Origin of the sequence: Pseudoalteromonas sp. 2CM41L (assembly GCF_023161905.1) — a bacterium.
Taxonomy (GTDB): Bacteria; Pseudomonadota; Gammaproteobacteria; order Enterobacterales; family Alteromonadaceae; genus Pseudoalteromonas; species Pseudoalteromonas atlantica.
The window spans coordinates 1-230686 of record NZ_JALNTN010000001.1; the positions used below are offsets into that span (position 1 = coordinate 1).

The window sequence follows — 230686 nt, forward strand, 5'->3', positions numbered from 1 at the left end:
GCTGGTTTAGCGCCAAATGAATCTGAGGTTAGATACCAAGATTCTAAAACTGTGGCCAAAATTAGTTGACCACTACAAGTATCGCGTTTGGTGATATATATAACGATGGGCAATTTTTGATGGTTCGCGCTAAATAAGCAGTCAATTTCGCATACTCGGGAGTTATATAAATTATGACTCCTGATTTAGTGAACACGAATGCAAAACGATAACGACTGTACTCACCAATACGCCCGCTATTTTGACATTGATATGCGATATAACGCAGGTGCTAACAACTATCAAAAAGGTATGAACCGGACTGCTCTAACAGTCCTTATTGCGGTCAGGTTTTCTATTGTCGCGCCAGTGATTATTCGCTGGCTCTATAATATTAGTCAACCTCAAGCACTTGCCCATTTAAATAAGTTAGTAGATGAAAAGCTGTTAACTATGGTCCCTACACACAGAAGCCCTGATGGGCGGGTTTATATTCCAACTTACTCAGGAGCTAAATACGCACAGGAGCAAACCAGCATTAGTACTTACATTCGCTCAAAATCAAACCCCGCACTGCAGGTTAACCACAACCACATAATGCACGACTTAATGAATGCATTTATTGCTCTGCGCGGATTACATAACCATACCTCTGATGGCGTTTATAGACCCCTATGGACAGGATTTTTATCTGAGCCAGAATTTAAACGATTATATAACCAAAGCAGTGCGCGAATTGTAGACGGTGTGGCCGTATTACCAGATAAAACCGTCGTTGCCATCGAAATTGAAAACTCATTTAAAAGTAAATCGACGCGTCAGACTATCCTGCTCAAATATCTCGCCTCACTTAAAGCAGGCCATTACCAACAGGTATTTATATTTTCACAATCTGCGCAAATATTTGATGATATAAAAAGATTGCACACTCAGTTGATGGATGCACTCCCCGAGCGCATAAATAAGAAGACCCAACAACCATTTATGCCTCCTGAAGATGTTGCATTACTACAATCTGCGATTGTGTATCGCACAAAATTTTGTGATGAAATTACAGCGTTATTTTACTCATAAGCCGAAATATAAACGTGGAATAAAATGTTTACCCCAACAAAAAAAGCATCATCCGATGCTTTAGTGTTTTTTATTGCGGCTACAATACAGCGCAATTGTTTTGAATGTTAAATGCCCTATATAGCAAGCCGCCAAAGTGAGCGTATAGGATTGTATAGTAGGTAATACTAAATAGGTTTTATTTATTAGCCCCTCATAGTAAAGCCAACCGAAGGCGATAAATATAAAGCCAAACATACTGAATACCTCTGCTATAGCGTTAGCAATAAACTCAATCCATTTCTTCTTAGTCATAGCTATTGTCCTTTTTGTCCTTGTCACCTTATATAAGTACATAACAGAGGATTTATTAGGCTTTTGCCTTGCTTTAAAAACCAATCACAAAAATAAAAGAGAGCAAACTAAGTTCGCTCTCTTTATTATTTTGTCAGGTTACATTATGCGATTAAGACAACGCATTCGTGCCCTACCGCCAGGTCAATCGCTATATTGCCCTCCCCCTGCACAACCATCTACTCAGTAGATAGCATGACAAAGCTCATTTGATGTGCAGTGAATCACCTATTAGCTCTTCAGATTATGTAGCTTGCATAGCGACAAGCTGAGTGCAATTTTTTGGGGTAATGGATATGCAGGTATGTTGTGGCTTTACATTAATAATTAACTCCGCAGAAAGGGAATTACAAAGCGTACCGAGTAGTTCACTTAGGGTTTGTATATTTTCAATATGTTTCAAGTCACTCTTTTCTATTGCGCTAAGGCAACTTTCTAAAAGAAAAAATATCCGTGCTTGCAAAGTACGCGTCAAACATTATTATTAATAAAAACTTATAGTCGGAGAGTAGTTATGACTGAATTTTTAATGATGATTTTTCCAGCGATAGTCCTCACTATTGGCTTTGCATATATCGCGATGAAGCACGGCAAAGAAAAGTAAAATTAAACTTAATTAGAAGCTAATTTTTAAGTATAAGAAAACGAGCCCAGAGGCTCGCCAGAGTTTATGAGCTTTCTATTAACCGTAACCAACTATCTTCTGCAGCTGCAAAATACTCACTGGGTTTTATCATAAATAGCTGCTCAAATTCTGCACTAAACAAGCTGCAAAAATTTGTTATGTCTTCAATATGTATGAGTAAAAAAGCATACATCTCAACCCCTTCCAAATACCTCTGTAAGAACTCAGGGTTAGCAGCTAATAACTGTTGAGAAATACTAATACCCAAAACACTCCCTGCGCTATCTCGGTGTAAATAAACGTAATTGGTGAAGCCCAGCTCTAGTGCTTGCTTATCAATAACGTCAGCTAATAGCAAAATAGTTGAACTGTCATCCCACGGTGACTGACTGGCGCGTACATATTGGCGAATAAACGGTAATTTTTGGTCTTTCATGATTTTTCCTGGTTAATTTGTCCTAAAACTAACTAGGCATAAGTCAGGAGAAAAATTGAAAGGTAATAGATAAACGACGTAAATTTGCAAAACATATCAAAAACGTTAAGGTTAAGGTACTGTTTCAAATATTGAGAATTTAAGATGAGTGATTTTATATGGTTATTACCGGCTGCTGTGTTGAGCATAATTTTAATTAGGCTTGTTAAACAAGCTAAAAAAATAGATTAAGTAAAAACAATACAAAACTTTTGGTTGTAACCGTCGGCAGTTAAAGTGACCTATAAGTCACTTTAAGGCCTAAAATACAGCTTAATGTTACCTAAAAGGCACTTTATTTTGAGGATTAAAAAAGAAAAATCTAAGTTTTACTTTTGTTAACTACCAATTATCTTTTCCAAATTAATTCTATAACCTACAAAACACAAATCTAAGATTCAAAGACTCTACAAGTCTAAAATTTTCAACTATTCAGTTAATACAATTTGCTTTTTAAGGCTGCTTTTTAGATACTAACCAAGTGCTGACGAATTACATAAAATCGTAGCACAAACCATAGCACGACAAAGCAACACCTTGTTTTATAAAGATTTAATTAGAAGCCTTATAACCATCGCAGTTAATGCATTTATTATTTATAAATAGTGCCATGCTAGCGCTTACTCACTTGCTACTTTTTTATAGGGGTTGCGGGTATCTTGGTGCTCATCTAAATTTCGCATTAATATTGCATGCTCTAAATTAATGCGTGTATCTAATCGAATTTTAACGTGATGCCCAGAGCCTTTGGCATCGGTAATATTTTCGCCCTTTTTGTTTTGCATATATTCAAGTTCAAAAATAATGTTCCCTTGTGGTGTCATAAGCTCTAAAGAATGCCCAACGCAGAATTTATTTTTTACCTCTATTTCAACTAAACCATCAGCATAGCGCCCTATTACTTCCCCAACAAATTGCTGCTTAGTTGATACCGAGTGACCGTATTCATAGTTTTGATAATCTTGGTGGGCATGGCGCTTTAAAAAGCCCTCGGTGTAGCCTCTATGCGCTAAGTTCTCAAGTGTTTTGAATAAGTGAGTATCGAATGGTTTACCCGAGGCCGCATCATCTATGGCTTTACGGTATACCTGCGCGGTGCGCGCTACATAATAAAATGATTTAGTACGCCCTTCTATTTTTAAACTATGAACGCCCATTTTTGTTAACTGCTCTACGTATTGCACAGCGCGCAAATCTTTTGAGTTCATAATATAGGTGCCGTGTTCACCCTCAAAGGCTGGCATATACTCCCCTGGGCGCCCTTGCTCTTCAAGCATGTAAATATTATTTGTTGGCGCACCTTCACCGAGACTTGGTATAACTTGGTTAGGGTCAATTTTATGCACCATGTCGCCCGTTTCGTTTTCAACGCCCGGTTTTACATCGTAATTCCAGCGGCAGGCATTCGTGCAGGTGCCTTGGTTAGGGTCGCGCTTATTTATATAACCCGAGAGTAAACAGCGCCCTGAATACGCCATACATAAAGCGCCATGTACAAACACCTCAAGCTCAGTATTTGGGCATAGCGTGCGTATTTCTTTTATTTCTTCAAGCGAGAGCTCCCGCGATAAAATAACTCGCTCAATACCTTGTTTTGCCCAAAACTGAACACTTGCATAATTAACTGCATTTGCTTGCACCGATAGGTGAATAGGCATGGCTGGCCACTTTTCTCGTACCAGCATAATTAACCCAGGATCTGACATAATCAGCGCATCGGGTCCCATAGCAATCACTGGTTCTATATCACGTAAATACGATTTAACCTTTGCGTTATGCGGAGCAATATTTGAAACCACATAAAACTTTTTATTTTGCGCATGGGCTTCATTAATCCCTATTTGTAATGTCTCTAAATCAAACTCATTATTACGTACCCGCAAACTGTAGCGAGGCTGGCCGGCGTAAACGGCATCGGCTCCATATGCAAAGGCGTAGCGCATATTTTTTAAACTCCCCGCAGGGCATAACAGTTCAGGAATAAAAGAGGTTACAGAAGAAACAGCTGGCATATGCGCTCCATACAGCTAACCGAGTACACGTCGGTTACATGATTAATTAATTTACAAGCGCGGCATTATAAATGCGACAAACATTGTGCTTTTGATCAAGATCATAAAACTGCAACCAAACTGGTTTTTAATAAAATTAGGTTTTTTCAATTAAAACGCGTATAATTCGCGCCCGTAAATATTCACACTTTTATTTAAAAATTATTGGAGCATAAAGATGGCTTTAGAGCGTACTTTCTCAATCGTAAAACCTGATGCAGTAGCAAAAAACCACATCGGCGCAATCTACAACCGTTTCGAAACTGCGGGTCTTAAAATCGTTGCAGCTAAAATGGTTCACCTTTCAAAAGAGAAAGCTGAAGGTTTCTACGCAGAGCACAGCGAGCGTCCTTTCTTCGGTGCTTTAGTATCTTTCATGACATCTGGTCCAGTAATGGTTACCGTTCTTGAAGGCGAAAACGCTGTTCTTAAAAACCGCGAAATAATGGGTGCTACTAACCCTGCTGAAGCACTAGCTGGTACTTTACGTGCAGACTACGCTGATAGCATCGACGAAAACGCTGTTCACGGTTCTGACGCTGTTGAATCTGCTGCTCGCGAAATCGCGTACTTCTTCGCTGACGAAGAGCTTTGCCCACGTACTCGTTAATTCGAGTTTTACAGTTAACGCTGTAATGCAAAGTAAGAAAAGGGCTTTCGAGCCCTTTTTTAGTCATTACGTAAAGTATCCTTAAGTGCATTTTGATATTTTACTTAATGATTAAAGTGGGTGAATTGTGTACAATTCGCCCTTGTAAATTTTATCTCCACCGTCACCGATTGAGGTTGTTTCATGACCGAGCAAAAAAAGATTAACTTATTAGATTTAAACCGAGATGCAATGCGCGAGCTATTTGTATCATTCGGTGAAAAGCCATTTCGTGGCGACCAGGTGATGAAATGGATTTATCATTTTGGCGTTGATAACTTTGACGACATGAGCAACGTTAATAAAAAGCTTAAAGAAAAGCTTAAAAACGAATGCGAAATTGTTGCGCCAGAAATCTCTGTTCGCCAGCAAGCAAGCGACGGCACAATTAAGTACGCATTAGTGCTTGATGGCGGCCAAGAAGTTGAAGCTGTATGGATCCCAGAAAAAGACCGCGCCACCTTGTGTGTATCTTCGCAAGTCGGTTGTGCCCTTGAGTGTACGTTTTGTTCAACTGCGCAACAAGGCTTTAACCGTAACCTTAAAGTGTCTGAAATTATTGGCCAAGTTTGGCGTGTAGCTAAAGACATAGGCCTTGATGGCAACAGCGAAAAACGCCCTGTTACCAACGTAGTAATGATGGGTATGGGCGAGCCCCTACTTAATATTAAAAACGTAGTGCCGGCAATGGAACTAATGATGGACGACTGGGGCTTTGGCTTATCTAAGCGCCGCGTAACATTAAGTACCTCAGGGGTTGTACCTGCCCTTGATTTATTAAAAGAAAAAATAGACGTAGCACTTGCTATTTCACTTCACGCACCCGATAACGCACTGCGTGACGTACTTGTACCAATTAATAAAAAGTACCCAATTGAAGAATTTTTAGCCGCGTGTCGTCGTTATATCGATGGCTCTAAAGCAAATAAAGACGTGACCATTGAATACGTTATGCTAAATGGCGTTAACGACAGCACCGACCAAGCACATGAGCTGGTTAAAACGCTTAAAGGTACACCTTCTAAAGTTAACCTTATTCCGTTTAACCCGTTCCCGGGTAACGAATACACACGCTCTAGCAACAGCCGTATTGACCGTTTTTCTAAGGTTTTACAAGCTGCGGGTATTACGTGTATTGTTCGTCGTACTCGTGGTGACGATATTGACGCCGCCTGTGGGCAATTAGCCGGCGATGTTGTTGACCGTACTAAACGTATGGCGAAAAAGAAAATGCGCGACGATAACGCAATTAGCGTAAATATCCAGCAAGCATAAGCCTGTAACCACCCTGCGTATATTTCCTATGCAGGGTGGTTAAGTTGTTTATTTTTAAATAAATGATGCAACACTAAGGGTTTTAGGTAAGATAGGCGCTATGGATAGAAAAACAGAGACAAGGTAATGCGATCTTTACTTGCTTTAACACTTTCAACACTTGCCCTTACAGGGTGCGTAAGTGAAAGTAGTTATAACGGCAGTGACAAACCCGTCGTCGAAAACAAAATCAATAATGCAGGCGCAGCACGCACTCGTATCGCCCTCGCTTTACAATACTTAGAAACTGGCAACAACTCGCAAGCAAAGTATAACCTTGAGCGAGCTATAGAATTTGCCCCAAACCTACCTGAAGTACATTACTCTCTTGCTTATTATTACCAACAAGTAGGCGAAAAAGAGCGTGCCGATAAAGCCTATCAAAAAGCATTAGCAATTAAGCCTGACGATCCAAACACGCTTAATAACTACGGTGTGTTTTTATGTAGTATTGAAGAGTATGACCGCGCGACCGATCAATTTTTAAAAGCAATTGATATTCCAAGCTATATTCGCGTTGCCGAAAGCTACGAAAACCTTGCATTATGTGCCATAGAATTTAACGACTTTGAAAATGCTGAGAGTTACTTTAAACAAGCACTTAATCACAGCTCGCAACGTACATCGACCCTAATAAGCTTAGCCGCCCTTTTTTATGCTAAAAGCGATTTACATAAAGCCAGCGAAGTATTAAAGCGCCATGACGACACCGGCCGAGTGTCTGCACGGGCTTTATTGCTTGGTTATTTAATTAAGCAGCGCATGGGCAGAATAGAAGAAGCAGAAAAAATTGCCGCCACCATAATGCAAACTTACCCAACAAGTAAGCAAGCCTATGCTATTCGTGATAATCGAACTAAACAAACTGAGTTTGAAATACTGCGCGAAAAATACCGTAAAGCGCAACTCAAGGAGCTTCAAGAGCAGTATGGCGAAGAGCAAATCAGTGTTGAGCAACCAAAAATTAAAATTATCCGTAAAAAGCGCCCAACTACCGATAATTCGACCAGCTTAATTTCTCCAGGGGTTGAGCCTTCAAGCCCAGTATTAAATGAGACGGCAAAAGCACAGGCAACCATTGCCGCAGCAAACAAACAAAAAACCGTAGCTGAGCAAAATGATGACGCTGCCACTTTCACGCCAGCGGCTCAACCAACGCAGGCTGAAGTAGTTACAACAACAAAAGCAGTAGTGCCAGCTGCGGCAGCGGCTCCAACCGTAACAAATACTGCCCAAGTAGCAACTACAACATCTGCGCCTGCAGAATCTAATACAGATACCGCAGCGGTGCTTTTGGCTTTAACAACGGATCACCAAGCGCAACAAACGTCTACACCCACAGCTGAGCCGCCAAAAGCCGTCGCTAAACAAACACCCAAAGATGATGACGAAGTAAAAATAATTTCATTTGGTGCGCCAAAACAAGCTAACTTTAACACCCCACAAAATACACGCCCTGCTGCAAATGGCCCACAAAATACGGGCTTAAATAATTCGGTAGTATTTTATGAGGCTAAAAAAGACAGTGCGGTATTTAGTAATAACCCATACAGCGACAGTAACGACATTACACTGAAAAACTACCAACCAAGTGTAAAACAAGAGCCCCCCATGCTTAATCCAAAAGTCCCCCCTTTAAAGGTGCCTTTTCATATTATTGAGTTTGGTGAAAACCTATTTAGCATTTCAGTGCGATACAATGTTAAACTACAAAAACTCCTGCAGTGGAATGGTCTAAAGGAGTCGGATCGTGTTATCAACGGAAGTAAAATTTATTTAAACGATCCTAATATTTATTACGAGATTAAAGCTGGCGATACCCTTTACGACATAGCTACCCAGCGGCATGTATTAATTGATGAATTAATGCGATGGAATAAATTAAGCCCAGATATAGAACTTACACCTGGGCACAGACTATTACTAGTGGATCCAAATTCGTACCTATTATGACAGAAGAAACTACGCAACAAAGCGATGAGCCAAGTGTTGGGCAACTATTAAAAGCGCACAGAGAGCAAGCGAATGTAAGCTTAGAGTCACTTACTGGCCCACTTAAGCTTTCTATTTCTCAGCTGCAACGCTTAGAAAGCGATCAGTACCAAACGTTAGGCCCTATTACCTTTGTAAAAGGCTACATTAAAAACTATTGCCGTGAACTACACGTCGATAGCGCCCCTATATTAGCTAAATTGCCTGCACCGCCCGAGCCTACAAAGCCGGCTAACATGCAAAGCTTTTCGCGCCGCACAGAAAAAGAAGCCCACGACAGCCGCCTAATGCTGGTGAGCTACATTATTTTAGCCATTGTTATTGGCTCATCTGCCTTATGGTTTTGGCAAAATGCTACGCCTATCGATGAGCAAACAAGCACAATCAATATTGAAAATTCAATTTTAGATAACCAGCAAAATAACAACGCGCTAAATAACGAAAGCGAGAGCCCCTCGCAAATGCAAGCAACGCAGGCAGTTGAGCGCACACCGGCTGTAATGCCTATAAGTGCTGAACAAGTCCCCTTAAGTGAAGCCGTTAATGCCACGGCGCCTATTGCCGCTAGCACCCAAACAGCCACTAACGAGCCCGACTCGCAAAGTAACACCAGTACAATTAACATGGTGTTTAACGATGAGAGCTGGGTAGAAATACACGATGGCGAAGGTGAGCGCATTGCATTTGGCGTAAAAAAAGCAGGCTATAAAATGGCTGTAAGCGGTACCCCGCCTTTTTCAGTTGTGCTGGGTAAGCACGACGTAGTTAGTGTTTCTCTAAACGGCGAGCCAGTTGATATTTCTGGTTATCCTAAAAATCGTTTAGCCAAATTTAAATTACCATTAGCAGAGTAGTCGCTATGTTTTCAGAATCTCCAATTAAACGCAGAAAATCAACACGCATCAATGTAGGCAACGTGCCTATTGGTGACGGTGCCCCTATTGCCGTACAGTCGATGACCAATACCGACACCATGGATATAGATGCCACGGTAGCGCAAATCCAAGCAATACAAGATGCCGGCGCCGATATAGTGCGTGTATCTGTACCTACTATGGATGCAGCAGAAGCGTTTAAAAGTATAAAAGAGCAAGTTAGTATACCGCTTGTAGCCGATATTCACTTTGATTACCGCATAGCGTTAAAAGTGGCAAAATACGGCGTAGATTGCCTACGTATAAACCCAGGAAATATAGGCAGTGAAGAGCGTATTAGAGCCGTTGTAGACTCAGCACGTGAGCATAATATTCCTATTCGTATTGGTGTAAATGGCGGCTCATTAGAGCGCGACCTACAAGAAAAATACGGCGAGCCAACTCCCGAGGCATTACTTGAATCAGCAATGCGCCATGTAGATATATTACGCCGCCTTGATTTTGACCAATTTAAAATATCGGTAAAAGCATCAGACGTATTTTTAGCTGTAGGCGCTTATCGTTTACTTGCTAAAGAAATAGATCAACCCCTGCATTTAGGGATCACCGAAGCCGGCGGCATGCGCTCAGGTTCGGTTAAATCGGCTGTAGGCTTAGGCATGTTACTTGCCGAAGGTATTGGCGATACGCTACGTGTATCACTTGCTGCCGACCCAGTTCAAGAAATCAAAGTAGGTTTTGATATTTTAAAATCGCTGCGTATACGCTCTCGCGGTATTAACTTTATTGCCTGCCCTAGCTGCTCACGTCAAGAGTTTGATGTAGTGAGCACCATGAACCAGCTTGAAGAGCGCCTAGAAGATGTTGTTGAGCCAATGTCTGTTTCGGTAATTGGCTGTGTCGTTAACGGCCCAGGCGAAGCCCTAGTTAGTGATATTGGCCTTGCCGGTGCAAACCGCCGCTCAGGTTTATACATTAATGGCGAGCGTCAAAAAGCGCGTATTGATAACAACAACATTGTTGACCAGCTTGAAGGCTACGTGCGCGACTTTATTGCTCAAAAAGAGCAGCAAACACCTATCGACATTAAAATAGTCGAATAAATACCGTATAAAGCGCCAAACCACGTTGTTTGGCGTTTACCTTTATAGCTAGAGGATACCCAAACGACCCCAAGATACAGAATTCAGCGTTTCACAGGCTCTTAATATCAAGGCGTTACTTTACAAGAATGGCGATCCCTTTTAAAAAGTAACAACGATGAGAGTAAGTGTCTGTGAACAGCCCAACGGGTTGGTTTAAAAGCGATTTATACTGCGTTATTGATTTTAACAATAGAACCACTATTACTTTCAATCAATGCCTTGCCTAAATCGCTTTTAATTCAAACGACGCTCGCATCATGGGGTCATTTGGGTATATAATGACGGGTCAATTTTTAGCATTCTTGTTGTGTAAGCATTTTTTTATTACACATAAACAGTAATTAGGATTTATCAGTGGCAAAACAAATTCAGGCAGTTCGCGGTATGAACGATTGTCTGCCGGGCGACACGCAAGTTTGGCAGAAAGTAGAAAACATTTTACGCGAGACAGTAGCATCGTTCGGTTATCAAGAAATTCGTTTTCCTATTGTAGAATCAACCGACTTATTTAAACGCTCTATTGGTGAAGTAACCGATATAGTAGAAAAAGAAATGTACACCTTTGCCGATCGTAACGGCGACATGCTAACCCTTCGCCCAGAAGGCACCGCAGTGTGTGTACGTGCAGGTAACCAAAATGGCTTGCTTTATAACCAAGAACAGCGCCTGTGGTACATGGGCCCGATGTTTCGTCATGAGCGCCCTCAAAAAGGCCGCTACCGTCAGTTTCACCAATTTGGTTTAGAAACATTTGGTATTGCCACAGCCGATATAGACGCAGAAGTTATTTTACTTACCGCGCAATTATGGAAAGCATTTGGCATTAACGAACACGTACGTTTAGAGCTTAACTCGTTAGGCTCAAACGAAGCACGTGCTGATTACCGCGATGCACTCGTTGCCTACCTTGAACAGCATACCGACGTGCTTGATGAAGATTCAAAGCGCCGTATGTACTCAAACCCATTACGTGTACTTGATAGCAAAAACCCAGACGTGCAAGCAATCTTAGTGGATGCGCCTAAATTGTCAGAGCATTTAGATGCTGAATCAAAAGAACATTTTGCAAATTTATGTGAACGTTTAGACGCAGCTGGCGTCATATACACGGTTAATGAAAAGTTAGTACGTGGTTTAGACTACTACAACCGCACAGTATTTGAATGGGTAACAGATAGCCTAGGTGCACAAGGTACAGTGTGTGCTGGCGGACGCTACGATGGCTTAGTTGAGCAACTTGGCGGCAAAGCAACGCCCGCAGTTGGTTTCGCTATGGGTCTAGAGCGCTTAGTACTGTTACTCCAAGCACTTGAGTGTGTAGGTGACATTCGCCGCAATGCTGATGTATATTTAGCGGCAATGGGCGACAAAGCCAGCGTACAAGCCCCTGCCATAGCAGCGCAACTGCGTAGCGACGTACCCGGTTTACGCGTTATGGTGCATGCCGGCGGCGGTAACTTTAAAAAACAACTAAAACGAGCTGATAAAAGCGATGCACTAGTGGCTGTTATTATTGGCGAAGATGAATTAGAAAAAGGCGTTGTGACCATAAAGTATTTACGTGAGCGTAAAGAGCAAGTCACACTAGAATTAGAACAAGCTAAAGCGCTATTAGCTGAGCTTATCAATAGCTAAGCTAACTTAAGAGGTAATAATGGACATTTATTCAACAGAAGAACAACAAGCAGAAGCCATTAAGCGCTTTTTTCGCGAAAACGGTATTTCACTTGCGCTAGGTGTAATTGTAGGTTTAGGCGGCTTATACGGTTGGAAAGCATACAACCAAAACCAAATTACAACTGCTGAGCAAGCGTCTGACGAATATACAACACTTGTACAAAGTGACGATGTACTTGGCGCAGCCGATACATTCATTAAAAACAACCAAGACACAAGCTATGCAACTTTAGCCGCTTTTGTTGCGGCAAAAGACGCTGTTGATGCAAAAAAATTAGACCTTGCTAGCGAAAAACTTAGCTGGATTGTGACAAACGCCCAAAGCGAAGAGCTTAAAGCCATTGCCATTACGCGTTTAGCACGTATTCAACTTGCGCAAAGTAAATTTGACGAAGCCCTAAGTACATTAAACTCGCCACTACCAGAGGCATATAACGCCAATGTAGCTGAGCTAAAAGGCGATATTTACATTGCACAAGGTAATAAAGACCAAGCTCGCACTGCGTATCAAGCAGCTGCCGATGCAGGCGGTTTAACAACAAACCCTTTATTACAAATTAAATTAGACGACCTAGCAGTAACTAGCCCAGCGGCATAAGGTTTTAGGTATGAAAAAAATAACAACAGCAACTCTCGCACTGTGCATGGCAACGCTAATGGGTTGTTCATCAAGTGATGACGAAGACGAGTTAGTACTTCCTGAAATTGTTAATCAATTTGAAACAGACGTAGTGTGGCAAGAGTCGGTTGGCAGTGGTGTAGAACATTATTTTTCTCGCTTATCGCCTGCTGTATACAAAGACACTATTTATGTAGCTAGCCGCGAAGGCCAAATTGAAGCGCTTTCGCTTACCAATGGCGACACGTTATGGGAAACCGACGTACGTGAAGATTTATCGTTTTGGCCATGGTCAGATAACGGCACAGCAAAATTATCAGGCGGTATATTACAAGCTTATGGTAAAATTTACGTAGGCTCTGAGCACGGATTTATTATTGCCCTTGACCGCGAAACGGGTGAAGAAGTATGGCGTAAAAATGTGCCAGGCGAAGCGTTATCAAAACCAGCTGCGGGCGATGGCCTAATTTTTGTTAATTTAGGTTCGGGTAAACTATTAGCGCTGCACCCAGATACAGGCGAAGAACGCTGGAACTTTGAACAAGAAGTACCACCGCTTACATTGCGTGGCCAAAGCTCGCCAACAGTTGCAAACGGTGGTGTGTTAGTAGGCTTAGAAACAGGTAAATTAAGTGTACTCATTTCTGAGAGCGGTTATTCAGCATGGAGTGCAGAAATTGCCGTTGCTAAAGGCGCATCAGAATTTGAGCGCTTAGTTGATGTAGACACACAACCAATTATTAGCGGCCCTTACGCTTATGCTATTGCATACAACGGTAACCTAGCAGCGGTAGATATTCGCTCAGGCAATGTTGTATGGAAACGTGAATACAGCAGCTACCGCGAAATAGCGATGGATGCACAAACTATTTACCTAGTAGATAGCGAAGGCGTAATTTACGCATTAGATAAAAATTCAGGTATTGAACGTTGGAGCCAACCCGCTCTACGTGGTTGGTACCTAACAGGCCCTGCAGTTGCAGGTAGCCACTTAGCTTTAGGTGACCAAGAAGGTAACCTACATTGGCTAAACAAAGACACTGGCGAGTTAGTATCTCGTGAAGAATTTGACAGCTCAGGCTTTTTTGTTGAGCCGGTTGTAGCCGACGACAAGCTAATTTTATACACCCGTGATGGTGAAGTTAGTGTGGTAAACACCCCTAACTAACTAGCTAACACTTAAAGGTTTTTTGTAAGGCTTCGCACTGCGAAGCCTTTTGTTGTTTTTTAAAGAGGTAGTTTATGCTTCCCGTGATCGCTCTAGTTGGGCGACCCAATGTGGGCAAATCCACATTATTTAACCGTTTAACACGTACTCGTGATGCACTCGTAGCCGATTTTCCAGGTTTAACACGAGATAGAAAATATGGCCAAGCTAATTACGATGGCTATGAATTTATCGTGGTAGACACGGGTGGTATTGATGGCTCTGAAGAAGGCATCGAAACCGAAATGGCCGACCAGTCGTTACTTGCCATTGAAGAAGCCGATATTGTGTTGTTTTTGGTTGATGCCCGCGTAGGCATGACCGTTGCTGACCAAGCCATTGCTAATCACTTGCGCAAGCAAGAGAAAAAAAGCTTTGTGGTTGCCAACAAAACAGATGGCATTGACGCCGACTCAAACTGTGCAGAATTTTATCAATTATCATTAGGTAATATTCACCATATTGCAGCAGCACATGGGCGTGGTATTACACAGCTTTTAGAGCACACTTTACAGCCTGTAATTGCAGAGCTTGCAGCACTAGATGAAGACGTTGCTGATGACGATGAAGAGTTAATCGACCTTTATCAAGAAGCAGAAGGCGACGATACAGACCACCAAGCGTTTGCCGATAAACCAGTAAAACTGGCTATTATTGGTCGCCCTAACGTAGGTAAGTCTACACTTACAAACCGTATACTCGGTGAAGAACGTGTAATTGTATACGATATGCCAGGCACCACCCGCGACTCTATTTATATTCCGATGACCCGTAACGACAAAGAATATATTTTAATAGATACCGCAGGTGTTCGTAAGCGTAAAAAAGTAAGCGACGTAGTTGAAAAGTTCTCAGTAATTAAAACGCTTCAAGCCATTGAGGATGCAAACGTTGTATTACTGGTTGTTGATGCTCGCGATGGTATTTCTGATCAAGACTTAAGCTTATTAGGTTTTGCGCTTAACTCAGGTCGTTCATTGGTTATTGCCGTGAACAAATGGGATGGGCTTGATGATTACGTTAAAGATCGCATTAAAACAGAGCTTGATCGCCGTTTAGGCTTTATTGACTTTGCACGCTTACACTTTATATCTGCACTTCACGGTACAGGTGTTGGCCATTTATTTGAATCGGTTGATGAAGCGTACGAGTCAGCAACTAAACGTATTAGCACCGCAATGCTACGCCGTATTATGGACATGGCACAGGCCGATCATCAACCGCCACTTGTTCGTGGTCGTCGTGTTAAGCTTAAATATGCGCATGCCGGTGGTTATAACCCGCCACGTATTGTAATTCACGGTAACCAAGTTCACGATTTACCCGATAGCTACAAACGCTACCTGATGAACTACTACCGTAAAGCGCTTAAAATTATGGGCACCCCAATCAAAATTGAATTTAGAGAAGGTGATAACCCATTTGCAGGGCGTACTAATAAAGTAACGCTTTCGCAAAAACGTAAAATACGTGCCTTTGCCAAAGAAAACCGTAATAAATAAACTGCATAAGTGTTAATTTATTACAAAAAAACGGCGTACTTTTTAGTACGCCGTTTTTTATGCTTTATACCAATTAGCTTAATTAAGTGATCTATTTTGAGATTTGAAAAACGTGTTGATAGCTAGGCAAAAAATTCGCTATTTAGTGGTTCAAAATGAGAATTTTTAACGCAGGGAGCGACATATTTAGCTCCGCAAAATGATTAAGTATTATTGCAGATCAGTACGCTTATAATCCTTCATATTCAGCTTCCCTTGGTTTTAAAATTTGCTTTCTACATTTAACCATACTCCAACAATCCGTTTCAGGTACGCCGTAATACCAGGCTCTAAAAATCGGTTGATACTTTTCAATCACCCGTTGCTGCATAGTTTGTGAGAAATGAGGTAAGTAAAAAGTTTTGATCACCGTAATGTGTCTTGTGATCATATCTCCTAAATTAAAGCGCGCTTGGCGATACCGAATGTCTGCTTTTTTATATTCCCTGCTATCAGGTGTAAAGTTTTGCATGTCTTGCTTAGGGCCAGTCGCCCAGCCAGCTACTTTTTCCATTTGTTCAGTAAACGGCTTAACGGTAAACGTGACATGAATAGGGTCATCAGCATCGGTGGGCGCAAAACCTCGCGGAAATCCTCTGTGGTGATAATTAGGATGGGTAACCGTAAACTCAATCGATGCATAGGCGTTGGGCTGTAATAAATCCAAACGCTCCCGTGGGAAGGTAATTGGCTCATTAGCATAGGCAGTTTTAAAATATTTATAACCAAAATCAATACCACAACTACTGTGACCACACGACTCTGAATAGGCCGACTTTATCAAAAAAGGCAATTCTGGCACTGAGCCATCCTCTGTTTCAATCGTCACAATAATGGGCCCACGATAGCCATGCGCTTTATCAAATACCGTAGTGCAACTTGTTGTCAAAACACACGCCAGTAATACACAGTAAAATTGCAGTGCTACTTTACGCTTATAATCCTTCATACTCAGCCTTCCTTGGTTTTAAAATTTGCTTTCTACAGTCAACCATATCCCAACAATCCGTTTCAGGTACTCCGTAATACCAGGCTCTAAAAATCGGTTGATACTTTTCAATCACCCGTTGTTGCATACGTTTTGAAAAATGAGGTAAGTAAAAAGTTTTGATCACCGTAATGTGTCTTTTAATCGTCTTTCCTAAATTAAAGCGCGCTTGGCGATACCGAATGTCTGCTTTTTTATATTCCCTGCTATCAGGTGTAAAGTTTTGCATGTCTTGCTTAGGGCCAGTCGCCCAGCCAGCTACTTTATTCATTTGTTCAGCAAACGGCTTAACGGTAAACGTGATATGAATAGGGTCATCAGCATCGGTGGGCCCAAAGCCTCGCGTAAATACATTGTAGTGATAATTAGGATGAGTAACCTTAAAAAGAATTGTTGCATAGGCATTGGGTTGTAATAAATCCAAACGCTCCCGTGGGAAGGTAATTGGCTCATTAGCATGCGTGGTTTTAAAGTATCTATAACCGGAGTCTATGCCACAACTACTATGACCACACGACTCTGTATACACGGACTCTATCAAAAAAGGAAATTCTGGCACTGAGCCATCTTCTGTTTCAATCGTCACAACAATGGGCCCACGATAACCATGCGCTTTATCGAATACCGTAGTGCAACTTGTTGTCAAAACACACGCCAGTAATACACAGTAAAATTGCAGTGCTACTTTACGCTTATAATCCTTCATATTCAGCTTCCCTTGGTTTTAAAATTTGCTTTCTACAGTCAACCATATCCCAACAATCCGTTTCAGGTACGCCGTAATACCAGGCTCTAAAAATCGGTTGATACTTTTCAATCACCCGTTGCTGCATAGTTTGTGAGAAATGAGGTAAGTAAAAAGTTTTGATCACCGTAATGTGTCTTTTAATCGTCTTTCCTAAATTAAAGCGCGCTTGGCGATACCGAATGTCTGCTTTTTTATATTCCCTGCTATCAGGTGTAAAGTTTTGCATGTCTTGCTTAGGGCCTGTCGCCCAGCCAGCTACTTTTTCCATTTGTTCAGTAAACGGCTTAACGGTAAACGTGACATGAATAGGGTCATCAGCATCGGTGGGCGCAAAACCTCGCGGAAATCCTCTGTGGTGATAATTAGGATGGGTAACCGTAAACTCAATCGATGCATAGGCGTTGGGCTGTAATAAATCCAAACGCTCCCGTGGGAAGGTAATTGGCTCATTAGCATAGGCAGTTTTAAAATATTTATAACCAAAATCAATACCACAACTACTGTGACCACACGACTCTGAATAGGCCGACTTTATCAAAAAAGGCAATTCTGGCACTGAGCCATCCTCTGTTTCAATCGTCACAACAATGGGCCCACGATAGCCATGCGCTTTATCGAATACCGTAGTGCAACTTGTTGTCAAAAAACACGCCAGTAGCACACAGTAAAATTGCAGTGCTACTTTACGCTTATAATCCTTCATACTCAGCCTTCCTTGGTTTTAAAATTTATTCTTGCAAGTAATGCTTTTATTAGCAGCACCTGCGTGCTTAAAATTAATGTAGCGTTCGAGACTATTTTATTATTCAAAGTTAAGTAATGCTAATTGCACCAGCCGCTCAACGGTGGTGTCTTGGCTATTTTTAGGCGCTTTGGGGTAATACTTAGATTTTGGCGGCTTAATAGATATAAACCCATGATTGGTGGCCATTTCGTGGGCTAACAGCTTTCGCTCTTTGGGTGTTAAATGGTTTTCGTGTATTTTTGCAAGCTCGCCGCTATCAAGCCATATGCCAGCGCAACCTGGGCACTCGTCTATCTCAACCACTTTGAGCGGTGAAAAAAACCGGCGCATCATTACTATGCTTGGGCACTTTGGGCAATTTACTCGCGATGAGACTTCGCCCTCGCCTTCGGTATAGTTACTCAAATACTTAAGTAGAACCTGACCATGCTTTAACTCAGGCGAGCTAAACTTAAAAATTTGGCTGTTATCAAAAAATACGCCGCCTTGCGCTGACGTAAAAACAGTAATGCCGCCAACAAGTAAAGGTTCAAGTGGCGTATTACTACGAGGACAATACATTTAAAATTCCTTTTTATTTATTTATGTTCTTTTACTCAAGCGCTTTATGAATAAGCCCAACAAGCGGCGCTGGTAATGTAATATTACCTGCAAGTACAAACTCATGCGCGTCGTCTGACATTTTTTGCCATGTACGGCGAATAATACCTATCCATTTTTGCTCATCGTAATCAGGCTTACTATTAGCAAACCCGAGCATGTAATGCTCAATAAATACCAGGCTTGCTACGTCTTCTACTAATTGGCTATCAGGGTTACGTTTAATATTTTTTTTAGCAACTGCATCGTACACTCTGTTTTGCTCAGCATCGCTGTACCCAGCTTGCTGCATAAGCGCAACAACGCTACTGGCATGAAATATATAAAGCGCACTGCGCCATTGATGATAGCCCTGCTTGTTCATTGCAAAGTCGCTACGCGGCGACTTCCAACGTTGTATATGCTGCCCACGCACTGCAATTTGCATAAGCTCGTCAGCATCGGGGTTAAAACGGCTAAGCATACCGCTCATACGCTGTGAGTATAAATACTCTTTAGGAACACTCTCCCCATTAAATTGCTCACTGTTTGGGTCTTGGTTGTTTGCTTCATCAATTAAGGCGATTACTTTATTAAACATGACGGTCATTTTTTTATAATAAGTTTTAATCATTCTAAACGCTGATAAAACAATAAACTAGTGCCCCACTCACTTCAGCGGTGAAATTTGTTCAATCAAAAAGTAAAGCCAATTAATACAGGTTATAAAATTAAGCGCATTAATAAAGTTAACTTGGTACTATATTGAGCACAAATTAAAATAAAAAAGCGCGACTAACTCGCCAATAACGGAACATTATGTTTAAAAAATGTATCTTAGCTATTTGCTTAGCAGCCACCTCGCTATCATGCCTTGCCGACAGTAACAGCGATTTAAAAACCATTATTGATAACCACTGGCAAAATGCCAAAGCTGAAAAAATATTTTTTCGAACCGATCCAGACGGTTGGAAACCAAACGGCACATTACCAAATTGGAGCGAGCAAGCCATTGCAAAGCGCCAAACTTATAACAACAGCGTATTAAAAAGCTTAGCCAACATTGACCCTAAAACGCTCAACAAGGATCAGCTAATGAACTACCGCTTATTTAAATATGAGCGAGAAACCGAGAAGCAAAGCTACCTTTATCAAGATAAGTATTTTCCGGTAAATTTTTTAAGTGGCTGGCATACCTACTTTGCAGAAGCACCCGCTAATATGGCTTTTTTAACAGCTGATGATTACAACGCATTTTTAATCAGCCTTGCCGACTACCCGCGCTTTAATCAGCAAAATATTGATTTAATGAAAGAAGGGATAAAAACAGGATTTACCCATTACTGTAAAACCTTTGAAAATTACAGCCAAAGCATTAGCGCGCACATAGTTAAAAACCCCGAAAACAGCGCCCTTTACGAGCCCTTTACGCGTATACCTAATACCTTTAGTGCATCGCAAAAATCAAACTTAAAACAAAAAGCCCAAGCCGTAATTAAAAATAAAGTAATTCCTGCGTATCAGCATTTTTACGACTTTTTTGAAAATGACTATATGCCACATTGTAGAGCGCAGCCGGGCATAGCAAGCGTTAAAGGCGGGCTTGATTACTACAAGTACACGGTTAATTACTACACCACAACAAACGCCACACCTAAACAAATACACCAACTAGGCCTTAAAGAAGTCGCGCGTATTAAGGCGCAAATGCAAAATATTATTGATGAAGTAGGCTTTGATGGCACCTATAGTGAGTTTTTAGAATTTTTAGCAACCGATGAGCAATTTTACGCAAAAGACGCGCAAGACTTGCTAGAAAAAACCGCGTTTATAACGCAAAAAATGTATGGCAAATTGCCCACTTACTTTGGCCACTTACCGCGTAACACCTTTACTATTAAGGGCTCAGCAAGTCGTGGTGCGTTTTATATGCCACCACCAGATAACCGCTCACCAGGCACTTATTTTTTAGCCTCAACACCTAAACTGCAGCCTTTATATAATTTAGAAGCACTTAGTCTGCACGAAGCCATACCCGGGCACCATTTACAAAACGCCATTGCTATGGAGCTAAATGTACCCGAATTTAGACGCACACTTAGCCACTCTGCATTTGGCGAAGGTTGGGCACTATACACAGAACGCTTAGGCAAAGAAGCTGGTTTTTATCAAAGCCCGTACAGCGATTTTGGCCGTTTAGGCTACGAAATGTGGCGTGCAGTGCGCTTAGTGGTTGATACCGGTATTCATGCCTTTGGCTGGAGCCGCCAAAAAGCAATTGATTACTTAGCCAGCCACACTGCTTTACCACAAAGTGCGGTGGAAGATCAGGTAGATCGTTATATTTCATGGCCAGGCCAAGCGCTTTCGTACAAAATGGGCGAGCTAAAAATACGCGAACTGCGCGCAAAAGCCGAAAAAGAGCTTGGTGCTCAATTTGATATACGCAGCTTTCACGACACTGTTATTGGCCAAGGCTCATTGCCTATGGCAGTGCTTGAAGACGTTATAAACGATTGGATAGAAAAACAAAAATCGGCTATTTAACATTAATGAAGGCGGTATTATTTTCCGCCTCTTTCTAAACGGACTTTTTAATGAAACACCTACTTATTTTTATATCATTCATTTTATTTAGCAGCCAAGCTAATGCGTTTTGTTTAGAAGCATCAAACTACATAGAGGGCGTAAAATATGGCGTTTGTGGGGAGCAAACTGATTCAATTTCCCTTACGCCTTATTTTATTATATGGATGCTTTTAAATGTGTTATTTGGGCAAATGCTTAATAAGCCAAATATACACGTGGGGTTTAAGTATTTACTTTTCCTTTGTGCATTTCCACTCAGCCCGCTAGTGCTTTTAATGAATTTAACTGGAATGATGGTATCTCGCGTTTATAAAAAATATTCAAACCCAGCAGCAAATAAAACCCAAGCTAACCATGTTTGCGCAGAACCTGTTATTGAAAAGCCGAGTGTTAATCAGCTAACAATTGGCGAGTACACTTTTGACAGTCTGCAGCAGTCCTTAATTAAAGAAGATAACCTCTACACATTAGAGCCTAAATGCATGCAGGTACTTAGCTATTTAATAGAACAACAGCCAAGAATAGTTAGCCTTGAAGAGTTACACAACAATGTATGGGAGAATCAAATAGTAACCGATACCGCAGTTAGACGAGTTATTAGCAAACTACGTGTAGCCCTTAACGATAACGACACAAAAAACCCCAAATATATAAAGTCTGTAATGAAACGAGGTTATCAGCTTATAGCTGAAGTAAAAACACAACCTATTGAATAGTAATGACTTATAAAAGTTATAACCAAGGTAATACCATGGTTATAACTTTATAATAACTAGTTAATGGCTTTGTTATCGTTATTTTTTGCCAATCGATTTAATTTTGTTTAGGCGCTATAGAGCGACCCATAAAATTAAATAATTAAGGAAGAAAATATGAAACACTTATTACCTCTATTACTAGTATTAATCATAACAGTAATTACATTAAGCCTTATTAACAGCAACGAGTGTATAGAAATAGGTAACGCATCTATTGCCAGTATTTCATTTGGCACTTGTGATTTATCTAACCCTCAATCAAACATATCAACACTTTTAGCTTTATTTTGGTTAGCCATGAGCGTTTGCTTTGCAATTACCTTACCTAAATCAACTGTTGCTAATAAGTACAAAATTGCCTTATTTATATTTGGTTTACCACTCACTGTTTTTGTTTATTTAATTGCCTATATATCTGAAAATATACGCCAAGCCACTCAATCTCTTAAGTAAACCTAGATGAGCAAGTCACACTTGCTCATCCTTTCTTAATTAAATACAAGTGAAAATCAATCCCTACCCGCTTTTGCTTCGTAGACTTAATGATTACAAAAACCAGAGCATAAGTATGAGCAAACGCATTTTATATTGGCTACAAAACGATTTACGCCTAACCGATAACCCAATTTTTAGTGACCTTATGTTGCAGCAATGCGCGCTTGATATTGTATTTGTTATTAACCCGCACTGGTTTAAAAATAATAACTACCAACAAAAACCTTACGGCATACATAAGCAGCAGTTTTTAATGCAAAGCTTGTACGAACTACAACAAGCACTTATTGAGCGCGGGCAAACCCTGCATGTGCTTGAGGGAGAACCCGTATCGCTTTTAAAAGCGCGTATTAATGAGCAAAATATTGATGAAGTTGTATACAGCGAACAATTTGGCGTGTACGAGCAACGCCAAATAAACTTACTCAAAGCACATTGCCCCAATACACAATTTACAGGGTCGCAGCAAGACACGCTCTTTAAGCAAAGTGACCTCCCCTTTGATTTAAGCGAATTACCTAAACACTTTACCCCGTTTCGTAAAAAGGTAGAGGCAGCTAATAGCCCTATTACACCAACAACTTTGCCAAACGGCTTGCTGCCTAAGCCAATAACTTTATGCGCAAAAACACCTATAGAACGTATAACAAATAAAGGCGTAATGCATGGCGGGCTTAACAACGCGCAAGCTCATTTAAAACAGTATTTTGCAGGCGCAATGCCAAGTACTTATAAAACGACTCGCAACGAACTTGATGGCTTTAACAACACCACCAAATTTAGTACTTGGCTTGCCTTTGGTTGTTTAAGTGCAAAACAAGTTTACAAAGCAGTAGAAAATTACGAGCAAAGCAACACGGCAAACGAGTCTAGTTACTGGATTAAATTTGAATTGCTATGGCGAGAGTATTTTAAATGGCACGCACTTAAAGCAGGTAACAGCCTGTTTAGCTTTAAAGGGCAAAAACAAACTAAACCGCTTACTACTTTTACACCTACACGCTTTGCTGCTTGGTGTAACGGCACAACGCCTTACCCGCTTGTAAATGCCATTATGGAAGAACTAAACACTACGGGTTACATTTCAAACCGAGCAAGGCAAATTGCAGCAAGCTGTTTAGTAAACGAGCTTGCCCTTGATTGGCGATACGGCGCAGCCTATTTTGAGCAACAATTGATTGATTACGATGTAGCAGCAAACTGGGGCAACTGGCAATACATAGCCGGTGTGGGGGTTGACCCGCGTGGCGGCCGCCACTTTAATATACAAAAGCAAACGGCGCAGTTTGATCCAAATGGTAATTACACCAATAAATGGCACGGGCACAGTAATAAAACACAGCAGCTCGATCACTTAAACGAAGTAGATTGGCCTATTTAAGCCAATCTCCCTCCACCAGGTTATATTTAAAACAGCTGCGCAATGCCTACATTAATGGCAAAACCAGCTATGGTTAAAAACAAAAATAAACAGCCTGCTAATAACAGTGGTTTTATACCTGCTTGGCGAATAGCGCCAACATGTGTACGCAGCCCAAGTGCGACCATGGCAATGGTGAGCAATATATTATCAAACCATATAATAGCGTTTGTAGTTCCTTGCGGAATAACCGATAACGAATGCACGCCACTTGCCACTATAAATAACACTGCAAACCAAGGGATTGTAATACCCGCTTTTTGCTCGCCGCCATGTGCGTTTATGTTTGCATGCTTTTTACTTTGCCAAAACGATAAGCCTACTAAAAATGGCGCAAGCATCATTACGCGTAGCATTTTTTCTATCACGGCGGTGTCGGCCGCATTGGCACTTACCGCAGTCCCTGCTGCTACCACTTGTGCAACTTCATGAATGGTTGAACCAACAAAAATACCGTACACATGCTCACTCACACCCATATATTCAAACATAATTGGGTAGGCAAACATACTTAACGTGCCAAACACCACAACCGTTGCCACCGCTACAGATACTTTATGCGCTTGTGCTTTTATAACTGGCTCGGTGGCCATTACCGCTGCGGCGCCACAAATAGAGCTACCCGCACCTATTAGTATGGTTGTTTGTTCATCAAGCTTAAAAACGCGCTTACCTAGCTGTACTGCTAATATAAACGTACCAAGGAGCATTACCACATCGGTTAATAGGCCATGCCAGCCTACACCCGCTACTTGCGCAAAAGTAATTCTAAACCCAAATAAAATAATGCCCGCTTTAAGTAATATACTTTTAGCGTAATCAACGCCTACATCTGTACGCGTAGCAATGTGCGCAAACACGCTGTTGCCTACAATAATGCCAAGCACAATACCAATTGTTAAGGAGCTAAATTGCGCACTTTGCATTATAGGTAACTTACTTAATGCAACAGATGCCCCCGCTAACACAACCACCAGCAGCATACCTAACCACCAGCGCGTATCGCCGTATTGCTTAGTATTAATACCTATAGGCTGAAAACTATTTTTAATAGCGCTAAGCATAATATTCCCTCACTTAAACCAAGTTGATGTGTTGACTTAATTGTAAGAAAGCTCAAAATATAACTCCAATATATTAAAATCATGATTTGATAACTTAAAGTTATACAATTTAAGGTTATACAATGAACTTACACGCGCTTAGGGTGTTTTATACAGTGGCTAAATTAGGTAGCTTTTCAGGCGCAGCCGAAGCGCTTTTTATAAGCCAGCCCGCTGTTTCTAAAGCGCTAAAAGAGCTAGAGCATCAGTTAAACATTCAACTTATTGAACGTGCATCTAAGGGTAGAAAGCTCACCCTAAGCGAGGGCGGCCAAGCTTTGTATGATCACGCCCGCAGTATTTTTGCTATCGAAAAAGCCGCCATTGACGATATAAAATCGCGCACAGGGCTTAAGCGCGGTACATTAGTTATAGGCACCAGCACCACCATTGCCAGCTATTGGCTACCGCCTTATTTAGCCAAATTTTGTGCGCAGTACCCGCATATAAAAGTAGAAGTACAAGTGGCTAATACCGCGCAAATTGAGCATGCCTTACTTGAATGCACTATCGATTTAGCTCTGGTTGAAGGCACACCTACCGAGCCACATATAATAAGTAAGCACTGGCAAAATGATTTAATGAGTGTGGTTATACCGAGCAACTTTAAGCCCACTAAAGACTTAACAGCATGGTTAAATAAGCAGTTTTGGTTATTACGTGAGCCAGGCTCTGGCACGTTAGAAATGTCGGTAAAGTTATTAGCACAACATGGCGTACAGGCTGAGCAAAGTATGCAATTAGGCAGCAACGAAGCCATAGCTAGGGCCGTTGCTCAAGGTATGGGGGTCGCTTTATTGCCAAACGTAGTCACAGAAGATTTAGTGCAGTTAGGTAAATTAACACGCCTGAGCCAAAAAAATAACGAGCAACTCTCTCGGCCGCTATACCAACTGCATTATAAAGACAGACCGTCTTCGCATGCTGCGCAAGCATTCGAAAAAAGTTTATTTAGTGCTCATTTTTTAAATGAGTGAATTTAACGCGCGTCGTAAATTTACATAAACGTTAAAGCGAGCGTTGATAACTCGTGATGTGTGAGACAGTTTGTCCTCTATCGCTTATGTTTGTTAGGGTTTTGTGAGCTCATAAGCACGAGCTATAACTAAAGGAAAAAAATCTCCGCCTAAAATTACTGCCCATTGCCCACAACCAAAACGTTCAATACGATTTGCATCTGTCAATACATTACGTAAATTATCAGGGGAAGCATTATCTATATTTGAAATGATATTTTTTACTTCTTTTGGGTCATAATCAATTTTTAACCACGGAGGGGAACATAGACTATTCATAAATTCAGAAATAACTTCAGGATAATTAGGGTAGCCACTAGAACTATCAATATCAGGTAATGCCTGCTTAGCTAACCTAAAGTTTTCTTCAAGCTTTTCTACATCACTTTTTAAAAACATACTTCCTCCTTAAAAAAACAAAGGGGTAAAATCCTGACCTCTCATATTGAAATACTAAGAGATCATTCATAACAGCCCACAAGCTACCCATAAATCTATTAGCTAAATCCGTAAGCTCTTATACCCCCAAGCTGAATTCACAAACCCTGCGTTAAGTCTTGCGCCAAAGTACCCGTTGGTTTTTCAATTACTCGTACTAACTCTTTACCCTCGTCTTTTACTATAAACGTAGGGGTGTATTGCAAGCCGTGTGCTAGTGCTATTCCGGCGTCGTCTTGCTTGTTGTAACCCACGGCCACATATTTAACGCTTGCAAGTTTTACCTTAGACGCATCAAGTAACTTAATAAGCTTTGGTACTTCGCGTTGGCTGTCGTGACACCAAGTGCCAAATAATACAACTAATGCCTTGCCTTCTAGCTTTTGCATTAAGGCTATATCTTGCTCGGTTGGCGTAAATGCGTTGTACTGCTTATTAAACTTATCGTAATCGTTTAATAGTACATCAGTTGTAATATCGCCCGAAAATGGCGCAGTAGCGGCAGTACTTACAAGCGGCATGCTTAACGCGCACAATAAAATTAATTGTTTAAACATAAGGTTAAAGTAACTTTTAAAGTGAGTAATTAAGCTCACTATACTGAATATTACTGAATGTTTACACATTGTTTGCACCTTCTATTTTTATAGTTTGCCCACTTTAATAAAATAATAAGCGTGCATACATGAATATAAAACCTTTTATATTTTATTCAGTTATCGCCTCTACTACATTTTTATATGGCTGTGGCGGTACTGAGCAAACAACCGATAGCAGCACAGAGCAAACTGACTCATCATCAACAACCACCTCCACGGGCTTAGTTATTAACGAAATTGTCGCAAGCCCAAGCGATACCACCTACGATTGGATTGAGCTATACGCCACTGAAGATATAGCCGACCTATCGGTATTTTCACTTGTTGATGATAACGCCGACAGAGAGCCTCAAGCTTTACCCGCAGTAGCGCTTTCGCAAGGTGAGTTTATTGTTATTCAAGCCATTGATGAAACCGACACGCCGCCCGATAACGGTTATTACGTAACCTTTAAATTAGGGAGCGACGATGCGGTTACGTTATATGAGGACGGCACTGCGGTGTCTGTACTTGATTGGGAAGAAGGCGAAGCCGCTGAAGGCTTTAGTTACGGCTTATACACTGATGGCACCGGCACCGCGCAAACACTAACGCCCACAGAGGGCGCAGCTAATCAAACAGCCGATACCTCTTCACTTGTTACAACTTTAATTGCTGAAGATGCACCACTTCGTATAAACGAAGTAGTAGCAAAAGACAGCAGCGGCGGCGAGGACTGGATAGAGCTTTATGTAACAAGCAGTAGCGATGTTTATTTAGCCGACTACACACTAAGTGATGACAATAACGAGCAATTTGCTCTACCTGATATTACGTTATCGCCTGGTGAGTTTTACCGCATTTACGCAAGCACCGATGATTTAGGCGACCTGCCAAGCGTAGCGTTTAAATTAGGCGCAAGCGATACCGTCAGCCTTTACAGCAACAATGTAATTATAGAGCAGTTATCGTGGAATAAAGGCCAAGCGCTAAGTGGTTACAGCTATGGCCGCTACCCAGATGGCAGCGATGCAACTGCGGTACTCACTCCAACAGAGCTTAGCTCAAACAGCCAAGCAACCCACGGGCCACTCGTTATTAACGAAATAGTGGCAAGCGCCGCAGACGATGGCAACGACTGGTTTGAGCTATACAACAACAGCGAAAATACAATTAACTTAGCCAACTACCACGTTATTGATGAAAGCGACGACATAGACCCCGTAACCCTGCCTGACATAGATTTATACGCAGGTGAATACATTACTATTTATGCCACCGATGAAGACCCAGGCACTTACTACGTCCCTTTTAAACTAGGCAAAGAAGACGAGCTAAGCTTAATACTCAACGATGAAGTAATTGACTATATTGACTGGGACGAAAGTGATGTAGCCACAGGCTTTAGTTACGGCCTAAGTAGCAGTACAGGCTTTACTCATGCGTTTTTAACACCTACCCCAAGTAGTGAAAATACAGTTGCAACCGCCTTTACACCTACGGCCGTTAATACGCTTTCTATTACAATTACCGATGAAAACTGGCAAGACATTCTAGATAACCCACTTGATGAGGAATACCACGAAACCGCTATTACCTTTAATGGTGTAACACTCGATAGCGTAGCTATTCGCACTAAAGGCGGCTCAAGCTTAAGCAGCGTTGCCAACTCTAGCAGCGACCGTTACAGCTTTAAGGTTGATATTAACGAATATGTGTCGGGGCAAAAGTTTTTTGGGCTAAAAAAATTCACACTACAAAACTCGTTTAACGACCCGTCGTACATGCGTGAAGTAATCGCCTACGAGCTTATGGATGAAATGGGCGTGCCAACGCCTGAGCATGCTTACGTTAACTTTTATGTAAACGGCGAACTATTTGGTTTGTATTTAATGGTAGAAGCCGTAGATGGCGAATTTGTTGAAAAACACTTTGCCAACAGTAATGGCGATTTATACAAGCCAGATGGCACAGGCAGCGATTTATTATGGCTAGGTGACGACATACAAAGTTACACCGATATAAACCTGCAAACCAACGAAGACACCACCGATAACGGCGCCTTTATTAACTTTGTAGAATCGCTAGATGAAGGCGAAACCAGCGCCATAGAAGTAGACACACTTTTACGTTATATGTCGGTAAGTACTTCACTGTCTAATTTAGATAGCTACCACGGCCCGCTTGCACATAACTATTATATTTACGATGACGATGGCGTATTTAGCATTTTGCCATGGGACTTTAACGAGTCATTCGGCACCTTTAACATGAATTGTAATAGCGTAGATGTAAGAGAGCTCTACATTGATGAGCCTGTAAGCGGCGCATTAAGCGAGCGCCCATTAATTGCTAATGTATTTGCCGAGCAAAGTAACCTTGATACGTACCACAGTTACTTAACACAGCTTATTAATGGCTCACTTTCAAGCGACACATTTAACGCACGCGTAAATGAAATAGCCGATTTAATTCGTGAGCACGTACAAAACGACCCAACTAGCTTTTATGGCTCAACCTACTTTGAGCAAAACCTAACCTCTAGCACGGGGCAGTTTTACGGCTTAACCTCGTTTATGGAGTACCGCGTAGCAAATATGGCCGCGCAGCTTGATGGCACATTGCCCTCAGCGGGTGATGGCAGCGGATTTTGCTCTAGATAAACCACCCATCCTTGATGCGGTGTCAGCACGCTGGCACTGCACTCTATTACTTTGCAATTTAATAATCTGAGAAAATTATGACAATTCAAGCACGTTTTAAGGATGAACTTTTTGAAAAGGATACTTCAATCTCACCAGTAGCAATTACTGCTATAAACACTAAAAATAAGCAGGCTCAGCCTCAAGAGTCAAACGCGCATGGCTCATTAACAAGCTTAATTAACGAGTTACTTATTCCGTTTGAAGGTTACGGATTAAACGATCTTAATAACGCTAATTTAATGAACCGTGTAGACAGCAAGTTTATGCTGCCACTATCGTTTTTACCTGAGCTACTTACTCATATACAAGGCCAGTACCGGGTACTTGATATACAAGGAAAGCGATTATTTTCTTATTATAATCAGTACCTTGACACACCCGAACTTGATTTATATAAAGCCCACCATAACGGTAAGCTTAACCGCTACAAAGTACGCCAAAGGCGCTACGTTGATACCGCCACCGAATACCTAGAAGTAAAACTAAAAAACAACCAAAGCCGCACAGTAAAAACACGTATAAAGCTCGCGCAAACTAACAACCAGCAAGCTAACAGCACAGCGTTTATTAAAGAGCAAATGAAAAACAGCTTTGCACATTTAAACGTAACCCAGCAAAGCGGCTATAACCGCATAGCCCTAGCCAACGAAGAAAAAGCCGAGCGTTTAACGCTTGATTTTAACCTGTGGTACAACACCCCAAAAGGCGATAACAAAATAACCTTACCGGGCTTTTTTATTGCCGAGCTTAAACAAAGTAAAAAAACAAAACGCTCGCCATTTTATAAACTTATGAGCAAACACCACATATTCCCTGCCTCGTTTAGTAAATACTGCATTGGCTGTGCTTTGCTCTACCCCGAGCGATTAAAAGTAAACCGCTTTAAACCTGTTTTAGCCCGTTTAAAACACCTTAACCGCACTAACCCGCTTTTACCTTTAGAGAATAATTAAAATGACCAAATTAGATCTTATTTTTCTTTCCCGCTTTTTAGTAAACATCCTATCGCTGGCTGTACTTTGCTATGGCTGTTACTTTCGCGTAAGTAAAAATGCAGTGGTAGCAGGCTCGTTTATTTTATTTGGCGTAGGCGTTTTTATTATTACCTTTTTGCTGCACGGCGTTGATATGTCGATGGAATTTGCATTCGGCCTATTTGCTGTATTCACCATGCTAAGGTACCGCACTGAGTCTATTTCGATTAAAGAAATGACCTATTTATTCCTTGTTACTGCCATTGCTTTACTGACCTCTGTAGGGCAAATGAGCCTAATTGAGCTAAGTATTCTTAATGGCATTATTTGCTTAATTGCCTTTTTGATTGACTCAAGCGTATTTGTAAAACGCTACGAAGTACAAAGCGTTTGCTACGAGCGCATAGAAAACATAACCCCACAAAACCAAGCCATTCTCATCAATGATTTAAAACAGCGCACAGGCCTAAACGTCGTTGCCGTAGATATAGAACACATCGACTTTTTAAGAGACGTAGCGCAACTAAAAGTAAGTTACTTAGCCGAAAAACAAACAAAGGCAGCCTAACATGACCTCTAAACAAACGATTACTTATGCGGCACTTTCAGCTCTTTGCCTTGTTAGTAGCGCAAGCTTTGCCAAAATTAACGACGATATAGACCTAAGCGGCTATATCATGCTCGACTACAACAAGTTTGATACCTCATTGTTAGAGGGGCAATACGACAGCAACAGCTCAGAAAGTACCTCTGAAATACGCCGCGCACGCCTAAGTTTTAAATCAGACATAAGCAAAGACTGGAAAAGTAAATTTCAGCTTGGCTTTGCCGATGGCGAAACCGAAATAAAAGACGCCTACCTAGAATACTCTGGCTGGAAATATGCCGATTTAACCATAGGCCAGCAAAAAGAAAGTTTTGGCCTAGAAAAACTAACCAGCTCGCGTAAATTGCTAATGCTCGAACGCAGCATGATAAGCGAAGCGTTTTCACCAGGACGCAGCTTAGGTATTAGCCTTTCCGGGGACATAGCATCAGTAAATTGGCAACTAGGTTATTACGAGCCCGATGAAGACGAAGCAACGTCTGCTATTACAGGGCGCGTAGCCTGGGTGCCATGGCAGCAAAACACCAACCTTTTACACCTAGGCGTTGCATTTAGTGAGAGGCAGTACGACGGTAACGAATTTAGAGTAAATGAACCTCTTGAAGTTTATACCGCCGACTCATTAATAGAAGGTGATAAAATTAATGCCGATAGCCTCTCGCAACAAGGCGTAGAGCTACTATGGCTTAAAGATAGATTTACCATGATGGCCGAGTGGCAACAAGCACAAGTAACCAGTATTGAAAATACAACCAATGATTACGAAGGCGGCTATTTGCAATTTGGTTATCAACTATCGGGCGGATACCGTAAGTATAAAAACGCAAAACTAGGCGCAAGCTCAGAGCCAGGCTGGGAAATTACAGGCCGCTACAGCCTACTTAAGCTCAAGCAAGAAAACCAAGACGCAAAAACCTACACCCTTGGTGTTAACTACACCGTAAACAAAAACATAAAGTTTATGGCCGACTACATTAAAGCCGACTACTTTGAAGCAGGCGGTACTATCACATCAGGCAATGCAATCTCATTAAGGCTACAGTATTCGTTTTAATACGTTTGGTGTTTAGTAGGTTAGCCCAAACCTGTGTTAAACGTTACGTTTAATACAGGGGCTTATTTTAATAGAGCTGTTATAAACTCTCTAAAGGTTACTTATCAGGCTTGTACTTATTCCACTAATTACAGTAAGGGATTTAAGTTTCCCTGTTCACTAATTAATATCGTTCAATAAAAATGAACACCAGCATTTAGTGAACAAAAGATGGACAAGGGCTAATACAGGCAGCTATCGAAAAACTAAACTTGCAAACGAGTTTAGGCACAAAGTAATAAACTTTTAAAAAAGAGTGTACTGAGGGCGAACTCGCTTTGCCTAATGTTAAAAGCAATGCATAGTAAAAACGCTGCCCATGCCGAATCACTCTTAATTGCTTTGTTAGCTGCGTTTAAAAATTGGCAATACTTCAGGTATTTCAGTATCTAGCATTTCCAAAACGCTTTTAAAACCATGTATAGGTGACCACCCTAATTTGTCACAGGCAGATGATGAGTCATATACGCGATCTAAGCTTTGAGGTAGTTGCCAATCTCTTTGTTTAAATGCTAGCGCGATGTCAGGACATTGACGCTCGATGACAGATGCTGCATCAGTATATAGAGCTTCACAATCAGAAAGTTGAAAAGGTGTAGCGCCTGAGATTATAAAACGATTAAAACCACTTAAGCGTTTTTCCACAGAACATAAATGTGCGTTTGCTACATCACGAGCATCTATGCCACGAGTAAGGCGAAATACTGCCATTAAATCCGCAGGTTCAGGAAAACATCTCGACATTTGCAGCACAGTAACTGGAAGCTGAAACAACTTTGAAATTTCTTCTAGCTTAGCTTCAGCCGCAATTTTACTATTATGATAAATCGACTTGGGTTGAGGTGTGACGTCTTCATTTATCCAACCTGCAATACCTTTAGGTGTTGAAGCATAGCCGTACAATGCAGTAGTGCTGGTAAAAATAAAGTGCTTAATACCTGCTTTTAATCCAGCCAGAGCGAGTTTCTCGGTCGCGTCTACGTTGATAGACTGAAACTCTGAATCAGGTACTAAACCAACATGTGGAGCGTGAAGAGCCGCTGTATGAATGATGACATCAACATTTTTAAGAGCCCGATCAATCAGATCACTATCAAGAATATCACCAATGTAATCGGCTGTTGAGCAAGGCGTTTTATCAATGCCGACCACGTCATGGGTGCGCATTAATTTAATATAGATTGCACGCCCGACTCTACCGGCAGAGCCTGATACTAAAATTCTCACTATGACACCTTACTAATGATTGACCTCAAAGCAGCTAACTTTTAAATAAGGGGCGCAGACATGTGGGGCATAATGGCGAAGCCGCCCCACGTGTATGCGTCCCAGCGAACGCAGTGAGTGACTTAAATTTTTTTTAGGCCGTGCTGATAAGTTAGTCATGGCTATTAATAAAACTTTGTAACTCATCTGAGAAGCCACTAATTTGTTTAGCTTCTAGAAGGCCGTCTGATTTCATTAATGCAAGCTGCAGCATAGCTTTTGACCTTGCATTATAATCGAATATGTTGGCGATACGTTTGTCGCTGTTTTCTATCAATTCATACAAATAGAGATATTTTGCATGATTTGAGAGTTCGGGATTATCGATTCCTTTACGCATACCGTCCAAAACTTGCTGGCAGCACTTATCTAATGCATCTGCCTTAACTTGTTTGAAGTGTTTCCAATCTGCCTCTGAAATCATGTTTTACCTCTATAATTTAATAGTGCCCTCATCGCGCATATTTCTACCGACTTAGCGCCCATTTATCTACTTTATATAGTTTTAACAAATTACCTAAGTTATTACTATAACTAAGTTTTCTAAGGTTTTAGGTGAAGTTTAATAATCCAATTTGCGCGCAGCGCGCATTTTCATGAATATATGCGCAAAGCGCAGTTTGACCACTCAATTGACTATTATAATTATCCAATCTCAACGCTTGTCTTCGCTCATAACCGCCTTAGAACATTTGCATTACGACAATTATCTTGGTCGGAAACACCACTTTATTAATATGTGTTACAACAATAAACGCTATCCATACCGTATTAAATCAAAAAAGATAAGTATGAAATTCTAATTTGGAATCTCTATTTAATGCTTTGATTAGGTAAAGCCTAAAAAACCAAATTCTATTCCCTATGAAGAGAAGTCTATGAGAAAAACCCAAATAAGGAACGACAGCACCATCCCTACAAGCCTTGCCACATATAGCTCTTCATTCCAGATGTGTGACAAACCATTCCAAAGTTGAATGAGAAAGAACATATAGCGATCTTTTTTGATCAAAATACAGTGATTATCCGATTAAGTGCAACTTGTCATAAAACTGCAATCAAAATAGGTGATAATTTAAACTCGAACTGTATTTTTTATAATCTAGAAGTTGAAGTAAATGAGCACACCAATGACGCAACTCACATTTGCGTTACAATCGTTTGAAGATCCTCTCTCTGCGGCTATGGGCCACACAATGGAATACGAGCAGCTAACCTTGCAAGCCAGTGCTATGCATGAAATAACGCTGCAATGCGTATTGCCTGACGACGCCCACGAAAACGATATTATTTCGCTGAGCGCAACGTATCCCAGTGCCCGTGATGCGCAATACTTTACTGAAAAAGTACTCACTAACGCCGACTTAGAGCGTGGTTATGTGTATTTAACATTAAGTAAAATTACCCAAAGCCACTGCTTAGTAATGCAATTGATGCTGCATGGCTTAAATGCCACTTTAAAAAATAGTTTACAGTTTGATATGCAAGTAAATGCGTTTGAGGCTGGTTATAAAAATCAGCAAGCACTAAAAAGCCAAACTAAGCCACATGGCGTTAAAAAATACTTTCGTAATATGAGCTCAAGTTTATTTTCGTTTTTTTAATGTGTTGGTATACACATTTATAAAAACTTAATCAGCAAAACTCACTTTACCCATAGTGACCCCTGCAATACCCTGCGCAGTATTATTTAGGTGCTGCTGCTCACCTGCTAGGCATTCGTTGGCTAAAATGGCAAATAGTACGGCTTCTTTGGCATCGGGGTTTATGCCTAAATCGTCGGTATTTTTAAACGCTTTAATAGTCGGGCACAGCGCATTAAGGTGCGCCATTAATAATGGGTTATGAATACCGCCACCACTTGCGTATACCACACACTCTTTAGCACTTTGCCCGCATTCATTTAACGCATTTGCAATTACCCTTGCGCTAAACATATTTAAAGTTGCCATTACATCTTCATGGCTTAAGTGCTGTGTATTTGTTTGCAGCTGAGCTCCATGCAAATACGCTAAATTAAATACTTCAGGCCCTGTTGTTTTAGGCAGCGCAAGCTCAAAAAAAGTGTTGCTACACAATGCATTTAATAAGAGTGAATTAACCTTGCCAGCTTTAGCTATTTTAGCGCCATCATCAAAGTGCATACCTTTAAAATTCTGCTGTATGTACGCATCCATAATGGTGTTACCTGGGCCTATGTCGCTACTAAATACGCTATTTGCATCACCACTTTTAGGTAAAAACGTTAAATTAGCAATACCACCCATGTTTAATAAAATGCGGTTCTCATTGGGGTTTGCAAAAAATAAGTAATCGCCATATACCGCAAGCGGTGCACCTTCGCCCCCTGCGGCTATGTGTTTTTGCCTAAAGTCGCCAATCGTTGTAATACCGGTAGTAACGGCTATTTGGTCGCTGTCGCCAATTTGTAGTGTGCCATTAGTAAAGCTTTTATGATTATGCTGCGACTGTGGGCAGTGGTAAATTGTTTGCCCATGACTGGCTATTACATCAATACTTGCTGGATTTACCTGCCAAGTATGTAAGCACTGATTAACCATATCGCCATGGAGTTTACCCACCCATGGATGCAGTAAGGTAACAAGTTCTAAATCACACTCTCGTTTAGCAAATACCTGCTTTATTTTACTTTTATATTCGTTGTTATAGTCAACGGTGGTAAAGTTCAGCACTTCGATTTGCGTATTTATACCTGCACCCGTTACCTTACACAGTGCTACATCGAGCCCATCTAACGAGGTACCACTCATTAAACCTATAATTAAACGGCTTGGTTTTTGGGCACTATTATAAAGGGCTGCTATGTGTGGGTGCATAAAGGTATCTTAAACAGGTATCATATTTTGCTTATATTAGAGTACTTTAAAACAAAGTTATAGGCGTAAACGGTTAATCTTTGTGATTGTGCAATCTCTAATTGCTTGCTAAGTTGACCCGTATGCAACAGACACTTTATTAAAACAATGATCACCCTAAGAGACTTTAAACCAAAGGACGCGCCACACATTATTAATACCTTAAACGATAAGCAGGTTACGCGCTTTTTATCCTCTAAAATTCCATTTCCGTATACTCAAGCCGACGCCGACTGGTGGATAAACCAAGGCTCTAAAAGTGGAATAGTTAAGGCCATTGCTGTAGATGAGCAATTTGCGGGGTGTATTGGTATCACCCCCGGAGAATTTGAATATAGCCGCAGTGGCGAAATAGGCTATTGGCTTAATAGCCACTTTTGGGGGCAAGGAGTAATGACTCATGCTATTTCGCATATTTGCGATGACGCATTTAAAAGCTCAAACCTAAACCGTATTTTTGGCGCTGTATTTGCTGGCAATACTGGCTCTGTAAAGGCACTCACTAAATGCGGTTTTAAGGCCGAGGCTGTGCTCAAACAGGCCATTTATAAAAATGGTGTATTTTACGATAGCCATATTTTTAGCAAGCTAAAATAAACCGTTTAGAATAAATACTCTGCAAAGCTTGAATTACCAGCCTCGCGCCCAAAGCTCGTGTATTAAGGTACAAATTTTTATTTTCGTATAACTTAGCGCGCATTATTGTTTAGGCTCAACCTGGTTTTAAACGCGTAAACATTCGCTAAGTAAATTCACTCTTAAGAGGAGATTTTTATGTCTGCAACTAGTCGTCAACTTACTTTAGCATCACGCCCGCACGGTGCCCCTACCGATGAAAACTTTGAACTTAAAACAGTAGATTTACCAGCGCTTAAAGATGGCGAGGTGCTGCTGCGCACTATTTACCTATCACTTGACCCATACATGCGTGGCCGCATGAGCGATGCAAAGTCGTATGCCGATCCGGTTAATGTGGGCGATGTAATGGTAGGCGCTACCGTATGCCAAGTAGAAGAGTCTAAAAACGATAAATTCAGCGAAGGCGAATGGGTACTTGCCTACACCGGTTGGCAAGATTACGCCATTACTAACGGCGAAGGCCTTATGCAATTAGGTAAAGAGCCAGAAAACCCATCGTACGCACTCGGTATTATGGGTATGCCGGGCTTTACAGCCTACATGGGCTTACTTGATATTGGCGCACCTAAAGAAGGCGAAACCGTTGTAGTAGCCGCAGCAACAGGGCCGGTTGGCGCAACCGTTGGCCAAATAGCTAAAATTAAAGGCTGTAAAGTGGTAGGCGTTGCTGGTGGCAGCGAAAAATGTACACATGCTGTTGAAAAGCTGGGCTTTGATGCCTGTATTGATCACAAAGCCGATGACTTTGCAGAGCAGCTAGAAAAAGCCTGTGATAACGGCATAGATGTTTATTACGAAAATGTGGGCGGTAAAGTGTTTGATGCCGTATTACCATTACTTAATACCGCAGCCCGTGTGCCACTGTGTGGTTTAGTGTCGCAATATAATTCTACCAGCCTTCCAGATGGGCCTGATCGTATGGGAATGCTAATGGGGCAGTTGCTTACTAAACGTATTAAAATGCAGGGCTTTATAATTTTTGACGACTACGGCCACCGCTACGACGAATTTGCACAAGACATGCAAAAATGGCTTAAAGAAGGCAAAGTACAATACCGCGAACACATGGTAGAAGGTATTGAAAACACCATTAGCGCATTTAACGACATGCTTAATGGTAAAAACTTTGGTAAAACCGTTGTTAAAATTAACGAGCCACTTTAAATTTTACTAAGCGTTACTGCACATGCAGTAACGCCAACAAGGACTGACATGATTAAACTACACCATTTAAATAAATCGCGCTCAAAACGTATTATTTGGCTTTTAGAAGAGCTGGATGTTGATTACGAAATTGTTGCCTACCAGCGCAACACAGAGACCTTTTTAGCGCCTGACGAACTTAAAAAAGTACACCAATTAGGTAAGTCACCAGTGATTGAAGACGATGGCTTAATTGTTACCGAATCTGGCGCGATCACCGATTATTTAATTACTAAATACGGTAACGGTAAATTTGCACCAAAAGCTGGCACTGCCGAATATGTTGAGTATCAACAATGGCTACACTTTGCCGAAAGCTCAGCTATTTTACCGCTACTGCTTAAAATGTTTGTTTTAAAAGATGGCGCTAAAACAGAGTTTTTAGAAAATTACGCCGATGCAGAAACCGTAAAAGTAATTAGCTACTTTAACGACCGACTCCAAGGTAAACGTTATTTAGTCGGCGACACTTTAACCGGTGCCGATATTATGATGTCGTTTATTGTAGAAATAGTTAAAAACTCAGGCCAGCTTGCCCACTTTAAACACCTTGTAAAATACGATGAGCTATTACAAAGCCATGAGAAGTTTCATACAGCTAATGAGCTAGAAGCTAAATACGATTAATCAGCTTAAGTACAAAACACAGATAAACCAAAGGGGCTTTTGAGCCCCTTTTTTAGTGGATATGCTTTTATTAAATACCCGCTATTTCGCGCTCTGTAATACACTCGTTTGAGGCCATTTCAAACTCGCGGCACGTAAGTGGGCGGTTTTCGTAAATAGTACACATTAGCGTGTTACGGTCGAGTGCTTGGCACCAGCCGTCGTCTGCGCGTTTCATTACTTCGCTGCCCCATTTGTCGTAATCAATGTACTGAAAAGGCACGCCGGTGTCGGTCACTATGCGCACTTCTAATCGGCAGCAACATGCCTGGCAATTAGCGCAGGTTACGGGCTCAGGTGTAGAGGAAATAGTTTTACTTGGAATAACAGTATTAGGCATAGTGACTTACTTTTTTGAATAAGCCACTAGGATACAGTAACTAATTTAACGCGCTAGTAGTTTTGCTTTTATATCGCTGTAACGCATCTGCTCACAAAGCGCAAAACCACTGAGTTGGCGTACTTTATTACGTGCAAATAATGGCACGCTCATGCCCGCTAAAAAGCGGCACTGGGTTTCAATACCTACACTGTGAATACCTTTTGTTGCCATGTGCGCTAAAAACTCATCCACTTTTTGATAAACAACGTCATCGGCAATGTGATCAGGCTCTATTGAATACTCAAGTTTTACAGCATTACCACGGCATACACTGCAATGCCCGCATTGCGCTGGCGCATTTTGATCGTCAAAATAGCGCGCCAAGTTATAGCTTAAGCAACTTTGTAGCTCAAAAAAGCGTACCAATGCAGCTATACGTTTAATCTCAGCTTGTTCTTTTTCGATAAAATAACTGTGTAATTGTTTTGCAAGTTCAGGGTTATTTATAACCTCACTATGCACTTTGTATACTTGGGTAATGCGTTTGGTTTCAAGGGTTATTAGGTTTTTTTCGGCTAGGTAGTCAAGCGCGGCCACAACCCGTTTACGGTCAACTTGGGCGGCTTGGGTAAGGGTGTCAAAATTAAGCGTGCCCCATATTTTTTTAAAATCGGTATGGCTAAATATTTGCGTTAAAAAGGCTTGGCGCTGCTCGTCAAACTGGCTAAGTAACTCGTTTTTATCAACCAAAAACTTGTATTTAAAATCGGCGTAGTAAGCATATTGCGGCGTTATTGCGCCTTGCATTTCTAGTTGTACCAGCAACGTTTTAAGCGCTAATTGGCGAATATTACTTTCGCTTGAAAGACTGTATTCTTGCATTTCCCATTGCTGCGGCTGCGATTTAATATCGTTAATTACGTATTCAATGCCGCTAAGCTCAGGGGTGTCGCCATACACAAAGTTTTCTACTGTGTTTAGGCCATCTAAATTAGCCAAGGTGTAGCAGTTTGATGGGTTGCCATCGCGCCCTGCGCGGCCAATTTCTTGGCTGTAGTTTTCAATCGATTTTGGTAAATCGTAATGAATAACAAAGCGAATATCTGATTTATCAACGCCCATACCAAAGGCTATTGTTGCCACAACAACGTTAATTTTACCCGCCATAAAATCATCTTGGATTTGCCAGCGTAGTGTATCTTCAAGCCCCGCATGATACGCAACCGCCTGAATACCTTGCGCACTTAGTGTATTAGCCACTTGCTCAGCACTTTGCTGAAGCGTTACATACACAATACCTGGGCCATTTTGCGCACGCACTATGTTTGTAAGCTCAGTGTTTTTATCAGCCGTTTTTACACTTAGCACGCTTAAATCGAGGTTAGCGCGGTAAAAGCCGGTTTGTACAATACACTCTGGGGCAATATTAAAACGCTCGCTCATGTCGCGTTTTACTTTTTTAGTGGCTGTGGCGGTGAGTAATAGTACCAGTGGAATATTTAGCTCTTCGCGGTATCGCGGTAGTTTAAGGTAGTCGGGTCTAAAGTTATGGCCCCATTCAGATATACAGTGCGCTTCGTCTACCACCAGCATAGACAGCGCAACTTGGCTTATAAACTCTCTAAAACGCTCGTTTTTAAAACGCTCAACCGACACCATTAATACTTTAGTTTTACCATTTCGCACATCGTTCATTACGGTGCTGCTTTGCATTTGGTCTTGGCTAGAATCAAGGCTTGCCGCGTAAATACCTTTGCTATTTAAAAAGCTAATTTGATCTTTCATCAATGCAAGTAAGGGCGACACCACCAAGGTTAAGTTTGGTAAATGCATAGCCGTTAGCTGATAACACAACGACTTACCCGAGCCCGTAGGAAATATAGCCAATGACGACTGCCCATTTAAAAGCTGCTCAATGGTTTGCTGTTGCCCTGCTCTAAATTGGCTAAAACCAAAATGCTGCTCAAGTGATTTAATTAATGGCGTGGTCATAAATATCCTTTTTGGCTAGGGAATAGGCTTTAACAGCAAAAGTGCAACGTAAATGAAATATTTGCATATACCCCAAAGCATCTCAATATAAGAGTGTCTGTTGGCATTAAAAGCAATTTAGATAAAGCATAGATTGCAAGTATTAGCGGCTTTATTGCAATAATCAAAAATCCAGTAAAACTCACTTTAAATCAATAGGTTAAAATACTTAAAAGCATTTAGTGTCAGCGTTATACCCTATTAAAAGCAAGCTGCCTTTTATGTAAAGTAATGCCTTTATATTAGGGCCCTGAAAAGCGCTAAATTTTTCATACTGAGGCAATTTAGACCTTAGTATACAACAAATAAGCTTATCAATTGCTGACATATGTTTTATTTAGGCGCAAAATACGCAGCAGATGCTCAATGGTGCTAACAGCCAAGCTAATTTTGTATACCCAAGTGATTTTTTATAAGCGTTATAAGCAGATTATTTGGGTATATTATTTTTTAAGGGCATTGCTATGAATATAACTAAACCTAAAATCGTCGTTATTGGCGGTGGCGCAGGCGGACTAGAGCTGGCAACACAATTAGGGCATAAATTAGGGAAGAAAAAACAAGCCGAAATTCTTTTAATCGATAAAAACCGCACCCACATATGGAAGCCGTTACTACACGAAGTAGCGACAGGCTCTATTGACCCCGATTTAGATGGCGTTGTGTATTCAGCCCACGCTGCAAAACATCATTATAATTTTCAGCTTGGTACATTTTGCGATATAGACCAAAGCAATAAAACCATTACCCTTGCACCGCATCTTGATGAGCTAGGCCACACTATTTTGCCACAGCGCAGCGTACGCTACGACCACCTTGTTATTGCCATTGGCAGCGTAAGCAACGACTTTAATACCCCAGGCATAAAAGATCATTGCTACTTTTTAGACTCAAACCAGCAAGCTGAGCGTTTTCAGCATTCTCTACTCGACAGCTTTACTCGCCTTCACCAAGACGACAACCAACAACAATCATTAAATATTGCCATTGTGGGCGGCGGCGCAACCGGCGTTGAGCTCTCGGCAGAGCTTTACCATGTATCTGAATTATTAAAGCTTTACGGCCTTACAAATATGTCGTCTAAGCGTTTACATATTCATTTAATAGAAGCAGGGCCCCGTATTTTGCCCGCCCTACCCGAGCGCATAGCCGATAGCGCAAAGCGCGAGTTATTAAAACTCGGCGTAAACGTACGAGAGCAAACACTGGTAAAAGAAGCCACCGAACAAGGGTTTATAACAAAAGACGAAGAACACATAGACGCCGATATAATGGTATGGGCTGCAGGTGTAAAAGCGCCAGATTTTATTAAAGATTTAGGTGTTTTTGAGCTTACTCGTAGCAACCAAATTCAAGTAAACGAGTTTTTACAAAGCACCGTAGATGAAAGCATTTTTGTTATTGGTGATTGCTGCGCCTTTACCCAAGAAGACGGAAAGCTTGTTCCACCGCGTGCGCAGTCGGCGCATCAAATGGCGCTATGTGTAGAAAAAAACCTCATAGCCACGTTAAAACAACAGCCACTATGCGGCTTTAAATATAGCGACCATGGCTCACTCGTTAACTTATCGCGCTACAGTACGGTAGGTAATTTAATGGGTAACTTAACCAGCAATACCTTTTTTATAGAAGGTAAAATTGCTCGCTTTATGTATATATCACTGTATCGCATGCACCAGCGCGCCATACACGGCAGCGCAAAAACCTTTGCATTATGGATAAGCGAAAAAGTACTGCGCGTAGTGCGCCCTAAAATGAAACTGCATTAAAAATAGAGTAAGCAGCGATAATAATTATTTATTGCTGCTGTCTTTAATATTTAACATTGCCTGTGTAGAGTATTTAAAACAATTAAAGGATTAGGGCTATGACGGGTAAAACGCTAATTTTTAATTTTGATGGTACTGGTGGCGAGCCGCGCGATGCTGAGCAATTTAGCTCAGACCATTTTAAAGAAGACAGTAGTATTTCTAATATTCTAAAGCTGCATTTATTATTAGGCGGCAAACTCGATGACTCCCCCACCACCCCATTTACAAACCAACTTAGTTTTTATTATCAAGGTATTGGCACTAAAGGTAGCCGCTTAAAACGTATTTTAAACCAAACTTTAGCGCCACGTGGTGACGATGTTGCTAGTATTTTAAATCAAGCCATGAGTGATTTTAAAGCGCATTACCAACTAGGCGATACCCTTTTACTTACCGGTTTTAGCCGAGGCGGCGCACTCGCTAGGCGTTTTGCAAAAATCCTAGAACCTTTAATTAGCGATAATGTTTACGTATGTGTATTTGATACCGTGGCCTCAATAGGTTTATCAAAAGTCAGTAAAGCAACGCGCGGTGCCGAGCATGTAATATTTGAAAACCACACCATTGCTAATAATATTTCGCAGGCACTGCACTGTGTAGCACTTGATGAAAAACGCCGTGCGTTTGAACCCACCCTAATGAACCATCAAAATAATATTACCGAGCTTTGGTTTGCAGGGGCGCATTCAGATATTGGCGGCGGTTATTACCGCGATGGCCTAGCTGATATTTGCCTGCGCTATGCGCTTGAATGGTTAATTGATCAACCACTTAATATTAGTTTATTAACCAGTCACGATATTGACTACGAAACCTTATTGCCTGGCAGTAAATTAGTTGACCAAGACGATGTAACCGTAGCGCCCGATCCTCTGGCTTTAAGTCATCAGCAAAATTACTTTTGGTTTAATCCCTTTTTTAAATTGGTGGATAGGGAGTGCTATGTACTTATTGATAACGAAGCCAGCAACTTAGAACCACATATACATCAAAGCGTAGCTACACGAATTAATAAACTAACTAGCTATCGCCCAGAATCGCTTAAAAACTTGCATTACAAAATTAGGTATAACGATAACAGCACATTAAGCTTTACTGGTTTAAGCCAACACATTGCCCTTGAAAACCAAAACATGAGCGTATTACAAGTTTCGCAAAGCCAAGATGTAATGGTGTTTGCCAGCGAGGCACATAACAATACAGGGCTTATGTTAGTTGAAGGCGCAACTTATAAGTTTGAACCCTATCCCAATCAATTTTGGTATGACGACGGTATAAAATGCACCTCAAGCGGCTGGCACCGCGATAATGTGCAATTAGGGGTTAAAGAAATCCCCATGGCATTGCTTGAACCATTTAGACGACTTCCAAGAGCGCAGTGGTTCTCTTTGGTTGGCGCAATTAACAATAACGACGAATATTTATTTGAAATAGCCAATGGCGCTACAGTAACCATTACTAAATCAGGTGAATTTAGCCCGTTCGCCAATGACTTAAGCCGCTTTTACGGCGCCAATGCAGGGAAAATAAAAGTAAAAGTAACACGCATAAGTTAAATGGGCTGTAGACGAGCAGTTTGCTGGCGTGACGAGCGATAGCTCGTAAATATAACCAATGCATTCACAAAGATGTTAGTTGCTTCGTTTTTAGAGAAGCAACTAATATTTTGCGCGAGCAAGCTTCGCGCCTACAGCTTTCACTTCTCGTTTACTCCTTTTTCTCTTCTCTTTGTGCATTTTTGTATTAAAGATCAATAAATCACTAAGAAGTTTAGAGGCGCTTCACTTTTAGAGAAGCAACTAGCATTTTGCGCGAGCAAGCTTCGCGCCTACCTACAAAATTAACACCGAGGTAAATTACCTTGTAGACGCGCAGCTTGCTGGCGTTTTAAAAGCAACGCTTTTACCCTAGTGTTAACCCCCTTAATTTGAGGCGGCTAAGTCCGCTTCAGCATCGGCAAGCATGGCAAACTCTTCATCTGCACTTTTAGCGACTAAATGCTTAGCGCTATAACCAAAGTAATAAGCTGCACCAATCACAAATAGCACTACGGTGTATAAAAATGCACGAGGGTCAAACGCATACACACCCGTTAATGCAATAAGCGATAACACTAACGCAATACCCGATGTAACCACGCCACCTGCCGTTTTATACGGACGAGCTAAATTAGGTTGCTTAATACGTAACATAATATGGCTCAGCGCCATTAACGCATACGATACCGTTGCACCTACCACCGCCATGGCTAGCATTAAATCGCCCTCACCACTCAGTGAGGCAATAAATCCAAAAATAGCGGGGACAATTAACGCACGCGCGGGTACTTTGCGCTCTGTTGTAATTGATAACGAACGCGGTAAATAGCCTGCACGCGAAAGCGCAAACACTAAACGGCTATAACCATAAATAATCGAAAAGAACGACGCGACCAATCCCGCTAAGCCTAAAATATTTACCACAGTGGCTAAGCTTGTATTGCCCGTGGCGTTAAGCGCATCAACTAAAGGAACTGCACTGGCGCCCATTGCGTTTGCACCACCAGCAGCGGGAACTAATACCACAACAAGTAAAGCGGTAAACAGTAAAAATAACATAGCGCCAATAATGCCTTTAGGTACATCTTTAGCCGGGTTTTTAGCTTCTTCGGCTGCAAGCGGCACGCCTTCTACTGCTAAAAATAACCACATAGCAAAAGGCAATGCAGCCCACACACCATACCAACCAAGTGGTAAAAATTCATTTGCACCTGCGGCATTAGTTACCGCAACATCAAATAAATTAGCCGCGTCAAAATTAGCAATTAACGCCACGGCAGTGGCAATAATAGCCAATACTGCTAAGCCACTTATCACCATCATTACTTTTAGCGCTTCACCCACACCCGCTAAATGAATTCCCACAAACGTTAAATAAAACAGTGCATATACCCACGGGCCATTAAAACCCGTTAACGCCTCAACCGCCGAGCCAATAAATATAACAATGGCGGCGGGGGCTAATGCATATTCAATTAATACCGCAAGGCCAGTTAAATAACCCCCAGCTGGGCCCATTGCTTGTCGTGCAAAACTGTAACCGCCACCCGCCGCAGGAATTGCTGCCGACATTTCAGCAAGCGATAACACCAGCGTTAAATACATTATTGCCATTAACACCGCAGCAATGGCAAATCCGCCCCAGCCGGCTTCGGCTATACCAAAGTTCCAGCCTGCAAAGTCGCCCGAAATTACATACGACACCCCTAGCCCTGCAAGCAATAACCAGCCCGCAGTGCCACTTTTTAACTGCCTTTGTGCAAGATACTCTTTATTGTTATTAGACATATTGACCTCTTTTTATGGTTTTATTCCGCGATTAAAAAATTTGTGGTTTGAACCTGATGCTCTATTACATCGTCTTGTGTTCTGTCTTTTAAGTTAACCCCAGTAAGCCCGCGCTTTTTGGCCTCTTGCAGTAAATATACGGCTCTTCGGGCAGCCTCAAAGTAGCTAAGCCCTGCAGGGCGAATGTTAGAAATACAATTACGGCACGCATCGTTAAGCCCCGTTTTTGGCTCCCACGTTAAGTAAAGGCCAAGGCTGTCGGGGGAGCTAAGTCCTGGGCGCTCACCAATTAATACCATTACCACTTGTGCGTTTAGCAGCTCGCCAATGTCATCACCAATCGCTACGCGGCCTTGCTCTACTAGGGTAATTGGCGCAATTTTGTAAGGTGAGGGCTCAGTAGGAAGCTGCTTTAAAAGCTCGCTTATAAATGGCGCTGCGTTTTTTTGTACCGCCAACGACGAAAGCCCATCAACTACTACAATGGCTAAATCGTATTGCGCCTGAGTACTGTTTTGCCTACTTTGCATAGTGTTTAAAAGCGTTGTACGCCCTGCTTGGTTTAGCTTTCGGCCTAAATCGGGGCGCTGTAAATAGGTAACACGATCAACTGCCTCACTTTGTACACTTAGCGGTTTTTCAACCACGCTAAGCGCATCAATAGCACTGAGAGTTTTTGTCATTTCGCTAATATCTAACGGAAAGTTAACCGCATCGCGCGCCTGAGCATGCGATAACTGAAACGCTAACATTTCAGCTGTAGGTAAACTAATGCCTGCCCGGCCAAGGCCTATACGGGCATCGGTAAAACGACGTAAATCGCTCCATGGGTTTTCAACCACTTTGCCATTATTGTGATCGTTGCTGCTTTGCGTGTTTATGCTTTTAACCGCTTTCATTACATCCCTCCTTGTACTGCTTTTAATGGCTTGGCAAAGGCTGTTGGTAAGGTGTTCGATAAAATAGTCTCGGCGGTATTTTCCATAATTTTCATTTTGCTAAGCCACGCTTCAAACTCGGGCGCTGGGCGCGAGCCTAAAACTCGGCGCACATATAAGGCATCATGAAATGAGGTAGTTTGGTAATTAAGCATAATATCGTCCGAGCCTGGAATCCCCATTACAAACGAGCAACCCGCCACGCCTAATAAGGTGAGTAAGTTATCCATATCGTTTTGGTCGGCCTCGGCGTGGTTGGTGTAACACACATCGCACCCCATAGGTATGCCTAAAAGCTTGGCACAAAAATGATCTTCAAGCCCTGCGCGGGTAATTTCTTTACCATCAAATAAATACTCGGGGCCAATAAAGCCTACAACGGTATTAACTAATAAAGGGTTAAACTTGCGTGCTACAGCATAAGCACGCGCCTCACAGGTTTGTTGGTCAAGCCCATGGTGTGCATTAGCCGAAAGCGAGCTGCCTTGCCCGGTTTCAAAATACATTACATTATTTCCAACCGTGCCACGCTTTAAGCTCAGCGCAGCATCTTGCGCCTCAGCTAGTGTATTTAAATTAAAACCAAAGCTTGAATTTGTAGCCTCTGTACCGCCAATAGACTGAAAAACTAAATCAACCGGAGCACCTGCTTCTATGCATTCTATGGTGTTAGTCACATGGGTAAGCACGCAGCTTTGTGTCGGAATTTCGTATTTTTGAATCACATCATCCATCAGCGTCATTAACTTAATGGCTTGCGCTACGTTGTCGGTGGCGGGATTAATGCCAATTACCGCATCGCCATTGCCGTATAAAAGGCCATCGAGCATACAGGCTGCTATACCATTTATGTCATCGGTTGGGTGGTTAGGTTGCAAGCGGGTTGATAAATGCCCAGGCAAGCCTATGGTGTTTCTAAACGCGCTTTTTACGTGGCACTTTTTAGCAACAAGTATGAGATCTTGATTACGCATTATTTTACTTACCGCAGCGGCCATTTCAGGGGTAATGGCTTGCCTAACACTTGCAAGTACCGCAGGCGTTGCAAAATCACTTAATAACCAGTTTCTAAAATCTCCCACGGTTAAGTGCGATATAAGCTTAAAAGCGTTTGCATCGTGCTCATCAATAATAAGGCGTGTAATTTCGTCTTGCTCGTAGGGAATAAGTACATCGTTTAAAAATGTTTTTAGCGGTACTTCGGCCAATGTCATCTGCGCTACAGCGCGCTCTTGCGCTGATTGTGCAATAACTCCCGCTAACCTATCACCCGAGCGCTGCGGCGTAGCTTTAGCCATTAACTGCGCTAAGCTCTTGAATTGATAAGTATGTGTTCCTAACGTATAACTGTACATATGCCCCATGATTTACTCCGCATAACTAATATTACAAACCTTGGTATAGGTCTTGCCTCATATAAGCTATAAATCAATTTTGAATAGTCACAAGAAGGCTTAATTTGTACCAAGTGGCTATCGAATTTTGGCAAATCGTTTTTTATTATTTTATTTCAGTAAGTTAATGCCTTTATTTGGCATTCACTTAAACTAAAAATATGTTTACTTTAAAAGAGCATCACCTATATGGCGCAGCAAGGCAGCAACAACGCACCACAAAAGAGCAAGGTATACACGCACGATATTGACGAGCAAGCCCATAACCTCACTCAATGGCAGCAAAAGTACGACCAAGTAAGCGATGGCCGCTTTTATGGCTGTATAGAAGGCGTAAATTACAACGATATTCATGCTTTTAAAGAGTACACCGAGCGTGCGCTGCGCCAGCAATGCAACATAGCTCCTAACTCTATTTGGCTTGGCATACCGAGTCAGTCGCAGCAAAGTAAAATTAATGGCCTTGATGTAGCGAGCAATCAATTTATGTGCCGTACCAGCAGCAGCGACTTTGAGCTAATTACCCCTGAGCAATTTGATATTTACGGTTTGGTTATTGATTGGCATTCCATTGAGTACATGGCGCAGTTGCAAGGCGTAACAATTAAAAACCTATCATCTGCACAATCTGCTCGTTTAACGGTAAGTGACTCATCGCTGCAAACAGCAAGGCAAATTATTAATAGTATGGTTGCCTGTAAAGGTTTTGGGCTTAAACCAGAATCACAGCAAGATATGCTTAGTATGCTAGCACTGCATTTACTGCAAGCCGATAACCCGCAGCAAAACATAGCCCCAAGCTACAAACACCGTAAAGCAGTGGTCGATAAAGTAAAAGAGTACGTGGCAGCCAACCCACAAAAAACAATAACCATAACCGAACTTTGCGAGCTTACTTTTGTTAGTAGGCGCAAGTTGCAGTACAGTTTCGAAAGCATTTTAGGTATTAACCCGCTTAGGTTTTTGCGTTTAACCCGTTTAAATAACGTAAGGCGCGAGCTTAAAGTGGTTGGGCAAACTAAGCCTATATCAATCATAGCGGCCAATTGGGGGTTTTGGCACGCAGGGCAATTTACTAAAGATTACACGCAGTTATTTGGTGAAAACCCCTCTCAAACCATCGCCAATAATTTAAAAGAAAGTGGCCTAGATTTTTAGATGCTTAGCATCTTGCGAGAGCAAGTTTCGCGCCTACCGACAAAATTAACTCCGAGGTAAATTACCTTGTAGAGGCGCACCTTGCTGGCGTTTAAAAGCAACGCTTTAACCGAGGTATAAAGCGATTGTTTCACCACAGAGAAGCGAAGGAGAATACCTGGAAAAGTGACTAAGCGTTACGGGTGTTTTCTCTGTGTAGCGCGAAGCGCCTCGGTGTACTCGGTGGTGATATACAGATAACTTATACCAAGTTACTTTGGCTACTCATTTACTTCTCTATCCCTTCTCTTTGTGCATTTTTGTATTAAAGCTCAATTAATCACAAAGAGGCTCAGAGGCGCGTCGCTTTTAGAGAAGTAACTAGCATCTTGCGCGAGCAAGCTTCGCGCCTACAACTTTCACTTCTCATTTACTTCTCTATCCCTTCTCTTTGTGCATTTTTGTATTAAAGATCAATAAATCATTAAGAGGTTCAGAGCCGCGTCGCTTTTAGAGAAGCAACTATCATCTTGCGCGAGCAAGCTTCGCGCCTACAACTTTCACTTCACGTTGCGGGTTATATCTTTTTAAATTTAAAAAATAAGTTTCGTTAACCCTACTTTAACCCTCTATAGTTTAAGCTAGCTGCATTAATGAAGATTATTCAATTGTACACGCAACTAAGCGCCACTTTTTAAGTTAGGAATAACCACAATGAAACTTACAAAAGATACAACAAGTACGTTAAGCAAAACCACCATAAGCCTGCATTGGATTGTAGCTATTTTAATTATTGGGTTATTAGGCTCAGGCCTATATATGGAAAACTTTAAAGCGTTTTTTCTAATGAGTTGGCACAAATCATTTGGCGTAATGCTGCTTGCTTTTGCGTTATTAAGAGTAACATGGCGCATTGTAAATGGCTGGCCAAAGCACGATGTTAAACACCCAAATTATGAGCAAGTGTTAGCTAAAATTGTGCATTACGTTCTTATGATAAGCATGTTACTTATGCCTATTTCGGGGCTGATTATGTCGGGCTTTGGTGGGCATGGCGTAGAGGTGTTCGGGCTAGAGCTTATACCGCACAACCCCAACCCAGAAAACCCACAAAAAAGCCTCGCTTTTAACCAAGGCTTAGCTGAGATAGGAAAAACCGTTCACGGTATTACAGCAAATGCCCTTCTTATCGCGTTAGGTTTACATATTGTGGGCGCTTTAAAGCACCATATTATTGATAAAGACAACACCCTTACGCGTATGCTTGGCAAAAAGTAGGCAATTTAAAAGTCTTATTTGATCGGTGCTATTTAAGCCGCGATTAAATAAGACTCTCGTCCTACGTGTTTGTTATTGCGCTTAAACGAGCCTTTCCCTTTTTTAGCTTTAACCACTTGAGGTTTAAACACTTTAGAGGTTACTAGCGCCGCCAGCGCATTATGATTAATAACACCTCGGCCGGTGTCTACCGCACTATTATTTGCGGCTTTGGTTTTCGATTTTTTAGCCATTTTATTTCCTAACTATTTATAACAATAAGAACCTTAAGAAGTGGCGATTGTATGCCTAATTTTCAACCTTGCAAGTGTTTTAACGCTCTTTTTCATAATAAATAAACATAAAAAAAGCGCAGTAAATAACTGCGCTTAGTAACCTGAACACTGGATAATAAAATATGTTGGTATATCTCTTAACCAGAATTCAGGTTAAATAGGTTTAGCTCAATTAATTAAAATTCAAAGCTTACTTTTGCATAATAAGTTCGCCCGTCAAAGCCGTAAGGCAATGCACGTACAGGGTATTTAAACGCGCCGTTGGTAATAAAGTTAAGCACTTCGTCATCACCTAGTTCATCTGGGGTTTCATCAAAAATATTATCAGCCCCTACCGATACGTTAAATATTTCGTTAATTTGGTAGCTAACATTTAAATCCACTAGTACTGCTGATTCAACTGTACTAGTTGGCTTAAACGACCCCGTAGGCGAAAGCTCACCTGGTAAAGGGATGTGGTCATTACCAAAGTATTTAACGTCTGTTTCACCAAAGTAATTAAAGCGAAGCGTTGTTTCATACGCATCACGCTCATAGTCAAACGTTAAAGTTGCACGCTCACCTGGCTGGCCGTCGGTAAAAAAGCTACGTTGTAAATCATCAAACGCCACCGACTCAGGAATACCTTCTTCTGCGTTCACGTTATCAATTTTAGTGTCGTTTAAGTTACCCGCAAAGGTTACTCCAAAATTACCGCCCTCTACATCAGTACGGTAAGAGGCAATAATATCAACACCTTGTGTAGTTGAATCTACAGAGTTTGAAAAGTAATTAGCTTGCACTGCGCCGGTTGCTTGAAGCGCGGCTACGGCTTCATCGCTAAAGGCAACGTCCTCTGCAGAAAGTAAACTACCAAGCGTAATACGGTCTTTAATTTCTACACGGTAAAAATCAACCGTTAACGAAAGCTCACTTGTTACATCGTAAACAAAACCAGCACTGTAGTTAGTTGAGGTTTCAAGCTCTAGGCTATCTACACCTAACGCACTTGGAAAAGCAGTACCCGTATTTGCAGTGAACGACTGCGTAAGTGTGCCATCTGAGCCTAGGTTAGTTGTAAATGCGGTATAACCACTTTGCTGAAGCGATGGCGCTCTAAAACCAGTAGAAACCGCACCACGTACTGCAAAGTCATCGTTAAATTCATAACGTGTTGCTAATTTACCAATTAAATCATCGCCCGCATCTGAAAAGTCTTCATAGCGCAGTGCACCACTTACGTTCCATGCATCAGTGACCATGGTTTCTACATCTACATAAAACGCGTAGCTGTGGCGATCGCTCTTGTTTGTTGCCTCTGGGCGCAAACCGTTATAAGCCTGAAAACCACACTCAGCAAATTGATCAGGATCGTTTACTGAAGGGTACGAAGCATCGGTATTTGCTAAACCACATGCGTAAGAGGCTTCATCGCCAGGTACTATTTCGTAGTTTTCTTTACGGTATTCAGCACCAATAGTTACATATAAAGGCTCATTGCGGCCAATATCAACGATGCCGTTAAAATCAGCATTAACTGTTGTTTGATCAAATCTAAAACCACCAGAGTAACCGCCGCTTGGGCCTGCATTTGCTGCTATATCGGCATCGCTTGCATCTGGGTTATTAAATACGTACTCCGCCGCATAAGAGGCATTTATAGTATTACGTGAGGTAAAGTCGTATTGGTTTTCACCATACACTGCCGATACATCGTATCCCCAATCTGGGTTTATATCGCCTCTAAAACCAACCGCTACTGAAATATCTTCAGCTTCGTTATAAATGCGGGGTAAAAAACCATCGCTGTATACTTGCGTTACATTTTTAGACGCTTCGTTAAAGTTACGGTAAAAACCATTACCCAGCGCGGTACGCTCAGAATAGCCACCAAATGAGTACAATTCGCTGTCGCCCATTGGCAAAGCCATGTTGTAAAACAACGAGGTAAATTCACTTTCTGAGTTACCTTGGCCCCAACGTACATCTTCACTCAGCGTGCCTGGCTCAACATTTAACGACCCACCGGTATCGCGCTCTGCACGGTTAGTGCCATCGGCATCACGATACTCAAGCGATAAATTAATAAAGCCGCCTTCGTTACCTAAGTCAAAACCACGGTTTAAACCTGCAGAAAGCGTATCGCCGTCGCCTTCACTGGTGCCGCCGTACTGTACGTAACCCGTTGTTACGCCAGTTGAATTATTAAGCGATAAGTTAATTACGCCAGCTATCGCGTCAGAGCCATATTTAGCTGCTGCGCCATCGCGTAGTACTTCTACACCTTTAAGCGCAGTTAGCGGAATGGCGTTCATGTCGGTGCCGGCTGCGCCTGCACCTACAGTGCCGTTAAGGCCAAAAATAGATTGATTATGGCGGCGCTTACCGTTAACCAACACTAACGTTTGATCTGGCTGTAAGCCGCGCAGCGTTGCTGGTCTAAATAAATCAGAGCCATCAGATACTTGCGTACGAGAAAAGTTAAACGACGGGGCAGTAGCTTGCAGACTCTGCCCTAGTTCTGTAAAGCCGCCTTTGTTTAAATCATCAGCGTCTATTAAATCAATAGGTGACGAAGACTCAGTAGAGGTACGGTTAGAAACGCGCGACCCTAATACAGAAATTTGTTCGATATTTTGTGCAGCCTCAACAGGTGCTTCTTGAGCGCTTACGATGCTTGGTGCGCTTACGGCAAACGCAACAGCGGCAGCTAATGTATTTAAACGGTATGTTGACATGGTGACGACCCTGTTTAGTGTGTTCTTTAATATTTGTTATTGCGATGTAACGCATCGCACTGGGGAACATCCTAGCAACATATGCAAATAAAAAGAAATGAAAAAAACTAAATAATAGGTCTAACTATGCAAAAAAATGTAAATACAAAAAAATAACACTTAAACTTGTTCAAAACACATACAATTAAGGATTTTAATTTCAACCCTAAATTAAATTAACACTTTATTTACAATGGGTTTATCACGCTTTCTTGTACTTTTACGGGTAACCAACAACAAATGGTAGTACCTGTTCCTAAAGTACTGCTAACTTCTATTTTTCCGCCGTGATCTTGCAAAATAAAGTTAACAACGGTCATTCCTATTCCTAATGAGTGGGATGTTTTATGTGTAGTAAAAAAAGGCTTAAAAAGGTGCGCTTGGGTATTTTCATCCATTCCACAACCGTTATCTTTCACTTTTATACATACCCCCTTATTTTGCTGCGTTACGCTTAGTTCAATAATGGTGCCTTTTTCTAATTCATGTTCGCACGCTTGTTGAGCATTTAATAACAGCTCAACAAAAATTTGATGAATAGACGACAGCTCCCCCCAAATTAGCGGCACTTGCTCAAAATTAGTTTTTATTTCGCAGTATTTAAGCTGCCCTTGCAACACGCCTAAAGCAGAGCCTGCAACCTCGCTTACATCTAAATATTGCTTGTTATGGGTACTTGTAACTTGGCTAAGGTTTAATAAATTATGCACGGTTTGCTTTATGCGCTTTAAACCATCTAGGCTTTCGCTCAACTGAGAGTAAATTTCGTGTCCATTCCATGCTAGTTCGTATTGTTTTTTTAGATCCACCAACACGTTTTTAAATTGCCCTGCATTTAATTGGCCGGTTAAAAACTGCTCGTTATAATGAAGAGATTTTGATAAAAGAGGGCTAACATATTGCAAGCTTTCTATATTACTAATTACATACGAAAGCGGGTTATTTATTTCATGCGCAATACTGCAAGACAAAACACCCACACTTGCCATTTTGTCGGCCTGAACAAACATTTGCTGATACAAAGACAGCTCAGCAACGTTTTTGGTTAGTTCACCATTTAACACAACTAACAATTGGCTTTTATCGGCAAGCAGTTGCTCTGCGGCTATACGCTTTTGCTGCTCATCTAAAAAGGCTTGTTTGTAGTCGTCGGTTAAAGTGCTCATCCTATTCGCTCCATAAATACGCATCCATGTATAACGTTTAGTTTGCCATACGTAATTATGCAAACTAGGGGCAATTTTTAGGCTATGCTTATTATTTTAAAAGGTAGCACTATGACCAAACCAGCAGACGCTGCACATTCAATCACTGCCGTAGATGTACTTTGTGTTGATGACGACGAAATTGTTCTACGCTCACTAACCTCCTTATTAAAAAATAATAACTTTAGTTTTATGACCTGCAAAAGCCCAGTGCAAGCGCTTGAGCTTTTAAACAGCCACGAATTTAGCTTAATTATTAGCGACATGAAAATGCCCACCATGAATGGCGCGCAATTTTTAGAGCAAGCCCGTAACAAAGCTCCCGAAACACAACGTATTTTATTAACCGGTTACGCCGAAATAGAAACCACCCTAGCAGCGGTTAATCTGGCACAAATTAACGGCTACATACAAAAGCCATGGCAAAACGATATGCTTTTGCGCAGCATTAACGACAGCATCGAAAAATTTCAGCTAAAAAAACAAAACAAGCAACTCGAGCTGCAAGTAAAACAGCAAAACAAAGAGCTTCTCGAATTAAATAACTCATTAGAGCAACGAGTAGAAAAGCGTACAAAGCAAATTAAGCAGGTACTTAAACAGCTAGAAGATGCCAACGAGCGCGAAAAACACGAACACAAAGCCACCGTGGAGCTACTTTATAATTTTATAAACGCCAACCCATACTTAGATGGCAACAAAGCGCAAAAAATTGCCGACACCTGCACCCAAATAGCACTGTACTTAAACCTCTCGCAAAAAAGTATAGATTTAGCCCCCATGGCGGGTTACTTAGCGCAAATAGGTTTGCTTGCTATGGACCCAGAGCTCTATAAAAAGCCAGTGAGCCGGCTAAGCGAGCAACAGCGCAAAGCCTTTTATACACACCCAAGCACAGCACAATTAATGCTTATGCCTGCTATACATTTACATGATGTATCTGATGCAATTTATCATCAATATGAGCGCTTTAACGGTAACGGTTTACCAAAAGGATTAGCAGCAAACGACATCCCTATTGGCGCTATGGTGCTTAGCGTTGCTCGCGATTATTGGAACGCATTTGAACAAAGCCAAAGCCCCACAGACAAAGAGCGCCACAGCAATGCGCTCGAAAGCGTTAAAATGTACAGCGGCACTTTTTACCACCCTAAGATTGTGCGCGCACTAGAAGCAAGCCATAGCAAATTAAATGAGCAACTTAATAATGCGGGCTCTATTATTATATGCAGCGCTCAAGAGCTAAAAGCCAATATGGTTTTAGGCCATACGTTACACAGCCACAGCGGTATTATGTTGTTACCTAAAGGCCATGTGTTTGGTAAAAAATCCATCGAAAAACTACAGCAACTAGAAGCCAAAAAACCGACCCCATTTAGAATAATGGTAAAAAGCGCTAAATGAGTGATCTAAACTGTGGCTTTTTTCGTTACAATTACCGTAAATAAGCTAAACTAATTCAAACAGGTACCTGTTAATCTGGGTATAAATTTTAAACTGTTTAATACCAATCCGCTTAATTAAGTAATTTATTTTGAGGGTGGAAAAACGTGTAGATAGCTAGGCAAAAAAATTCGCTATTTAGTTGTTCTAAATGAGAGTTTTTTAACGCTGGTAGCGACACGTTTAGTCCCGCAGAATGATCAAGTAATATTGCGAATTGGTATCACATTGCTTTAAGGAGCACAGCGTGTCGCGATTTTCTGCAGTCACTGACAATCCCCACGACGGACGTTTTAATCAAAAAACGGGCATTTTACTTACCAACTTAGGCAGTCCAGACGCGCCCACTCCTGCGGCACTGCGTACCTACTTACGTGAATTTTTATCCGATCCGCGCATTGTAGAAATTCCACGTTTAGTGTGGATGATAATACTGCACGGTATAATTTTGCGTATTCGCCCTAAGCGCTCAGCAAAACTATACGAAAGCATTTGGACCGAAAACGGCTCGCCGCTAACACATATTACCCGCCTGCAACGCGACAAACTAAACGCGCTACTCCAAGAGCAAGGTTACACCAATACCGAAGTTGTTATGGCCATGCGTTACGGTAACCCTTCAATAGAGGCGGGCCTAGAAGAGCTGCGCGATAAAGGCCTAACGCGCATAATTGTACTACCGCTTTACCCGCAATATTCAAGCCCTACCACCGGCTCAACATTTGATGCCGTATCAAGAGTATTGCAAAAATGGCGCTGGGTGCCAGAGCTACACTTTGTAAATGGTTATCACAAAAACACCGCTTACATTGATTCATTAGCTAGCAGCATAAGTGAAGATTTAGAAAAAAACGGCATGCCACAAAAATTAGTTTTTTCATATCACGGTATGCCAAAGCTATTTTTAGATAGAGGCGATCCTTACCACTGCCTATGTTTGCAAACCACGCGTTTAGTGGTTGAAAAACTAGGCCTTGATAAAGATAAAGTAATTAGCACTTTTCAAAGCCGCTTTGGTAAAGCCGAATGGTTAAAGCCATACACCGACGCCACGCTTGCATCGTTACCTGATGAAAACATTACCGACGTTGCAATTTTAAGCCCTGCTTTTAGCGCCGACTGCTTAGAAACACTCGAAGAGCTTGAAGAAGAAAATCGCGAAATATTTGAAAACGCAGGCGGCGAAAAGTACCGCTATATTGCAGCCTTAAACGACAGAGACGATCACATCAACGCTTTATATGATGTGCTAAAACCAATGCTTTAAACGCATCTTAACGTAAAAAAGCGGTGTTAAATTTTAACACCGCTTTTTTAATTGTAAGGTAAGCATTTATTAAATGTCATAGCCACTATTTACGCGAGCAATAGCTCGTAGATAAAAACCAACGCATTCACAAAGAGGTTTAGAGGCGCTTCGCTTTTAGAAAAGTAACTAACATTTTTCGCGAGCAAGCTTCGCGCCTACCAACAAAATTAACACCGAGGTAAATTACCCTGTAGACGCGCAGCTTGCTGGCGTTTTAAAAGCAACGCTTTTACCTGCTAAACGTATTCGTTAACGTTTTTCTTTAACTTTTACGTGTGATCATCAACGTACAAACGCCGGCAATTATTCCCCAAAACGCAGAGCCCACCGAGAGCATGGTTAAATCAGATGCGGTCACCAAAAACGTAACTATTGCGGCCTCTGTGTATTGGGCTGAGCTTAAAGCTTGCTGCAAGCTATTAGCAATGGTGCCAAACAATGCAATACCCGCTAAGGCTAAAATTAATGCCTGGGGTAAACTTGCCACTAAACCAACAAGCGTTGCCGCGCAAAGTGCCATAACAATATAAAATACGCCTGCGGCAATACTTGCCCAATAGCGTTTATCGGGGCTTTTATCGGCCTCATCACTCATACAAATAGCAGCGGTAATAGCGGCTAAATTAATAGAGTACGTACCAAACGGGGCTGTTAAAATATTAATAAAACCAGTTACGTTAAGCGTAGCCGAAATAGGCGCTTTATAATTATGAGCCTTTAGTACAGCAATACCCGGTAAGTTTTGTGAGGTCATGGTCACTATATAAAGCGGTAAGCCAATACTTATACACGCTTGCAAGTTAAACACCGGTGCTATGTATGCAAACTCACTTATTTTCCAATGAATAGCGCCTGTATCAATATGCCCCATTTGCCACGCCAGTAGCACGCCTGCAACTAAAACGCTAAGCATGGCAAAACGCGCAAAAAATCGTTTTCCTAAAAAATACATAAGCACCATTAGGCCTATAACCAGTGGTAGCTCATTCATAAAATTAAATACATCTATACCAAAGGTGACCAATACGCCTGCCAGCATGGCACAGGCAAGTTCGCTCGGTATACGGTTCATTATTTTTTCAAACCAACCGGTAACCCCCGACACAAAAACCAATGTAGCGGCAAACATAAATGCACCAATGGCTTCGCCTAAATGGTAGCCCTGCGCGCTGGAAATAAGTAAAGCCGCCCCAGTGGTAGACCATGCAATTAAAACGGGCACTTTATAATAATACGACAACCCAATAGTGGTTATGCCCATTACCAGCCCTAGCATTAAAAGCCAGCTTGCGACTAAATCGGGCGTACCGCCAAGGGTTATAACAACTTGATAAATAAGCGCAATAGAACTTGAAAAACCAATAATAACAGCCACCAACCCTGCGGTTGCTCGATTAAGCAGCTGATCGGAAAACGCCATAAAATCCCTCTTAATTTTAGATTTTTAAGCCCTCAACATACGTTGCCTATTTACGCTTTGCAATTAGCGTTTACGCTATTAAGCGTGAAAAATATTCATTATTTTAAAATTTTTTTTACCTATAAAGATCACACCTTTCATTGCCAAATTAAAAACAAAAACAATTATTCGCTTACGCTTACACCCCGCTAAAACTCTATAAAAACCCATCCTTTTTAGCTCAAAAAATCAAACCCATTATAGGTAAATTGTTTATTTACAATTATTTACAATGTAAATAATTAGCACTTTTATACTACCACCACTAACTTGATCTAATTCTCTAGATGATATAAAACGTAACAATTAGTTAACTAAAAACCCCGTAAGAGAAACAAATGAAACGCGCTATTTTAATAATTGTTGCCCTTGGTCTATCTGCATTTGCTATTTATAAGCTGCTATTTAATACCGAAAAACCTCAGCAGGTAACGGCGCCTGTTGCAGTGGATATAGTGCCCGTTGACTCTCAATTTACAGCAAATAAAAAAGCACCACAGCCCATTGATATGAGTAAAGATCCCGTTAACGTAAAACCTAAAACCATTGAGGCACCAGCGAAAAGCAACCAGTTTGAGGCTATAAACAAGGTATCTGAAAAAGCTAAAGAGGTACTTACCAACGCCAACGTACTACCAAGCGATTTAAACAACGAAGCCTACATAGAGTTCGACCTAAATACGTTACACGCCCTTGAAGCTGGCGACTCGTTTGATATTTCAATCCCGCAAACCGTTGAAACCTACAGCGCCGAAATCACCTCGTTATCAGAGGCGAGTAATGGCGATAAAAGCATATTTGGCCAAGTTATTGGTGCCGATGGGCAACTACACACCACGGTTATGACCGTAGGAAACGATGCAATTTATGGGCAATTTACCGCACCTAGCGGCAATTACGTTTTTGAAAGTAAGGGTAAATATGGCTGGATTGCAGCAAAACGCGACTTATACCAAAACCACATAGAGCATCACGTAGATGCGCCCACACCAAAAACAGATAAAACCATAGATATGTTTGCCCCAAAAAAAACTGAACAACCCAACACGCAGTAACCCAACTAAATCAATCAGCAGTAAAACTTCCAACCACTACATAAGTAAGGAAATATAAAAATGAAAAAACTAATCACTACGGCAGCCATTGCCAGCGCGCTATTTGCAACCAGTGCAGCACAGGCAGTAACGATTGATATTGGTATTTTATATACCGACCAATCGGCCGCAGCTACGAGTAACATAAATACTAAAATAAACCAGCTGATCGCCTTTAGTAACCAGGTTTATAGCCAAAATGGGGTAGACATTACACTGCGTTTAGCGGGAACAGAAAACCTAGGCGATTACGCAATTACACCGTCTGAAGATTGGTTAGATGCAGTAACTAACAGCAGCTACGTAGATGGTTTACGCACTAGCTGGAAAGCCGACATGGTTGCAGTACTTGGTACCGGCCAAAGTGCGGGTAATGGTTTAATCTCGTGTGGTTTAGCTTGGGTTGGCCAAGGCACTAACGGTAATTTATACAGCTCGATGAGCGACCGTATGTACTCTATTACTGCTATTGATTGTGGCGCAACTACGTTTGTACACGAACTTGGTCATAACCAAGGCCTAGCGCACTCACGTAAACAAGGCGATACCTCGGGCGGCGTGTATGTTGATGGTATGGGCCACGGCGTACAAAACGAATTTGCCAGCATAATGGCCTACCCGCACGTTTACGGTAGCGCAACGCAGTACGATTACTTCTCTAACCCTAATTGGAGCGTAAATGGCTTAGCTTTTGGTGTAACTAACCAAGCGTATGCTATTCGTACGGTTACAGACACTAAAACAAGCATTGCTAACTTTAAGTAAGTGATTTAAAGCAGGCTGCATATAGCCCACTTATAATTATTTCCCTTTAGAGCGCATTTGCGCTCTTTTTTATTTAGCTTAGGGGCTCTTGTTCTTTCAAGGTTAAATCACTAAAAGCCTAAAAATGCGCAGCTAATTAATGCACTACTATTTTTTGTTTAATAGCAGGCATTAACGTTTTACCGTCACCATCTACTTTACTTAAAAGCTTAAGCCCCATTACTTTGGCAAGTACCGGGTAAATATCAAGATTATTTACCTTTTCAAGGCTTAGCCCTTGTTTAAAAGCAGGCCCAACTGCAATTAACGTAGCCGCCATATCATCGGTATAGGCATAGCCATGAGTACCTAAATACATTGCTTTGCCTTCGTTAGTAAATACCGCTGGCGCATTAGTTTGCACAACAATATCGCCCACACGAGTGCCCTTATTATAATGATACCCAGCTAATTGCTCGTCGTTTAATACCGTATAACGCCCGTTTTCGGCTTGTTGCAAACGTTGTTTGTAAGTTGTAATTTGCTCGCTTGTTACAGCAGGCTTTGCATAAATAAGTAACCGCGGGCCGGTATTTTTAACTATAAAATTATCGCTTTTAGGCAATGTAGAAACATCAATACTTTGCTCTGGGTTTACATGCGCCATACCGTGGTCGGATACAATAACAAGGTTAATCTCTTGCTCTAGCTTGCTTAAACGGGTTTGTAATTGGCCCATTAGTTCATCTAATTGTTTTACTGCATCGCGAGTTTGCGGTGCGTCTGGCCCAAACTCGTGGCCCATGCTATCAACAAGCGAAAAATAACTTGCTACAAAACGTGGGCGCTGCGCTTTAGGTAAGCTTAGCCACTGTATTATTTGATCAACACGGCCTTGGTACTCACTGTATTTAGAATAATGAAAGTAATAGTCGGGCGTCATACCGTTAAAGCGCGCATCCGACTCTGGCCAAAAATAAGTAGCCGACTTTAGCCCCTGCATTTTTGCTAAATTCCAAAGTGGAATGCCGTTTACCCACGTACTATCGCGCATGCCTTTACCCATGCTGTAGCACTCGTTTTTACGGGCTTTATCACAAAAGTTATTATCTACAATGCCATGATTTACCGGCAGCAACCCTGTAATAATAGAAATATGATTAGGAAACGTTTTTGTTGGGTAAACAGGCATTAGCTTTTGCGCGCGTACACCTTTAGTAGCCATTGCTTTTAAATTAGGCGCACCGTGTTTTTCTATATAATCCCAACGCATGCCATCTATTGATATAAGTACAACGGTTTGCTCTTTTGCCGCATATGCCGCTTGGCTGGTTAACACTAAAAGAGCCAACATCATTGCCTTTAAAAATACATACTTCATTATAAATACTCGCCTACATTAAAATGCGTTAAATACTGAAAAATATAGCTTTATAATACAATTGCCAGGCCTTAAATGATACAAGCACCTGTACCTAACTCGTCTAGATGTATATATTAACAAGTAAGTATTTAAAACGAATGACAACGCGCATTTACTTTGCCAGTCGTCACCACTAAGCAAGGAATCCGATGACTATCGACTTTAGTAAAAAAATAACCCCAGCGCGCATGTATCGCACGACTGCAAATTTACAAATGGCGATGGAAAGCGATCGCGGTCGTATAATTAACAGTGCAGCTATTCGTAGGCTGCAGCAAAAAACTCAGGTTTTCCCGCTAGAGCGAAACGCAGCGGTGCGCTCGCGCTTAACTCACTCACTAGAAGTACAGCAAGTTGGCCGTTTTATAGTACAGCGTATTTTTGCAAATTTAAGCTTTGAGCAACAAACCGAATTTGGCTTAAAAGGGCTAGAGCGCCCACTAGAAAGCCTAGTAGAAATGGCCTGCCTAATGCACGATATAGGCAACCCACCCTTTGGACATTTTGGCGAAGCTGCCATAAATCACTGGTTTAATAATAATTTAGCAAGTGTTACCCCAGCGCGCTGCCAAGAGCAAAATACCGGTATAGGGGTTATTTTTAAGCACCTAGCACACGATATTTGTAATTTTGAAGGCAACGCCCAAGGCATACGCATAATTCATTCGCTACTGGGGTTAAACTTAACTTATTGCCAAAGCGCGGGCATTTTAAAGTACACCCGCCCCGCGGGATTAAACCCAAAAGACATACCGCAAAATAAAAACTACTTAATGAAAAAAGTAGGTTACTACTACAGCGAAAAAACCTTTATAGAGGCATTGCAAAACGAGCTGGTTATAGAGCCATACTGCCGCCATCCGGCAAGTTACATTATGGAAGCCGCCGACGATATTTCGTATTGCTTAGCCGACATAGAAGACGCCGTAGAAAAAGACATAATAACCACCGAGCTACTTTGTCAGCAGCTAAAAAGTGAATATAAAAAAGCCCTTATAAACCTAACCATTGACGACACCGAACACCTAAACTTTGTAGATAAAGCGGTAGATTACGCACTAGAGCGCGCCAATGCACAGCCTTATAATTTTAACAGCGAATTTTTTATTTACCTGCGCGTGGCCTTGCTTCACCCGCTTGTAAATCACGCCGCAAAGCGTTTTATAGAGCACATTGAGCCTATTTACCACGGCGACTTTAACCAAGCCCTATTAGAAGATAGCAGCCACTTACACGCCGTTACTAAAACCCTTAAACAGGTGGCGCTTAAGCATGTGTTTTCTCACAAAGAGGTAGAAAAACTCGAACTACAAGGCTATCGCATAATTAACGGCCTGCTCGATTGTTATAAACCACTGCTACAACTTAACAGCGACGATTTTAAACGCGCATTAAATGGCGACTCACGATTATTAATCGAATCGCGTTTGGTTAAAAAGCTCTCTAAAAAGCACTTAAATAGTTATCAGCACGCCATAGATGCCATGCAAGAAGAGCCCGATCACTTTGCCGCTTACGAGTTTTACTATCGCTGTAGGCTAATTCAAGATTACATAAGTGGTATGACCGACCAATTTGCCTACGACGAGTACCGCAGCCTAATGGTGATTGATTAACGAGGGCGTGCTGTTGGGTGGTTTTTACTTATCTCACTAGATTACAAACCTAACGCCGCGATTTAACCCCCTTAGATTGAACAAATTTTCAATCCACAAAGGTCAACACTCCCTTAGTGCCTAGATATATTTTAATTTTGCGCTTAAAATCAGACTATTGATACTTAAGCGCCGTGTTTTATGATTATTAGACTCTCTCAACTTATTTTTTGCTTTGCTTTATTTTACAGCAACCAAAGTGCTGCCTATAACGAAGCCATGTGTATTTTAATTAAGCAAGAAATGCAGCAGTACAGTAATAATAAAGCCAGTGCTAAATACCGCAGCGCCGCACGCGATTTTAAAAGAAACTGTAATAAACCCAAGCAAGTACAAACAAAACCAAAACCAGTAGAGCCGCCAGTTGTTGAACAAGAGCCACAACCACTTGCCCTTACCCCCGAGCAAGAACAACAACTGCTTGAGCAAATAACTGCGGCCGAAAAAGCTATAAAACAAAGCGCAAGTAAAGCAACTACAAGCTCTCAGCCTACAAATCAAATAAGCCAGCAAAGCTCAGAAGTTAACGAGCCAGAGACTGCGCCAATTAATACAGGAAAGGATGCGCCAAGCACACCTAAGGGTGAACTTGCGCCTAATAGCAGCGAGTTAACACCTACAACTAGCCAAGCGCAGCCGGTAGCCACTGAAACCGCCCCAAAAGCAGCGCCTAAAATAGAGCCTAAAAAAGAGCAGCCAACGGTTAATACAACGCCCAAACCCGCACCTGCACTTATACCTGCGCCAGTTGCAGAGCCCCCAAGTTCATTATTGCTACCAAGTTTGCTACTGCTTATTGTGGTATTAATTGGCGCCATGGTGGTTATACGTTTACGCCGCGCTAAACAAAATAAGCCCGAGCCGCCTGTTGCTCCACCGGCTACAGCCCCAACTAAAGCGATGACTAAAAACAACAAAAGCGAAGAGCAAGCAGCACCACCCAAAACGGCTCCAGCCCCAAGTGATGAGCTTTCAAAACCAGTTGTGCCAACGGTTTCGGCCCCGAGCGAGCCAGAGCCTGCAAGCTCTAATGCACCAAAAAACGAGACAATTAACGAGCCATTGCCTGCCAATACGCAAGCCACAGAGGCTGAGCCAGAACAAGCTAAACCAGAAGAAGATGCACCGGCACTTGAACCTAAAAAAGTAGCGCCAGAGCCAAACACCGCAGAGTTTGAAGCTGCCGCAAAAAATACATTAGCGCGTATTCAAAATGCAAAAGGCTTTGCAGAGCCCGAAGTAAGAGAGTTTAACCCAGACGCACCTTCGGTTAAGCGCACGCGTAAACACAAAGCCGCCGCGGTAGAACAGCCAAAAGCAGAGCCCGTTGAAGAAGTAAAACCACAAGAGTCTACTCTTATAAACGAACCGGCTGCGCCTAGTAACCCTGTCACTGAGCCTAATACCAGCGCGCATCTGCATACAGCCGATAAAAACAGCGAGCTTGATCAAACCACGTTAAATAGCGAACACGACTTTAAAGAGCCCGAAATTCGCACCTACAATCCAGATGCGCCTTTAAAACCAAGTAAAGAGCCTGCACAATCTACAGTTTCAGCAAAACCAAATAACGAACTCACGTTAGATGCGCCAATATCAACAGCTCACGAACCACAGCCAGCTCAAGAAAAGCCAGCGCAACCAGAGGCCGATAGTACGCCCAAGCAAAGTGATTCTAGCAACCCATTTGCAAACCTTTCGCTAGATGAAAGCTGGGACCCAAATTCAGATAAAAAGCCCGTGATTGAGGAAAAAAAGAAAACGCCTAAATCACAAGCCTTAATAGAGGCAGAAGAACGCGCTAAAAACATGCAAACAAAAGAATAGCCGAGCAAATAAGCTTGATATTATTGCTCTAAACAAATAATTTTTAACGCAGCAAGTACCTGCTATTTAAAGATAAAATTGCTATTACTCAATTACCAGCACAAAAAAGCGGCCACACGGCCGCTTTGTCGTTTAAAAGTATAGAATTGTATTAATGCGCTTAATTAAGCGAGCTATTTTAAGTATGGATTTAAGACTGAGAAAACGTTTTATTGCTACAAAAAATGCCTTGTTTAGTTGTTATAACTAACTAGTTGTACATTGCTGTACTTTTAGCATTTTTGTATTTGTAACTCAGCTAGCGCCAAGTTTAACGGCTCAAAATAATTAACTATTATTACACTTAGTATTATTCGGGGGGCATGTTTTTAATATTTAAATCGTATTGTAAAATACCATCGTTATTAACCGCCACACCCGCTAATTGCACAGAGTGATTGGCAAACTCTTCAGACGCCGATAAATGCGCTAACACGCCAGCTATATCCTCGTGTTTAGGTTGCCCGTCGGTTGCCACAATACCTGCATTACAATCGTTTTGCTTACACTCAAAGCTGTATAAAAATAGCGACTTTTCAGCAAAGCTGCTTTGCACTTTATCTAAAAACACTTGCTCTGACTGTGCTAAATCAAGCGTACTTTCAATTTGAGCAGCGCTTTCTAGCTCAGAGTATTCACCCACTTCTTGGGGAGTAATCACTATTTGCTCGGTAAGTGCAGTGCCTTCTTTATTAGTTACATCGTGGCTACTTTGCATTGCTTGTATATCTACCACCAGAGGTTGAGCAGGCTGCACAGCCGTGGTGTTAGTTATTGAGTTGGGTAGATTATTTTGAGCCAAGGCGGTCAAATCGTTTTTAAACACGTACAAAGTTGCAGCAGTGATAGCGCATGCAATGAGTAATTTGTTCATAATACTTCCCTCCTTCAACCAATTTACGCAATACAATTAAGTGAAATGCTTTTTAAGTGTAGCCAATGTTAATATTATGTTTTGTTTGGGTGTGTACTGTCAATCTTTAATACTAGACAGTGCAAATTAAAAGAACAATTTTATCAATGTTAATATTTAATGAACCACTGGTAAGCTCAGCGCGCCACATTATAATGCTAGCAATAGCTACACGCTCATTTTGCAACCAGGCAGTGCGTTATTTATTTGTAACAAGCTGTAAAAAGCAGCTCTTTTTATGACCACACCCCAAGCAAAAAGTTTGCGTTTATTGTTACTAAAACTTAAATAAAATTACCCAAAGTAAATAACCGCATAATTAAAACCGCACACAGCAGCTTTAATTTGCTAAAAGATGCAAAGATTACATAAAGAAAGGCACTAACATGTAGGCGCGAAACTTACTCGCACAAAATGACAGGAGCGTACCTCGCGTTTGGTATGAAATTTTTCGCGGCATATAAAGCCGCTGCTACTAGTTAATTGCACCACAAAGGGCACAGAGGCGCTACGCGCCTACACGAAGAAAACACAGGAATAAGTAAGTCACTTCTCCTGCTCTTCTCGGTGGTGACATAATCACTTTTGAACAGAACCAATGCGCGTCTACCACTAAATTAAAATACTGTTTTGTAGAGCGAATTCTTACTTATGTGATCATTTATTAAATCACTTATGCTCTAGCTCTAAAAGCGCAGCGTCTCTTAACCTCTTTGTGAATAATTGGCTTAACTTGTCTTTCACCACCGAGGGCACAGAGGCGCTTAGCGCTACACAGAGAAAATACGGGGGTTAATTGGTCACTTATCACTGGTGACATAATCACTTTTGAACAGAACCAATGCGCGCCTACAAAGTTAAATTTTACGCTGACGTGGATGTGGTGCGTAGGCGCGATTTTATATCGCGCTTGTAAACGTCGGGCTTGCTCACGTTAGAAACGCAGCTTCTCATTACTTAAAAAATTAACACCGTAAAAGCCCTGCTTTTAAACGAAAGCAATGTGCGTCTACAAGGTTACACCAAGATTTGCTGTTAGCACTCGATGTAGGCGCGAAGCTTGCTCGCGCTCTGTATTTTTAGTTCCCTATGTCGCGTTGGTGATGGCGTTGGCGTTGGCGTTGGCGTTGGCAACCAAGGGGCGCAAACGCATCAGAGCGCGCAAGGTAACTTTTACCATAATTAAACTCACCTCGGCCAGTTTGTGGATTTAACTTAAAAAAACCACAAATTATGGGGCTGTCTTCTAAACCGTCAATAAATACATAAGCTTCAGAAGTCATCGTTAATCACCTGAGTTTTATTGCTTTTACGCTGTCTTGCATTATAACCGCCCACATCTGCGGCTAGCTCGTTAATTTCATCCAGCAATGAGCCTTGCAATTGAAGAACAACAAGGGCTTCAAACAATATATCGCTTTTTACTACCTCTCCTTGTTCAAGCTTTTGTACCGTGGAGCGAGATACACCAATCATCTTAGCGAACGTGCTCTGGGTATAAAGTAAAGTTCGATGCTGACGAATTAAATCACCCAAGCGACGCGCCAACTTTAATGCTTGTTCAGATCTCATAAATGACTACCTAATCGGTCATTAATAAACTAATGATTAGTTTAGCGGTATTTATTATGATTGCAATATTATTTAATTAGAGACGTAATGAGTTTTGGGTAGCGGCGTTCAAGCTTACCTTAGGGGCGAAGCTTGCTCACGTTAGAGGCGCAGCTTCTCATAACTTAATAAATTAACACCGTAAAAGCCTAGCTTTTAAACGAAAGCAATGCGCGTCTAACAAAACAAGCTAAAAATTATGTGGCTTAAATGGCGTTTTTAACCATTTTGAATAGTCATGATTAAACGCAGGAAACTGTTTAAATAACATCGCGTTTAATTGATCTTTCGAAAGCTTGTTACAGGGATTTGTCTGCTCTGCCAGCATAATATTTTTAAGTAATACTCTGCCTGATTGGGTATCCATTAAAAAATAAATTGCAGCCCAGCTACTAGCGTAAAGTATACTGCTGTCGCCTTTTTGCCACGTATTATTTAACCCGGTTAACCGATTAAGTCTGAACACGTTTTTAGTAAGCTTATTATTACGTACCCAGGTTTGATTTGGCTCTACAATAGCAGTTTGCATATTGTTATGGGTAAACTCAAAATACTCAGCAACCCCTTCATTTAACCACCTAGGCGTGTACCCTAAAACTGCTTTATTAATAGCATGCACTGCTTCGTGCACTGCCGTTCTCATGGTGTTTTTTTCGCCACTAAAATTAATAAACGCAGAGTTAGTTGCATGAAAATACATTCCTGCTGTATTTTCTGGGTTGCCGCCATTGTTCCTAATAGCGGCGTTATAAGCCCTACGGTTAGGTAATACAGTTAAGTTTAGTTTTACCTTTTTTAGAGCATGCGCACCAATAATTTGTCCATACACCTTAAATACTGTATTGAGTTTTACTTGTAGCTTTTGGTTAAATGAAGGCGGTAAATTTGGCGTGTTTAAATTAAGGTCAAAATAATCCAGTGGCTCAGAAAAATTACTCTCGTACGTTGCAACAGCAAAGCTAGGCTTGGTATCGCTAAAATGTGCAATACCTGCCTTGTCGGTCCAAGTGTATATAGCACCGTTACGCTTATATTTTACGTCGCCTAAAGATACATCTGTACATTGTGTTTTATCTGCTTGAGGCGAGTGATTACGCGCAGGCACAAAAGAGCTGCTGCCCGCCGGCGTTTTTACAGAGTTTACGGGTTGTACTTTAACTAAAGGCTTACTTGGCTGAGTTACGTTTAAATCGTTATAAATACGCTTAACTTCACCTATCGGGTCGTGATAATTAAACACCCGCCCTGTAAAATGATTAGCAATAAGCGCTGAGGCAATAAGCATTACAACAAACATAAATACTATGCGAAGCTTAGTATTAAACATAGTTACGGGCGCCCCTGCCATTGGGTCTCAAATACTTGCTTTTGCGCTACTCTATACTCGCTACACCAAACAAAATCGCTTGTCTCCATCCCTTTTTTACGACACCGCTTAGGCAATCTATAAAATTTAGACCACGCCTCAAGCTTAGCTTTGTTTTTATAGCTGGTACTGTGCAAGGTCATGTTTGATACCTTTTGATTAAGTAACCAGTTGGTGTTCGCCGAATGTGTAGCATGTGGGCGGTATGAGTTATTACTCTTTTTAAGTTTATTACAGTGCTTTGCCAATTGGGTAAATAACACTTTGTCGCGAGCAGTTAATCGCTCACCTTTTTTAATGCTATAACCCTGCCTAAATTGAGAGCGAATAGATTCACGCTCCTTTTCTATGCTTTCGCACTTACTTTGCGTGTAGGCCTCGCCTGCATATGAGTACGTTGAAATAAAAATAAGCAAAACTAAAATCCATTTAATCATTATTCACTCCTTTAAATAACACCTCAAATAAGTGTACCTATTTAAGGTTAGCAGTGCATTAAATATTGCCCCTGTTTTGCTTCATTAGTACTTAATATTCAGGAGAAATTAGCCGCAGAGTTGGCTCAAGCTAAATGGTCGATGGTTAATTTGTCTTGTAGACGTAGAGCTTGCTCACGTCAGAAGCGTAGCTTCTCATTACTTAATAAATTAACACCGTAAAAGCCCTGCTTTTAAAACGCCAACAAGTTGCGCGTCTACAGGTTATATCAAAGTGTTCTGTTAAAACTCGGCGTAAGCGCGAAGCTTGCTCGCGCTAAAAGCAGAGCTTTTGAAATAATACAAACAGTTCATAAATATCGCGTTGGCGATGGCAACCAAAGAGAAGTAACCGCCGACTTCTCTTTGGAATCTCTCGGCGCCCCGAGGATCACACTATCTCCTCAATTTAAATTAATGATATGGACGTAAACGCGATGAAACACGTCCGTGTGTAAGCATCACTTAACGCGCATCCATGCGCTGCTATTACTCATCACTAATTCAATTTCGGGTGTGATCACGGGGGAGTGGCCTAAGCATCAGCCTTCAATTCAATAATGAGTTAATGCTTGTTTACAATGCACTTTTAAGTAAACTAACTGCACGCAAACAGGGAGTGGTTTTAATGCAGCAAATTGGTATTTACGAGCAGTTAATTACGCAAGTAATTGAGCAAAATTTAAATCGTGACCAATTTTATGTGGGCGAACGTCAACTAGAATCGGCAGAGGCCGCAACATGGCTTTCGCGCTTTTTGGGCAAGCTTGTTGAGCATGCAATAAATGCCATTCCTAACTCTAACGAGCGTTTGCAAGAGCAAATTAGCCTAGCTAATAGCCTTGTCCTTTGGCTTAAAGATCATATTCGAGATGATGAACTGATCAACGAAAACCTTATCGACAGCCAAGGCCGAATTCTTACCGCGCTGTTTAATACCCAAAACCCCATTGCTGCAAATCTTAAAGATTACTCAAGCGATATTTTTCCGCTAACAGGGCTTACACAAAGTGAATTATTTAGCGGTGCTAATGCAGGTATATCGCTCGAAACCGAGCTAAAGCGCGAGATTAAATCGTCCGACACTATTTACTGGCTTGTCTCATTTATCAAATGGACGGGGCTGCGCATTTTTAAAAATGAGCTTGAAGCCTTTACCAAAAGCGGTAATAAACTCAAAGTAATTACTACTTCGTACATGGGGGCAACGGATGCTAAAGCCGTTGAGTTTTTAGCAAATCTACCAAACACCGAGGTAAAGCTAAGTTACAACAATCAGCAAGAACGCCTACACGCTAAATCTTACTTATTTATGCGTAAAACGGGTTTTCATACTGGGTATATTGGTTCGTCTAATTTATCGCATTCAGCGCTTACCAGCGGCCTAGAGTGGAACTTAAAAATTACAGCGCAAGAAATCCCACACATAATAGCCAAAACCAAAAGCACGTTTGAAACCTACTGGCAATCGCCAGATTTCGAGCTATTTACAGGCAAAGCTGAATGTAAAGAAAAGCTAATAAATTCTCTTAATGAGCAACGCGGTGTTGGGCAATCAAGCAGCCAGTTTTATTTTGATATAACACCAAAAACACACCAGCTCGCTATTTTAGAAAAGCTAAGCGTTGAACGTGGCGTGCATAATCGTTTTAAAAACCTAGTGGTTGCTGCAACGGGCACAGGTAAAACCATTATATCGGCGTTCGACTTTAAAACCGTTTACGATAAAAACCCAAACGCACACTTTTTGTTTGTAGCCCACCGCGAAGAAATACTTAAACAAGCGCAAAGCGCTTACCGCGGCGTGCTTAAAAATAACGACTTTGGTGAGCTGTGGGTAGGTAACTACAAACCACAGCGCTACAACCAATTATTTGCATCAATCCAAACGCTGAACAGCCAAATTGAATCGCTCAATTTAACTCACGATTACTACGACTACATAGTGATAGACGAAGTACACCACGTAAGCGCAGCGAGTTATCGCGCTATATTAAATCACTTTGCGCCCACAATATTACTTGGCTTAACCGCTACACCAGAGCGACAAGATGACGCAAATATACTCGATGACTTTTGCGGTGTAATAGCCGCCGAAATCCGCTTGCCAGAGGCAATAAATCAACGCCATTTATGTCCATTTCAATACTTTGGATTAGATGACGATACCGACCTAAGCCAAATAACATGGCGCCGCGGCCGTTACGATATAACCGAGCTAAGTAACCTTTATACAGGCGAGAACAGCCGCGCTAACAAAATTATATCCAGCCTTGCTGATATAGTGACAAATGTTCATAACATTAAAGCGTTGGCATTTTGTGTAGGCCAAAAACACGCAGAATTTATGGCTAAAAAGTTTAACTTAGCAGGCATAAACGCCGATGTACTGACCAGCAAAAACACCAATGAGCGCGCGGCTAAACAGCAAGCACTACGCCAAGGCGAAATACAAATACTTTGCGTGGTTGATATTTTTAATGAAGGTGTCGATATTCCAGAGGTCGATACCTTACTATTTTTACGCCCGACTGAAAGCCTAACGCTGTTTTTACAGCAACTCGGCCGTGGTTTACGCCTGCCCGACAACAGCCAAAAACAGTGCTGCACCGTACTCGATTTTGTAGGTAATGCCCGCCCAGAATACGATTTTGCTAGTAAATTTCGCGCGCTTATTGGTAAAAGCAACCAACCAGTAAAAACCGAGATTGAAAACAACTTCTCACATTTGCCGCTGGGCTGCCGTATAGAGCTACAAAAGCGCACACAACAAACAATATTAAAAAATATTCAGCAAGCCATAAACACTAAACGACGTTTACAACAGCTTATAAATAGCTATTCGCAACACACTAACGACGCGCTTACGCTAAGTAACTTTTTACGCATAAACCCGCAAGTCACGCTTGAAGATATTTACAAACCAAAAGATAAAAAGCTCGGCGGCTGGCACTGGTTAAAAGGCGATGAAGTACCAGTAGAACAAGCCGATGTTTATGCCGCATATTACCGCGCTATAAACACTCAATTACTCGGCTGCGACTCACTCAGTTATTTATGCTTTTTACGTGATTTATGTAATAACGATTTTGGCTTTACCCCAACAGCGCAAAACCAACAGTACGCGCTTATGGCGCATTACAACTTTTGGGATACCACTGGCGCAAGTTTAGGTTTTAAAACGCTTGAACAAAGCTTACAGGCACTTAAACACAACGAGTTACAGCAGGAACTTGCACAAGTGATTACGCTGTTAATAAACCGCATTCACCAGCAGGAAAGCGATTTAACGTGCCTACCTAATCACGCAATCAAATTACACAGCCGCTACACGCGCCAGCAAATACTCGCCGCTTTTGGCGCACACTCGTTTGATAAAAAATCGACCGCCCGCGAAGGTGTTTTAGAATTTAAAAACCAAAACTTAGAGCTGTTATTCGTCACACTCAACAAATGTGAAAAAACCTACTCGCCCACTACGCTATATCACGACTACGCAATCAGCCCCACTCTGTTTCATTGGCAAACGCAAAACAGCGCCCGCCCAGAACACGGCCGCGGCCTAAGTTATATTGAGCATCAAGAAACAGGCAAAACCATATTGTTATTTGTGCGCGAACAAGGCAAAGATGAAAACGGCCGAACCATGGGATTTGTAAACTATGGCGAGGTTAAATACCAAAGCCACAACGGCAGCCAGCCGATGAATATAACGTGGGAATTAACCAGCCCCATGCCAAGTGAAATGTGGCATGAGGCTGGGAAATTGGCGGTTGGGTGATGGATTTCATATTATTATCCATGGCAAACATTTATATAGTTTAAAAAATGTTATGGTTATTCAACATCAATCTCTTCAGCCAAATCCGATTGGTAATTTGTGAATTGTCTATCGAAAGTAATTATTGAAGTCGTAATTTCAGGATCGCCTAATCGAGTTTCAGCTTCTTTAAGTTGCTTAATAGCATCTTCAAACGTACTTGGATCTTTTGTCCTTTTATATAAAGACAAGCCAACCTCGCAATAAGTTTTCAATATATTTTTATTATTTTTATATTTATCTACAGCTCTAACTGATTTTTCTTTTGCGATTTCCAGAATAGCTATACGATCTTCTTCCATGATACCTGCGGTTCTTTCTGATCTTGCAAGTAGCAAAATTATTTTAAACCTTTCTAAAGGTCCTTCACTTCCAAAATCGTTTTCAAAAAGTCTTATCTCTGTTTCAGCCTTTTCTAATTGGTTAACATCGATAAGGTAACGAATAAGCCTATGCCTAGGAACGCGTTCGCCCGGCACCTTCGATATCATCTTTCTTAATAATTTGTTTCTAATGTGTTTATCTGGGAAGCGGCTAATACCTGAATCGAAAGAGCAAAGCTGTTTAATCGTTCGAATTTCAACATCATATGTTGGGATTATATTATCTATCACAGTTTCAAATAGCTTATAAAACTCACCTTCGTCAGACATTTTGTACTTCGTAATTATGTCTGTAATTACCGGATGACGACCTTTCCAGCCATATATGCCCTCACGCTCACTGATTGTGTATTCATTAATAATATCGGCAAGATTTATGAGAGAAGCAGATATAGACTCAGCAGAAATGCCTAATAACCTAACAATTAATTGTCGATGTACATTTACCCCTGCACTTTCCATAGCGGATACAAGCCTATAAATTTCTTGTAGACCTTTTTCAAGCTCTGCAAATTCCCGTAAAACAATATCGTCAAACTGCTCAGATGCAAAAATATTTTTTAAACATACAAAAGTATCCGATTCGCACTTAGCTACCAGCCTTCTTTTACGCTCAGCACGGGAGAAACCAGAAAAGCTTGTTTCAATAAGAGGCTGTAGGTCTGGGTGTGTTTCAACTAAAGAAAGTAACCCCTCAATTTCTACCTCATTTAACTTACGAATTACTAACTCTTTTCCTTTCTGAAAAAAGCTTGGGGTTTTAACACGTGGGTACCAGTGATTTTTAGATGAGGTAAGAATTATTTTCAAATTAAAATTATTATCGGAAGAAAGTAAATCGATCAAATTGTTTATTTCATATAAATGATTATGAGCGTCATCTATGAAAATTATGCCCTGCTCATTTTTTTCCAATAAGCTTTTACCTATCATGCGCCATTCATTAAATAGCACCTTATGACTGCTTTTATGCTCCCAACAATGAAAACCTTTTTCTTTCAAATTAAGTATGACTTTCCGAGCAGCGGTGCTCTTACCCATACCACTTGCACCTAAAATACAGCAACATAATCTGGTAGGGTCTCTCAATATATCCTCAGCCTCGCGCGCTATAGCTCTATCGAAAGTAAGATTAGCTTTTATATCTGAATATGTTGCAGGCCAACCTTGAAACATTGCACCAACATTTTTTTCTATATTTCTAAGTTCATCTTCTACTCTAAATGTTACTGGATGCAATATATCAAGTGCATCAAGGGGATCTCCTGTTGACTTGTATACCAATGAATCTGGGAGATTTTTCTTTTGCAACTCGATAAAAAAATCATCAACACTGCCAAAGGCAACTTTTACACCTCTCCTCTCAAAAAGAGCTGCACGATTTTCATCTTGCGTATACAAAATCAAGTAAATCGTAGCAGGCGAGAAAGATTTATTATTTAATGATATAGCCCTACTCACAATATCTTTTATATGCTGATCAGCTAGTGAGTAACCAATAATTACAACATTAGAACCATTCAAATCGTGTTTAAATGCATCCCATAATGCTTCCCTATATTCTGATGTATTATCATAATCTGCCTCAGATATTATAATCCTACTTTGAGAGCCATCAGATATATCTTTATCTATACTTCCATGCAATTTATACAGCTTCGTCGCTTCTGGGTAAGCTTGTTCCTTAAAATCATAATTAGATGATATTACTGAAAGCGCTTTTTCTTTTTTTTCAAAAGACTGTTCAATTAACTTATCATAATTTGTAGTATAAATATTTTTCCAGTCATAAAGGGGTAAATTGAGCAAAGAACCAGTAACACGGATTCTTACAAAAAGCTTTCTCAAGCATGAGATCAACTCTGATCGCGATCGTTTTTCCTCTGCGATACTAGTAATTTCAGTAAGAGTATAGCCTTCAGTTTCAATTCTAAAATCTTCAGAAACTTTTTTGATTAATTTATCTACACTTGGTGCTCCCGATGGGATAGATGAACCTGCACCAAAGAATAAAACAGTGTTTGAAGGGTTTAACCCCTCAACTACTTCAGATAATAAAATACTCATATAATTCCCTTTAATAAATTTACGCTAAAAGTAAATAACAATTTAAAAACTTATTTTTATAACCATCAATCTACCAACACACTCCAATTCCCCGTGATCACACCCGAAAGTTATAAATTGATGAGTAATCACTTGCATGGATGCAAGTTAAGCCGTGACTTCGCCATGGATGGCGAATACACGGCGCTTACGTTCACATCAATTTTTAATTTGAGGACACAGTGTGATCCTCGGGTGCGCCGAGAGAGTCCAGAGAGAGGTCGGCGGCAGCCTCTCTTTGGTTGTCATCGCCAACGCGATAAAACCTCGAATAGAGGTTTTAATCCCTTCACAATATCTAATATTATCAATCACATTGACACGCTAAAGCACGTCCTACAATTTAAGTGCGAGGTAAACTCCCGCCTACGGCACGACCAATAAATTTAAAAGCTACGCTTTTAACGCCAGCAAGCTGCGCGTCTACACGTTAAAACGCGATATAAAATCGCGACTACACAACCACTTGTTTAAACCGTGCGAACGTTCGCATGCTTTCATCAGCAATCATTACTTCGTAATCGGGGTTTTGAGCAATTAGCTCATATTGCCCGTTTGGTAATTTATTAACTTTGCGCAGTAAATACTGGCCATCTCCGCCTATTTCATCTCGCTCTATAACAACTATTTGGTCGCGTAGCGATCCGGCTCTATCGGAAGTTATAAGCTCAAGTAACAATAAGTCGCCATCAAGTATTGGGTGTTTACCGCCGTTCATAGAGTTGCCCGATGCACGTGCTAAAAAATGCACGTTTGGATCAAGCTTGCCCGCGCCAAATGGCGCGTCCATTAATTCCATATCGCTTTCATCCCCAGTTTTAAAATGCCCACAGGCAATTTTAATATTGGGAAAGTACGGCAGTTTTAATGCGCTATTTTGCTCGTTTGCTGTATCGGCAAGATCTTTGAACGCTAATTGAGTTACATTGTCAGCTTTTTGCTCTGTATTTTGTTTCGTAGTTGGCGTTTTTACTTTTAGGCGCTGGTTGTATTTGGCTAAGGTGTACTCAACCAGCTCTAACACGGCGCTGTTTAGTAATTCGCGTTTTTCTGCGGGTACGTCAAACGTGGCTTTTACGGTGCTGTTTTGTAAGGTAAACCATTGTGTGCCGTCTTTATTTTTATTGGTATAGGCTTTAATTGGATTTTTACGCCAGTAGCTTTGCCATGTTTGGGAATCTGCAGCTGCTTGCTGTTCTTTAATAGGTAAATCATGTTGCTTTAAATTTGGATGGCGCGCTAAAACCTTTGCGCTCATGGCTGCAAGTTCTGCAACTGTTGGGGGGTTAGCAAAACCGTTTAAAGCGACATACGCCTCAAGCAAAATAGCTTTGAAGCATTTGTTCATACTGGTTGTTTGTATGCCTTTGTATAAAAAGTCGTAAAACGGTGCTAATTGCTTGGCACTTTGTTGTGCTTCATCATCAATATTTTGTGTTTTAGCAATTAGCTCAAACCAGCTTGTGTAATTACTGTTTACTTTTTTTATATCGCCATAGTGGTAGTAAAACTCACTTAACGTGGGTAAGTGCCCAAGTTGCTCAGCCAGCTGCGTTATATCTTCTAACGCCGTAGTACGCTGTATTTTGGCTAGCTGCTGCCAAAAGTCGGTAACTTTTAAATCAATATTTATAAAGCAGCCATCTGCAAGGTTGGGCTTTTTAAGCTTTTTAACTACACCACTTGGCGTGGTTTCATGTAGTAGTGCATAGGGTTTATTTAAAAAGCTGTGGTGGTTACCAATAAAATCGAGCACCACTAAATGTGTTTTACCTTCGAGGGTGCGTAAACCACGGCCTAATTGCTGTAAAAATAGTATTTTAGAGTCGCTTGGGCGCAGCATTAATATGGTATCAATACTTGGTAAATCAGTGCCTTCGTTAAATAGGTCAACAGTAAATAATACTTCAACTTGGCGCTGTTCTAATTGTTTAAGCGCCTCATTGCGGCGTACTTTTGATTGGCTATGCACTGATAGCGCTTTTACACCCGCTTTATTAAATGCAGCTGCCATATAATCAGCATGTTTGGTAGATATGCAAAAGCCTAATGTGCGCTGCTGCTTGTATTGCTGCCACTGTAAAAGTGCGTGGTCTGCTCGTTTTTGGGTCGCAAATTTGTTTTCTAGTGCTGTTGGGTCAAATCGACCATTACGCCACGGAATAGCTTGATAGTTTACGTTTTCATCCCAAATCCCGTAGTAATGAAATGGCACTAACGTTTTTTGATCTATCCCCTGTGTTAAATTTCGTTCAAACACTAAATTGTTGTCGCATAGCCCTAAAATATCAGCTTGGTCGGTACGTTCTGGTGTAGCTGTTAAACCAAGTAAAAACTGGGGTTCAAAGTAGTTTAAAAGCTGACGATATACACGCGCACTTGCATGGTGAAATTCGTCAACAATAATGTAATCAAACGCTGTTGGCGCAAATTGTTTTAAGTGATTACTACGACCAATGGTTTGAATAGAGGCAAATAAACACTCAGCGTTTTTGTCTCGCTGTTTACCATTATAAAACCCAGTTGATAAAGTAAGTAATTCAGAAAATGTACGCTGTGCTTGCAAAAGTATTTCTTCTCGATGTGCTACAAATAAAACACGATTAGCTTTGAATTGTTTTACATCAAATGCACTTAACCATGTTTTACCCATGCCTGTTGCCAATACCACTAAGCCACGTTTGAAACCCTCAGTACGGGTTTGTGCTAGGGCATTTAGCGCTTCAACTTGAGCTGGCCTTGGTGTTTTAGCTTCATTTTTTTCAATAACTTGCTCAGCTGTATCGGTATGGTTTACCGCTACAAACTGCTGTACTTTACGCCTAGCAATGTAGCTATTAATCCACTCATGGCTTAAATGAGTAACAAATTTGTGATTAAAAATATTTTCAAAAGCTGTGCGTATACTTAAAAACTGCTTCGCTGCTTGGCTTGTTTTTGGCTGTGTATAATCATGTCTAAAATTCCACTCGTGCCCTTTGGTCAATGCACTGGCACTAATATTACTCGAGCCAATAAAGGCGCAGCCACCAGTAATCTCGTTTTGGTCGTTTGTTTTAACAAAAATATACGACTTCATATGAAAACTTTGATTACTGTGCGTTTGATAAATACGCACATCGGCGCCCCGATCTACTAATGCCATGAGTTCTCTCAATGCATTAGGATGAGTAATATCGAGGTAGTCTGAGGTAAGTAGCTTAAGCGTTGCGCCGCTTTGTAACGCTTCGCTTAGTGGGTCGAACAAGAGTGCTAAGCCACTTGGCTGAATAAATGAAACTGTAATTTCAATCTCAGTCGCGTTGTTTATGGCATGCACAAGATTAGGTAATAACGGGTCATTATCACCCGTAATAAGTTGTTGGTTATTATTTTGCAGGTGTTGATGTTCGCTAAAACTATTCACTTATAATTTCGCTTTGCTATGCGTTATCAATGCATTTAGCCACACTTCGCTTTCACGCCCTGGGCGCTGATCAACACTTTGCCAGTGCTTAATTATGCTTAATTGCGTGTGTTGATTTAATAAATTACTTAATAACTGCTCGGTTAAATCGGTGAACTCACGGCCATTATGTACACGCTCTTGCGTGCCATATTTAAACGATACATATAAAACGCCATTGGGTTTAAGCGCATTTTGTAGGTTTAAAAATACTTGAGGAAGCTCGGCCTTTGGCACATGTAACAAACTGGCGCAGCACCAAATACCGTCGTATTTATTAACACACTCAAGCTCTTGAAAGGTTTTAACCTCTACTGGTTGCTGTAAGTAACTGCTTGCAAGCTCTGCAAGTGCAGGGCTTGCATCAAAAGCCGACACACTAAACCCTTGGCTTTTAAAATAGGCAGCATCGCGAGCTGAGCCACAACCTGCATCTAGCACATGGCCATTTTGGACAACATAAGGTAAAAACTCACGGTAAAGCGCCGACATATCAACATTAAGTGTTGAGTCGCTAAAGGTTTGTGCATGTTGGTTATAATAATTTAGTGTGGTATTGGGCACTGCTTATACCGCTCCTTGGCTTTTGCGAGTTTGCAACGTTAATGCTGCATTCATGTTTGTTTAATCTACAGGAACAAGCCGATAAATTAAAGAACTTATAAGTAGGTTTTTTTAGCTTAATACGCTGTTTGTATTGAATTTAGCAATAATTATCTCCTTAAAACCTTAACCCTCTCCTTTTTAGATACATTTTTTTACAACTTTAATGGTTCCTTCACCATTATATTATTTTGCTAGGTTATACTGTTTTAATAACGTACAAAAAAAGCTTACCTCAGAGTCTTAATGAATAAATTAATAACCTTATTATTGTGTGTGTTGTTTAGTACCTCTTGGGGTGTGTTTGCCTGCGAAAGAACGCTTAGCGTTGGCGCGCATGATGCTTTTTGGCCGCCTTATGTAATGGGCATTAGCGGCCAGTTACAGGGTAAAGAGGTGGATGCGTTAACTATTATTTTTAAAGACTCGCCTTTTTGTTTTGAAATAAAAATGCTGCCTAATTCTAAACGGGCTTTTACCGAGCTGCGCCATGGCCGAATAGACATAGGCTGGGCGGCAAGTTACACCAGTGAGCGTGCTAAATATGCTCATTATACAAAGGCCTACCGCACCGAGGTAATGCGTTTATACGAAAACAAAAACAATCAGCATACGGTTAAAAACTTGGCTGATATTTTTAACCAAGGTTTAACCATAGGCGCTAACTTTGGTAGTTATTATGGCGAAGAGTTTGAGCAGTATAAAAAAAGCCATAAAAAACAAATAGAATACACCAGCGCAACCAGTAAGCGCTTTGAAATGCTTAATAAGCAGCGTATAGATTACGCAATAGAAGACGAGCTAGTAGGCAATTATTTAAGTAAGCGTGGTAACAGCTTAATGAAAGTGCCTACCCTACCCGCTATTAATAAAGACCAAATACACTTAATGCTAAGCAAAAGAACAGTAACGCCTGATGAGGTTAAAATTATTAACGCGCATATAGCTAAAAATAAAGCAGCACTTAAGGCGCTGTTTGAATGAATGTTTTGAGCTGTACGCGTGTGTTTTTATTGGTGTGGGTAACGTGTTTGGGGTTATTTAGCGCTAAAGCCCAAGCATGCGATAAAACCATTAATGTAGGCACCAACGAGCGCTACTGGCCGCCGTATGTGGTACTAAAAAACAATACGTTAACGGGTGTTGAAATAGATATAATTAAAACCATTTTTAAAGACTCCCCTTTTTGTATAAATTTTACGTTATTACCTAACTCCTTACGCGCCTTAGAAGAGCTAAAACACGGCCGTGTAGATTTAATGTTTGCAGCAAGTAAAACCCGTGAGCGCCAAGCTTACGCCCACTTTAGTTTGCCTTATCGCGAAGAAGTAATGTTGTTGTATAAACATGCTGGCTCGGCAAGTATTAGTTCGTTAGAGCAGTTATTTAAAAAAGGCTTAACAGCCGGCGTTAATCGCGGCAGCTTTTTAGGGCACACGTTTAAAACGTTAAGCGATAAATATAACAAGCAAATAGTACTTACCAGCGATGCCGATAAACGCTTTGCTTTATTAAATAAAAAGCGGGTAGATTTTGTAGTAGACGATTCGTTAGTGGCGCACCATTTTGCTAACAAATACACGGCTATTTTACCCGTTGAGCAAGTAGCGCCTATTAACGTAAATAATGTGCATTTTATGATGAGCAAAAAAACGATTTCTTTAGAAGAAGTTAACACTATTAATGCGCATATTGTAAAAAATAAAGCGGCGCTTAAGGCGTTATTTAAGTAATAATACCAACCCACATTAATACTTAATCATTTTCAGGGGCTAAATGTGTCGCTATCTGCGTTAAAAAATCTTATTTAGAACAACTAAATAGCGAATTTTTTGCCTTGCTATCAACACGTTTATCCATCCTCAAAATAGATCACTTAATTATGCGGATTGGTATAAAAGGACGTTTTATGAAAATGTTTCTGTTAGCGTTTATATTTTTGGTTGCGCAATTTAATGTGCTGGCATGCACTAAAACGTTAAAAATGGGCACCAACGAAACCAACTGGGCGCCCTATTTAATTAAACAAGACAATGCCTTTGTAGGCGCAGAGGTAGATACGGTTAACGCTGTTTTTAACGATTCGCCTTTTTGTATTGAGTGGGTTTATTTTCCGAGCTTATCGCGGGTTCAGCAAGAGCTAAAAACAGGCCATATTGATATTACCTTTGCGGCAAGTTATACAAAAGAGCGCGCCGAATACTCTTATTTTACTGATGTATATCGCGATGAAGTTATGCTGCTTTATAAGCATGAAAACGCTAAAGATGTAATTAATTTGGCGGCGCTTTTTGAACGTGGCTTTATTGTTGGCGTTAACAGAGGCAGCTTTTTTGGCGCTGAGTTTGAAAAAATAAGAAAACACTACCCCAACCAAATAGTACTTACCGCAGATGCAAATACGCGCTTTGGTATGCTTAACAAAAAGCGAGTTGACTACGTGATTGACGACTCTGTTGTCGCAAAATATTTTGCTAAGCGCTACAACACTATTTTGCCGGTAAAAACGGCGCCAGCTATTAATGTTAATGGCGTACATTTTATGATGAGTAAACAGTCGGTCACGCTTGACGAAGTAGCTGTAATTAATCGCCTTATTAAAAATAATAAAGCGGCCATAGAGCGCATTTATAAACCCTATTAACCCTCGGTTTTACACTTATATAGATTCATAGCACAGCGTGCTGCCATTTTAGGTATGTATCTTTTACCTTTCATTACCATGGGGGGATCTGTATAATTCGCCAGCTAATTTACCCTATTGCTTGGTCTTGTTTGTGGCGTTTTGCTGCAGTTGGCCCCTGTCAGTACTCATTCTAGGACTAACTTTTTGATCTCCACCGCAAATATTACGATGCAGTTTGGCGCAGAGCCGTTGTTTGAAAACATTTCAGCTAAATTTGGTAACGGTAACCGTTACGGTTTAATTGGCGCTAACGGCTGTGGTAAGTCGACCTTCATGAAAATTTTAAGCGGTGCGCTTGTGCCAAGTGCGGGTAATGTGTCGATTACACCGGGGCTTAAAGTAGGTAACCTAAGCCAAGACCAGTTTGCGTTTGAACAATACAGCGTTGTAGATGCCGTAATTATGGGCGACGTAGAGCTTTGGAAAGTAAAGCAAGAGCGCGACCGTATTTACTCATTACCCGAAATGAGCGAAGAAGACGGCATGAAAGTGGCCGACCTTGAAAGCGTTTTTGCCGAAATGGATGGTTACACAGCCGAAAGCCGCGCTGAAGAAATACTATTAGAAGCGGGTATAGATAAAGAGTTTCATTATGGGTTAATGGCAAACGTTGCCCCAGGTTGGAAATTACGTGTGCTTTTAGCGCAGGCGCTGTTTGCAAACCCAGACATACTGCTACTCGATGAGCCAACCAATAACTTGGATATTCATACCATTACGTGGCTTGCTAATGAGCTTAATAAACGTAAATGCACCATGATTATTATTTCGCATGACCGCCACTTTTTAAATTCGGTATGTACTCACATGGCCGACATTGATTACGGTGAGCTGCGTATTTACCCAGGTAACTACGAGAAGTTTTTAGAAGCGGCAGGCTTACAGCGCGAGCAATTATTAGCCGAAAATGCTAAAAAGAGCGCCGAGATTGACGAGCTTCAAGACTTTGTTAACCGTTTTGGTGCTAACGCCTCTAAAGCTAAACAAGCCAGTTCGCGTGCTAAAAAAATGGATAAAATTAAGCTTGATGAAGTTAAAGCGTCAAGCCGTATGAGCCCATCGTTAAGTTTTGACGAAGGCAAAAAAATGTACCGCCAAGCGCTTGAAGTTAATAAACTTGGCCACGGTTTTGATGGTGAAACATTATTTAGCGGCGGCGACTTTTTACTAGAAGCAGGTGCTAAGCTTGCGGTTATTGGCGAAAACGGTGTGGGTAAAACCACCTTTTTACGCTGTTTAGTAAACGAGCTTAAAAGTAATGAAGGCGAAATTAAGTGGTCAGAAAACGCTAGCTTTGGCTACTGCCCGCAAGACAGCACAAAAGATTTTGATAACGATTTAACCTTATTTGATTGGATGTCGCAATGGCGTACAGCCAAGCATAACGATTTAATGGTTCGCGGCATGTTAGGGCGTTTGTTGTTTACCGCCGACGATTCAAACAAAAAAGCGCGTAACTGTTCTGGTGGTGAAAAAAACCGTTTGTTGTTTGGTAAGCTAATGATGCAAGACGTAAACGTACTTGTAATGGACGAGCCAACCAACCACATGGATATGGAAGCCATTGAAGCGCTAAATAATGCACTTAAAGACTTTGCGGGTACGCTTATTTTTGTAAGCCACGACCGCGAGTTTGTATCGTCTTTAGCAACACGTATTATTGATATTAAAGACAAGCAGGTCATTGATTTTCAGGGTACGTTTGACGAATACCTAGCAAGCATAGAAGAGAAAAAGATCGCTTAAGTTGTAGCAGCGATTTTATATCGCGTTTGTTTTAGGTTTAAGTTATTAGGTTTAAGTTTTTAGGTTTCAAAAACTAAAAATAGAGCCTAAACCATTTTAAAAAGGTGCTGTTTAGCGCCTTTTTTTGTGGGTGTTTGAATAGGTGGGTGCGCATTGTTTTAGCCATAAGAAGCTAAACTCTGCTCTGTAGACGCGCAGCTTGCTGGCGTTTTAAAAGCAGCGCTTTTACCTAAGTGTAAACCCCTCGGCTAAAACCATGAGAAGCTACGCTTCTAACGTGAGCAAGCTCTACGTCTTGTATCTCTCATTTTAAGCTTCAAGGTCGTATTTAACTTTCTTGGAACTTAAAATGAGAGATGGTATCTACAAGACAAATTAACGCCGGAGCTAACCTCTACCTTGTAGACGCACAGCTTGCTGGCGTTTAAAAGCAACGCTTTTACCTAAGTGTTACCACCTTTGCTAAGGCCATGAGAAGCTGCGCTTCTAACGTGAGCAAGCTCAACGACTACAAGTCAAACTAACGCCGGAGCTAAGCCCAATCCTGTAGACGCACAGCTTGCTGGCGTCTTAAAAGCAACGCTTTTACCTAAGTGTAACAACCTTTGCTAAAGCCATGAGAAGCTGCGCTTCTAACGTGAGCAAGCTCAACGTCTACAAGTCAAATTAACGCCAGAGCTAAGCCCAATCCTGTAGACGCGCAGCTTGTTGGCGTTTAAAAGCAGCGCTTTTACATAAGTGTAACCACCTTTGCTAAGGCCATGAGAAGCTACGTTTCTAACGTGAGCAAGCTCAACGTCTACAAGTCAAACTAACGCCGGAGCTAACCTCTACCTTGTAGACGCACAGCTTGCTGGCGTTTAAAAGCAACGCTTTTACCCTGATGTTAAACCCCTTCGCTAAAGCCATTAGAAGCTACGCTTCTAACGTGAGCAAGCTCAACGTCTACAAGTCAGATTAACTACTGTTTTAAAAACTTGCCTTGTGTAATAAACAGGTTTTCCTATATTTATTAAAATATATTAAGAAATGGCTCTCATGGTTTCTTCAACAAAACTATTAAAAGGTCGCTGCTCGTCTGCAAATAAATATTATTCAGTCACCATATGCTGCGTGCAAAGAGCCGATTTATTTGAAAACTTTGAGAATGCCTGTATGGCCGCTCGCGCGATCTTTTATATGCAAAAAAATGTTAATACTATTTGCTATACCGTAATGCCAGATCACCTTCATTGGCTTTTTCAAGTTAAGGCGCTCTCACTATCTGAGGTAGTTAGGCAGTTTAAAAGCTTAACAACCGTGAAGATTAATGCGCTTAGTGGTGATAAAGGTCCAATTTGGCAACAAAATTATTTTGATCATCAAATCCGCAATGAAAGAGATTTAATAATTCAGGCTCGTTATATTGTTGCAAACCCATTAAGAGCTGGGATTGTATATATTTGAACGGCGGGGGTTGAGGGTATTATTTTTATTTTTCGTGAACAAGCATCGTGTACCAACGCCGGAGCTTAGCCCTAGTCTGTAGACGCGCAGCTTGCTGGCGTTTTAAAAGCAGCGCTTTTACCTAAGTGTAAACCCCTTTGCCAAAGCCATGAGAAGCTACGCTTCTAACGTGAGCAAGCTCAACGTCTACAAGTCAAATTAACGCCGGAGCTAAACCTTACTCTGTAGACGCACAGCTTGCTGGCGTTTAAAAGCAGCGCTTTTACCTAAGTGTAAGCCCCTTTGCTAAAACCATGAGAAGCTACGCTTCTAACGTGAGCAAGCTCTACGTCTACAAGACAAACTAACGCCGAAGCTAAGCTCTGTGCCTACAGGCCACGAACTAAAATTTAGATAATAAAAAAGGGGAGCTATATTGCTCCCCTTTGTGCCTATAATTTTGATTTATTTAAGATCAAATCTGTCGGCGTTCATTACTTTTACCCATGCATTTACGAAATCATTTACAAAACGTTCGTTGTTGTCGTCTTGTGCGTAAAATTCGCTTAGTGCACGTAATATAGAGTTTGAACCAAACACTAAATCTATACGTGTTGCGGTCCATTTTATGGTGCCTGTTTTGCGTTCAACAATGTTGTAAACACCTGGCTCAGACGGTTTCCAGTTATTGGCCATGTCGGTTAAGTTTACAAAAAAGTCGGTAGAAAGCGCACCTACGTTGTCGGTAAATACGCCGTGTTTGCTGCCTGCGTAGTTTGTGCCTAACACGCGCATTCCGCCAAACAGTACGGTCATTTCTGGTGCTGTTAGGCCCATTAACTGGCTACGCTCTAAAAGTAGCTCTTCTGGCGATACGCTAAAATCGCCTTTAAGGTAGTTTCTAAAGCCGTCGTGTACTGGCTCTAACGGTTCGAACGACTCGGCATCGGTCATTTCGTCGGTTGCATCGCCGCGCCCTGGCGCAAACGGTACTGTTACATCAACACCAGCTTGTTTTGCAGCTTGCTCTACAGCAGCTGTGCCACCTAATACGATTAAATCGGCAATACTGATAGGCTTAGCTAAACCTGCTTTAAATTTTTCAAGGGCGCTAAGTACGCTTGCTAGGCGCTCTGGCTCATTACCTTGCCAATCTTTTTGCGGAGCTAAGCGAATACGCGCGCCATTTGCACCACCACGGCGGTCTGAGCCACGGTACGTACGTGCGCTATCCCACGCTGTAGTAATTAAATCAGTTGCGCTTACGCCACAATCAAGAATTTGTGCTTTTAGCTCGCTAATTTCATCATCAGATAGGGTGTAGTCAACCGCTGGAATTGGGTCTTGCCAAATTAGGTCTTCGCTTGGTACATCTTTACCTAAGTAACACGCTTTAGGACCTAAGTCGCGGTGCGTAAGTTTAAACCAGGCGCGGGCAAACACATCAGAAAAATACTCAAAGTCGTTGTTAAAACGTTCAATAATTTTACGGTAGATTGGGTCTACCTTCATGGCCATATCGGCGTCGGTCATCATTGGGTTTAAACGAATTGATGGGTCTTCTACATCTACCGGCTTATCTTCTTCTTTAATATTTACAGGCTCCCATTGGTGCGCGCCTGCTGGGCTTTTAGTTAGTTCCCACTCGTAGTTTAATAGTAAGTGGCAGTAGCCGTTATCCCATTTTGTTGGATGGGTAGTCCACGCACCTTCTAGGCCCGACGTTACAGTATTGCGACCAAAGCCGCCTTCTTTAGTGCTGTTCCAGCCTAGGCCTTGCTCGTGTACGTCGGCCGCTTCTGGCTCTGGGCCTAAGTGCTCAGCTTTACCGTTACCGTGGGTTTTACCTACCGTGTGACCGCCCACAGTAAGCGCTGCGGTTTCTTCGTCGTTCATTGCCATACGAGCAAATGTTTCACGTACGTGCTGCGCGGTTTTTTGCGGATCGGGTATCCCATTTACGCCTTCTGGGTTTACGTAAATTAAGCCCATTTGTACCGCAGCCAATGGGTTTTCCATGGTGTCGGGTTTTTCTACGTTGTCGTAACGCTCATCACTCGGTGCTAGCCATTCTTTTTCTGCGCCCCAGTAAATGTCTTTTTCTGGATGCCAAATGTCTTCACGGCCACCGGCAAAGCCATAAATTTTTAAGCCCATTGATTCGTATGCCATGTTACCGGCTAAAATAAATAGGTCGGCCCACGATAGTTTGTTACCGTATTTTTTCTTGATTGGCCATAATAGGCGGCGCGCTTTGTCTAGGCTTGCGTTGTCTGGCCACGAATTTAGCGGCGAAAAACGCTGGTTACCGGTGCTTGCGCCACCACGGCCGTCTGATAATCGGTACGTACCCGCAGAGTGCCATGCCATGCGGATCATTAAGCCGCCGTAATGACCCCAATCGGCTGGCCACCAATCTTGGCTATCGGTCATAAAGGTTTTTAGGTCTGCTTTTACTGCGTCTAAATCGAGAGATTTGAATGCTTCGGCGTAGTCAAAGTCTGTGCCGTAGGGGTTTGATTTTGTGTCGTGCTGATGAAGAATGTCTAAATTTAGAGTATTTGGCCACCAATCTGTGTTTACTTTAGAAATAACTGAGTTACTACCGTGCATTACGGGACATTGACCCGATTTAGTGCTGCTCATTTTCAGCTCCTTACTTTAAATGAAGAGTTTAACTATTTTACTCAAGCCCCAGCGCTTACATTTAAAGTAGCACGCTAAGGTTTATTAATTTTGTGCATAATTTTTATTTACTGCTCAAACAATATAGACACCTAATATTACATTCGCCAGCGTATTAACTTGAATTAAATCGATTGAAACCATTGGTTTAATAAATACAGTTTAAACACCGCAATTAGTGTGATCGGATTAAATAGATAACGCGTAATGGTATGTGAAGGGTTTGAAAGTGGCTTTTAATTAAGCGCACATTGGAATACCCCCCTTCACCATGAAATTAAAGTTGTTTATAAAGGTGCATTACTAAGCCCAATGCACCTTTACTTTATAACTTATTGAAATCTATTTTGAATAATTAAGTAAATGTTCAGATTAACTTGATTATTATGACCACTCACTCCTGTTATTTCCCTGCGACAATTTATTGTTGTTTTAAGCAGTTTTGCCAGCCCACATTGGGCTGGCTTTTTTTTGCCTAAAATTTAGAATCATTTGGGGCTGTGTGAACAGTTGTATGATTTTGTTAACTTGTTTAATGTTCAAAGCCAACACGCCCTAGTGCCAATAAGCCTTGCATGTTAAAGTGCGATTAGTCACTAATAATTAACTAGGCGTACCCATGCGTTTTTATATAACTATTCTATTTGTTTGTTTTGTTTCGCTTTTAAATACTGTTAATGCCCAAGAATCTGCTGCACCAACAGAAGAGCAACAGCAACAAGCGTTAGCGCAATTAAATGAGCCCATGTATAAACCGCTTTTAGAACGCTATATTCTTGATGAGTTAAAAGCCGTTCGCCAAGACCAACAACAATTACGCGAAGATGTGACAAAACAAGTTACACACGCCCAGTTAGACACCGCCGACAGAGCGCTTATTTACACCACCGACACTATTAATAACGTGTTTTTTATTATTACTGCTACGGCCTCTATTTTGGTTTTAGTAGGCTGGAACTCGCTGCGCGATGTTAAAAATAAAGTAGAAGACATAGTAAATACGCGTGTCAGTGTGATCACTGACGAGTACGAAGATCGCTTAAAAATTCTTGAAGAAAAACTGCGTGTACGCTCAGAAGAAATACTCAGTAACCAAGAGCGTATATCGGTCACTAACGAGGTGCACTCGTTATGGATGCGCGCAAACCTAGAAAGCGACTTTGCAAACAAAATAGAAATATTTGACGAAATTTTAAAACGTAAGCCAGAAGATGTAGAAGCCATTGCCTACAAAGCCGATGCATTATTAGAGCTAAACGAAACCGCCAAAGCCATTGAGTTATGTAACCAAGCCATTGATATAGATAGCGACTACGGCTATGCCTACTGGCAGCGTGCGTGTGCGTATGCACTTACACACAAACATGCCGATGCATTAGCCGATATAAAAATGGCCCTTGAATACTCGCCAAACTTACGTAATGAGCTACTACACGAAAGTGCATTTGCCAGCCTACACGACAACGACAGCTTTAATACCATAGTAGCGGGTAGCTAGAGTTTTGTAGGCGCGTTATTGGCGTAAAGTGCGAAGCCCACAATAGCAGTAGCAGCGGCTTTATGCCGCGAAAAAATTCAATATAAAACGCGAGGTAAACTCGCTGCTACGTAGTTAGCTCATGCTTTCGTTTAAAAGTGATTATGTCACCACCGAGAAGTGAAGGAGGAGAGCAGGAGAAAAACTGAAGAAATAAATCACCAATACCTGTGTTTTCTCTGTGTAGCGCGAAGCGCCTCTGTGCCCTCTGTGGTGCAATTAATGAGTAGCAGCGGCTTTATGCCGCGAAAAAGTTTAATATAAAACGCAAGGTAAACTCGCTGCTACACGATAAACCCTATTCTGTAGACACGTCTTAAAAGTGATTATCTCACCACAAAGAAGTAACTCACCAATGCCTGTTTTCTCTGTTTAGCGCGAAATGCCCTCTGTGGGGCAATTAATGAGAAGATACGCACCTCCCTGAGCAAACTAGGCGTCTACAGGCAAAATTAGCTACAGGGTAAAACTTGTATCCAGGCGTTTATAATTATCGTTTAAAGTATAAATCGATGGCCTTGGTGAGGAGTTCGTCGAGTTGCTCTTCGAAGGTATCTATATCAATTTCAAAATGGTTTAAATAGGCCTTGGCTTGCACTCGCGATAGGTTGCGGTTTTTTACGCTGTATTGACGCTCATCTTTTTGTTTATCAAAACGTGGTAAAAACAAAAATTGCCCGTAATAAGGTGATTTAATATGCTTATTAGCATAACGACAAAAGTCTTCTATGTGATCTGCGCCCTGCGGCCCTAAACACCCTGGCTCAACGCGATACATTAAGCGAATTTTTTTGTCGTCTGCTAACTGCATAGTATGCCTTTTATAATTATCTAAAAAATAATACGCGGATTATTTTTCCGTCTTTTATTTGGTAGCTCGATACTAACTCAGAGCGTTTATCTACCACGTTTTCGTCTGTTGAACAGGTTTCTGATAGTTCGTGGTCTATTACTATGTCGCCGTGCACAATACGCTTTATTGGCGAGCTATTAATGCACTTTAATTTTTTAAACATTAAGCCATAACGGGCTATTAGTTTTTCTTTTCCTTTAAATAATAGCTCATTAGGAAAAATATAAAACTCTACATCTTCATCGTACATACGAATAAATTGTTCAATATTACGTGCGTTATAGGCTTCTACTAGTTGCTCTACAACAGCAAGCGACTCGCGAGATTGCTTAGCTTTAGCTTGCTGCTTAGCGGTTAATGCCTCTTTGGCTTGCGTTACCGCTTTTTCTGCCTCGGCCACAGCTGCTGCTTTTTCTACTTTGTTTTTTGGTTTTTCTACCGGTTTGGGGGTTTCGCTACCCAGTACTTTTGAGTCGTCAGGTTTAGTAGTATCTACTGTTGGCGTTTTAAGCTCTGGGGCTTGGTACTCAAGCGTGTTTAACTTTTCATCTTTTGCTTTTGTTGGTGAATTGCTGGCTTGAGTAGAGCTTGACGCTTGCTCGGTACTTTTTTGCTCTTCTTGAGTCTCTTCGGTTTGCTCTGCTGCATAACTGATCAGGGCAACAGTGGCAATAAGCGAGGCAAAAATAATAGATAACGATTTCATAACTTTCCTAATATGAACATATAACGCTGTTAATGCTGCAACATAACAAATTTGAGCGTTTTCGGGTAGCAATTAAATGATTGTTATACACTTTACCAATACTGCTCAACCGTTATGTGCCCTGGGTCTCTGCGACGATTTCGTTTAAAGTTTTTGTCTAAAAGTAACTGTGTGGTGTCTTTTACCATTTGTGGGTTACCGCAAATCATAAATTGCGCATTACTCGGGCTTGGGGTTTTAGAGGCTTTACTAAATAGCTCGCCGTTTTGAATTGCTGTAGTTATACGCCCTTTTAGGCCTTGCTGTGACTCCTCACGGCTTACAACCGGAATGTAGTTAAGTTGTGTAGGGTGTGCGTTTATTAGGGTGTGTATTAGATTTTGATAGCTTAAATCGGCATTAAAACGTACGCCGTGCACTAAATTAATCTGTGTGTATTTTTGCCATACCTCTTGTTGCTGCAAAATAGATAAAAACGGCCCTATTGCAGTGCCTGTACTTAGCATCCATAACTGCTCGCTTGGCGGTATTTCGTCTAAGGTAAAAAAGCCCGTGGCACGTTGCTCTATTAATACAGTGTCGCCTGGTTTTAATTGCGCCAACCTAGGCGATAATAAGCCGCCCTCTACATTGATAAGGTAAAATTCTAAATCGGGGTTATTAGGCGCGTTTACATAAGAGTATGCCCGAGCAATACGTTTATCGCCCTCCATAATCGAGAGCTTAGTAAACTGCCCTGCTTTAAATGGCTCTACGCTTGCGTTTACTACCAGGCTGAAAAGTGTATCGCTCCACCATGTTACTTTTTTTACGGTTGCATCTACCCAGTTAGACATAGTCAACTCCATAGCTTAACGGTTAAACAACAAAAACAATAAATGGTTGTAATTTATACACTAGCATTAACTTAGTAAGAGTGACACTGGGTGTAGCTACTTTTTAAACGTAGTGCTTTTACTTTGGGTAACATTGGTTTGTTTAAAAAAGATGAGTAGCAGCGGCTTTATGCCGCGAAAAAGATTAATACCAAACGCGAGGTTAACCCTAGCTACGTGGTTAGCTCATGCTGTGCAGACGCGCGTTGTTTTCGTTCATAAGTGATTTTTTTCACCACAGAGGAGTGAAGGAGAAATGACTTACCAACCCCCATTGTTTCCTTTGTGTCTCTGTGCCCTCTGCGGTGCAATTAATGAGTAGCAGCGGCTTTATGCCGCGAAAAATTAATACCAAACGCGAGGTGAACTCCAGCTACGCGGTTAGCTCGTGCTTTGTAGACGCGCGTTGTTTTCGTTCATGAGTGATTTTGTTACCACAGAGAAGTGAAGGAGAAGAGCAGGAGAAATGTTACCACCCCCCATTGTTTCTTCTGTGTAGCGCTAAGCGCCTCTGTGTACTTTGTAGTGGAATTCATGAGTAGCAGCGGCTTTATGCCGCGAAAAAAATTAATACCAAACGCGAGGTGAACTCCAGCTACGCGGTTAACTCATGCTTTGAATGCGCGCATTGCTTTTGTTTAAAAGTGATTATGTCACCACCGAGGAGTGAAGGAAAAGAACAGGAAAAATGCCCCCCATTGTTTCCTCTGTGTCCTCTGTGGTGTAATCAATGAGTAGCAGCGGCTTTATGCCGCGAAAAAATTTAATACCATACGCGAGGTAAACTCGCTGCTACACGATAAACCCTATTCTCTAAACACGTCTTAAAAGTGGTTATGTCACCACCGAGAAACCATAAGAAGTAATATAACCAGCCCCCATGTTTCTCTGCGTAGCGCAGAATGCTTTCTGTGGTTAAATTAATGAGAAAATACGCATCAACCCTCAGCAACCTAGGCATCTGCAATGTTTACATTAATCTTAAAGCTAACCCAACTCTATACAGCTTGCTGGCATTTTAAAAGCAACGCTTTTACCTAGGGGTTACATAATTCTTATTAAACTTTAATTAAACGAAGTAAATTTCTGTAAACTTATTTAGCTTTAACTATAAACAATAGATTAGGATTAATATTTCTCTAATGCATTAAACATTAGGTGAATATAAAATTTAAACGCTTAAAGACTTAAAATATTTGGTTCTGTTCGTAATACGATTTTGGAGAAGACAATAAGAATCGAGTTATTATAGAATGAGAGGGGCCATACGCTGTTAAATTATAACTCTAACTCCTGAAAAGTGTAAAACTTAAATAATCACTACAAGCACTATATAAACTAAATAAACATTATATAAATTAATTTATACTCACTTAAACAATAAAATTAAAATTACTTTTATTAATATAAAAAGCAAAAAAAGAAGTGATAAATAGAGTTTATAAAGACTATTTTGTAGACAACTCAACTTCTACGTTTATATGCTCGCCTAGGCTAGAAAGATCTTTACTTACTAAATATTTAACTAATAGAAGAGTATTTTTGAAGTCTATCTCACGAAATTTTAGCATATGTTTTACCATTAATTTAAAATAAACATAGCAATGAGAGTTGAAAGTTTTCTTTAAAATTTTTCTTTGCTCTGAATCTAATGGAATATTCTCTAAAATCATCGCTGTTGCCAGAGCTTTACTTCCCATAATGTTACATGAACCTACAAGGTCCCAGCTTATGTTCGAAAAAAACATATTTACACCCTTGCCGCATTTTGTGATGTCACAAGGGTAGTACGCAACTTTATCAGCATTAGAACACAACAATAGCCACATTAGTTCATCTTCACCTGCAAACCTTAGTTGGTCGCAAAATAATACCTCAGGAAATTTACTCAGCCTGTACATAACTGTCGATGTTTGCGATAAATATTTATTGTACATTGACTGGATAATAACAGGTGAATCTATTAAAAATTTAGACTCGCCTACTAAAAAGTGGCTTAAATCGCGCTCCATTTCAGGAATATCAGTATTCCAATTAGAATCATAGAAGCCATCTCGATCTGTATTGCCAAAATAAAAGCTAGCACCTAAGTCGAAGGCCTCTAATGCTAAAGTGCTATGGCTTACACCCCATTGATCATCCGAGTCTAAAAATGCAACATAATCAACTATATTGCAAAGCTTAGTTTGAATATATTTTAATGCTGTATTTCTAGCTATAGCTGGTCCAGAATTAGTTTTGTGGTAAAGGCTAATTAAATGTATATTTTTTGGTAAAGTAGGCAGGAGTGCCAATTCTTCAGAAAGTGAAAGAGGAGAACAATCATCAACAATAACAACATAGTAAGTTATTTTACTTAAACTTTCTTGCTCAATTATAGACTTGAGAGATTTTAACAATATTCCTTTATCTCGTTGATAAAATGGTATTACGACCCCTATACTATGCATAATAATTCCTATAAATCATCCATGTATTTAATCAATTCACTTAATTATTTGCACAAAGCCAAATTAATTATTTTTGTATGAACTAATTAATATTTTTATATTAAGTTTGTTATTTAAACCTTTAACGATTAAAAATAATACTAATTTTTAACCGTTGAAGCAATAAAACATTGCTAAAATAGCGATAGTTTTTAATTTATTGCTAGCAATCAGTAAAAAATGATTAGCTTAATAAGAATAAAAATTATTTTATATTTATTCTTATTAACTTTAATTTCGGTACAGCCACCCAATAAAGTAAGCAACTAAACTGAAAACTTACGAATAAAAGCTATTGTTCCCTATACTAACTACTAGCTAATTTATCCATTGCAGTTAACGGCATAATAGTAAAACCGTGGGGACTAAATACCTATAAATTATTTTCCCATTCTTACAAAGGGACACCATCATGAGCTTAGTGGTTATTTGGGGTATAATTTTAACCCACAGCCCCCTGCTGCTTGTAAATTTATAAAGATTATTAATAATACCTAGAATCAAATGGTCTATCAAAGAACTTCTTGGATAATTTTTTATAGGTTGCTCAAATTCCTTACTGTCAATAAGTATCTATTAGCTTAGTTGCTTGTATCCCCTCTTCTTTCCTCCTACAAACGTATATTAGAAGCTGCAAAGTTTTATTGTTACGCTTCAGCGAGTGTTAGGCATGACTGTGACAGACCTGAAGCGATACTTTTTACTATTAGTGGGCTTATACGATATAAATTTGTTGTGATGCTTACAATGCAATCATTGAAAAAGTGAAGATGCTCAGGCAAATGGTAGTAGTGCAAATCAACTCTGAGCAAGCTCTACGTTTACAATATCAACATTAACACCTAAGCTGAGCCTTCCCCAGTAGATACCATCTCTCATTTTAAGCTTCAAGGTCGTACTTAACTTTCTTGGAGCTTAAACTCTTCTTGGTTTTTTATTACACCAAAACATATATGAATGAGCTTTCTCATATTCGCACATACAGCTTGCATCGGTGTTTTACCGTTATTTATTAATGTTAACTTGTGTCGTTTTATTCTTTTATTCCATTGCCCAGCGACAATGGCTGCCATGTAGAGTTTACAGCGAATTCTGGCTGGCCCAAGTTTACTGATTGTTGTTCGCCCTTTTAATTTACCCGATTCATTGTGCCGTGGGATTAATCCACAATAAGCTGCTGCTTCTTTGGCTTTATTAAACTTTTTAGCCGCAAACAAATATGTCAGCTCTCTCGATAATACATGCCCAATGCCAGGTATAGACTCTAGTAGTTTCCTGTTTCTTTTTAAACCAGGCTCATTATCTATGTGATCATCAATGTCAGATTTAAGCTGTTTAATTTCGTCATCTAAAAATGCGATAGTCACTTTTATCGATTGGCGAACACGTGCTGAAACGTTGCTGAATTCACTTGCTTCTAATCGGTTAGCTTCTCGTTGCCGGTTACTCTCAAGCGCATCTAAACGACGGATAAGGGCTTTAAGCTCTCTAACTTCTAACGCTTCAGGTTGCCAATAATCAACGACTGCGTGCTTTGCACAGCCGTAGTGGGCAAGCATCGTTGCATCAGATTTGTCTGTTTTATGAATTATGTTTAACGCGTCAGCATACTTTTTCGCTTTGCCTGTATTCGCTAAAATAATATTAAAGCCTTGCTCATGTAAAAAATACATCAGTGCTTCATGATAAACACCCGTTGGTTCGAGGGTGATAACGAGCTCACTAGCAACGCTTTTAGTTGTATTTAAAAGCCACTTTTCTATTCTCTCAAAGTCTTGATGCTTGTTTTTAAAGACTTTTGTTTTAATCTTGTTTGTAAGCTGGTCTCTCAACCACGATAAATCAATTTTCTCTTTACTAATATCAATGCCGATAAACATCATCTCTACTTACTCCCCTTGTACATACAGCATCTACTTAAATAAAAGTGTGCTTGGATACCATTCAGTTTGTGAGAATAGAAAGTCAGGGCTTTATCTACGGAGCAGTATTAAATACTAGGCGCAAAGGCAAGCTCACTGACTTCGATGTGATAAATGATAGCTAATCATTTATCACATCGAGTTCAGTGAGCTTGCCTCGACGTCTACAAGTCAAGTTAACGTCGGAGCTACCTCCTGTAGACGTGCATTGCTTTTGTTTAAAAGTGATTATGTCACCACTGAGAACACCGAGAAGATAATGAGAAGTGATGAACCAAACCCGTGTTTTCTATATGTAGCGCAAAGCGCCTCTGTGTACTTTATGGTGGAGTTAATGAGTAGCAGCGGCTTTATACCACGAAGAAATTAATACCAAACGCGAGGTGAACTCCAGCTACGCGGTTAGCTCGTGCTGTGCAGACGTGCAGCTTGCTGGCGCTTTAAAAGTAGCGCTTTTATAGGCATAAAAAAAGCCGCATAAAATGCGGCTTTGGGGGTTTAGTCTCACTTCACTTTGGGCGTGTCTCCAAAACTTAGTGAATACGTTACCAAGGAACTGTTTGCTAATTTAATAAAATTGCGTTTATTAAATAGACTCTAAAGCAATTTTAACCATTTCGTTAAATGTGCTTTGGCGCTCATCTGCAGGTGTTGCTTCACCGGTGATCACGTGGTCACTTACGGTAAATAGTGCCATTGCGTTAGCACCATACTCTGCAGCTACACCATATAAACCTGCTGTTTCCATATCTACAGCTAGTACACCTAGTTTATCTAGGTCTTTGTAGAATGTGTCGTCAGCTTGGTAGAAGGTATCGGTAGTAAATACGTTACCTACTTTTGCTTTAATGCCTAGGTCTTTAGCGGCGTTAACACCGTTTAAAAGTAGGTCAAAGTTAGCAATTGCTGAAAAATCGTAACCACGAACGCGTGCACGGTTTACGTTTGAGTCGGTGCTTGCGCCTTGTGCAAAAATTACGTCGCGAATTTTAATATCTGTACCAATACCACCACAGGTACCAATACGAATAATATTTTTAACGCCAAAGCTTACAATTAACTCACGCGCATAAATAGACATAGATGGTATGCCCATGCCCGAACCCATAATACTTACAGGTTTACCTTTGTATGTGCCTGTAAAGCCGTACATGTTACGTACGCCTGTTACTTGTACTGCATCATCTAAAAAGTTTTCAGCAATGTATTGTGCACGAAGCGGATCGCCCGGCATTAATACTGTTTCAGCGAAGTCACCAACGTTTGCACTAATATGCGGAGTACTCATTAATTGTTTTCCTTTTTATTTAGGCGCGTTTAGCTTATTTAAAAAGCCGTCACCGTATTCAAGTGCAGGTAAGTTAAACCACTGTGCAAGGGTTTGGCCTATATCTGCAAAGCTATTGCGCTCGCCAAGCGGGGTATTTTGCATGCCCGGTTGATAAGCTATAACTGGTACATATTCGCGGGTGTGCTCTGAACCTGGAAAGGTTGGGTCACAGCCGTGATCTGCAGTGATCATTAACACGTCATCTGCATTTAATTGGTTTAGTATAGTTGGTAAGTAATCGTCAAATTCTTTTAACGCTTTTGCATAACCAACTGGGTTGCGACGGTGGCCAAACTTTTCGTCAAAATCAACTAAATTGGTAAAAATTAAGCTGTTATCTGGCGCACTTGCTAATACTTCGCTGCTTTTTTCAAGCAAATTCATCAGCCCTGGGGCTTTGTGTTTTTGGGTAATGCCTTGGTGTGCATATATATCTGCAATTTTACCAATGCTTATTACTTCACCACCGTGTTTAGATAGCACATCTAATAGGGTCGGTGCTGGCGGCAATACTGAATAATCGCGACGATTACCAGTACGGGCAAAATCTGCGTTGCTTGTGCCTAAAAATGGCCTAGCAATAACACGGCCTATATTTAGTTTATCAAGTAATTCGCGGGCAATTTCACACACTTCGTAAAGGCGCTCAAGGCCAAAAGACTCTTCGTGTGCGGCAATTTGAAACACGCTATCTGCAGAGGTGTAACAAATTGGTTTGCCTGATTTTACATGCTCTTCGCCTAGCTGCTCTAATATGGTAGTGCCTGATGCATGGCAGTTGCCTAAAATGCCAGGTATACCAGTAGCGGCTATAAATTCGTCTACAAATTCTTGTGGAAAACTCGGCTGTGTTTTAGGGAAGTAGCCCCAATCAAATAACACAGGTACGCCGGCCATTTCCCAGTGCCCTGATGGCGTATCTTTACCGCTTGAAAGCTCTTTTGCATAACCCCATGCACCTTGCGATGCTTGACGATCAGAAACTAAACACGTTTCACCGCCCGCGGCTTCACAGGCATCGATTAAACCTAATTTAGATAAATTAGGTAACGATAACGCTTTACCCGTTTCGTCGTGGTATGCTTTTAATAAGTGGGCGAGTGTATTTGCTCCAACATCACCAAATTTGTCTGCATCGGGTGCTGCGCCTATACCTAGGCTGTCTGCCATTAAGATGATTGCTCTTGCCATGTTGACCTCACTTTGCTTCTAGGTGGTTACTTTATCCGCTGATCGAATTTTCCGTACAGGACATAAGTCCTGTTTCATAAAAGCTAAACATTATAAATTTGCGTTCTTAAGCAAAGCAAAAGAGATTATTCGTGTCTTTTTTGCTATTGTGATCAACCAAACAACTTTTCCTTTCTGTGTGGGTGAGAACTTTAGTGACACGAACTATTATAGCTATTGCTGGCGCATCAGCGTCGGGCAAATCTCTTTTTAGCCAAACTATTTACAATGAGTTGGTTAATGAGCTTGAACCAGGCGCTATCGCCATTATTGAAGAAGATGCTTATTACAAGGATCAGTCGCATTTGCCTATGGAACACCGTACGCAAACTAACTACGACCATCCTGATGCATTTGAACATGAGTTAATGCTTGAACATTTAACTCAACTTCGTAGTGGTAACTCTGTCGAAGTACCTACTTATGATTATGCACAACACACACGAAGCGATGAAACTCGTCGCGTTGCTGCAGCTAAAATTTTAATAGTAGAAGGTATTTTATTATTAAGTGATAAAGCACTTAATAAAGAATTTGATATTAAGGTATTTATAGATACACCCCTTGATATTTGCTTAATGCGTCGTATGCAACGAGACATGGAAAAAAGAGGCAGAACATTACAATCTGTTGTTGAGCAATATCAAGCAACTGTTAGACCGATGTTTTATCAATTTATTGAGCCTTCAAAGCATAACGCTGATTTGGTTGTGACTCGAGGCGGAATGAACCGCGTTGCGATTGATATTATTAAAAGTAAAATTAAGTATTTACTACAAGAATAATAACGGGAAACATCTGTATGACAACATTTATGAGCTTAGTAGGCATGTTTGTACTACTAAGTATTGCTTTTGCGGCTTCGACTAATCGTAAAGCAATAAACTTACGCACCGTAGCGATAGCCTTTGCTATGCAAGTAGTTATTGGTGGGTTTGTACTGTTTTTTGAAGCAGGAAAAAATGTGTTAGCAAGTATGTCTAGTGCCGTCTCTTCGGTAATTAGCTTTGCAAACGACGGGATTGGGTTTTTATTTGGCCCACTTGCTTCGCAAGATACACTCGGTTTTATTTTTGCTATTCAAGTTTTACCGGTCATTGTGTTTTTCTCAGCACTTGTTGCTGTGCTTTACCACATTGGCATTATGGATTGGATAATTAAAATTCTGGGCGGCGGTTTACAAAAACTATTGAAAACCTCGCGCACAGAATCGCTCTCAGCAACGGCTAATATATTTGTAGGCCAAACTGAAGCACCCTTAATTGTTAAGCCGTTTATAGCAACCATGACTAAGTCTGAGTTGTTTGCAGTAATGGTAGGTGGCTTAGCCACGGTAGCAGGCTCTGTAATGGCAGGTTACGTAATTATTGGTGTAGAGCTTAAGTATTTAATTGCCGCTAGCTTTATGGCTGCACCAGGTGGGTTTTTAATGGCCAAAATGATTGTGCCAGAGACCGAAACACCTAAAGATACGCTTGCTGATTTAGACACCGATGAAGACAAGCCAGTTAATGTTATTGATGCAGCAGCATCAGGCGCAGCTAACGGCATGCATTTAGCGCTAAATGTGGGCGCAATGCTATTAGCTTTCGTAGCATTAATAGCGTTATTAAACGGTTTACTAGGCGGTATTGGTGGGTGGTTTGATTACCCTACTTTAACGCTACAAGAAATTTTAGGTTATGTATTTGCTCCTGTTGCATGGTTACTTGGCGTACCGTGGGATGAGGCAATCATAGCTGGTAGTTTTATTGGTCAAAAGTTAGTAGTAAATGAGTTTGTTGCTTACTTAGACTTTATAAATTATCGCGATACGTTAAGTGCGCACACTCAAGCAATTGTAACATTTGCGTTATGTGGGTTTGCTAATCTATCGTCGATAGCTATTTTACTAGGTGGATTAGGCGGTATGGCGCCTAGTCGGCGAAAGGATATCGCACGCTTAGGGCTCAGAGCAGTGTTAGCAGGATCTATGGCTAACCTTATGAGCGCAGCAATTGCTGGGTTTTTCCTCTCGCTAGCTTAGAAACTTAATGAGATGAACACCGGTGTTGCAAAACAAGAAGATAGTACTTTAAGGGGTTAAAGCACTATCTGACTTGAACGATACTTCACCAAGGGCCGCAAGGCCCTTTTATCGTTTTAGGGCCCTTGTAAATATATTCTTCCTTTTAAAAACAACTTTCTCTTTCTTACCTTTAAGTACATATACGCGCTTGGCTTTTTATATTTTTGCGATAAATTTGTATTATTGAAAAGTGGTAAATTATAAATTTTAGGCCACACTTAGGTTTATCCTAATGTAACCTACTGTTTTATTGATGTTCTACCTTTAAGCACACTCATAAAATAGCCGCTGTTGATAAGTCGATTTATATAAATGCGTAAACTTTTATTAGTATTGTTGTTTGTTTTTTTTAATAGCTACGCAAGCTCAGACCCTCTTTTAGTTGTCACGGAACTCTCGCCGCCCGATCAAATACTTGTTGATGGAAAAGTGACAGGCAAAGGCACTGAGTTTATAAGGGCTATTTTTGCAAAGGCTAACCTAACGCCCGATATACAAATGTACCCATGGGCGCGAGCATTTAGACTTGCCAGCACTATCCAAAACACCTTTATTTACACCATAGCGCGCACAAAAGGGCGAGAAAACAACTTTCATTGGATAGGCCCAGTTTCGCATTTTGAGCTTGCTTTTGTTGCGCTTAAAGAGCGTGACGACATAATTATTAACAATACTGAGGAAGCAAAAAAATACAAAATAGCGATGCAACGTAACGACTTTTCTACTGATATATTAACCAACTTGGGGTTTGAGGTTGTGCTAACCACCGATATACAAAAATCGTATGCGTTATTGGTTGCCAAAAAAGTAGACTTAATTGTTGATGACCCCGAACTAATACATCAAATAAGTCAGTATTTGCCCACCCCTGACGCTCAATTTAAAGCCATATATAATGTAGAAGAACTCAAGGTAGATGCCTATTTAGCAGCAAATAAAAACACCGATATGCGCTATATAAACGCGCTACAAAAAGCCTTTTACACACTTAAAAATTCCCAAGGGCTACCCTAGCACCTAAGCTAAACCTTGCTTATTTAAGCGCAGTTTTAACGCTTAGTTACGTTAATTAGTGGCTAAGTAATGAAATTTAAAATAGGGGCTTAGTGATTAATTATTACTATATGGCGCTATGAACGAATCGAGACTGCGCTCTTGTTTTAGCACTTTAAAGGCAAGTTGAAAGCGATCTACTATGTGCTTCGGCACCGCTTTATTAAACGCTAAATAATTATCTTTAAGGTCGTTACTTACAGGTAGCTCAGTGAGTTGCTCTACATCAAGTAAGCTCACGTTATAAGGCTTTAATTGGTTATAAATAACGTGCTCCGAGCCTAAAATAAGATCTATTTTATTGTTTATAAAAAGCTGAATATATTGTTGCTCTTCACCAAACGTCATTAAGTTTTGCCCATTTACAAGCCCTATTTTTTTGACCAATGATTGATATATATCTCCCCTTACCATGCCTAACGAATAAAGAGTGGTGTCGTTAAGGGTATTTACAGTGACATCAGGACGGCTTTTTAACTTATAAAAATAAGTTCGTGCAGTAGTTAACGGGCCAAGCCAATTAAATAAAGGAATTCGGTTAGTATGTTGCGCCATTGAAAAAATGGCTGAATAAGGCTTTTTATGCACAAGCATTGCGGCACGCTTCCAAGGCATGACTTTAAAGTCGCACTCTACTTCTGCTTTAATACACAGTGCGTTGACTATATCGTAGTTAGCGCCAACAAGTTGACCGTGCTCGTTTATAAAATTATAAGGTGCAAACTGATCTGTATAAATAACTAACTTAAAATGGTTTGCATAAGTAAACGTGCTAAAGAAGAAACAAGCAATAAAAGGAAAGAGTTTTAGAATAACCGCACCACTACATTAATTTATATTATTAAATGATAGATGGCGCTATTTTACAGTCAAATTTTAGACACAAAAAAAGCGCCTTAAGCGCTTTTTTTATTTTTACTTTAAAAGTAAAAATTATAACGGAGTGATGTTATCCGCTTGAGGACCTTTTTGACCTTGTGAAAGAGTGAACTCTACACGTTGGCCTTCAGCTAAAGTTTTGAAACCTTCGCTTTTGATTGCTGAGAAATGTGCGAAAACGTCTGGACCGTTTTCTTGCTCGATGAAACCAAAACCTTTAGACTCGTTGAACCACTTAACTGTACCTGATACGATGTTAGACATTGTAATATCCTGATATAAAAATAAAAAATATGCTCATAAGAGCGGGTGTAGCAAAAAATGAGATGGTACTTAAAAACTTCAGGACGGTACTACAAGTATTACTTATACAACAACGAAATGGAGATTTATAAATTACATGCTTTCTTTCTAGCTGCGGCCTACTATATAGAGTTAACTATTTATGTCAAGCCTTTATAGTAATGCAGGCAATAAATAGTGTTTGTGCTTAGCCTTTAATAACTCCCGTGGCTAGCCTATAGCTTAACCCCTGCGCGGCTTTAATAGTTAACTGGCCAATTAAAACAATGAACTATTTAATCTTTAGTTTTTAAAAACGGTGGCAATGAGTACAGCTAATTTAACACCTACTCACCATTTAGATAAAACGTATTCAGCCATGATACACGCCTTACAATTTACCCTGTGTGTACAAACAGCTGCACTTTGCAGTTGTACACAAAAATAGATAAGCTACTGCCACTTATCTATTTAGCGTTGGAGTGTGTTTTGCTAAATAAATGCTTTATTTCGTCTGTTGTTTTTTTATCTGGGTGTTTAATGCCATTACAATCTTCTTTTGCTAAGCCTACACTGTCTCTTGAACAACAATTGGGGCAAAAACTAATTCTCGATTTACGCTATTTTTGTCAGCAAGGGTCAAGCAAACAATGCAGAACACCGGTTACTACCCTACCTGATGAACTAGCAACGGCCATTGCAAAGCATAATATTGGTGGTGTAATTTTATTTTCTGAAAACACCCAATCTATTGAGCAAACCATTACCCTTAATAGTCAATTACAAGCTGCGGCGAGTAAATCAAGTTCAAAGCTGCCGTTATTTATTTCGATAGACCAAGAAGGCGGCCGAGTAGCGCGTTTACCACGCGATGTAGCCACTTCATTTACTGGTAATATGTCTATTGGTGCAACTTATAAAAAGTATGGCACTCAATACGCAACCCAAACTGCCACTGTTATAGCTAAAGAGCTTAATTCGTTAGGTATTAATGTTAACTATGCCCCTACGGTAGATGTAAACATGAACCCCGACAATCCGGTAATTAATGTGCGCTCGTTTGGTGAAAACCCAGCGCTTGTCAGTAAGCTAGGCGCAGCACAAGTGGCAGGATTTGAGAGCAACGGCGTTATTACATCGTTAAAGCATTTCCCAGGGCACGGCGATACCAACGTAGACAGCCACACAGGGTTACCACAAGTAAATCACTCCAAAGAAGACATATATCAACAAGATTTAGCTCCCTTTAAACACATAATTGCCACGCAAAACCCAGGTATGATTATGACGGCGCATATTCAATACCCACAACTCGATAACAGTACGTTTGTAAGTGTTGATGGCAAAAGCATGATAAAACCCGCCACTATGTCGCGTACTATAATTACTGACATTTTAAGAGGGGAGTTAAATTATCAAGGTGTGGTGGTAACCGACGCTTTAGATATGGCTGGCATTAGTCACTTTTTTACCCCAACCCAAGCGGTAATCAATACCTTTGCAGCAGGCGTTGACCTAGCGCTTATGCCAATAGAGATCAGAACACCGGCTGATTTAAACGCACTCGACAAACTTATGGATGAATTAGTCGCATCGGTTAATAATAAACAACTCAGTAAAGACGAAATGGCTCAATCGGCTGCGCGTATAACCGCTTTAAAAAATAAATTTAAATTAACCACACAGCTAGACCCATTAAGCACTTTGACTAAAGCAAAAGATATTATTGGCTCTCAAGCACATCGCAAAATAGAAGCTGAGCTTGCCGTAAATGCTATTACTGAGGTTAAAAATAACAATAATGCATTGCCTCTTAATTTAAGCAAAGGGCAACACATCCATATTATTATGCCCGATACCCGAAAATGCATAGCCATGCAGCAAGCGCTTAGCGCTATAAGTACTGCGGCGCTTAAATATAGTTGCAGTAGTTTACAAGGGTTTGACCCTGTAAAGGCGCGTAGCTTAATTAAAAATGCAGATGTTGTTATTGCAGGCAACGCTACGCCTAATCAAAGCGCTGTAGAGATTGGCGGAATGGATGATTTGAAAGACGACCCTCGCTTTGCACTCAACACCGCTGAGCAACCTAAAGCGCTGTCATCATTGCTGGATATGGCTGCATCAGTGAATAAAAAAACAATATTTATAAGTTTACGTGCCCCCTACGACATAGCGCAGTTTGGTAGCAGAGCTAATGCAGTTCTTGCTTCTTATGCGTATAATATAGATACAGATAAAAACAATGCTGTTGCGGGGCCTGCGTTTACAGCGCTTGCTAAGGTATTGTTAGGCAATGCACACGCTCATGGCGTACTGCCAGTGACCATAAAATAATAATAACAAGGGATAAAAAATGAAACTTAATTGCGATTTAGGCGAAAGCTTTGGCGCATGGAAAATGGGGTTAGATGATGAGGTAATGCCTCATATTGATATGGCAAATATTGCGTGTGGTTTTCATGGTGGAGACCCAGATGTAATAGCCGATACGTTGTATTTAGCAAAGCAGCACAATGTACAAATAGGTGCGCATCCAAGTTACCCCGACCAACAAGGCTTTGGCAGGCGCTCTATGGCGCTTAGCGCGCAAGAACTGACCAATTGCTTACATTACCAAATTGCCGCCCTTGATGGCATGGCTAAAGTACAAGGCTTAACACTTAGCTATGTTAAGCCACATGGTGCTTTATATAACGACATGATGAAAAACGATCATATTTTACAAACAGTTATTACTGCCATAGCGCACTACCCTGCACCATTAAAGCTTATGCTACTAGCCACAAAAGACTCTGCAAAACACACCTTTGCCGCCAATAGTTTAGGTGTAGATCTTATTTTAGAAGCCTTTGCTGATAGGCAATATACAGACGAAGGGCATTTAGTATCTCGCCACCTTGATGGCAGCGTTCACGACAAGCCAGCACTTTTAGCACAAGTAAAACAGCTATTAACCGAGGGTTGTGTAACCACTCGCTCAGGGAACACCCTAAACTTAAATGCCAACAGTTTGTGCGTGCATGGCGATAACGCAGCCGGTATAGCTCTTATTAAAGAAATTAAATCACTGTGTGCATCAGCAAGCTAACCTTGCTTTTAACTCGTTATTAAGCCTCAAGCTATAAAACGCATGTTTACTTTAAAAACTACTTAGCTGTAAAGGGGCTTTACAGCTTTAACCTCCATTTAGTCCAATCATGTACAACCTAATATCGCTTTAAAAGAGCGCAACAACACAGCAGAGTAAAAAAGCACAGTAACAAAGCATAAGTAACACAGCGCTGAAATACATGGCGCTGCATATAAAAAATTTAACGCAGTAAGCCCGCTATTTATTACTCTAAAATAACCAAGTTTTACTTAAACCGGTATTAAATTTTAGTTTCACCGCATCGCGCTTTTCATCCCTTGCCTACTGACATATAACTACATATACAAAAACCAAACAGGGAATAAAAATGAAGACGCTTTTAGCACTTAGTTTAAGTAGCAGTTTATTACTTGGTAGTAGCCAGTTAGCTTTTGCAAAGGACAACACATTACAGCTACAAGATGTGTTTAATCTTGAATACGCCAATCAAATTGATATAACAGACGATGGTAAAACGGTGTACTTTGTACGTAACCGTATGGATATAAAAACGGACCGTAAAGTCAGTAATATTTGGTCAGTTGATTATAAAACTAAACAACTGCAACCGCTTACCTCGGGCGTGCATATGGATCACTCCCCAGTACTATCGCCAGATGGGCAACGCCTTGCGTTTATATCTAACCGCGATGGCAGCAGCCAAATTTATATGAAGTGGCTTAAAACAGGTGCTGTAGCAAAAATTAGTAACCTAACCAGCAGCCCACGCGCAATTACCTGGCATCCCGACTCTCAGCAGCTTATTTTTAGTATGTTTGTACCAAGTAGCAGTGCACCACCTGTTAACTTACCTGGCAAGCCTAAAGGTGCTACATGGGCCGAACCTGCTAAATTTATAGACGATGTATACTACCGTGCCGACGGAGGCGGTTATAGCCAAAAAGGATTTAGTCAATTATTTGCAATAGATGCAAATGGCGGCAATGCAAAGCAGCTCACACACGATGAGTTTAATAACGCTGGCGAAGTAAGCTTTAGTAAAAACGGCAACAGCCTTTATTTTTCGGCCAATCGGCATGAGCAAAATCAACTAAAGCCCACTAATAGTGAAATATACCAGCTTGATTTAAGCACCTTAAAAATTGCTGCCATTACCAATAGAAACGGCCCTGACCAACAACCTAAAGTATCTCCTGATGGGCGTTACCTAGCCTTTACAGGGTATGATGATAAACGCACCAATTACGAAAACACGCAGCTTTATATTCGTGATTTAAAAACGGGCGATACAAAAAGCCTAACCCCTAATTTTGATAGAAGTGTGGGGCAAATAAAATGGAGTGCTAATTCAAAAGGGGTTTACTTTAGCTACGCAGACGAAGGCCAAACCGCCCTTGCCTACCAACCACGCAGTGGTAAGCGTAAAGTGCTCACCGAGCAAATAGGTAGCGTTGCGTTTGGTCGTCCTTATTCGGGCGGCGATTTTGATGTAAGCGAAGATGGCGATATTGCTTTTACACTTGCCGATACTCAGCGCCCTGCAGATATAGCCACTATAAAACGAGGCAAAGCTCGTCGCCTCACTTCACTCAATGCCGATGCGTTAGACGATAAAGAACTTGCCAACGTAGAAGAGATTTGGCTTAAATCGAGCCACGACCAGCTGCCAATTCAAGGTTGGATTGCATACCCTCCTGGGTTTGATAAATCAAAAAAATACCCACTTGTTTTAGAAATTCATGGCGGCCCTGTGGCCAATTATGGCCCTCACTTTAGTACCGAGGTGCAATTATTTGCAGCCCAAGGGAACGTGGTTTTATACATGAACCCACGAGGCAGTGATTCATACGGTAAAACGTTTGCCCAAACAATTCATCATAATTATCCAGGTAACGATTTTGACGATTTAATGACCGGCGTTGATGCACTAATAGCGAAAGGCTTTATTGATGAGTCTAAATTATTTGTAACAGGTGGCTCTGGCGGCGGTGTATTAACCGCATGGATTGTAGGGCACACCGACAGGTTTGCAGCAGCGGTGGTGGCTAAACCCGTTATTAATTGGATCAGCTTTGTACTAACTGCCGACTTTTATCCATTTTTTGCCGATTACTGGTTTCCAGGTAAACCTTGGGATCATATTGAGCACTATATGAAACGCTCACCTATTAGCTATGTAGGTAACGTAACAACGCCCACTATGCTTTTAACAGGGGAGGCAGATTACCGTACCCCTATTTCTGAAACCGAGCAGTTTTATCAAGCCCTTAAGCTGCAAGGTGTTGATACTGCTATGGTACGTATTCCTAATGCTTCACACGGTATTACGGCGCGCCCTTCTAACTTAATGACCAAGGTGGCTTACATTCAATGGTGGTTTGATAAACACTCAAACAAAAAATAAGCTCCGTGTTTAGGTTTAAAAATAGCCACACCTAAGTGGCTTTTTTTGTAATTACCCACGCTTAGGTTAATTAATGCCAAACTGTAAACCCCCTTTACAGTTTTGTTCTTATCCATATCGGACTTAGGCGTTTTTCAGTTAGTAAAATTTCGGTTTATTGTAAATTTAATCGCTTGAGTTGGTAAAAAATCGGTTTGAGCCACTGTTTATAAGCACTCAGTTAGTAAAAAATTGTTTTATAAAGGCACCAGGTTAGTAAAATTTCGGTTTATTATTTTACTTATACTTAGTAAAACAGCTAAAAATAGCCTTTTAAAAGGGGGATTTTGCACTTTAAAGCGGCTTTACAGTAAAAAAGCAGCCATATAACTGCACTTAATATCTACCTAGTTAAATTGTGATCCAAACTAAATTTAGCCGAGCCTGATTTATATTAATACAATAAAAAAAAGGGCCTTGCGGCCCTTGAGTAACACTATCTAGAAAAGTTAAAACTGGTTCATGGTATTATCTTCACCACCGGCTTTAAGTGCGTTTTCACCAGAGAAGTACTCTTTGTGTGTATCGCCAATATTAGACCCAGCTAAATCTTGGTGCTTAACTGAGGCTTGTTCGCGGCGAATTTCTTGGCGTTGTACATCACGTACATATGCAAGCATGCCCATATCACCAAAGTAACCTTCTGATAAAATATCGGTGCTTAGTGCAGCCGTATGGTATGTAGGCAGTGTAATTAAGTGATGGAAAATACCCGCTTCACGTGCACCATCGCGCTGGAAGTTTTGCACTAATACATCCGCTTCGGCAGCAAGCTCTGTATCGTCCATTTCTGGCGCCATTAGGCCTTTATTATCACCTAGGCTTGGGTAAGCGCTCAAATCGCGACCCGCTTCTTGCCACTCTTGGTACACTTGCTCACGGAACTTAAGCGTCCAGTTAAATGACGGTGAATTGTTATAAACAAGCTTAGCATCAGGTACTTGCTCTTTAACGCGGTTAACTAGCTCTGCAATTTGCTTAACATGTGGTTTTTCGGTTTCAATCCACAATAAGTCAGCGCCCGATTGTAAGCTTGTTACACAATCTAGTACTACGCGGTCTTTTTCAGTGCCTTCGCGGAACTGGTATAAACCGTTTTCTAAACGCGTTGGCTTACATAATTGGCCATTAATTTTCATTGCCGTATCGCCTTCGTTTAAATCATCTACACCGTTAATAGGTGTGGTTTCTAAAAACGCGTTGTACTGGCTAGCTAAGTCTCCTGGCGTTTGTGACACAGGCACTTTTTGCGTAAGGCTTGCACCTAATGAGTCGGTACGCGCAACAATAATACCGTTATCAATACCGAGTTCTAAAAACGCGTAACGTACAGCATTAATTTTTGCTAAAAAATCTTCGTGCGGAACAGTTACTTTACCTGCTTGGTGGCCACATTGTTTAGCGTCAGACACTTGGTTTTCTATTTGAATGGCACACGCACCTGCTTCAATCATCTTTTTAGCAAGTAGGTAGGTTGCTTCTTCGTTACCAAAACCAGCATCAATATCGGCAATAATAGGCACTACATGCGTCTCAAAATTATCAATTTTATCAAGCACCGCTTGCACATCGCCGCCATTGGCTTTCGCTTCGTCTAGATCATTAAATAAGTGGTCTAGTTCACGGGCATCGGCTTGTTTTAAAAACGTATAAATCTCTTCAATAAGCGCAGGCACTGAAGTTTTTTCGTGCATGCTTTGATCCGGTAACGGGCCAAATGCAGAGCGAAGTGCAGCAACCATCCAACCACTTAAGTAAACATAACTGCGCTTAGTTGTTTTTTGATGACGCTTTATTGCCATCATCATTTGTTGCGCAGTAAAACCATGCCAACAACCTAAAGACTGTGTGTATTGGCTGGTGTCTTTATCGTAAGCGGCCATATCTTCACGCATTACATCTGCGGTGTATTGTGCAATTTCAATCCCTGTACGAAAGCGGTTTTGTAAACGCATGCGGCTTGCATATTCAGGGTTAATGGCTTTCCATGCGCTACCTTGAGATTGGCAAAGTGTTGCTAGGGTATCGGTTTCACGTGTGTATGTTGTCATAATAAAATCCTTCGAACGGGTCTATAAATTATTTAAATTATTGTGAGAGTGGCTAGGAGTGTGTGCTCCGTATCGCTTAATTCAACATTAGGCTTATTTTTTAGATTTAGTAAATTTATAGTTGTTATTACCGCTATATTTTTTGTGAATGGATAAAAAGCACGCACTGAGCCTTTTTTGCGTTATTGTTGCTTTAACGCACACAACAACACCGCGACCGTTTAAGGAAGGTAGATATGGCACACACTCTCACACACTCAGGGCTAAGCGTAGATACACAGCTGGCCAACTTTGTAAAAACACAGCTACTCCCAGGCACTCATTTATCTGAGCAGCAATTTTGGCAAAGCTTTGCAAACATAGTACAAACGCTTACCCCGCAAAATAACGCTCTTTTAGCTAAGCGCGAGCAGCTACAACAACAAATAGATGACTACCATAAAACAAATAAAACGTGGGATAGCGCGCAGTACCAAGCGTTTTTAACAGACATTGGTTACCTAGTACCAGAGCCTGCAGACTTTGCCATTGAAACGCAAAATGTAGAGCCCGAAATAGCACTCAGCGCAGGCCCTCAGCTTGTTGTGCCTGTTAGCAATGCACGTTTTGCGCTTAATGCGGCTAACGCGCGCTGGGGTTCGTTATACGATGCGCTGTACGGCACCGACGTATTAAGTGAAGACGACGGCGCTGAAAAAGGCACTACGTATAATCCAGTTCGTGGTTTTAAAGTAATGGCGTATGCGCGCCAATTTTTAGATAAAGCCCTGCCCCTTAAAAATGGCTCACACATAGAAAGCACCAACTACTCAATTGTTGAAGGCGCCCTGTCTATCACCCTAAGAGACAGCTCGCATACTCAATTAAAAAACCCTGAGCAACTTATTGGCTACCAAGGCGAAGCGCAAAACCCAAGTGCTATTTTATTAAAAAACAATGGCCTGCATGTCGAGCTGCAAATAGACCATCACCACCCTATTGGCCAAGCCGACAAAGCAGGATTAAAAGATGTTTTGCTTGAAGCTGCACTAACAACCATTATGGATTGCGAAGACTCTGTTGCCGCAGTAGATGCCGAGGATAAGGTACAAGTTTACAAAAACTGGCTGGGTTTAATGCAAGGTAACTTGGTTGAATCGTTTAAAAAAGGCGATAAAACCATAGAGCGTACTTTACAAAGCGATAGGCAATATACAGCCCTTAATGGCAGTAGCCTTACGCTTAAAGGCCGCAGCATGATGTTTGTCCGTAATGTAGGCCACTTAATGACAAACCCTGCTATTACCGACATTTACGGCCAACCCGTATTTGAAGGTATTATGGATGCGATGTTTAGCGCAACCGCAGCCCTGCACGATTTAAATAAAAAAACAGGCATTAAAAACACCAGTGCGCAAAGCATCAATATTGTAAAACCCAAAATGCATGGCCCTGAAGAAGTTGCTTTTACAAATACGCTTTTTAGCATGGTAGAAGAAGCACTTAGCTTGCCAAAAAACACCCTAAAAATGGGGATTATGGATGAAGAGCGCCGTACTTCAGTAAATTTAAAAGCCTGTATACACGCAGCCAAAGCGCGCGCGGTGTTTATAAATACTGGCTTTTTAGACCGCACGGGCGATGAAATTCATACCTCTATGCACGCAGGGGTCGCTTTGCCAAAAGCCGCTATTAAAGCTCAGCCGTGGATCAAAGCGTACGAAGATCGTAACGTTGATACAGGCCTTGCCTGCGGCCTAAGCGGTAAAGCACAAATAGGTAAAGGTATGTGGCCAATGCCAGATAAAATGGCACTTATGATGGAGCAAAAGCTTGCTCATGTGCAATCTGGCGCTAATACCGCGTGGGTGCCCTCGCCTACCGCAGCCACTTTGCACGCTATGCATTATCACTATGTAGACGTATTTACCGAGCAAAAAGAAATTGCCAAACGAGGTATGGCAAGCCTTACTGATTTACTTACACCTCCTTTAATGGCTCAGCCGCAAACGCTCAGTAAAGAAGATATTCAAAGTGAGCTTGAGAACAATGCACAAGGCATTTTAGGCTACGTAGTACGCTGGATAGACCAAGGCATTGGCTGCTCAAAAGTGCCTGATATTAACCACATAGGCTTAATGGAAGACAGAGCAACCTTGCGTATTTCAAGTCAACATATGGCAAACTGGCTACAGCATGGGGTGTGTACTCAACAACAAATAGAGTCAATTATGGCTAAAATGGCTAAAGTGGTTGATGGCCAAAATGAGCACGACAGCGCTTACAAGCCAATGGCACAAAGCGAAGAGTCACTTAAAAATAGTATTGCTTATCAAGCCGCTTTAGCACTTGTATTAGAAGGTGCTAAGCAGCCAAGTGGCTACACCGAGCCCCTATTACACAGTTACCGCTTAAAATATAAAGCAAAACACCATAACCTAGCTGAATAGCTAACATTAGTTTAACAACAAAAAAGCGCGTTTTGCCTACACAAAACGCGCTTTTTGTTTATTAGGGCGTGTTAATCTTTGCAGATTGAAATTTGTTCAACCTAGGCAGAACCCAAAAGGGCAGCGTATGTTTGGCATTTATGCTACGTTATCGCCTATTTATGGGGAATAACCACACTTCACAGGCTCTGCCTTGCCTAAAAACCAAATATACTGCTGCAGATTCAAGCGCCAAAGGTCAACACGCCCTAGTACCGTTCTTTATTTAGTGCTCACTGTACCTAGCGCTAAATTAATTTTTAATTATTGCATTGTGATACACGTTTTGAACGTCATCACAGTCTTCAAGCATATTGATGAACTTGTCAAAATTAGCAATAACTTCTTCATCTTCAATTTCTACATGCACTTGCGGAACAAACGTAATTTCATCTACTTCAAAGTTAATCCCTTCAAAGTTTTCCTCAAGCGCTGTTTTCGCTTTATAGTACTCAGTATGGGGTGCAAATACCGACACTTTACCATTTTCAACTTCAACGTCGGTTACATCAACGTCGGCCATCATTAGTGCTTCAAGTACCACTTCGTCATCGTCGCCGGCAAAACCAAGTACAGCAAGATGATCAAACATATGTGCAACACAGCCCGGTGTACCAATTTTTGAATCTGTTTTGGTAAACGGTAAACGTACGTCTTTAATTGTACGGTTTGGGTTGTCGGTTAAGCAATCAACAATAACCATGCAGTTACCTGGGCCATAGCCTTCGTAACGTGCGGGAGAATAATCTTCCCCTGCCCCACCGGCTGCTTTTTCAATTGCTTTTTCTATTACGTGAGCAGGAACCTGGTCTTTTTTTGCTTTTTCAATTAGACGACGCAGTGATTGATTGACATCGGGGTCTGGTTCGCCATTTTTAGCGGCAACATAAATTTCTTTACCGTACTTTGAGTTAACTTTAGTTTTTGCGTTGGCTGTCTTAGCCATCGAGCTCTTACGGACTTCAAATGCTCTGCCCATCTTGTGCCTCTAATCAATACGTTAATTTTGCCATATTTTACCAATTCAAACCCTATTGGGCTAGGGTCTGTTGAACTTTACAAACTGAATTTGAAACAACCTAATTGCTAAATAAATAAGGCCGAGCCTATGCAAATAATACAGGAGTAATTACGCAACAATAAAAGTTACACTCTATTTAACATAACTCTACTTTTTGTGAGTAACTTTCGACTAAAGTAACTAACTCGGTAAATTCACGTAAAACGTAATCAGCTTGGTCGGCATAAATAGGCACCGCGTTTGGCGCGTACAAACAAGCGCGCATATTTGCATTATGTGCTGCTTGAATGTCGTATAAAAAATCCCCTACGTATAACAAGTTGCTGGCGTTTATATTCCAAAGCGTGGCAATTGCATTTAAGGCACTGGGATCGGGTTTGGCTGGGGCATCGCTACGGGTTAATACCGTTTCGATAGGTAGCGGGTTATTTTGTAGCTTTATGGCTGCCGCTTTATCAAAATTGCGGGTAACAATAGCCATAGGAATATTTTTAACTTTAAGGGCGTTAACGGCTTCGGTTACGCCTGGCAATATAGTGGCAAACTGAGCGTCTTGCAGCTCGTGCTGATGCACTATATTCATCGCTTCTTCACGCATGTAGGGCGATGGAAGCTGGGCAATATAATCAAGTAGGTCTTGCTCGCATGGGCAACCTATTTGTGCTTTTATAAGAGAGAAATCTAACTCAGACGATACTAACGTGCCATCTAAATCAAATATAACTCCTTGAATAGCCTCTACTTGAGCTTTCATATCATTCCTTGAATGGGGTAAAAATCAATACAACATGTGTACACATAATGACTCTACTTCATGAGAATAATTTAGCAAATGTTTATCAAACAAATTATTAGAAAAGTATTCACTTATCTATTACTTAGCCTTATAAACACCAATTAATTACTAAAATTCTACGAACAGCTAGTAATAACAGATCAAAAATGAACACAGCATAAACAAATGGAGAATACGCGCACATAAACTGCAGTGCGCGTAGGTTGGGGAAGTACTTATTGCTCGAACTTAGCCTCGAGCCAGGTATCGTTTTGGGTAAAGTGAAGGGTTTTAATCTTGCCTTTACCTTCTACGTTTACCATATTTACTTGAGAAGGCCATAAGTCACGCAGTGCGCCGTTACTCATTTTTATGCCTTCAATCCCTTTTGGGATAGGAGCTTCTTGATATACCCAAAAAAACTTTCCATCAATTTGCGCACCGACTTGGCTAAGCGTTAATGGCTTACCCTTTAAGGTTTGCAGCGCAACATGCGACTCAACATACTCTACAAAACGTTGTTGGTCGGCCTTGTTGCTAATGATATCGGCTTTTCCATTAAATAAATGCGCTACAGCATGCTCAGTATCATGTAAATAAAAGCGATGCATAAGCTCAATATTGTTAGTACGTTTATTAAAAAGCACCGTAGTAACCGATGACTTTAGTTGATGCGCCATACTTGGCGCAGCAACTAAAAGGCAAACAATAATAAGCAAAAAGCGCATTATTGTTGCTCCTCACCATCTTTTTTCTCGTCTTTTTTAAGCTCAGTTTTAATGTCTTGCATAATATCTCGACTTACTTTCGCTTTACTCTTTTTCTTTTTATACACTTCAATACGTGAAGGAATAATACGACGAGGGTAGTTGTTGTTCTCAACATCTACATCAGCTGTTTCCCAGCGAGGGTCAACGCTTACCGATACCAATGGCTTATTTTTATCTGTAACAATAAGCTTTTGTACATTTTTGTGATTACGGCGCCAAATTTCAGCCGGAATGTAACGCTCTTCGGTTGTGCCATCTTCATAAGTTAGCTCTAATAAAATAGGCATTACCAAGCCACCTAGATTTGAAAACTCCATAACATAGTAGTTTTTATCTTCTTCAAGCGCGCGATCTAGCGTTTTACGCTCCCACGGCTCTAAGCCTTTTAAAAACTTGTTGTACGCGTTTCGTTCTTTATTGGTAACAGTAAAGCGGTCGTTTTCGTCGTAAAAGTCGGTAATATCTGGATTTTTTTCAACCCAAGTTTGCTTACCTTCTTCACGGTTGCGCTTAACAAATAGTGATGTTGGTTTGTCTGCTTCTATATCGCGTAAGCGTTTAAAGTCAATATCAGGGTTTTTAGTATCTAAACGTAATTGATACACTTTATCTAACGAGATATCTACATGGTCGGTGCTGTAAAACCAGCCGCGCCAAAACCAATCTAAATCAACACCAGAGGCTTCTTCCATCGTACGGAAAAAATCTGCTGGAGTAGGGCGCTTGTATTTCCAGCGCTGTGCGTACTCTTTAAAAGCAAAGTCGAATAAGTCACGGCCTAAAATAACTTCACGTAATATATTAAGTGCCGCGGCTGGTTTAGTATAAGCATTAGGGCCTAAACGAAGTACGCTGTCTGACTGCGTCATAATAGGTACTTGGTTTTGCGATTTCATGTAGCTCACAATATCGCGCGGCTCAACACCCCACGGTATAGTTGGGTCCCATTCACGCCCTGCAACGCCATCTAAAAAGCTATTTAAACCTTCATCCATCCAGGTCCATTGACGCTCATCAGAGTTTACAATCATAGGGAAGTAAATATGGCCAACCTCATGAATAACCACACCAATTAAAAAGCGTTTTTCAGCTTGAGAATAAGTGCGCGAGCCATCATCTTGCAGCTCTGTACGTGGGCCATTAAAAGTGATCATTGGGTATTCCATACCACCTACAGGGCCATTTACCGATTGCGCTACAGGGTATGGGTAGTCAAATGAATAGCGAGAATACACTTCCATTGTATGTACTACAGATTCAGTTGAATACTTTTTCCATAAATCGCCACCCTCTTTAGGGTAAAACGACATAGCCATCACTAAAGGTTGTTCATCACCACCTTGCTGATAGCCCTTTGCATCCCACATAAATTTACGCGACGACGCCCACGCAAAGTCACGCACATTTTCTGCTTTAAAGTGCCATGTTTTTGTTTTATCGGTACCTTGTTTTTCGTTTTCTAACGCTTCTTCTTCAGTAACAATAAATACAGGGCGCTTTGCTGTTTCAGCTTTTTCTAAGCGGTTACGCTGCGTGCGAGTAAGCACTTTGCTTGCGTTATCTAACTTACCTGTTGCCGATACAATATGATCAGCAGGTACAGTAATTTCTACATCGTAATCACCAAACTCAAGCGTAAACTCACCACGGCCTAAAAACGGCTTGTTTGTCCATGCTTCGTAATCGGTGTAAGCAGCTAAACGCGGAAACCACTGCGCAAGTAAAAATATATCGTTGCCATCTTCTTCAAAGTGCTCGTAACCAGAACGCGCACCTACGGCATCTTCTTCAACAATGTTAAAAGCAAAGTTCATACTAAACTCAGCTTCTTTGCCTGGTTTTAATGGCTCGTTTAAATCTATACGCATTAGCGTATCAACAACAGTTACGCGCAGTTCATCGCCATTGTCATCTTTTACATTGCTAATTGTATAGCCTAACTCGTTGTCGCTCATAAATTGTTGACGACGTAGCTCACCTAAACTTAATTTAGCCGGCTTTTGTGCAGGTAAACTATTTAGCGTGCTTTTAAACGTTTTTGTGGTTTCGGCAATTGAGTCGCTTTTAAAAATATTTTGATCTAACTGTAACCACAAATATTTAAGTGTATGCGGCGAGTTATTTTTATACTCAATGCTTTGGCTTGCTGTTAAGCGGCGCTTTTTTTCATCAAGCTTTACATCTATGTCGTAATTAACACGTTGCTGCCAGTATTTTTCGCCTGGCTCACCTGCGGCACTACGATAAACATTTGGGGTAGGAAGCGCTTCGTCTAACTGGCGAAACTTATCAACGAATGAGCCTTTAGTTTGCTCAACGGATGACGCTAACACAGCGCTCGACATTGCCAAAGGCAACACAAACGCGCTTAGCGTAAGAACTGTTTTTTTCATTATGAGTCCTAGTGGAATTTTGTGAGCGTACTTTGACAAAGTTACTATTTTTGTTCAATTAATTAGCGACCAACCGCCCATTAAACACGGTAATATTCACGTTGTTTTAACATGCTTTTTTAATCAGTAAATTAAGTCGCTTTTAAAACTGTAAAGGGGGTTTACACTTCACAGCTAGTTGATCTGTATTAATTAAGGTACAAACGCAGTATTTATAAGGGTTCAGGCCTAATTCATGCCATTAGCTTAGGATTAAATTAAGGTGCAAAAATATGTTGTTTTAATTGAGCTTAAATTTATAGCGTTAGCAGTGTTTACACGGTTCTAATGCGCTCAGGTTCAATACAAATTAAGCAGCATATTTAAACTAAAGGAGCCCGATATGAAATTTTACATTGTAAAAAAAGATCATCAGCTCGAAGCTATCCCTGCTGATAAAGACTTACTAGAGCGCTACGAATCTAACCAATATTCGTATGTTAATGTGGTGTCGGCATGCAATAAGCAAGATGCACTAAAACGCCTATCTACTGAACAAAAACACAGTAAAAAGTGGCTAATAATTGGCGCAAATATTGCCGTGATCTCACTAATATTAACTATTTATACGATAAATTAAAAATAGTGAAATTTTAGGTTGATATTTAGTGCATTTTATATTTAAAATCGCCCACTTTTTTTATTTGAGCATAATAAAATCGTTACAATTATTCTCAAATATGTACTTATTACCAGTAAGCAATGTGGTGGGTGTATGGATTTTTATATCCTAAAAAAACAACAAGAGCTAATAGCCATTCCAGCAAATCAGCAAAGTTGTAAGCAGTATCTAGACTCAGGTTATTTTTATATTGATAAAGTAGCCGCCTGTAACGAAACGAATGCCATAAAAGCATTGCAAGCAAAGCAAACTAAAAGTTTAAAAATGCCGCTAGGTATGGCTTTGTTAGCGCTTCCTGTCATTATTATTGCTATATATAGTTTTACCTAAACTAAAGCCCTCCCGAGGCTTGCATCTTTACTTGCCTTGGGTATATTGGCGCTCTTATGGTTTTTTAAGAGCGCGATATGAAAGTTCTCCACACCTCAGATTGGCACCTAGGCCAACAATTTTATGAACATGACCGCCGTGATGAGCACGCTGCATTTTTTACTTGGCTACTTAGCACCCTTGTAGAGCAACACATAGATATACTTTTAGTTGCAGGCGACATTTATCATACTGCCACACCCAGTGCCAGCGCCGAAAACCAACTCTACCAATTTATAAAAGATGCTAAAAAGCGTTGCCCGCAATTGCATGTTGTTATTATTGCCGGCAACCACGACTCAGCAAATCGTATATTAGCAGCGCAGCCCTTACTTGCTCAGTTTGACACCCATGTAGTGGGGCGCTTTGAAGTAACCGACCCAGCCAATACCGTGATTGAAATAAATACGCAAAATAAACGCGCTGTAATCGTCGCTATGCCTTTTTTACGTACCAGCGATATAAGTTCACTTAGTCATACTAAAAACGGCCCTAGTTACGCACAAGGCGTTGAAAAAGCCTATAAGCTTGCTCTTGATCACGCCTCTAGCATTAACGCGCAAAATTCGCCGTTAATTGTAATGGGGCATTTACATGCCAAAGGCGGTGATATTTCAAGTGACTCAGAACGTAATTTAGTGATTGGTGGGGAGGAGTCTATTTCGGCCAATGTATTTGGTAACAAGGCAGACTACGTAGCATTGGGGCATTTACACAAAGCGCAGCAAGTCGCTAAAAAAGACGTTATTCGTTACAGCGGTACGCCCATTCCTATGTCGTTTTCAGAGCGTAAGTACACGCACCAAGTTAATGTAGTAGAATTTAAAAGTGATGAAAAACAAACTATTAGCACCTCTGTAAACCCCCTTTACATTCCACGCTCTGCTGAAGTAATTATTTTACCAAAAGGGGAGTGCGTGCCATTAAGCGACTTATGCGAGCAAATTAAAGCGCTCGATACATCACAACATACTATTGCCCCTTATTTACGCGTAAAACTTAAATCAAGTGATACCGACACCACCTTTAGAGAACAAATAGAGCAGGCACTTGAGGGTAAACACGTAAAATTTTGCGGCATTGAGCGGGTACGAGTACAAACCACAACAAGCGATAACAGCGCCGTATTTGAAGATTTAAGCGAAATTGAAATGCTCAACCCATTAAACTTATTAGAACAAGCCTTTGCAAACGACAAAGATATGGCCGGCCAAGCTGTACCAGATGAGCTAAAAACACTGTTAAACGATGTAATAAGTGAGCTGACGGAGCAAGAGCAACTATGAAAATAACCGCAGTTCGTATTCACAACTTAGCCTCAATAGTCGATGCCGAAATCGACTTTACTCAAGCTCCACTGAAAGATGCGGGCTTGTTTGCAATAACCGGCGACACAGGCGCAGGTAAAAGCACCTTTTTAGATGCTATTTGTTTAGCACTTTATACTAAAACAGCACGCTTAAAAGGCGATAAAGGCAACTTAATTGATTTTAACGGCGACAGCATAAAGCTAAACGATGCGCGTAACTTACTGCGCAGAGGCAAATGGGAAGGCTTTGCTGAGGTTGATTTTGTTGGCCAAGATAAACAATTATACCGCGCACGCTACGTTATTACCCGCACCCACAAAAAGGCAACAGGCAAGTTAAAAGTGGCTGAGCATACGTTACTAACCTTGCCCGATGAAACCCTAATAGCCGATAAAAGCCAAACCATAAAAGAAGTAGAAAACAAAATAGGGCTAAGCTTTGATCAGTTTTCGCGTGCGGTATTATTAGCACAGCACGAGTTTTCAGCCTTTTTAAAAGCCACAGGCGATGAACGCGCACAACTTTTAGAGTGTTTAACCGGCACCGATAAATTTAGCTTAATAGGTAAACGTATTTTTGAGCGTAATAAAGCGCTAAAAGATCAATATGAATTACTTAATGCAAGCCTTGCAAGCTATACCTTGTTAAGCGACGACGAATTAAGTGCTAAACAAACCCTGCGCGATGAGTTACTTAAAAAAATTGAGCAAACTAAAAAAACGCATGCAGCAACAGAGCAAGACTTAAATTGGTATAAACAAGCAGCTAGCTTATCGCAGGCACTAGAACACGCAATAAAGCAGCAACAACACGCGCAACAACAGCTTGATGCAATAGCAAAGCAAAGTGAGCAAGCTAAACAAGCACAAAGCGCCCTTGAAATAAAAGACAACCGCAAACGTCATGAGTACTTAACGGCGCAAAACAAAGCACTTAGTACGCAAATAAGCGATTTAAAAGCGATTGACCATGCTGCGCTTATAAAAGAGCAGGCCGCAACACTTACAACAAAGCAAAGCGAGTTAAAAACAGCGCAAGAGCAAAAGCAAACGGCAGAGCCAATTATTGCAAAAGCCCGCGAGCTCGACAGCCAACTTGCTATTCACGCACAAACAATTACAAGCCTGACTCAGCAAAGCGAAAAAGAGCAGCAGCAACTTAGCGAATTACAAACGCAGTACACGCAAAGCCAAAATGCACTTGATGAGGCAAACAAACTCAGCACTGGGCATCAAATGTGGCTAAACGAGCACACGCAGCTTAAACCATTGGCTAATGATTGGAATTATTACCAACACAGCTTTAATACATATTTAAGTGCCAATGAGCAAATAAAGGCAACCGCTTCGCAAAACCAACTGCTGTTAGAAGAGCAAACTAAACAAGCGGCGCTGTTAGCAGAGCAAACTAAAAAAGTAGAGTTGCAAGAGCAACAACTTGCGCATAAACAAAAAGATCTTAACCAGCTAAGTGAACAACAACGCCAATTTAATATTGAACAATGCGATAGCAAACTTAAAAATATTGAATATTTAAAAGATCAGCGCTTGCGCTACCAGCAGTTTAATCAAGAAATAAAACACAGCACGCAACAACAAGCGGCGGTTGCGGCCAAGCTTGTACACAGTGAGCAAACGCAAATAACATTGCAACAAAGCTTAGCCTCGTGCGAGCAAGCACTTAAACACAGTGAATACGCATTAAACCAAGCTCGCCTGCGTGCCAGCGAAAACGTAGAGCATTTACGCACGCAGCTTACCCCTAACGAGCCATGTGTAGTGTGCGGGGCAAAAGAGCACCCGTATGCAAGCAGCCAAAACCCGCAATTAAATAACCTAATAGCCGATTTTGAAACAAGTTATAACCAAGCTAAGCAGCAACACGATAGCGCCCAAGCTAAGCTGCACCAGCACCAAACTCAACATGCTGTACTTGTCACTGAGCACGCCCAATACAGCCAAGCCATACAGAACGCACAGGCAAAGCAGCTAGAAATTAAAACAACAATGCAAGGGGCACGTACAGAGCTTAACGACTTAACAGCACAGCAGCTTGATGAAACATACGCCCAGCTCAGCAGTCAAAAGTCGCACTATTTTGAATCGCAAAAACAGCAAACAGCCCTGCAAGAAAAAGTAAATCAGCTAATAAATAACTTGAAAGCCGAGCAACATACACAGCAGCAATTGCATAATCAGCATGTTGAATTAACCAATAAGCTTGGCCAAATAAACACTAAACATGCAGAGCTAAATACGCAAATTAACGAGCTTAGCAGTACCCTTAATGCACAGTTTGAGCACAATGACTTTTGGCAGCAATTGCAAAACAACACGCTTAATATGAGCGATTTAAGCCAGCAGGTTGAGCAATACCAGCAAACACAGGTTCAGCTTGAACAAAGTCAAAAACAAATAGACAGCGCTAATCAGCAATTACAGCAACTCACACCGTTAATTGCTAAAAGTGAGCAAGCGCTTAAAGTTTTAAAAGACGATTTAGCCAAAGCGCAACAACTGCAAAACACCACACGCACAGAGCGCCTTGCTTTATTTAACAACGAGCCACTAAGTGCCGATGATTACCAAGCAAAACTTAATGCGCAGCTTGAGCAGTGCCAAAAGGAGTTACATACAAGCCAACAAGCCCACGACAGCGCAATTAAAAAACGCGATGAGCACGCTATAACACTCAAAAACATTGAGCAGCGCTTGGCAGAGCAAATTCAAGAGCAAAGCACACTTGAAGAGCGCTACAATGCCTGGTTTAGCGGCTTTAAAGCGCAATATAGCGAGGCAAATCACGAACAGATCGCTATTTTACTAACTCTGACTAGTGAGCAAATAAAAGAGCAATTAATGCAGTTTGAGCAGCGTTTAGCAGCACTTACAGACGCAAATGCAGCGCTTAAGCAACAGCAAAAGGCGCAAACAGATCACCAAAATACTAACAAGCCCGAAAAAAGCGAAAGCCAATTAGCAGAGCAAGAAACGACCTTAGCCAATGAGCAAACTGAGCTACAAAATAGTTTGCTTGGCACTAATACCGCACTTGAGCAACACAATCAAAACGCCAAAGCACTTAAAGGCAAACACGCTGAACTTGCTACCCTTAAAAAGCAGGTAGAGCAGTGGCACGTGCTTAATAAAGTATTAGGGGATGCAACCGGTAAAACCATGCGTAATTTAGCGCAAACACAAACCCTTAAAATATTGCTGCATTACGCTAACAGCCATTTAAAAACCCTCAATAAACGCTACGAGCTCACTGCCATTGCGCAATCGCTCGATATAGCCATTATTGACCGCGATATGGCCGACGAACAACGCTCTGTTAATACGCTCTCTGGTGGTGAATCATTTTTAGTATCACTAGCACTGGCTTTAGGGCTTGCATCGCTTTCTTCAAACAAAGTGCAAATCAACTCTTTGTTTATTGACGAAGGGTTTGGTACGTTAGATAGCGAAACACTCAGCGTTGCTATGGACGCACTCGACTCATTACAAGCACAAGGCCGTAAAGTAGGGGTTATATCGCATGTGAGTGAAATGAGTGAACGCGTAGCCACGCAAGTACATGTAAGTAAAAAAAGTGGTGGATACTCCACTGTTGAAGTCTTATAAAGGAGTTAAAAAATGCCAACATTCACAGGCGAGCAAGCAACGCATTACAACGACCGCATTACCCGTTTAGTCCCTGGTTATGAGCTATTGCACCAACTTACTAATGCTCAACTTAAAGCAACCCTTAAAGATAACGCACATATTTTAGTCGTGGGCGCAGGCACAGGCAAAGAAATACTCGCCCTTGCCGCACTTAACCCTACTTGGCAATTTACCGCGCAAGATACCTCAAGTGATATGCTCGCAATTGCTAAACAAGCGTTTGAAGAGCACGGCATAGCAAAGCGCGTTAATGTTATTGAAGGCGAGCTTGATAAGCTATCTACTAAGGCCGATGCGGCGCTATGCCTACTCGTAATGCACTTTTTAAAAGACGACGGCAGCAAAAAGCAGCTTCTAAAAAATATTAAAGCTAATTTAAATAAAGACGCAAACTTATTTATTAGCGATTTAATGAAACCCGAAACCGACTTTGAGCGCGAAGCACAAATTACTGTGTGTGCCGATTTAGGCTTAAGTGATGCAGGGCAAGCCTACACAGCTCAAAACTTAGACAGTGAATTTTACCCACTTGATAGAATGCGCTTTAGCGAGTTACTTAATGAATGCAAATACGGTATTCCTAAGCTTTATTTTAAAGCGCTTGGTTTTAGCGGATACGTTGTTTAACTTATCTTGAAGGATGCGGCCTGCACCATTTAACCGTATGTTTATGGCGCGGTATGGTTTTACATTCTTTATTAGAATCGGCACCTGGCTCGCTAACATATTGCGAGCTTGGTGCTACACTGGCACAGCCTGCGGCCAATAATATCGCAAATACGGGTATTAATTTTTTCACTTCATCACCTATTAAAATCTGTATTTAAGCGCTTTGCAGTTACTGTTAATGCAGAGCGCTTATTTGTTTAATTTGCCACGTCACTCACCAATATGGCGGGTAGTTATGCATCTACAAAAATAACTTCGCCAGTAATAAAGCCATCAACCGAGCGCTCAAACGCTTTACCTACAAGCTTGCTTGGTACGGGTTGAAAACCTGGCATCATTTCGCCATATACGTCCCACGCTTCTTCAAGCACAGTAGGGTTAACCACATTAATACGCGTGCCACGTGGCATTTCTAGTGATACGCATTTTGCAAACGTATCTATTGCGCCGCTTGTTGTTGCATCGGCAATCGCAAAAGGAATCGGTTTAACGTTTAAAATACCGCTAATTAGCGTAAATGAGCCGCCATCAGCAATGTACTTTTGACCAATACGTACAAGGTTAATTTGCCCCATCATTTTGCTCATAATGGTCGTCATCCACTGCTCTTCGCTCATATCAGCAAAGGTTTCGTATTCGCATAAACCCACTGTATTTACTAGGGCATCAAAGTGGCCTACTTTTTCGTACAAAGCGGTAATTGACGCTTCACTCGTAATATCAACAATATGATCTACATCGCCCGAGCGACCCGCTGTAATTACTTTATGCTTAGATAAACCGGTCAATGCCGCTTGACCCATTTTGCCCAATGCACCGATTAAAATTACTGTTTTCATTGTTTGCTCCAATTATCCAATTTAGTGTGTAGGGGCATAGTAAGGGGGTAGATCGACAATTAGAAACAACCACTTCATGTAAGTGATACAAAAATAAATGGTAACGTGATACGTTAATAATGCTAAAACAACAAAGGCATTGGCATGAGTAAGTTAGACAGGCTAGATATAAAGCAGCTGCGTATTTTCCAGGCGCTCATTCGCGAAAAAAACGCATCAAAAGCGGCGAGTAAATTAGGCTTAACCCAACAAGCTGTGAGTGAGCAACTCAAAAAGCTGCGTGATGTATTTAACGACCAGCTGTTTTTAAGAAAAACCACCGGCTTTGTGCCAACGCCTTATGCAGAAGAGTTATCGGTAGATATAGACAAGCTGCTAAACGATTTTCAGGCATTATTAGCGCCTAAAATATTTGACCCAAAAACAGTTGATGGTGCGTTTGTAATAGCCGCTACCGACTACGCACAGCAAGTTGTTTTGCCAGCGCTTGTAAAAGAGTTAAGAGAGCAAGCGCCTAATTTAAAATTAATAATAAGAGACTTTGAACTCGACAGCCTGCACGATTTAATGGAAAACGGTAAAGTTGATTTAGCCATTGCCTTCCCCGACTACATCCCAAGTACTTACCCCATTATTAAGTTATTTGAAGAGCAACATATTTGCGTTACTTCAGCTAACTCATCAATAGCAGGTACAAAACCAACCCTTGCACAAATAGCCAGCTACCCAAGCATTATAGCCTCGCCTTCGCGCCCAAATTTTAAAGGCTCTATTGACGATTGGTTTAAAAGCTTTGATTTAACGCGCAATATTGTTGTATCGGCACCGTGTTTTTCAATTGTGCCTATGTACCTAGAAACCACCGACTCCATCGCGTTTTTACCCTCACGCGCGGTAAGCTCCGAACTGGTAAAAATAGAGCTACAGCAGCTGCCAGCTCCGTTTGATGTAATAGCCGCGTGGCATCCACGCTACAATAAAAACCCACTGCATAAATGGGTAGTGTCAAAGTTAGTGGTTGAGTAATTTGGATATATTAATTCTGATCAAACGCTTAAGACAAGCTCATCCTAAAACGTAGGTCGGTTAAGCGAAGCGCCACCCGATGCGCTAATATCCACATCACCTAACATGTTGCTGTGCCCGCAAACTCAAGAAATCTCACCAAGTGCTTTCATCGCGGCCTGCGCTTTATCGGTTTGTATAAAAATATGGTCGTGATAAAACGCAGCCACTACGTTAGCGCTAATATTATGCTCGGTTAATTTGGCCGATACCGCAGCGGTTAACCCAACAGCCTCAAGGCTTGAATGCACATTAAGGGTAATTAAATTATATTTAGCTTCATAAGTAATACCGGCTTTATCGGCGGTATCTGCATTTAGAATAAGGGTTAGGCCTTCTTCTTCAACGTAACTGGCAAGCGGGTTTAAATGAACGTAGTCAGCAAGGTTGCCTGCTAAACAACAAAATATGTATTCACCTTGTTTAAGCTCGGGGTTCATTGATTTTAATAACGTATTTAGCTCTAAAATTCCCGCCATGTTGAGTCCTTACATTTTTAATTAGATGTTTTAAGCTTGGCAACTAGCTCGCTTAATCGGGCTATTTTAATATTACTTAACTGCCGGTAATCAAAGTACGGGCACACAATAATGTTATTCGTTGTATCAATTGAAAACTCATCGTCTAACCAATTAAATTGCGCATTAAGCTTACCTTGCTGTAATAAGTTTTTAGCATGGGTTCGCCCAGCAATAATATGCAGTTGATTTTTATTTGTGCCGTTAATAATGGGCGCACTAAATAACAGCGCTGTTTTACTGTTTTTTTGCAGTAAAAATGTATCGCGATATGCTTGCCAGCTAGCGGCTTGTTTAGCAAAGCTGTAATGTTCACTCGGTAGCGCAAACAACACTTTAGCGTATACGTTAAACACTTTACGCCAGCCATTACCGCAGTGCTGGTTTATGGTATTTATTTGCTCGTTTATTACAGGCTCAACACTGTGTAGGGTTGCAAAGTAGGGCATAGGCGGCGCTTTTGCCACATAAACGGCTACGCTAAAGGCTTGCTCACCTAAGCCAATTAGTTGCTCACTCACACTAGCTCGCCTTTTTTTGCGCTAAAATACGGTCGAGGTTATTGGCAAAATTTTGGCGGTCGGTTTGGCTAAGCGGTGGTGGCCCGCCACTCATTTCTACGCCGCTTGAGCGCATGGTATCCATAAAGTCGCGCACGTTTAATAACGAGCGAATATTCTCTGGCGTGTAAAGCTCACCACGCGGGTTAAGTGCTTGGCCACCGTTATCTATAACTTCACTGGCTAGCGGTATATCGCCAGTAATAACTAAATCGCCTTTTTCTACACGCTTTACTATTTCGTCATCGGCCACATCAAACCCGCTCGAAACCTGTACGCGGCTTATAAATTTTGAAGGCGGAATGCGCATTGCATGGTTAGCTACTAAAATGGTTGGTGTTTGCGTGCGCTCAGCGGCTCTAAAAAGTATTTCTTTTATTACCACAGGGCATGCGTCGGCATCTACCCATATTTTCATGCTTAAATCTTTTAATTGCTCTAGTATTTAGCTGATCCTATAGCAATTTATTTTAATCGGCTAGCAAACTTTATTGGCTTAGAGCCGTACCAACAACATCACTTTTAAAAAGGAGCTTTCATGAAGGCCATTACGACTATTTTACTCATTACAGGGTTATTTTTACTCACTGCCTGCACAAGTGCACCAAAGGGCATTACTCCGGTTAAAAACTTTGACCTTGAGCAATACAAAGGTAAGTGGTACGAAATTGCCCGCCTTGATCACTCATTCGAAGAGGGTATGGAGCAAGTAACCGCGACTTACACAGTAAACGACGATGGTACTGTAAAAGTGCTCAACAAAGGTTTTATAACTAAAGAGCAAAAGTGGGATGAAGCACAGGGCTTAGCTAAATTTGTAGAAGGGACTGACACAGGCCATTTTAAAGTCTCGTTTTTTGGCCCATTTTATGGTGCTTACGTTATTTTTGAATTAGACCAAGACGACTACCAATATGCGTTTATTACAAGTTATAACCGCGACTTTTTATGGTTTTTATCGCGTACACCTACCGTTAGTGACGAGCTTAAACAACATTTTATAGCTAAAGCAAACAAACTAGGCTTTGCTACAGAGCAAATTATTTGGGTGAAACAGTAGATTATTTAGCTATGTAAAGGGGCTTTACAGTTGTTGAGCAAATGATTGTTACAGCTGTAATAAAACGATCATCTCACTGTAAGGTAAGTTAAATATGTTCGGGCTATATTAGCTGCACTTGCAACGAGACATGCAAGTATTGGACATACTGAATATCCCCCTATTGTTGGCAAGCTTTATAGCTTGCCATTTTTTTGCCTATAATTAATGGCTTTCTTTGGATCAGTTTTTTACTAACTAAAGTGAATTTACTGCCAGTAATAGCCCTGATAAGCCAATCAGTAACATATTTAAAAAGCAAAATGGCTTAATCAACTTATCTATAAAATTATAAAAAATCGTTATAATTAATACACTTAGCCCCATAAAGCCACAAAACAGTAAAGCACCGTATCCCTGCTGCGTAACTACACAGAACAATAAACTTAGTAAAATACTGATCCAGGCAACTATTAGCAGCAAATTACTTTGCAGCTTAGAGGGACGCGTTGTAAACACCGTTTTAAAATGCGCTGGTTTTGCCAAAGCAAAACCATTAAAAGCAAACAAACAGAGGCTAAAGCTAAGTAAATCAATCATGCTTTTTGCCTCTTTTTATTATCGGCTAGGTTATTAGCTGTTTTTTTAGATGCGCTAGAGGCAGTACGTAATTTTTCGGTTTGTACTAAAAACAGTATGCTAAACAGTAAAAATACCGCATCGAAAATAAACAAGGCCCATTGTTTATTAAGTAAGTAGCTCACTATATTGCCCTGTGTGGTGAGCGCATTTATTGTCGGTACACTCAAACACGCGAGGGCATTTATGGCTGCCATTACACGCCATTGCAGCCTATCGCGCTTTAAAAGTGCCATAACGGCAACCACTAACCATGCTAAAAAGAACGCTGTAACTTCTTTTTCACCACGCCCTGCTACGGTCGGGCTAAGTAACCTATTGGCAATAAAAAAGGCGCAAGTAGCCAGTGGTAAGCCCATAATGGTGGCAAGGTTTAAACCTTCGACTAACTGTAAGCCAAATGAGGCTTTTCCCTTATTACGCTCGCGTATGCGTTTAGCCCACATTATGCAGCCAGAGCCAATCATTACGCAGCCTGCAATACCGCCAAGTACGTATAGCCAGCGCAGTAAAGGCGTAGCAAAGCGCCCTGTATGCATAGAGTTAAGTGATTCATAAAGTGCTTTACTACTGCTAAGTTCGTCATCAGTTTGTGCAACTAATTCGCCCGTAGCACCACTAAACAAAAGCCGTGGAGATTGATCGCGAAGCGCCTTTGCAGGGCTCACCAATACCGTTACTGTTGAAGCGGCCATATTCGGTTTACTAACCTGAACACGCGTAATATCTGCACTAGGCCACTTGGTATAAACTTGATCCAAAATAGTGTTTATAGGGAGCAATTCTGCACTGCCTTGGGCGTTATTAGTCACGTTATTGCTAGGTGTTACATCGTTAAAAAAGCCACGCATACCTTTGTCGTACGTCGTTAACGCAGGGTAGGGGAACAACATAAATATAAGCGTAATAATGCCTGTGTAGGTAATCATTAAATGAAACGGTAGGGCAAGTACCGAGCTTAAATTATGTGCATCTAACCAGCTACGAGTCCCTTTATTGCGCCTAAAGGTAAACATATCTTTAAATATGCGCTTATGAATAACCACGCCCGAAATTATTGCCAGCAGCATAAAAAAGCTGGCAAAACACACTACCCAGCGACCTGTTATGGCATCTAAATAATAAAGCTGATAATGCAACCGGTAAAAAAAGTTACCACCTTTACTTTCAACAAAAGGAGGCAGCGCTTGCATGGTGTTTGGGTTTAATTGGGTATTTACAAACTGGCTGCGGCGCTGCCCCGGCTCTTTAGGTTTTGCATAGCCATATACCAAATACGGTATTCGCTCTTCGGGCAAGGTAATACGCCAACTAGGGGAATTTGCAGCGTGCTGATTTAAATAATCAAAGCCCTTAACAATTTGCTGTCTTTGCGCGGCCACTCTGTCGGTTTGGGCTTGCACATTGTGTATAGCCGGCTGATTCCACAAGTTTATTTCGTCTCTAAAAAAGCTCGCTGTGCCTGCAAAAAATATTACGTAAATAATCCAACAGGTAAGTAAGCCCACCCAGGTATGTAGCCATGTCATCGACCTAAAAAAACTGTCTTTCATAGCCAACCCTTCAGTAATGCTAATACAGCAACAAAAAAACCGGTACTTAGTAAAATACTGATCCAAACAGTTTTTAACGACTTAACCGAAAACGCATAAATAAACACTGCGGCGTAAATTAAAATACTGATAGACACACACAGTAAAACGGCATCTTGCTTAGGAATGGGCAGCAGTACACTTAATAATGAAATACACGCTGAGGTAAACGCATAGCCACCCACTATGGCAATAATAAAACGCAAAAATACTAACACTCTATAGCTTTGGGCCACCCTTAAAAGCGCAGCTAGGTTAGTTTTTGTAAAAGGTGCTATGTGCAGAGGTGCCTGCATAGTTAACAAATCCCTTATTCAAATACGAGGATAAAAATAAGGCGTTATTATAAAGCTTACAAATACAAAAGATAGCGATTCTCATTTGTATATTCTAGTTAATTTAACATTAGTGCCTAGCATGTTGGTAAAATACTGATCTCTGCCGTTTTAGGGTTATTGCTTAGCTAATTACGAAGGTTTACAGTGGTCAATACTGGCAAGCCAATGAGTAAATTTAAAATGAACAACCACGAAAAACTAAATTATGTAGAATTTCCCGCGTGCGATTTAACAGCTACAAAAAGCTTTTTTACTAACGTGTTTAACTGGCAATTTACCGACTATGGCCCAGAGTATACGGCATTTAGCGGCCAGGGGCTTGATGGTGGCTTTTTTAAAGCACCGCTTAAATCACTTACTCAACATGGGGCCGCACTGTTGGTGTTTTACAGTAACGACATTCACGCTACCTATAAAAAAGTAGCGCAATATGGCGGCAAAATAGTAAAACCTATTTTTGAGTTCCCCGGTGGCTGCCGATTTCACTTTACCGAGCCCAGTGGTAACGAATTTGCCGTATGGTCAGAAAAACAATAAATATATCAAATAATTAGTTGTTACTTTCAAGTGAGATCACGATTTTACCAACTAATAACTAATTTGAGTAAAATAAACCGATTTTTTACCAACTCATTAGGTCTAAATGGCCATTTAGAACAAAATTTAAGCATTTAAGGCCAGGTTTATATGGATCCGATCAATTTAATTGAGCAAGTTAGTAAATGCGTGATCTGTGAACCTCATTTACCGTTAGATGCTCGCCCCGTTATACAATTTAATGCCAATGCGCGTATTTTAATTGCCGGCCAAGCACCGGGCATAAAAGTACACGAAACTGGCAAGCCCTTTAACGACGCCAGCGGAAACCGCCTACGCGAATGGCTTGGGCTAAGTGTTGATGAGTTTTATGATCCGCAAAAAATAGCTATTTTACCTATGGGCTTTTGTTACCCTGGTAAAGGTAAGTCGGGCGACTTACCCCCGCGTAAAGAATGTGCACCTGCTTGGAGAGCGCAATTACTGGCCGCTCTGCCAAATTTAGAGCTTACAATCGTGCTTGGTAAATACGCGCAGGCTTATCATTTACCGCATACTAAAAACAGGCCCTTAACCGAGTTAGTAAAATCGTGGCGTGAGTATTGGCCGGAGCATTTGGTGCTACCACACCCAAGCCCACGCAATAATATTTGGCTTAAAAAGAACCCATGGTTTGCACAAGATGTGCTGCCAGAACTTGCTGAACGGGTTGCTGCAATATTAAATAAAGAACCACAATGAACAACTATAAATCAAACGGTTATATGCTTGTAAAGGGGCTTTACAGCACCGAAGAGCTAAATAAAATTAAGCTCCTAGTTAATGCCTTTCATACACAGTGGAAAACTAATAACCGTGAGTTTTATCAATCCCGTGCTATTAATAGCTCGGGCATAACAAATAGTGAGTATTTAACGGCGCAGCAAAACGAAGCCTTATTTAGTTTAATAGCTGATAACAAATTAATTAAGCGTGTAAAACAGGCGATTAGTGAGCCACTTTTTTTAAATACTCAGTTATTTTTTAATCCCGTTAATGTTACACAAAAAAATTATTGGCATCGCGATATGCAATACCATTTAAATGTGCAAGAGCAACAAGCTGCGTTAAACGGGCCCGACGTAGTGCACTGCCGGTTAGCCCTTGAAGACGAACCAGGCATAGAGCTTGTGCCCCACTCGCATAAAAATTGGGATACACCAGAGGAGCTAAATGTACGTCTTGCAAAAAATAATAAACTGCCAAGCGATAACCTAACTACAGGCAAAACAATTAAACTAAATACGGGTGACTTATTATTGTTTTCAGCCAATATGATTCACCGAGGTTTATACGGCAAAAACCGCCTAGCACTGGATATTATTTTTTGCGAAAATGCACCACAGCTTACTGCCTTTATCAATGCAGCAAACACCCCAAGCTCGGCAGTAGCAAATAAAACCGCTAATCCACAAGTATTTTTTAACCCACTTTAAACCCGCTATAACCCCATTTAGCACAACACTTTTCCGCTTAACTATAAATATTACTAATAGTGTTGAATAAATAAACATCACTGTTATTTATTTTAAGACTCGTCAGTATGAAATAGACGCAAAATTATCCAATAAAAATAACCTCTATAATGGAGTTGCAGCTATGACAACTGAACACACACAGTCACACACACGTTTAAAACCTAGTTTTTTAAAACAAAAAACACTTACTTTATTTACGCTCAGCGCATTAAGCGTGGGTATGGCACAAGCTGGCGAGCAAAAAGTAAATAAAAGTGAGCTTGAAACCATTACCGTCACCTCGCAAAAGCGGGTGCAATCGCTACAAGATATTCCTACCTCTATTCAAGCGCTTTCTGGCGACTACCTCGAGCAAAACAGTGTTGATGATTTACTCGCCCTAAGCGAAAACCTACCTAACGTGCATATAACCGAAACCTCAAGCAGCAAACGTATTTTTGTACGCGGCATAGGCTCGGGTACTAACTCAGGCTTTGAGCAATCGGTTGCTATGTATAAAGATGGCGTGTATTTGGGGCGCGGGCATCAAGCTAAATTTCCATTTTTAGATATGCAGCGCCTTGAGCTTATAAAAGGCCCGCAGTCGGTTATGTTTGGTAAAAACGCCACAGCAGGAGCCTTTAGTATGGTTTCAAATTCGCCAACCGATGTATTTGAAGGCAACGTATCGGCAGAGTTTGCCTCTGATAACGAAAAGCGCTTTACAGGCGTTATAAATATTCCTATTAACGATGATTTAGCCATACGTATTGCCGCGTTTGACCACTCTGTTGATGGCTTTTTATATAACCAAGCGCGCCAAAGTGATGAGCAATCTAACGACTCATCAGGTGCACGTTTATCAATAGATTGGCAAATAAACGATGATATAAACGCATTGTTTAAGTGGGAACACGGTGAGTTTGAATCGCATGGCTCGCGCTACCAATACATTATTGATACTCCCAACCGAGATTTACAAATAGCAAATGACCCTACTAACCCAGGCAATGTAGGGTATCGTTCACTTTTATTAAGCGACAACTCTGGCCTTGATTACACAAGTTCGGTATCGGGCAATGGTCACCCAGGTGGGCTTAATGAGCAAAGTAAAACCACGCTTGATAACGCATCACTTAAATTAACCTATAACCATGGCGAATACGAATTTACCTCTGTAACCACGTATAGCGAGTACGATTGGGACTCAACCTTTGACGCCGACTTTTCAGAAATCCCGCTTATAAAACAAGACTACTTAGAAAACTATAACCAGTTTACGCAAGAGTTTAGAGTAAGCTCGCCAACAGGGCGCACGCTTGAATACGTAGCGGGCATATTTTACATGAGCAGCGAGCTTGAACACCCAAACGATATTTTATTTGGCGCATCGTTACTTATTCCTGATTTAGTGGGTACATCATTGGGCGTAAATGCGCTGTTTGATCAAGACCAACAAAGCTACTCCGCATTTACCGCCCTTACTTGGAATGTAAACGCGCAATGGCGCGCTAATTTTGGCCTGCGTTATCAAAAAGAAGAAAAAGAAGTGAGCAGCGTACAAAGTGTGTATAGCGTATTTGAGCCAAACACACCGCAAGCCGTACAACAATTTGCCAATGCCGCTGCGCCCACTATTGCAGGGCAGCTCTCAGGCGCGGGGGTACATAACCTTAACGCTAAGCGTGATGAATCGCACTTATCACCCAATATTAGTGTGCAGTATTTAGGGTTTAACAACACCATGTTATTTGCAAGCGCTGGCATAGGCTACAAAGCCGGTGGTTTTGATGGTTCTGGCTTAAATGGCTCACAAGGTAACACGGTTGATGAAAACTCAGGCTTTGAGTTTGACGACGAAAAAGCCACAAACTTTGAATTTGGCATAAAAGCCGAGCCAATTAAAAATACTCTGCAAGTAAACGCTACACTGTTTTACACCCTGTACGATGACCTACAAGTATCTGAATTTAATGGTAATGCATTTGTAGTTAAAAATGCCGCCGAAACCAAAGTAAAAGGGATTGAGCTCGATTCGCGCTGGGCAATAAATCAAAGTTGGCAGCTATCGGCAAACCTTGCTGTGCTTGATTTTGAATACGAGCAATACGCCAGTGCCTCGCCAACGGTTATGCAAAGCGAGCTACTTGGCCAAGCGTTTCAAGATTTAACCGGGCAAACTGGCGCGTTTGCTCCCGATTACTCAGGCAATATAGCGATTGATTACAATACCGAGGTGTTTTCAAACCTTACTTTAAGTAGCAATTTAGCGCTTAACTTTAGTGACGATTACTTTTTAGAGCAAGATCTTGACCCAATAGCCAGGCAAAGCGCTTTTGAAAAGCTAAATTTACGCATAGAGCTAGGTAGCAGTGAAGGAGATTGGTCGGTGGCGTTATTGGCTAAAAATTTAACCGATAAACAAACTTTTTCGCAGGCCAACGATGTACCAGTAATTAGCTACGCACACCGTTTTTTATCAGAGCGTGGGCGCAGTTATCACGCACAATTTAATTACCGCTTTTAAGTTTGTCAGCAGGGATAAGTTGCTGGGCTAAACCTAGCAGCTTTTCTCGCATCCAACTATTTACTAAATCGTCATCAGCTTGTTCGTGCCAATACATGTGCACGGGCATTAACGGCACATCAAACGGCAAGCTAGTTACATGCACAGGCATTTGCTCTTTTAATACCTGCGCGTACGCGTTTGGCATGGTCATTATCATGTCGCTTTGGCTAATCACTTTAGTCGCCGCAAAATAATGTTCACATTTAAGCACTACATTACGGGCAAGTGCATGCTTTGCCAGCGCCATATCAATAATATCTACCTGCGCACCTTTTAACGACACCAACGCGTGCGATGCCTTTGCGTAATTTTGTACGGTTAAGTCATTTAATATTGGGTGATCGTGCCTACAAATTAGCGAAAAATGCTCATTACAAATAAAGGTGTTTTTTATGTGGTTACTGGTAGGGGTAAGTACATCAATGACTATATCGAGCTCTTGGTTTTCGAGTGATTTTTCCATATCAACATGCGACACCTGTCGGCTGTTAATCGTGATATTGGGGGTGTTTGTGAGTAGGTCGCTCATTAGCGGCGGAAAAAATATCGATTCTAAAATATCTCTAAAGCCAAATTTAATTTCGCGCTTAAAGGCGGCTATATCAAAAAGCCGTTCGTTATTTAAGGTTGACTCTAATACCTGCACCGACTCAATAACTTGCGCTATTATTTTTTGGCAAAAAGGTGAGGGCACCATACGCCGACCGTGACGAATAAATAATGGGTCGTCAAACTTTTCTCTAAGGCGAGAAAGCGCATGGCTAACAGCAGGTTGCGTTAAATGCAGTTTATCCGCTGCAGTGGTAATACTGCCCTCTTGATATACCGTTTTAAGTATTACAAACAGGTTTAAATCTATCTTTCCATGCATAGTATTTATGTTTAACCATTAATTAACATCACTTCTATTTATCTTAAGCGAGACTAAACTAAAGTCAACAGAGTTTAATTTAGGATTATTATGAGCAATACACTAGAGCAGCAAGCCGCAAAAATGACCATAGGCAGCGACAAATTTAAACTTATTATGCCGCCTAAATTTAACACCCTAGAGGAGCAACGCAGCTACGAAAAACAACGCCTAGCCGCTGGGTTTAGAGTATTTGCCATGTACGGTTTTGATGAAGGACTTGCTGGGCACATAACACTTCGCGACTGCATAGAGCCCGATACCTTTTGGGTAAACCCTGTGGGTATGCATTTTTCGCATATTAAAGCGTCAGATCTTATTCGGGTTGATCATAAAGGTAATATTATTGAAGGCAGCACACCGATTAATAACGCCGCGTTTGCTATTCATTCACGCATACACATGGCGCGACCCGACGTAAACGCAGTAGCCCATGCCCATACACGTTATGGCCGTGCGTTTTCGGCATTAGGAGAGTTACTTAAACCAATTTCGCAAGATGCCTGCGTATTTTACGAAAACCACAGTGTATTTGATGTATTTAGCGGCGTAGTGGCCGACAGCGAAGAGGGCGATATGATAGCTAAGTCACTGGCTGATCACTGCGCTGTTATTTTGCAAAACCATGGTTTACTTACCGTTGGTTCGTCGGTTGATGCCGCAGTTGCCAATTTTGTATTGCTAGATAGCTGCTGCCAAAGCCAATTATTAGCGCAAGCCGCAGGCGAGCCTAAGCTTATTTCTCACGATGTTGCGCTACACACTAAACAAGCCAATGGCTCAGAGCTAGTTACATGGGGGAACTTTCAGCCCATGTATCAGGTTGTTGCCGCAAAAGATAACAGCTTTTTAGATTAAAACACTGGCAATAGCTTAATTTTGATAGACTAAAATTTGCGCGGTAATGGCCCACACACCCAAAGCCGCGTTTAAATACTATGCACTCACACGCAAACACACACATTATAAAGATACGTTGAGGGTTTTATGAATATAACAACAATTAAAAACCACGCCGATGTTGGCAATTTAAACCTTGCTGAAATATCACCAGAGCAACTTCCTCGCTCTACTTATCATGCCATTTTACAATCGGCAAAAAACTTTGGTGATGCAACCGCTATTGAATACATTTTAGATGGCGACTGCATTAGCGAAGCGCAAATTCCGTTTGCAAAAAAGCTTATTCATCGCATTTTAATGACCTTTAAAGGTAAAAGCTTTGCTAATCCGCACCGTAAAATGAGTTACAACGCGCTCGCAAAAAACGTAACAGGGCTTGGCAATGCATTGCACTCATTGGGTATTACAAAAACCGAGGTAACTTCGCTGGTGTTACCTAACTTCCCTGAAACCTATGTATCGCTTTGGGCAGCAGAGGCCGCAGGCATTGCAAACCCTATAAACCCCTTGCTTGATGAGTCCATAATGAAAGGAATTATGATCTCAGCCAATACCAAAGTAATCATTGCCCTAGGCCCAGTCCCTGGTAGCGATATTTGGCAAAAAGTAATGGCAATTAAAGAGCATATACCCGGCCTAAAAGCGGTTATTAGCTTATTTGGTGACGACATAGCGTGCTCGCAAAATAATAAAGTACCCGTGTATGGGTTTAAAAAATTACTCGCGGCGCAAAGTACGCAAGCAGCTAATTTTACTTTGCCTGAGCAAAGCGATGTGTGCGCGTATTTTCATACGGGTGGTACCACCGGCCTACCAAAACTTGCCAAGCACTTACACTTAAACCAGCTCACCAACGCAGGGCAGGTTAATTTACTTTCGCCAGTAAACGCAGGCGATACCATGCTAGTAGGTTTGCCCATATTTCATGTAAATGCGGCGGTAGCAACAGGCATTGCCTCTGTTATGAAAGGCTGTAAAATTTTACTCGCAAGCCCTTCTGGCTTTAGAGGTAAAAACATCATTCAAAACTTACTCACCCTAATTAATAATTACGATGTAGCCGTTATGACCGCCGTACCTACGGTTTACGCGGCTATGGTTGAGCAAATTACCTCGCAAAAAATATCGGTGCCACCGCTTAAAATGAAGTTTGCCATTTGTGGGGCTGCGCCGCTTTCATCAGATTTACAAGCCCTGTTTACTAAACTCACAAACACACCATTGGTAGAGGGTTATGGCTCAACTGAGGGCAGCTCAGTAAGTACGTTAATGCCTGTAAACCCAATTAATAAAGAGGCTTCTGTAGGGCTACCAATACCTGGTATTACGCTTAAAATTGCCGATATAAACGAGCAAGGCACGCTTGTTAAAATGTGCGATACACTCGATGTTGGCGAAATAATAATAACCGGTAATAACGTATTTCCCGGTTACGTAGAAGATGCGCATAACCAAGGCGCATGGGTAGTTGATGAAAACGGCCAACAGTATTTTAGAACCGGCGATTTAGGAAAAATAGATGAGAGCGGGTATGTATCTTTATGTGGTAGGCAAAAAGAGCTAATAATACGTGGCGGGCACAATATAGACCCCAAAATGATAGAAGATGCCGCAACCAGCCACCCCGATGTAACACTTGCAGCCGCCGTGCCACGCCCCGACAGCTACGCAGGCGAAGTACCCGTACTTTACGTAACGCTAAGCCCAAATAGCACGCTTAAACTTGATGATCTCACCGCGTATGTTAGCGCCAACATACCTGAGCGAGCAGCAATACCAAAAGCTATTTATATAATTGATGAAATACCGCTTACTGCCGTAGGTAAAATTTATAAGCCCGAACTGGTTTGCCTAGAAATAAAACAAACCATTACAGAGGCTCTAAGCGAGCAATTAATCAACAAAACCGTGCAAATAAATGTGTTTGCTGATAAAAAGTTAGGCATAAAAGCCACAATTTTAGTTAATGAAGATGAGTTAAACGCGCTGCAACAACAGATAAAAACGCAGCTAACCCCGTACTCATTTAACTACGAAGTGCTGGCATTAAAAACAACAGAGGCCGCCTAATTTGAACGCATCATTTTTAACAGAAATCATACTCCCACTCGCCCTTGCCCTTATTATGTTTGGCATGGGGCTTGGGCTTACAGTTGGCGACTTTACGCGGCTTTTTAAAAAGCCCTTAGCAATTGCTATGGGCTTACTAGGCCAAATTATTGCCATGCCGCTACTGGCTTTAGGTTTGTGTTATTTACTTAATTTACCTACGCCTATAGCAATAGGGTTAATGATTTTAGCCGCGTGCCCGGGTGGTACTATGTCAAACGTAGTGAGCCAGCTGGCAAAGGCTAATTTAGCGCTTTCGGTAAGCTTAACCGCTGCCTCAACCGCTATTAGCATTATTACCACCCCGTTTATTATTGGCTTTGCCATGCACCAATTTGCGCCGCAAGACGATGCTAATTTTTCTATATTAACTACATCTCTTGGGCTATTTGTAATCACCTTAGTGCCTGTTGCCATAGGGATAAGCCTGCGCCATTTTAAAAGCGAATTTGCGATTAAAAGTGAGCCGTTTTTTAGGCGTTTTTCGTTATTTTTTATGCTCGCCATGATAGCCGCGCTAGTAATAAAAGAACGCGCCTTACTGGCAAGCTCCTTTGATGCTGTATTTTGGGCCTGCCTTGCATTAAATATTGGCTCAATGGTCATTGGCTTGCTCATAGCTAAACTTTCAAACCTTAATTTGACCGATTCGCTTACACTTGGGATTGAGGTAGGGATTCAAAACGCATCGTTGGCTATTTTAATTGCTATAAGCTTTTTAAATAAGCCCGAATACGCAGTAACGGGCGGTGTATATGGCCTTGCCATGTTTATTGGGCCGCTGTTATTAATTGCTGGGCTTAAGTTTAAAAACAAACATCTTGTAAACGCTTAAAAAAACGCGAAGCGCCAAGTTTAGTTCACTAAGTTTGGCGCTTTTTTTATAGCTATTAACGTTTAAAAATATGCTGCACTTGCCCGCGCAACCATACTAAAGCGTCGTCTTTATCTGTACTTTGATGCCAATATAAATGCTGATAAATAGCAGGCATAGTGGTGGGCACGGGCCGTGCTATTAACGTGTCGTCAAGCAGTTGACTGGCAACCATTGAAGGTAAAGTAAGTAAAAATGGCGCGTCTTTTATTACCTCTTTTGCGGCAAAATAATTTTGACAACGTATAGCCACCTGCCTATTAAAACTCAACTGCAATAACGCAATATCTTCAATAACAGTACCGGTTGCCCGGTTAGATACCGCAACATGCTTAGCCGCTAAATAATTGTCTATATTGAGTTGGTTTTTAAGCGGGTGGCTTTTTTTCATGAGTACACAAAAGTGATCACTTGAGAGAACAGCGTGGCTAATGGGCGCTTTTATTGGCCGTGCTACATCAATTGCCATATCTATTTGATGATTAGCTAATTGCTTATGCATATCTTCACGGCTTAATTTTACGCTCGCTAAGCTTGCATTGGGAGCATGTTTTGTCAGTGCAAGTTGCAATTTAGGCAAAACAATAGGCTCTATTGCATCGTGCAGAGCTATTTTAAAGGTTTGTGCAGTGGTCGCTAAATTAAAATCACCGCAGGCTTGTAGCACTTGGCGTAATTTTTCGAGTAAATCTATTAGCTCGGGAGCCATACGTTGGCACGCAGGGGTGGGCAGCATTAATTGCCCTTGGCGCTCAAATAACGGATCGTTTAATACACTGCGCAAACGTTTTATAGCATGGCTAACTGCTGAGGGCGTTATGTACAGCACCTTTGCGGTTTCGCTCATGTTTTTTTCACGGTATAGACATTCAAATATTTTAAGTAAATTTAAATCTAACTGCTGAATATTTTTAGCTTCAATCATTATTACCTGCTCATACTATGAATGTAATTCACACTTAACTGGTAATATATTTCATTTAATTCATTGGGGCGAATGTTTTATGCTGGGTTAACTAAAAAATAAACAGGCAACCCTAATGAACTTTGAGCCAAGCCAAAAAAGCCAAGACTACCTAAAGCGTGTAACCGCCTTTATGGATGAGCACGTATTGCCTATTGAGCAAGCAGTAGTTGCGCATAACCATGCTACAAATAATTCAAACGATTGGACCACTTGGCAGTTAAGTGAGCACATTGAGCCATTAAAAGCGAAAGCAAAAGCCGCTGGCCTGTGGAACTTATTTTTACCCGATGCCGATTTAGCCCAAGGTTTAACCTGCTTAGAGTACGCCCCTATTGCAGAGCAAATGGGTAAATGTTTATTTGCCTCAGAAATATTTAATTGTAATGCCCCCGACACCGGCAATATGGAAGTGCTTTATCACTTTGCAAATGATGAGCAAAAACAGCAGTGGTTAACCCCATTATTAAATGGCGATATTCGCTCAGTATTTGCCATGACCGAGCCCGATGTCGCTTCATCAGATGCGACAAACATGCAAGCAACCATAGATGTTGATGGCGACGAGCTTATTTTAAATGGCAAAAAATGGTGGACCACCGGCCTTGGTCATCCTAATGCCCAGGTGGCTATCTTTATGGGGCTTTCTAATCCCGAAAACGATAAACACAGCCAGCATTCAATGGTACTTGTGCCGCTAAACACACCCGGTGTAAACATTAAGCGTATGCTAAGTGCCTGTGGCGATTTTGATGCCCCCTACGGCCACGGCGAAATGGAATTTAATAACGTACGCGTACCAAAACAAAATCTTATTTTAGGGTTAGGCAAAGGTTTTGCCATTGCACAAGGGCGCTTAGGGCCTGGGCGAATTCATCATTGTATGCGCGCAATTGGCGCAGCAGAGCGCTGTTTAGAGCTCATGATTAAACGCGGGCTGTCGCGCAGTGCTTTTGGTAAACCCTTACTTAAATTAGGCGGTAATTTAGAACGTGTAGCGCAAGCGCGTATGGCGATAGATCAAGCTCGTTTATTAACCCTGCACGCGGCATGGAAAATAGACACTCAAGGCGTTAAACACGCCATGACCGAAATATCGAGCATAAAAGTAGTCGTGCCTAATATGCTGCAAATGGTCTCAGATATGGCAATACAAGTGTTTGGGGGCGCTGGGGTGTCGAGCGACTTTCCTATTGCCTCGTTTAATGCAATGGGTCGTATTTTACGCCTTGCAGATGGCCCAGACGAAGTACATATGGGCATGGTTTCGCGCCTCGAACTTAACAAATACCGCTAAGGCAACACCATGAAAACACGACTAATAATAACAGGTGGAGCCACAGGGCTAGGTAAAGCGTTAGCCCTGAGTTACGCAAGTAATTTGGGCGCTAACTTACAAATTTGTATTGCCGATATAAACGCCGAGCGTGCAGCCACAACCATTAGTGAGCTGCAAGCACTAAAAAGCAATGCCTTTTTTTACGCCTGCGATGTAACCAAGCAAGCAGATGTAAAGGGGCTTTACGATATTATCCAAACCAAGTGGCAGGGCGTAGATATTGTTATAAATAACGCAGGCGTTGCCACGGGCGGCTCGCTTGAGGGCGAATCGCTTGAGCAATGGCAGTGGATTATGGATATTAATTTGCTCTCTATGGTGCGGGTGTGCCAAACGTTTTACCCCGCCTTTGTGCAACAAGGCGGTGGCTACTTTATTAATATAGCTTCACAAGCTGGGCTTACCCCTATTCCGTTTATGAGCAGTTATAACGCCGTAAAAGCGGCGGTTATAGGTTTTAGCGAAACCCTAAAGCTCGAACTCGCCCACGATAATATAGATGTAAGTGTTGTGTGCCCGAGCTTTTTTAAAACCAATCTTGATGAATCCATGCGCACCAGCGAGCCGGCCATGAAAACCATGCTTAACCGTGCCTTTGAGCGCTCCCCCATAAACGCAGAGCAAGTTGCCGATATTATTTATCAGCAGTCGCTTAACCGCCCATTTTTAATTTTGACCCATAAATTAGGTAAACAGGCCTTTTTAATGAAAAAACTACTCCCCGTTGAGTGGTACATTAAAAACATGCTGAAAAAAACACGCTCTATGCAACGTTTAAAATCAAAATAATAAAGGCTAGCAATGAACACACAATTATTAGATCAAGCCAAAAACGTACGCCAAGGCGAAGAGCTCGACACACAAAAGGTAGATGCCTGGCTTAAACAGCACCTTACACAGTTAAGTGGCGAGCCAAGTGTTACTCAATACGCAGGGGGGGCATCAAACTGGACCTACTGCCTAGAGTACCCAGAGCAATCGCTTATTTTACGCCGTGCGCCCAAAGGCACCAAAGCCAAAGGCGCACACGATATGGCCCGTGAATATAAGCTGCAGCAAGCGCTAAAACCAGTTTACAGCTATGTGCCAAACATGGAGGCGTTTTGCGACGATGAAAACATACTCGGCACCGACTTTTACGTTATGGAAAAGCTTACGGGGATAATTCCGCGTAAAAATTTACCACGCGGATTAACCCCCACGCCCGAGCGCACTAAAAAGCTGTGCGAAAACGTACTCGACTGCCTAGTAGAGTTACACAAAGTAGATTACAAACAGGCCAATTTAAGCCATTTAGGCAAAGGCGAAGGCTACACACAGCGCCAAATTAGCGGCTGGAGCGAGCGCTTTACCAAAGCTAAAACCTGGAACGTACCCAGCGGTAAAAAAGTCATTAAATGGCTTGAAAACAACATGCCAAGTAACGAGCGTATTTGCATAACACATAACGATTTTAGGTTTGATAACGTTGTGCTTGATGCAAACGACTACACCAACGTACTGGGTATTTTAGATTGGGAACTTGCCACCCTTGGCGACCCACTTATGGATTTGGGCAATACATTGGCTTACTGGGTAGAGCCAGGAGATGACTTTTTAGCCCAAGCCACGCGCCGTCAACCCACTCACTTAGAGGGCATGCTAACGCGCAAAGAAGTGGTGGCCTACTACTGTAAAAAAATGAATATAACCGTAGATGATTTTACCTTTTACGAAGTGTACGGGCTATTTAGACTTGCCGGCATTGTGCAGCAAATTTATTACCGCTATCACCATGGGCAAACTAAAAACCCCGCCTTTAAACACTTTTGGGTGTTTGTACATTACCTTTTATGGCGCTGTAAAAAAGCCATTAACAACCAAGGTAAAGTCTAATGTGCATTTTATATTTAGTACGCCACGGGCAGGCCAGTTTTTCGGCTGATAATTACGATACGCTCTCAACAAAAGGGCAACAGCAAGCCACACTACTGGGTGAATATTTAGCACAAAAGCAGCTTAAGCCCGATGCTGTATTTGCAGGCAGTATGCTGCGCCATAATCAAACCGCAGAGCTTAGTTTAGCAAGTGCTAATAATGCGCCGGTACTAATAAACGATGCGCGATTAAACGAGTACGATCACGAACATATTTTAGCTGTTTATAACCCACAGCTTGCCACCCCAAGCCAAGTTCGCGCGGCACTTAGCAAGCAAGCCGAGCCTATGGAATACTTTAAAACGGTATTTATTAACGCCATAAAGCAATGGGTACTCAATCCCGACAGCACTCAATATAACGAAAGCTTTAATGCATTTACTGCGCGTGTACTTGGCGCGCTTGAACAAATAGCCAATGAAAACCACGGTAAAAAGGTACTTATTTATACCTCTGGCGGGCCTATTAGCATTATAACCAGCCATTTAATGGGGCTAAAGCTCGAGCGCTTTATTGATATTAATTGGAGCTTAGTAAACGCAGGCGTAACCAAAGTAGTGGCGCGCGGCAAAGAAAAAAATCAAAAATTAACGATAAGCAGTTTAAACGAGCATCACTTTTTAGAGTGCCACCCACAACAAAAATTAATTACATACACCTAAGGAGCTAATTATGCGCAAAAACATACTAATAACAGGTGCAAGTTCAGGCTTAGGCAAAGGCATGGCAAAAGAGTTTGCAAAACAAGGTTGTAATCTTGCCTTATGTGCTCGGCGCTTTGAGCTATTAGAGCAGCTAAAAAGTGAGCTTGAACAAATAAACCCAAATATAACCATTAGCATAAAAGTGCTTGATGTTAACGACCACGAGCAAGTATTTAGCGTATTTAACGCCTTTAGAGATGAGCTTAACGGCCTTGATAGAGTGATTATAAATGCTGGTATGGGCAAGGGGGCTTCTATTGGTACGGGTTATTTTAATGCCAACAAACAAACCGCACAAACTAACTTTGTGGCCGCACTTGCGCAGGCTGAGGCCGCAATGGAAATTTTTAGAGCGCAAAACCATGGTCATTTAGTGACTATTTCATCTATTAGTGCTGTACGTGGTTTTAGGCGCGCCATGACCGTTTACGCCGCCACTAAAGCGGCTATTACCTCATTAAGTGAAGGCATACGCATAGATGTAATGCACACGCCTATAAAAGTAAGCTGCGTACACCCAGGTTTTATAAGAAGCGAAATAAACGAAAAAGTAAAAACAGTGCCGTTTATTGTTGATACCGAAACTGGCTGCAAAGCACTGGTAAAAGCAATAAATAAAGAAAAAGCCAACAGCTTTGTGCCAAGCTGGCCGTGGGCATTTCTGCATTGGATTTTACGAATAGCACCGCTGAGTACAATTCGTAAAATGTCGTAAGGTTTTTAAATTTTAGGCATTAAAAAAGGTGGCAAATGCCACCTTTTATGTACGTGTTTACTTAACCTACGTTTAGGTTATTTGTAAAATTATAGTAGTGCAAAAATCTTTTGCAGCTGTGGCATGTACTCGCTCACAAGCTCAAGGTTGTTTTCGCTTACTAGTGGGTCTGTAGATTCTTCAGCCGCGCTTGAAGCCTTACCAAACGAGCCCATTAACGAGCTAGCGTCACTGCTTTTAGCACTTTTAAGGCTTTGCAGGCCACCCATTACTTTATTTGCTGTTTCTTGGTTTTCAGCTGAAAGACCCGACTTAAGGTTTTCGATGTAAGCCATAGATACTTCTGAGCCAACAGATACTAATTCTTCAGGCGAAAAACCGTAACGGTTAGTAATATCGGCAAAGCTTTTATATAAACCTTGCTCTTTAATCATGCTTAATGCGCTATTAGCAAGAGAGCTTTGCTCTTCAACATTTTGATCAGCAGAGCCACCTAGCATGCTTGCTAAATCTAGGTTTTTTAACGAATCTTGGCTGCTAGCCCAGCTAGAAACAGCCGGCAGTGCTTTCATGTAGCTTTGTAATTGGCCTTCGCTAATATCTTCAGCAAAGCTTGAAAAACTCATTGCTAGTAAGCTAAGTGATAAAATTATTTTTTTCATTGGGCGTTTCCTATTATTTAATTAAAGCCATTAAAAACTAAATGTAAGCGCTTGCCAATACATAACTAAAGTATTAGGTGTATTTAGGCTATAAAGTAGTATAAATACTTTAAAGTTCTATAACTTAAGCTGATTCAGCACAAATATAGTTACAAATGTTATACTGCATTTTTGTCGATAAGAGCTGAACGTAATGTTAACTATTTCAAATACTGTCACTATAGATGAATGGGAACTAGAGCTAACTGCTATACGTTCGCAAGGTGCCGGTGGCCAAAACGTTAACAAAGTAGCCAGCGCCATTCATTTACGCTTTGATATTAACCGCTCAAAGTTACCCGATTTTTACAAAGAACGTTTATTAAAGCTAAACGACTCTCGGATCACCAAAGAGGGCGTGGTGGTAATTAAAGCCCAAAGCTTTCGCACCCAAGAGCTTAACCGAGAAGATGCACTAAAACGTTTAAAAGATTTAATTTTAAGCGCAACCAAGGTAAATAAAGCCCGCCGGGCAACCAAGCCAAGCCGTAACTCGCAGCGCAAGCGCATGGATAAAAAAACCAAACATGGGCAAACCAAAGCCCTGCGTGGTAACATTAAGTTATAACTCACTAAGTTTATATGGCTTTACAGTAAAGTATGCTTAATTTACGCCTACAGCTAATAGTTAACCGTAGGCGTGAGTGGGTTATTCGTAGGTATGATGGCGGGTGGCACTAAAGCGATTTAATATATGGTGCATTACATACACCACAGATAGACTGGCCACAATAGCCACCGCAACAGAGCTAAAGCGATACATGGCGCTATAAACAAGGTCTTGCCCGGGGCCTAGTGAGTTGCCAAACAAAATACCAAACGTGGTTAACACACCAAACCCTATGCCCGGTGCGCCGCCACCAATAATATGAAAACGGCTAAATACGAACGATAACGTCCACAGTATAAGCACCGGAAACAATAAAAAGTCAGAGTGATTATACAATAACACTTGCGCCAACAACGCGGCATTACAGCCAATTAATGTACCAATAGCGCGCTGCCAACCGGCTATACCTGCGGCTTTCCAGCACAGCGAAAACAAAATTAATACCGATGAGGCTTGCGCCGATATTGAATCTTGTAAATCGAGGACTTGAAACGCCACAAACGAAAGCGTAGCAACCGTTGCGCATAATAATACCTCATGGCGAATGCTTTCTTTAGCTTTAGCGGGTACCGCCCTCACGGCACGCGCGGTTACATCAGGAAAAAAACCATGCATAACAAACGCTATAACAATAGAGAGAACAGTAGCCAAACCATTACTTAAAATAAGCGGGTATACACTACTTGTACCGGTTACATAGCTTGAAAAGTGCAGCTGAATTGACAACCCAACCACGCCTAGTGCGCCAAATAAAAAAGCCGCACCTGAGCTCATTTGATAAAACAAAAAGCAAAACGCTAAAAATACGATAATGGTCATCAGTACCGGAAGGTGCGAAAACAAGCCCTGCATAATTAAAACCATTGGAATACTAATGGCGGCACTGGCTAAAAACTGGCGCACAATGCTTTTATTTAACACCGGCACTAAACCAAGTAGCAACATAGGGTAAACAGTAAAAAATATACCGTATGGCCAGTTCATTAATTTACTAATAGTAAACCCTATGGTGCAACCACCGGCTATGCGCAGCGCTTGGCGTAAACCGTTTGAGTCTAATTGCGGTGCTTGGCTAACAGCTTGAGTCATACGGCCTCCATTAATAAATGTAGTGTAGCCAGCTAATAAACCTAATTTGAGCCGACGCTAACCATTGCCCAATTGTTGACTCTGGCAATAGTTGCACAGTGGCACGCGCACCACTTGGCATATTAGCAATTAATTTAGCATTATCTGGCATCACTAAATGAATACGCTGGCGCTGAGCATCGCGCACCCAACGATTACTGGTTTCGGTACTACTAAGCGAGCCATTTGCACTGAGTTGCCCATCGCTTACGCCTGCCTCAAACGTGCTTATATGCGCGTTGTAAACCTCACCTGGGCGGCTATCAAATACCACTCGCGCCAAACTACCTGGTTTCATATTTAGTAATGATTTTTCTCTAAAATCGGCAACAAGGTCGGCCTTATTAGCCACTATAGCTAAAAGCGGGCTACCCGTTACCGCATATGCGCCATCAAGTAGTTGTAAGTTAGAAACCACACCAGCGCTTAGCGCACGCACTTGGGTGTACGATAAGTTAAGCTCGGCTTGTGCTAATTGGTTTGCAGCATGGCGAAGCGCTAAGTTTTGCGCGCCGCTTTCGCCGCGGGCAAGTACTGCTTCTGCCAATTGCGCTTCTAATGAGGCGACATTTGATTTACTTGCTTCAAAGTTAGCTTTAATGCTTTCAAGCTCTTGCTCTGAAATAGAGCGCTGCTTAAATAATGCTTCGCCACGGTTATTAAGTAATTGCTGTTCGTGCAGCTTTGCCTTGGCCGCCGAAATTTGCGCCTCCAGTGCTTTTACATTGGTATCTAAACGTTTGTTTTGTAATTTGGCGTCGTCAAGGGCGAGCTGTGCCTGCTCTAGCGCTAATTTATACGGGCCTGAGTCTATTTCAAACAATACATCGCCAACTTTTACGGTTTGATTATTGTTAACCAATACCTTAGTAACACGGCCACTTATTTGCGGGGCAATTTGCACCACGGGATGATAAACCCGCGCTTGCGGCGTTACCGGCATAAACATGTCGGCAATTAAATAGTAAATAAATATAACAACAAAACCCGCTAACGAAAGCCTTACATAACGAGTAAATTTTTGATCTGGTGTCATTGTGTCTCTTACTCTTTACTTTGATTTTTAATACAGTTTAGTGCGTTTTTTTCCATATTGACGATGCCATAAGCAAGCGCATCGAGTTGCTGTGTGCTTAGCCCGCTATATAGCTGGCTTTTAATATCAATGAGTTTTTCGTTTAGCGACTGTAAAATTGCCCCACCTTGCTCGGTAAAGTAAATTTTTTTACTGCGTTTATCGTGCTCATCAACTTTACGGGTAATTAATAGCTGCTCTTCTAATTGCTTTAATGTGCGAGTAAGCGAGGGCATTTCTATTCCTAAACTCTGCGCAAGCTCAAGCTGCGTTATGCCCTCGCCCAACATATTTATATGGGTTAGCGCCGTCCAGCGCGATTGCGTAAGCCCTAAAGGTTCTACAGCTAAAGTGATGGCCTCGCGGCACAGCCTATGAACCCGCCCCATGTTACCAATAATGGTTAAATCGAGCGTTTCGTGAAAAGGTTTTTGAGTAGTCATAACCACCTCAAATTAGTTAGCATGCTAAGTATTTTAGCATTAGTTAGCGTGCTAAGTAAATATTGAGGGGTGTTGCAAATAAAAAAGCCCCAATACTGAGGCTAAATAAATTTGTGGATTTAAAAATTAAGGAGGTTAGCAGGGGAGTATTGGTCGGTAAGCACTTTTGTATTGGCAGGCCAATCTTGCTTGTTTTTGGTACTTTGCATATAGGTACTAATTGCTTTTAAATCTACATCGTATTTTTTTAAACGCGGGTTAAGTGCTTTAATACGCTGATTAATTTGCGCCTCAGTAGGCATAGAGTTTACACCCGCTAAAATAATACGGTTAGAGCGATTAGCACGGCTTACGTTAATAAAATCGCCAAACACGGCGTGGTAAGTTGCCGACTCATGTTCGTATAATTTACTGCTCGAAAACGTATTAGCGGCAATTACACCGCCCTCGGCCAATACGCTTTTTACCTCTTCAAAAAACTCTTTGGTGAGTAAGTGCTCAGGAATATAATCGCCGTTAAATGCATCAAGAATAATCCAATCGTACTTTTGCTTTTTAATGGCTGCGCGCTTTATAAATATACGCCCGTCTTGCACGCTTGAGGTGACCGCATCGTTTTCTATAAAGTTAAAATAGTTACGGGCTACTTTTAAAACGGCGGGATCTATTTCAACATTATGAATTTTAGCTGCAGGGTAAAGCGCATGAATGACATTAGAAAGCGTACCGCCACCTAGGCCAATAATAAGCACATTTTTAGGGTTGTCGGTTACTAAAAGGCTGGCAAACGTAAGTTTTGTATAATTAAAAACCAGTTTGTCGGGGTTGTTTTTGTACATACAACTTTGGCTGGTTTGGCTACTTTTTGTATTAAATTTTAAGCAGCGTAGGTCATGTGTTTCATCAACAATAATATTGCGATATAAAGAACGCTCCTCGTGCACTACATTACTGTGCGCCGCAACCGAAAACAGTACCGCTAAAAATAATAAACAGTTACGCATGGGCAAGCTCCTTATTACCAGCAAGGCTATTAACAGTAATTGCCAGCACACCTAACAGGCCCAAGGTTAACGCAAAGGCACTTATAATGGCGTTTACATCAAACGCCAGTACAAAGTAAAACGAGGTAATAATAGTCCCTAAGGCGCTGCCCAACGTGCTTACAAAATATAAAATACCCGCCACTTGGCCACTTTTATGGCTGTCGGTGACTAATAAACGCACCGAGTAAGGCGAGATCATGCCTAAAATAACGGTAGGAATAAAAAACAAAGCCGTAGAGGCAAGTAACGAGCCGTAGCGTGTATCTTCAATGTGGGTAAAAATAAATTCCATTATTGGCTGCGAAAAAAGCGCAATAGGCACCACCATAATACTGGCAGTTAAAAATATTAAGCCATATTTTGTAAGCGATGCATTTTTAGTACTTAGCTTACCGCCGAGTAAATACCCAAAAGAAAGGCTAAGCATAAATACGGTAATTATGCTGCCCCAAATGTGTACACTACTGCCAAAAAAAGGCGCTAAAATACGCCCGCCTAATAGCTCAATACCCATAATGCAAAAGCCACTGCAAAAGGCTAAAAAATAGATTAACGCGTTTGTTTTTATACTCATGTAATTATCGTTATGTAACCTAAAGAGATCTCCATACTAACGTGATGGCTCGGCAGTCGCTAGTGCATTAATTAATCGCTCTGTGATTTTTTAAAAAGTTGTTTTGTTATAAAGTAACACATGTTAAACTTGTTGTTATAATATAACACCTTCGATTTCCCTATTATCATGAAGTATTCTTTAGTTTATTTAGCCTGCTTAGGCATAAGTGCGCAAACAGTGGCGCAAGAGCAAAACGACGAAATTGAAAAAATATCGGTTACTTATAAACAAGCATACCGTGGCGACATTCCTCAAAAGCAAATGCCGCAATCTATTGTAAGTATTAGCAGTGCTGCGCTTGATCAAAAAGGCATTACTAAATTACAAGACGCGCTCGATTTTTCGGCCAGTATTTCGCGCAAAAACAACAGCGGCGCACTATGGGATAGCTTTTCTATTCGGGGCCTTTCGGGTAACGAAAACATGCCATCAGGCTATTTAATTAATGGCTTTAGCGGTGGGCGTGGTTTTAGCGGCCCGCGTGATGTATCTAACATTGATTACATTGAAGTACTAAAAGGCCCAGGCTCAGCACTTTATGGGCGCTCAGAGCCCGGCGGTACTGTAAATATTGTGACTAAAAAACCTCAGTTTGAGCCGCAAGGTGAGTTAAAACTGAGCTTAGGCAGCGACAGTTTTAATCGCGTTGAAGGCGATTACACAAACGGCATTAACGACACCACCGCGTTTAGAATAAATGGCGCGTGGCAAGATAGCGACAGCTACCGCGATGAGGTGTACACCAATAAAAAGGTAATTACGCCGTCTATTTATCATCAAATAAACGCATCAACCAGTGTGACTTATGAGTTTGAATACGTAGATTTAGCGCAGTTATTTGACCGTGGTGTTGTCGTACTTGATAACGATTTTGACACCGTACCAAGCTCACGTTATTTAGGTAACCCTAACGATTGCGACACGCAGGTGTATTCGCGCGGGCACCAAATTACTTTAAATCACGATATTAACGATGAATGGTCGTTAGTGGCCGGTGCAAACTACCGTAGCTCTACGTTAACGGGGTTTTCGTCAGATGCAGAGCTTTCGCCATCGCGCCAATCGTTATTTAACGATGGCCGAACACTTACTCGCCAGCAGCGTTATCGCGACTACGAAGTAGAAGATTTAAGTGTAAAGTTTGAGCTAAGCGGCAGTGTAGACACAGCCGGTATTACGCACCATTTATTAATAGGTGCCGATGCATACAAGTACGATTTACGCACTGCGCTTTCTCGCTATCGAGGCGGTAACGGCACTTATACCGTTGATATTTTTGAGCCAAATTACGATGTAGAACGCCCAGCAGTAAGCCTGCTTTACGAAAACGACGAAGAGCAAAAGGCGTACGGTATTTATGTTCAAGACCAAATGGATATTACCGACAAATTTAAGCTATTAGTGGGCCTAAGGTTTGACAGCGTTGACCAAGATATTTTAGAAACCAACAGCGGCGTGTTTTCGACCAGCTCTGAAAGCCAAGTAAGCCCTCGTGTTGGCGTAGTGTACGAGCTAAATAACGCTCTCACTTTTTACAGCAGTTACTCAGAAGGCTTTTTGCCACTGAGCGGCACAGATGCAAGCGGCGACCCCTTTGGCTTTGAATACAGTGACTCGTTTGAGGTTGGCGCTAAGTTTGAATACTTAGGCATAAACGGTACTGTGGCATTTTTTGATGCGTCTAAAAGTAATATGTTAGTGGCAGACCCTGTAAACGTTGGTTTTTCAGCGCCTATTGGTAAAGCCGATAGTAAAGGGTTTGAGCTTGATTTAAATACCTATATTACTGATGCAACGGCGTTTAACTTATCGTACGCCTATATAGATGCCACCACAGCAAACGACATTATTAATGCCGATTGGGGCGTGCCAATTGAAAAAGGCAGCCCGCTGGTAAATGTACCAAAAAATAACTTAAACCTTACGCTTAGCCACCAAACAGCATTAATGGGCAAAGAGCTTGAGTTTGGTGCAAGTTACCAATACACCAGCAGCCGTTTAGGTGATGCCGCCGATTTAAGTTTTAGGCTACCAAGCTACCAATTAGTAGGCGTGTTTGGCAACGTTAACTTAACCGAGCAAACCGAGCTTAATATAAGTGTTAATAACATTTTTGATGAAGATTACGCCGAAAGCAGCTACAACGCTTTATGGGTTTATCCTGGTGCGCCAACTCAATTTAAAATGTCGCTAGCGTATAATTTTTAATAGCTAGCAAATTAAAGTTTTCATCCTAAAGCGTCTTAATGTAGTGGTTAAGGCGCTTTATATTTTTAAGCGCTTTTCTATAAAGAATGCATAAGTTTATTAAGCCAACCATCGGCCTTTGAAGGTTTGTATATCATCACAATGCTTTCACAGTAGAGACTGTTAACCCCCTTTACAGTTAATTTTGTAAGCCCTAAATCGTCAATTACAAAGTTAGGTAAATACGCCAACGCCAAGCCACTTTGAACCACCTCTATTAATGCACTGTAATCGCTACATCTAAATACAATATTGCGCGGTGCAATATCATCTTGCCAGCCGTCGGAGCCTACTCCTTGCTCAAGGCCGCACAGGGGTGAAAACAAAGGGCATGCAAAAGCAAGCTCTAGTAATTGATTTTTATTAAGTGTTAAAGAGCCAGTTTGTACTAGCTGATGCGAAGCATGCGCAGCCACACTAAACCCAGTATTAAATACATCAACCGCCACTAAATTAGCGTGTGAGCTATTATTTAGTGCCTCGCGAGTTACTAGCGCAATATGCGCAGCGCCTGATGCAACTTGGCTTATGGCTTCACCTTCAAACACATTATTAATACGTACCGAACAGGGCAGGTTGCTAAGAGGGGTAAGTAACTTTTTTAAACCACTTTCAAGTAAAATGGCAGGGCCTGCAATAACCGCATTAAATTTATGATTATTGCTTTTAAAGCGGCTAGTAAGCTGCTGGTAATTATGAACTAAATCGCTACTGTGCTTAACAAACTCTTTGCCTTTATCATTAAGTACCAAGGTTTTGCCCACACGATTAAACAGCTCCGTGGCTAAATTTGCCTCAACCTTTTTTAGCGTTTTAGACAGCGCCCCTGGGGTAATATTAAAATGCTTAGCGGTTGTGTGCAGGTTTTGCGAACTCGCCATATGAATTACTTTTTCAATGTCATCTAAATGCATAGCGCCAAACCATATTGATTAAAAGGAAACAACTAACAACTTATTATCGATTATTTATACATAAAAATCAGCTTATAGTGACGTTATATTTATTTTTGAGCATTAACATGAAACACATACTGCTAATTTTTATTTTATTATCGAGTGCAGCGCACTCAAATACACCTCAACACAAATCACACAGCTATAATGGCTTTCATGGCATGGCGCTTATATTAGCCGGCGATAAAGTACTTGCCAGCCACATGCCGTTATACGCCCCCCCACACAACTACCAAATAGTGTACGAAGTAACTACCAATGACACCCACCTTAAAATAATCAAAAATGCACTAAACGAATCACAAAAAAAACAAACTCAGATCACCATTTTACCAACCAAATTTGATTTAAATTTATTAATAAATAAGCTGACACCCACATTAACTACCACTGTGTTTAATGGCCATTTTGAGCGCGGAGGTACGGCTTTGTTTTCGACAAAGCTGGCCTTTAAAAATCCGTTATATGTTAAAAAGATCGCTATAACACAACCTGAAAAAGAAGAGTTTGATTTAATAAAGGTTTCAGCAGAGCAGGGGGTGGTAATTCATAAAATACAAAGTAAACCAAGCTATGACTCACTCAGTTTAGTAGCACTAACTAACGGAAAATATAATGGCAAGTTAATGTGTGATGCACCAGTAACCACAGCGCTTGCAAGTAAGTTAAAGACCTGTTTTAAAAGCGTACCAAGCTATTTAGAAACTCGCGATTTTGAAGTTAATTAAAAAATCATAGCAGCGCTTTAGCTTAAAAAGCGCTGCTATATAAATTACTTAACGTTAAGAGCATATACATTTGCCTGAACGTATTCGCCGTTTAACAATTTTATTTGCGTTAAAATGCGTGAGTACGCATCGCCTTCAAATTCATCGAGCACATGCCAGTGATCTTTTAAATTAGTTGAGCTAAACACATAGCCTTTTATCTCTTGACCTGTTTCGTCTAATACCAGTGCAGGAAAGCCCATTTTGGCGCCCCAGCCCTCGTTAATTAAATTGCCAACCACACTGCCTTGCTCAAATGTACCGCCAATATTGGCAAGAATATGCTCGTTCGGATGCCCTGGGCACAAGGTACCATAAACAAATAACGCTTCTAACACGTAAACTCCTAAATAAGGCTAATGATTATGTTTAACTAAGCTAAAGCTTAACTAAATATGAAAAAATTCCGAGTGAAATTTTACTCTTACAATGACACCCATCCTTATTTTTGCACTTTACGCAATAAGCATCTACTTTTTTAATTGGTTCATCAAAAGCTAGGTGCTACATGGCTATTGCAAGAAAACGCCAAATCAGTTTGGCAGATACAAAATATTATCACTGTATTTCGCGCTGTGTACGTCATGCTTATTTATGCGGCGAGGATTCATTAACGGGTAAATCCTACGAACATCGAAGGAGCTGGGTAGAGCAAAAGCTATTTAGCCTCGCTAAAATATTTTGTATTGATATATGTGCTTACGCAGTTATGAGCAATCACACCCATATTGTGCTTTATGTTGATGATAAAAAAGCAAATAGGTTAAATGACAAAGCTATATTGCTACGCTGGCATAAGCTATGTAAAGGCACACCACTTACACAAAAATTTTTACAAGGTGAGAAGCTTAGCAGTACAGAGCGATACTTTTTAAGCCAAACTATTATTCAATACAGAGAAAGGTTATCTAGCATTAGCTGGTTTATGCGCGTTTTAAACGAACATATTGCCCGCAAAGCTAATAAAGAAGATAAATGCACTGGCCGATTTTGGGAAGGGCGGTTTAAATCACAAGCTCTCCTTGATGAAGCAGCCCTTGCAGCTTGTATGGCTTACGTTGATTTAAACCCAATAAGGGCAAAAGTAGCTAAAACCCCCGAGTGCTCAAACTTCACCAGCGTGCAAAAGCGTATTCAGGGCGCTAAAAATGCAAAGCAACCCAAACAACTTTTAAAATTTGCAGGTAAGCCCCGTAAATTTATGCCTAAAGGTTTACCGTTCGAGCTTAAATGTTACCTCGAATTAGTTGAGCTCACAGGGCGCATTATTCGCGATGACAAACCAGGTTTTATTGAAAACACACAGCTCCCTTTATTAGAAAGAGTAAACATATCGCCAGAGAATTGGTTAAAACTCACTAAAGACTTTACACGCGTATTTCATGGCGCTGTAGGTAAGCCGCAATCACATGTAAATTACTGCGAGCATTTAAATAAAAAGCGACGAGTTAATTTTAGTAATTGCGAAAAGCTACTAGCCTAAAAAAACCTTCTTTCATTTAAAAAACAGCCTAAATGCTGGTTTCAGCGTGCCCTCAATTTAGTTAACTACATAAATAGCAGCACATTTTTAAAATAACCGCAGTATATGCCTTGAGCTTACATATTTTTAAATTAGCCATTTAATTAAGTCGATTTTTTTAAATAATTAAAGTGGGTGTCATCTTAAATAAATTATATTCTTGTGAAGAATTTAAGATGGGTGTCATTTTAATTGAGTTTATATTTCATATAAAACAGCCTCGCTACAAGAATTAAAAGTAAGGCAATTTTGCCAGCAGCTTAATAAGCTTTAGCTTGCTAATAAAAGCGGCTGGTAGGGCAGTTAGTGTGTTTAAGCTTGCTCGCTAAAATTGGCTTGGTATTTTTTGGTTAATATCAAAACAATAACGGCTAGTAATAAAGGCACAAACGACGCCCATAAAACGGTGTGCCAACCGTACGCACTTAATAACCCACCTGATGAAAAAGAGCCTACCGCCATTAAGCCAAACACTATAAAGTCACTAAACGATTGAGCACGGTTTTTTTCTTCTGCCTTGTGCGTTTCTAGCACTAATGCGGATGCCCCTAAAAAGCCAAAGTTCCAACCTATGCCTAACAAAATTAATAGCGCGTAAAAGTGATATACACCTTCACCTAAAAAGCCTATAGCTGCTGAAATTGCAGTTAAAATAATACCAAAAACAGAAATACGAGCAGCCTCAAAACGTGCAATGAGCTTACCGGTAAAAAAGCTAAGTCCATACATAGCAATAACATGCCACTGCATTCCTAAGTTTGCTGACTCTTGGCTATGCCCGTGCATATGCATTGCCAAAGGTGCCGATGTCATTAAAAAGTTCATCACCATATACGATGCTACACCACAAATAACCGCGCTTATAAATCGTGGTTGCAAAGCAATTGTTCTCAATGGTCTTCCTGAATATGCTTGATTTGCTAAAGGCTTAGCCAATTTAACGCCAAACAAAATAACACCAGCGAGAGCCGCGACAATGGCTTGCGCAATAAATGTGGCAGCAAACATTTTGTCTGACCACAGGTGCATGGTATGCGTTACTAACTGCGAGCCAATAATACCTGCAGCTACGCCACCGGCCATTACCATAGAAAGCGCTTGCGGGCGTTTATTTTCGGGCACGCCATCGGTTGCAGCAAACCGAAATGACAAAGCTACTGCCGCATAAGCGCCGCCCAATAGCGCAGATAAACAGTACAGCCAAAAGCTGTCTATATACAACGCAATAGTCGCTAATAGTCCGGTTAAAACACCCGTGCCAGTGCCTGCCATAAAGGCTGCACGCCGGCCATATTTTCGTGCTAATTCACCGGCGGGTAAAACACACAACGCCATTCCTAAAACAAAAATAGAAACAGGTAAAGTGGCTAAAAGTGCAGTAGGAGCAAGCAAGCTGCCCACTACCGCACCTGTTGCATATAGCACAACGCTATTAGCCCCAGAAAGTGCCTGAGCTAACATTAAACGCCATAAGTTAGCTGTTTGAACTTGAGGGTCGCTTTGCTCAAGCCTATCTGAGTCTATAGCGCTTAATTTTTCCATGATTTCACTTTCCTAAAAGTATTCAAGGCGCTTAAAAGCAATTTATGGTTGAGGTATTTAAATGTCTAACGCCACTAAAAAGCGCGATACCATGTTGTAAGCAGCAACCGTTGCTACCGCTTCTACTGTTTGCGTTTCGCCAAATAGTGCTTTTAAACGTTCAATAACGTCGCCATCAACATTTACTTTAGTGGTTGATTGCTCAGTAAGCTCAAGCAAAGCCAGCTCCTGCTCAGAGAATAACTCAGCATTTACTACCACACTTTTAAGAGCCGTTGCTTTTTCATCGCTACCGCCAGCCTGTATGTATGCAGGGTAGTGCACATTCCATTCAAAATCGGCTTTGTTTAATACCGCTACACGCAGCATAATAAGTTCGCGATACTCAAGCGATAAGCCAAAGTTTGCTCTAACGCGCCCTAACAGCTCATTCCAGCCTTTAGCTAAAGGAAAGCTTTTTAGTAGTACTCTATCTATGCCTATTAGTTCACCGTTTGGACGACGACCTTGCATTTCGGCTAGTAGTTCGCCTGGGGCTTGCTCGCCATCTTGCCATGGCGTTACTCTTACTTGTGACATAATGTTTACTCCTAATTAAACGCCACTTTAGTCATTAAAGTGGCTAACTTGGAGCGAAAGCTTACGGGGAATGAACGTACTTAACCACAGAGATTATCTTTTACCATGGTAAATATTTTCTTTACTGCTGTATTTTATCAAAGTACTCCTGAGCTTTAATCTCTTTTAGCCCGCGGGTTTTCTACCTCTTTAAACAGCCATTCTTTAAATGCGTGTATTCTTGGCAGTTCAGCACATTCGGGGCGGTAAATAACGTAATACGCCAAGGGTGATTCAAAATAAATATTAGGGAACAACCTGACTAATCGCCCTGCGGCTAGATCATCTTTAGCCATAACACTGCGTGCTAACGCCACGCCGTTACCATCAATAGCTGATTGCAATACAGCCGCTGAGTTATTTATTTGAATGCTTTTAGTGGTTAAAGGGCCTGTTACTCCGGCTTTTTTTAACCACGCCGACCAAGACGGAAACCCCGTATGGTCGTCCATTGATTGATCGTGTATTAGGGTTTCGTTCAATAATTTATCTATGGTGTTTAAGCGGTTTGAGTCTTCTAAAAACTTAGGTGAGCATACCGGGTATACCTCTTCATCCATTAGTTTTTCTGCGCTTAAGCCTTGCCAAGTGCCTACACCAAAGCGTATGCCTATATCTATACGCTGCTCAGTAAAATCAACAGGTTTTAAATTAGTATTTAAATTTACACTGGTTTGCGAGCATATCTCTTGAAAGAAATGCAACCTAGGTAATAACCACTTGGCGGCAAATGCGGGGCTTACTGCCACTGTTAACGCGCCACTTATGGCGTTGTCTTTTAAAATGTCTAGCCCTTGGGCAAGTTTATCAAAGCCTTCGCGTATTAGTGGCAGGGCACTTTGCGCGGTTTCGGTGGTTACTAGCCGTGTTTTACCTGAGCTCATTCTATGAAACAGCGGCGTGTCGAGCCACTCTTCTAATGTTTTTACCAGCTGCCCAACGGCTGCAGGCGTTACATTTAGCTCTTCAGCTGCCGCTGAAAAACTTTGGTGCCTTGCGCTTGCTTCAAACGCTTTTAATGCATTGAGGTGTATAGGTGATTTCATACGATAAACTTTTTCTTTACTGGTGATTCAGATTATCTCGTTTGTTAAAGCAAGTAAATAAGTAAAAAATACCGCCCAAGCCTACCAGCAAGTTACTTGCTATTAGGCAACCCAATACTTTCTATTTATATAACAAATACAGCGCTTAGTGGCGCTTGGAGCAATAAACATGACTAAGCAATTTTTAGGTAAAAAATTACTCGTTATTGGTGGTACTAGCGGAATGGGTTTTGACACGGCTCGATTAATTTTAGAGCAAGGCGGCCACGTTGTTATTGTTGGCCACCGTAAAGAAAAAGCCCAAGCAGCAAAAGAGCAGTTATCAGCTTTAGGAACTGTTGAGGTGTTAACCGCTGATTTAACCAGCGACGAAGGCGTGCAAAACTTAATTAACACACTTTCACAAGACCACGCAGACGTGGATTTACTGGTAAATGCGGCCGGTGTGTTTTTCCCTAAACCATTTTTAGAGCACGAAGCGGCTGATTACGATCAGTACATGCAAATTAACCGCGCACTATTTTTTATTACACAAAAAGTAGCCGCTAATTTAGTGGCAGCAAAACGCGCAGGCGCCATTGTAAATGTGGGTTCTATGTGGGGTAAGCAAGCTATTGCAGCTACACCATCGTCAGCGTATTCAATGGCTAAAGCGGGCTTACATGCGCTAACTCAACATTTAGCAATGGAATTAGCCGCGCACAACATTCGCGTTAATGCAGTATCGCCAGCGGTTGTACAAACGCCAATTTACGAGGGTTTTATTCCTAAAGCACAAGTAAACGATGCCCTACAAGGCTTTAACAGTTTCCATCCAATTGGCCGTGTAGGTACCAGCGAAGATGTCGCCAATACCATTGCGTTTTTACTCAGCGACAAAGCCGCTTGGGTAACGGGTGCTGTATGGGATGTTGACGGCGGTGTAATGGCTGGTCGTAATTAATACGTAATTTTAAAGCCCTCGATGGGCGCAAATTTATAGAGCAATAATGTATGTTATTGCTCTTGTTTAATTTAGGTTGGATAAATGCGAGTCAATTCAGATTTTTCACAACAAGCTTCTATGCTAGCAAGTCAATATAGTTGGCAAACATCGCCTCAGGCGGGTGTTGAGCGGGTAATGCTCGACAGAATAGGCGCTGAAAAAGCCAGAGCAACTAGCGTAGTACGCTACGCGCCTGAGTCTACTTTTCCAAGCCATGCTCACCCAGGTGGTGAAGAAATATTGGTACTTTCGGGCACTTTTTCAGATGAGTCGGGCGACTACCCTCAAGGCTTTTATTTACGAAACCCGTCAGGGTCTTCACATGCACCTAAAAGTAAAAGTGGCGCAACCATTTTTGTAAAACTGTGGCAAATGTGCGTAACAGAAGCCACCTCTGTGCGCATAAATACACACGATCCGGCTACGTGGATAACCCAAAATAACCGCCTAATATGCCCGCTTTATCAAGATGATAACGAAGTAACTAAACTGGTAAAGTTAACCCCGCAACAGCCCCTATTTGATAACCTAAAAGCACATAATGCCTTAGAGCTATTTGTACTGGGCGGCAGCGTAATACACAACGAGGTAGAATATTCAAAAGGAAGCTGGCTAAGGCTGCCAAGCACGAGTAAAGCGTTAATATCTGCGGGAAATAACAGCGCTACAATTTACCTAAAAGTAGGTAATTTTAAAAACATAGGCTGTGGAGGCTAAATAATGCGTACAAAAATTGCGATTATAGGCGGTGGGCTAAGCGGCGTGTATGCAGCTTACCAGTTAGAGCAATGCGGCATTACCGATTACATATTGCTTGAAGCCAGAGACCAATTAGGTGGCCGTATTATGGACTTTACAAGCCTGTCGCAAGCGACAGCAAATAGCTTTGACCTTGGCCCAACGTGGTTTTGGCCAGAGTTTCAGCCGCAATTAAATACCATTATTAAAACCCTAAACCTAGAAACATTTGCCCAGTACGAGCAAGGCAATACCTTAGTAGAGCGCTCACATACACAGCCACCCACAGCAATGCCCGGTTATACGCATGCGCCTACGTCTATGCGGTTAAAAGGTGGCATGAGTACACTTATTAATGCCTTACATGCAAAGCTTAGCAACAAACAAATAGTAACTGGTGCTTTGGTAAAAACAATTACCCATCAACACGGTAATATTGAAGTTAACTTTAGCACCTCAAACACAACCGATAATAAAGTAAACGTTGAGCACGTAATGCTTGCGCTGCCGCCACGTTTAGCCGTAAACCAAATAACGTTTACCCCTGCATTGCCAAGCAATTTAGTATCGCAGTGGCAAAATACCGCAACCTGGATGGCACCCCACGCTAAGTATATTGCAGTGTACGATACGCCATTTTGGCGTAAGCAAACGCTCTCGGGCAGCGCCCGCAGCAGTGTTGGGCCAATGGCAGAAATACACGATGCATCAAACCCACAAGGCCAAGCCGCATTATTTGGCTTTATTGGCATACCCGCTGATGATCGAAAACACATTAGTAATGAAGATTTAATCACCCATTGCAGAGCGCAGTTAGTCAGGCTTTTTGGCACACAAGCCGCTACACCCAAAGCCGATATTATTAAAGACTGGGCGCAAGACCCACTCACCGCAACACATTTAGATACACATGCGGCTAATACGCATACCCCAGCACCTTACATAACCGCGCAAAATGGCCCGTGGTATCAAAATTTAGTCGGTATTGGCAGCGAATGGTCGGTGCAATTTCCAGGCTATGTAGCTGGTGCGGTTGATGCAGCAAGCATAGGCGTTGAGCTGTATTTAAAAAAAGTTAACGCATGATGTGTAGAGGCTGAGGTTTGAGCTTAGCGTTTTAATATAGCTCATAACGGCAGCTGATGGGCGGTTATGAGCGTTCAAGAAACAGCCATCATTATAGTGATTTAAACAGATTAACTTATTCGTTTTTAAACTTCCTAAATATCCACACATTCAGCCCAATTAGCAACATAACAATTAATGTTAGAATTGGAGGCTTTGATTGTAATGGTAAAAACTCAGCAGTTACCTCTGGAATCATGTGAACATACACTGCGACAAACATAATAGATAGCGCTAATAGTGATGAGCAATAAAATACTTTTCTTATTATATTTTTTGTTAGAACCTTGGATAAAGTAAGCACAATCAAAAACCCTAAACCTGCTGAAATTTCACCTAATTGACCAGCCCACCTAGCTATCTCGGGTAATGGCAGTCCACTCAAAGCTATTTGTTTAGTAAACATAGTATTGAACGGCTCAAAGAACTTTACTGTGCCAGCCATAATTAAAAAAATAGCTAACAAGCCGGTTAATAGCTTTTGCATGATGGCCGAAGGGTTCATCGCTGAATGGCGTAACGCCAGCCACATTAACCCGACAATAACGAATACACTCGATATTAGTGATACTTCTAGTAATAATTGTTTCCCCATTTCATTTTTCCTATATTTTATGGTGAATTATTTCTCTTCAGATTCTAATAATACTTTGCTAACAAAAAGCCGAACTGTTGGTGCAACTACAGCTAAAAGCAATAGTGCAGAAGGAATAACTTCTCCTATAGAGTATGACCATGCACTCATAAATGAGACATCGTCAGACACCATTTTCCTGGCCATAATAGCCGTCATGCCCAAAAGCATTGAAGGTAAAACCATTGAGGCTATTAGCGGATATTTAAATTTTTGAGGGAATTTTTTCATATTGGTCACACCTTGAATAATTTAGAGGGCATATTTTAAAGCCTTGCCCTTATTTCAAAAATAGCTATTATTGAAATTTATAAATTCATATTTGAATGATTAGATATTATGGATGCAAAAGAGCTCGGCAATTTATATTGGTTTTGCCTGTCAGTAGAGTGTGGTGGTTACGCCCCGGCTAGTCTTTTAGCTACAGCCTCTGCCCCGACGCTTTCTAGGGCTGTGAGTCAGTTAGAAGAAAAAGTAGGTGAGAAACTCATTCATCGACATGCCAAAAAATTCCAACTCACTAATGCAGGTGAAGAATATTACCGACGCTTTGCTCCTATTTTCAAACAAGTTGATGAACAATGGCTCAACCTTTCTAATACACAGGCAACATTAACGGGTGAGATTTATGTATCGTGTCCAGAGCCTTTCGCTGATTATTTTCTTCAGAATCTAGCAATCGAATTTATGACAGAACATCCCGGTGTTAAAATCCACATTAGTTTCTCTTCTGACACTGAAAACTATATTGATGAACGTATTGATCTCGCGATTGTTACTACACCGAGCAATATACCTACATTAATTCAAAAACCCTTATTTCAAACTGAGCTAGTCTTAGCTGCATCACCCAAATACCTTAAAGCTCAAGGTATTCCCAATAATATAGAGTCATTACTTGAACATAATTTACTTGCAGGAAATACTATACCTTTTTGGGAATTTAAGTACCAAGGTGTAACTACAAAGCTACCTGTAATGGCTAAGTATTCAATAAATAGCCTCCGTTTAATGATTAATGCAGTTAAAGCGGGCATAGGGATAGGCTTGATACCGAAAGAAGTGTTAGAATTTGAAAAAGACGCAGTGCTACAGAGGGTATTGCCCGATGTAGAGTGCCCGAAAGGCAAAGCTTATATTGTATGGAGTGATCGTCAGTTGATTGCTAGTAGGGTGGTCGCATTTAGAGAAAAAATAATTCAAAAAATGGATAAACCATCAGACTTATTTAAATCCATAGTGAGTTAGTTTTGCTAGAACAGATTAAGTGCTAAATACATTAAAAAGATAAGTCTAATAGACCGCTATTGGCTATTATAGTATTGATGACGTTGATAAAAATAAGCGCTTAAAGTCAGTACAACTTCTCATTTTGCTTCTGGCTCTAACAATATTTTCGTCACAAGGAGTTTAATCGTTGGTGCGACAACTAATAATAGCATTATTGCAAAAGGGATAATTTGCTCAATAGAGTTAATCCATGCACTGATAAACGAAGCCTCATCAGGCAGGGTTTTATAGGCCATCACCCCAGACGTTCCTAGCAACATTGAAGATGACACCATAGAAACAGTAAGTGGATATTGATACTTACGCGGAATTTTTTTCATGCTTGCTCCAAGGTGTCATTAAAATTCAGCTTACTGAATAGAAAGTAAATAGCTAAGTCCTAATACAGAAATAATACCAAAGCTTGCCATGGTCCATTTTCTTCTATCTTTCTCTGCTATAACGACAAAAAAAAATAACAGTGCTTGAGAGTAGATAGCTGTATAACCCTTAGCTATTAGCTCAAGATTTACTATGAAAAATCTTTCAAGATAATATTGTCTGCGTAGCTTTGGTAAGCACCTTCAATCATCTTAGCCATATCGTCTGGGAAGAGTAAAAAGTCGCCTTTTTCAAGAGAGTCTATAATGCCTTCAGAGACAGACTCAGCACTTGCTAAGTTATCAAAGCCAGCTCTTTTTCCCATATCTGTTTCAATTGGGCCTGGGTGAACACTAAGTACCTGAACGCCTTTTTCGGCAAATGCGTCTTTCAATCCTTGTGTGATTGAGTAGGATGCAGCTTTAGATGCCGAGTAAGTGGTTTCCTGAAGAAAGTTTTTCATCGATACCACAGAATTCAGTTGGACTAACGCACCTTTATTACGTTCAAGCGCTTTTGCAAAGGCGTTAGCGATACGCACTAAACCATAAACATTAACGTCTATTTCCCTAGCTAAAGACTCAAAAATATTCTCTGCTAAAGGTGTAGTCGACAGCATTATACCTGCGTTGTTAACTACAAGATCGACATCAGTAGCCTCAGCTGCCGCTTTGTTAACTGAGTCGGTGCTTGAAATATCCGTCTGGATAGTTGCTACTTTTTCACCGTATTGCTTTTCTAATGCTTTAGTTGACTCAGGATTGCGCACACCAAGATATACTTTTTTGGCACCGTGTTGCAGAAGTGACTCAACAATGGCTTTACCTATGCCACGATTTGCGCCGGTAACGAAAGCTACTTTGTCTTTAATGATAAAACTCATTTGATATTCCTTTGGTTTAGTATCCGTTGCGATTGCTAAAGTTTTATCGCAACGGAAAATTGATTAGGCTGTAATACAGTATTTACTATAACTGTGCAGTTATAACTCGTTACTTTTTAGTCCATTCAAATTTATTAAACATTGAATCTACTGGTGTTTCAGCAATGTGGTTTACATAGTTGCTGATCACTTTTTGTGATAACCCAAGAATGATTTCTAATACTTGTTGCTGCGCGTAACCTGCGGCAAAGAAAGCATCGACTTGTTCAGGTGTTACGTTGCCGCGTTGGCGTACGATAGCTAGCGTGAAATCTTGAAGCGCTTGTAGTTTCTCTGTTGGCATCGCTTCTTGGTTACGTAACGCCTCAGTTAAAGCGGCATCAACTTTCATTGAGTGTGCAATACCAGTATGAGCTGGCACACAATAATGACACTCATGCTCAACGTTAATTGTTTGCCACACTACAGTTAATTCTTCTGCGTTGAATGATGTTGCTGTAAATAACTGATGTAGCTGTGTATAAGCTTTTAATATTTCTGGTGATTCAGCCATTGCTGCATATAAGCCAGGAACAACACCCATTTGCTTTTTAGCGCCCTCTAAAATTGCTTTGCTTTTTTCTGGTGCTGTTTCTACTGTGTGTAATGTAAATTTGCTCATTTTTAATCTCCAATGACATAGGTTGTTTAGGGGTTGTCCCTATATAAAAAGGGAATAAATCTTGAAGCCCCTTAGTTGATGGAGTGAACTATATACCCACCTGAACGATCGTTCAAGCTATATTTGAGCGATCGTTCAATTATTTTAAATATGTAAATATAATCTATTGTATTTAAATGGATATTTGTCTTGAAATATTTTTGCTTTATTAGAAGTCACCTCTGCTGAGTTTAACTTTACCTAAAGATAAAATATAACTATAATTGAACGACTGTTCATTTAATGTTTTTAGGTGAAGTTATGGCAAAGACCACAACATTTGATCGCCAAGAAGTGATAGATAAGGCAACCAATCTTTATTGGAAGAAAGGCTTTCATGCAACATCAATGCGAAACTTGCAAGACGCGGTAGACCTTCGCCCCGGTAGCATATACTCAGCATTTGGTAATAAAGATGGTTTATTTAAGGAAGCCTTAGCTAACTATGCTGATATGAGCCTGTCACTATTACAGCAATGTAAAGACGAACATGATTCGCCACTTCATGCACTAAAAGCCTTTATGAAGTTAATAATAGTAGAGTCACAAAATAGTGCTCCAAATGGCATTTGTATGCTGTCAAAAACTATTTCAGAATTAACAGATGAGAATCAAGATTTAATTGATGTAACGAAAGCACATCTAGTTAATATATCCTCAGCATTGGTCAAATTAATTGAAGAAGCACAGACATTAGGTGAGGTGGATAAAAATAAAAATGCTGAAGATCTTGCTACCCATGTACAAATTCAAATAACAGGTTTACGTACTTTTGCTAAAATTAATAAAGACAAAAATAAGGTTAGTGCCATGATAGACGATATTTTTACGCATTATCCTTTTTAATAGGAGTTAAGGGTTAATCATATAGGTCTAAAGGATCAAACCTTGGCGGCCTACAACATGCTCCTGATCCTCTGAAAATGGCACTCTCTAGCTACTCAACAACATTAAATACTGTAATAATTGGCAAAGTATTTTACTGTGTCGGATGGCGCTTCGCTTATCCGACCTACACTGGCATATACCTAACAGCTCAAGTTAATCCCCCAAATTATTAATTCTCTTCACCGCCTTACATTTAACAGCAAAGCCATTTACACATTTGAGCGGGTTGACTCTATAAACCCTTTTACATAATCAAGCTGTAAGTCGTCATCGCGCACGCCTACATTCACGCTTTTTTGCAGCCCTTTATTACCTATGCGGATGCCTTTTATGCCTAAACGGCTTTCGTGCGATGACACTAGCCACTCGGGTAATGCTGCCACGCCACGATTGGCAGACACTAATTGCAGCATCATTTCGGTGCTTTCTATGGGTACTCTGCGTCTGGGTTGCACGTTAGCGGGGTCTAAAAATCGGGTATATACATCTAAGCGGTTGTAGCCTACAGGCACGGTATAAAGTATTTGGTCTTCGAGGTCTTGCGCTGTAACAAACGCTTTGTTGTATAACGGGTTTTGCTCGCTCACGACAATACATAAATTGTAGTTAAACACAGACCTAAAGTTTAAGCCCTCTGTATTGACGGGGTCGGGGGTTATTAGCACATCTATTTCGTTGGCTTTTAGCGCTGCTATGCCATCAAATCTAAAGGCACTTTTTATTTCTACGTCTACCTCTGGCCATGCTTTTAAAAATTGCTGAATTTTGCCCATTAACCATTGCTCACACGGGTGGCATTCCATGCCTATACGCATGATTCCTCGCCGGCCTTGGGCAAACTCTTGCAGTACGCGCTCGGCGTGCTCAAATTCGGTGACCATTTTGTCTGCAAGTGAAAGTAAATAAAGCCCCGCCTGAGAATACACCAGCGTATTGCCTTTACGGTGCCACAGTTTTACGCCAAATCGGCGCTCTAATTTAGCAATAGTATGGCTCACAGCCGACTGGCTTAAGTTTAAACTCTCGGCCGCGGCGGTCACGCTTTTAAGGCGTTTAACCTCTTTAATAATGTGTAGATGATTACGCTCAAGCATTATGATTTATATTCATTCCAAAACCAGTTTTTACCATTGGTGTTCATAATGGTGTTTTGGTAATATTATCACATTACATACTCAAGTCTATGCACTTTGCTGTTGTGCTATGTATACACACCAGCAAAACGCCTAGCATTTAACGTATAACCGGGAGACACAGCTTATGTTTAGCGACTCTATCTATACCTTTATATTAATAGGTATAGGGGGCACACTAGTGTTAGATATTTACGCGGGGTTACTCGCTAAGTTTTTTGATTTACCTGCCACAAATTGGCGATTAGTCGGGCGCTGGGTAGGTCATATGAAGTCGGGGCAATTTTATCAGCCTGCACTACCTAAGGCCGAAAAAATACCGGGTGAGCTTACCATTGGTTGGGTTGTACATTACCTAATTGGCATAGCGTACGGGTTAATATTAATGGTGTGTGTAAACACGCAGTGGCTTGATTTGCCAACCATACTACCTGCATTACTTGTTTCATGGTTTGGCATAGTTGCCCCCTTTTTTATTATGATGCCAGGCATGGGGGCGGGTATGGCCGGTGCAAAAACACCTAACCCCACCGTTACGCGCATAAAAAGCTTTGTAGGGCACACCATATTTGGCTTAGGCATGTTTTTAACCGCACTGGTTTTAGCATAATTTTAAGTAGGAAAGCAGACTATGAACATTTTAAATTTAAGCACCTATTCTACGCATATAAAAATAGTGGGCTTATTAGCTATTGTTATTTCAATAGCTGCGTGGAGCACAGATTTATTAGGCATTGTGTATGCGTGCCCCTATTGTAGAGTGCAGCGCTCAGTAATAGGCCTGTTAGGCTTATTATTAATAACGCCTGCGGTTACACACTGGATAGGCAAATATTTCTCTTTAGTAATTGGTTTTTTTGGCGCTACAGTGGCTGCTAATCAGCACTTTATGGGCTGGAAAAAAATATCAGCAGGCACCTTTGAATTTAAAGATAACCTGTTAGTTGACCCATTTATTTTATCGGCCTGTGCACTAACAGGTATTATTGGGCTCACTTATTTAGCAATAACAGCCGCAAAGTTACCTGCTAAAACGGCTTAACATTTAGTACCGTAGCTAAAACAAACAAGGCGCACTTTTTATTAAAAGTGCGCCTTGTTTTTTTATATATAAATTTAATTTAGTTACGTTAAATCTGTTTTTTCTATGCGCTTAAAGCAATCTACTTATTACCACCTATCTAAAAATAACTCACAGGCTTCTAAAAGCTTTTCCCGTGCAATGCCGTCTCTTGATTGAATAGAAAGGCCATTAATAAAGGTATCTAAAATTAGCATAAATTGCTCTACGGGCATTTCTTGTTGCCACTCTTGCTGGGCTGTTCCGCGCTCTATGCATTTTACAAGCGCTTTACGAATGTCGTTGCGTACCGACAGCGCCATTTGCTCAACTTCTTTATTTTCGTCGCCGCAATTTAAGCCAGATAAAACAATCATGCAACCCGATGGTTGCTTAGTTGAGGTTTGCATATGAATGGTTTTAAACACCATGTTTTTAATCGCTGCTTTTGCAGGAACCGACTCGTTTTCTAGCTCCGAAAAGGTCTCTCCACAGGTGCTGGTATAAAGTGCTAAACATTCACTGTATAGAGCTTGCTTTGAGCCAAATGCTGCGTAAAAACTCGCAGATGAAATATTGCCTAACACTTTGCGTAGCTCAGCTAAAGAAGTGGATTCGTAGCCTTTTTGCCAAAATAAATCCATTGCACTTTTTATTGCATCTTCACGGTTAAACTGGCGTGGGCGTCCGGTTCGGGCCATATAAATTACCTCAAGTAAGTAAATTTTAAATAAGTGTATTGTTAGTTAAAACACTCAAGCCCGAAATACTAAGTATTGTCGGGCATTGTGCTGATCATATCATAAGTTTTAAATACAGTTGCTGTGCTAAGCACCTAAGCGAGTAAAGTATTGCTCTACATCTAATGCTGCTTTACACCCAGAACCTGCAGATGTAATTGCCTGCCTATAATGGTTATCGCTTACATCACCTGCGGCAAATACGCCGGGAATATTCGTTAATGTTTCACCATTTTCAAACCCAGAATACACATTAATGTAGCCATCGCGCATATCAAGCTGATCTTTAAAAATATGTGTATTAGGCTGATGCCCAATGGCAATAAACACGCCATTAACGCTCAGTGTTTCTCTATTGTGCTCCGCTAACGTTGATTTAATAGTAATTCCTGTAACGCCGTTAGCGTCACCCACTATTTCATCAACCTGGTTATTCCACTTAATAGTTACTTTACCTTGCGCTACTTTATCAAATAGGCGCTGTTGTAAAACCTTTTCGGCACTGAGTGAATCACGACGGTGAATAAGCGTAACGTGCGAGGCAATATTAGCTAAATATAAAGCCTCTTCTACAGCGGTATTACCACCGCCAACCACAGCTACGCTTTGGTTTTTATAAAAAAAGCCATCGCAGGTTGCACATGCCGATACACCCTTACCTTTAAACTCGGTCTCGCTTGGTAGGCCAAGGTACTTTGCCGATGCGCCCATAGAAATAATTAACGCATCAGCTGTGTAAGTCTGCTGACCTTTAAGCACAAACGGTCTTTGCTGCAGGTCAACATGTGTAATGTAGTCATGCACTATTTCGGTATCAAAATTTTCAGCATGCTCTTTAAACTGCCTCATCAGTTGTGGCCCCTGAATACCCGTTGGGTATCCTGGCCAATTTTCAACATCAGTTGTTGTTGTGAGTTGCCCACCCACTTCAAGGCCAGTAATTAATAATGGCTCAAGGTTTGCTCTAGCTGCATAAATAGCGGCAGTGTAACCAGCAGGCCCTGAACCCAAAATTATCAACTTTCGATGTGTGCTCATTTATCACCTCTTTGGCGTACTAATCTTTTAAAATTAGCGCTTGTAGCTCTGGCGCAGGCATCATACCTACAGAGCGATTCATTTCTTTACCGTTTTTAAATACAACAACAGTAGGAATACTTCTTACCGCTAATTTGGCTGCAACTGATGGAAAATCATCAATATTAAGCTCACCCATAATAATATTTTCATCAGCGAGGTTATCGGCTACTTGCTCGTAAATAGGCGACATCATTTGGCATGGAGCACACCACTCAGCCCATAGTCTTACAACTAATTTGGCGTCTTTTTTGTTTAGCGATTCGAAGTTTTCATCATTTAATTTAATTACTTGGTTAGTCATTTTTGGCTCCTAGTTAAAAATAAAATCGACCCACAGTGACACACCTATATTTCGCCTAACAGGTTATTTATATATGCAAACTACGCATAATAAATATCAGAGCTATAAACGTGTTTTAAAAAGATGCTATTTAAAATAAGAGGAACAAACTCTTAAAAATATCAACTTAAAACACATTACCCAGAACACTTGTGGATCGATTGATCCGAAATTTACACCCAAGAATAACGAGTGTCAACAACTTATAGAACAGTCATTCCACAAATAAGTAAAGTTAACACTCAAAAAGCCGCACTCATAAATTAATTTGAAGCGACTTTGTTTTTATTTTTTAAATTAAAGCAATAGGTTATAAAGTAAAAAAACAACGCAGCTAGGAGCTGAAATTTAAAATAATTAATTTATGGTTTTTGAGAAAAGAGTAGGGAAGGTGAGCAATATACATTCTGAGGTTGTGAGTTTTTCTTAAATAATTTGAATAATAAATGCGATTTAAAAGCATAATAATGAACGCACATTGTATTTATTATGCTATTTGAAGGTTTAGAGGCCTACAACGGCGCTGCGCCTTTCCATTAAAGTTACATTGCGCCATACGCCATGCAGTTGGCCTAATTTTTCTCGGTTTCCAACTTGCCTAAAACCATTACGAGTATGTAGTGTAATGCTGCTTATGTTTTCAGGGAATATACTGGCTTGTAGCATCCATATACCGTTTTTTTCTGATTCTTTAATGAGTGCACAAAGTAATGCGTGCCCCAAGCCTTTACCTTGGGCTTGGGCTTGGTTTGCAACATATACACTTACCTCGGCAACGCCCGAGTAAACCTCACGGCTTGAAACCGCAGATAACCCAGCCCAGCCAAGCACCTTTTCATCCTCAACTGCAACAAGACGGCAACAGTTGAGCATAGAACTATTCCATTGTTCCCAATTTTTAGCTTTAGTTTGAAAAGTCGCATTGCCGGTATCAATACCTTGCTGGTAAATGTTTTGAACGGCTAAAAAATCGTTTTTTGCAAATGCTCTTATGATCACAGTATTTCCTTACAACTATTATTACTCTCTAAAATTAGCGGCTTACTTATAAATGAGTTAACGGCTAATTTTAATAACCGCTAACATATCGTCTTCGTCCTCATCGAGGCCCACTTCCTCAAACCCAAAACTTGTATAAAAGTTTTTAGCAACAGGATTTTGCGGGTTATAACAAATCTCGATTTGTTCAAGCTTGGGAGTTGCTTTAATCTCTTCAATTGCCATAGCCAGTGCTTTGCGCCCAATGCCTTTATTTTGATAATACCAACTCCATTAAGTATGTGTTCTAAATTTTACGCCGAAAAAACAATTCAGTTCTAGGCGTAAATTGATGTAAATGGTTGTTCCCTTTACGAAATTTAAAACAAAGAAATGGGTTGTTTTAGCAAGTAAAATAGAGCAGCTATTTATTGGAGTTGGTATAAGTTTGATCTACCATAAAGCGCCAAATAGAAACCTTTTTAGGGGTTTCTTGAACCCACATAAAAAAGCCTACAGGTATACTATTTAAGTAAATCGCTTTACAGGTATACCCGCTATTGTAGTGCGCCTCAACTAACGACCACATATTACACGCTACGTATTCTTCTTGCGTTTTAGTAACATCCAATTCGCATATGGCTTCATAGTTATCGGCGGTGATGTCTTCCAGTGACAGATTCATGTTTTTCCTTTAGAACAACTTTGTGCAATTAGTAAGCTATCAGTGTATGTACCTATAATAAATCAAATGAAGATATTGATTTTTATATACCCAATATTAGCCAAATTAATAATCTACAAGTCTATTTAAAACAAAAAGGCCGCAGTAAATAAATACTGCGGCCTTTGCTTTTAGCTAAACTTTTTTAAACTAGCTACGTTTAATAAGCGCCTGCGCTGTAAATAAGCTCATAGCTGTGGCTGTAAATCTCAAGGATGTTACCAAACGGGTCTTCCATGTAGATCATGCGGTATGGCTTTTCGCCAGGGTAATAGTAACGTGGCTCTGGCATACGTTTTTTACCACCTGCAGCAACAATGCGATCCGCTAAGCCTTCTACATCTGGGTCTTGTACACAGAAATGAAAGATACCGGTTTTCCAGTATTCAAAGTTGTCTTTAGGGTTTTCTTGGTCTTTAAATTCAAAAATTTCTACACCAATACGGTCGCCTGTTGAAAGGTGCGCTATTTTAAATTTTTCCCAATTTGGACCAAATACATCGGTGCACATTTCGCCAATGGGGCTGTTATCTTCAGTGATCACGGTAGGCTCCATTATGGTGTACCAGCCCATCACCTTAGTGTAAAACTCTACGGCTTTTTCAACATCTGGTACTGAAATACCAATGTGCGAAAAACTACGTGGATATGTATGACTCATAATGCTTCCTCTTTAACTGTGATTAGTTGATGGAGTTAGTTTACGAACCCGTACTTATTAAGTAAAATTATCATTAATCATCATTTTGAGTACGTTTTGTAATGATAAACCCGACATGGTTAAACACGTTTTGTACGTTGGTTGAGGTAAATCATTTTACCCAAACCGCCGAACGCTTATTTATGACCCAATCAGGCGTAAGCCAGCATATTAAAAAGCTAGAGCAGCAAGTAAACTGCGCGCTATTAGAGCGCCACGGCAAACAATTTACCCTTACCGTACATGGGCAAAATTTGTATCAGCAAGGCAGTTTGTTATTAAAAGAATGGCAATTTTTAGAACAACAATTAAAAGATGACTCGCCTTACAGCGGCCTAGTAAAAATACAATCGCCAGGTAGCTGTGGGCTACAATTTTATAGCCAATTATTAGCATTACAGGCTGAGCATACCGAGCTTAATATTGATTATCGCTTTGCACCTAATACCAGTGTAGAGCAAGCGGTGGCAAACCACAGTGCCGACATAGGCTTTTTAACCCAAGCCCCCACGCTTAGCGAAGTTACCAGCCACAAAATTGGCCAAGAAGCTTTATTATTAGTAACTCCAGCACATATTAAAAACCCAACATGGGAGGTTTTATGTGAGCTTGGCTTTATTGGCCACCCCGATGCAAAACACCATGCGCAGCTATTACTTAGCGAAAACTACAGTGAGTTTGAACATGTTGAGCAAATTAAGCGCACGGGGTTTTCTAACCAAATAAGTTTAATACTCGAACCGGTAAGTTTAGGGCTAGGTTTTACTGTTTTACCTGCTTATGCGGTGGGCGCATTTAATAAACCAGCACTTATAAAAACGCACCATTTAGCTAATCCAATCAGCGAAAGTATTTATGTGTGTCATCATCGAAACAGGCCAATGGCAAAGCGCATGCACACGGTAATTGAGGCGATAAAAGCGGGGGAATAGTTTTTTAAAAAGGCAGTACAGCCAGCTTTAATTTACTGTACTGCCTTTTTGGGTTTTAGCGTGTTTAAACCTTAGACATATAGGCGCTTACATACGCCTTATTTTTAAATACCAACCACAAAGTAAGCGCTAAAAGGCCAATACTTAGCTGAATAACACCTAAGTTTTTAATTAATGTTTGTGCATTAAGCGATACAAGCGCCATGCCTATTGCGCCTGCAATCATAGAGCAAAACTGAATAACGGCCACAGCAGAGCCCGTGTCCGTTGTTTGTTGCTCTAACATTAAATTAGTACCGGGCACGCGGGTAATAATAACGGTTAGGGTGGCTATTGCTGCTAATGCACCAAATACCCAAGGCGATAAGCCGCCTATAAAAATGGTACCTATACCGCATGCTGTTAGGGTTAAAAAACTCGCAGTAATTATTTTTTTTACCGATACACGTTTAGAAAGCCGCATATAAATTGTTGGCCCAAACGAGGCGCACACAGCATTCGCTGCAAAGGCGTAACTAAAAGTTTGTTCAGACAAACCAAAACCGTTGATATATACATAAGAGCCCGCCGCTAAAAACGACATTAACGCCATAGGCACAATAGTAAAAACAGCCAATAGCGATAAAAATGGCGGGTTTTTAACTACTACAGCTAATCGCCCCCACGACTGAAAAACAGAGCCGGCGTAGCGTGTATGTAAGGTTTCGCGGTAAAAAAAGGTAAATAACATAGCCACCGAGCCAAACACGGCTAAAGCAGCAAACATCATATGCCAATTAGCAATTTTTAATAGCAATGCGCCCAGCACAGGCGCCACCATAGGGGCAATAATAACCAGCGACATAATAGTGGCGATAATTTTTTCTCGCTCGCGGCCATCGTACAAATCTTTTACTATTGCCGTGGCTACAACCGTTACTGCACTTCCGCCAAAGGCTTGTAATAAACGCGCGCCTATAAGCATTTCTACAAAATTAGATAACGCACAAAGCACACTGCCTATTACGTATATTCCAAGGCCCATAAGCAAAATAGGTTTACGGCCAAATTTTTCACTTAATGGGCCCCAAAACAATAATCCTATGGCGTAGGCTGCAAAATATACGCTAAGTGTTAAGTTAACCATGGCTTGGTTAGTATTTAGTTTCTCTACCATAGTAGGTAAAGCAGGAAGATATAAATCGGTAGTTAAAGGGGGAAATGCACTAGGGCGTGTTGTTCTTTGATGGTTGAATTTGCAGCAGTATGTTTGGTTTTTAGGCAAGGCGGAGCCTATGAAGTGTGGTTATTCCCCATAAATAGGCGATAACGCAGCATAAATGCCAAACATGCGCTGCCCTTCGGGTTCTGCCTAGGGGCGATAAACTCTTTGTTACTCGGTTTTTACTTAGCCCACTAGGTTACAAACCTCGCGCCGCGATTTAATCGCCCCTAGATTGAACAAATTTCAATCCGCAAAGATCAACACGCCCTAAAATAACAAAAAAATTAACGTGCCAGTTTTGCCTAATACAGGCTGCTCTACTTTCAAACTAAACTCCAAAAAAAACAAAATAACTGACTAATACACAATCTTGCTTATAAATAACGTGGTAAATGCAAAGCACGACTGCACTCATTACCTACTTAATAGACTCCTTTTGTATGCTCCACGTTATAAGCAGATTTTATATACTCTTAGCCCATGTGTATATTGCTCATTTTTTATGTTCGTTTTTTATAGCTGGCTATTACTTTACCAGTAATAGCCAGCGAGTTTAATTTATGCTGTACGCTTAGGCTTTTGCTTAATAGCGAGTATGGTTTGCTTAGCTTGCAAATACACTTTGTGCACCGCAAAGGTTAATAAACTCATAAGTACCATTAAGCACAACGTTGGCCAAAGCGACTGGGTATGATAACCAAACACGCCCATAAGCCAGCAAATTAGCACCCATTGAATAATGTAAAGGGCCGTTACATGTTTGCTCGCATATAAAAGAGCGCGTGTAATAGGGCCATTAAATTTATTGGCAATGGCATATTCTATTAAGGCTAATGCACATAAATTTAAACCAACTAAATAAATAATACCGCCGCCATTTAAGTGAAAAAAGTTACCAAACTGGCCTTTAAAATCAATAAATAACCACACTGAACCAATCACTAATAATGCGGCCCCTAACTTTGCACACACATTAAATAAATACGCTGCATTATGCTGGCTATTTATATATACACGCCCAAGCACGTAGCCGGTTAATATAGCGCTTATCCACGGAAATACCGGAAAATAAACTTGGTAGTTATTAGCAAAAAACAAATCGCTAATATAAGGCGAAAGCGCAAACTGCTGCCCCCTAACAAACTGGCTTACAAGTGCAATAGCCACGGCTAAACATGCAATCCATGTGGTTTTCCAGCGGGCAATATTAAGCGTACCAAACAGCACTAAGCTCACCCCAGCAAGTTGTAAAATATCACCGGTTAACATCATAAATTGTAATTGCCCAGCACTGAGCGGGCTTTGCCAGCCATAGGCATTTATAAATGCCTCGGGCATGGTATTAAATACCTCAATGGGTAGCCAAAATTTTGCCGCATTCATTAAATACGCAAGGAGTAAAAGCTGTATACCACGCTTAATTAATAACATGGGGGTTTGCCTGCGCGAAAGCGCCATAGACAGCCCCATTGCCACCAAAAACGAGGCGGTGCCTTTGCCAAGTATATGAATAACAGCACCAAATAGGCTCTCACTTTGAAGCGTTGTGCTCGAGTACATCCATAGGGTGTGTACCAAAATCATAATAAAAACGCTCGCACCTCGGGCAAGGTCTATCGTTTTAAGACGTGTGTTCATTGGTTTTAATATCCTTTTTAGGGCAGGTTTGGCATTTGCTGTAACCAGCTAAATAATAACGACAGCACGTTAAGCGGTCGGCCGTTAATTTAAATGGGGTGTTTAAATTAAAGTGATTGCTGATTAAATTGTGTAGCTGCTGATGGCAATGTGTAGTGTGATCAGCGCTTGCTAAATGTAAGCTATGGGCGCGCTCAAATGCACTGTTAAGGGTGTCGATTAATAAGCGCCCTTGCTCTTTTTTTCCCAGCGCATAATTGGTATTTATCCACTTTCCTACACAGCTAATAAACTCAATAAGTGTATTGTTTTGCTCAGCTTTACTTAATATAGGCGCACCGCTGAGGTTAAACCCTCGGCTATAAGCGCCATTAATTTTAAGCTGTAATTGCATGGGACTATGCGCGTTGTGTTTACACGTATACCAATAACAATAGGCATAAATAGTTTGCCAACAAAGCTGCAAATATAAGTGCCGGCTAATAAATTGCGTAGGCGCATGAGGGTAATGCGCCTTGCAATAAATCGCTAATTTGCGCACTAAATGTAAGCTTGGGTGAGCCGCAGTAGCTGGCTCACTTGGGCAAAATAAAAAGTGCGCAAGGGTTACTGGCTTAGCCATACAACTTTGCCGATACCGGGTTATTTAAACTTCCGGCAAACTGTAAACTGCCTGCTGGGTCGGTTAAATCAACCATTTGCTTATTATTGCCAAGCTGCAAGCGGTTTAAGCAAGAGTGTGCAAATTCATCACTAAAAAAGTCATACTCTTTAAAACGCGCATTTAAGGCAGGGTTAGCCTGTTGATACGCTTTAACACTTTGCGCAACGCCGTGCCAAAAGTCGTGCTCGGTAATGCGTTCTTCTCTTACTAAAATAGCCACTAGGTATCTAAAAAAGCAGTCAAATACATCGGTAAATATGCTCAGTAACTCAAGCTCTTTTGGCATAGCAATATGAATACGCGACACTTCCTCAGGTAAAGGTTCAGTGCTATTAAGCAGCGCGACTTCTTCGCCTATGTCTTTCATGTAAGCGCCCACAGGGACTGAATTTTTAAGTTTTAAAATAAGGTTTTCGCCGTGCGGCATAAACACTAATTTATGGGCATAAAAACAATGCACTAACGGGATAAGATAGGCGTTAAAATAGTGTTGCAGCCAAGCGTGTGTGCTTAAACCACTTTGATCTATTAATGCACCTGCCATACTTTTACCGTTGTTATCTAGGTGCAGTAGTGCGGCCATGGTGGTGAGCTGCTCATTATTTTGTAAGTTATGGTTTGGGTTTTCGCGCCATAAACAGGCAAACATTTTACGATACGGTGTATCGCCCAACGCGCTTTGCTCAAAGGTATGATGCGCATACCCTAAGGTAGCGTACTCTCTTAGTGCAGTAAAATTGCACGCACTGAGCGTGGGGTCGTAGTTTACTTTATTAAATACCCAATCATTTATAGCCGGGGTTACCGCCATATAAGCACGCGAAAGCCCACGCATAAAACCCATATTTAAAATAGACAGCGCCACTTTTAAATACGGCTTATGCGGGTGCGAGCAGTTATATAAGGTGCGAATAGATTGCTGCGCTTGATATAAATCGTCGCCTTCACCTAAGTAAACTAAACGCTTATTGGCAAACTCGTTGGCAAACACCACACTTAATTTATGTTGGTATTGCCACGGGTGGGCAGGCATAAATAGGTAGTCGTAGGGGTTTAGGTTTTGCGTTTTTAGCGCTTTGTTAAACGCATCACGGGTAGTTAAATCAAGCTCACCACTAATATGACTTGGGTAATCACTAAAGTATTCACTATAAGCAAAATCACATACTGTTTTGTGCGCCGCTAACCACAGCACTTTAAACGGTTTACCCACCTCTGGCGCATAGCGTAAAAAGTCGGTTTTGCTAAAACCAATTCGGCCATTATTAGCCACAAACGCAGGGTGGCCTTCGCTCATTGCAGCCTCTATTTGTTGCAGCCCTAATTGCGCAAGTTCGGCTGCGCTAAGCGTGTTGTTTTCGCGTTTATAACAGGCACTGGCAAGTGTGGCGTTAAGCTCTTCAAGGTAAGTGGCTAAACGCTCGCTAGTTAAACCCAGCGCAGGGCCTTGCACGCTAAAAAAGTGCAGTACATCAAGCGCTACTTGCTCGTTGTTAAGGTTATAAAAGCATAAGCTTGGCTCGTCTATATCTATGTGATTAAGCGCCATAGCACGGCCATCAAATATAAAATAACCCCCTTCAATATTTACTTTAAAACCTTGTGGGGTTTGCTCTGCGACCAATAAGCGCTCGTGTACCAGCTCGCTAATGGCTTTACTTTGTAAGTGCCTGTTAGCCCACTGCCAGTGGTCAAACTTTATATAGTCGGTGTTTATTGGCGTTTGCGCTTTGTGATGTAAATTAACATGCGTTTCAAATGCAGCTTTATTACAAAACCCAAGGTAGGCGTTTTTATCACCCAGGGTTATTTGCTTAGTATGCACAAAGCCTAAACGCTTATTTAAGGTATGAATTTTACTATTGGCAATATCGGGCTCTACTACTACGCGTGCATCGGCATTATGAGTAAAAATACTGTGCAATACGCACTGCATTATTTCAAAACTAAAATGGCGTTTAGGCTGTGTATTTGGGGCAAGTAAAATATGCATGCCGGTATCGTTTGGCAGTACCTCATAGGCAGCTGCGAGTAGCTTGTCGTGCTTTGGGCTGTAAAGCTCAACTAAGGCAAGCAGCTCATTATTTTGCTCAATAACATAGGCATGATGGTGCGGGTTGTTAATTATATCTTGGTAGGCGCTACACATTTGCTCGGGGGGGTGTTTACTCATACCCCAAAAATGGGCGTAAGGTAGTGTAAGCCACTGGCAAATTATGGGCATATCGCTTTGCTGTAGTAACCGCATAGTCACATTACCTGTGTGTTGTAACGTGGTTACAAAAGATGAAAAATACATAAAAACTCCTAAATCTTTTTAATTATTAAGTGGCTGTGTGTGCAGCTTGACCAACAAATTTAACGCGCCATAGCAAAATAGCGCCAAGGCTTGCAAAGCCAATGGCAGCAAAGTAAAAAGGCACGGTGGTATTAAAATATTCCACACTCATACCCACTAATAACGACGCTAAAATAACGCCAATATTTTGCGCAACATGCACTTTGGCAAAATCACTGCCGTAGTGAGCAGGCTCGCTTTTAGCAAATAGCATCACTTCTAATAAAACCATGACTTGAAACAGCGCTATACCGTATAAAACGCGAGAGCTAACCACTAACCACACCGACTCTTGCGCCTGTAAATAAAGCCCAATAGCGCCAAAAATAAGCGCGCACGAAAACGTACTGGTGCGGCTAAGCGTAGGAAAAGGTAAGTGCTGCCGAAAGTGGTTAAACAACAGCATAAGTAGGGCTGCAAAAGCAGGAATGGCGTACACAAGCGCACTTTGGAATGCACTGCTTTGTGCGCTCATTCCTTGCCAATGGGTAGTAAAAAACGGCCTAATTAAAAACGCACTAAAGTAAACAACCACGCTTATAAAGCAAAATTGCCAAATAAAATACGGTGTACGAGTACGTGGTTTTTCGCTTTCAATCGCTTGCTGATAAATACCTAACTTTAAGCTCACCATTAAATAGGCGCACAGCAGCACTTGTATAACATCGCCCGCAGCACTTAATAACAATGCATAACGCGGTGTATTTATACTAAAAAAGTACCCGCCCACTAACGCGCCGCCAATAGCACCAAAGTGCATAAGTACCGAAAACAAGCCAATAATAGAAAGGTGCTTACTTTGTTGCTCTAAACGCAGTGCAAACGGGTAAATAAGCAGGTAACTGGCTTTAAGCACCAACATAAGCTGATAATAAAACCAAAATTCCCACACGTTAGTTGCAAAATAACAAAGTAAACCAAAGCAGGCGGCAATCACTTGCGTTACAAGCCAAAGAGCCAGCTCGTGGTATTTTTTGGCAACCTTTGCCCACAGGGGCAGCGCGAGCATAACGGTAATACAACAGTTAGCTACGAATACCCCAATAAGTGTGGGATTACTTACAGAAAATTCGCTGGCAAAAAATTGCGGATAAAACGGCAGTAATAAGGTGTCGCACACTACCGAAATAACCGTAAGCAAAATAAGCGCTAAACGTAAACTCATGCGGCGTTACTCTTTTGCTGTGAATGGGTTTCTACATCGCTTAAATCAAAACACTGAAAAGCAATTTTTTGTTCAACCTGATACGGCGCATAACCGAGTATTTCGCGCAAAATTATACTGTTGCGATAACACGCCATGCCTAAATCGGGGGTTACAAAGCCATGAGTGTGCTGCTCTGCATTTTGTACAAATATACGTTTTTGTTCACTATCTACCGCATACTCGCGGCTAACTAAATAGCGGCCTTGTTCATCTTCTGGTAGTTGCTGTGCAATGGGGTTTAAAAAAGCAGGGCGCTTGTATTTAAAGCCCGTGGCACAAATTAAGTAATCGGTTTTTATTTCAAAGGCTTCATTTAGCTCTTGATGATAAAACTCAGTGACTAAGCGACCAGCACTTTTACGTGTATTAGTAAGCTTGCTGTTAGTTTTAAATGTGGTAGAAATGGGCCCATCTAGGCTTTGCTCGTAAAGGGTGTCAAAAATGTCATTAATTAAATCGCCATTAATGCCTTTAAATAAGTTTTTTTGATTTTGATTAAGCCAATCTCGTTGCTCAGTTTTTAAATTATAAAAGTAATCAACATACTCAGGAGAGGTCATCTCAAGGGTGAGTTTAGTGTATTCCAGCGGAAAATAACGCGGCGAACGCGCAATCCAATCTAGTTGTAAACCTTGTGGCACTGCTTGTTGTAATAAGGTGTGATAAATTTCAGCCGCACTTTGCCCAGCTCCTACAACCGTAACGCGTTTAGCCGTTTTTAGCTCATCAAGGCGGTGGCAAAAATCGCTACTGTGCAGTACGTTATTTGAATTACTTTGCACTGCGCAATCAGGAATATATGGAGCAGGGCCGGTGCCAAGCACTAAGTGGCGCGTAACATAGTGTTGCTCTCCATTTGGGGTTTTACAGGTAACGGTATAGCACTCACTTTGCTGGCAAAATTCAACCTGAGTTACACTTTGCTCAAAGCTTACGTTGCTAAGCTGCGAGCACACCCACTGGCAATAGAGGTTGTACTCTTTACGCAGTAAAAAAAAGCTCTCGCGAATATAAAATGGGTATAAGCGATTATTAAGCTTGGCATAATTTAAAAAACTGTACTTGCTGGTAGGGTCTGCAAGGGTCACCAAGTCAGACATAAACGGCGTTTGCAAAGTAACACCTTCTAGCATCATTCCGGGGTGCCAATCAAATTGGCTACGCTGCTCTAAAAATAAGCTTTTCACGTCCTCCAGTGGCTCACTTAAACACGCTAACGACAAATTAAATGGGCCAAGGCCAATGGCTATAAAATCATAAGGTTGGTTACTCATTATTTTTGCTCCTTATACGTTTGCCACGCAATAGTGCTAATTTGTTCAAGCACGGCGCGCACATCGCTCAATTGGCACTGGGCATTAAGTAACGTAAATTTAAGGTAATGTCGGCCGTTAATTTTGGTGCGCGCAATCATGGCTTCACCAGTATTTAAGAATGTTTGGCGTACGTGCAGGTTTAGGGTGTCGAGTAAATCGGGGTTATGTTTTAGCTCCTCTGGTGCAAAGCGAAATACCAATGCGCTGAGCTCTGGGTAATTTATAACTTCAAAATCTGGGTGGTCGTTAAGTACAATGTGGGTTTGACGAGCAAGGCCAATTACTTTATCAAACGCTCGACCAAGTGGCGCTTCACCCATGGTGCGCAGTGTTAACCAAAGCTTTAGGGCATCAAAACGGCGTGTGGTCTGTAAGCTTTTATCAACTAAATTTGGCGTACCATTGCCGGCCTCAGCAAGCGGGTTTAGATAGTCGGCGTAAAGGGTAATATGGCTAAAATGGCGTTTGTCACTTAATAAAAAAGCACTGCAGCTAACCGGTTGCATAAACGATTTATGGTAATCAATGGTAATTGAATCTACTTGTTCTATGCCGTTTAAAGCACTTCGGTGATGCTCACTCACCAATAAACCACCGCCGTATGCGCCGTCAACATGGCACCAAAGCTGCTCTTTTTTAGCAAGTTTTGCTATGTCTTCAACAGGGTCAATTGAGCCAAAATCGGTTGTACCTGCGGTAATTACCACAGCGATAGGTAAATCGCCCTTAGCTTTAGAATCCGCAATTGCGTGGTTAAGTGCGTCCATATCCATTTGCATTTTATTGTTTGTAGCCACGGGCACTACCGTGTTATAGCCAAGGCCCAGTAATGCCGCTGCCTTTTGAATACTAAAATGCGCAACCTCAGAGCAATAAATACGAAAACGTGAGGCTACTTCAGGCAAGCCTTGCAGTTTTACTTCATGATTAGGTGCATAGCGGCTCACTGCGACTTCGCGAGCAACAAGCATGGCCATTAAGTTCGATTGCGTACCACCACTGGTAAAAACACCATCAGCAGTGCTAGGTAATTTTGCTTTTTCACAGCTCCAATCTATTAATTTTTGTTCAATAAGGGTCGCGCCAGCGCTTTGATCCCAGGTGTCTACCGAGGTATTGATTGCGCCAATGATGTGCTCTGCTACAACTGCAGGGTACGTAACGGGGCAATTTAAATGCGCCATATAACGCGGATGATGAAAATAAACAGCGTGATCTAAATACACACTTTTAAGCTCGTTTAATACGGCAGGAAAATCAGCAAGAGGTTTGGCTAAATCTACATCATTTACAGTAGCGGCAAGCGTATTAACCGCCACGCCAGAAAACGGCTTTTGCGCTTTAGCCATAGCTTGTTGTACAGCCGAAAGCCCCTGCAACGACGCTATTTGGTAGTTAATAAACTGATCGAGATTAAATTGAGGAGGTAACCCGTTTTGCTCAAATATTGCTTTATTTTCGACAGGGCTGAGCTGCGCCGATTGTAATTGTGACATATTCGCTCCTTGGTTGTACTTGTATTGGGGCTGAGGATCTTAATAGTAACAATTTGCATTTACAATAATGATTAAGGGTTAGATATAGGTTTATTTTCGCAATTAGGAGTGACTGATTAGTTATAAGGAATTACTTTTAAAACTAACAAAGTGTATAAAATGAGCTATGAGAAGGTGCCAAAATGCGCTAAATAATGACAGTTTGTAAAATAGTGCGACGGTTTAAATATAAGAATTGAGAAATGGGGGGTAGCTAAAAGCTAACGTATTATAAGTGGGCAGTACCACTATAAGAAGTAAGCCCCCTTTACAACTCGGTTAAACCTTAAGTGCTAAAGAGGGATATAAAAGTAAAAATGCAGCTTAATTGATATCTTCAAGCTTATTTTTTAAATCCACTAGATCGGTGGCTACGGTGGTTGGCTGAATTTCCCACGGATCAAAAATAGAATCCTCAGAGCGTTTTATCCATGCTCCGCGCATACCATGCGAAATAGCGCCGGTAATATCAAACGGGTTACTCGAAATAAGCCACGTGTTTGCGCCCGTTGAATTTGTTTCGCGTAAGAAATGGCTGTAAACACCTGGGTTTGGCTTAAATGTTTTCATATCGTCAGCACTTACTACACCTTCAAAAAGCTCACTAATACCTGCAGTTTCGAGCAATTTATTAACCGCATCAGCAGCGCCATTTGAAAATGCAAACAACCGGTAGTTTTGTGCTTTAAGTTGCTCAAGCCCTTTTTTAACATCGTCAAAGGCCGGTAAAATTTTATACTGCTCAAGCAATTGCTGCTTTTGATCATCATTAAGCTGCGTTTTGTGCGCTAAACACGCGTAATCGAGGGCATGTTTGGTACATAACGAAAACGGTATATAGTTTTGCATTAACCCACGCCTAAACGAATACTCTAATTGTTTTTCGCGCCATGTATTTGAAAAGTTTTGCGCGTTATCGCCTATCATATCTTCAAGTAAAGACAGCACGCCGTGAGTGTTTATAAGCGTACCGTATACGTCAAATGCGAGTGTGGTTGCCATGTTTGCTCCCAATAATTTTAAGATACTTGTAAGTTAATCGTTTTGAGCTTAACTTACTTTGAACGGTTGCTCAAATTAATAAAGTTTACAACACGATTGCAGCGCCTATTATTTAAAAACGATACAAATTAAAGGACTAAATAACATAGTATGAAAATATATTTTTTAATTTACGACAAAGTTGAAGAGCTGGATTTAGTTGGTTCTTGGGAACTAATAGGTCTGCTGGCAGAAAAGGGGTTATGTGAAAAACCCAAATTAATATCGCTAAATTCTATGACTCCCTCAGGTGAGCACGGCATGCGTTTTAGTGCCGATTATCATTTTACTGACCCAGTGCAGCCCGATGTATTATTTGTACCTGGCGGTAGTGGTGCACGTATAGCAATGGAAGACCTTGACGTTATTAATTACCTTAAAAAAACAGCTGAAAACTGCGACAGTGTTTTATCTATTTGCACTGGTATGTATTTAATGCAAAAAGCGGGGCTATTTAAGCATAAAAAAGTAACCACCCACTGGGCTTTTCTAGATCACCTTAAAAAAGATAACACTGTAACCGTAGTTGAAGAACGCTTTGTAAAAGATGGCAATATTTGGTCTTGTGCAGGTGTTTCAGCAGGTATGGATATGTGCCTTGCTTTTATTGCTGATTATTTTGGTGATGATGTTGCCTCCACCATACAGTTAGACGCAGAATACTATCCGTCACCAATTATTTATGGTGACGCGCATGAAAATAGCGCCACATCTAATTACATTAAAAAGCTGCGTTAAAGCCCACTTTATAACTTTATGTTGGGCTTTGCTGCTCTTAACCCAACATACGCTTTGTAAACCCCCATTACACTTTGATTAAAAAACCAAAGGCGCTTGCACTGTACTGATTAAAATTAATAAAACTTATAGGTATCAAGCGCTAAAATATCCAGTTCAATATCACTAAAGAGTTTTTCAACTTGCTTGCCGCCTGCGCCCAAAGCAGCAAAGAGTGGTAAAAAATGCTCTTGGGTAGGGTGGTTAAATAACACATGGGGTGCATCGGCTAAGTAATTTAAAAGTGCGGGTGTGTCTTGCGCTAAAAGCGCGTGTTCAACCCATTGGGTAAACGCTTTTACCCTTTGTACACGGTTAGGTGTAGCAGGGGTTTTAAACACTTCTCGTAGGTTGTGGCTAATGCCGCCAGAGCCAATAATTAATATATTATCATCGCGAAGTGGGGCAAGTAACTGCCCATATTCATACATGGCTTTTGCGCCTAGTTGAGTATTTATAGATACTTGTACAATAGGAATATTTGCCTGCGGGTACATTAAGCGCAGTGGTATCCATACTCCATGATCCCAGCCTTGGCGTTCATCAAGTATTGCTGTAATGCCTTTATTTTTAAATAGCGTTGCAATATTACCCGCAAGCTCAGGATGTCCTGGAGCTGGGTATTTAATGTTATACATATGCGCAGGAAAATTGTAAAAGTCGTGAATGGTTTCAGGCGCTTGCCCTGCGGTTATTACAATATTATGAGCCGCTTCATCGTGGGCCATATCAAAGTGCGCCGAAAAAATAACAATAGCGCGTGGCGTGTTGAGTGACTTGCCAAGCGCTTTTAAAAAGTCGGACGTTGGCGATTGCTGTACGGCCATAATAGGTGAACCGTGAGAGATAAATAGTGCAGGTTGAGCCATGGTAATACCTAAGGGTTTTATTAATATACCCTTATTTTATTGGCTTTTATTTTGTTAATAAATAAAGCGCCCATTGAGATATTATAAATACAGTATTGTTAAACTGATTTTTATTTGCTCCCTCGTTAAAAAGCCGATGCGTAAACATCGGCTTTTAAATTAACACTAAATAAGCAATAAAGGCGTGTTAGTAGTTAATTGCGCCACCATCAACGTTAATACATTGTCCGGTCATAAAATCGCTGTCTTCACTGGCTAAAAAGTAAATAGGGCCAAGTAAGTCTTCAGGCTCCATTGCACGTTTAATTACTCGTGAGCCTAGTGTGCTATTTTTAGCTTTATCAAACTGTGCGTTATTTTTAACGCCTTCGCTTTCGGTTAAGCCAACTAATAGGCAATTAACTAAAATATTATCGTTAGCAAGCTCAGTGGCCAACGCACGTGTTTGCCCAACAACCGCGCCTTTAGATGCCACATAATGGCAAAACATAGGTGCACCGCGTAAAAATGTACCCGATGCAATGTTAATGATTTTACCACGACCTAATTTACGCATGCTAGGCAACACTGCTTTGGTACACTGAAAAGGCCCACGTGCATTTACGCGCATAACTAAATCCCATTCGTCTTCAGATATTTCCCAAAATGGTTTAAGCTCAAGCGCAGCAAATATAGCAGCATTGTTAACTAATATTTCAACCGGGCCAAATTCAGCTTCGGTTTGTTTTACCATGGCATCTAACGATTCACTATTCGTTACATCTACTTTGCAGCCTATTGCTTGGCCGCCAGCGGCAATAATTTCAGCTACAGCTGCGCTTGGGTCGGCTAAATCAGCAAGCACAACTTTAGCGCCTTGTTGAGCTAAACCTTTTGCATAAGCAGCGCCAATACCTTGTGCTGCACCAGTAACGATGGCTACTTTGTTGTTTAATCTTTTCATGGCTTTATCTCTTAGTCATTAATAAAAATATAAGCGTGCTTATTCACGTACAGCGATACTGCATTATTAATAAACCCGACTTGGCGTTAGAATGGATAAAAAGAAGCGTGATTGCTGCAGTAGCACGTATTAACTCCATTTTGTTGTAAATAAATAGTTATTTACGCAAAAAAATGTGTTTATAACGCTATAAAAACTCACTAACTGTGCAAAAATGCGATGTGTGGACTTTAACTGTTTTTATAAACATAATTAATACGATCTTTATTTAAAAATTATAAACAAGGCATTGCTAATAATGGATAAGCTAACCACCATGAAGACTTTTGTAAGTGTTGTACAAGAGGGGTCTTTTTCTAAAGCTGCCGATAAGCTCGACATATCGCCGCAACTTGTGAGCAAGTATGTGTCTGCGCTAGAAGAGGGACTTGCTACCCGATTACTGCACCGCACCACGCGTAAAGTAAGCACTACCGAGGCGGGAGATCACTATTTTACCCGCTGTTTACAGGTGCTAGACGATATAGACGACATGGAAAATTCGCTCGATAACCTAAACGAAAATGTCTCTGGTGTGCTCAGTATTAGTGCCCCTATGTCGTTTGGGGTAAAGCACTTAGCACCGCTATTGGTTGAGTTTCAAAAGCGTTATCCAAATTTAAAATTAGATCTAAACCTTACCGACCAGTTTGTTGATATTGTTGAGCAAGGTATTGATATAGCGCTGCGCATTGGGGTTTTAAAAAGCTCATCACTTATTGCTAAAAAAATAGCGCCTATTAGGTTAGCGGTGTTTGCCTCTCCTTCTTATTTAGCGCAGCACGGCACGCCTACTACCTTAGAAGAGCTGCAATCGCATAACTATTTACGCTACGCACACACCGAGCCTACCAAAAAGCTACGTGGAGCGAACGAGCTTAAAAACGAGTTAAAGCTTGAAAGTAACCTAGTTGCTAACAATGGCGACCTGCTACTCAATGCCGCTATAGCAGGGGGCGGTATTGCCATGCAGCCAACATTTATAGCTGGTGAGGCGCTGGCACAGGGTAAAGTAGTACGTATATTAAAAGACTACGAGCCTGAGCCAATAGGGCTTTATATGGTGTACGCAAACAGGCAGTTTTTACCCAGTAAAGTGCGCGCGTTTGTTGATTTTGCGAGCAATTATTACACCGATACACCTTATTGGGATTTAGGAGAGTGAGATGTCAATCACCAACCAATTAGCGTTATTTGTTGATGTAGTACAGCAAGGCTCATTTGCAAAAGCCGCGGTGCTGCACGATATGGACAACTCATCGCTTTCAAAGCAAATTAAAAAGCTAGAAAGCAGTTTAGGTATTCAGTTACTTAATCGTTCTACGCGCTCGTTTTCGCTTACCTCCGCAGGGGAGGAAATACTCCAGCAAGCGCATATTTTAATTGATACGCTCAGTGATATTCATAGCATTGCCGACTCCTACCAAGCAAAACCTAAAGGTATTTTGCGCATTACCTCGGGCATGTTTTTTGGGCAGCAGTATGTGCAGCCTGCCATTAATTTATTTATGCAAAAATACCCTGAGGTAAAAATAACCCTCATGCTTGATGATAAGCGCAACGATATTATTGCCGATCATTACGATTTAGCATTTAGAATTGGCAAATTGAATGACTCCAATCTAATGGCAAAAAAAATATCTGATATGCACTTTGCTTTGGTTGCCTCTAATGACTTTATTGCACGCCATGGTATGCCAAGCACACCCGAAGAACTTATCGCCTTACCTGCAGTGGTTTATGGCAATGGCGATGTAAGCCTAGATCAAATAAAATTAAGCACTCAGCCTCATGGTGATGAATACAAAACTCACAAAATGAAAGGCAACTATAAGGTAAGCGATGTACGCGCCATGCTTGATGCCACAAAAGCGAGTTTAGGGTATGTGATGCTAGATTTATTTAACCTAGAAAAACCCATAGACGAAATGGGGCTAGTGCCGCTATTAACTAATTATAAGCTTAGCGCATCGGGCACAGGTATTTATGCGCTGTATCCTCACCGTAAACAAACGCCACTAGTGAGCGAATTTATAAAAACTGTACAAGAGTATATTGGCAGCCCTGCATTTTGGGTAAAACATATTCCTAATTACAACCAGTTATATAAATAATAGCCACAAAAAAGCCCCGTTAGGGGCTTGGGTATACTCAAAAAAACTATATTAGCTAAAGGGCTTAAAAGCCTTCTAACACCACTTTACCTTTAGCGGTTTGCGATTCAAGGTACTGATGCGCTTTGCGTAAATTGGCTGCGTTAATTTTACCTAAGTGCTCACCTACCGTGGTTTTAATTTGCCCTTGGTCAATCATCGTGGCTACGTTGTTTAAAATAACGTGTTGCTCTTGCATGTCGTCGGTTTTAAATAACGAGCGAGTAAACATAAGCTCCCAATGTACCGACACGCTTTTGTTTTTAAATGGCACAATATTAAGTGTTTCAGGGTCATCAATAAGGGCAAATTGACCTTGTGGCTTCACTACTTTTTCAATTTCAGGTAAGTGCTGCTCTGTATTGTTTAAGCTAACAACGTAATCCACTTCGCTTAAGTTTTTAGCTGCAAATTCTTCACTCAACGGGTTACGGTGATTAACAATAGTGTCGGCACCTAAATCTTCTAACCACGATATTGTTTCAGCACGAGAAGCACTGGCAATAATATTTAATTTAGTGCGCTGCTTTAATAGCTGCACCATTATTGAGCCCACACCACCGGCGGCACCAATAACTAAAATGCTTTTAGAATCATCGTTTTTAGCTACATTTAAACGGTCAAACAATAATTCCCACGCAGTAATGCTGGTAAGCGGCAATGCTGCGGCTTCGCCATACGAAAGCGAACTTGGCATATGGCCAACAATACGCTCGTCAACTAACTGAAACTGCGCGTTACTGCCTGAGCGCGTAATGTCGCCTGCGTACCATACTTTGTCGCCTGGCTTAAAAAGCGATACGTTTTCGCCAACCGATTTAACAACCCCAGTTGCATCCCAACCAATTACTTTATACTCGCCCTCAGCTGCTGGCATTGCTTGGCGAATTTTAAAATCAACCGGATTAACCGATACCGCTTTAACTTCTACTAAAATATCGTGGCCGTGTGCTGTTGGCGTTTCAAGTTCAATGTCTTGTAATGATAATTCGTTTTCGATAGGTAAACTTTTTTGATATCCAATTGCTTTCATGGGAGTTGCCTCGTTAGCTAGTTAATACTCTGTGTTGATGAGGCTATTTTGGCTTTATCAAGAGTATTAAAAAAGAGACAAAAAGCCCAATTATTATGGAAATAAAACTCCATAATAAAATAGGTAAATAATTAAAATTTCATTGCACATAGCTGTTATCGTTTTAAATTAGAAACGCCTGTTTAACTGTAACGGGGGTTTACAGTTAGGTTATATTTAGCTCAGTTAATTTATTCCACACACTTTCGCCACCGGGGTGCAAAGCCGCATGATATCTATACGCATAGTAAGTTATTGGCACGCAGTGGTGCTCACTCCCTACAACTACCAAGGTATTATTTTTAAGCTCGTTTAATATAACGTAGTCGGGCAACCAGGCAATACCATTGCCCGCTAGAGCGTGCACTTTTAAAAGCTCAGTCATGGATGAAACAAACACCTTTTTAAGCTTAGCGCCCGATATAATAGGCTCTAACTGCCGCCCCATGTAGGAGTCGAGGCTGTAGGCTAAATGCGGTATAGGCGCTGCGCTTTCTAGGTTATATAAGGCTTTGCCTTGCTCGTCACAGGCGCTAACAGGTAACAACTTAGCATTACCTATTTTTTGATGACTAAACGGCGGCAGTTTAAGGCGTTCGTTATCAAAGGCAATAAGTAAGTCGCATTCACCTTGCTCTAGCGCTTCGGTGGCTTTATCTACGTCTATAGCCTCTAAATTAAGTACAATGTCGCGCTCATCTTGTGTTTGAAAGTTAGCGAGTTGTAAGGTTAAAAAACTCGCTAAAGAATGTGCGGCCGCTACCTTTACAGAATAATTTTGCTGCACCGACAACTCCTCAAGCATGCTAACCGAGGTATTCATTTGGTTAACTAAATTACGCGCCGTTATATGAAATATTTTACCGCTTGGGGTAAGAGTAATAGGCAAGTTTTCTCGGTCGATTAGGGCTGCGCCAAGGGCATCTTCAAGGGCTTTTATACGCCGACTAAATGCAGGTTGCGTAATATGCCTAAGCTTTGCCGCTTGCGAAAAGCTTTTTGTGTGCGAGAGCGTTAAAAAATCTTCTAACCATTTACTTTCAATATTCATAGCGACCACTTAGTTATGCAGTTTGTGCATGGGCGGTAAAATAATAGCATTATTCAAACTAAATAAAACACTATAAATTAAGCCTATAAACTCAATAACCGGAATGCAATCATGCTTAGAACTCTTGGCGTATTAGGTGGAATGGGGCCTTTGGCTACCGCCTCATTTATGAATCAGGTAATTGCGCTATCGCCCGCTAAAAATGATCAAGAGCATATACCTATGTTTATAAGGAATATCCCGCAAATTCCTGACAGAACAAAATTTTTAATGGGTCTTGAAGATGAAAACCCATTTTTTGAGCTTAAAAAAGGCTTTAAAGAGCTAACAAGCTTAGGTGTAAGTTGTATTGTTATTCCGTGTAATACCGCGCATTACTGGTACGACGCGCTCACTAAAAATGCCGATGTACACACCATTAGCATTGTAAAAAGCGTTATAAAACAAGTAAAAACCACGGGCAAACAAAAGGTTGGTATTTTAGCCACTACCGCTACGCTTAATATGGGCATTTACCAAAATGCGTTTAAGCAGCACAATATTGATTTTGTTGAACCAAACACTCAACAACAAGCAACCATAATGGATGGCATAACCGCCGTAAAAGCGGGCGATTTAAATAAAGGTCGCCACTTGTTAAGCAAGGCATACGACTTAATGCTTGCTCAAGGTGCTGACTGCGTGTTGTTTGGCTGTACCGAAATACCGCTTGTGTTAAATGAACAAGCCAAACACTCGCCAGACACCTGCCTAGATACCATTGCTATTTTAGCGCAAGAGTGCGTTAACTGGGCATATGCTAACGCCCATCAATCAACGCTTTCAAGTGTGGCATAGAAAATATCAGTTTAAACTAGAGCTAATTAATTTAGCTCTTTTGCAAAGCGTTTTCGATAGCGCTTTGTAAGCTTTGCAGCGCGTATTTGGTCACTTATTAAAGTAAAAATAGCCGAGGCATTTGCTTTAACGCGTTTGCCTTGGCCCACTCGGCGAATTTGCCTTTTTACCAGCGCCATAGTGGCAAGCCCAGCAAGGGTTTTGTCTTTAAAAGTAACGCGCGGCATAAGCAGGTTTTGCGTTGGCTGTGTTTGCCAGCTATTAACTAAATCTGGCTGATAGGCCAGTGCTGTGGCCATACCAACGAGCGCTACGCCTGAGCTAATTACTTTATTTGCCACATCTAACCGGCTAATGCCACCGGTGGTCATAATGGGTATGGTTGATTGCTCGCTAATTGCTTTGGCAAACTCTAAAAAGTACGCCTCACGTGCAAGTGTACGTTCATCGCCTGTTTGTCCTTGCATAGCTGGTGCTTCGTAACTTCCGCCCGAAAGCTCTACAAAATCAAGCTTTAATGCACTAAGCATATTAACAACTGCTTGCGCATCATGCGGTTCAAAGCCGCCGCGCTGAAAATCGGCTGAGTTTAACTTAACCGATACCGAAAAACCGGCGCTGCATTGCGCTTTAATACTGCGTGTTATTTCAAGTAATAATCGCGCGCGATTCTCAAGGCTACCGCCCCATTCGTCATCACGCTTATTAGTTAGTGGAGATAAAAACTGCGCTAATAAATAGCCATGTGCAGCGTGTATTTGCACGCCATTAAAACCTGCTTTTTCGGCCTGTTGCGCTGTATGGGTAAAACGAGTGATAACATCACTAATCTCGCTTTTATCCATAGCTGTTGGCTGGGCAAATAAGTGAGAGTGCTTACCCATATTAAGCGCAATATCAGAGGCACTTAGCGCTTTACCACCCATTTTTTTAAATACTTGGCGGCCAGGATGATTAATTTGCATCACAATTTTACAGTCGTTTTGCTGCCCTAAACGAGCAAGCTCTGCAAAAGGCGCTATATCGGTTTTCTGCTCAAGGGCAAGGCCGCCTGGCCCTGTCATTGCAAGGTGGTCAACCATAACATTGCCGGTAATAATTAACCCGCAACCGCCTTTTGCCCATTCGTTGTATACATTTTTAAGCACTTGCGATGGCGTTAGGTCGGCCTCTGCGAGGTTCTCTTCCATAGCGGCTTTTACTACTCGGTTTTTAAGCGTTAAACCGCTTGGTAGGGTAAAGGGCGTAAATACAACAGATTGTTCAAACTCAGACATACATATAAACCATAAATTGACATTACAGGCACTATAACCTTAAAGTCAGCTTTAAGGTCAACCCGCTTTTTTATAGTAGAGACAATAATGAAAATAGGTGAACTAGCTAAGCACTCAGGTATTGCAGCAAGCACCATACGGTATTACGAAAGTATAGGGCTGCTGCCACACGGCACGCGAAATAACAACGGGTATAGGCAATACGACAAAGTCAGTGTAGAGCAGCTTAAAATGATTAAGTTTGCACAAAGTTTAGGGTTTTCGCTTGAAGAAATCCCCTCCCTACGTAAGCCTAATGAGGAGCTAGATCACAACGCCATTATTGAGCGCCTTGGTGAAAAACAACATGAAGCTAATGCACTAATTGAGCAGCTACAGCGTAAGTCTGAGCGTATTGCTAATTTAATTACACTGCTTAATGCAAACTGGTCTAATGGAGAGTGTATTGGCGATGAAAAAATAAATGAGTTATTGAATGAGGTGGAGTATTAAAGGCGTAAGCGAGTACATGCGAGCTTTAGTTGTATTAGTTTTGCGGCGCTTTACCATGAAAATTGATATAAAGCTTTTGTAAGTTGGCAGGCACTAGAGGCCAACCAACCGCAATAGTATGAGAACTTGCGCCCCAAAATAATGTTTCTACGTAATATGCGTCTATGTATTCAATTACTTTTGCCTCAGCGTTTACTAGCTTTTCAGCCATAAAACTTAAATAACGCTGGGCTTGCTCCACATAGCCAAGAGCAAAAGCGTGTGTTGTGGCTTTAGAAAACGCCTCCATTTTAAACGTGGTTTCGTCTTTATCATATATGCTCAGCAACGCTTTAACTTCAGGGAATTGAGCAGTAATTTCGTGCAATAACTTATAAATTACAACATCCGTTTTCATCACTTGAACTCCGCGCTTAAAAGTCCAAAGCATTTTAGGTCGTGAAACTGCCCTTTCCAAAAACCACTTTGTCGCCTTGTGCCTTCTTCACAAAAGCCAAGCTTTATTAAAAGCGCCTCTGATGCGTTATTTCCTGGTACTGTGTCGGCTTGTATTCGATTTATAGCACCGCAACTTAGCAACCCATCAAAGGCAGCTTTTATAATCATATGAATAGCCTCAAAAGCATAGCCTTTACCCCAATACTGGCTATTAAGGTCGTAACCAATAAATGCGTGCTTCATTGGTACTGACCAACTATTAAAACCACAAGTACCTATTAACTCATCAGTATTTTTTAAACGGATAGCCCAGCGGATCCCTTCTTCATTTTTATACCGAATATTGAAAAATTCGATTAACTTATCGGCCTGAGAAACTTGAGTAAAGGGCGCCAGATCATAGTATTTAGTAACACCTTGGTCTGAAAAAAGAGCAAAAATAGCGTCTCTATCCTCATAACTAATAGGGGTTAACGCTAACCTTTGCGAATTGAGTAAGGGAAAAACCATTAACCTTCCTTTTAATGTATAAAACAGTAGAGATAAATCGAATTTAATCTAGCTCTAATTGGGCTTTTTCTACGCTGTCGTTTGGTAACTCTTTTTGAACCGATACACCTAGCTCTTTAAATTCTGAAGCTTGTTTAATTAAGTTACCTTTACCACGGTAAAGCTGTGAAAAGGCTTTATCGTAGCTTTCTTTTGCGCGGTCTAGTTGTTTGCCAACACCTTCCATACTCGTTAAAAAGCCATTGAGCTTGTTGTAAAAGCGCTCTGCACGATTAGCCAGCTCTTTAGAGTATTTGGTTTGCTCTTCGAAGCGCCACAGCTGTTTAACAATATTAAGGCTTGTAAGCAGAGTAGTTGGTGTAGCAACTAAAATGTTTTTTTCGATAGCTTGTTGGTAAATATCGCTTTGATATTTAAGCGCCTCTACAAATGCAGATTCTATAGGCACAAACATAATAACTACTTCAGGCGAATTTATACCAGGGAGACGATCGTACGATTTACTGGCAAGCTCGTTAATACGCGCGGTAACAGCATTTACATGCTCTTTAATTGCTTGGCTAGCCTCTAGCTCGTTTTCGGCATTAACGTAGCGGGTATAAGCATTTAGCGATGTTTTAGCGTCAATCACTAAGTGGCGGCCCTGAGGTAAATACACCACTACGTCGGGGCGCAGTCGACCGTCTTCGGTATTAAACGATACTTCGCGTTTGTAGTCGGTACCCGCACGCAGGCCTGCGCTGTCGAGTACGTTTTCGAGCATTAGTTCGCCCCAATTACCTTGGGTCTTTTTTTGCCCTTGTAAGGCATTACTAAGTTTATCGGCTTGCTCGGTAATAGCTTGGCTTTTAGCTTGCAAGTGCAGTAGCTCAGTTTTAAGGGCTGCACGTTGTTTTAAGTCTTCAACGTGAATCGATTCCATTTTATCTCTAAAGCCTTTTAGCTCCCCTTGAACTGGCTTTAATAGTTGCTCAATGCTTTCTTGATTTAGGGTTTTAAAGCTTTGCGATTTTTCTTCTAAAATTTTATTAGCTAGGTTTTCAAACTCTTTTTTAAGCACATTTTTGCTTTGCTCTATTTGTGCAAGCTGCTCGGTAAAGTTTTGCTGCTTTTGCTCAAGCGTAGTTCGCATATTATTAAGCTCAATATCGCGCTGGTTATATTGCTCTCGCAAGGCACTAAGTTCGCCTTCGGCTTTACGCCAAAAATGGTTGTATTGAACACTTTGTTTTTCTTGCTCGCTAAAGCGAGTTTTAAAATGCTGCGCTTCATCGCGTTGCTCTTGATGTGATTGCTCGAGCAGCTCGTGCTCATCAAATAAGGCCGTGTATTGCAGCTGTTTATTGTCGTACTGGTTTTGTAATAACGATAACTGTTGCTGTTGCTCGCTAATGTGTTGTTTTAATTTATTTCGAGAAGGGAGCGACACTAGGCCATATAGTACTAGCCCTGTTGCAAGCCCTGCGCTGGCACTTAACCAATCTATATGCGTTAATAGCTGAGTAAACATAAAATAAACTTATAAAATTTAGAGACATGCCATCATAACGAATAAAGGTAGTGGGGGGTAGAGGCGTAACATTTACTAAAGGCATAAAAAAAGCCAGCTAAAAGGGCTGGCTCAATCATTACTAAATTTAGTAACCAATCAGGGAAATCAACATGAAGCTTGTGATAACTGCAATTAATCAACAAGCGTAATAGTAGACGCCACTCATTAAATTAAGTTCACATAAAAATATAAATAATTATAAAAACTAAATGTGGGCATAAAAAAAGCCAGCTCCTTTTAAGCTGGCTCAATCATTACTAAAATTAGTAATTAAACGGGGTAAATCAACATGAAGCTTGTGTTAACTGCAATTAATCAACAAGCATAATAGTAGACGCCGCACATTAAATTAAGTTCACATAAAAATATAAATAATTTAAAAATTAAAATGTGGGCATAAAAAAAGCCAGCTTAAAAGGAGCTGGCTCAATCATTACTAAATTTAGTAACCAATCAGGGAAATCAACATGAAGCTTGTGATAACTGCAATTATTCAACAAGCATAATAGTAGACGCACCCTTTTAAATTTAGTTCAAACTATTTATAAAAAATGCAATTTAAGGAGTTAATTACAGGCATAAAAAAAGCCAGCTAAAAGGGCTGGCTCAATCATTACTAAATTTAGTAACCAATCAGGGGAAATCAACATGAAGCTTGTGATAACTGCAATTATTCAACAAGCAATATAATAGACGCCGTTTGGTTAAATTAGTTCACATGCTAAGTAAAAAAATTAGCTTTTTATAAGTGATAACATTTGCTGCTCATCAAACGAAGTAAAGCTCATTGATTTATCGGTAAATAATGCATCAACAAGCGCTTGCTTATCTTGCTGCATTTTAAATACCTTTTGCTCTATTGAATTGCTCATAATTAATTTATAAACAAACACTGGATTTGTTTGGCCAATACGATAAGCACGATCGGTGGCTTGTTTTTCAACAGCCGGGTTCCACCATGGATCAAAGTGAATAACGGTATCGGCTTGAGTTAAGTTAAGCCCAGTACCGCCTGCTTTTAAACTGATTAAAAACACCGAGGTTTTGCCACTGGTAAACTCGTCAATAACTTTGTCGCGATGACGCGTTTGCCCAGTTAGCATACTAAATTTGATATTTATATCGTTTAAACGCTCTGCAATTAAATCGAGCGCAGAGGTAAATTGACTAAAAATAATCACTTTACGACCAAGGCTTAGCATTAACGGTAAATGCGTAGTTAGCCATTCTAATTTTGCTGAACCTGCTTGTGTTTCTGGCTCAATTAATTTTGGATGACAACAAATTTGCCTTAGCTTTAGTAGCGCTTCTAAAAATGCGAGCTTACTTTTTTGTGCGCCTTGCTCAGCAAATAAGTCGATGAGCTTTTCTTCTAGGGCGCGCGTAATACCTTGGTACATATCTTTTTGCTTAGGTTCAAACTCAAACTCTTTTAACAGCTCTGTTTTTTGTGGCAGCTCTTGAGCTACCTGCGCTTTTGTGCGGCGTAATATAAACGGCATAATAAGCGCTTTTAGTTGCTCAGCTCGCTCTGAATCGGCTTCGCGCTCAATAGGTGTTTGAAAGTGCTGTTTAAAGTGGGCTTGCGAGCCAAGTAATGAAGGCATTGCAAAGTCGAGTAACGACTTAAGCTCAAACAAATTATTTTCGATAGGCGTACCGCTTAAACATAACTTAAAGTCGGCATTTAAACGCTTAACTAAGCGCGAGACCTGTGCAGTATCGTTTTTAATATATTGCGCTTCGTCTAAAATAATATTTTCAAAGTAAAGTGGCGAGTAGTAAGCAATATCACGCTTTAATAATGGGTAAGTAGTTAAAATACACTGCGCTTGCGCTAAATGTTGTAAAGGCTCATTACGTTGCGAGCCAAAAATAGTGGTTACTTTAAGACTTTTAGCAAATTTGGTTATTTCGTTTTGCCAATTACTTACCAGACTTGTAGGGCACACTATAAGAGTAGGCCCCGCTTGCGGGCGATTAAAACTGCTGGCCAAAAAGGCAATAACTTGTAGCGTTTTGCCAAGCCCCATGTCATCAGCTAGTATGCCGCCTAATTTGTGGCGCTTTAAAAAGCTAAGCCAATCAACGCCTTGTTGCTGGTATTCACGTAGTGTTACCGAGTCATTTAAACCGTGTAAGGGCACCACTGGCATTGCCTGCTCGGTGTTGTTTAACTCATCAAGATAACGCTCCAATGAGTCATCATGAAGGTCTATAGTAACTGCGGTATGCTTTACCAGCTCAGGTAAATAAGAAAGCGGGATATTAAATTCATCGCGTGTTTTAACAAATTCAAACCGTTGTTTAAATTCGGTCAGTAAATTAATGGCGGCTTTACTAATAACACCAAATTGACGCCCAACAGGATAGTAATAAAACAGCTCACTTTGACGATTTAACGATTGATACGTGGCATCATCGGTATTAAAAAGTACAGCGGCTTTGGCATCACTTAATTGCACTTTACAATGCATTTGGTGACCTGCAGCACGGTTTACATCGAGTGTAACGTGCCCTTGGGGGTCGGCTACATTTACTTTAGTTTGAGTTACCTGCCAGCCACGCTTTTTAAAGCCAGGGAATACTTCGTAAACAAGCCAATGTAAATGTATAGGTGATTGTTTATTAAATATAAACTCACTTTGTAAACCCCCTTTACAAAACTCAAAACCTAAATTTACTAACTCATTTGTTACTGTGTTTTCAAATGCACTATTTATTAAACTCGCGGGTGCTGTTCCCGCTAAATAATTTTTATTTTTATATTTAAATAATAGCGAAACTTTAAGCCCTTGCTCATCCATAGTGGCTTTTAAAACAGCATTACCAAGTTGCTTAACATTGACTTGTTCGTTATTCGGATGCGGAATAACACCGGCCCCAAAATTGTCGGCAAGTTGTTTATAAATGCGATCAAAATTAGCATCGTGAAGTGCGGGAATTGATTGTAAATGTGCTATTTCGTCGGCGCTAAGCTGTGTTCTGATCCGGCCGACTTTAAAGTGATCGAGGTCTAAATAAGCGGGCGGCGTGGTTTTTATCAATGCCCAATTTTTACTGTGTTCAAGCTCAATAATTAATTGCGATAACTCGTTTTGTTGCTGCCAATTAAAGTTAAGCGATTGCCCAGTTTGCGCTTTAATAGCAACACGAGAGCGTTGTAAAAATAAACGGTCGGTGGCAATTAATTGTTGTAAAGCGCTAAAGCCCCATTGACCTTTTAGCTCTAAATTACCCACTGCATTTTGTGAGCGAATCCAACTAAAGAGTCTAAAGTCACTTTCGAGCAAATCGTTTGGCGTTACAAAGCTATTTAATTGTTGCTCAGTTAAATTGCGCCCTAGCGTGTAATTATTATTTTTGTCGTAATTGGCAATTTTTGGCGTTAAAAATACTTTATTGTTTTCAATGTCTAATACAAATAAAAGAACTTGCGAAGGGGCTTTAGTATCAACACTTTTAAGTGCTGTCAGTTCACTAAACCAATCGTTAATAAAGTAGTCTTCTCCGTATTCACCTGAGTGCTCTATTTTAAGTTTAAATAATACAGCGGCTAAGTGCCTACATTTGGTTTTAGCATTACAGGTACAATGCGTATCAACAGAGTAACCAGTAGGTACTTTACTGATCTCAATGCGTTGGTTAAATGCTGATCCGTTGTCGCCTTGTACCGTTGAATCAATAACAGCAAAATCACTGCTGTGCTCTAACCAACTAATTTGGCCGTTTTTATAATACTCTTTGCCTTTATCGAGCACGTTGGGCCTAAACAGCTTTTTTATAAAGCGCTCAGAAAGAGGGAACAAGGTTGCCTGCTCATTTTTTATTTCTTCAAAAATAGCCAGTAAATCATTTTTTGATAAGTTAGCAGACATGTCACTCTAAGTATTAAATTTTTAAAATAATTCTGCCAGTATATTCTTTAACTGCGCACAGCAAAAGCAATATTAACGTTATATAAACTGGTTGGAGCTGCTAGGTTAGTAAAAAATCGGTTTATACGTACTTTATGGCACTTTATCTGCCAATATGAGAATAGGTAAACAGCAAACACACATGTTACAAACAATTTATTAACAACGCAGGGGCTTTACAGATCAGTTTTTTACTAACAAATTAAGATCCAGCATCAAATAGTCGTAAAAACTAAATTCAGTTAGTAAAAATGTGATCTTTAGAGCAAAAATGAGGGGTTTATGAGTTATAAATAGCAAAAAAGATCAGGATTTTACTAAGTAAAAAGCCCATCAGATCAGAATTTAACTAACCTAACAGGCTTTTAAGATCACTATTTTACTAAGTAATAAGGGGCTAATTAAACGCGCTTAACAACTTAGTAAGTTGTTCTAAGCGTTTGTCAGTCAATACTTTATTATCTATTTTAATAGATACGTCACCACTTTTTAAATTACGTTGTACGTTTATAAAGTTGTTTTCAAATACAGCTTCACGTTTAGCAACCACGCTAGGCTCGGTAGTTAAACGTTTAGTAATTGCCATAGCGCGTTTGTCGTCGCTTGTAATGGCGTTAATCTCATCGTCTGTATGTAATTCGCTAACTAGGGCATTAAACGCCTGCTCGTCGCGCTCCTTTGCACTAACAAGCTTTTTAGCGACTTCTCTGCCTACGTGATTAGCCGTTGGGTAAAGTGAAATTACATCAGCGGGGATTTGCTCGTACGCTTTAATGGCATCTGCAATTGCGGTGTGCGATACACCTTCAATAGCGGCAATTTCGCGATAAGAGCCTTTTTTACCTTGCTCAATAAGATCGTTCTTAGTTTGTTGATAAGCTTGCCCTAGCTCCCAAAGGCTTGGGGCTATGTACTGATCTGAAGATACAGCTAAAATTTTAGCGTCTTGATCGGTAAAATCAGGAGAGCTTAAAACTAAATAATCGGCATTACCTAAAATACATGCCTTTCGACGGCGTGAACCGGCAAGTACTAAGTTAGTATTTCCCTGATCCCAAAGTAAAGCAGGGTGTTGATTACGTCCATCTTCACTGATTGCAGGTAAAATATCAGAAACCGACTTTTCGTTTAATAGCGCTTGTACACGGCGGTTTTTACCGTAAACCGTGGTGCTAGATTCAATATCTGCATGAGCAATAACTTTACACACTAAAGTTATTTCGCGTGTAGGGTCGCTTGGCGCAGGCATTCTTATTACATCACCAGCGCTTGCTTGCTCAAGTAATGCATCGAGGCTGCTATTGCCTACGGCAGTTGCAAATGGATCTAAGCGGGTGTCGTTTTTACGTTTTGTAGCCATTTTTATATAACATCCTTACTTAGTGTTGTTAAGTGACGATTGGGTTGACTCCCAATTAGAACGAATAAGCATTTCTAATTCGTCCACAACATCTTTAATATTTTCTTGCGCGCGCAATAAAGACTCGCGACTTGCTAAACTATCCGATGCTTTTTGATCAAATATGGTATTAAAAGACGATGAACTAGCCGTAATTGCCGAGCTGTGATTAATTGGGTAGCTCATTACTTGGCGGCCAAACGCACTACGTACATCTTTAACAATATCGCGCTGTGAATGATTACCCTTAACGTAATTAGTCACTAAAAACTGCATAAAGTCCCAACCTTCATGACCAAGTGCCGCTACTGTGTGGTAAATCTCACCTAAACGCTTTAAATATTTATTGTTAGCATCAAAATCTACAGCTTCTGGATGAACCGGAATAAGCATCGCCGTAGAGGCCATTAAAGCATTATAAAACATAAAGTTAAGAGTAGGAGCGGTATCGATTAAAATAATATCGAATTCGTCTTTAACCGGCTCAATAACCTTTTCTAAAAGCTTATGATAATGACGTGTTTGTTCGTAATTAGAGGTGTCTTTTAAAAGTGTTGCGGTCTCGTGTTCAAAGTAAAAGTCATCCATACCTGAGGGTAAAACACGAATATTTGGAATATGCGTAGTCACAAAAGCACTAGAAACAAACTCTGGCCAGGTTTCGCCTTCGTCTAAATCAATACAATCACGCATTAAGTCGCCTACCGTAACAGGGTCGTGATCGTTAGAAGGGAAAAAGCTAGAAGACGAACCTTGAGGATCTAAATCAATAATACCAATACGATAACGTTTGATATTAGTCGTCGCCAACGCTGCAGCAATATTAACCATACTGGTTGTTTTACCACAGCCACCTTTAAGTGAATTAATAACAATAACTTGGAGTTTATCGTTAGTAGTGCGGTGATCTGGCTGAATATCCATGATATCGGCCATCGCAAAAATATTAACTAACGTGTACGCATAGTGCCCATTTGCACCACGCTTAATATTTAAATCATCAAAGTCACCATTGTCATGACGACGTTTTAAGGTACGATTATTACACCCTAATAAATCTGCTGCCGCTTTTTGGGTGTAAGTTCTTAATTCTTTTTCTTCTGATTTAAGATGAGCGCGATAGTGTTGTATGCGTCCTTTTAAAGATTTTTCAGCAACTTCGGCTGTTGCTTTTAAAAGCCGGTAAGTACTTAGCGCGTTATTATTGATAGACATACTTTCTTCCTCAAAGTTAGGCAGTTAGTATAATGTCCATTCAAATAGCTGTAAACAACTATTTAAGGCGACATGCATTTTAATAACAAGACATTTAAAAATATTTTTACACCTTTAAGATTGCTTAGTATAAATAAAGAAGTTTAAAGGTGGTTAAATATATAAGGTAATAAAGGTTAAGGGTGTATAATGGCTATATAACTATATGATATTTATAAATAATGTTAAAAAAAGCAGATCACCTTTATACTTGGTTAAGATCAGATCTTTATCTACATGCAGATCAGCTTTTTACTAAGCCTTATTTAAATATTAAAGTTATGCACAACTTACTCAATAAGTTATGTACAAAATGACTGTGTGAGATCAGTTTTTTACCAAGTAAATTAGAAAGTTATACACTTAAGCTTACGAAGAACAGGGCGTTTAATTGGTATAGATCTGATCTGTAGTAAGTACAGATCAGATCTATGCTAACTAGAAGTGTTGTTATCCACAGCAGGTATTTATTTTACTAACGTTTGTCGTGTAAAAAGTTTAAAAATAGCGCTTTTAATGGACAAAAAATAAATTGAGTTAGTAAAAATTTAGCTTGAGAAGCTTATCTTAGTAAAATAGTGATCTGAAATTAAGCTTATCACTCCCTACTTAGTATAATAATGATCCGTTACGTTTATTTATACTCGGATCAGTTTTATACTAACTTAAACATTTAACTTTTGTTGCTTAATGTGTTGTTATTAGCTGTCGCAATAAAAAATGGAAATCAGAACAATGAGCCGAAAGGTCAACATCTCGGTAGATAACTTGCCCGATACACTTAGGGGCCAAATACACGGGGTGGAAAGTGCAATAGATAACGAAAGTTTAGCACTATTTACAGATAACAAAGATGTGCGAATTTCTATCGAAAATGCCGCTCATGGGTTACGTGCTTATTCAAACACGTTTAACCACTATGATTTATGGGGGCGTTTTGTACGTTCTGGGCATAAAAAATTGCCATTGGAAGAAGCACCTAAAAAAACAATTATTACGCGTAAAATATCCGAAAAAGTAGATGGTATTTTATATGACGGCGAAATAAAAATTACACCGGCCGTTGTAAGCACGCGTAAAGATGGCGAAGACGTAGAATATTTAGTGTGGCCATCGGATAGAGAAGAAAAAGTTGAGCGCGCGTTAATTCGCCTTGCATCGAAAGGTAAAATCGTAAAAATCAATTTTAAGTCCGGTATTCAATATGCCGTGGTTTTTTCGATGAACGAATTAGCCCAAGAACTTAAAGCGGTTGGCCAATCAATGCCATACCCACAAATTAAAGAATCATTAGAAGCACTTCAAGGTTCTAAACTTTCATTTAAATACTCGGCTACTGATACTAAAAATACAGATATTGATGACTCTTTTTATGAGTCAAATATGAACTTTTTATCATCTCTTCACTTTAGTGGTAAAAAAGGCCAAGGCGGCAACGTTAAATGTGTTGCATGTTTAAATGCATTTGTTCATAACATGATTGATAACCTTGAATACAAAGGGTATTACTTTAACAGTGCGCAAGAGCTAAAACGTGGTTTATCGCGTTGGATGATGCTGCGTTTATATCACCTTTGGCGTTATGCCGCGCCTGGTAAAACGTATCATTTTAGATTGCTATCTATTATGGAAAAATACGGCTCTATTTATTCAACCGACGATATCACAGAAAACAAACTAAAAGCATTACGCCGTGATATGACCACAACAATGAAAGACTTGATTGAGAAAGGAGCTATTTCGGAATACAGCATTACTAATGTAAAAGATGATAAAACCGGTAATATCATTGATTACACCTATGAAATGCATCCTTCTGATCAGTTTTGTGATGAGATACTCACGCTCAACAAGCACAATAAGCGTATTGAGATTCAAGGTGGTAAACGAATTGTCGAAAACGCAGTTTTAATTGATGAAGATAAAATAGAAGAAATAGTCGAAAAATAACAACGGTTAAAATACTAGACTACTTACCAAAAAGGCCACACTGTGTGGCCTTTTTAACATAATTAATTATCTACTTGTTCTAAGTAAAGCCTATCCACTAAAAAATCATACTCTTTTTTCCTCGGGTGAGACTGTGGTTTTTGATAATCTGGCAAAGTACCTAACTTAACATCGGGCTGTGGGTTAATTAAAATAAACGGCAATGCTGCACTTACGTGATACCTATTTTCTGCGGTATACCTAACATTAACTTGGGGACTTACTCGGGTAGGGCGGCGAATTCTTAACTTTTCTTTTTCACCTAAACTAGCTACTCGCATTTGCTCTTGTGCAACGAGGGACTGCCATTTTTGTTGGTCGATCATTCTTGGATTTCTATAACCGGCGGATTTGTCGAGCATTTCAAGCGCCATTTTTTTAGTTAGAGTTTTAGTGGCATGCTTATGCATCCAAGTAAATCTCACTGAAAAAGGGGACTCACTTTGAAAATGAATTTTTCGATAGGCTGCAAGAGTGATTAAATTTGGAACCGCGTTATGAACAGCTTCAAATCGAGCATCGTTATTATCGATAGCCAAAACACACTCCTTAAAAGCAGCCTTAGCTTTATTAACTTGTTGTATTCGGCTAGTTAATGCTGCGACATCTGCATTTTTTAGAACCAAAAGCCCAGGATGACGCTTGAGTACTCTACTACTTAAACTTTCTTTTTTATAAATATCAGTAAACGAATTTAAAATTGCCCTATGAGCAATTTCGCCGGTTAATTTTTTTACAGGAATTGACTCGGGAATAATATTTTCATCAACACTATTTATATCTGGTAGCTGATAATACTCAGCCTTTGAATATTCACAGACACGTAATTCATCAATCAATAACGATGTTAATTCATTCATTAAATCAAACTGACTTCTTATTTGTACTTTAGAAACCATAACCACCCTGAGAACACATCTTACTTATGTAATTATTAAGTTTAACCCTTTGCTTTGTTTTTTTAAAGTTTATTTATTTACTAAAGTTAAGATTACGTTTAATTAAAATTAAGTATGATGTGTTCTTTTACGTTGTTTGCTTATGCTTGTGAGATATTTGCATATAACAGAAAGAACTAACGAACCCAGGCGTGATCAATACACTTATGTTTATTTAAAAATTTGTTGTAACGCAGGTAAATGCTAGGGCGATGTATACTTTTATATATTATCGCTCTGTGTAAAATAGTTATTGAGCCTTTAGTTTAAGGCCAGCAATCAATTTTTTGGTTCGACACTTTAGATAGTGTTGGGCACTCATTGTATAATTGCTTATAAGTGATACTTGTAATACAGCGCTAGGCTCCTGTAAGGGGGAAGGCTGCTCCGTGAAAATGAACTCTATACAACTTAATATTTTAAGTAGTCGTTCATACAGACTGTTTTTAGTAGCCCTAATTAGAGTACTGGCATCGTCTAACAACCTGATCACAGTTGTACAGAATAAAGTGGACTTATTATTATAGCTTTACATAACCCTGAATCACTTAGCACACACTCAAGATAAATTCTAGCCACTTGGTTGATTTAATTAAATTACCACTGTAAAGCTAAGATTACATTTAACCGACTTTAAGTATGATGTGTTCCTAGCGAAACCGTTAACTTTAAGGCTTTGAATTCAATTTGGTTTGGGATGGTTAAAAAAACGCCTTCATATATTTAACTTATTGTATTTAAATAAAAATAGTGAAATTAAAACACGCTTAAAACTAAGCATGAACAGCCTCAAAATCACAAATAACCTTATATATATTTAACTCATAACAAATTAGTTGGTAAATAGTGAATATAGTCCTTGAACTTAGGGCCATGCATACGTTAATTTCTTTATATCAGGTAAAGTAGGAATGAGGAAAGAACATGCAATCGTGGAACCCAAATAGCTGGAGAGAACTGCCAATACTGCAGCAGCCACAGTACCCAGATCAAGAAGAACTGAAAACAGTAGAAAGCCAGTTAAAGAGTGCTCCGCCACTTGTTTTTGCAGAAGAAACAAGAAGCCTCTTTAAACAATTAGAAGATGTATGTGAAGGTCGTGCATTTTTACTTCAAGGTGGCGACTGTGCCGAATCATTTAGCGACTTTAATGCCGCTAATATTCGCGATACATTTAAAACCATTTTACAAATGGCAGTTGTTTTAACATACGGCGGTAAATGCCCAGTTGTTAAAATTGCACGTATGGCAGGCCAATACGCTAAACCACGCTCTGCAGATTTAGAAACTATTGACGGTGTATCTTTACCATCTTACCGTGGTGATATTGTAAATAGCTTTGAGTTTACAGAAGAAGCGCGTATTCCCGATCCACAACGTTTAATGAAGGCATACCACAACAGTGCAGCTACATTAAACTTACTTCGTGCATTTGCACAAGGTGGCTTAGCAGATTTACACCAAGTGAATCGCTGGAATATGGGCTTTGTAGCCGCTAATCCGCAAAAAGAGCGATTCCAACAGCTTGCTGACAAAATTCAAGACGCACTTGAATTTATGGAAGTATGTGGCATTAATTCTACTATTGCGCCAAGCCTTAAAGAAACCGACTTATACACGTCTCACGAAGCGTTATTGCTAGGCTATGAAGAAGCACTAACTCGTCGCGATCACCTATCTGGTGACTGGTACGACTGTTCTGCGCACTTTGTATGGATTGGTGAGCGTACGCGTCAATTAGACCATGCACACATTGAGTTTTTCAAAGGTATTAAAAACCCTATTGGTGTTAAAGTTGGCCCAGGAATGGACCCAGATGACCTAATTCGTTTAATTGATGCTGTAAACCCAGATAACATTCCAGGCCGTTTAACGCTAATTACACGTATGGGTGCCGACGTACTGCCAGAAAAACTTCCAGCACTTGTAAGACGCGTTCAGCAAGAAGGCCGTAAAGTTATTTGGAGCTCGGATCCAATGCACGGTAACACTGAAAAAGCGACATCAGGCTATAAAACGCGTAGCTTTGATAATATCATGCGCGAAATTAGCCAGTTTTTTGCTGTACACAAAGCTGAAGGTTCATACGCAGGTGGTATCCACTTAGAAATGACTGGCCAGCACGTTACAGAGTGTACCGGTGGTGCATACGGTTTATCTGATGATGACCTAGCGCAACGTTACAAAACACAATGTGACCCGCGTCTAAATGCAGACCAAGTATTAGAAGTAGGCTTTTTAGTAGCTGACTTATTAAAAGACGCTCGTAAATAATAAATAAAAAATTAAAGCCGCATATAGCGGCTTTTTTTAGCAAAACAGTAAATTAGTTTGTTAGTACTTACGTCGCTCAAGGTTACTGTCTATTAAGATTTTTGCAGATATTTCCTCTACAGAATGATGGGTAGAATTAAAGTATGCAATTTTATGTCGCTTATAAAGCATTTCAACTTCACGCACTTCAATTCGGCATTGTCTTATTGATGCGTATTTAGAATTTGCCATACGGCGGTGTCTAATTGCAGCCAAACGCTCAGGGTCAATAGTTAACCCAAATAACTTATGTTTGTAAGGGAGTAAACATTTAGGTAGTCCCTCACTCTCTAAGTCGTCTTCAGTTATTGGGTAATTTGCAGCCTTTATGCCGTACTGTAGGGCTAAGTACAAGCTTGTTGGTGTTTTACCGCTTCTGCTAACACCTACTAAAATAATATCGGCTTCAGAAAAGTTTTTAATATTTCCGCCATCATCATTCATAAGGGCATAGTTAACCGCATCTATTCTAAAGTCATAACTTTTTTCATGAATAGAGTGGGTACGATGCATTTTTGGCACTGGCGCAACATTAAGCTCTTTTTCTATTTTTTCACTGTAAGTAGACAAAAAATCATACGCGATTGCATCGGCCGATTTAATAATTTCACTTAAGTTGTGATTTACGAAGGTAAAGAATACAAATGGCTTCTCACCTTCTTTTGCAGCAGTTGCGTTTATTAACGCTTTAATTTCATTTGCTTTTTCTTCTGTTTCTACAAAAGGAATAGTTTTATGATTAAATTCAACCGGAAATAACGACAAAGTCGCGTGACCAAACACTTCGGAGGTAATAGCAGTGCCGTCTGATATATAAAAAGCAGTTCTCATAGTTAACCTTTTTATTACGTTTAATCCCTAAAATGGCTTACTCACGGTTTACGTGAGGTCTAATGCCAGTGTAGAATGAAGGTGACCTTTATAAAAGGTTTTCTTTCTTAACTCTCACAGTTACAACTACAATTTGTTTTTTGGAGAAAGACCCGTGCAAGAATACGTTCTCTGGTATCAAGAGCTTGGTATGCAAGATGTTCCTCGTGTTGGCGGCAAAAATGCCTCACTGGGTGAAATGATTTCAAACCTCGCTAACGCAGGTGTACAGGTTCCGGGTGGTTTTGCCACTACAGCCGACGCTTTCAATGAGTTTTTAGAGCAATCTGGACTCAATGCAAAAATTCACGACATTTTAGATACGCTTGATGTTGATGATGTAAATACACTCGCTAAAGTCGGTGCCGATATCCGTCAATGGATTATCGATACCCCATTCCAACCTAACCTAGACCAAGCCATTCGCGACGCATACAGCCAACTTCATGGCGATACTTCAGCCGATGTATCATTTGCAGTACGCTCATCAGCCACCGCTGAAGATATGCCAGATGCATCATTCGCAGGCCAACAAGAAACCTTCCTTAACGTTCGTGGTATCGACTCAGTAATGGTCGCTATTAAACACGTATTTGCTTCTTTATTTAACGACCGCGCCATATCGTACCGTGTTCACCAAGGTTACGATCATCGTGGTGTTGCACTATCTGCTGGTATTCAGCGTATGGTACGTTCAGATAAATCAGCATCAGGCGTTATGTTTAGTATTGATACAGAGTCTGGTTTTGAAGACGTTGTATTTGTTACTTCAAGCTACGGTTTGGGTGAAATGGTTGTACAGGGCGCAGTAAACCCTGATGAATTTTATGTTCATAAACCAACATTACAAAAAGGGTTGCCATCAGTAGTACGTCGTAATATTGGCTCAAAAGCCATTCAAATGATTTACTCAACAGATGAGGCACACGGCAAACAAGTAGAAATTGTTGACGTAGAGCCAAGCCTTTCAAACAAATTTTCAATTACAGATGAAGAAGTGCAAGAACTTGCAAAACAAGCTGTAATTATCGAAAAGCACTACGGTCGTCCTATGGATATCGAATGGGCAAAAGACGGAAACGATGGCAAATTGTACATAGTACAAGCGCGCCCAGAAACCGTTCGCTCAAACGAAGATGCCAATATTATGGAGCGTTTTCAATTAAATGGCACAAGCAATGTCATTGCTGAAGGCCGCGCAATTGGTCATAAAATTGGTAGTGGTGTTGTTCGTGTACTTGATTCAATTAAAGAAATGGACCAAGTACAAGAAGGCGACATTTTAGTTACCGACATGACCGATCCAGATTGGGAACCTATCATGAAGCGCGCCGCGGCTATTGTTACAAACCGTGGTGGGCGTACGTGTCACGCAGCAATCATTGCCCGTGAACTTGGTATTCCTGCGGTAGTTGGCTGTGGTAACGCAACCGATTTAATTAAAGCAGGCCAAGAAGTAACGGTATCATGTGCTGAAGGCGATACAGGTTACATCTACGAAGGTATTTTAGATTTTGAAATACTGACGTCGCGCGTTGATAAAATGCCAGAACTGCCAATGAAAGTGATGATGAACGTAGGTAATCCAGACCGCGCGTTTGACTTTGCACGTTTACCACATGCAGGTGTTGGCCTTGCCCGTGTTGAATTTGTAATAAACCGCATGATTGGTGTTCACCCTAAAGCGCTATTAAATTTTGATGCCCAATCACCTGCGTTACAAGCTGAAATTACCGACATTATTGCCGGATACGAATCACCGGTAGAGTTTTATATCTCTAAATTAGTAGAAGGTATTTCAACGCTAGGCTGTGCCTTTGCACCAGAGCGTGTAATTGTGCGTATGTCTGATTTTAAATCAAACGAATATGCAAACTTAGTAGGTGGTGAGCAGTACGAACCTGAAGAAGAAAACCCAATGATTGGTTTTCGTGGTGCTGCACGTTATATCTCTGAAGACTTCCGTGATTGTTTTGCCCTTGAATGTGAAGCAATTAAACGCGTAAGAAACACCATGGGTATGACCAACATTGAAATCATGATCCCATTCGTACGTACCCTTGAAGAGGGTAAACGTGTTATCGAATTACTAGAAGAGCATGGCCTTAAACGTGGTGAAAATGGTCTAAAAGTTATCATGATGTGCGAGCTTCCTTCAAATGCATTACTTGCGGATGAATTTTTAGAGATGTTCGATGGTTTTTCTATCGGCTCTAACGATTTAACTCAGCTAACACTTGGTCTTGACCGTGACTCAGGCCTAATCGCACATTTATTTGATGAGCGTAATCCTGCGATTAAAAAGCTACTTTCTATGGCAATTAAAACCGCTAAAGAAAAGGGCAAGTATGTAGGTATTTGTGGTCAAGGTCCTTCAGATCATGAAGACTTTGCAGCATGGTTAGTAGAGCAGGGCATTGATTCTGTTTCACTAAATCCAGATACAGTACTAGAAACATGGTTATACCTAGCAGACAAACTTGCTAAATAATCATCAGTACCCGTAACAAATAAAAATGCCAGCAATTATGCTGGCATTTTTGTATCTGGGCTAAATTACCGTGCTAATTTTTTATCTAAATAATTACACGATTTAGTTAAGGCTTTTTGGCAAAGCTTTAAATAATGCCTGGCTTTTGGGTAATAAAACGAAAAACACAGTAACCCCGCCATAAAAAATATTAGTGACGGGCCTGGCACTACAGCAAAAAATAGCCCAAGCAAAATAAACAACACACCTATGATCTGTAATAGTAATTTTTTCATATAAACCTCTACACATTGGTTTAACTTGATTATAAATACAGAACCTCAAATTACGATAAAAAGAGTGTTACAAACTGTAAAATCTTCAATTTCTATTAGCCATCACCATGATATAATTACACAAATGCCTTAAATTATCGCCGTCATGATAGCAACAATTACACAGCAAGATGCAGCGACCGAGCTTGTCGCAAACTACTTAAGTACACTTAAAAATCAGGGGTTTAGTGGAGACACCGATGCAAGCTATGCAACGCGTTTAACCGCCTCTACCGATAACAGTATTTATCAGCAAATCCCGCAAGGTGTTATTTTTCCTAAAACCGAAAAAGACATTCAACTGGCATTGCAAACAGCATCTCGCGACCCATTTTTGTCGCTTACTTTTGGCCCTCGTGGTGGTGGTACAGGTACTAATGGGCAATCACTCACACCAGGAATAGTGGTTGATTTGTCTCGCTACATGCGCGAAATACTCGAAATTAATGTTGAAGAAGGTTGGGTTAGAGTACAAACAGGTGTAATTAAAGATCAATTAAACGACTTTTTAAAACCGTACGGCTTTTTCTTCTCACCCGACTTATCAACCAGTAACCGAGCAACCATTGGCGGAATGATCAGTACAGATGCATCAGGTCAAGGTTCATTAGTGTACGGTAAAACCAGCGACCATGTTTTAGGACTTACTACCTATTTAGTCGATGGCAGCCCAATGGTGACATCACCAATAGACATAGAAAAAGCCAAAGTAATAGCCGAGCAAGAATCATTAATCGGTAGCCTTTACAAAACAGTATTGGAAATTTCTTTAAATGAACGCCAAGCAATTTTAGAAAAATTTCCACGCTTAAATCGCTTTTTAACCGGCTACGACCTAGAGCATGTGCTAAGTGATGACTTACAAACTTTTGATATGAGTAGGCTAATTACCGGAGCAGAAGGCTCACTAGGTATAGTTACTGAAGCTAAATTAAACCTAACTCCCATAGCCGAATTTAAAACACTGATAAATATTAAATACGACAGTTTTGATTCGGCACTTCGCCACTCTCCCTTTTTAGTTGATGCGCGTGCAACATCGGTAGAAACAGTCGATAGCAAAGTATTAAACCTGGCTCGCGAAGATATTATTTGGCATTCAGTATCGGACTTAATAACCGATGTACCAAATAAAGATATGCAAGGACTCAACATGGTTGAGTTTAATGCAGTATCACCTGAAGATATAAAAGACAAAGTAAACACACTTTGCACATTATTAGATGAGTGCGTAGAAAATCAAACCAATGGTGTTATTGGCTATCAATTAACCAGCAGTAAAAGTGACATTTTAAAAATTTATGCAATGCGTAAAAAATCTGTCGGATTACTCGGTAATGTTAAAGGCAGCCAAAAGCCATTGGCCTTTGCTGAAGATACCGCCGTACCACCAGAAAACTTAGCCGACTATATTGTAGAATTTAGAGCGTTACTCGATAGCCATAATTTACAATACGGTATGTTCGGCCATGTTGATGCGGGTGTTTTACATGTACGCCCGGCGCTAGATATGTGCGACCCAGAACAAGAAAAACTGCTTCGTAAAATTTCAGACGAAGTTGTAAAACTCACCGCTAAATACGGCGGCTTAATGTGGGGCGAACATGGTAAAGGTTACCGAAGTGAATACGGCCCTGAGTTTTTTGGCGAGCATTTATTTAAACAACTACGTAAAATAAAAACAGCGTTCGACCCTAATAATAGAATAAACCCTGGTAAAATATGTACTCCCATAGAAAGTGAGGACTCACTAGTTAGTGTAGATGGGCAAAAACGTTCGTATTTCGATAAGCAAATTTCTATCGATGTAAAAACAAGTTTTAACAATGCAATGACCTGTAATGGTAACGGCATTTGTTTTAACTACGACGAAAATTCTCCCATGTGTCCTTCATATAAAGTAACCGGCGACCGCAGGCATTCGCCAAAAGGCCGCGCAACATTAATGCGAGAATGGTTACGACTTCAAGAGTCTAAAAATGTAGATTTACTCGAAGTAGAAAAAGAGCTTAACAAAGGCGAAGTTATTACCTGGTGGGAGCGTTTTGTTCATAGCCGTGAAAAAAACAAAGGTGTTTACGATTTTTCTCACGAAGTAAAAGAGTCAATGGATGAATGTTTAGCGTGTAAAGCGTGTACAACATCTTGCCCTATAAAAGTGGATGTACCTACTTTTAGAGCACGCTTTTTAAATTATTATCACAGTTATTACGCGCGCCCACTTAAAGATTATTTAGTCGCTAACATTGAAAGTTCGGCGCCTGTAATGTCTAAATTTGCACGCGTGATCAACCCAATTGTTAAAACAAACTTAGTAAGTAGTTTAATTAAAAAAACAGTAGGGTATGTAGATACCCCCCAATTAAGTGTGCCTTCACTTGAAAAACGTGTCGCAAAAGCACATAAATTCAATTTTGAATTATTAAATTCACTTTCAAGTGATGAACAAAATGACTATGTGCTAATAGTGCAAGACCCGTTTACCAGCTTTTACGAAGCCGAGTTAGTGCAAAGTTTTATAACACTTATCACCGCGCTGGGTAAAAAGCCGATGCTATTACCGTTTAAACCTAATGGTAAAGCCCAACACGTAAAAGGTTTTTTGCATGAGTTTAAAGTAACCGCAAAAAATGGCGCAGAGTTTTTAAATAAACTCGCTGATATTAATTCGCCTTTGGTTGGTTTAGATGCATCGTTAGTTATGTGTTATCGCGATGAATACAAAACCATTTTAGAAAATAATCGCGGCGAGTTTCATGTACAACTTGCCCATGAATGGTTACAAACTCAATCGTTTAAATCATTATCGGCTAAACAAAAAACTGATACTGAATTTACATTACTAAGCCACTGTACAGAAACAACCGCTTTACCAAAAGCAGCAAGCGTATGGAAAACAATTTTTACTGATATTGGTTTAACCCTAAACACAACCAATACCGGGTGTTGTGGCATGGCCGGTACTTATGGCCATGAAGCACAAAACCAAGAAAATTCCCGTGCACTGTACGAAATGAGTTGGAAACCAATAGTAGATAAAAATAAACCAGAGCAACTTTTATCTACCGGTTTTTCGTGTCGCAGCCAAGTAAAACGTTTTGAGCAATTTAAACCAAAGCACCCAATTGAGTTGCTCGCTCAGGTACTTAGCTAGTAAAAGTTAAAAATAAAAAAGGCGTAACTTAAAAATAAGTTACGCCTTTTTTATTAATACCAATTCGCTTAGTTAAGTGATTTATTTTAAAGCTAAAAAACGTGTTTATAGCAAAACAATATATTCGTTAATTTTTCTAAACGCTATTTAGATTTTTTAACGAAGCTATCTGCAATAGGCTTTGTACTTATACCATGTATAAACACGCTAAATAAAATAGTGGTCATTGCAATAGTGGCAATATCGTATTTATTTTCTATTTGCGTGTCTATTACCATTAAAGTAAAAACAATAGATGCCAAACCGCGTGGCCCAAACCATGCAAAAGTAAAACGTTCCTTCCAATTAAGTGCTGTAAATTGTAACGATAACATAACCGGAATTATTCTAATTAATGTAGTGCTTAGTAAGGCGTACACAATTATATTTGTATTTAATTTGGGTATTACTAAATACGCACAAACAAATCCAAATAAACACCAAATCATTAACGAAGTAAAATCAGCAATGTGCTCTGAATCTTCTATTAGCTCAGCGCGAATGTCAGTTTTAGAAAATTTATCAAATAACAAACCTGCTATAAACACCGCTATAAACCCGCTGCCATGTAAATATTGTGTGATAGAAAACACCGCCATCGCAAAACCTAAAAGTAAAAATGGGCTGGTGCTTTTTGCAAAGTAATGGCGCTGCATTGCAAAATTTAATGCCGGAATAAATATCGCTATAGAAAAACCAGCAATCAATAATGCTAAGCCAAGCTCTCTTGAAAACACACCTAATGTATGTGAAGCAGTAATAGCAGAGTCAGGGTTTTTAGCTAATAAAATAAAAATTAAAAATACGGGTACACATAAGCCATCGTTTAATCCACTTTCGGTATTTATACCTTCCCTGATTTTTTCGGGCACTTGTGTACTTTGCAATAACCCTTTACTCAAAGCTGCATCGGTTGGTGTAAGTATAATTGCCAGCAGTGCCGATTGAATTAACGACAACTCTGCAAATAAAAATAAGCTAACACCAATACCGCACAATAAAGTTAAGGGTAGGGCAACGAATAGTAATAGGCTAGGGTATTGAAAACTATGCCTCAATACACCTAACTTAGATTTAGCCGCATCAGAAAATAAAAATATACTTAGTGTTAGCTCTATCAGTGGTAATAAATAATCTATTCCTGTTTTTAGTTTTTCGCCTTCATTAGGAAGTAAAAACGCCAAAAACATGCCGCCAATAACAAAAAACATAGGGCCTGTTATTTCTGTGCGCTCTAACTGCCTTATTGAAATTGAATAAACTAAAAATAAAAAACCAATAAATGCTATTACTAAGTATTCCATTAAATTTTCCTTTTAACGCCTGATTTTGCTCGCTCTTTAATATTTGTTTGAATGTAAATTTGATCGGTTGTCGCAATTTTAGAATGGCCTAAATCTTCCGATAAATGTTTTAGCGGTCGAGTTTGCGCATCATGTGTTGCACCCGTGTGACGAAGCCAATGGGCAGTGGCCGCTTCAAGTTGTTCTGCATCATCTTTAAACCCGTCATCAAGTAACGATTGCTGAGCTAAATCAAAACTTTGCTGCACTAAACGCCTAATTTGCCTAACGGTCATCCCACCTTGGCCACGAATTTTATGCACCAATGGCTCAGATTCATCAACGCGAGGTAGGGCGGGTAACCCTCTGTATAATCGGTAACGTTTTAAATACTCAACAAAATCATCACTTAACGTAACATCTCGTAGCTTATTACCTTTACCCATAATTCGTAAAAACCAAAAACCGTCATTATCTTGCCAAAAGTGTGACATAACTGGCGACCACTGCGGGCGCTCTGATAATTCTGATATACGTAAATATAGCCCTTTTAAACACGCGAGCGTAAATAGGTTACGTTCAAGCTCTGGTTTTTTTTCACATAAATCGCGTGTTACGCCAAATACATATTCCCATTGTATGTCACTTAAAGTGTCTGGGATCTGAATTTGAGATTGAACTACCAAATAGGGGCTATTTTTTTTCACTACAGGCACAAAGTTAGCAAACGTTTTTTCTTCTAAAATAGAAAACTTATAAAATACATTTAGCGCAGTAAACATAGCCGCTAATGTTTGCTGGCTCGCAATTGACTCTTTTAATATAAAAGGGCGCCAATTTTGATTTAATCGACGAATGCCTTGTTCATCTTTGTAACGCCATTGCACCGAAGTTGATGCCCATTTTTTATCTGGCTCAGCCATAAAATCAACATACGCTTCAATGTCTTCGCGCTTTAAACTAAATACAGATTTTTCGGCAATTAGCCAAGACCACAAATAAAATCGTTCAAGCTCATTACGAAAACGATTAAATGTTGCCTCAGATTTTCGGCCGTACACATATAAAAATTGGTATAAAAATTTAAGATCGTCCTTTGATTCAGTTACAGTCAAGCCAACTTGCTGTATAAAGGATGCAAGTTCTGGGTATTCTGAGTTTAGAGTACCGTCGTCAAGATGAGCAATTTGGTATCTTAATTGTTTTAACGTATCAACTAAAGCAACAAGCATAATGTATAAATATTCAATAAAATAATAGACTTACAGCTTAACGTTAAAGTCCGATACTGTCTAGTATTGGACATAGTGAAAGTGTATTTATTTAAACATTGTTGTGTATTGGTATGAATCTTATTAAGGAAAGTTTTATGAAAAAATTTATAGTTTTAGGCCTACTTACAATAAGTGTATTACTAACAGGTTGTGCTACTACAGGCAGTGCTTCGCCTAGCGAAAAACGCGCTTTAGTACAAAGCATGAAAAACAATACCCTCGACAAATTATACGCACAAAAACCCGATGTTAAAAAACAAATTGCCAATTCTGCCGGTTACGCCGTATTTGATAACGCAAACGTAAATGTCGTTTTAGCTAGTTTTGGTGGCGGGTACGGTGTAGTAAAAAATAACTTAACGGGTAAATCAACCTACATGAATATGGGTGAAGCCGGTTTAGGGCTTGGTTTAGGTGTTAAAGATTTTAACGTTGTTATGGTTTTTCATAACCAAGCGGCTGTAAATAGATTTATTGAACACGGTTGGGCCTTTGGCGGAAACGCAGATGCAGCAGCAAAATACGAAGATAAAGGTGGAGCACTGGTTGCAGAAGCCATTGCCGACCAAGTTACCGTATATTCTTTAACCGAAAATGGCCTTGCACTTCAAGCAGTACTAAAAGGCACTAAATTTTGGGTAGATTCTGAGCTAAATTAACACCTAATTACTCTCCTAAAAGCGGGCTGGTTTGTATAATCACGCTCGCTTTCTTATAAACCAGTTAATTTAACATAACGTAATTTATGAGCTATGATTGATAAGTTGTAAATTCTTTTACAACCTTGTATATTTTTAATACTGTTAATTATCTAAAGGAATAAAAAGTGACTACTTTCAAAATATTGATGTTTTTCATATTTTTCACCCTATCCATAAGTAATGCGTTTGCAAATAGCTCAACATCTTCATATTTAAAAAATGAAATCAATGAAGCCCATAAAGCTTATTTGTTTAATGATACTGCCACCGGTTTATATGCATTAAACTCACTAGCTCGTTTATTAAAGTATATTGGCCCAGATGAACTTTCAATAGAAGGAACAAATTTAAACCTTGCTTTAACTTACTTCCGAATTGGGCTATTACATGAAAAAAATGGTGATGAACTACTTAAAGATAAATATTTTTCACAAGCAATAGTTTTAGTCCCAAATTCAGAGGAAATTCTAACTAATGACTTTCGCTCTCTAGTTAATAAACTTGATAAAAATTTTAGTGAATAAAATTTTTATAGATAAGAATTAGTCGATACTAAAAATTTTTTTATAGAAATGAAACCGTGAAATTTTATTTCACCAAAACGTTATATAAATAATAAAGCTAGTTATTTAGGTATTAATAATTAGCTTTTTTAATTAAAAATTACACCATATCTTATGACGCTAATCTATATTAGTAGAGCAATACATCAGCAATCAAATTAAGCTCAAACTACTTTTTGACAAAGATTATTTTATAAATTTTTATTTATGAGATTAGATATATTTCCTTATCGAATCTTCCTTTACTTATAAACAGTACCTAACTTATTGTTATTTCTAATTCATACATTTATTTAATCATTAATTTCTTATCAAATGCCTCAGCCAACTTTTCAGTTTCACTAAAAACAGTATTCCAATATTTAATACGTGTGTCTGCATCAAGATCGGTAAAGTCATTTCTGTCTGGAATTTTTCCGTAAGGTAAGCCGGCTATAAATTCTTTTGATGGGGAGATCATCACCACGTTATCGTAATTTTGTGGTGCTACTTTACGTTTTAAATTTTTATCAAACCACCCTGCTTTTGGCTCGCTATTAAAATGGGGATATAAAATTAAGCCTGGGTTATTAATTTTTAAATCAAAGTGGTAGTCAATTATTCCGCCATCGCGATAAATACCGGGTGGCGAGCCTGCAATATTCTTTATGCCTTGCATAACAAGTGGTATAGAGCCCGATGCGAGTAAGGCATCTTTTAAATTTGTTTGGCTAAGTGGTATGTTTTGCGTTTTAAAATTGTAGGTGTCGGAAATTGATAAGTCACTTGTTGCTGGGCCAAAAATAAATCGCTCGTACTGCGAGCCTAATAATCTTCGGTTAACCCGATTAAGCATATAACTTTTTGATAAACCTAAAAGCTGAATTAATTTATTTTCACTCGCAATAAACCCATTCGATTTTGCCACTATAAAATGCGCTTTAAATACAGGGTTATTTATAATTTCGGTTACGCCCTGCTCCCCAAATACATCATCTAATAATGCGCGGGCTTTTAGTGTAATTTCAGCAGGTGTTGGTTTATTACTAGAATAGCGCGTTTGCGAATACGATTTTGCTAAACGCTCAATGGCAGCAACGGGGTCGTTTTGTGCAAAACAGGCTGATCGAAATGCGCCAGCAGATGAACCAATTAAGTTGAGTGGTTGGGTTCGGTTTTTAAAAAATTCACCAAAAATATATTTGTCTAAGCCAAATAATGTAAACCACTTAGGCCCGCCACTTGCTCCTAAAAAAGTGGTAAATAACTCGGGTTTAAAGCCCTGCTCGTTAATAATTTTTGCTGCTGTTTTACCTGCGTGAATGTCGATCATTAAATCAGTTTACCTTGTTATTCTTATATTTTAGTGCTGTTCACACAACTCAAAATTGAATAATTATGCAAAATTAAAAAGCGGTTTTATGTTGCCATAAAACCGCTTTTTATCGTTAAAATTGCTTAAAATACGGGAATCAATCCCAAATGCCGCTTTCGCATTTACCCTGTACTTTTACGTCTTTTACTTTAAATTCGGGCTCTATGCCTTTTTCTCTTTGTGTGTTGTAGTCGCGATTAACAGACAAAATAGTTGGCGTGAGCAATATAATAGCGATTACGTTAACCACTGTCATTAACCCTAATGCTATATCGGCTAAATCCCAGACTTCTTTTAGAGATGCCGATGCGCCCCACAGCATCATTGATAAATAAAGTAATGTATAAATTGTGCGCCCTACTTTGTTATCGAGCTTAAATAAATGCAGGTTACTTTCGGCGTAAGCATAGTTGGCCACTACCGAGGTAAAAGCAAATAAGGTTATGGCTGCAGCAACAAAATACACACCGCCTTTTGCTAAATGTGCGGTCATGGCGCTTTGGGTTAAACGTATGCCTTCCATTTCGCCGCTTATATCTACATCGGCCAATAAAATAACTACCGCGGTACAGCTACAAAGTACAATTGTATCGAAAAACACGCCAAGCATTTGTATATACCCTTGTGTAACTGGGTGATTAGGCATTGGGCTAGCGCTTGCTGCAGCATGCGGCACACTACCTGCGCCGGCTTCGTTAGAATATAATCCGCGTTGAATACCGTTTTTAATGGCAGCGCCCATTGCTCCTGCGCCTGCTTCTTGTAAACCAAACGCTGATAAAAACACATCTTTAAGCATGGCAGGCACTTGCGGTAAATTCATAATCGTAATAATAACCGCCGCGGCTACAAATAATATGCCCATTAGTGGCACTACTCGCTCAGCAAAGCGGGCAATGGCTTTAAAGCCACCTAATATAATTGAGCCTGCTAATACGGTAATAACTAATCCAGAATAAAAGGTAGGTACTTGAAAAGCATAGTTAAGGGCGTCGGTTATGGTATTGGTTTGCATTGCACTAAAGGTAAAGCCATAACCTAAAAATAAACACGCGGCAAATACAATAGCAAAGGCACGGCTGCCCAAACCTTGTTGAATATAATAGGCGGGGCCGCCTCTAAATTCGCCACTACTATCGCGTACTTTATACACTTGCCCTAATACACTTTCGGCAAAGCCGGTTGCCATGCCGAGTATGGCTATAACCCACATCCAAAATATGGCGCCGCTTCCGCCTAGTGAAATTGCAACAGCGACCCCAGCTAAGTTACCTGTACCTACACGGGCACACAAGCCAGTACACAATGCTTGAAATGATGAAATGTCGTCTTTTTTACACTTGCTACTGCCTTTTAACAGGCTAAACATGTGTTTAAATTTTACTATTTGAATTGCTTTTAAACGTACCGAAAACCAAATACCTGCAAACAGTAGTATGTAGATTAGTATTTGGCCTTCTCCCCATAATAGGCCATTTACACTTTTTACTACGGTATCGAACATGGGCTAATCCTTTTGTATTTATTATATTTTTACTCAGCGCGCAGTTGAGTAATTGGCATTTAATAATGCATGTTAGCCATAGATTAAGGCAGCTAAGCTGCCTTAGGATGTTGACTTAGTGGTAGGTTATTTACTTTGCAGGTGTATGCCAGCAATCATGCATCTAACCGAACCTCCCGCCGACTCTATGGTTGGTATAGGTAACGGAACAAGTTTAGCTGTTTTTTGTATTGCTGCTTTTTGCTCGGTTGTAAGTGCATTAAACGCCGTTTGTGAGAGTGCTAAAATACGACCATTTGTACCTTGTAACTCTATTGCGTTGCCGCAAAAGCTACTTATTTGCTCATTAGATAAGTTTATTACTTCTAAATGGCTTTGTATAAAATGGCTAGTTAATTGTTTGTGCTGACTATTTGGCACCATATTTAAGCTGATCATGGCAAACTCTGTGGCTACACACATTAATACATTAGTATGATAAACCGCAGTGCCTTGCTCATCGTAGGCGTTAAATACAACAGGTTTTAGCTTTAATTGCTCGCACACTGTATTAACCACGGTTTTAGTAGTGCGCTTAGATTCTACTGCATAAGCAAGCTTATGGGGGTGGTCAATAACAAGCGATCCTGTGCCTTCTAAAAATGCATTTTCTTTCGCTAAAAATGAATAATCAGTCACAGACAACACTTTATAGTGATTAGTCAAAAAATCAATAATATCTTTTCGATATTCTAACCTTCTGTTTTCTGCGTACATTGGGTACATAACTAGCTCGCCACTTTGATGGGTAGAAAACCAATTATTTGGAAATACAGAGTCGGGCGTGTGTGTATGTTCGTCTTCAAAAAGATGAACCGTTACGCCCTCGTTTTGTAATAATTTAACCGCATTAGTGACTTCGTCAAAGGCAAGCTGACTCTGATTTTGTGAGTTACAGGTACTTTGAAACGTGTTGTCTAACATGGTTTGTGGGTTAGATGTAAAGTGATGCGGGCGCACCATCACCACCGCTGTCGGTGCTTGCTTTATGTGGCTCATGCGACTTGCTCTTGCTTAGGTGTTTTAGATGTTTGTGTACTATTAAGTACCGAAAATAAATTACGTGGATCGGCTTGTTGTGTAATTAAATCAAGTAGTTCAAACTCAGCCGCAGCCACCAGCGCATCTTTAATATACACCAGCGCCGTAAAGTCTTCGCTTGCAAAGCCTACCCCATCAAAAATAGTAAGCTCGTTGTTACTTGTACGCCCAGGTGTTTGTTTATTAATTACTTTATGAAACTCTGTTACGGCAAAGGTTTCGCTCATTTGCTGTATTTCGCCCTCTATTCTGGTTTGCGGTTCGTACTCTACAAACACATTTGCGCGCGTTAATAATTGTGAATCAAGCTCTGTTTTACCAGGGCAATCCCCACCAATGGCATTTAAATGCACGCCCTGGGGGATCATATCGCTGGTTAAAATAGTGGCATTTTTTTTATCGGCTGTGCACGTGGTAACAATGTGCGCGCCTTGTACGGCCTCTTCTGCGCTATTGCATAGAGTTACATTTAAGCCGTAACCACTTAAGTTGTTGTAGGCTTTTTGTGAGGCATTTTTATCAATATCGTATAAACGAATGTGAGTAATGCCTAATACGGCTTTAAAAGCTAATGCCTGAAACTCAGACTGTGCACCATTACCAATTAATGTAAGTGTTGTTGAGTGCTTAGGCGCTAAATATTTTGCCACAAGCGCCGATGTAGCCGCTGTGCGTAAAGCTGTTAGTAAGCACATTTCGCTGATCATGACCGGATAGCCGCTATCAACATCCGACAAAATACCAAATGCGGCCACGGTTTGAAGTTCCTTAAAGGTGTTTTTTGGATGACCATTTACATATTTACAGCTAAACATTTTACCGTCGCTTACGGGCATAAGCTCTATTACGCCATCAGGAGAGTGCGCCGCATAACGTGGCGATTTATCAAATTCGTCCCAGCGAGCAAAGTCGTGTTCTAATCTTTGAGTAAGCTCAAGCAATACGTTTTCTATTCCGACTTTATTTATAAGTTTGGCCATTGCCTGTACGCTAACAAATGGAACACCTTGTTTAGGTTGTGCGATAAAATGACTCATAAATACCTCTTTAATGACTAAATAAATTAATTGAAATAAGTTTATAGGCCAGAGGTGTTACTTAAAATACCAAAAGTTTATACAAATAATAGTATTTTTTAGCAAATTGCTATGCAATAAAGTACAAATTTAGTAATTTGTAATAAACACATAACCCAAGGCGTTTTATGACCCCTTACATTTACGACTCATTAGATAACGCATTAATAGCCGAATTACGAAAAGATGGCCGCGCTTCTATTTCAGCCCTAGCCGATGTTTTAAAGGTGTCGCGCGGGACAGTGCAAAACCGCTTAGACCGTTTAGTCTCATCCGGCGCTATATTAGGCTTTACGGTGCGTGTACACGAACACATAGAAACCGAAGCTGTAAGAGCAATAATGATGGTGGAAGTGGTGGGTAAATCTACATCGCAGGTAATTAAAACCATGCGCGGCATACCAGAGCTGACAAAGTTACATACAACCAATGGCGCTTGGGATTTAGTGGCTGAAATACAGGCGGCAAATTTAGGTGAGTTTGATGGCGTACTCAGGCAAGTACGCGAAATAGAAGGCATTTTAAATAGCGAAACCAGTATATTATTGTCATCTACTTAGGTTTATTAACGCTATGTTTTACTTAAAGTGTTTTGGGCAATACTCGGTTTATGTATTAGGTATTGGAGTAGGCAATGAATAAGCTTTCTATTCGGTATTATTCGCAAGATATAAAGCGCCACCAGCACAATTACCATCAACTCGTTTTACCCCTACACGGGGAAATTTTTATAACGTTAAATAATGACTTTAAAACAACGGTGAGTACGGGCAGTTGTATCGTTATAGAGAAAAACGTAGTGCATGCCTTTACGGCCGATGAAGCCGCGCGTTTTATTGTGGCAGATTTAGACGCGCTCCCTGAAAACCTTATTAACCTTTTATGCCCTAAAATCTCAATAGATAGCCGTTTATTAAGTTACTTACAGTTTATAGAGCAGCAACTGCTCGTTGTGAGCGATGAAAAGCTTACTAATTCAACTTTTGATTTATTTTACTTATTACTTTGTGAGCAAAGCAGCCACAGTAATATTGATAAGCGAATAGATAATGTAATAACCACTGTTAAGCAAAATTTAGCCTACCCCTACACGTTAAAAGAGCTGGCTGATATAGCCTGTTTAAGCGTTACGCAATTTAAAACCGTGTTTAAAAAAAGTACCACTATGAGTGCGCTGCAATATTTAACTATGTTGCGAATGCAGCACGCTCGCGCCCTTTTAACCCATTCAGACTTACCGATTGCTTTAGTAGGCGAGCGCATTGGTTATAGCGATGCCTCTGCGTTTAGCCGCCGGTTTAATGTATATTTTGGACAGCCACCTAAAGCGTTTGCAAAGCAGTAATGTAGATAACCTAAACACGAGATAATAAAGCAAGCTCAAGCAGAGCGTAGGTTAAATAGCGTCAGAGCAAACAATAACACCGTCTTTTTAGCACATTTTTAAAAGCCTATATTGATACACTCAGTACCTAGTATTTACGGAGGGTAATTAATGGCAACACACATAGGGTTTTTAGCAATATTTTCGTGGGGGCTTTTAGCATTACTAGGTAATTTAACCAAAGCGATCCCGGCTTTTCAGTTACTTTTTATGTGCTTTGCACTTTCTTTTATTATTTTATTAGTAAAACGCTTTGCTACAAAACAGCCATTATTAACCCCTCCTAAGCTTTCTAAAAAACAAATGATAATAGGTGTTACCGGCTTATTTGGTTTTCACTTTTGTTATTTTATGGCTTTAAAATACGGCCCTTTAATAGAGGTAAGCTTAATTGTGTACCTTTGGCCATTATTACTGGGTGTATTTGTGGCTACCCCTGGGTCTAAATTTAAAGCAATATTAGGCGGATTATTGGGGTTTTTAGGCACGCTTAGTTTAATTACCGATGGCAGTGGGTTATCTATCAATAGTGAGTATTACTTAGGGTATTTTTTTGCAGGATGCTGCGCAGTACTGTGGTCTAGTTATTCTTATTTAATGTCGCAATTTAATAGCCAAGTAGATGACATAGGCTGGCTTTCGCTTATTGTGGCTGTGCTTGCCCTTTGTGCACATTTTTATTTTGAAACAACCGTTACTAGTTTGTCTGTTTCACAATGGCTAGGCGCTATTTTATTAGGGTTAGGCCCAGTGGGAGGTGCATTTTATTTATGGGATCATGGTTTAAAATTTGGTAACCGATCGCTATTAGCCTCGTTAAGTTTTTTAACGCCGGTGCTTTCTACTTTTATTTTAATACTCGCCTCGCAGGCTCCCTTTAGTTGGTCAGTGTTTATTGCTTTAGCGCTTATTTTAA

Annotated in this window: 197 protein-coding genes and 3 pseudogenes (1 of these 200 cut by a window edge); 92 read left to right on the plus strand and 108 right to left on the minus strand. The window is 40.7% G+C overall.

All coding sequences use genetic code 11. The features are described 5' to 3' along the window. The first annotated feature begins 198 nt into the window (after positions 1–198). A complete protein-coding gene (locus MTF64_RS00005) occupies positions 199–1053 on the plus strand; it encodes a hypothetical protein (protein WP_248450025.1) in 855 nt (284 codons plus the stop codon). 1001 nt (positions 1054–2054) lie between these two features. On the opposite strand, the gene MTF64_RS00010 is transcribed toward MTF64_RS00005, so the two are convergent. Together MTF64_RS00010 and yegQ are read right to left on the minus strand one after the other, a co-directional pair. Further along, a complete protein-coding gene (locus MTF64_RS00010; RefSeq protein ID WP_248450026.1) occupies positions 2055–2447 on the minus strand; it encodes a hypothetical protein in 393 nt (130 codons plus the stop codon). 659 nt (positions 2448–3106) lie between these two features. Then, positions 3107–4498, minus strand: a complete 1392-nt coding sequence (gene yegQ / locus MTF64_RS00015; RefSeq protein ID WP_248450027.1) for a tRNA 5-hydroxyuridine modification protein YegQ — start codon at positions 4496–4498, stop codon at positions 3107–3109. A 217-nt stretch (positions 4499–4715) separates the two neighbouring features. Between yegQ and ndk the strand changes: the two genes are divergently transcribed. From ndk to der, 9 genes are all read left to right on the plus strand, one after another. Then, the gene (ndk, locus tag MTF64_RS00020) at positions 4716–5147 is read left to right on the plus strand and encodes a nucleoside-diphosphate kinase (RefSeq protein WP_004586996.1); all 432 of its coding nucleotides are present in this window, start codon (positions 4716–4718) and stop codon (positions 5145–5147) included. 183 nt (positions 5148–5330) lie between these two features. Continuing rightward, complete coding sequence (locus MTF64_RS00025; protein ID WP_004586995.1) at positions 5331–6461, plus strand: bifunctional tRNA (adenosine(37)-C2)-methyltransferase TrmG/ribosomal RNA large subunit methyltransferase RlmN; 1131 nt, start codon at positions 5331–5333, stop codon at positions 6459–6461. A gap of 126 nt (positions 6462–6587) precedes the next feature. Further along, positions 6588–8453: a type IV pilus biogenesis/stability protein PilW gene (gene pilW, locus MTF64_RS00030; RefSeq protein ID WP_248450028.1), complete on the plus strand. Its 1866-nt coding sequence runs from the start codon at positions 6588–6590 to the stop codon at positions 8451–8453. After that, entirely contained in the window at positions 8450–9346 is an 897-nt protein-coding gene (locus MTF64_RS00035; RefSeq protein ID WP_248450029.1) for a RodZ domain-containing protein, read from the plus strand. Before pilW ends, MTF64_RS00035 begins: the two co-directional genes overlap by 4 nt. A 5-nt stretch (positions 9347–9351) precedes the next feature. After that, positions 9352–10470, plus strand: a complete 1119-nt coding sequence (ispG, locus tag MTF64_RS00040) for a flavodoxin-dependent (E)-4-hydroxy-3-methylbut-2-enyl-diphosphate synthase (RefSeq protein WP_004586992.1) — start codon at positions 9352–9354, stop codon at positions 10468–10470. Between the two features lie 396 nt (positions 10471–10866). Beyond that, positions 10867–12147, plus strand: coding sequence for a histidine--tRNA ligase (gene hisS, locus MTF64_RS00045; protein ID WP_004586991.1), 1281 nt, complete (start codon positions 10867–10869; stop codon positions 12145–12147). Between the two features lie 19 nt (positions 12148–12166). Next, complete coding sequence (locus MTF64_RS00050) at positions 12167–12787, plus strand: tetratricopeptide repeat protein (protein WP_004586990.1); 621 nt, start codon at positions 12167–12169, stop codon at positions 12785–12787. Positions 12788–12797: 10 nt separating this feature from the next. Then, positions 12798–13976: an outer membrane protein assembly factor BamB gene (bamB, locus tag MTF64_RS00055; RefSeq protein WP_004586989.1), complete on the plus strand. Its 1179-nt coding sequence runs from the start codon at positions 12798–12800 to the stop codon at positions 13974–13976. Between the two features lie 74 nt (positions 13977–14050). After that, a complete protein-coding gene (gene der / locus MTF64_RS00060) occupies positions 14051–15517 on the plus strand; it encodes a ribosome biogenesis GTPase Der (protein ID WP_004586988.1) in 1467 nt (488 codons plus the stop codon). A gap of 229 nt (positions 15518–15746) precedes the next feature. Here der and MTF64_RS00065 read toward each other — a convergent pair whose 3' ends face one another. The 5 genes from MTF64_RS00065 to MTF64_RS00085 form a co-directional block, all read right to left on the minus strand. Beyond that, complete coding sequence (locus MTF64_RS00065; protein ID WP_248450030.1) at positions 15747–16505, minus strand: hypothetical protein; 759 nt, start codon at positions 16503–16505, stop codon at positions 15747–15749. After that, positions 16492–17250, minus strand: coding sequence for a hypothetical protein (locus MTF64_RS00070; protein WP_248450031.1), 759 nt, complete (start codon positions 17248–17250; stop codon positions 16492–16494). Before MTF64_RS00070 ends, MTF64_RS00065 begins: the two co-directional genes overlap by 14 nt. Next, complete coding sequence (locus tag MTF64_RS00075) at positions 17237–17995, minus strand: hypothetical protein (protein ID WP_248450032.1); 759 nt, start codon at positions 17993–17995, stop codon at positions 17237–17239. Before MTF64_RS00075 ends, MTF64_RS00070 begins: the two co-directional genes overlap by 14 nt. Positions 17996–18094: 99 nt before the next feature. Continuing rightward, positions 18095–18598: a zf-TFIIB domain-containing protein gene (locus MTF64_RS00080; RefSeq protein ID WP_248450033.1), complete on the minus strand. Its 504-nt coding sequence runs from the start codon at positions 18596–18598 to the stop codon at positions 18095–18097. Between the two features lie 31 nt (positions 18599–18629). After that, entirely contained in the window at positions 18630–19217 is a 588-nt protein-coding gene (locus MTF64_RS00085) for a DUF4202 domain-containing protein (RefSeq protein WP_248450034.1), read from the minus strand. A gap of 218 nt (positions 19218–19435) precedes the next feature. Between MTF64_RS00085 and MTF64_RS00090 the strand changes: the two genes are divergently transcribed. The 4 genes from MTF64_RS00090 (at position 19436) to MTF64_RS00105 (ending at position 23839) form a co-directional block, all read left to right on the plus strand. Then, a complete protein-coding gene (locus tag MTF64_RS00090) occupies positions 19436–21163 on the plus strand; it encodes a DUF885 domain-containing protein (RefSeq protein WP_248450035.1) in 1728 nt (575 codons plus the stop codon). A 50-nt stretch (positions 21164–21213) separates the two neighbouring features. Further along, on the plus strand, positions 21214–21921 hold the full coding sequence (locus MTF64_RS00095; RefSeq protein WP_248450036.1) for a winged helix-turn-helix domain-containing protein: 708 nt from the start codon (positions 21214–21216) through the stop codon (positions 21919–21921). A gap of 156 nt (positions 21922–22077) precedes the next feature. Next, positions 22078–22416 carry a transcriptional regulator gene (locus MTF64_RS00100; RefSeq protein WP_248450037.1) on the plus strand — a complete coding sequence of 113 codons (339 nt, stop codon included), beginning with the start codon at positions 22078–22080 and terminating at the stop codon, positions 22414–22416. Between the two features lie 115 nt (positions 22417–22531). Continuing rightward, positions 22532–23839 (plus strand): DASH family cryptochrome, encoded by a 1308-nt coding sequence (locus tag MTF64_RS00105; protein WP_248450038.1) that lies wholly within the window; start codon positions 22532–22534, stop codon positions 23837–23839. Positions 23840–23865: 26 nt separating this feature from the next. Here MTF64_RS00105 and MTF64_RS00110 read toward each other — a convergent pair whose 3' ends face one another. Next, entirely contained in the window at positions 23866–24942 is a 1077-nt protein-coding gene (locus MTF64_RS00110; RefSeq protein ID WP_248450039.1) for a YeiH family protein, read from the minus strand. A 122-nt stretch (positions 24943–25064) separates the two neighbouring features. Between MTF64_RS00110 and MTF64_RS00115 the strand changes: the two genes are divergently transcribed. Further along, positions 25065–25958, plus strand: coding sequence for a LysR substrate-binding domain-containing protein (locus tag MTF64_RS00115; protein ID WP_248450040.1), 894 nt, complete (start codon positions 25065–25067; stop codon positions 25956–25958). Positions 25959–26051: 93 nt separating this feature from the next. Here MTF64_RS00115 and MTF64_RS00120 read toward each other — a convergent pair whose 3' ends face one another. Both MTF64_RS00120 and MTF64_RS00125 read right to left on the minus strand, forming a co-directional pair. Beyond that, a complete protein-coding gene (locus tag MTF64_RS00120) occupies positions 26052–26396 on the minus strand; it encodes a hypothetical protein (RefSeq protein WP_126009495.1) in 345 nt (114 codons plus the stop codon). Positions 26397–26533: 137 nt separating this feature from the next. After that, entirely contained in the window at positions 26534–26992 is a 459-nt protein-coding gene (locus MTF64_RS00125; protein WP_348984470.1) for a thioredoxin family protein, read from the minus strand. Between the two features lie 128 nt (positions 26993–27120). On the opposite strand from MTF64_RS00125, the gene MTF64_RS00130 reads away from it, so the two are divergent. The 4 genes from MTF64_RS00130 to MTF64_RS00145 all read left to right on the plus strand — a co-directional run bounded on the left by MTF64_RS00130 (position 27121) and on the right by MTF64_RS00145 (position 32353). Continuing rightward, complete coding sequence (locus MTF64_RS00130) at positions 27121–29676, plus strand: CotH kinase family protein (RefSeq protein WP_248450042.1); 2556 nt, start codon at positions 27121–27123, stop codon at positions 29674–29676. 77 nt (positions 29677–29753) lie between these two features. Beyond that, the gene (locus tag MTF64_RS00135; RefSeq protein WP_248450043.1) at positions 29754–30671 is read left to right on the plus strand and encodes a polyphosphate polymerase domain-containing protein; all 918 of its coding nucleotides are present in this window, start codon (positions 29754–29756) and stop codon (positions 30669–30671) included. Between the two features lies 1 nt (position 30672). Continuing rightward, on the plus strand, positions 30673–31260 hold the full coding sequence (locus tag MTF64_RS00140) for a DUF4956 domain-containing protein (RefSeq protein ID WP_029772252.1): 588 nt from the start codon (positions 30673–30675) through the stop codon (positions 31258–31260). A gap of 1 nt (position 31261) precedes the next feature. Next, positions 31262–32353 (plus strand): porin, encoded by a 1092-nt coding sequence (locus MTF64_RS00145; RefSeq protein WP_248450044.1) that lies wholly within the window; start codon positions 31262–31264, stop codon positions 32351–32353. A 384-nt stretch (positions 32354–32737) separates the two neighbouring features. On the opposite strand, the gene MTF64_RS00150 is transcribed toward MTF64_RS00145, so the two are convergent. Next, positions 32738–33619 (minus strand): NAD(P)-dependent oxidoreductase, encoded by an 882-nt coding sequence (locus MTF64_RS00150; protein ID WP_248450045.1) that lies wholly within the window; start codon positions 33617–33619, stop codon positions 32738–32740. 151 nt (positions 33620–33770) lie between these two features. Further along, positions 33771–34082, minus strand: a complete 312-nt coding sequence (locus MTF64_RS00155; RefSeq protein WP_248450046.1) for a hypothetical protein — start codon at positions 34080–34082, stop codon at positions 33771–33773. Between the two features lie 694 nt (positions 34083–34776). Between MTF64_RS00155 and MTF64_RS00160 the strand changes: the two genes are divergently transcribed. Next, positions 34777–35262 carry a hypothetical protein gene (locus MTF64_RS00160; RefSeq protein ID WP_024032946.1) on the plus strand — a complete coding sequence of 162 codons (486 nt, stop codon included), beginning with the start codon at positions 34777–34779 and terminating at the stop codon, positions 35260–35262. Positions 35263–35289: 27 nt separating this feature from the next. Here the strand turns inward: MTF64_RS00160 and MTF64_RS00165 are convergent, their stop codons facing one another. Next, positions 35290–36495 carry an anhydro-N-acetylmuramic acid kinase gene (locus MTF64_RS00165; protein ID WP_248450047.1) on the minus strand — a complete coding sequence of 402 codons (1206 nt, stop codon included), beginning with the start codon at positions 36493–36495 and terminating at the stop codon, positions 35290–35292. Positions 36496–36642: 147 nt separating this feature from the next. Here MTF64_RS00165 and MTF64_RS00170 point away from each other — a divergent pair, with 147 nt between their 5' ends. The 3 genes from MTF64_RS00170 (at position 36643) to MTF64_RS00180 (ending at position 39003) form a co-directional block, all read left to right on the plus strand. Beyond that, a complete protein-coding gene (locus MTF64_RS00170) occupies positions 36643–37131 on the plus strand; it encodes a GNAT family protein (RefSeq protein ID WP_248450048.1) in 489 nt (162 codons plus the stop codon). Between the two features lie 177 nt (positions 37132–37308). Next, positions 37309–38337, plus strand: coding sequence for an NADP-dependent oxidoreductase (locus tag MTF64_RS00175; RefSeq protein WP_248450049.1), 1029 nt, complete (start codon positions 37309–37311; stop codon positions 38335–38337). 48 nt (positions 38338–38385) lie between these two features. Further along, entirely contained in the window at positions 38386–39003 is a 618-nt protein-coding gene (locus tag MTF64_RS00180; RefSeq protein ID WP_248450050.1) for a glutathione S-transferase, read from the plus strand. A gap of 70 nt (positions 39004–39073) precedes the next feature. On the opposite strand, the gene MTF64_RS00185 is transcribed toward MTF64_RS00180, so the two are convergent. Together MTF64_RS00185 and MTF64_RS00190 are read right to left on the minus strand one after the other, a co-directional pair. After that, on the minus strand, positions 39074–39382 hold the full coding sequence (locus MTF64_RS00185; RefSeq protein ID WP_248450051.1) for a YkgJ family cysteine cluster protein: 309 nt from the start codon (positions 39380–39382) through the stop codon (positions 39074–39076). 45 nt (positions 39383–39427) lie between these two features. Beyond that, on the minus strand, positions 39428–41356 hold the full coding sequence (locus MTF64_RS00190; protein ID WP_248450052.1) for a RecQ family ATP-dependent DNA helicase: 1929 nt from the start codon (positions 41354–41356) through the stop codon (positions 39428–39430). Between the two features lie 503 nt (positions 41357–41859). On the opposite strand from MTF64_RS00190, the gene MTF64_RS00195 reads away from it, so the two are divergent. Further along, a complete protein-coding gene (locus MTF64_RS00195) occupies positions 41860–43164 on the plus strand; it encodes an NAD(P)/FAD-dependent oxidoreductase (RefSeq protein ID WP_054981625.1) in 1305 nt (434 codons plus the stop codon). Positions 43165–43262: 98 nt separating this feature from the next. Continuing rightward, positions 43263–44762: a DUF2235 domain-containing protein gene (locus MTF64_RS00200; protein ID WP_248450053.1), complete on the plus strand. Its 1500-nt coding sequence runs from the start codon at positions 43263–43265 to the stop codon at positions 44760–44762. A gap of 366 nt (positions 44763–45128) precedes the next feature. Here MTF64_RS00200 and eat read toward each other — a convergent pair whose 3' ends face one another. Genes eat through MTF64_RS00215 form a run of 3 tightly spaced genes read right to left on the minus strand, consistent with a single transcriptional unit; the run spans position 45129 to position 48834 of the window. Further along, positions 45129–46532 (minus strand): ethanolamine permease, encoded by a 1404-nt coding sequence (gene eat / locus MTF64_RS00205; RefSeq protein ID WP_248450054.1) that lies wholly within the window; start codon positions 46530–46532, stop codon positions 45129–45131. 20 nt (positions 46533–46552) lie between these two features. Next, positions 46553–47431 carry an ethanolamine ammonia-lyase subunit EutC gene (gene eutC, locus MTF64_RS00210; protein ID WP_248450055.1) on the minus strand — a complete coding sequence of 293 codons (879 nt, stop codon included), beginning with the start codon at positions 47429–47431 and terminating at the stop codon, positions 46553–46555. After that, positions 47431–48834: an ethanolamine ammonia-lyase subunit EutB gene (locus MTF64_RS00215; protein WP_029773109.1), complete on the minus strand. Its 1404-nt coding sequence runs from the start codon at positions 48832–48834 to the stop codon at positions 47431–47433. Before MTF64_RS00215 ends, eutC begins: the two co-directional genes overlap by 1 nt. A gap of 219 nt (positions 48835–49053) precedes the next feature. On the opposite strand from MTF64_RS00215, the gene MTF64_RS00220 reads away from it, so the two are divergent. Then, positions 49054–50022, plus strand: a complete 969-nt coding sequence (locus tag MTF64_RS00220; protein ID WP_248450056.1) for a helix-turn-helix domain-containing protein — start codon at positions 49054–49056, stop codon at positions 50020–50022. 693 nt (positions 50023–50715) lie between these two features. Further along, positions 50716–51279 carry a cytochrome b gene (locus MTF64_RS00225; protein ID WP_248450057.1) on the plus strand — a complete coding sequence of 188 codons (564 nt, stop codon included), beginning with the start codon at positions 50716–50718 and terminating at the stop codon, positions 51277–51279. Positions 51280–51311: 32 nt separating this feature from the next. Here the strand turns inward: MTF64_RS00225 and arfA are convergent, their stop codons facing one another. The 3 genes from arfA to MTF64_RS00240 form a co-directional block, all read right to left on the minus strand. Beyond that, positions 51312–51512: an alternative ribosome rescue factor ArfA gene (arfA, locus tag MTF64_RS00230; protein WP_024032961.1), complete on the minus strand. Its 201-nt coding sequence runs from the start codon at positions 51510–51512 to the stop codon at positions 51312–51314. A gap of 218 nt (positions 51513–51730) precedes the next feature. Next, positions 51731–54271 (minus strand): TonB-dependent receptor, encoded by a 2541-nt coding sequence (locus MTF64_RS00235; protein ID WP_054982085.1) that lies wholly within the window; start codon positions 54269–54271, stop codon positions 51731–51733. Between the two features lie 227 nt (positions 54272–54498). Beyond that, on the minus strand, positions 54499–55476 hold the full coding sequence (locus MTF64_RS00240; RefSeq protein ID WP_248450058.1) for an ATP-binding protein: 978 nt from the start codon (positions 55474–55476) through the stop codon (positions 54499–54501). Between the two features lie 111 nt (positions 55477–55587). On the opposite strand from MTF64_RS00240, the gene MTF64_RS00245 reads away from it, so the two are divergent. Together MTF64_RS00245 and hemH are read left to right on the plus strand one after the other, a co-directional pair. Next, positions 55588–56919, plus strand: a complete 1332-nt coding sequence (locus tag MTF64_RS00245) for an HD domain-containing phosphohydrolase (RefSeq protein WP_248450059.1) — start codon at positions 55588–55590, stop codon at positions 56917–56919. A gap of 286 nt (positions 56920–57205) precedes the next feature. Continuing rightward, positions 57206–58225: a ferrochelatase gene (gene hemH / locus MTF64_RS00250; RefSeq protein WP_004589664.1), complete on the plus strand. Its 1020-nt coding sequence runs from the start codon at positions 57206–57208 to the stop codon at positions 58223–58225. A 304-nt stretch (positions 58226–58529) separates the two neighbouring features. Here the strand turns inward: hemH and MTF64_RS00255 are convergent, their stop codons facing one another. Beyond that, complete coding sequence (locus MTF64_RS00255) at positions 58530–59687, minus strand: benzoate/H(+) symporter BenE family transporter (RefSeq protein WP_248450060.1); 1158 nt, start codon at positions 59685–59687, stop codon at positions 58530–58532. A 377-nt stretch (positions 59688–60064) separates the two neighbouring features. Between MTF64_RS00255 and MTF64_RS00260 the strand changes: the two genes are divergently transcribed. Both MTF64_RS00260 and MTF64_RS00265 read left to right on the plus strand, forming a co-directional pair. Further along, positions 60065–60781, plus strand: a complete 717-nt coding sequence (locus tag MTF64_RS00260) for a hypothetical protein (RefSeq protein WP_248450061.1) — start codon at positions 60065–60067, stop codon at positions 60779–60781. Between the two features lie 60 nt (positions 60782–60841). Further along, on the plus strand, positions 60842–61585 hold the full coding sequence (locus MTF64_RS00265; protein WP_004589607.1) for a zinc-dependent metalloprotease family protein: 744 nt from the start codon (positions 60842–60844) through the stop codon (positions 61583–61585). 136 nt (positions 61586–61721) lie between these two features. Here MTF64_RS00265 and MTF64_RS00270 read toward each other — a convergent pair whose 3' ends face one another. Beyond that, a complete protein-coding gene (locus MTF64_RS00270; RefSeq protein ID WP_248450062.1) occupies positions 61722–62945 on the minus strand; it encodes an ectonucleotide pyrophosphatase/phosphodiesterase in 1224 nt (407 codons plus the stop codon). Positions 62946–63136: 191 nt separating this feature from the next. Here MTF64_RS00270 and dgt point away from each other — a divergent pair, with 191 nt between their 5' ends. Then, positions 63137–64603, plus strand: a complete 1467-nt coding sequence (gene dgt / locus MTF64_RS00275) for a dGTPase (protein ID WP_248450063.1) — start codon at positions 63137–63139, stop codon at positions 64601–64603. Positions 64604–64783: 180 nt separating this feature from the next. Continuing rightward, positions 64784–66469 carry a cell surface protein gene (locus tag MTF64_RS00280; RefSeq protein ID WP_248450064.1) on the plus strand — a complete coding sequence of 562 codons (1686 nt, stop codon included), beginning with the start codon at positions 64784–64786 and terminating at the stop codon, positions 66467–66469. Between the two features lie 349 nt (positions 66470–66818). Here MTF64_RS00280 and MTF64_RS00285 read toward each other — a convergent pair whose 3' ends face one another. The 5 genes and pseudogenes from MTF64_RS00285 to MTF64_RS00305 form a co-directional block, all read right to left on the minus strand. Further along, a complete protein-coding gene (locus tag MTF64_RS00285) occupies positions 66819–67382 on the minus strand; it encodes a hypothetical protein (RefSeq protein WP_248450065.1) in 564 nt (187 codons plus the stop codon). 1181 nt (positions 67383–68563) lie between these two features. Continuing rightward, positions 68564–68704 (minus strand): annotated as a pseudogene (locus MTF64_RS00290) (type II toxin-antitoxin system HipA family toxin); the annotation flags it as partial. Beyond that, entirely contained in the window at positions 68694–68993 is a 300-nt protein-coding gene (locus MTF64_RS00295; protein ID WP_004589614.1) for a helix-turn-helix transcriptional regulator, read from the minus strand. The pseudogene MTF64_RS00290 and the gene MTF64_RS00295, both read right to left, overlap by 11 nt. Positions 68994–69222: 229 nt before the next feature. After that, positions 69223–70359, minus strand: a complete 1137-nt coding sequence (locus MTF64_RS00300; RefSeq protein WP_248450067.1) for a DUF1570 domain-containing protein — start codon at positions 70357–70359, stop codon at positions 69223–69225. A 2-nt stretch (positions 70360–70361) separates the two neighbouring features. Continuing rightward, positions 70362–70835 carry a hypothetical protein gene (locus MTF64_RS00305; RefSeq protein WP_248450068.1) on the minus strand — a complete coding sequence of 158 codons (474 nt, stop codon included), beginning with the start codon at positions 70833–70835 and terminating at the stop codon, positions 70362–70364. 667 nt (positions 70836–71502) lie between these two features. On the opposite strand from MTF64_RS00305, the gene MTF64_RS00310 reads away from it, so the two are divergent. Continuing rightward, positions 71503–74655, plus strand: coding sequence for a DEAD/DEAH box helicase (locus tag MTF64_RS00310; RefSeq protein ID WP_248450069.1), 3153 nt, complete (start codon positions 71503–71505; stop codon positions 74653–74655). 56 nt (positions 74656–74711) lie between these two features. On the opposite strand, the gene MTF64_RS00315 is transcribed toward MTF64_RS00310, so the two are convergent. The 3 genes from MTF64_RS00315 to MTF64_RS00325 all read right to left on the minus strand — a co-directional run bounded on the left by MTF64_RS00315 (position 74712) and on the right by MTF64_RS00325 (position 81192). Beyond that, positions 74712–77144, minus strand: a complete 2433-nt coding sequence (locus MTF64_RS00315; protein ID WP_248450070.1) for an SIR2 family protein — start codon at positions 77142–77144, stop codon at positions 74712–74714. Positions 77145–77637: 493 nt separating this feature from the next. Further along, the gene (locus tag MTF64_RS00320; protein ID WP_248450071.1) at positions 77638–80589 is read right to left on the minus strand and encodes a DEAD/DEAH box helicase family protein; all 2952 of its coding nucleotides are present in this window, start codon (positions 80587–80589) and stop codon (positions 77638–77640) included. After that, positions 80590–81192: a class I SAM-dependent methyltransferase gene (locus MTF64_RS00325; RefSeq protein ID WP_248450072.1), complete on the minus strand. Its 603-nt coding sequence runs from the start codon at positions 81190–81192 to the stop codon at positions 80590–80592. It lies immediately after the preceding gene. Between the two features lie 285 nt (positions 81193–81477). Here MTF64_RS00325 and MTF64_RS00330 point away from each other — a divergent pair, with 285 nt between their 5' ends. The 5 genes from MTF64_RS00330 to MTF64_RS00350 all read left to right on the plus strand — a co-directional run bounded on the left by MTF64_RS00330 (position 81478) and on the right by MTF64_RS00350 (position 87109). Further along, positions 81478–82215, plus strand: a complete 738-nt coding sequence (locus tag MTF64_RS00330; RefSeq protein ID WP_248450073.1) for a transporter substrate-binding domain-containing protein — start codon at positions 81478–81480, stop codon at positions 82213–82215. Further along, entirely contained in the window at positions 82212–82964 is a 753-nt protein-coding gene (locus tag MTF64_RS00335; protein WP_248450074.1) for a transporter substrate-binding domain-containing protein, read from the plus strand. Before MTF64_RS00330 ends, MTF64_RS00335 begins: the two co-directional genes overlap by 4 nt. 176 nt (positions 82965–83140) lie before the next feature. Then, the gene (locus MTF64_RS00340; protein WP_248450075.1) at positions 83141–83875 is read left to right on the plus strand and encodes a transporter substrate-binding domain-containing protein; all 735 of its coding nucleotides are present in this window, start codon (positions 83141–83143) and stop codon (positions 83873–83875) included. A gap of 186 nt (positions 83876–84061) precedes the next feature. Continuing rightward, positions 84062–85663 carry an ABC-F family ATPase gene (locus MTF64_RS00345; protein WP_128581571.1) on the plus strand — a complete coding sequence of 534 codons (1602 nt, stop codon included), beginning with the start codon at positions 84062–84064 and terminating at the stop codon, positions 85661–85663. 1038 nt (positions 85664–86701) lie between these two features. Beyond that, positions 86702–87109, plus strand: a complete 408-nt coding sequence (locus MTF64_RS00350) for a transposase (protein WP_248450076.1) — start codon at positions 86702–86704, stop codon at positions 87107–87109. 444 nt (positions 87110–87553) lie between these two features. On the opposite strand, the gene katG is transcribed toward MTF64_RS00350, so the two are convergent. After that, positions 87554–89734 carry a catalase/peroxidase HPI gene (gene katG, locus MTF64_RS00355; protein WP_248450077.1) on the minus strand — a complete coding sequence of 727 codons (2181 nt, stop codon included), beginning with the start codon at positions 89732–89734 and terminating at the stop codon, positions 87554–87556. Between the two features lie 658 nt (positions 89735–90392). On the opposite strand from katG, the gene MTF64_RS00360 reads away from it, so the two are divergent. Then, a complete protein-coding gene (locus MTF64_RS00360; protein WP_024032988.1) occupies positions 90393–91271 on the plus strand; it encodes a tetratricopeptide repeat protein in 879 nt (292 codons plus the stop codon). Between the two features lie 529 nt (positions 91272–91800). Here the strand turns inward: MTF64_RS00360 and MTF64_RS00365 are convergent. From MTF64_RS00365 to MTF64_RS00395, 7 genes are all read right to left on the minus strand, one after another. Further along, complete coding sequence (locus MTF64_RS00365) at positions 91801–92121, minus strand: hypothetical protein (RefSeq protein WP_004589283.1); 321 nt, start codon at positions 92119–92121, stop codon at positions 91801–91803. 16 nt (positions 92122–92137) lie between these two features. Beyond that, positions 92138–92869 carry a nuclear transport factor 2 family protein gene (locus MTF64_RS00370; RefSeq protein WP_029773547.1) on the minus strand — a complete coding sequence of 244 codons (732 nt, stop codon included), beginning with the start codon at positions 92867–92869 and terminating at the stop codon, positions 92138–92140. A 92-nt stretch (positions 92870–92961) separates the two neighbouring features. Next, positions 92962–93705, minus strand: coding sequence for a ferredoxin--NADP reductase (locus tag MTF64_RS00375; RefSeq protein WP_248450078.1), 744 nt, complete (start codon positions 93703–93705; stop codon positions 92962–92964). A gap of 1487 nt (positions 93706–95192) precedes the next feature. After that, on the minus strand, positions 95193–96194 hold the full coding sequence (locus MTF64_RS00380) for a glycosyltransferase family 2 protein (RefSeq protein ID WP_248444210.1): 1002 nt from the start codon (positions 96192–96194) through the stop codon (positions 95193–95195). A 938-nt stretch (positions 96195–97132) separates the two neighbouring features. Further along, positions 97133–98116, minus strand: coding sequence for an IS110 family transposase (locus MTF64_RS00385; RefSeq protein WP_248450079.1), 984 nt, complete (start codon positions 98114–98116; stop codon positions 97133–97135). A 625-nt stretch (positions 98117–98741) separates the two neighbouring features. Next, positions 98742–99443, minus strand: a complete 702-nt coding sequence (gene deoD, locus MTF64_RS00390; protein ID WP_004587192.1) for a purine-nucleoside phosphorylase — start codon at positions 99441–99443, stop codon at positions 98742–98744. Positions 99444–99458: 15 nt separating this feature from the next. Beyond that, positions 99459–100676: a phosphopentomutase gene (locus MTF64_RS00395; protein WP_055254353.1), complete on the minus strand. Its 1218-nt coding sequence runs from the start codon at positions 100674–100676 to the stop codon at positions 99459–99461. A gap of 194 nt (positions 100677–100870) precedes the next feature. On the opposite strand from MTF64_RS00395, the gene udk reads away from it, so the two are divergent. The 3 genes from udk (at position 100871) to MTF64_RS00410 (ending at position 103797) form a co-directional block, all read left to right on the plus strand. Then, positions 100871–101500, plus strand: coding sequence for a uridine kinase (gene udk, locus MTF64_RS00400; protein ID WP_004587190.1), 630 nt, complete (start codon positions 100871–100873; stop codon positions 101498–101500). 17 nt (positions 101501–101517) lie between these two features. Further along, on the plus strand, positions 101518–102741 hold the full coding sequence (locus tag MTF64_RS00405) for a NupC/NupG family nucleoside CNT transporter (protein ID WP_004587189.1): 1224 nt from the start codon (positions 101518–101520) through the stop codon (positions 102739–102741). 354 nt (positions 102742–103095) lie between these two features. After that, positions 103096–103797, plus strand: coding sequence for a transporter substrate-binding domain-containing protein (locus MTF64_RS00410; RefSeq protein WP_248450080.1), 702 nt, complete (start codon positions 103096–103098; stop codon positions 103795–103797). 96 nt (positions 103798–103893) lie between these two features. Here the strand turns inward: MTF64_RS00410 and MTF64_RS00415 are convergent, their stop codons facing one another. Then, entirely contained in the window at positions 103894–104649 is a 756-nt protein-coding gene (locus MTF64_RS00415; protein WP_348984471.1) for a transporter substrate-binding domain-containing protein, read from the minus strand. 120 nt (positions 104650–104769) lie between these two features. Then, entirely contained in the window at positions 104770–104979 is a 210-nt protein-coding gene (locus tag MTF64_RS00420) for a cold-shock protein (RefSeq protein WP_004587186.1), read from the minus strand. A 558-nt stretch (positions 104980–105537) separates the two neighbouring features. Between MTF64_RS00420 and MTF64_RS00425 the strand changes: the two genes are divergently transcribed. From MTF64_RS00425 to MTF64_RS00435, 3 genes are all read left to right on the plus strand, one after another. Further along, positions 105538–107334: a glycoside hydrolase family 3 protein gene (locus tag MTF64_RS00425; protein WP_248450081.1), complete on the plus strand. Its 1797-nt coding sequence runs from the start codon at positions 105538–105540 to the stop codon at positions 107332–107334. Between the two features lie 19 nt (positions 107335–107353). Then, on the plus strand, positions 107354–108088 hold the full coding sequence (locus tag MTF64_RS00430) for a 5-oxoprolinase subunit PxpA (protein ID WP_248450082.1): 735 nt from the start codon (positions 107354–107356) through the stop codon (positions 108086–108088). 370 nt (positions 108089–108458) lie between these two features. Continuing rightward, the gene (locus tag MTF64_RS00435) at positions 108459–110495 is read left to right on the plus strand and encodes a S9 family peptidase (protein WP_248450083.1); all 2037 of its coding nucleotides are present in this window, start codon (positions 108459–108461) and stop codon (positions 110493–110495) included. Positions 110496–110983: 488 nt separating this feature from the next. Here the strand turns inward: MTF64_RS00435 and MTF64_RS00440 are convergent, their stop codons facing one another. Then, a complete protein-coding gene (locus MTF64_RS00440) occupies positions 110984–112585 on the minus strand; it encodes an isocitrate lyase (protein WP_004587182.1) in 1602 nt (533 codons plus the stop codon). Positions 112586–112821: 236 nt separating this feature from the next. Here MTF64_RS00440 and MTF64_RS00445 point away from each other — a divergent pair, with 236 nt between their 5' ends. Continuing rightward, complete coding sequence (locus tag MTF64_RS00445; RefSeq protein ID WP_248450084.1) at positions 112822–115014, plus strand: malate synthase G; 2193 nt, start codon at positions 112822–112824, stop codon at positions 115012–115014. A 292-nt stretch (positions 115015–115306) separates the two neighbouring features. Here the strand turns inward: MTF64_RS00445 and MTF64_RS00450 are convergent, their stop codons facing one another. The 4 genes from MTF64_RS00450 to MTF64_RS00465 form a co-directional block, all read right to left on the minus strand. Continuing rightward, positions 115307–116032 (minus strand): YebC/PmpR family DNA-binding transcriptional regulator, encoded by a 726-nt coding sequence (locus MTF64_RS00450; RefSeq protein ID WP_024032996.1) that lies wholly within the window; start codon positions 116030–116032, stop codon positions 115307–115309. Positions 116033–116210: 178 nt separating this feature from the next. Next, entirely contained in the window at positions 116211–116828 is a 618-nt protein-coding gene (locus MTF64_RS00455; protein WP_004588262.1) for an HAD-IA family hydrolase, read from the minus strand. 257 nt (positions 116829–117085) lie between these two features. Beyond that, positions 117086–117577, minus strand: a complete 492-nt coding sequence (locus MTF64_RS00460; RefSeq protein WP_004588263.1) for a DUF6702 family protein — start codon at positions 117575–117577, stop codon at positions 117086–117088. Continuing rightward, the gene (locus tag MTF64_RS00465) at positions 117577–120012 is read right to left on the minus strand and encodes a M1 family metallopeptidase (protein WP_024032997.1); all 2436 of its coding nucleotides are present in this window, start codon (positions 120010–120012) and stop codon (positions 117577–117579) included. Before MTF64_RS00465 ends, MTF64_RS00460 begins: the two co-directional genes overlap by 1 nt. A gap of 382 nt (positions 120013–120394) precedes the next feature. On the opposite strand from MTF64_RS00465, the gene MTF64_RS00470 reads away from it, so the two are divergent. The 5 genes from MTF64_RS00470 (at position 120395) to MTF64_RS00490 (ending at position 126644) form a co-directional block, all read left to right on the plus strand. Beyond that, positions 120395–120631, plus strand: coding sequence for a hypothetical protein (locus MTF64_RS00470; protein WP_004588265.1), 237 nt, complete (start codon positions 120395–120397; stop codon positions 120629–120631). 135 nt (positions 120632–120766) lie between these two features. Beyond that, positions 120767–121003 carry a hypothetical protein gene (locus MTF64_RS00475; RefSeq protein ID WP_004588266.1) on the plus strand — a complete coding sequence of 79 codons (237 nt, stop codon included), beginning with the start codon at positions 120767–120769 and terminating at the stop codon, positions 121001–121003. Between the two features lie 77 nt (positions 121004–121080). Further along, on the plus strand, positions 121081–122328 hold the full coding sequence (locus MTF64_RS00480) for an exonuclease SbcCD subunit D C-terminal domain-containing protein (RefSeq protein WP_248450085.1): 1248 nt from the start codon (positions 121081–121083) through the stop codon (positions 122326–122328). After that, complete coding sequence (locus MTF64_RS00485) at positions 122325–125975, plus strand: SbcC/MukB-like Walker B domain-containing protein (RefSeq protein ID WP_248450086.1); 3651 nt, start codon at positions 122325–122327, stop codon at positions 125973–125975. Before MTF64_RS00480 ends, MTF64_RS00485 begins: the two co-directional genes overlap by 4 nt. Positions 125976–125987: 12 nt before the next feature. After that, positions 125988–126644 (plus strand): class I SAM-dependent methyltransferase, encoded by a 657-nt coding sequence (locus MTF64_RS00490; RefSeq protein WP_096042652.1) that lies wholly within the window; start codon positions 125988–125990, stop codon positions 126642–126644. Position 126645: 1 nt separating this feature from the next. Here the strand turns inward: MTF64_RS00490 and MTF64_RS00495 are convergent, their stop codons facing one another. Next, positions 126646–126816, minus strand: a complete 171-nt coding sequence (locus MTF64_RS00495; protein WP_157683944.1) for a hypothetical protein — start codon at positions 126814–126816, stop codon at positions 126646–126648. 103 nt (positions 126817–126919) lie between these two features. Beyond that, positions 126920–127525 (minus strand): short chain dehydrogenase, encoded by a 606-nt coding sequence (locus MTF64_RS00500; protein WP_054982054.1) that lies wholly within the window; start codon positions 127523–127525, stop codon positions 126920–126922. A 144-nt stretch (positions 127526–127669) separates the two neighbouring features. Between MTF64_RS00500 and MTF64_RS00505 the strand changes: the two genes are divergently transcribed. Beyond that, positions 127670–128551 (plus strand): LysR family transcriptional regulator, encoded by an 882-nt coding sequence (locus MTF64_RS00505; RefSeq protein WP_248450087.1) that lies wholly within the window; start codon positions 127670–127672, stop codon positions 128549–128551. A gap of 125 nt (positions 128552–128676) precedes the next feature. On the opposite strand, the gene MTF64_RS00510 is transcribed toward MTF64_RS00505, so the two are convergent. Genes MTF64_RS00510 through MTF64_RS00520 form a run of 3 tightly spaced genes read right to left on the minus strand, consistent with a single transcriptional unit; the run spans position 128677 to position 130086 of the window. Then, the gene (locus MTF64_RS00510) at positions 128677–129069 is read right to left on the minus strand and encodes an ACT domain-containing protein (protein ID WP_248450088.1); all 393 of its coding nucleotides are present in this window, start codon (positions 129067–129069) and stop codon (positions 128677–128679) included. 17 nt (positions 129070–129086) lie between these two features. Beyond that, a complete protein-coding gene (locus MTF64_RS00515) occupies positions 129087–129629 on the minus strand; it encodes a hypothetical protein (RefSeq protein WP_248450089.1) in 543 nt (180 codons plus the stop codon). A gap of 1 nt (position 129630) precedes the next feature. Next, complete coding sequence (locus tag MTF64_RS00520; RefSeq protein ID WP_004588273.1) at positions 129631–130086, minus strand: YaiI/YqxD family protein; 456 nt, start codon at positions 130084–130086, stop codon at positions 129631–129633. Between the two features lie 120 nt (positions 130087–130206). Here MTF64_RS00520 and MTF64_RS00525 point away from each other — a divergent pair, with 120 nt between their 5' ends. Beyond that, positions 130207–130728, plus strand: coding sequence for a lipocalin family protein (locus MTF64_RS00525; protein WP_248450090.1), 522 nt, complete (start codon positions 130207–130209; stop codon positions 130726–130728). A gap of 237 nt (positions 130729–130965) precedes the next feature. Here MTF64_RS00525 and MTF64_RS00530 read toward each other — a convergent pair whose 3' ends face one another. From MTF64_RS00530 to MTF64_RS00540, 3 genes are read right to left on the minus strand one after another with little or no spacing between them, the layout of a single operon-like run. After that, positions 130966–131307, minus strand: a complete 342-nt coding sequence (locus MTF64_RS00530; protein WP_248450091.1) for a DUF3325 domain-containing protein — start codon at positions 131305–131307, stop codon at positions 130966–130968. Beyond that, on the minus strand, positions 131304–132899 hold the full coding sequence (locus MTF64_RS00535) for a PepSY-associated TM helix domain-containing protein (protein WP_248450092.1): 1596 nt from the start codon (positions 132897–132899) through the stop codon (positions 131304–131306). Before MTF64_RS00535 ends, MTF64_RS00530 begins: the two co-directional genes overlap by 4 nt. Beyond that, positions 132896–133234 carry a hypothetical protein gene (locus tag MTF64_RS00540; RefSeq protein WP_248450093.1) on the minus strand — a complete coding sequence of 113 codons (339 nt, stop codon included), beginning with the start codon at positions 133232–133234 and terminating at the stop codon, positions 132896–132898. The genes MTF64_RS00535 and MTF64_RS00540 overlap by 4 nt, the downstream gene beginning before the upstream one ends. Positions 133235–133456: 222 nt before the next feature. On the opposite strand from MTF64_RS00540, the gene MTF64_RS00545 reads away from it, so the two are divergent. The 4 genes from MTF64_RS00545 (at position 133457) to MTF64_RS00560 (ending at position 137836) form a co-directional block, all read left to right on the plus strand. Then, on the plus strand, positions 133457–133813 hold the full coding sequence (locus tag MTF64_RS00545) for a VOC family protein (protein WP_248450516.1): 357 nt from the start codon (positions 133457–133459) through the stop codon (positions 133811–133813). Between the two features lie 150 nt (positions 133814–133963). Further along, positions 133964–134554 (plus strand): uracil-DNA glycosylase family protein, encoded by a 591-nt coding sequence (locus MTF64_RS00550; protein WP_248450094.1) that lies wholly within the window; start codon positions 133964–133966, stop codon positions 134552–134554. Then, positions 134551–135288, plus strand: coding sequence for a phytanoyl-CoA dioxygenase family protein (locus tag MTF64_RS00555; protein ID WP_248450095.1), 738 nt, complete (start codon positions 134551–134553; stop codon positions 135286–135288). Before MTF64_RS00550 ends, MTF64_RS00555 begins: the two co-directional genes overlap by 4 nt. Before the next feature lie 163 nt (positions 135289–135451). Beyond that, complete coding sequence (locus MTF64_RS00560; RefSeq protein ID WP_248450096.1) at positions 135452–137836, plus strand: TonB-dependent receptor; 2385 nt, start codon at positions 135452–135454, stop codon at positions 137834–137836. Here MTF64_RS00560 and MTF64_RS00565 read toward each other — a convergent pair. Continuing rightward, positions 137820–138749 carry a LysR family transcriptional regulator gene (locus tag MTF64_RS00565; RefSeq protein ID WP_024033009.1) on the minus strand — a complete coding sequence of 310 codons (930 nt, stop codon included), beginning with the start codon at positions 138747–138749 and terminating at the stop codon, positions 137820–137822. The two genes, MTF64_RS00560 and MTF64_RS00565, sit on opposite strands and share 17 nt — an antisense overlap. Before the next feature lie 90 nt (positions 138750–138839). Here MTF64_RS00565 and MTF64_RS00570 point away from each other — a divergent pair, with 90 nt between their 5' ends. The 3 genes from MTF64_RS00570 (at position 138840) to MTF64_RS00580 (ending at position 142635) form a co-directional block, all read left to right on the plus strand. Then, on the plus strand, positions 138840–139646 hold the full coding sequence (locus MTF64_RS00570; protein WP_055254313.1) for a class II aldolase/adducin family protein: 807 nt from the start codon (positions 138840–138842) through the stop codon (positions 139644–139646). 129 nt (positions 139647–139775) lie between these two features. Beyond that, positions 139776–141761 carry an AMP-binding protein gene (locus MTF64_RS00575; RefSeq protein WP_248450097.1) on the plus strand — a complete coding sequence of 662 codons (1986 nt, stop codon included), beginning with the start codon at positions 139776–139778 and terminating at the stop codon, positions 141759–141761. A 1-nt stretch (position 141762) separates the two neighbouring features. Continuing rightward, positions 141763–142635, plus strand: a complete 873-nt coding sequence (locus MTF64_RS00580; protein WP_121638607.1) for a bile acid:sodium symporter family protein — start codon at positions 141763–141765, stop codon at positions 142633–142635. 55 nt (positions 142636–142690) lie between these two features. On the opposite strand, the gene MTF64_RS00585 is transcribed toward MTF64_RS00580, so the two are convergent. Continuing rightward, positions 142691–143599, minus strand: coding sequence for a LysR family transcriptional regulator (locus tag MTF64_RS00585; RefSeq protein WP_248450098.1), 909 nt, complete (start codon positions 143597–143599; stop codon positions 142691–142693). Between the two features lie 115 nt (positions 143600–143714). Here MTF64_RS00585 and MTF64_RS00590 point away from each other — a divergent pair, with 115 nt between their 5' ends. From MTF64_RS00590 to MTF64_RS00610, 5 genes are read left to right on the plus strand one after another with little or no spacing between them, the layout of a single operon-like run. Further along, positions 143715–144935 (plus strand): acyl-CoA dehydrogenase family protein, encoded by a 1221-nt coding sequence (locus MTF64_RS00590; protein WP_248450099.1) that lies wholly within the window; start codon positions 143715–143717, stop codon positions 144933–144935. 9 nt (positions 144936–144944) lie between these two features. Next, positions 144945–145766, plus strand: a complete 822-nt coding sequence (locus tag MTF64_RS00595; RefSeq protein WP_248450100.1) for an SDR family oxidoreductase — start codon at positions 144945–144947, stop codon at positions 145764–145766. A 12-nt stretch (positions 145767–145778) separates the two neighbouring features. After that, positions 145779–146852: a phosphotransferase family protein gene (locus tag MTF64_RS00600; RefSeq protein ID WP_248450101.1), complete on the plus strand. Its 1074-nt coding sequence runs from the start codon at positions 145779–145781 to the stop codon at positions 146850–146852. Then, a complete protein-coding gene (locus MTF64_RS00605; protein ID WP_248450102.1) occupies positions 146852–147556 on the plus strand; it encodes a histidine phosphatase family protein in 705 nt (234 codons plus the stop codon). The genes MTF64_RS00600 and MTF64_RS00605 overlap by 1 nt, the downstream gene beginning before the upstream one ends. A 10-nt stretch (positions 147557–147566) precedes the next feature. Beyond that, positions 147567–148313, plus strand: a complete 747-nt coding sequence (locus MTF64_RS00610; RefSeq protein WP_248450103.1) for an SDR family oxidoreductase — start codon at positions 147567–147569, stop codon at positions 148311–148313. A gap of 89 nt (positions 148314–148402) precedes the next feature. On the opposite strand, the gene MTF64_RS00615 is transcribed toward MTF64_RS00610, so the two are convergent. After that, positions 148403–148975: a short-chain dehydrogenase gene (locus tag MTF64_RS00615; RefSeq protein ID WP_154945637.1), complete on the minus strand. Its 573-nt coding sequence runs from the start codon at positions 148973–148975 to the stop codon at positions 148403–148405. A 193-nt stretch (positions 148976–149168) separates the two neighbouring features. On the opposite strand from MTF64_RS00615, the gene arfB reads away from it, so the two are divergent. Further along, complete coding sequence (gene arfB / locus MTF64_RS00620) at positions 149169–149582, plus strand: alternative ribosome rescue aminoacyl-tRNA hydrolase ArfB (protein ID WP_024033019.1); 414 nt, start codon at positions 149169–149171, stop codon at positions 149580–149582. Between the two features lie 81 nt (positions 149583–149663). Here the strand turns inward: arfB and MTF64_RS00625 are convergent, their stop codons facing one another. The 5 genes from MTF64_RS00625 to MTF64_RS00645 all read right to left on the minus strand — a co-directional run bounded on the left by MTF64_RS00625 (position 149664) and on the right by MTF64_RS00645 (position 153890). Further along, entirely contained in the window at positions 149664–150713 is a 1050-nt protein-coding gene (locus tag MTF64_RS00625) for a DUF2955 domain-containing protein (RefSeq protein WP_248450104.1), read from the minus strand. A 10-nt stretch (positions 150714–150723) separates the two neighbouring features. Then, positions 150724–151788, minus strand: a complete 1065-nt coding sequence (locus tag MTF64_RS00630; protein ID WP_248450105.1) for an HlyD family secretion protein — start codon at positions 151786–151788, stop codon at positions 150724–150726. Positions 151789–151796: 8 nt separating this feature from the next. Continuing rightward, entirely contained in the window at positions 151797–152270 is a 474-nt protein-coding gene (locus tag MTF64_RS00635; RefSeq protein WP_054982034.1) for a MarR family transcriptional regulator, read from the minus strand. A gap of 119 nt (positions 152271–152389) precedes the next feature. Then, the gene (locus MTF64_RS00640; protein WP_029772874.1) at positions 152390–153274 is read right to left on the minus strand and encodes a fused MFS/spermidine synthase; all 885 of its coding nucleotides are present in this window, start codon (positions 153272–153274) and stop codon (positions 152390–152392) included. Continuing rightward, the gene (locus MTF64_RS00645; protein WP_248450106.1) at positions 153267–153890 is read right to left on the minus strand and encodes a fused MFS/spermidine synthase; all 624 of its coding nucleotides are present in this window, start codon (positions 153888–153890) and stop codon (positions 153267–153269) included. Before MTF64_RS00645 ends, MTF64_RS00640 begins: the two co-directional genes overlap by 8 nt. Positions 153891–154058: 168 nt before the next feature. Here MTF64_RS00645 and MTF64_RS00650 point away from each other — a divergent pair, with 168 nt between their 5' ends. Then, positions 154059–156140, plus strand: coding sequence for a TonB-dependent siderophore receptor (locus MTF64_RS00650; RefSeq protein WP_248450107.1), 2082 nt, complete (start codon positions 154059–154061; stop codon positions 156138–156140). 77 nt (positions 156141–156217) lie between these two features. Here the strand turns inward: MTF64_RS00650 and MTF64_RS00655 are convergent, their stop codons facing one another. Further along, a complete protein-coding gene (locus MTF64_RS00655; protein ID WP_248450108.1) occupies positions 156218–157093 on the minus strand; it encodes a LysR family transcriptional regulator in 876 nt (291 codons plus the stop codon). Positions 157094–157200: 107 nt separating this feature from the next. On the opposite strand from MTF64_RS00655, the gene MTF64_RS00660 reads away from it, so the two are divergent. Next, the gene (locus MTF64_RS00660) at positions 157201–157863 is read left to right on the plus strand and encodes a hypothetical protein (protein ID WP_248450109.1); all 663 of its coding nucleotides are present in this window, start codon (positions 157201–157203) and stop codon (positions 157861–157863) included. A gap of 44 nt (positions 157864–157907) precedes the next feature. Here MTF64_RS00660 and MTF64_RS00665 read toward each other — a convergent pair whose 3' ends face one another. Next, positions 157908–158240 (minus strand): gamma-glutamylcyclotransferase family protein, encoded by a 333-nt coding sequence (locus MTF64_RS00665; protein WP_004586271.1) that lies wholly within the window; start codon positions 158238–158240, stop codon positions 157908–157910. A 170-nt stretch (positions 158241–158410) separates the two neighbouring features. On the opposite strand from MTF64_RS00665, the gene MTF64_RS00670 reads away from it, so the two are divergent. Further along, on the plus strand, positions 158411–159385 hold the full coding sequence (locus MTF64_RS00670; protein ID WP_248450111.1) for a transposase: 975 nt from the start codon (positions 158411–158413) through the stop codon (positions 159383–159385). Positions 159386–159736: 351 nt separating this feature from the next. Here the strand turns inward: MTF64_RS00670 and MTF64_RS00675 are convergent, their stop codons facing one another. The 3 genes from MTF64_RS00675 to gcvA all read right to left on the minus strand — a co-directional run bounded on the left by MTF64_RS00675 (position 159737) and on the right by gcvA (position 162630). Further along, positions 159737–160966 carry an MFS transporter gene (locus MTF64_RS00675; protein WP_248450112.1) on the minus strand — a complete coding sequence of 410 codons (1230 nt, stop codon included), beginning with the start codon at positions 160964–160966 and terminating at the stop codon, positions 159737–159739. 57 nt (positions 160967–161023) lie between these two features. Then, entirely contained in the window at positions 161024–161545 is a 522-nt protein-coding gene (locus tag MTF64_RS00680; protein WP_248450113.1) for a carboxymuconolactone decarboxylase family protein, read from the minus strand. 155 nt (positions 161546–161700) lie between these two features. Beyond that, complete coding sequence (gcvA, locus tag MTF64_RS00685) at positions 161701–162630, minus strand: transcriptional regulator GcvA (protein WP_248450115.1); 930 nt, start codon at positions 162628–162630, stop codon at positions 161701–161703. Positions 162631–162799: 169 nt separating this feature from the next. On the opposite strand from gcvA, the gene MTF64_RS00690 reads away from it, so the two are divergent. The 3 genes from MTF64_RS00690 (at position 162800) to MTF64_RS00700 (ending at position 165439) form a co-directional block, all read left to right on the plus strand. Further along, positions 162800–163573, plus strand: a complete 774-nt coding sequence (locus MTF64_RS00690) for an SDR family oxidoreductase (protein ID WP_248450116.1) — start codon at positions 162800–162802, stop codon at positions 163571–163573. Between the two features lie 84 nt (positions 163574–163657). Beyond that, complete coding sequence (locus MTF64_RS00695) at positions 163658–164332, plus strand: cupin domain-containing protein (RefSeq protein ID WP_248450117.1); 675 nt, start codon at positions 163658–163660, stop codon at positions 164330–164332. 3 nt (positions 164333–164335) lie between these two features. After that, on the plus strand, positions 164336–165439 hold the full coding sequence (locus tag MTF64_RS00700; RefSeq protein WP_248450118.1) for an FAD-dependent oxidoreductase: 1104 nt from the start codon (positions 164336–164338) through the stop codon (positions 165437–165439). Between the two features lie 115 nt (positions 165440–165554). Here the strand turns inward: MTF64_RS00700 and MTF64_RS00705 are convergent, their stop codons facing one another. Together MTF64_RS00705 and MTF64_RS00710 are read right to left on the minus strand one after the other, a co-directional pair. Then, on the minus strand, positions 165555–166073 hold the full coding sequence (locus MTF64_RS00705; RefSeq protein ID WP_054982021.1) for a hypothetical protein: 519 nt from the start codon (positions 166071–166073) through the stop codon (positions 165555–165557). Positions 166074–166100: 27 nt separating this feature from the next. Continuing rightward, positions 166101–166343, minus strand: coding sequence for a hypothetical protein (locus tag MTF64_RS00710; protein ID WP_054982020.1), 243 nt, complete (start codon positions 166341–166343; stop codon positions 166101–166103). 108 nt (positions 166344–166451) lie between these two features. Here MTF64_RS00710 and MTF64_RS00715 point away from each other — a divergent pair, with 108 nt between their 5' ends. After that, complete coding sequence (locus MTF64_RS00715) at positions 166452–167360, plus strand: LysR family transcriptional regulator (protein ID WP_054982019.1); 909 nt, start codon at positions 166452–166454, stop codon at positions 167358–167360. 119 nt (positions 167361–167479) lie between these two features. Here MTF64_RS00715 and MTF64_RS00720 read toward each other — a convergent pair whose 3' ends face one another. From MTF64_RS00720 to MTF64_RS00730, 3 genes are all read right to left on the minus strand, one after another. After that, positions 167480–167722: a hypothetical protein gene (locus tag MTF64_RS00720; RefSeq protein WP_054982018.1), complete on the minus strand. Its 243-nt coding sequence runs from the start codon at positions 167720–167722 to the stop codon at positions 167480–167482. 191 nt (positions 167723–167913) lie between these two features. After that, positions 167914–168645: an SDR family oxidoreductase gene (locus tag MTF64_RS00725; protein ID WP_054982017.1), complete on the minus strand. Its 732-nt coding sequence runs from the start codon at positions 168643–168645 to the stop codon at positions 167914–167916. A gap of 109 nt (positions 168646–168754) precedes the next feature. Then, positions 168755–169306, minus strand: coding sequence for a carboxymuconolactone decarboxylase family protein (locus MTF64_RS00730; RefSeq protein ID WP_054982016.1), 552 nt, complete (start codon positions 169304–169306; stop codon positions 168755–168757). A 300-nt stretch (positions 169307–169606) separates the two neighbouring features. Between MTF64_RS00730 and MTF64_RS00735 the strand changes: the two genes are divergently transcribed. Next, positions 169607–170191: a TetR/AcrR family transcriptional regulator gene (locus tag MTF64_RS00735; RefSeq protein WP_054982015.1), complete on the plus strand. Its 585-nt coding sequence runs from the start codon at positions 169607–169609 to the stop codon at positions 170189–170191. A gap of 251 nt (positions 170192–170442) precedes the next feature. Here MTF64_RS00735 and MTF64_RS00740 read toward each other — a convergent pair whose 3' ends face one another. After that, entirely contained in the window at positions 170443–171327 is an 885-nt protein-coding gene (locus MTF64_RS00740; RefSeq protein WP_096042624.1) for a LysR family transcriptional regulator, read from the minus strand. Positions 171328–171493: 166 nt separating this feature from the next. On the opposite strand from MTF64_RS00740, the gene MTF64_RS00745 reads away from it, so the two are divergent. After that, positions 171494–171976 carry a DUF2938 domain-containing protein gene (locus tag MTF64_RS00745; RefSeq protein WP_064385904.1) on the plus strand — a complete coding sequence of 161 codons (483 nt, stop codon included), beginning with the start codon at positions 171494–171496 and terminating at the stop codon, positions 171974–171976. A 21-nt stretch (positions 171977–171997) separates the two neighbouring features. Beyond that, a complete protein-coding gene (locus MTF64_RS00750) occupies positions 171998–172408 on the plus strand; it encodes a hypothetical protein (RefSeq protein WP_138579673.1) in 411 nt (136 codons plus the stop codon). 128 nt (positions 172409–172536) lie between these two features. On the opposite strand, the gene MTF64_RS00755 is transcribed toward MTF64_RS00750, so the two are convergent. From MTF64_RS00755 to MTF64_RS00785, 7 genes and pseudogenes are all read right to left on the minus strand, one after another. Next, entirely contained in the window at positions 172537–173127 is a 591-nt protein-coding gene (locus tag MTF64_RS00755; protein WP_054982011.1) for a TetR/AcrR family transcriptional regulator, read from the minus strand. Between the two features lie 126 nt (positions 173128–173253). After that, positions 173254–174204, minus strand: a complete 951-nt coding sequence (gene trxB, locus MTF64_RS00760; RefSeq protein WP_248450121.1) for a thioredoxin-disulfide reductase — start codon at positions 174202–174204, stop codon at positions 173254–173256. A gap of 19 nt (positions 174205–174223) precedes the next feature. Further along, a complete protein-coding gene (locus MTF64_RS00765) occupies positions 174224–174547 on the minus strand; it encodes a thioredoxin domain-containing protein (protein WP_248450122.1) in 324 nt (107 codons plus the stop codon). A gap of 543 nt (positions 174548–175090) precedes the next feature. Continuing rightward, positions 175091–175585, minus strand: a complete 495-nt coding sequence (locus MTF64_RS00770) for a GNAT family N-acetyltransferase (protein WP_248450123.1) — start codon at positions 175583–175585, stop codon at positions 175091–175093. A 57-nt stretch (positions 175586–175642) separates the two neighbouring features. After that, positions 175643–175843 (minus strand): annotated as a pseudogene (locus tag MTF64_RS00775) (GNAT family N-acetyltransferase); the annotation flags it as partial. 163 nt (positions 175844–176006) lie between these two features. Next, a pseudogene (locus tag MTF64_RS00780) lies at positions 176007–176249 on the minus strand (GNAT family N-acetyltransferase); the annotation flags it as partial. A 199-nt stretch (positions 176250–176448) separates the two neighbouring features. Next, positions 176449–176949, minus strand: coding sequence for a lactoylglutathione lyase family protein (locus tag MTF64_RS00785; RefSeq protein WP_008130525.1), 501 nt, complete (start codon positions 176947–176949; stop codon positions 176449–176451). Positions 176950–177050: 101 nt separating this feature from the next. Between MTF64_RS00785 and MTF64_RS00790 the strand changes: the two genes are divergently transcribed. Next, entirely contained in the window at positions 177051–177920 is an 870-nt protein-coding gene (locus MTF64_RS00790; RefSeq protein WP_248450124.1) for a LysR family transcriptional regulator, read from the plus strand. Positions 177921–177984: 64 nt separating this feature from the next. On the opposite strand, the gene MTF64_RS00795 is transcribed toward MTF64_RS00790, so the two are convergent. The 8 genes from MTF64_RS00795 to MTF64_RS00830 all read right to left on the minus strand — a co-directional run bounded on the left by MTF64_RS00795 (position 177985) and on the right by MTF64_RS00830 (position 188824). Continuing rightward, positions 177985–179184 (minus strand): multidrug effflux MFS transporter, encoded by a 1200-nt coding sequence (locus MTF64_RS00795; RefSeq protein WP_282446945.1) that lies wholly within the window; start codon positions 179182–179184, stop codon positions 177985–177987. Between the two features lie 498 nt (positions 179185–179682). Then, a complete protein-coding gene (locus tag MTF64_RS00800) occupies positions 179683–180762 on the minus strand; it encodes a heparan-alpha-glucosaminide N-acetyltransferase domain-containing protein (RefSeq protein WP_248450127.1) in 1080 nt (359 codons plus the stop codon). Further along, positions 180746–181384: a hypothetical protein gene (locus MTF64_RS00805; RefSeq protein ID WP_248450128.1), complete on the minus strand. Its 639-nt coding sequence runs from the start codon at positions 181382–181384 to the stop codon at positions 180746–180748. Before MTF64_RS00805 ends, MTF64_RS00800 begins: the two co-directional genes overlap by 17 nt. Next, a complete protein-coding gene (locus tag MTF64_RS00810) occupies positions 181377–183725 on the minus strand; it encodes a GNAT family N-acetyltransferase (RefSeq protein WP_248450129.1) in 2349 nt (782 codons plus the stop codon). Before MTF64_RS00810 ends, MTF64_RS00805 begins: the two co-directional genes overlap by 8 nt. A 25-nt stretch (positions 183726–183750) precedes the next feature. Then, positions 183751–184929: an MFS transporter gene (locus MTF64_RS00815; RefSeq protein ID WP_248450131.1), complete on the minus strand. Its 1179-nt coding sequence runs from the start codon at positions 184927–184929 to the stop codon at positions 183751–183753. Further along, positions 184926–186245: a SidA/IucD/PvdA family monooxygenase gene (locus MTF64_RS00820; RefSeq protein ID WP_248450132.1), complete on the minus strand. Its 1320-nt coding sequence runs from the start codon at positions 186243–186245 to the stop codon at positions 184926–184928. Before MTF64_RS00820 ends, MTF64_RS00815 begins: the two co-directional genes overlap by 4 nt. Further along, positions 186245–187783: an aspartate aminotransferase family protein gene (locus tag MTF64_RS00825; RefSeq protein ID WP_248450134.1), complete on the minus strand. Its 1539-nt coding sequence runs from the start codon at positions 187781–187783 to the stop codon at positions 186245–186247. The genes MTF64_RS00820 and MTF64_RS00825 overlap by 1 nt, the downstream gene beginning before the upstream one ends. A gap of 363 nt (positions 187784–188146) precedes the next feature. Beyond that, complete coding sequence (locus MTF64_RS00830) at positions 188147–188824, minus strand: haloacid dehalogenase type II (RefSeq protein WP_248450136.1); 678 nt, start codon at positions 188822–188824, stop codon at positions 188147–188149. Positions 188825–188974: 150 nt separating this feature from the next. Between MTF64_RS00830 and MTF64_RS00835 the strand changes: the two genes are divergently transcribed. Beyond that, positions 188975–189601 carry a DJ-1/PfpI family protein gene (locus MTF64_RS00835; RefSeq protein ID WP_248450137.1) on the plus strand — a complete coding sequence of 209 codons (627 nt, stop codon included), beginning with the start codon at positions 188975–188977 and terminating at the stop codon, positions 189599–189601. Positions 189602–189717: 116 nt separating this feature from the next. On the opposite strand, the gene MTF64_RS00840 is transcribed toward MTF64_RS00835, so the two are convergent. Together MTF64_RS00840 and MTF64_RS00845 are read right to left on the minus strand one after the other, a co-directional pair. Next, on the minus strand, positions 189718–190509 hold the full coding sequence (locus tag MTF64_RS00840; RefSeq protein ID WP_248450139.1) for a class III extradiol ring-cleavage dioxygenase: 792 nt from the start codon (positions 190507–190509) through the stop codon (positions 189718–189720). Between the two features lie 187 nt (positions 190510–190696). After that, positions 190697–191452, minus strand: a complete 756-nt coding sequence (locus MTF64_RS00845; RefSeq protein WP_004586289.1) for a glucose 1-dehydrogenase — start codon at positions 191450–191452, stop codon at positions 190697–190699. 298 nt (positions 191453–191750) lie between these two features. Between MTF64_RS00845 and MTF64_RS00850 the strand changes: the two genes are divergently transcribed. Next, entirely contained in the window at positions 191751–192656 is a 906-nt protein-coding gene (locus MTF64_RS00850; protein ID WP_248450141.1) for a LysR family transcriptional regulator, read from the plus strand. Between the two features lies 1 nt (position 192657). Continuing rightward, the gene (locus MTF64_RS00855) at positions 192658–193605 is read left to right on the plus strand and encodes a LysR family transcriptional regulator (RefSeq protein WP_248450142.1); all 948 of its coding nucleotides are present in this window, start codon (positions 192658–192660) and stop codon (positions 193603–193605) included. 64 nt (positions 193606–193669) lie between these two features. On the opposite strand, the gene MTF64_RS00860 is transcribed toward MTF64_RS00855, so the two are convergent. Both MTF64_RS00860 and MTF64_RS00865 read right to left on the minus strand, forming a co-directional pair. Beyond that, positions 193670–194677: a zinc-binding alcohol dehydrogenase family protein gene (locus MTF64_RS00860; protein ID WP_248450144.1), complete on the minus strand. Its 1008-nt coding sequence runs from the start codon at positions 194675–194677 to the stop codon at positions 193670–193672. A 205-nt stretch (positions 194678–194882) separates the two neighbouring features. Beyond that, the gene (locus MTF64_RS00865) at positions 194883–195767 is read right to left on the minus strand and encodes a LysR family transcriptional regulator (protein ID WP_248450145.1); all 885 of its coding nucleotides are present in this window, start codon (positions 195765–195767) and stop codon (positions 194883–194885) included. Positions 195768–195878: 111 nt separating this feature from the next. Here MTF64_RS00865 and MTF64_RS00870 point away from each other — a divergent pair, with 111 nt between their 5' ends. Further along, positions 195879–196604 (plus strand): amino acid racemase, encoded by a 726-nt coding sequence (locus MTF64_RS00870; protein WP_248450147.1) that lies wholly within the window; start codon positions 195879–195881, stop codon positions 196602–196604. A gap of 26 nt (positions 196605–196630) precedes the next feature. Here the strand turns inward: MTF64_RS00870 and MTF64_RS00875 are convergent, their stop codons facing one another. Further along, positions 196631–197881, minus strand: a complete 1251-nt coding sequence (locus MTF64_RS00875; protein ID WP_248450149.1) for an NADH:flavin oxidoreductase/NADH oxidase family protein — start codon at positions 197879–197881, stop codon at positions 196631–196633. 87 nt (positions 197882–197968) lie between these two features. On the opposite strand from MTF64_RS00875, the gene MTF64_RS00880 reads away from it, so the two are divergent. Beyond that, positions 197969–198373 (plus strand): MerR family transcriptional regulator, encoded by a 405-nt coding sequence (locus MTF64_RS00880; protein WP_248450151.1) that lies wholly within the window; start codon positions 197969–197971, stop codon positions 198371–198373. Between the two features lie 34 nt (positions 198374–198407). Here MTF64_RS00880 and MTF64_RS00885 read toward each other — a convergent pair whose 3' ends face one another. The 6 genes from MTF64_RS00885 to MTF64_RS00910 form a co-directional block, all read right to left on the minus strand. Beyond that, the gene (locus MTF64_RS00885; protein ID WP_248450152.1) at positions 198408–198770 is read right to left on the minus strand and encodes a hypothetical protein; all 363 of its coding nucleotides are present in this window, start codon (positions 198768–198770) and stop codon (positions 198408–198410) included. Continuing rightward, positions 198770–199321 (minus strand): GNAT family protein, encoded by a 552-nt coding sequence (locus MTF64_RS00890; protein WP_248450154.1) that lies wholly within the window; start codon positions 199319–199321, stop codon positions 198770–198772. The genes MTF64_RS00885 and MTF64_RS00890 overlap by 1 nt, the downstream gene beginning before the upstream one ends. A 43-nt stretch (positions 199322–199364) precedes the next feature. Continuing rightward, the gene (rmuC, locus tag MTF64_RS00895) at positions 199365–200831 is read right to left on the minus strand and encodes a DNA recombination protein RmuC (RefSeq protein WP_055254232.1); all 1467 of its coding nucleotides are present in this window, start codon (positions 200829–200831) and stop codon (positions 199365–199367) included. A gap of 776 nt (positions 200832–201607) precedes the next feature. Then, complete coding sequence (locus MTF64_RS00900) at positions 201608–204751, minus strand: DEAD/DEAH box helicase (protein ID WP_248443605.1); 3144 nt, start codon at positions 204749–204751, stop codon at positions 201608–201610. Between the two features lie 436 nt (positions 204752–205187). After that, the gene (locus MTF64_RS00905; protein WP_004586300.1) at positions 205188–206150 is read right to left on the minus strand and encodes a hypothetical protein; all 963 of its coding nucleotides are present in this window, start codon (positions 206148–206150) and stop codon (positions 205188–205190) included. Positions 206151–206165: 15 nt separating this feature from the next. Next, complete coding sequence (locus tag MTF64_RS00910) at positions 206166–207404, minus strand: AAA family ATPase (RefSeq protein WP_054981985.1); 1239 nt, start codon at positions 207402–207404, stop codon at positions 206166–206168. A 774-nt stretch (positions 207405–208178) separates the two neighbouring features. Here MTF64_RS00910 and MTF64_RS00915 point away from each other — a divergent pair. After that, positions 208179–209393 carry a hypothetical protein gene (locus tag MTF64_RS00915; protein ID WP_004586302.1) on the plus strand — a complete coding sequence of 405 codons (1215 nt, stop codon included), beginning with the start codon at positions 208179–208181 and terminating at the stop codon, positions 209391–209393. A gap of 62 nt (positions 209394–209455) precedes the next feature. Here MTF64_RS00915 and MTF64_RS00920 read toward each other — a convergent pair whose 3' ends face one another. After that, on the minus strand, positions 209456–210331 hold the full coding sequence (locus tag MTF64_RS00920) for a DNA replication terminus site-binding protein (protein ID WP_248450156.1): 876 nt from the start codon (positions 210329–210331) through the stop codon (positions 209456–209458). Positions 210332–211294: 963 nt separating this feature from the next. Here MTF64_RS00920 and MTF64_RS00925 point away from each other — a divergent pair. Continuing rightward, entirely contained in the window at positions 211295–212644 is a 1350-nt protein-coding gene (locus tag MTF64_RS00925; protein WP_024032363.1) for a 3-deoxy-7-phosphoheptulonate synthase class II, read from the plus strand. A 60-nt stretch (positions 212645–212704) separates the two neighbouring features. Here the strand turns inward: MTF64_RS00925 and MTF64_RS00930 are convergent, their stop codons facing one another. Then, on the minus strand, positions 212705–213514 hold the full coding sequence (locus tag MTF64_RS00930; RefSeq protein ID WP_004586305.1) for a pyruvate, water dikinase regulatory protein: 810 nt from the start codon (positions 213512–213514) through the stop codon (positions 212705–212707). 154 nt (positions 213515–213668) lie between these two features. On the opposite strand from MTF64_RS00930, the gene ppsA reads away from it, so the two are divergent. Continuing rightward, positions 213669–216044 carry a phosphoenolpyruvate synthase gene (gene ppsA, locus MTF64_RS00935; RefSeq protein WP_054981983.1) on the plus strand — a complete coding sequence of 792 codons (2376 nt, stop codon included), beginning with the start codon at positions 213669–213671 and terminating at the stop codon, positions 216042–216044. Between the two features lie 65 nt (positions 216045–216109). Here ppsA and MTF64_RS00940 read toward each other — a convergent pair whose 3' ends face one another. Then, positions 216110–216319, minus strand: a complete 210-nt coding sequence (locus tag MTF64_RS00940) for a PGPGW domain-containing protein (RefSeq protein WP_154945509.1) — start codon at positions 216317–216319, stop codon at positions 216110–216112. 145 nt (positions 216320–216464) lie between these two features. Between MTF64_RS00940 and MTF64_RS00945 the strand changes: the two genes are divergently transcribed. After that, the gene (locus MTF64_RS00945; RefSeq protein WP_248450157.1) at positions 216465–219512 is read left to right on the plus strand and encodes an FAD-binding and (Fe-S)-binding domain-containing protein; all 3048 of its coding nucleotides are present in this window, start codon (positions 216465–216467) and stop codon (positions 219510–219512) included. Positions 219513–219655: 143 nt separating this feature from the next. Here the strand turns inward: MTF64_RS00945 and MTF64_RS00950 are convergent, their stop codons facing one another. Both MTF64_RS00950 and MTF64_RS00955 read right to left on the minus strand, forming a co-directional pair. Continuing rightward, positions 219656–220855 carry a cation:proton antiporter gene (locus MTF64_RS00950; protein ID WP_121638567.1) on the minus strand — a complete coding sequence of 400 codons (1200 nt, stop codon included), beginning with the start codon at positions 220853–220855 and terminating at the stop codon, positions 219656–219658. After that, a complete protein-coding gene (locus MTF64_RS00955) occupies positions 220855–222066 on the minus strand; it encodes a tyrosine-type recombinase/integrase (RefSeq protein ID WP_054981980.1) in 1212 nt (403 codons plus the stop codon). The genes MTF64_RS00950 and MTF64_RS00955 overlap by 1 nt, the downstream gene beginning before the upstream one ends. 137 nt (positions 222067–222203) lie before the next feature. Between MTF64_RS00955 and MTF64_RS00960 the strand changes: the two genes are divergently transcribed. Next, a complete protein-coding gene (locus MTF64_RS00960; RefSeq protein WP_055019010.1) occupies positions 222204–222767 on the plus strand; it encodes a YSC84-related protein in 564 nt (187 codons plus the stop codon). Between the two features lie 167 nt (positions 222768–222934). Then, on the plus strand, positions 222935–223333 hold the full coding sequence (locus tag MTF64_RS00965; RefSeq protein WP_138684845.1) for a hypothetical protein: 399 nt from the start codon (positions 222935–222937) through the stop codon (positions 223331–223333). A gap of 328 nt (positions 223334–223661) precedes the next feature. Here the strand turns inward: MTF64_RS00965 and MTF64_RS00970 are convergent, their stop codons facing one another. The 4 genes from MTF64_RS00970 to MTF64_RS00985 all read right to left on the minus strand — a co-directional run bounded on the left by MTF64_RS00970 (position 223662) and on the right by MTF64_RS00985 (position 228347). Continuing rightward, positions 223662–224684, minus strand: a complete 1023-nt coding sequence (locus MTF64_RS00970; RefSeq protein ID WP_248450159.1) for a patatin-like phospholipase family protein — start codon at positions 224682–224684, stop codon at positions 223662–223664. A 139-nt stretch (positions 224685–224823) separates the two neighbouring features. Further along, a complete protein-coding gene (locus MTF64_RS00975) occupies positions 224824–226230 on the minus strand; it encodes an alanine/glycine:cation symporter family protein (protein WP_248450161.1) in 1407 nt (468 codons plus the stop codon). 126 nt (positions 226231–226356) lie between these two features. Next, a complete protein-coding gene (locus MTF64_RS00980; protein ID WP_004586318.1) occupies positions 226357–227268 on the minus strand; it encodes an arginine deiminase-related protein in 912 nt (303 codons plus the stop codon). Continuing rightward, positions 227265–228347, minus strand: a complete 1083-nt coding sequence (locus MTF64_RS00985; protein ID WP_248450162.1) for an ornithine cyclodeaminase — start codon at positions 228345–228347, stop codon at positions 227265–227267. Before MTF64_RS00985 ends, MTF64_RS00980 begins: the two co-directional genes overlap by 4 nt. A 167-nt stretch (positions 228348–228514) precedes the next feature. On the opposite strand from MTF64_RS00985, the gene MTF64_RS00990 reads away from it, so the two are divergent. From MTF64_RS00990 to MTF64_RS01000, 3 genes are all read left to right on the plus strand, one after another. After that, on the plus strand, positions 228515–228946 hold the full coding sequence (locus MTF64_RS00990) for an Lrp/AsnC family transcriptional regulator (RefSeq protein WP_004586320.1): 432 nt from the start codon (positions 228515–228517) through the stop codon (positions 228944–228946). A 74-nt stretch (positions 228947–229020) separates the two neighbouring features. Next, entirely contained in the window at positions 229021–229731 is a 711-nt protein-coding gene (locus MTF64_RS00995; RefSeq protein WP_248450164.1) for an AraC family transcriptional regulator, read from the plus strand. Positions 229732–229881: 150 nt separating this feature from the next. Next, positions 229882–230686, plus strand: partial view of an EamA family transporter gene (locus MTF64_RS01000; protein ID WP_248450166.1) — the 5' portion only. The gene runs 59 nt beyond the window's last position; 805 of the gene's 864 nt are visible here — the first part of the coding sequence; it begins with the start codon at positions 229882–229884; its stop codon lies beyond the right edge, outside the window.

What these genes read in the sequence shown, in the direction of transcription:
- MTF64_RS00985 (WP_248450162.1), bottom strand. Translation starts at nt 228,347, where the DNA reads ATGAGTCATTTTATCGCACAACCTAAACAAGGTGTTCCATTTGTTAGC.
- MTF64_RS00180 (WP_248450050.1), top strand. Translation starts at nt 38,386, where the DNA reads ATGATTAAACTACACCATTTAAATAAATCGCGCTCAAAACGTATTATT.
- MTF64_RS00395 (WP_055254353.1), bottom strand. Translation starts at nt 100,676, where the DNA reads ATGGCAAGAGCAATCATCTTAATGGCAGACAGCCTAGGTATAGGCGCA.
- MTF64_RS00810 (WP_248450129.1), bottom strand. Translation starts at nt 183,725, where the DNA reads ATGTATTTTTCATCTTTTGTAACCACGTTACAACACACAGGTAATGTG.
- MTF64_RS00160 (WP_024032946.1), top strand. Translation starts at nt 34,777, where the DNA reads ATGAGCACACCAATGACGCAACTCACATTTGCGTTACAATCGTTTGAA.
- MTF64_RS00225 (WP_248450057.1), top strand. Translation starts at nt 50,716, where the DNA reads ATGAAACTTACAAAAGATACAACAAGTACGTTAAGCAAAACCACCATA.
- MTF64_RS00090 (WP_248450035.1), top strand. Translation starts at nt 19,436, where the DNA reads ATGTTTAAAAAATGTATCTTAGCTATTTGCTTAGCAGCCACCTCGCTA.
- MTF64_RS00885 (WP_248450152.1), bottom strand. Translation starts at nt 198,770, where the DNA reads ATGAAAACGGATGTTGTAATTTATAAGTTATTGCACGAAATTACTGCT.
- MTF64_RS00755 (WP_054982011.1), bottom strand. Translation starts at nt 173,127, where the DNA reads ATGGCCCGAACCGGACGCCCACGCCAGTTTAACCGTGAAGATGCAATA.
- MTF64_RS00920 (WP_248450156.1), bottom strand. Translation starts at nt 210,331, where the DNA reads ATGGTTTCTAAAGTACAAATAAGAAGTCAGTTTGATTTAATGAATGAA.
- MTF64_RS00625 (WP_248450104.1), bottom strand. Translation starts at nt 150,713, where the DNA reads ATGACTCAAGCTGTTAGCCAAGCACCGCAATTAGACTCAAACGGTTTA.
- MTF64_RS00285 (WP_248450065.1), bottom strand. Translation starts at nt 67,382, where the DNA reads ATGAACAAATTACTCATTGCATGCGCTATCACTGCTGCAACTTTGTAC.
- MTF64_RS00765 (WP_248450122.1), bottom strand. Translation starts at nt 174,547, where the DNA reads ATGACTAACCAAGTAATTAAATTAAATGATGAAAACTTCGAATCGCTA.
- MTF64_RS00615 (WP_154945637.1), bottom strand. Translation starts at nt 148,975, where the DNA reads ATGAAAAAAATAATTTTATCACTTAGCTTACTAGCAATGAGTTTTTCA.
- MTF64_RS00700 (WP_248450118.1), top strand. Translation starts at nt 164,336, where the DNA reads ATGCGTACAAAAATTGCGATTATAGGCGGTGGGCTAAGCGGCGTGTAT.
- MTF64_RS00155 (WP_248450046.1), bottom strand. Translation starts at nt 34,082, where the DNA reads ATGATTTCAGAGGCAGATTGGAAACACTTCAAACAAGTTAAGGCAGAT.
- MTF64_RS00910 (WP_054981985.1), bottom strand. Translation starts at nt 207,404, where the DNA reads ATGTCTATCAATAATAACGCGCTAAGTACTTACCGGCTTTTAAAAGCA.
- MTF64_RS00995 (WP_248450164.1), top strand. Translation starts at nt 229,021, where the DNA reads ATGAATAAGCTTTCTATTCGGTATTATTCGCAAGATATAAAGCGCCAC.
- MTF64_RS00265 (WP_004589607.1), top strand. Translation starts at nt 60,842, where the DNA reads ATGAAAAAACTAATCACTACGGCAGCCATTGCCAGCGCGCTATTTGCA.
- MTF64_RS00720 (WP_054982018.1), bottom strand. Translation starts at nt 167,722, where the DNA reads ATGAAAAAAATTCCGCGTAAGTATCAATATCCACTTACTGTTTCTATG.
- MTF64_RS00595 (WP_248450100.1), top strand. Translation starts at nt 144,945, where the DNA reads ATGAAAACACGACTAATAATAACAGGTGGAGCCACAGGGCTAGGTAAA.
- MTF64_RS00245 (WP_248450059.1), top strand. Translation starts at nt 55,588, where the DNA reads ATGACCAAACCAGCAGACGCTGCACATTCAATCACTGCCGTAGATGTA.
- MTF64_RS00835 (WP_248450137.1), top strand. Translation starts at nt 188,975, where the DNA reads ATGAAAATATATTTTTTAATTTACGACAAAGTTGAAGAGCTGGATTTA.
- MTF64_RS00300 (WP_248450067.1), bottom strand. Translation starts at nt 70,359, where the DNA reads ATGTTTAATACTAAGCTTCGCATAGTATTTATGTTTGTTGTAATGCTT.
- MTF64_RS00330 (WP_248450073.1), top strand. Translation starts at nt 81,478, where the DNA reads ATGAATAAATTAATAACCTTATTATTGTGTGTGTTGTTTAGTACCTCT.
- MTF64_RS00745 (WP_064385904.1), top strand. Translation starts at nt 171,494, where the DNA reads ATGTTTAGCGACTCTATCTATACCTTTATATTAATAGGTATAGGGGGC.
- MTF64_RS00905 (WP_004586300.1), bottom strand. Translation starts at nt 206,150, where the DNA reads ATGGCTACAAAACGTAAAAACGACACCCGCTTAGATCCATTTGCAACT.
- MTF64_RS00785 (WP_008130525.1), bottom strand. Translation starts at nt 176,949, where the DNA reads ATGAGTCATACATATCCACGTAGTTTTTCGCACATTGGTATTTCAGTA.
- MTF64_RS00980 (WP_004586318.1), bottom strand. Translation starts at nt 227,268, where the DNA reads ATGAGCCACATAAAGCAAGCACCGACAGCGGTGGTGATGGTGCGCCCG.
- MTF64_RS00790 (WP_248450124.1), top strand. Translation starts at nt 177,051, where the DNA reads ATGATAAACCCGACATGGTTAAACACGTTTTGTACGTTGGTTGAGGTA.
- MTF64_RS00855 (WP_248450142.1), top strand. Translation starts at nt 192,658, where the DNA reads ATGTCAATCACCAACCAATTAGCGTTATTTGTTGATGTAGTACAGCAA.
- MTF64_RS00470 (WP_004588265.1), top strand. Translation starts at nt 120,395, where the DNA reads ATGAAATTTTACATTGTAAAAAAAGATCATCAGCTCGAAGCTATCCCT.
- MTF64_RS00545 (WP_248450516.1), top strand. Translation starts at nt 133,457, where the DNA reads ATGAACAACCACGAAAAACTAAATTATGTAGAATTTCCCGCGTGCGAT.
- MTF64_RS00165 (WP_248450047.1), bottom strand. Translation starts at nt 36,495, where the DNA reads ATGCACCCACACATAGCAGCCCTTTATAATAGTGCCCAAAAACCAAGC.
- MTF64_RS00380 (WP_248444210.1), bottom strand. Translation starts at nt 96,194, where the DNA reads ATGCATAGTATAGGGGTCGTAATACCATTTTATCAACGAGATAAAGGA.
- MTF64_RS00565 (WP_024033009.1), bottom strand. Translation starts at nt 138,749, where the DNA reads ATGCATGGAAAGATAGATTTAAACCTGTTTGTAATACTTAAAACGGTA.
- MTF64_RS00730 (WP_054982016.1), bottom strand. Translation starts at nt 169,306, where the DNA reads ATGAGCAAATTTACATTACACACAGTAGAAACAGCACCAGAAAAAAGC.
- MTF64_RS00930 (WP_004586305.1), bottom strand. Translation starts at nt 213,514, where the DNA reads ATGAGAACTGCTTTTTATATATCAGACGGCACTGCTATTACCTCCGAA.
- MTF64_RS00875 (WP_248450149.1), bottom strand. Translation starts at nt 197,881, where the DNA reads ATGTCTGAGTTTGAACAATCTGTTGTATTTACGCCCTTTACCCTACCA.
- MTF64_RS00600 (WP_248450101.1), top strand. Translation starts at nt 145,779, where the DNA reads ATGAACACACAATTATTAGATCAAGCCAAAAACGTACGCCAAGGCGAA.
- MTF64_RS00445 (WP_248450084.1), top strand. Translation starts at nt 112,822, where the DNA reads ATGGCACACACTCTCACACACTCAGGGCTAAGCGTAGATACACAGCTG.
- MTF64_RS00890 (WP_248450154.1), bottom strand. Translation starts at nt 199,321, where the DNA reads ATGGTTTTTCCCTTACTCAATTCGCAAAGGTTAGCGTTAACCCCTATT.
- MTF64_RS00255 (WP_248450060.1), bottom strand. Translation starts at nt 59,687, where the DNA reads ATGGCGTTTTCCGATCAGCTGCTTAATCGAGCAACCGCAGGGTTGGTG.
- MTF64_RS00970 (WP_248450159.1), bottom strand. Translation starts at nt 224,684, where the DNA reads ATGATCGACATTCACGCAGGTAAAACAGCAGCAAAAATTATTAACGAG.
- MTF64_RS00610 (WP_248450103.1), top strand. Translation starts at nt 147,567, where the DNA reads ATGCGCAAAAACATACTAATAACAGGTGCAAGTTCAGGCTTAGGCAAA.
- MTF64_RS00070 (WP_248450031.1), bottom strand. Translation starts at nt 17,250, where the DNA reads ATGAAGGATTATAAGCGTAAAGTAGCACTGCAATTTTACTGTGTATTA.
- MTF64_RS00125 (WP_348984470.1), bottom strand. Translation starts at nt 26,992, where the DNA reads ATGTTTAAACAATTAATTTTATTGTGCGCGTTAAGCATGCCGCTTGTA.
- MTF64_RS00840 (WP_248450139.1), bottom strand. Translation starts at nt 190,509, where the DNA reads ATGGCTCAACCTGCACTATTTATCTCTCACGGTTCACCTATTATGGCC.
- MTF64_RS00105 (WP_248450038.1), top strand. Translation starts at nt 22,532, where the DNA reads ATGAGCAAACGCATTTTATATTGGCTACAAAACGATTTACGCCTAACC.
- MTF64_RS00860 (WP_248450144.1), bottom strand. Translation starts at nt 194,677, where the DNA reads ATGAAAGCAATTGGATATCAAAAAAGTTTACCTATCGAAAACGAATTA.
- katG (WP_248450077.1), bottom strand. Translation starts at nt 89,734, where the DNA reads ATGAGCAGCACTAAATCGGGTCAATGTCCCGTAATGCACGGTAGTAAC.
- MTF64_RS00740 (WP_096042624.1), bottom strand. Translation starts at nt 171,327, where the DNA reads ATGCTTGAGCGTAATCATCTACACATTATTAAAGAGGTTAAACGCCTT.
- dgt (WP_248450063.1), top strand. Translation starts at nt 63,137, where the DNA reads ATGACTATCGACTTTAGTAAAAAAATAACCCCAGCGCGCATGTATCGC.
- MTF64_RS00260 (WP_248450061.1), top strand. Translation starts at nt 60,065, where the DNA reads ATGAAACGCGCTATTTTAATAATTGTTGCCCTTGGTCTATCTGCATTT.
- MTF64_RS00115 (WP_248450040.1), top strand. Translation starts at nt 25,065, where the DNA reads ATGAACTTACACGCGCTTAGGGTGTTTTATACAGTGGCTAAATTAGGT.
- MTF64_RS00815 (WP_248450131.1), bottom strand. Translation starts at nt 184,929, where the DNA reads ATGAGTTTACGTTTAGCGCTTATTTTGCTTACGGTTATTTCGGTAGTG.
- MTF64_RS00640 (WP_029772874.1), bottom strand. Translation starts at nt 153,274, where the DNA reads ATGCGTAACTGTTTATTATTTTTAGCGGTACTGTTTTCGGTTGCGGCG.
- MTF64_RS00475 (WP_004588266.1), top strand. Translation starts at nt 120,767, where the DNA reads ATGGATTTTTATATCCTAAAAAAACAACAAGAGCTAATAGCCATTCCA.
- MTF64_RS00880 (WP_248450151.1), top strand. Translation starts at nt 197,969, where the DNA reads ATGAAAATAGGTGAACTAGCTAAGCACTCAGGTATTGCAGCAAGCACC.
- MTF64_RS00375 (WP_248450078.1), bottom strand. Translation starts at nt 93,705, where the DNA reads ATGTCTAACTGGGTAGATGCAACCGTAAAAAAAGTAACATGGTGGAGC.
- MTF64_RS00065 (WP_248450030.1), bottom strand. Translation starts at nt 16,505, where the DNA reads ATGAAGGATTATAAGCGTAAAGTAGCACTGCAATTTTACTGTGTATTA.
- MTF64_RS00485 (WP_248450086.1), top strand. Translation starts at nt 122,325, where the DNA reads ATGAAAATAACCGCAGTTCGTATTCACAACTTAGCCTCAATAGTCGAT.
- MTF64_RS00170 (WP_248450048.1), top strand. Translation starts at nt 36,643, where the DNA reads ATGATCACCCTAAGAGACTTTAAACCAAAGGACGCGCCACACATTATT.
- MTF64_RS00200 (WP_248450053.1), top strand. Translation starts at nt 43,263, where the DNA reads ATGACGGGTAAAACGCTAATTTTTAATTTTGATGGTACTGGTGGCGAG.
- MTF64_RS00960 (WP_055019010.1), top strand. Translation starts at nt 222,204, where the DNA reads ATGAAAAAATTTATAGTTTTAGGCCTACTTACAATAAGTGTATTACTA.
- MTF64_RS00280 (WP_248450064.1), top strand. Translation starts at nt 64,784, where the DNA reads ATGATTATTAGACTCTCTCAACTTATTTTTTGCTTTGCTTTATTTTAC.
- MTF64_RS00085 (WP_248450034.1), bottom strand. Translation starts at nt 19,217, where the DNA reads ATGTTTAATAAAGTAATCGCCTTAATTGATGAAGCAAACAACCAAGAC.
- MTF64_RS00120 (WP_126009495.1), bottom strand. Translation starts at nt 26,396, where the DNA reads ATGTTTTTAAAAAGTGATGTAGAAAAGCTTGAAGAAAACTTTAGGTTA.
- MTF64_RS00510 (WP_248450088.1), bottom strand. Translation starts at nt 129,069, where the DNA reads ATGGCGGGAATTTTAGAGCTAAATACGTTATTAAAATCAATGAACCCC.
- MTF64_RS00465 (WP_024032997.1), bottom strand. Translation starts at nt 120,012, where the DNA reads ATGAAAAAAACAGTTCTTACGCTAAGCGCGTTTGTGTTGCCTTTGGCA.
- MTF64_RS00800 (WP_248450127.1), bottom strand. Translation starts at nt 180,762, where the DNA reads ATGAACACACGTCTTAAAACGATAGACCTTGCCCGAGGTGCGAGCGTT.
- MTF64_RS00865 (WP_248450145.1), bottom strand. Translation starts at nt 195,767, where the DNA reads ATGAATATTGAAAGTAAATGGTTAGAAGATTTTTTAACGCTCTCGCAC.
- MTF64_RS00270 (WP_248450062.1), bottom strand. Translation starts at nt 62,945, where the DNA reads ATGAAGTATGTATTTTTAAAGGCAATGATGTTGGCTCTTTTAGTGTTA.
- MTF64_RS00590 (WP_248450099.1), top strand. Translation starts at nt 143,715, where the DNA reads ATGAACTTTGAGCCAAGCCAAAAAAGCCAAGACTACCTAAAGCGTGTA.
- rmuC (WP_055254232.1), bottom strand. Translation starts at nt 200,831, where the DNA reads ATGTTTACTCAGCTATTAACGCATATAGATTGGTTAAGTGCCAGCGCA.
- MTF64_RS00405 (WP_004587189.1), top strand. Translation starts at nt 101,518, where the DNA reads ATGACAACATTTATGAGCTTAGTAGGCATGTTTGTACTACTAAGTATT.
- MTF64_RS00435 (WP_248450083.1), top strand. Translation starts at nt 108,459, where the DNA reads ATGAAGACGCTTTTAGCACTTAGTTTAAGTAGCAGTTTATTACTTGGT.
- MTF64_RS00235 (WP_054982085.1), bottom strand. Translation starts at nt 54,271, where the DNA reads ATGTCAACATACCGTTTAAATACATTAGCTGCCGCTGTTGCGTTTGCC.
- MTF64_RS00635 (WP_054982034.1), bottom strand. Translation starts at nt 152,270, where the DNA reads ATGACTACTCAAAAACCTTTTCACGAAACGCTCGATTTAACCATTATT.
- MTF64_RS00690 (WP_248450116.1), top strand. Translation starts at nt 162,800, where the DNA reads ATGACTAAGCAATTTTTAGGTAAAAAATTACTCGTTATTGGTGGTACT.
- MTF64_RS00315 (WP_248450070.1), bottom strand. Translation starts at nt 77,144, where the DNA reads ATGAGTATTTTATTATCTGAAGTAGTTGAGGGGTTAAACCCTTCAAAC.
- MTF64_RS00010 (WP_248450026.1), bottom strand. Translation starts at nt 2,447, where the DNA reads ATGAAAGACCAAAAATTACCGTTTATTCGCCAATATGTACGCGCCAGT.
- MTF64_RS00645 (WP_248450106.1), bottom strand. Translation starts at nt 153,890, where the DNA reads ATGAGTATAAAAACAAACGCGTTAATCTATTTTTTAGCCTTTTGCAGT.
- MTF64_RS00420 (WP_004587186.1), bottom strand. Translation starts at nt 104,979, where the DNA reads ATGTCTAACATCGTATCAGGTACAGTTAAGTGGTTCAACGAGTCTAAA.
- MTF64_RS00455 (WP_004588262.1), bottom strand. Translation starts at nt 116,828, where the DNA reads ATGAAAGCTCAAGTAGAGGCTATTCAAGGAGTTATATTTGATTTAGAT.
- MTF64_RS00955 (WP_054981980.1), bottom strand. Translation starts at nt 222,066, where the DNA reads ATGCTTGTTGCTTTAGTTGATACGTTAAAACAATTAAGATACCAAATT.
- MTF64_RS00925 (WP_024032363.1), top strand. Translation starts at nt 211,295, where the DNA reads ATGCAATCGTGGAACCCAAATAGCTGGAGAGAACTGCCAATACTGCAG.
- MTF64_RS00650 (WP_248450107.1), top strand. Translation starts at nt 154,059, where the DNA reads ATGAAGTATTCTTTAGTTTATTTAGCCTGCTTAGGCATAAGTGCGCAA.
- yegQ (WP_248450027.1), bottom strand. Translation starts at nt 4,498, where the DNA reads ATGCCAGCTGTTTCTTCTGTAACCTCTTTTATTCCTGAACTGTTATGC.
- MTF64_RS00430 (WP_248450082.1), top strand. Translation starts at nt 107,354, where the DNA reads ATGAAACTTAATTGCGATTTAGGCGAAAGCTTTGGCGCATGGAAAATG.
- MTF64_RS00605 (WP_248450102.1), top strand. Translation starts at nt 146,852, where the DNA reads ATGTGCATTTTATATTTAGTACGCCACGGGCAGGCCAGTTTTTCGGCT.
- MTF64_RS00365 (WP_004589283.1), bottom strand. Translation starts at nt 92,121, where the DNA reads ATGCAGTTAGCAGACGACAAAAAAATTCGCTTAATGTATCGCGTTGAG.
- deoD (WP_004587192.1), bottom strand. Translation starts at nt 99,443, where the DNA reads ATGAGTACTCCGCATATTAGTGCAAACGTTGGTGACTTCGCTGAAACA.
- MTF64_RS00075 (WP_248450032.1), bottom strand. Translation starts at nt 17,995, where the DNA reads ATGAAGGATTATAAGCGTAAAGTAGCACTGCAATTTTACTGTGTGCTA.
- MTF64_RS00945 (WP_248450157.1), top strand. Translation starts at nt 216,465, where the DNA reads ATGATAGCAACAATTACACAGCAAGATGCAGCGACCGAGCTTGTCGCA.
- MTF64_RS00025 (WP_004586995.1), top strand. Translation starts at nt 5,331, where the DNA reads ATGACCGAGCAAAAAAAGATTAACTTATTAGATTTAAACCGAGATGCA.
- MTF64_RS00310 (WP_248450069.1), top strand. Translation starts at nt 71,503, where the DNA reads ATGCAGCAAATTGGTATTTACGAGCAGTTAATTACGCAAGTAATTGAG.
- MTF64_RS00555 (WP_248450095.1), top strand. Translation starts at nt 134,551, where the DNA reads ATGAACAACTATAAATCAAACGGTTATATGCTTGTAAAGGGGCTTTAC.
- bamB (WP_004586989.1), top strand. Translation starts at nt 12,798, where the DNA reads ATGAAAAAAATAACAACAGCAACTCTCGCACTGTGCATGGCAACGCTA.
- MTF64_RS00080 (WP_248450033.1), bottom strand. Translation starts at nt 18,598, where the DNA reads ATGTATTGTCCTCGTAGTAATACGCCACTTGAACCTTTACTTGTTGGC.
- MTF64_RS00295 (WP_004589614.1), bottom strand. Translation starts at nt 68,993, where the DNA reads ATGAGATCTGAACAAGCATTAAAGTTGGCGCGTCGCTTGGGTGATTTA.
- MTF64_RS00385 (WP_248450079.1), bottom strand. Translation starts at nt 98,116, where the DNA reads ATGATGTTTATCGGCATTGATATTAGTAAAGAGAAAATTGATTTATCG.
- MTF64_RS00145 (WP_248450044.1), top strand. Translation starts at nt 31,262, where the DNA reads ATGACCTCTAAACAAACGATTACTTATGCGGCACTTTCAGCTCTTTGC.
- MTF64_RS00530 (WP_248450091.1), bottom strand. Translation starts at nt 131,307, where the DNA reads ATGATTGATTTACTTAGCTTTAGCCTCTGTTTGTTTGCTTTTAATGGT.
- MTF64_RS00215 (WP_029773109.1), bottom strand. Translation starts at nt 48,834, where the DNA reads ATGGGGCATATGTACAGTTATACGTTAGGAACACATACTTATCAATTC.
- MTF64_RS00915 (WP_004586302.1), top strand. Translation starts at nt 208,179, where the DNA reads ATGAGCCGAAAGGTCAACATCTCGGTAGATAACTTGCCCGATACACTT.
- MTF64_RS00175 (WP_248450049.1), top strand. Translation starts at nt 37,309, where the DNA reads ATGTCTGCAACTAGTCGTCAACTTACTTTAGCATCACGCCCGCACGGT.
- arfB (WP_024033019.1), top strand. Translation starts at nt 149,169, where the DNA reads ATGTTAACTATTTCAAATACTGTCACTATAGATGAATGGGAACTAGAG.
- MTF64_RS00705 (WP_054982021.1), bottom strand. Translation starts at nt 166,073, where the DNA reads ATGGGGAAACAATTATTACTAGAAGTATCACTAATATCGAGTGTATTC.
- pilW (WP_248450028.1), top strand. Translation starts at nt 6,588, where the DNA reads ATGCGATCTTTACTTGCTTTAACACTTTCAACACTTGCCCTTACAGGG.
- MTF64_RS00675 (WP_248450112.1), bottom strand. Translation starts at nt 160,966, where the DNA reads ATGGAAAAATTAAGCGCTATAGACTCAGATAGGCTTGAGCAAAGCGAC.
- ndk (WP_004586996.1), top strand. Translation starts at nt 4,716, where the DNA reads ATGGCTTTAGAGCGTACTTTCTCAATCGTAAAACCTGATGCAGTAGCA.
- MTF64_RS00140 (WP_029772252.1), top strand. Translation starts at nt 30,673, where the DNA reads ATGACCAAATTAGATCTTATTTTTCTTTCCCGCTTTTTAGTAAACATC.
- arfA (WP_024032961.1), bottom strand. Translation starts at nt 51,512, where the DNA reads ATGGCTAAAAAATCGAAAACCAAAGCCGCAAATAATAGTGCGGTAGAC.
- MTF64_RS00440 (WP_004587182.1), bottom strand. Translation starts at nt 112,585, where the DNA reads ATGACAACATACACACGTGAAACCGATACCCTAGCAACACTTTGCCAA.
- MTF64_RS00350 (WP_248450076.1), top strand. Translation starts at nt 86,702, where the DNA reads ATGGTTTCTTCAACAAAACTATTAAAAGGTCGCTGCTCGTCTGCAAAT.
- MTF64_RS00190 (WP_248450052.1), bottom strand. Translation starts at nt 41,356, where the DNA reads ATGACCACGCCATTAATTAAATCACTTGAGCAGCATTTTGGTTTTAGC.
- MTF64_RS00805 (WP_248450128.1), bottom strand. Translation starts at nt 181,384, where the DNA reads ATGGCTAAGCCAGTAACCCTTGCGCACTTTTTATTTTGCCCAAGTGAG.
- MTF64_RS00460 (WP_004588263.1), bottom strand. Translation starts at nt 117,577, where the DNA reads ATGCGCTTTTTGCTTATTATTGTTTGCCTTTTAGTTGCTGCGCCAAGT.
- MTF64_RS00340 (WP_248450075.1), top strand. Translation starts at nt 83,141, where the DNA reads ATGAAAATGTTTCTGTTAGCGTTTATATTTTTGGTTGCGCAATTTAAT.
- MTF64_RS00825 (WP_248450134.1), bottom strand. Translation starts at nt 187,783, where the DNA reads ATGTCACAATTACAATCGGCGCAGCTCAGCCCTGTCGAAAATAAAGCA.
- der (WP_004586988.1), top strand. Translation starts at nt 14,051, where the DNA reads ATGCTTCCCGTGATCGCTCTAGTTGGGCGACCCAATGTGGGCAAATCC.
- MTF64_RS00940 (WP_154945509.1), bottom strand. Translation starts at nt 216,319, where the DNA reads ATGAAAAAATTACTATTACAGATCATAGGTGTGTTGTTTATTTTGCTT.
- MTF64_RS00425 (WP_248450081.1), top strand. Translation starts at nt 105,538, where the DNA reads ATGCCATTACAATCTTCTTTTGCTAAGCCTACACTGTCTCTTGAACAA.
- eutC (WP_248450055.1), bottom strand. Translation starts at nt 47,431, where the DNA reads ATGAAAGCGGTTAAAAGCATAAACACGCAAAGCAGCAACGATCACAAT.
- MTF64_RS00850 (WP_248450141.1), top strand. Translation starts at nt 191,751, where the DNA reads ATGGATAAGCTAACCACCATGAAGACTTTTGTAAGTGTTGTACAAGAG.
- MTF64_RS00240 (WP_248450058.1), bottom strand. Translation starts at nt 55,476, where the DNA reads ATGAGCACTTTAACCGACGACTACAAACAAGCCTTTTTAGATGAGCAG.
- MTF64_RS00505 (WP_248450087.1), top strand. Translation starts at nt 127,670, where the DNA reads ATGAGTAAGTTAGACAGGCTAGATATAAAGCAGCTGCGTATTTTCCAG.
- MTF64_RS00535 (WP_248450092.1), bottom strand. Translation starts at nt 132,899, where the DNA reads ATGAAAGACAGTTTTTTTAGGTCGATGACATGGCTACATACCTGGGTG.
- MTF64_RS00845 (WP_004586289.1), bottom strand. Translation starts at nt 191,452, where the DNA reads ATGAAAAGATTAAACAACAAAGTAGCCATCGTTACTGGTGCAGCACAA.
- MTF64_RS00870 (WP_248450147.1), top strand. Translation starts at nt 195,879, where the DNA reads ATGCTTAGAACTCTTGGCGTATTAGGTGGAATGGGGCCTTTGGCTACC.
- MTF64_RS00570 (WP_055254313.1), top strand. Translation starts at nt 138,840, where the DNA reads ATGAGCAATACACTAGAGCAGCAAGCCGCAAAAATGACCATAGGCAGC.
- MTF64_RS00630 (WP_248450105.1), bottom strand. Translation starts at nt 151,788, where the DNA reads ATGACACCAGATCAAAAATTTACTCGTTATGTAAGGCTTTCGTTAGCG.
- MTF64_RS00335 (WP_248450074.1), top strand. Translation starts at nt 82,212, where the DNA reads ATGAATGTTTTGAGCTGTACGCGTGTGTTTTTATTGGTGTGGGTAACG.
- MTF64_RS00950 (WP_121638567.1), bottom strand. Translation starts at nt 220,855, where the DNA reads ATGGAATACTTAGTAATAGCATTTATTGGTTTTTTATTTTTAGTTTAT.
- MTF64_RS00220 (WP_248450056.1), top strand. Translation starts at nt 49,054, where the DNA reads ATGGCGCAGCAAGGCAGCAACAACGCACCACAAAAGAGCAAGGTATAC.
- MTF64_RS00490 (WP_096042652.1), top strand. Translation starts at nt 125,988, where the DNA reads ATGCCAACATTCACAGGCGAGCAAGCAACGCATTACAACGACCGCATT.
- MTF64_RS00695 (WP_248450117.1), top strand. Translation starts at nt 163,658, where the DNA reads ATGCGAGTCAATTCAGATTTTTCACAACAAGCTTCTATGCTAGCAAGT.
- MTF64_RS00050 (WP_004586990.1), top strand. Translation starts at nt 12,167, where the DNA reads ATGGACATTTATTCAACAGAAGAACAACAAGCAGAAGCCATTAAGCGC.
- MTF64_RS00195 (WP_054981625.1), top strand. Translation starts at nt 41,860, where the DNA reads ATGAATATAACTAAACCTAAAATCGTCGTTATTGGCGGTGGCGCAGGC.
- eat (WP_248450054.1), bottom strand. Translation starts at nt 46,532, where the DNA reads ATGTCTAATAACAATAAAGAGTATCTTGCACAAAGGCAGTTAAAAAGT.
- MTF64_RS00410 (WP_248450080.1), top strand. Translation starts at nt 103,096, where the DNA reads ATGCGTAAACTTTTATTAGTATTGTTGTTTGTTTTTTTTAATAGCTAC.
- MTF64_RS00110 (WP_248450039.1), bottom strand. Translation starts at nt 24,942, where the DNA reads ATGCTTAGCGCTATTAAAAATAGTTTTCAGCCTATAGGTATTAATACT.
- MTF64_RS00135 (WP_248450043.1), top strand. Translation starts at nt 29,754, where the DNA reads ATGACAATTCAAGCACGTTTTAAGGATGAACTTTTTGAAAAGGATACT.
- MTF64_RS00360 (WP_024032988.1), top strand. Translation starts at nt 90,393, where the DNA reads ATGCGTTTTTATATAACTATTCTATTTGTTTGTTTTGTTTCGCTTTTA.
- MTF64_RS00655 (WP_248450108.1), bottom strand. Translation starts at nt 157,093, where the DNA reads ATGCATTTAGATGACATTGAAAAAGTAATTCATATGGCGAGTTCGCAA.
- MTF64_RS00680 (WP_248450113.1), bottom strand. Translation starts at nt 161,545, where the DNA reads ATGTCACAAGTAAGAGTAACGCCATGGCAAGATGGCGAGCAAGCCCCA.
- MTF64_RS00820 (WP_248450132.1), bottom strand. Translation starts at nt 186,245, where the DNA reads ATGAGTAACCAACCTTATGATTTTATAGCCATTGGCCTTGGCCCATTT.
- MTF64_RS00525 (WP_248450090.1), top strand. Translation starts at nt 130,207, where the DNA reads ATGAAGGCCATTACGACTATTTTACTCATTACAGGGTTATTTTTACTC.
- MTF64_RS00560 (WP_248450096.1), top strand. Translation starts at nt 135,452, where the DNA reads ATGACAACTGAACACACACAGTCACACACACGTTTAAAACCTAGTTTT.
- MTF64_RS00750 (WP_138579673.1), top strand. Translation starts at nt 171,998, where the DNA reads ATGAACATTTTAAATTTAAGCACCTATTCTACGCATATAAAAATAGTG.
- MTF64_RS00660 (WP_248450109.1), top strand. Translation starts at nt 157,201, where the DNA reads ATGAAACACATACTGCTAATTTTTATTTTATTATCGAGTGCAGCGCAC.
- MTF64_RS00520 (WP_004588273.1), bottom strand. Translation starts at nt 130,086, where the DNA reads ATGAAAATATGGGTAGATGCCGACGCATGCCCTGTGGTAATAAAAGAA.
- MTF64_RS00370 (WP_029773547.1), bottom strand. Translation starts at nt 92,869, where the DNA reads ATGAAATCGTTATCTATTATTTTTGCCTCGCTTATTGCCACTGTTGCC.
- MTF64_RS00575 (WP_248450097.1), top strand. Translation starts at nt 139,776, where the DNA reads ATGAATATAACAACAATTAAAAACCACGCCGATGTTGGCAATTTAAAC.
- MTF64_RS00585 (WP_248450098.1), bottom strand. Translation starts at nt 143,599, where the DNA reads ATGATTGAAGCTAAAAATATTCAGCAGTTAGATTTAAATTTACTTAAA.
- MTF64_RS00990 (WP_004586320.1), top strand. Translation starts at nt 228,515, where the DNA reads ATGACCCCTTACATTTACGACTCATTAGATAACGCATTAATAGCCGAA.
- MTF64_RS00450 (WP_024032996.1), bottom strand. Translation starts at nt 116,032, where the DNA reads ATGGGCAGAGCATTTGAAGTCCGTAAGAGCTCGATGGCTAAGACAGCC.
- MTF64_RS00130 (WP_248450042.1), top strand. Translation starts at nt 27,121, where the DNA reads ATGAATATAAAACCTTTTATATTTTATTCAGTTATCGCCTCTACTACA.
- MTF64_RS00725 (WP_054982017.1), bottom strand. Translation starts at nt 168,645, where the DNA reads ATGAGTTTTATCATTAAAGACAAAGTAGCTTTCGTTACCGGCGCAAAT.
- ispG (WP_004586992.1), top strand. Translation starts at nt 9,352, where the DNA reads ATGTTTTCAGAATCTCCAATTAAACGCAGAAAATCAACACGCATCAAT.
- MTF64_RS00480 (WP_248450085.1), top strand. Translation starts at nt 121,081, where the DNA reads ATGAAAGTTCTCCACACCTCAGATTGGCACCTAGGCCAACAATTTTAT.
- MTF64_RS00005 (WP_248450025.1), top strand. Translation starts at nt 199, where the DNA reads ATGCAAAACGATAACGACTGTACTCACCAATACGCCCGCTATTTTGAC.
- gcvA (WP_248450115.1), bottom strand. Translation starts at nt 162,630, where the DNA reads ATGAAATCACCTATACACCTCAATGCATTAAAAGCGTTTGAAGCAAGC.
- MTF64_RS00900 (WP_248443605.1), bottom strand. Translation starts at nt 204,751, where the DNA reads ATGTCTGCTAACTTATCAAAAAATGATTTACTGGCTATTTTTGAAGAA.
- MTF64_RS00830 (WP_248450136.1), bottom strand. Translation starts at nt 188,824, where the DNA reads ATGGCAACCACACTCGCATTTGACGTATACGGTACGCTTATAAACACT.
- MTF64_RS00710 (WP_054982020.1), bottom strand. Translation starts at nt 166,343, where the DNA reads ATGAAAAAATTCCCTCAAAAATTTAAATATCCGCTAATAGCCTCAATG.
- MTF64_RS00095 (WP_248450036.1), top strand. Translation starts at nt 21,214, where the DNA reads ATGAAACACCTACTTATTTTTATATCATTCATTTTATTTAGCAGCCAA.
- trxB (WP_248450121.1), bottom strand. Translation starts at nt 174,204, where the DNA reads ATGAGCACACATCGAAAGTTGATAATTTTGGGTTCAGGGCCTGCTGGT.
- MTF64_RS00550 (WP_248450094.1), top strand. Translation starts at nt 133,964, where the DNA reads ATGGATCCGATCAATTTAATTGAGCAAGTTAGTAAATGCGTGATCTGT.
- MTF64_RS00305 (WP_248450068.1), bottom strand. Translation starts at nt 70,835, where the DNA reads ATGATTAAATGGATTTTAGTTTTGCTTATTTTTATTTCAACGTACTCA.
- MTF64_RS00500 (WP_054982054.1), bottom strand. Translation starts at nt 127,525, where the DNA reads ATGAAAACAGTAATTTTAATCGGTGCATTGGGCAAAATGGGTCAAGCG.
- MTF64_RS00100 (WP_248450037.1), top strand. Translation starts at nt 22,078, where the DNA reads ATGAAACACTTATTACCTCTATTACTAGTATTAATCATAACAGTAATT.
- MTF64_RS00670 (WP_248450111.1), top strand. Translation starts at nt 158,411, where the DNA reads ATGGCTATTGCAAGAAAACGCCAAATCAGTTTGGCAGATACAAAATAT.
- MTF64_RS00715 (WP_054982019.1), top strand. Translation starts at nt 166,452, where the DNA reads ATGGATGCAAAAGAGCTCGGCAATTTATATTGGTTTTGCCTGTCAGTA.
- MTF64_RS00185 (WP_248450051.1), bottom strand. Translation starts at nt 39,382, where the DNA reads ATGCCTAATACTGTTATTCCAAGTAAAACTATTTCCTCTACACCTGAG.
- MTF64_RS00540 (WP_248450093.1), bottom strand. Translation starts at nt 133,234, where the DNA reads ATGCAGGCACCTCTGCACATAGCACCTTTTACAAAAACTAACCTAGCT.
- MTF64_RS00035 (WP_248450029.1), top strand. Translation starts at nt 8,450, where the DNA reads ATGACAGAAGAAACTACGCAACAAAGCGATGAGCCAAGTGTTGGGCAA.
- MTF64_RS00975 (WP_248450161.1), bottom strand. Translation starts at nt 226,230, where the DNA reads ATGTTCGATACCGTAGTAAAAAGTGTAAATGGCCTATTATGGGGAGAA.
- MTF64_RS00735 (WP_054982015.1), top strand. Translation starts at nt 169,607, where the DNA reads ATGGCAAAGACCACAACATTTGATCGCCAAGAAGTGATAGATAAGGCA.